The organism is Sphingomonas sp. AC411 (assembly GCF_979253035.1).
On sequence record NZ_CEEDAQ010000001.1, the window covers coordinates 3,000,460 to 3,231,145 of the forward strand.

Consider the following 230,686-nt stretch of genomic DNA (forward strand, 5'->3'; position numbering starts at 1 on the left):
CGGCCCCTCCCTTCCAGGGAGGGGAAGTTCAGAACGGCTTTACGATCGCGAGCACGACGATCAGCGTCACCGCCAGCGCGGGCACTTCGTTCAGCATCCGCAACTGCTTGCCGGTCAGCGTCGGCTTCCCCGCGGCGAGCTTCTTCGCATAGCCGACCGTCCAGCCATGATAGCCCGTCAGCAGGAACACTAGCAGCAGCTTGAGGTGCAGCCACCCCAGCCCCGGTGCGCCGTCCGCCAACCCCAGGTTCAGCGCCAGCGCGATCCCAAGCACCCAGACGACGATCATCGCCGGCGTCAGGATGATGTGGCGGATCTTGCTCTCGCGCTCGACCCAGTCCGCCGCCTCAGCCGCATTTCCGGCGGCCAGCGCCTCCTGATGATACACCAGATAGCGTGGCAGCATGAACAGCCCCGCCATCCAGAAAATCACGAAAATCAGATGCGCAGCCTTCACCCAATCATACGCAGCGCCGAGAAAACCGCTCATGTCGTGCTCCTTACACGGGCGATCAGCTGCTCGACATGCGCGATGGGCGTGTCGGGCAGGATGCCGTGGCCGAGGTTGAAGACGTGCGGGCGCTCGACGAACGCCGCCAGAATCCGGTCGATCGCCGCATCGAGATCCGCCCCGCCCGCGATCAGCGCTAGCGGATCGAGATTACCCTGGACGGGCATGTCCGCGGGCAAAGAAGCGTGCGCCCAGACCGGATCGACCGTCTCGTCCAGCCCGATCGCATCGACGCCCGTCTCACGCGCATAGGCCGGCAGCTTGCCCCCTGCCCCCTTGGGAAAGCCGATGATCGGCACGCCGGGGCAACGCGCGTGGAGCCGCTCGACGATCGACGCGGTCGGAGCGATCACCCAGCGTTCGAACTGCGCGGGCGAGAGCGAGCCTGACCAGCTGTCGAACAACTGCACCACGTCGACGCCCGCCTCGATCTGCCGCGCGAGATACTCGACGGTGTTGTCTGCGATCGCATCGATGATCGCACCGAACGCCTCCGGGTCACGATAGGCAAAGCGCCGCGTCTCGGACTGATCCTTGCTCCCCTTCCCCGCCACCATATAGGTCGCGACCGTCCAGGGAGACCCCGCAAAGCCCAGGAAGGTCGTCTCCGGAGGCAATGCCGCAGCGACCTTCGCGACGGTGCCGTAGACCGGCTCCAGCCGTCCCATGACCGGCTGCAACCGATCGAGAGCATGGTCGACCAGCGCCGGCTCGAGCCGAGGCCCCTCGCCGACTCCGAAGCTCAGATCCTGGCCGAGCGCCCAAGGGATCATCAGGATGTCCGAGAACAGGATCGAGCCGTCGAACCCGAACCGGCGGATCGGCTGGAGCGTGACCTCGGCCGCCGCGTCCGGATCGGTGGCGAGCGCGAGGAACCCACCCTTCTCGGCCCGCAGTTCGCGATACTCGGGGAGATACCGCCCCGCCTGCCGCATGAGCCAAAGCGGCGGGACCGCTTGGCGCTCACCGCGAAGGGTCGCCAGCAACGGCTTGAAGGACGGCGAACGGGAGGTCGGATCGGTCAGCGGAGCACCCTTCTTCTACTATAAGAAGATTCTAGAAATAGGTTGTTGCAGTGGTTGTGCGGTTGAACCCGGGACTTATGCGGTGATCCCCGAATTGCCAACAGCTTGACCCTGCCGCACCGCCACAAACGCGCTGATTCGATTCAAGGCTCCCCGTTACCCACAGCCTGTGGATAAAATCAGCGGCTGTGCGCGAGCGTGTGGATAGAATCGCTGTTATCCACGGCACACCCGTCGCTTGGCGAGGCGGACGAGTTACGCTAGCCGTTCTCCCCATGTTATCCACAGATCCACGCCCACGGACCCGCCCGCTGGGGATAAATCGCCGATGATGCGGCTCCACCTTCATTTGCTGTCGGATTCGACCGGCGAGACGCTGGAGAACATCGCGAAGGCGGCGCTGGCGCAATATGACGACGTCGAGACGGTCCGCCATTTCTGGCCGATGGTCCGGACCGAGGCACATCTCGAGCGTATCCTCCAGGAGATCGCGCAGAACCCGGGGCTCGTGATCTTCACGCTGGTGAATCCGGCGACGCGGCGGATCCTTGAGCAACGGTGCCTGGCGCTCGGGCTGCCCGCCGTGGCGCCACTCGATCCTGTAAATGACGCTTTGTCGGGATTGCTGGGGCAGCAGGCCAAGGCGCGACCGGGGCGCCAGCACGTGCTCGACGCCGCCTATTTCGCGCGTGTCGATGCGATCCAGTGGACGATCGCGCACGACGACGGGATCGCGTGGGAGGAATGGGAGGAGGCCGATATCGTCCTCGCGGGCGTGTCACGCTCGTCGAAAACGCCGACCTCGATCTATCTCGCCAACCGTGGCTACAAGACCGCGAACATTCCGATCGTGGTCGAGAGCCCCCGCCGAAGATCCTCTATGGCCTGAAGAACCCGCTGATCGTCGGGCTTACGACCAGTGCCGACCGGTTGATCCAGGTCCGCCGCAACCGGTTGCTGTCGCTGAACCAGCAGCCGGATACGTCGTATGTCGAGGAGGAGGCAGTGATGCGCGAACTCGCCTTTGCGCGGCGGATGTTCGCCGACAATGGCTGGCCGGTGATCGACGTGACGCGGCGCTCGATCGAGGAGACGGCGGCGGCGATCATCGCCTTGTGTAACCAGCGGCGGAGCGACGACGTCGCGAAGGTCGAGGCATGAGCCTGATCCTAGCCTCGCAAAGCGCGTCGCGTCGCGCGATGCTGACGGCAGCGGGTGTTCCGTTCGAGGCGACGTTTGCGGGGGTCGACGAGGATGCGGCGAAGGCGGCGTTGCGCGATCTGTCGCCGCGCGATCTGGCCGATGCGCTGGCGGAGTTGAAGGCCTTGAAGGTGTCAGCGCGGATGCCGGGGTATCTGGTGCTTGGCAGCGACTCTTTGGTTGCGCTGGAGGACGGCACGATCCTCGACAAGCCGACCGAGCGGGCCGACGCGGCGGCGCATCTGCGGCTGATGTCGGGTAAGCGGCATGACCTGTGGAGTGCGGCGGTTATCGCCGAGAACGGGCAGGCGATCTGGCGGCACGTCGAGCGCGCGAAGATGCATGTCCGCCCGCTGTCAGAGGCGTTCATCGAGACGTACCTCGATGCGGAATGGCCGGCGATTGCCGGCTGCGTCGGCTGTTACCGGATCGAAGGCCCGGGCGCGCAGTTGTTCGCCAAGATCGAGGGGAGCCAGTTCACGGTGCTGGGGATGCCGCTGCTCAACGTTCTCGATTTCCTCCGCGTGCGGGGCGAACTGCCGGCGTGACCCGATACTTCTGATCCTCCCCCGCCAGGGGAGGTGGCTTGTCTTGCCAGACGGAGGGGGAGGTAAGCGACACATCTGTCCCGTGACCTCCCCTCCGTCACCTTCGGTGCCACCTCCCCTGGCGGGGGAGGATCGTTCGAGGCGGACGGCGCATGGCGATCGTAGCCTAATCGATTAAACCTTGTTCACCCGCGAAGGGGTGCCCAGACTGGATCCCCGCCTTCGCGGGGACACATGGAGCTTCGAATGACCGTCTCGACCCGTCCTTACGCAGAAGTGATCGGCGACCCGATCGCCCAGTCCAAGTCCCCGCTGATCCACGGCTTCTGGCTCGACGCGCTCGGGATCGACGCGGAGTATCGCCACAAGCACGTCACCGCGGACGCGCTCCCCGCATACTTCGCCGAACGGAAAGCCGATCCCGCCTGGCGCGGATGCAACATCACGATGCCGCACAAGCTCGCCGCACTCGATCACGTTTCCGACCCCGGCAACGTCCGCGGGACGATCGGCGCGATCAACACCGTATTCCGCAACCAGGCGGGTGACTGCATCGGCACCAACACCGATGCCGCGGGATTCTGGGCGCCGATCGACGATCTCGACATCGCCGGCCAGCCCGTCACGGTGATCGGCGCCGGCGGCGCAGCCCGCGCGATCCTGTTTGCGCTGTCGCGGATGGGCGTCGGGCCGGTGACCATCCTCAACCGCAATCCGCTAAAGGGTGCGGCGTTGCTTTCGGCGTTCGGACTCAAGGGTCAGGCATTGCCGATCGGCCCCCGCCCCGCCCTCGCGGCTGCTCGTCAACGCGAGCGTGCTCGGGATGGCGGGTCAGCCCCGCTCGATATCGACCTCGGCGCGCTCGGTCCGGACTCGCTGGTCTACGACATCGTCTATTCCCCGCTCGAAACCGGTCTCCTGAAAGCGGCAAGGGCGCGCGATCTCGAAACTGTCGACGGTCTTGAAATGCTGATCGGCCAGGCGGCCGTCGCATTCGAGATATTGTTCCACGTGGAACCACCGCGCGATCGCGACGAGGACCTCCGGGCATTGCTGGTCAAATGATCATCGGGCTGACCGGCTCGATCGGCATGGGCAAGTCGACCGTCGCTGCGATGTTCGCCGACGAGGGCGTGCCCGTATTCGACGCCGACGCGACCGTTCACCGGTTGCAGGGTGTCGACGGTCGGCTGGTCCCCGCGATCGAAGCCGCCTTCCCCGGCACGACCGCAAACGGCGCGGTCGACCGAGCAAAACTCGGCGCGGCGGTGTTCGGCGACGATGCCGCGATCAAGCGACTCGAGGCGATCGTCCACCCGGCGGTCGGCGAAGAGCGCGCCGCCTTTCTCGCTGAGCACGCCGGCAAGCGAGTCGTGTTCGACGTCCCTCTCCTGTTCGAGACCGGCGGTGACCAAAGGGTCGACTCGATCGTCGTCGTCTCCGCGGCACCGGACGTGCAGCGCGCGCGCGTGCTCGCCCGCCCCGGCATGACTCCGGAGAAGTTCGCCACAATCCTCGCGCGCCAGACCCCCGACGCCGAAAAACGCGCCCGCGCGCACCACGTCATCCGCACCGATACGAGCATCGACGAGACACGCGCGCAAGTCCGGGCAGTGCTTGCATCCTTGGAAATCTGAGCCGATACCATATCGATGCGCGAGATCGTCTTCGACACCGAAACCACCGGCCTCAGTTTTTCCGGGGCGACCGCATGGTCGAAATCGGCTGCGTCGAGATGGTCAACCGGGTCGAGACCGGCCGCACCTTCCACGCGTATTATCATCCCGATCGCGACATGCCGGTCGAGGCGTTCAACGTCCACGGGCTGAGCGCACAATTCCTGTCGGACAAGCCGAGATTCGCCGATGCGGTCGAGGATCTGCTAGAGTTCGTCGGCGATGCACCGATGGTCGCGCACAATGCCGGCTTCGACTTCTCGTTCCTCAACGGCGAGTTGACCAAATGCGGCCGTCAGATCATCCACATGAAGCGGATGATCGACACGCTGCAGATCGCGCGCAGCCGTCATCCCGGTGCCAAGCATTCGCTCGACGCGCTGTGTTCGCGCTTCGGAATCGACCGCAGCCACCGTGTGCTGCACGGCGCGCTGCTCGATGCGCAGCTACTGGCGCAGGTCTATGTCGAGCTGATGGGCGGTCGCCAGATCGGCCTGGGACTTCTTAACGAAGCGGCCGGCAACGCCGCGACTCCGATCGTCGCACAGGCGCCTCGGGTCGTTCGCCCGCCACGCATTTTCGCAGTGAGCGAGGGAGACCTTGCGGCGCATGCGGCGTTTATGAAGGGGATCAAGGATCCGATTTGGGGGCCGTGGCGTCCGGATGACGCTGGCAGGGTGGAGCCAACAGGACCACCCGAACTACGTAACGCCGACAAGGAGACGATAATGGATATCCGGATTTCTGGTCACCAGGTTGACACTGGCGAAGCACTGAACAGCCATGTGGAAGACCGACTCCAGGGTATCGCCGACAAGTATTTTTCCCGCGCCATCTCGGCCGAGGTCACGTTCGGCAAGGGGCCGCACGATGCCGGCTTCAAGTGCGATATCGTCGCGCACGTGATGAAGGGCTTGGTGCTCAAGGGGCATTCCGACGCCTATGACGCGCGCGCGGCCTTCGATGGCGCGGCGGCCAAGATCGAAACCCAACTCCGCCGCTACATGCGCCGCCTGAAGGACCGCCATGCCGGCGAAGCGGTCGCGATGGCCGAGAGCAACGGCTACGACAACGCTGGCTACACGCTGTTCCAGGAGAGCGTCGAGGAGGACGATGTCGCGGACGCACCGCTGATCATCGCCGAAACGCGCGTCGACATTCCCGAGGCCAGCGTGTCCGATGCGGTGATGATGCTCGATCTGCGCAACACCGCGGCATTGCTGTTCAAGAATGCGGGCACCGGCGCGCATAACATGGTCTACAAGCGTGGCGACGGCACGATCGGCTGGGTCGAGCCACAGCGGGCCGCTTCGACTGGCGCGGCCTCCCTCCCCAGTAAAAGAAGGGTCCATAAGGGCGCGGGTCTGACGGCCGCGCCTTTACGCCCCCGCGCAACCCGCTAAGGCGGACGCGCGCGGGGGCGCTTGAGACATTGAACACCATGACCGATTTCAGCGATATGCTGCGTCCCGACGCAGTGCAGACGGGCGTGATCGCCACCAACAAGAAGGCGGTGTTCCAGCATATCGCGACGATTGCGGCCGAGATCGTCGATACGGATGCGAAGACGATCGCCGAACGATTGACGGCGCGCGAGAAGCTCGGCTCAACCGGGTTCGGCGGCGGTGTCGCGATCCCGCATGCCAAGCTCGAGGGGCTCGCGCAGGTCACCGGCGTGTTCGTGCGGTTGGCGCAGGCGGTCGATTTCCAGGCGGTCGACGATCTGCCCGTCGATCTCGTCTTCATGCTGTTGTCGCCGACCGATGCCGGGGCGGTGCATCTGAAGGCGCTCGCGCGCGTCTCGCGGCGGCTGCGCGACAAGGCGTTTCTGGAGAAACTGCGCGGCGCTGGCTCGCCCGATGCGCTCTACGCGCTGTTCACCGCCGACGAGGTGCGCGATGCAGCCTGAGTCTTCCTCTAACACCGCGGGCGCGGAGGCGCATTTTCGCGCGCTGGAGTCGCTGTATGCGCAGGCGCCGATCAATCGGTTCTTCGAATCGTCGCTGGAAATCCCGGAGGCCGGCGTCGCGCGGATCCATTTTACGATCGACGAGCGGCATTATCACGCCGGCGGCGCCGCGCACGGCACGAGCTATTTCAAGATGCTCGACGATGCCGCGTTCTATGCGTCGAACAGCCTAGTTACCGATCGTTTCCTGCTGACCACCGCGTTCAACCTGCTGCTCACCCGCCCGCTGAAAGTCGGCCCGGTGATCGCCGAGGGTCGCTGGATCAGCGGCAAGCGGCGCGTGTTTGTCGCGGATGCGCGGCTGATCGATGCGGAGGGCGAAGAAGCCGCGCGGGGCACCGGCACGTTCATGCGCTCGCGGATCGCGCTGGCCGGGCTGCCTGGATACCGCGCGCCGGCATGAGCGGTCGGCTACCCAGTGGCGTGCTCGTCAGCGCCCTCCTCCGCCGGGTCAACGACGCGGGCGGCTTCGGCGCGGTGATGGCGAAAGGCGATGCACAGGGCGGCGCGATCCTCGTCATCGCGATCGACAAAGGGACCCCTCCCCGGCTGTTGGAGCGATGGAATCGGGCCTGACGGACGGACCGCCTTGATCGACTCGACCCCTGCCGAAGACCTTGACGGCTATTGGCGGCGCAGGCGCTCGCGCGACCCGGATTTGTGGGTCGTCGAGGTGGACATCGCAGCGGCGGAACGGTTCGCCGCTGAAACGATCCTCGACGATTGACTCGAAAGCCCCCCAATAGAGGGGATTGCAACGATTGATTGGCGTTGTGCTGGGACGGGTGCGATCCGGATCAGTTACGCAGTCGGGGGATGCCTGGACGGTCGGCTCGTACGATCGACTCCACGGTCTCACCGCATCTGAATAAGCTTGAATGACCATTCTTCAGCGGGCTGCGACGATCGCGGCCATGACTTTCTCTCTCGCCGGCCTGCTCGGCAACAGCGCACCCGGCCATGCGACCGGTATCGATCGTACCACGGTCAGCCTGACCGCTCTCGCAAATCTAAACGCCCTCTCCCCGCAGAATGTTCCGCAGGTCGCTCCCGCCGCAACGCCCGTTGCCGCCGTCGAGAAGACCGCAATCGAGAAGACTGCCGCCGAGCAGCTCGCTCCTGCAGAGGAAGAAGAATTCGACACGCTCGCCCAGGCCGTTGCCGCGCAGGATAGCGCCGCCGCCGACGACGCGCTCCAGTGCCTTGCCGGCGCGATCTATTTCGAGTCCAAAGGCGAGCCGCTGACCGGCCAGCTCGCGGTTGCCGAAGTCATCATCAATCGCGCCAAGTCGGGTCGTTTCCCCGCAGACGTCTGCGCCGTCGTCAAGCAGCGCGGCCAGTTCAGCTTCGTCCGTGGTGGCCAGATCCCGACCATCACCAAGGGTGCCTCGTATCGCACCGCGGTCGCCGTCGCCAAGGTCGCTCTCGCCAGCGCCTGGAACAGCCCGGCCGACAAGGCACTCTACTTCAACACCCCCGATCGCCGCCCTTCGGTTCGCGCGATCAAGGTCGCCTCGATCGGCAACCACGTCTTCTATCGCTGATCTTTTGTCATCCCCGCGCAGGCGGGGACCCATCTACTCCGCCGCTGCGATCTTGCCGTGAGGCTAGCCAATATGGGTTCCCGCCTTCGCGGGAATGACGAGACCAGAACACGATCACAATCCGTGAATGAGCTTGCCTCGTTCGCGGATTGTTCTATTTCCAGGGCATGCTCGACATGCCGCCGGACTCCTGCATCGACAAACCCGGATCCTCCAGGATTCGACCCTCTGCGCCGCCGACGTGGCGCGCGGGTCATTCGGATGTTGCTGCGGCACGATCTCACCGCGATGACCGAAGTGCCGCTCGACGGTGGCCGCCGGGCCGATCTGATGGCGGTGGATGCGCGCGGTCAGATCGTCATCGTCGAGATCAAGGTGTCGCGCGCCGACCTGCTCGGCGACGGCAAGTGGCCCGATTATCTCGGGCATTGCGACCGGTATTTCTGGGCGGTGCCTGCGGGGTTCGACGTCGGGCCGTTGCACGGGCCTGCGTTCCTGCCCGAGCGGACCGGGATCATCGTCGCGGATCGCTACGACGCGGCGATCGTGCGGGAGGCGCATACCACCCCCTGCCCGCGCATGCCCGCAAACGCTGCACGCTGGCGTTCGCCAGGCGAGCCGCGCGCCGGTTGATCGCGCAGATGGACCCGGATGCGGACGGGTTGGCGTTCTAGGATCTAGGGGCCCCCCTCCCTGGAAGGGAGGGGTCGGGGTGGGTCGATTTCCGCATCGTAGAACGGTTGCGTCACGAGCCGGCCTACCCACCCCAGCCCCTCCCTTCCAGGGAGGGGAGCGCGTCGTGATTTTGGCAACCTCGGCGACCTCAGCGACCGCCGCTCAAACTCAGAATTTCGGCCCCGATACCGCTTTCCGCACCTTCTTCGGCGCATCCGCCAGCAGCTTCGACACGACCGGGTTGCGCCCATCCTGCTTGGCATAGTCGCGCGCCGACATGCCGGCGATGATATCCGCCTGGTCGGGATCGGCGTTCTCGTTCAGCAGCACGCGGATCATCCCCACGTCACGGCGCTGGACCGCGCGGATCAGCGGTGTCTCGCCGGCCGAGTTGCCGAGGTTCGGGTTCGCCCCCGCCGCAGTCAGGATCGGGATCATGCCCGTCTGCCCAAGCGTCACCGCGAGCAGCAGCGGCGTGTTGCCCTTGCCGTCGCGCAGATTGGCGTCCGCGCCCTTTGCAGCAGGAAGCGCAGATAGACCTCGTCGCCGCGCTTGATGACGATGTGGAGCGCGCCCTCCCCGTTCGTCACGTCGCGCGTGTTGATGATGTTGCTGCCCGGGCGGCCGAGCATCTCGAGGACCTCGTTGTTCTTGGCATCGCGCACCGCGGACAGGAACTTGTACCCCTCCGACTGGCCCTGCGCGAAGGCGGGCGCCGCCATACCGAGCGCGGGCGTCAGAAGGGCGGTGGCGAGCATCAGGCGAATACGCATCGAGAGACTTCCTTGGTTCGTCCTGGATATTGGCGACGCTTGCGCCGCAGTAGCGAACAGATCAAGGCTGGCGGCATCATGACCCTTCGTTTCATCCTTTGTGCGCTCGCCCTGCCCGCCCTGGCGTTGGCGGCCTGCAACTCGTCCCAGCCCCCGCCAAACCGCCGCTCGAAGGCGCCCGGATCGGCGGTCCTTTCGCGTTGACCGACCAGAACGGGCAGGCCGTCACCGAGCGCAATTTCGCGGGCAAATACCGGATCATGTATTTCGGTTACACCTTCTGCCCCGATGTGTGTCCGACGGATGTCCAGGCGATCGGCGCCGCGGTGAAAAAGCTCGAGGCGAGCGGCCCCGCGATCGCCGCGAAGATCGTGCCGGTGTTCGTGACGGTCGATCCGGCGCGCGATACGCCCGCGGTACTCAAGCAGTTCGTCTCCGCCTTCCACCCGCGCATGGTCGGCCTGACCGGCAGCCCCGAGGCGATCGACCGGATCAAGACCGAATATGCGGTGTATTCGAGCAAGGGCGAGCCCTCCCCGGGGGCGGCTACCTCGTAAACCACAGCCGGCAGGCCTATCTGATGGACCCGGACGGCAAGCCCCTCGCTTTGCTGCCGCAGGAACAAGGGCCCGACGCGGTGGCGACTGAGATCAAGCGCTGGGTATCGTGAGCGCGCGCTTCTGGGAAGATACGCCGATCGAGCAACTCGACCGCGGCCAATGGGAAGCCTTGTGCGACGGCTGCGGCAAATGCTGCATCCACAAGCTCGAGGACGAGGAGACCGGCGAACTCGTCGCGACCAACGTATCGTGCCGCCTGCTCGACCGGCGCAGCGGGCAATGCTCGGATTACCGCCACCGCCACGCGTACGTGCCCGAATGCGTGCGGCTGACGACCGGCAACGTCCACGGCATCGACTGGCTTCCTCGACCTGTGCCTACCGCCTGCGCGCGGCCGGCGAGCAGCTGCCCGAGTGGCATTACCTCGTCTGTGGCGACCGCGAGGCCGTCCACCGCGCCAAGCAATCTGTGCGCGGCTGGACCGTCAGCGAGGACGAGGCGGGCGAGCTGGAATACCACGTGATCGACCGCGAACTGTAAGCCGGTGATCGCCCTGTGATCGCCCGATGATAGAAGGCCTGGAGATCGTCCGTCACCCTCGCGCCCGTCGTGCACGGTTGTCGATCGATCCTGCGAGCGGCCGCGCGCGGCTCGTCCTGCCAAAGCGGGCGGCGCTGAAGCAGGCGCTGGCCTGGGCCGAGGACAAGGCCGGCTGGATCGCCGAACAGCGCGCGTTGCTCCCCCAGCCCCGCCCCTTCGTCCCCGGTGCGGTCGTCACCGTCGCCGACGAACCGCTGACGATCGAGTGGATTCCGGGCAGCCGTCGCACCGTGGTGCGCGAAGGCTCGGTCCTGTCGCTGTCGGGTCCGCCCGAAACGATCGCGCGCCGCGTCGAGGCTTGGTTGAAACGCACCGCACTCGCCGTGCTCGAAACCGAGACCGCCGAATATGCCGCCAAGGCGAAGGTCAGCGTCGCGCAGGTCGCGGTCGGCGATGCCAAGGGCCGCTGGGGCAGTTGCGCATCGAGCGGCGTGATCCGCTACAGCTGGCGCCTGATCCTCGCGCCGAGCTGGGTCCGCCGCGCCACCGTCGCGCATGAAGTCGCTCACCGCGTTCACATGAACCACGCACCGGTCTTCCACGCGCTGGTCGAGCAACTCTACGGCGAAGACCCTACGCCCGCGCGCGTCTGGTTACGCACGCACGGCGCCGAACTTCACTGGTTCGGTCGGTCGTCCTGATACCGGCGATCCTGATTGCGGTCGTCCTGGTAGCGGCCATCCTGATATCTATCGCGCGGCACGTCGCGGGTTAGCGGCTGGCGTCCTGCCGGTTGCTCCTGACGCGGCTGGTTGCGGCCGGTGACGCGGTCGATCCAGTCCTGATTCATCTGCTGCGGTGGCGCCGGTGGCGCGGCCGGCGTCTCGGGCTGATCCGCATCGGGCCGCGGAATCGTATCGCCGGTCTGCGCGTCGGTCGGTACCGGCGGCTGGTCCGGATCGATCGGATTGCCGTCCGCGTCGACCGCCATCTGGCCATTGTCGGGCTGGCCGAAATAGCTCTCCTCGTCGGGTTCGAGCTGCCACTCGGGCAGGGTCACCTTCGTATCGAACTGCTCGATCGGACGGTTGGCGGTCGCGGGCTTCATGAACGCCGCCCAGGCACGCGCCGGTGCCTGGCCGCCATGCAGCCCGGCGATCGGCTTGGCGTCGTCACGCCCCATCCACACGCCGGTCGTGATGCCGCTGGAGAAGCCCAGGAACCAGCCATCCTTCGACGAGCTGGTCGTCCCCGTCTTGCCGGCGACCGGGCGGCCGATCTGCGCCGCGCGGCCGGTGCCGGTGTTGACCGCGGTCTGGAGCAGGTCGGTCATCTCGGCGGCGACATAGGGCGCGACGAGCACATGGCTGCGATCGACCTCATGCGTGTAGATCGTCTGGCCGTTCGCGGTGACGCGCGTGATCCCGTACGGCGTGACCGCGACGCCCTTGCTGGCGACCGACGCGAAGGCGCGCGTCATGTCGATCACGCGGACCTCGGACGTGCCGAGCACCATCGACGGATGCACGTTGACCGGCGTCGTGATGCCGAACCGGCGCGCCATGTCGGCGACCGTGTTGAAGCCAACCTCTTGGCCCAGCTTGGCGGCAATGGTGTTGAGCGAATAGGCGAAGGCGGTGCGCAGCGAGACCGCGCCGGAGTTGCGCCGGGAATCGTTGCGCGGGCTCCAGCCCTGGATCGTGACGGGTTCGTCGACGACCGAGATCCTCCGGCTTGTGGCCGGCCTCCAGCGCGGCGAGGTAGACGAACAGCTTGAATGCCGAGCCCGGCTGGCGGACCGCCTGTGTCGCGCGGTTGTAGATCGACGAGACGTAATCCTTGCCGCCGACCATCGCGCGCACTTCGCCGCCACGATCGAGCGCGACCAGGGCGCCCTGTGCGCCGGCCGGGGCATTGGCGCGGATCGCCGCATCGGCTTGCCGCTGCATGTTGAGATCGAGCGTCGTCCAGACTTCCAGGGGCTCTGTGGTCTCGTCGATCAGCGTGTCGAGCTGCGGCAGCGCCCAGTCGGTGAAATAGCGGACGCTGTTCTGCTTGGGCTCGGGCGCCAGTTTCAGGCCGGATACGTCCGCATCGGCAGCCTCGGACGCGGTGATCGCGCCGGTTTCCTGCATCGTCTCCAGCACGACGCCGGCGCGGCCCATCGCGGCCTCGGCATCGGCGGTCGGCGAGTAGTTGGACGGTGCCTTGACGAGGCCGGCGATCACCGCGGCCTCGGCGAGGCTCAGGTGATCCGCGCCGTGGCCGAAGAACTTCCGGCTCGCCGCGTCGATCCCGTAGGCGCCGCCGCCATAATAGACCTTGTTCAGATAGAGTTCGAGGATCTGGGCCTTGCTGAACTTCCATTCGAGCGCGAACGCCAGGATGCCCTCGCGGAATTTCCGCCCGAACTTCTTCTGGTTGTTGAGGAAGACGGTCCGCGCCAGCTGCTGCGTGATCGTCGAGCCGCCTTGCGTCCAGTGACCACGATCGAACCGCACCTTCACGGAGCGCGCGATGCCGACCGGATCGACGCCGATATGCGAGCGAAAGCGGCGATCCTCGACCGACACGGTCGCGTCGCGCATGACCTTGGGGATTTGTCCGTAGGGCAGCCATTCGCCGAAGCTCGGCCCCATCGACACGATCACGGTACCGTCGGCGGCATGGACGCGGATCATCTGGCCGTTGGGCGACGATTTCAGGCTGTCGAAGCTGGGGAGCTGCGACATCGCGACGTACACCGCGATCGCCAGCGCTCCGAGCGCGAGGACGCCGATTCCGACGCAGAGCTGCAGGAACACGACCAGCCGTCGCCGCCAGCGTGACGCCGGGGGAGTTGGGGACCGACGGGACGGGGAAGCAGAACGCGTACGAGCCATGTGGCCGCAGAATTACGCGCGATGTCCCCGCCCTACAAGCAGCATCAAGCCGCAGCGTTCGCTTTGCGCGGTCGGAATTCGAGCGACAGCGAATTCATGCAATAGCGCTGGCCGGTCGGCGGCGGGCCGTCCGGGAAGACATGGCCCATATGGCTGTCGCAGCGGGCGCACCGCGTCTCGATGCGGGTCATGCCGTGGCTGCGATCGGCGTGATCGGTGACCGCATCGGGACCGATCGGCCGGGTGAAGCTGGGCCAGCCCGACCCGGAATCATATTTGTCGGCGCTGTCGAACAGTTCGTTGCTGCACGCGGCACAGCGATAGATGCCGTCCGCCTTGTTGTCGTTGAGTGCGCCCGCGAACGCACGCTCGGTCCCCGCCTCGCGCAGCACATGATATTGCTCGGGGGTGAGCCGCTTGCGCCACTCGGCTTCGGAAAGATTGAGTTGGTCCATGGGTTTCAATCTCGTGCTGGCAGGACGGATTTCAATATGGCGTAGGGACAGGCTCTAGGTCTGGCCTATTCTCGTCGCGTTGGCGATCACCTGGATCAGGGAAGGGCGCATCAGCGGCAGCAACCAGGCTGCCCGCGTACTTTCGGCGACCTGGCGGACGATGCTGGCGATGCCGATCGGGCGGGCAAGGCGGCGGGCGAAATCCTCCTGCCACCGCGCTGCCGAAGCGGGACCGCCGCGGACATAGGCGTCGGCGGCCGCGGCTCCGCTGGCGAGCGCGATGCCCATGCCCTCGCCGGCGAGCGAGGGGATCACCCCGCCTGATCGCCAAGCCGGAAGATCGCGTCGACGCCCTCGCGTTGTCGCCAGCCATAGGGGACGTTGGCGATCGCATCGATCGGCGCGCGTCCGTCGATCAGCGCGACCCATTCGCCGAGTGCTGGCATCTCGCGACCCAGGGCCTCGAGCAACTGCGCGGGGGATCCGGCGGCCTGAAGCCGCGAGCGATGCACGGCCATGCACAGGTTCGCAGTGCCGTCCTCCTGCATCGCGAGGCCTGCATAGCCGCGGTCGAACAGGTGCAGCTCGATCCCCCATCGAGCGCCGCGCGGAGTGCCGGGAGGGGGCGATACGGACGCGCAACCCCAGCGTCGGGTCGGATCCGCGCGCGTCTTCGGGGCGTGCCATCCCGCGAACGTCATGCTTGCCGCTGGCCAGGAACAGCGCGTCGGGGGCGAACGTCGCGCCGTCCGCGGTGCGGACCGTCATGCCGTCGATCTCGCGCACGGTGACACCGCGCTCGACCGGCGTGCCGAGCCGTGCGGCTTCCGCCAGCATGACCGTGTCGAGCCGGTGGCGCGTGACCGAGACTGCTGGACAGGGCAGGGCGGCCTCCGCGAGCCGCGTTCCGGCGAAAATACGGGCGCGCGTCACGCGATCCGGGTTGAGCGTGTCGGGATCGATGCCGAGCTCGGCGAGCGTCTCCAGCGTCCGCCAGCTGAGGAACCCGCCGCAGATAGCATCGCCGGTTTCGCGCGATCGCTCGACGAGCAGATGCGGCAGGCCGGCGCGCGCGAGGCCGATCGCGGTCGCGGCCCCGGCGAGCCCGCCGCCGACGATCAGCGCAGGCGTTCGACGCATAACCGGAACGGAAAGACGCGGCGGACCTTCGCCTGGGTGATACCGGCTTCGGCGAGCAGCGGCGGCCATTCGTCGGGGCGATAGCTGCGCGCGATCGACAGCGTGCCGTCGTGGCGCACGATCGGGTGCCAGCGCGCCAGCGTCGCGAGGACGGGGAAGCCCCAATGTGCGAAGCCGTGACGATGGAGGTCGTTGACGAACCACCCGGCGCGTGCGTGCGCCTCCATGAAGCGCAGGAACGCCACGAGCTGATCGTGGCTCATGTGATGGGCGACTAGGCTGCTGACGATCACGTCCCAGGGCTCGTCGGCAAGGTCGGCATAATCGCCGGTGACGTAGCGGATGTCGCCGCCATGCGCCCGCGCCGCCTGTTCGCTGCGCGGGTTGAGATCGACGCCGACCAGCTCTGCCTTGATGCCTTTCGCCTCGGTCCAGCGCGCGATCCGCCGCAGCATGTCGCCGTCGCCAAAGCCTACGTCGAGCAGCCGGAAGCGTTTCCGCCCGGCTGTCGCGCGCGCCAGGAAATCGAGCGTCGGGCGGCGCGCCATCGTCACCGTGTTGACCGTGGCCAGATCGCCGACCACATCGGCATAAGTCGCCGCGTCGAGGTCGTCGGCGTCCATCAGCTCTTCGGCCTGGCTGCGAATGACGAGGCTCATGGCGCGCTTCGGAACCCGAAGCCCTCCGCCGCCAGTCCCGGCCCGAACGCGAGCGCGACCCCGTGCGCGATCGGCGGCCCGGCGAGCAGGCGCTCGAACACGAACATCAACGTCGCCGACGACATGTTGCCGTTGTCCGCCAGCACCTGCCGCGACGCCGCCAGCGCCTCGGGTTTCAGCTGCATTGCATGCTCGACCGCGTCGAGGATCGATCGGCCGCCGGCATGTACCGCCCAGCCGTCGATCGTCTCCGGCGGCCGGCCATCGCTGACGATCGCGCGAAACTCGGTATCCGCCAATGCCGTGGCGATCCGCGCGGGAACCTCGCCGGACAGGTGCATCGCAAAGCCCGCATCGGTGACGTCCCAGCGGATCAGCGCCTCCGTATCGGCGAGTGCCGCCGCAAACGGCGTACCGAGTTCGAGCCCGGTCGCCTCCGCGGTGACCAGCGCGGCCGCGGCGCCATCGCCGAACTGGAGCATCGCCAGCAACGGCTCGATCTCGTTGGCGGGCTGGAGGTGCAGCGTCGAGAGCTCGACCGTGACGACCAGGACGCGGGCCTTGGGCTCGGATCGGACGATGTGGCGCGCGCTGCGCAGCGCGACGACCGCGGCGTAACACCCCATGAAGCCGATCAGCAGCCGCTCGACGCTGGACGACAGGCCGAGCCGTCGGGCGATGATCTGGTCGATCCCCGGCGCGACGAAGCCGGTGCAGCTTGCCACCACCAGATGCGTGATCCCCTCGACCGCGACCTTCGCGCGCAACGCCTCGATCGCACGGATCGCCAGGTCGGGCGCATGCTCGGCGTAAAGCGTCATGCGTGCCGCGGTGCCGGGATGCGGCTCGGCGGCGTAAAAGCCGGCATCGTCGACCGGCGAGCCCCCGTCCGCGGTCGGCGGCAACACCGACCAGCGATGCGCGATGCCCGATCGCGACGCCATCCTGTCGAACACGCGCTGCATGCGCGGTTCGATGCGCGACCGAGCCCAGGCTATGAAGGCATCGTGGATATCGTGACCGGGTACGGCGGAACCAACGGCATTCAGATAAGCGGACACGATACCCTTTCCCATGCGACCGAGCCGTCAACGCGTGACGTGGCCAATCGGCCTGCGCCTATCAAGACCGGGATTCCAGGCGAATCGGTGGCCAGAGTGCGGCGTACAGCGCACCGATCGATACCGCGCCGCTTTTCGGCCGTTCCGTAAATATTGGTTACCGACAAACATACCCTCGACGCCGCCGCCGGCCGAACTGAACCATATTGAACCTAATTAAATCGTTTGCAGCAAGAGTAGCAGGGAGAAAATGGTCGTGATCGTGCATTCGAATTATACAGGATTACCGGATTCCAAAGGATTAGGTTGATATTTGGTCGCATAGGTCGAGAGTAAGATCGCATTTGATCTGGATTCAGGTCGGATGCGGTTTCGGTTCGGTTCGACGCCCCGTGCGAAAACGGCACATGTCCGTGAGCATCGAGGTCGGGTGCCGAAATCCGGATCGTGGGAGGAAGAGGGGCTTTTGGTGAAGAACGAGTCCGTAGTCGATTTGATCAAGGATCTGACCGCAAAGCTTTCCGCTGTTGCCGAAGAGTTCAACGGCCGTGTCGCACAGGCATCGGAACCCATAGCCGTCGGCGACGTGCCCAGCGAAGCGATGCTGGTCGACCGTGCCAATGCGGTGCTCGCCGAGCGGCGGATGCGGCGTCAGTTCCTTCCCGAGGAATTGTTTCACGAACCGGCCTGGGACATGCTGCTCGCGCTGTTCGTGTCCCGCGACGACCGAGCACCGATGAACATCAAGGCCCTGGTCAGCATGTCCGACGCGCCCGTGACGACCTCGCAACGGTGGATCGAGCATCTCCACAAGCTGAAGCTGATCGATCGCGTCATCGACCCGACGGATCGCCGCAGGGTCGAGATATCCCTCAGCCACAGTGGCGAGGAGGCGATGCGTTCGTATCTGCGGGCGCTCAAGCGTCAATAAGATACGCGGTCGAGTTGCTGCGGCGTACGATGTGAGCGCTACTCGCCCGACGGGTGTCGAAGACTAAAACGATAATGGTAGATAACGTCGACCATTTGAAACCATAACGACACATAACACCTAAGATTTATATAGTATACTAAGATAGCAATTAGATTTGATCTAGTTGTAATGCCTAACATATGTCGCATTAACTGTTGCCATTATGATTTCGTAGTATTTGATTAATCGCGTCGAGCCAATTTGTTCCCGACAAAAAGATCGGGGCAAGCATTGGGTCATCGTACGTCTGCGCAGGGGGAAGGGATAGCAGGCACCGGCTTGTCCTGGCAGCTTCACGTAGCGTGCGGACCGGCTTGGTCGCGGCGACGCTGGCGCATCCCGCCTTCGCCCAGACCGCGACCGCCGTTCCGGACCGTCCCGCGGTCGGGACGGTAGCGGGTACGTCGATCGTCAACACCGCCGGCCTGCGCTACGATCTCGACGGCACATCCCGATCGACCGTCTCGAACACGGTGACGATCGTCGTCGCCGAGCGCCTCGACGTGGCGCTGGTTCGCGACGACCATGATGCGGTGGTGGTGGGGGCCGAGCCGACCGTAATCCCGCTGACGTTGACGAACCTCGACAACGGCAATGAATCCTTCACGCTGGCGGCGACCGTCTCGTCGGCAGGGATCACGCTTCGTACCCTGGTGATCGATGGCGATGGCGATGGGCTGTACGATCCGGTGCGGGATGTGGCGCCGGTCGATGGCAGGACGCCGGTGCTGGCGCCGGGGCAGTCGATCAAGCTGCTGGCGATCCTGGCCGCGACCTCGGCCAACCCCGTTACCACACCCGTTACCGCGACCTTGACCGTCACCGCGCAGTCCACGACCGGATCGGGTACCGCGGGTGCGACCTATGCCCAGGCTGGCGACGGCGGCAGCGACGCCGTGGTCGGGCTGACCGGTGCCAGCGCGAGCGTGGCGATCCCGCTGAGCACCGGTCCAGTCGGCCCCTCCCTTTTCAAGAGCCAGTCGGTGCGGGCTGCCGACGGGTCGCAGAACGCAGTCCGCGATTCGGTCATCACCTACACGCTCGAGGCGCGCTTCACCGCCGCCGTCACCGGCGCGCGGATCGCCGATCCGATCCCTGCGGGCACCGTCTTCGTCCCGGGCAGCCTGACGCTCGACGGCGCGCCGCTGAGCGATGCCGCCGACGCTGATGCAGGCCGCTTCGACGCGACCGGTGGCGCCCAGACTGGCGGCGCGCAGGGTCCGGGCATCGCCGTCGCACTCGGGCAGGTCGCGGCCGCGTCCGTCCACACCGTCCAGTTCAAAGCCAAGATCCAATGAGGAGCATATCCATGATCACGCGTCCGATGATTGCCGCCGTCCTGGCGGCCACCGCTGCCGTCGCCTCCGCAGCCGCAGGGCCGTTGCAGGTCACCAGCAGCATCCTGGTCGAAAGCCGCACCGCCGCTGCCGACGGCACTACGCGGATCGCGCTGGTGAAACCGTCGAAGGTGACGCCGGGCGACAAGGTCATCTTCGTCCTCAGCTATCGCAACACCGGGGCTCAGCCGCTCGCCAACGTGGTGCTCGACAACCCGTTGCCGCGCCAGATCGCCTACCGCTCCGCCAATCCGGGGTCGCCCGCGCCCGACGTGTCGGTCGACGGCAAGACGTTCGGTTCGCTCGCCACGCTGCGCGTCCGCAGCCTCGACGGCAGTACGCGCGCGGCGGGCCCCAACGATGTCACCAGCGTCCGGTGGCGCCTCGCAAGCCCGTTGGCGGCCGGTTCGCAAGGTCAATTCGCGTTCCAGGCCGTGCTCAAATGACCCGGCATTCCTCCACACCGCAAACACATAAAAGGTAGACTTAGACATGCACGTAAAAGGGGTAATTCGCGCGCTGATGGCCGGTACGGCTGCGGTCGTGTCGATCGGCATCGCGGCGGAGACGGCGAGCGCGCAGGCACCGGGGCCGGCCGGTACGGCTGCCGGCACGACCGTCACCAACACGGCGCAGGCCAGCTATTCGGTCAACGGCGTCCAGCAGTCGGTGGCATCGAACGCGGTCAGCTTCGTGGTCGATCGCAAGGTCAACCTGACCGTCACCACCAACCAGCCCGCCAATACCGAGGTCGCGATCGGCCAGGCGGCGGCGGTGACGACGTTCAGGGTGACCAACAACACCAACGGCACCCAGGATTTCGTCCTGACGGCAAGCCAGTTGCCGATCCAGAACCTGTTTGCCGGCGACAATTTCGACGTGGCCAACGTCAGGGTGTTCGTCGATTCGAACACCAACGGCATCTATGATCCGGGCGTCGATACCGGGACCTACATCGACGAACTCGCCGCCGATCAGTCGGCCGTCGTGTTCATCGTCGGCGACGTTCCCAACGTCCAGTCCGCCTCGCTCGCCGGCATAACCTTGATCGCACAGGTCGCGGCCGGGGTAGTGCCACCGTGCAGGGCACGCCGCTGGCACCCAGCGTCGCGCTCAACGACGATGCGGTGGTCGACGTGGTCTTTGCCGACAATGATTCGGACGGGCTGGGCCTCGATATCGCCAATAACGGGCAGGGGCGTGCTTCGCTCGCGTATGAAATCACGACGCGCGACGTCGCGCTCAGGGTCGACAAGACCCAGATCGTGGTTTCCGACCCGGTGAGTGGACTCGTCGCGCCCAAGGCGATTCCCGGCGCGGTCGTCCAATACTGCCTGACGGTGTCCAACGGGACGCTGCTGACGCCTGCGAACAACGTCAACCTGACCGACCTCGTCCCGGCGAACACCACCTATCAGCCAGGCTCGATCGTGATCGGCGTGCCCGGTGTCCAGCCGATCTGCACCGTGGCGGGCTTCGTCGCCAACGACGACGGCACGCCGATCGCCGGCACGACCTTCACCGGCGGGTATGATTCGACCGCGAGGCGGGTGACGGCGACGATCCCGACGCTGCTCGGCGGGACCGCGGTCGCGGCAAGCTTCCGCGTGACGATCAACTAACCCCGCTCCTCGCGAACAAGGAACGACCGATCCCGGCACGCGCAACGACGCGTGCCGGGAAAGGACCCTTCATGCCCAGCGCCCACCGTCTTTTGCGCCTCTGCGCTCTGCTCCTGACGATCCTGTACGGGCTCGCGCTCGGCTGCCTGCCGGCCGCGGCGCAGACTGGTGTCCAGGCGGGTGCCCAGACGCGCATCGAGAATACCGCGACGCTCTCGTTCGACGACGCGACCAGTGCGGCGGGATCGCGCATCGTGCCGTCCAATACGGTCGCGCTCGACGTGAACCGGGCCAAGCGTCCGACGACGCTCACGTTTCGGCTGCCGCCACCCGAGTACGCGATGACCGGCGCCAAGTGCCAGACCGCGCCGACCCTTCTCTTCACGCCGGCGCCGATCGACGCCGCGACCTATGCCGCGTCGTCCCCGATCGCGACCGTCGACATCTATGCGGACATGATCCTGGTGCTCGACAACCAGGCCGGCAACCGCGATCCCGAAATGCGCGAAACCGCGATCATCGCGGTCGAGGTCGGCACCATCCGGACCACGCTGACGCTGACCGAGACGGCGGTCGCCAGCGGCATCTTCGCCGGCGGCATTCCCGCGGTCGCGACCGGCAAGCATCCCGAGCTCGCGGCCTGCGATATCCGCAACCAGCGCGGCGCGGCGATCATGCTGAGCTTTGCCGAGGACGGCTACAGCCTCGCCTCGATGGCGTCGCTGCTGATCGACCCGGCCGGCTACACGTTCGATTCGCGCACCGGCGCGCTGGTCGACGGCACCACCGTGTCGCTGGTCGACGAGACCGGCCAGCCCGCCACCGTGTTCGGCGACGACGGGGTCAGCCGCTATCCCTCCACCGTGATCACCGGCGAAGCGGTCACCGACGCCAGCGGCCGCGTGTATCCGGGCGAGACCGGACGATACCGCTTCCCGCTGTCCGCACCCGGCCGCTATTTCCTGAAGATCACGCCGCCGGGCACTTACACCGCGCCGTCGACCGTCGATCGCGCGACGCTGGCAGCGTTGAAGGATCCGCAGGGCAGGCCGTTCATCCTCAACGACACGAGCTTCGGCGGATCGCTGACGCTGTCGACGCCCGAACCCTTCTCGGCCGACATCCCACTCGACAGCCCCGGGGCGGGGACGCTGTTGTTGACCAAGATCGCGTCCGTGCGCGAGGCGTCGCCGGGCGATTTCGTCCAGTATCTCCTGCGGATCACCAACCGCGATGCCGTCCCGGCGCGCGGGCTCCACGTCGCCGATACGCTACCCAAGGGATTGCGCTACGAGCGAAATTCCGCGCGCGGCGGGGACGAGCCGACCGTGTCGTCCGATGGCCGCACGCTCGACTTCGTCATCCCCGTACTGGCGGCCGGCGCCTCGACCGAGCTGAAATACGTCGTCAGCATCGCCCCCGGCGCACCCGCCGGCGAAGCGCTCAACCGCGCGCGCGTCGTCGGGCAGGGCACCGTCACCAGCAACGAGGCGGCGGCATCGGTTCGCCTGCGCCCCTGTTGTTCACCGACGCGATGACGATCATCGGCCGCGTGACCGAGGGGAATTGCGGCGATCCGGTCGACAAGCGCAAGGGCGTGGCCGGGATCCGCCTGTTGATGGAGGACGGCACGTTCGTCGCCACCGATCGTGACGGGCTGTACCATTTCGAGGGCGTCCGCGCCGGGCGTCACGTCGTCCAGATCGACACGTCGAGCATCCCCGCGACGCACGCGCCGGTCGCCTGCGACATCGACACCCGGCAAGCCAACAGTGCGATCTCGCGGTTCGTCGAGGGGACGGCGGCCTGCTGAAGCGCGTCGACTTCCAGCTGAAGCCGACCGGCAAGGCCAAGGCTGCGGACGCCGGCCTTCCCGTCACGGTCGTGGATGCCGCCATCGCGGCGGGCAGTCGCGACTGGCTGGCGGGCGAACAGGTGGCCGGCATCGACTGGCTGTTCCCGAGTGCCGACCACAACCCGCGCGCGCCGATCGTCCGCGCGGTGGTCAAGCACGCGCCCGGCCAGCGCATCGCGCTTACGATCAACGGCAAGCAGGTCGAACCGCTCGCGTTCGACGGCACCGACCAGCGCGATGGTACCGATGTCGCGGTGTCGCGCTGGACCGGCATCCCCTGATCGACGGCGACAACCGGCTCCAGGCGCGGGTGCTCGCCGCCGACGGCAGCGTCGTGAAGACGCTCGATCGGGTCGTGTATTACTCGGGCGCGGGCGTCCGCGCGGTGTTCGACGCGGCGAGCAGCCGGCTGGTCGCCGATGGCCTGACCCGTCCGCTGATCGCGGTGCGCGTGACCGACAAGACCGGCCGTCCGGTCCGCGCCGGCACGCTCGTGCCGTTCAAGGTCGACCAGCCCTATGCCGCCGCGGTCGAGGCCGAGCTCGAACAGGGTCGCCAGCTCGCCGGTCGCGAACGCTCGTCCACCACCGCGCAGGTGGTCGGCGACGACGGGCTCGCCTTCATCGCGCTCCAGCCGACCACGCAGGCCGGTGCGGTCCGCGTCGCCGTCTCGCTGACCGAGGACAAGATCGTCCACGCCAACGAGATCCGCGCCTGGCTCGCGGCGTCCGCCAAGGACTGGGTCGTGGTCGGCTTCGGCGCGGGCTCGCTCGGCTACGACATGCTCAGCAAGCGCCAATCGGGGCTGCCCAAGTCCGAGCGCAACAGCGTCGTCACCGACGGTCAGCTCGCCTTTTACGCGAAGGGTCGCGTCAAGGGCTCGTGGCTGGCGACCATCGCCTATGACAGCGACCGCAAATACGATCCCGACCGCGGTCTGCTCGGGACGATCGATCCCGATCGCTATTACACCGTCTATGGCGACGGCGCGCGCCAGGGCTATGACGCGGCGACCCGGCGGAAGCTGTATCTGCGGCTCGAGCGTCGCGAATTCTACGCGCTGTTCGGCGATTTCGAGACCGGCTTCACCGACACCCAGCTGACCCGCTACAACCGCACGCTCAACGGCATCAAGACCGCCTACGAAGGCAAGCAAATCCGCGCCACCGGGTTCGCCGCGCATACCGACACGCTGTATTCGCGCGACGAAATCCAGGGCAACGGGCTGAGCGGTCCGTACCGGCTGTCGGGGCGCAACATCGTGCCGAACAGCGACAAGCTGCGGCTGGAAACGCGCGATCGGTTCCGGTCCGAGCTGATCATCGCGACCACCCAGCTGACGCGGCACATCGATTACGACATCGACACGTCGATGGGCACGGTGCGCTTCCGCCAGCCGATCCTGAGCCGCGACAGCAACCTGAACCCCAATTTCATCGTCGCCGATTACGAGGTCGCGAGCGGCCGATCCGCCAAGCTGGCCGCCGCCGCACGCGTCGCGACCAAGCTGGCGAACGGCCGGGTCGAGGTCGGGGCCGCGGTCATCCGCGACGAAACGGTCGGCAAGGCCAGCGTCGTCGGCGCGGATATCAAGGCACGCGTGAACGCCACCACCGAACTGCGCGGCGAGATCGCCAAGGGTGGCCGCGGCGGGCTGGGGAGGGGCTCGCCTATCTGGCCGAGGCCGATCACCACGGGAAGAAGCTCGATCTGCTCGCCTATGTGCGCCAGCAGGATACCGCGTTCGGGGTCGGTCAGCAGAATTTGGTCGAGGCGGGCACGCGCAAGTTGGGGCTCGATGGCCGGCTGCGGTTGACCGACCGGATCAGCGTGACGGGGGTGGTGTGGCATCAACAGCAGCTCGACAACCCCGGCACGCGCACCGCGGGCGACGTCCGGCTCGAGTATCGACGCGATACCGGCACGATCTTCGTCGGCGGGCAATATGCATCCGATCGTGGTATCGACGGCAAGGACCGCGACAGCCGCCTGTTGACGCTCGGTGGGACGCAGGCGCTGTTCGGCGACAAGGTGACACTGTCGGGCCAGACGCAGTTCGCACCCGGCGGCGACAGCGACAGCGTCGACTTCCCGGTCCGCCACCAGATCCAGCTGTCGTACCGGATCAAGCCCGGCATCCGGCTGATCGGCGGGTACGAGATCGCCAATGGCGACGGCTATGTCGCGCATACCAAGCAGTTCGGCGTCGACGTCGCGCCCTGGACCGGCGCCAAGCTGATGAGCACGCTCAACCAACAGGCGATCGGGGAGAATGGCGAAAGGACTTATGCGCAATATGGCCTCAGCCAGTCGGTCCCGATCGGCAAGAACTGGACCATCGACGGTACGCTCGACGCCAGCAGCACGCTGAAGGGGAGATTCCCGAGGGCGCGGTGGTGAACGCGTTCCAGCCGGTCACCTCGGGCGGCTATGTCGGGCAGGACCAGATCAACGGCGATTACGCCGCAGCCACGCTCGGCGCGACCTATCGCCAAGCCCTGTGGTCGGTGAACGGACGGCTCGAATATCGCAATGCCGACAGCGGCGATCGCTGGGGGATCACCACCAACTTCCTGCGCACGCTCGGGCAGGGCAAGACGCTCGCGTCGGGCATCAAGGCGTACACGATCAAGGACCGGAGCGGCGCGGTCGCGACCTATGCCACTGCCGACGTCGCGCTCGCCTTCCGCCCGCTCGACAGCCGGTGGTCGGTGCTCGAACGGCTCGAACTGCGGCACGAGAGCGCGGATGCGGGGTTCACCGATTCCAACGCGCTGGGCGTGCCCGCTTATGGCAGCGGCGATCAGGTGACGTCGCGGATCATCAACAACCTCGCCGTGAACTATCGCACCGGCCCCGAAGGGCTCGGGCACGGGACCGAGGCAACGCTGTATTACGGCGCGAAATACGTCGCCGGACGGTTCGCCGACGACACCTATGATGGCTATATCGACGTCACCGGTTTCGAACTGCGTCAGGATGTCGGCACGCGGTTCGATATCGGCATGAGCGGATCGGTCCAGCATGCCTGGTCGCGCGGCGCCTGGTCGTGGAGCGGCGGGCCGTCGGTCGGCGTGTCCCCTGCGCAGAATACGTGGATCAGCGCGGGCTACAACATGTCCGGCTACCGCGACCGCGATTTCGAAGACGACCGCTACACGCGGCAGGGGCCGTACGTCACGATGCGGCTGAAGTTCGACCAGACCACGCTCGGTCCTGCTGTGGGTGGCGCGACGCGCGCGCTGTTCGGCGGACAGCGATAATCACAGGGAGAGAGACACATGCCGATGCCGACCCAGCCCACCCCCATGCCGCTGCCGCGCGACTTTACCGATCACGGTTCGTGCGTCGAGGATCTTGCGCGGGCATTCGCGGCGCAGGACGCGGCGACCAGCGAGGCGTTGATCGAGACGCTGGCGACCCAGGCGATCCGGCAATGGCGACTGGACGACGCGACGTTCTGGCAGCGGGTGAAGTTCCAGGCCCGAATGATCCGCGCGCAGATGGGGTCGTCGGGCAAATACTGACGGGCATCGGTGACGCAAGGGACGTGATGGCCTCCCACCGGAAGGGCGGGAGATGACACGGCGGGTGCCGGCCGAACGCGCGTGCTGGTCCGCTGCGAATGAGCGAGTCCTGCGGATTGCTTTCGGTTGTCGCTCAAACGAGAATGACCCTCGCTCCGGGGGCATGGAGCGAGGGCCGACTCAGCGTTCGTCACGCAGGCAGACTGTGGGGAAACCATCCGGGCAACAGGGGGAAAAATCCCGAATGCCCCACATCCGCGAGCCACTCTCTAGGGGCCGCAACCTGTCGCTTGCATGAATGACGCGAAAGTTATGTTACTTTCTTCCACCCGCCCGCCGCGGATCGTTCCAGCGGAAGGTGTTGTCGCTGACCGCCTCGCCGAACTTCTGGTTGGTGAGGCGGATGGTCGTCCGGTTGTTCTGGCTGTCGAGCGCGACCCAGCCCTGCAGCATCAGCCCGCCCGGTGCGGATGCGTTGCGGACGAACACCAGCGTGATCCGGCCATATTCGGGATGCTTGGGATCGTTAGCCTCGACCGACACGATCCGCTGGTCATAGCCGGGGACGAGCTTGGCATAGCGCGTGATGTCGCGGGTCGGATCGAGCAGCACGCCCAGCGGCGAATTCTTGATCGGCCAGCGCTGCACCTGCTTCACCGAATAATCGATGAAGGTCAGCGCGCCGCCCTCCGCGACGATCAGGATCGGCACGCCCTTTTCGTACTGGAAGCGCAGCTTGCCGGGCTTCTTCAGCGTCAGCACGCCGGTCAGCACCTTGCCGTTGCGATCGGCCTGCGAGAAATTCGCGGTCATCGTCTCGACCGATTGCAGATGCTTCTGCACGGCCGCGAGGTCGCCAGTGGCCTGTGCGGCGATCGGCGCGGGTACGGCAGCGACCGATAGGGCGGCGATCGTCGCGATCACCGCGGGGCGGGTATTGAACATCGAAATCTCCTTGGAACGCGGACAATTGCCGCCCCGCGCTTGAACCGCCACTGAATTCGACGAGTTCCGTTACAGGGTAATCGCCGCCTTCATCCCGAGCACGCCGACGTCGTTGGCGTCATGCACGCCGCCCGGGTTGTGGATGAACTGCACGTTCGGACGGAGTTCGAGCCACCGCGTCGGATGGACGCTGTAGTAGATCTCCGACGCGTATTCCGCACCTTGCACGGCAGGACGCGTCGGATCGAGTTCCTGCCCTTTCGCGACGCGCCCGTTCACGTTGGTCCGCGCGACGCCGAAGCCGAGGATGTCGCCCGGCCGCCACGGCACCAGCCCCTTGTAGAACAGCCCCGCCGCGACCTGGTTGTCGGTCGTGGAGGTCGCGCGATCGGCCTGCGTCGCGTTGAGGAACACGCTGAGCCCGGTGACGGACTTGCCGTCCTTCGACGTGCCGGTGATCTGTTGCTGGAGGTTGAAATACACGCCGTAGCGGGCGCTGCGTCGCAGCGGCGCGAGCCCGGTGATCGCGATCGGCTGGCGGTTCACGTCGTAGAACACGTCGTCACCGTTCGACGTGTTGACCCAGCCGCCGACCTTGTAGGCGCCAACGCGGCCGTCATCGTCGCCGCGACGCCATTCGGCCTCGACGGGGATCAGCGCGCCGGTCGCGCCGTGGAACCGGCCGATCACGAAGTCCTTTTCGAGGTTGCGCGGGTTCACTTCGTAGGCGGCGGTCTTCAGCGTGAGGTGGTCGTTGACGTCGTAGCGCAGCCGCGCGCCCCATTGGCCGACCGGCCAATTATACCAGTAATCGCCGACCAGATTGCCGGGCTGTGCGCCGCAGAAGCTGAGGTTCTGGAAATAGCAGGAGAAGACCGCGAAATCCTCGCCGGGATTGGTGCGGCCGATCTTCAGTTCGAGCTTTTCGCCGAGTTTCTGCTCATACCAGAATTGCGTGAGGCGGACGGTCTGGCCGCGGCCGTACACTTCCTGCACCTGTTGCAGCACGCCGAGATTGGCGTCGGCGCCGAGGTCGCGACCGCGGCGGTAGGTGACGGTCGCCTGGAACGCGCCGCCCCGGAGCCCGACGACCTTGTCCAAATCGAGCAACACGCCGACGTCGAACTGACCGGTCTCGCGCAGCAGCTTCCGGTCGCCGCCGGAGAAATTATAGCCGCTCTCCGAGGCATAACGGGCGCTGAGCCCGACGCCGCGATCGGCGAGGCGTTTGCGGATGTCGAACCAGTCCGCGAACAGGCCGGGGGCGGGGTGCGCTGCGTATCAGCGGTCAGCGCGGACGGGGAGAGATCGCTGTCGCGGCGGACGCCCGCGCGGGGGCGGTGCTGGGTGTCGGTGGTGCTGCTGCCGGGGGTTTGCTTGGCGGTGTCGCCCTGTTGAGTCGCCGGGCGCTGGGTATCCGCACGCGGGGCGTTCTGGTCGATGTCATCGTCGGGTGCCGCATGTGCCGACATCGGAACCATCGCCAATGCCGCTGCCAAGCCCCACAGGTATTTCATACATGTTCCACTCTTTGCGCAGCAGCGTCGATCTTGCGAACGCGTGCCGCGTATCTGTCAGTAGGCTTATCTCCCCTCCCTGGAAGGGATGGGACGGGGATGGGTCGGCTTCCGCATCGAGAACCGTTGCGACTCGAGCTGACCTACCCACCCCAGCCCCTCCCTTTCAGGGAGGGAGCAGGCAGCGCGCGCTCGCTGGCTCAACTCTAGATCGCATGCCCCTCGGTATCGCGGAGCACTTCGCGGCGGCCGACGTGATCGGGGCGGCCGACGATGCCGTCCTTTTCCATCCGCTCGATCAAGCGCGCGGCCGAATTGTAGCCGATCCGCAACTGGCGCTGGAGCCACGAGGTCGAGGCTTTCTGCGACTCGCACACCAACTGGATCGCCTGGCGGTATTGCTGGTCCTCCGCCGAATCCTCACCCGTCGGCGAGCCCTCCAGCGCGAAGCTCTCCTCGGGCTCCTCGGTCACCGACGAGATGTAATCAGGCAGCCCCTGCGAGCGCCAGTGATCCGCAACCAGCCGCACCTCGTCATCGGTCACGAACGGGCCGTGGACGCGGACGATGCCCTTGCCGCCGGGCATATAGAGCATGTCGCCCTTGCCCAGCAGCTGCTCGGCGCCCTGCTCGCCCAGGATGGTCCGCGAGATCGATCTTCGACGTGACGTGGAAGCTGATCCGCGTCGGCAGGTTCGCCTTGATGACGCCGGTGATGACGTCGACCGACGGCCGCTGCGTCGCCATGATCAGGTGGATGCCCGCCGCGCGTGCCTTCTGCGCAAGCCGCTGGATGAGGAATTCGACCTCCTTGCCCGCGGTCATCATCAGGTCGGCGAGCTCGTCGACGATCACCACGATCTGCGGCAGCACGTCGTATTCGAGCTTCTCTTCCTCGTACATCGGCGCGCCGGTGTCCGGATGATAGCCGGTCTGCACCTTCCGACCCAAAGGCTGCCCCTTGGCCTTCGCGCCGCGCACCTTGTCGTTGAACCCGGCGAGGCTGCGCACACCCACGGAGGACATCTGGCGATAGCGATCCTCCATCGTCTCGACCGCCCATTTCAGCGCGCGGACGGCCTTGGCGGGGTCGGTGACGACCGGCGACAACAGATGCGGAATGTCGTCGTACATGCTCAGCTCGAGCATCTTGGGATCGATCATGATCATCCGGCACTGGTTCGGCGTCAGCTTGTACAGCAGCGACAGGATCATGCTGTTCAGGCCAACCGACTTGCCCGAGCCGGTCGTACCCGCGACCAGCAGATGCGGCATCGGTGCGAGATCGGCGATCACCGAATCGCCCGCGATGTTCTTGCCGAGGATGATCGGCAACTGCGCCGACTGATCCTCGAACGTCTGGCTGCCGACGAGCTCGTGCAACGACACCGCCTCGCGCCGCGCATTCGGCAGCTCGATACCGATCACGTTGCGCCCCGGGATCACCGCCACGCGCGCGGAAATCGCGGACATGTTGCGGGCGATATCGTCGGCCAGCGCGATCACGCGGCTCGCCTTGACGCCGGGGGCAGGCTCCAGCTCGTACATCGTCACGACCGGACCCGGCCGCACCTCGATGATCGACCCCGTCACCTTGAAATCATCGAGCACGTTCTCGAGCAGCCGCGCGTTGCGTTCCAGCCCCGCCTTGTCGATCACATTGCCCTGGCTGGGCGGCGACGGCGTCAGCAGGTCGAGACTCGGCAGCGTGAAATTGTCGCGCAGGTCGAGCGACGACTGCCGCTCCTTGGGTTTGGCCTGCGACGGCGCGCTCTGGCGGTCGGCGATAACAGGGGCCGGGCGCGGGTCCGGCTCGGCGATCGCGCGTGGTTCGACCGGTTTGCGCGTCAGCGTCAGCGGTTCGTCGTCCTCGTCGATCTCCGCAAAGCCGTCATAGCCGAGCGCCTCGGTGCGGTTGCGGCGGGGGAAGCGCCATTTGCGCTCGCCGAGATCGATCTCGATGCTCTTGCCCCACACGATCGCGCCCGCGATCGCCGCGATCAGCCCGACCGCGCGGCCGGACCACAGCTCGGCGACCGGCTGGCCGATGAAGCTCAGCCCCCAATGCACCGCGCTCGCGACCGACAGGCCGATCACGCCGCCCCAACCGGCAGGCAGCGCCAGCACCGAAGACCCGGACACGAACGCCAGTGCGGTCGCCATCAACGCGACGCCGATCGCGGCCCCGCGCAACATCCGCCCCCAGCGTCCCAGCGGCAGGTCGCGCCACAGCCGCATCCCCAGGATCGGCCCGATCGGCAGCAGCAAGGCGACCGCCGGCCCGAACAGGGTCAGCGCGATATCGGCGAACCAGGCGCCCGGCGGCCCGACCAGATTGTCCGGATACCCGCCCGATGCGGTGTTCAACGCCGCGTCGCTCGGGTGATAGCTCGCCAGCGCCAGCGCCATCAGCAGCGTGCCGACGAACAACGCGATCGCCGCGATCAGCGCGCCGCTCCGCACCGCACCCGCCTTCACCGTCTCACGCCACAAGGCTGGCTGCGCGCGGCTGGCCATGACCCGTAATCTCCAGTTGCAGTATTCTGCGGAAATGCATCGTCCTCGACAGGCGCAACGTCAAGGTAACCACGCGACAACACGGGTTAAGCTGCGTCCGGATCGGCGTTGGCAGCGACCGGCTGGCGGGATAAAGCAGCCTTATGGACACAGATGTAATCATCCTCGGTGGCGGGCTGGTCGGTGCGACGCTCGCCGTGGCGCTCGGCGTGCACGGCATCTCGACGATCGTGATCGACCCCGCAGACCCCGCGGTGACGCTGGCCCCCGGCTTCGACGGCCGCGCGTCGGCAGTGGCGAGCGCAAGCCACCGCATGCTCGATGCGATCGGCATCGGCGCGACGCTGGCGGGGCAGGGCTGTGCGATCCGCCAAATCCGCGTCAGCGATGGACTGGAGCCGGGCAAGCTCGATTTCGTCCCCGCCGCCGACGATGGCGCGCTCGGCACGATGTACGAGAACAAGCTGCTCCGCCGCACGCTGTTCGACGCCGCGACCGCCGCGCCGCATGTCGACCTCCGCATGAAGACGCGCGCGACCTCGGTCGACCGCGCCGAATCGGGCGTCACCGTCACGCTCGAGTCCGGCGATATTGTCCGCGCACCGCTGCTGATCGCCGCGGAGGGCCGCAACTCTCCGGCCCGCGAGGCTGCCGGCATCACGATCGCGCGCTGGTCGTACGAGCACACCGCGATCATTGCCGCATTCCACCACGAACGCCCGCACGAGGACGTGGCGTACGAGATCTTCTACGCGAGCGGCCCGTTCGCGCTGCTCCCGCTCCCCGACGACGCCGACGGCCACCGCTCGGCGATCGTCTGGACGGTCGACGCGAAGAACGCCCCCGGCATGCTCAAGCTCGGCGACCGCGCGTTCCTCGCCGAAGCGGAAAAGAGCATGGGCGGCTTCCTCGGCAAGCTGTCGATGGCAACGCCGCGCTCAAGCTACCCGCTCGGCTTCCACCACGCCGCGCGGATCACCGACACGCGGCTTGCGCTGGTCGGCGACGCCGGTCACGGCATCCACCCGATCGCCGGACAGGGCCTCAACCTCGGTTTCCGCGACGTCGCGACGCTCGTCGAAGTGCTGGTCGAGGGCAAGCGCCTCGGCCTGGACCTCGGCGACGCCGCGTTGCTCGCGCGCTACCAGCGCTGGCGCGGGCTCGACACGTTCATGACTGCCGCCGCCACCGACACGCTCACCCGCCTGTTCGGCCTCCCCGGCAAGACCGCCAGCGCCGTCCGCCGGTTCGGCATCAGCGCGGTCAACGCGATCCCGCCGCTCAAGGACCGATTCATGGCCGAGGCGCGGGGCGAGAGCGGCGACCTGCCGAAGCTGCTTCAGGGGATGACGGTTTAAGGCGGTTCGACATTCGCGATTGTCGTCACTCCGGAATGAGTCGAAGCTGACTCGCGCCAACAATTACGCCTCCCCGGCGGAGGCCGGGGTCCAGGTGGAAAGGCCGATATAACCAGGGACTGTCCGTCGTTACCTCCGCTCCCCACCTGGACCCCGGCCTTCGCCGGGGAGGTACTCGCGCAAAAGCATAAGTGCCGAAAACATCTGAGGTGCCGGAAGGTCGGCAAAATCTCGATCGAGACGAGCGAGAACGCAACGCCGAGCCGTGTTAGTGAAAGCGTGATGACCACCATGTCGGCCTCTGAACACCACACAGACCCCATGCCCGCATTCGAAACCTTCGAGCACCAACTCGCCGCGCTGATCCGCTGGCGCCGCGACGTCCGGCATTTCCGGCGCGATCCGATCGACCCCACGCTACTGTCCAAACTGCTCGATCTGGCGAACCTCGCGCCGTCGGTAGGCCTCAGCCAGCCATGGCGCTTCGTCACGGTCGACGATCCCGACCGTCGCGCCGAGGTCCGCGCAACATTCGCCGCCTGCAACGCGCAGGCACTCGCGGCGCAGTCCCCGACGCGCGCCGACCGGTACGCGCGGTTGAAGCTCGCGGGCCTCGACGACGCACCCTGCCATCTCGCGGTCTTCGTCGACCCCGACCCGCAACAGGGCCATGGCCTGGGACGACAGACGATGCCCGAAACCGCAGCCTATTCGGCGGTCATGGCGCTACACACCTTATGGCTGGCGGCGCGCTGCGTAGGCCTCGGGCTCGGCTGGGTCTCGATCCTCGATGCCGACCGTGTCCGTGTCGCGCTCGACGTGCCCGAAAACTGGCAATTGATCGGCTATGTCTGCATCGGCTATCCGGCGGTCGACAGCGACACGCCCGAACTGGAACGCGAAGGCTGGGAGCGCCGGCAACCAATCGAGGTCACCCGACGCTAGGTGAAATCATGCAGCGTTGAGCCTTGAGCCGTTCGATCTGCCGGTCGTGAACGCGCGACAATACGAGCAGCGCGAGCGATGCACCGACAAGGCACATCAGCATATCCCACTGCGTATCCCATGCGTCGCCTTGCGTTCCCAGGAAAGCATCCGCGCCCTGGCCCAGCGACACTGCGGCACCAAACTCGATCAATTCGTACAGCGCGCTGACGCTGAGACAATAGGCCAGCACGGTAATGGCCAATAGTCGCGGCGCGGTGATCGCCCCGGTCCGCACCAGAACTTCCCGCAACACGATCGCGGGCACGAAGCCCTGCATCAAATGGCCGAACCGATCATAAGGATTGCGCGTGAGATGCAGCATATCCTGGACCGCGAAACCGATTGGTACGCGGGCATAGGTGTATGCGCCGCCCAGCATAAGGACGAGGCCGTGGAGCGCAATCAAGACGAGTGCGAGGGTCGTGAACGAGAAGCTGCGTCGCAGCGCGATCAGTATCGGAAAGGCGATCAGGACGGGCGCGATCTCCATCCACCACGTCGCGCGGTCGAACGGCGCCCAGCCCGACGCGATGAGCCCGATGCCCCAAACCGCGCCGAGACCCCAGAGGCGGCGGTCGGTAGCTGGCATCAGTCGGATACGCGCCCATCGAGCTGCCGTGCTTCCTCCACCAGCATAACCGGGACGCCGTCTTTGATCGGATAGGCCAATCCTGCAGCGTCCGAGACGAGTTCCTGCGCTGCCTCGTCATAGCGCAGCGGCGTACGAGTCGCAGGGCAGACCAAGCGTTCGAGTAGCCACGGATCGAGCGTGCTCACTGTAGGGTCACCGATTCGTCGCCGTCATGCCGGCCGAAGAATTGCATCAACTGGATGATCAGTTCGGCGCGCTGTTCGATATCCGGTGCCTCCAGCAACGCCTGTTTGGCGGCCGCATCGAACGGCGCGATCTGCGCGATGCCGTTGACCAGGCTCTCGTCGTCGAGCCGCCCGACCGCATCCCAATCGACCGCATAGCCCTGCATGTCCGCGAACCGGCGCGATTCCAGTTCCAGCGACGATCTGCGCCCGAGCGACAGCGAATCGTCCTCGATCAACGGCAGCAACTCCGCCTCGACCTGACGGAACGCGGTCGTCACGTCCAACTCGCGGACGATCCGGAACAGCGCGACGCCCTCGAGCACGACGTTGTAGCGCCCGTCGTCGAGCGCCTCGACCTCGGCGATCTTGCCGACGCAACCGATGTCGTACAGCGCGTCGGCATCGTCATGCGGTCCGCCCCGCGGCTGGATCATCCCGATCCGCCGGTCGCGCGCCATCGCATCGCTGATCATCGCCCGATAGCGCGGCTCGAACATGTGCAGCGGCAGGTGCATGCCTGGGAACAACAGTGCCCCCGGCAGCGGGAAGATTGACAGACGCGTAGTAGCGCGCGGGGGCGGACTCGGTGGTCATCCGAACAGGATCGCAGACAGACGCCGCCGCTGTCCAGAGACCCATGGGTCTTCGAGCCCGACGACCTCGAACAATTTCAGCAACTGCGCGCGTGCCGCGCCGTCGTTCCAGTCGCGCTCGGTGGCGATGATGCCGAGGAACGTGTCGGCGGCGGCATCGCGGTCGTTCGCCGCCATCTGGCCGTTGGCGAGCGCGAACCGGGCGCCCAGGTCATCGGGATTGGCCTCGACCGCGGCGACCAGCAGCGACAGGTCGGCGACCGGCGGCGCCGACTGCGCGAGCGCGAGGGCGGACTGCGCGCGGGTGATCGCCGGATCCTTGGCGATCGCCGGATCGAGGTTCGCCAGCCAGTCGCTCGCCTCGTCGAACTGTCCGGTCGCGACCAGCGCGCGGACGAACCCTGCATGAACCGCGGCATGCTCGGGCGCGATCTCGGCGATCTCGCGGAAAATGCCGAGCGCGCGCTCGCCATCGCCCTCGGCCAGCGCCGCTTCGCCCACCGCGATCAATGGCTCGATATCGGGCGCCGCGTCCGTCGCGTCCGCCTCGATCGGCAGCTGCTTGAGCAACTGGTCGAGGATCACGCGCAGCTGTGATTCGGTGCGCGCGCTGGTCATATCGGCGACCAACTGGCCCTGGAACATCGCGTAGACGGTCGGGATCGACTTGATCTGGAATTGCGCGGCGATGAACTGGTTCTTGTCGGTATCGACCTTCGCCAGCACGACGCCCTTGTCGGCATAGTCGGCGGCGACCTTCTCCAGCGTCGGCGTCAGCGCCTTGCACGGCCCGCACCATTCGGCCCAGAAATCGATGATCACGAGCTTCGTCATCGACGGTTCGACGACATCGCGACGGAACGCCTCGACGGCATCCTTCTCCGCGGGGGACATTCCAAGCGTGGCCAAGTTCAACTCCCGTGTAATTCTAGCGCGCTATCTGGGGGCGCTTGCGGCGAATGCCACCTCTAGGATGGAACGCCCGGCACAACAAATGCGCGGTGGCGTCACACGGTGTTGATCGTCCGCGGCTCGAGCCGGGACCAAAGCCGTGAACGATGCCCTTGGTGGCCTTGGCAACTCACGATCGGCGGATCAGGCCAATCCTCCCCCGCCAGGGGAGGTGGCGCCGAAGGCGACGGAGGGGGCGGACACGGAACGCCAGCCATCGCTTTCCTCCCCTCCGTCTGGCAAGAGCCAGCAACCTCCCCCTTGCGGGGGAGGATCGCGGGGTCGAACGTCGATCCGCCCTCAATGAAAGTCTCGCGACTTGGGCAGCACGCGCACGTCCCGAGGATGCGTCGCGCGCGGATGATGCGCCCGGGCATCCGGGCTCCGCGTCAGCACCGGACGGATCACCTCGTCCACCCGCGCGAGCGGCGGCTCCAGTGCATGATCCTCCGACAACAGCCGCAGCATCTCGGTGCGGTCCTGCACCCGCGACGTCATCAGGTGCGTCACGCCTTCCTCGCTGCGCTGGATCACGCCCTCCAGCACTATCAGCCGCGACGCCATCACCGCGCGGCGGTTCGCCTCGAAATCGCGTGCCCACATCAGCCCGTTGGTGACCCCGGTCTCGTCCTCGATCGTCACGAAGATCGCATTGCCCTTGCCCGGCCGCTGGCGGACCAGCACGACCCCGCGACCTTCGCGCGCCGCCCGTCCTTGGTGGCGTTGGCCTGCGCGCTCGACAGGATTCCCTCGGCCGCGAAGCGTTCGCGCAGGAACGCCATCGGATGCCCCTTCAACGACAGTCGCGTCGTCTGGTAATCCGCCGCCACCTGCTCAGACAGCGGCATCGCCGGCAGATGCGCGTCGGGCTCCACACCAAGCTCGGGCACATCCGCGGCTGCAAATAACGCGAGTTGTTTGGGTGGCGTCCGACGCACATCCCACAAAGCCTCGCGCCGCTCCTTTGCGACCGATCGGAACGCATCCGCATCGGCCAGCAGGTTCATCGCCCGCTGTGGCAGGTTCGCCCGCCGCACGAGGTCCTCGATGCTAGCGAACGGCGTAGTCCGAACACGAACGATCTCGTCGGCCCAATCCTTCCGAAACCCATCGACCTGCCTGAACCCAAGCCGCAAATCCTCCCCGGCACGGGAGGGGACCATCCGCAGGATGGTGGAGGGGGCGCCGCAGACATCCCGCTTGGAAGGGTGGCAGGCGCAAACGCAACGTCTGGAACAGGAGCAGTTGCAAGCGATACGTTCGCGGAAGCCCCCTCCACCCCGCTTCGCGCGGTTCCCTTCCCCGTGCCGGGGAGGATTCGAGCGAATTATCCCAGCCGCTCGCATTCACATCGACCGGTAGTACGGTCACGCCGTGCTCGACCGCATCGCGCACCAGTTGCGCCGGCGCATAAAACCCCATGGGCTGCGAATTGAGCAGCGCGCAGCAGAACACCGCCGGATGAAAGCATTTGATCCACGACGACACATACACCAGCCGAGCGAAAGACAGCGCATGGCTCTCCGGGAAACCGTAGGATCCAAACCCCTCGATCTGCTTGAAACAGCGCTCCGCGAACTCCGCCTCATATCCGCGCGCGACCATGCCGCCGACTAGCTTGGCCTGGAAATTGTCCATTCCTCCGACCTTGCGGAACGTCGCCATCGATTTCCGCAACTGGTTCGCCTCGTTCGGCGTGAACCCCGCCGCGACGATCGCCAGTTTCATCGCCTGCTCCTGGAACAGCGGCACGCCGTAGGTGAAGCGGAGCAATTGCTGCAGCTCGTCGGGCGGCCCGAACTTTGGATCAGGCGAGGGGAATTCGACCTTTTCCTTGCCACTGCGACGCCGCAGATACGGATGCACCATATCGCCCTCGATCGGCCCCGGCCGCACGATCGCCACCTGCACGACCAGATCGTACAGCACGCGTGGTCGCAGCCGCGGCAGCATATTGATCTGTGCACGACTTTCGACCTGAAATACGCCGATGCTGTCGCCCTTGCAGAGCATATCATAAACTGCCGGATTTTCGTCGTTGGCGATCGTGTTCAGCAGATGGTCGCCGAGCTGGTGCTGGCGCATGAGGTCGAAGCTCTTGCGGATGCAGGTCAGCATGCCGAGCGCGAGAATGTCGACTTTCATGATCTTCAGTTCATCGATGTCGTCCTTGTCCCATTCGATGAACGTCCGGTCCTTCATCGCGCCATTATGGATCGGCACGGTCTCGTCGAGCCGCCCCTGCGTCAGAACGAACCCACCGACATGCTGCGACAGATGCCGGGGAAATTTCAGCAATCCGGCGACTATCGTCCGCAAACGCGCGATCTCGGGATTCTCGATATCGAACCCGGTCTCACGAAATCGGCGATCATCGAACGTGTCAGAGAAGCTGCCCCATACGGTACTCGTCAGCCGCTGCGTCACGTCGTCCGTCAGCCCCAGCGCCCTGCCGACTTCGCGCACCGTGCTGCGCGACCGATAATGGATGACGGTCGCGGCGATCGCAGCACGATGGCGCCCATAGCGACCATAGATATACTGCATGATCTCCTCCCGGCGCTCATGCTCGAAATCTATGTCGATATCGGGCGGCTCGTCGCGTTCACTCGATACGAACCGGGAGAAGAGCAGATCGTATTTCATCGGGTCGACCGACGTGACGCCGAGTAGCCAACACACCGCAGAATTGGCGGCGGACCCCCGACCCTGGCATAGGATCGGCGGATCGAGCGACCGCGCATAGCGAACGATGTCGTGCACGGTCAGGAAATAATGCGCGTATTTCCGCTCCCGGATCAGCGGCAGTTCTTCGGTCAGCAGGCGTATCAGCCGATCGGGAACGCCGTCGGGAAACTTCTCGCGCGCCGCGGACCAGCTGAGTTCCTCGAGCCAGTCCTGCGCCTCCCATCCGTCGGGAATTGGCTCGTGCGGATATTCGTAAGAGAGCTGGGTAAGATCGAAATCGATCCGTTCAAGCAGGCGCAGGCTCTCGGCCACCGCATCTGGGCGGTCTCCGAATAGCCGCGCCATTTCCCTGCCGGGTTTAAGATGCCGTTCCGCATTGGCGGCAATCAGCTTGCCAGCGTTCTGCACGGTGGTGCCCTCGCGGATGCAGGTGACGATGTCATGCAGCGGGCGGTCGTCGGGATCGGCATACAGCGCGTCGCACGTCGCCAGCAGCGGCACGCCCAGCGGATCGGCGATCCGCGCGAGCCTGCAGAGCCGCCTACGATCCCTACCGCCGCGCGGCATCGACACGCCAAGCCAAAGCCGGCCGTGCAGGTTCCGGGCGAGTATGGCCAGGGTCGATTTTAAAATCGGATTCTTTCGCGGCGGCGGCAACAGACCCGCCTTCAGTGGAGTCGAAGCGCGTGCGCTGGTTTCGGGCAACAGGATCAGCAGCAGACCATCGGCATGCCGCAGCAGATCGCCAAGGCCGAGAATGCATCCACCCTTTTCCGCGCGGAGATTGCCGACGGTCAGCAGCCGCGTCAGCCTGCCCCATCCGGCCCGCGTTTCGGGATAGGCCACAATGTCCTGTGTGCCGTCTGCGAAGACTAGACGGGCACCCACTACAAGCTTGAAATCAAGATCTGGAAGGCCGAGCAGATCAAGGTCGGCCAGCTTTTCGCGCAACGCCTTGTGCGCACGCACCACGCCAGCCACCGTGTTGCGATCGGCGATGCCGATTCCCGCATGCTCCAGCCTGATCGCCTCGCTGACCATATCCTCGGCATGGCTCGCACCGTCGAGGAACGAGTAATTGGTGGCCGCGACCAGTTCTGCGAATGTGGGGGCAGCCGGCGTGGTCACGCGAAGACGCCGTGGAGGTACCAGCGCGGCGTCTCCATCTCGGAATACAAGCCGTGGCGGAAGATCCAGAAGCGACGGCCGCGGCGGTCCTCGATGCGGTAGTAATCGCGCGTCGGGATATCCTGGCGCCGCCACCATTCGCCGGCGATCCGCTCGGGGCCTTCGCTATGCGCGACGTCGTGCACAGTGCGGCGCCAGCGGAAGCGGTGCGGCGGACCGTCGGGGACCTCGGCCATCATCGATTCGATCGGTTGTGGTGGGTCGAACAGGTAGATCGGACGGAGTGGCGGTTCGCCGGTCTCGGGCGCGGTCCACGGCGTCGGGGCAGGGCCTCGGCGGCGGGCAGCATCAGCTCGGCCTGTTCGGGGATGTGACTGTCGCGCGCCGAAAAGCGGCGCACACGCGTTCGACCCAGACGCGTGCCGAGTTGGTCTTCGAGTTGTACGACCTCTCCTTTCTGCGCCTCGCCGCCCTCCAGCTTGAGCTGCGACGCGTCGAGCTTTTCAGCTAACGCGACATCGAGCCTCACCAGATCATAGCCGAATCCCGGATCGAGCGGGTCGGCTAGGCTGTCGATCCGTTCGCGGAACAATCGCATCAATAACGCCACGTCGCGTGTCGGCTGACCGGTCTCTATCCGCAGTCGCTGGACGAGGCCGTCGGCGCGGAAGAGGCGTGCTTCCCAGCGGCGGCCACCTTCGTGACGGTTGGCAAGTTTAATGGCAGCTTCGGTCGCGAGTTCGGCGAGCATCTCCAGCACGTATTCGGTGCGCGCGATGGGTTCCGCGAAGCGGCGTTCGACACCGATCTTCGCCACCGTCCGCCGCGCGACGATCGGCCCCTTCACCGATCCGTCGAGCTGGCGGATCATCATCGCCGCCTCCTCGCCGAACCGCGCCGCGATCGTGGCAAGCGGGCGTGCCATCACGTCGCCGACCGTCTTCAGCCCCGCGCGCGACAAGGCGGTGGTCGCATCCTCGTCGAGGCCTAGCGCTGCTACCGGCAATCGCTTCACCGCCCGCTTTTCATCCGGCGCAGGTGCCCCAGCGAACCGCGCCAGCGCCCGCGCGGTATCGGGCGTGTCGCCGAACGCGTGGCGGACCAGCAGCCCGCGTCTCGCGAGGCGCTCCTCGAGATCGGCGGCAAGGCGGCGCTCGCCCTCGAACTCATGCACGCACCCGGCGATATCGAGGATCAGCCCATCGGGCTCGTCGAGCGCAACCGAGGGCGTGTAGCGCTGGCAGCCGTCCGCGAGCCGCTCGAGCCATTCGTGGTCGGCATGCGCGTCATGCTCGTAGACCTCGAGTTCGGGTACCTGTGCCCGCGCATCCGCCAGCGTCAGACCAGGCCGGAGACCTGCTCGCATTGCTTCACGGTCTAGCGCCTTGAGCCGGATCCCGCCCGACACCGTTTCCACGAACGCGATCGGCGTCTCAGCCCGTCCGACGAACAGATGCGGCCGCATCGTCCGCAGCCGCTCGATCGGCAGCCACGGGAATACCAGCGCCAGGTAGCGCCGGGGGATCACCAGAGGCGAAGGCGGTTTGCTCGAAGGCGGTTTGGTCGAAGATGTACGCGTCACGGTCCCACTCCACACGCCAGCGAAGCCCGGCCTGGCCTCCGCGTCGACGCAGCAATTCGATGTCGAAGGCAGGTTTGCCAGGTGCATCGGCCTCCAAGGGCCGGGAACGACACGCCGCCACCTGCCAGCGCGACGCCGCCGCGCTCGGCACGGGCTCGGCGCCGATACGCAGGCTGAGGATGGTCACGCCCGAGGCTTCGGCCGCCAGCATCAGCCGCCGCGTCGCGGTCAGGTCGATCTTTGGCGCACGGCCCCAGGATTCGATCAGCAACGTGCCAAGCCCGTGACACCGCGCGGCATCGGCGGCGGCGCGCAACAAGTCCGCCTCGTCCTCGACCACCGCCAGCACCAGCGACGTCACGTCGAGCCCCATCTCGACCAGACCGGTCGCATGCAGCCGCCCGCCCTGGCGCTCGCTCGCATCGGTCCGCAACCACATCACCGGCGCCGCGCGGGCCGCCAGAACCGAGGCCACCGCGAACCCTGCGCCACTCGCCGCATCGTCGACGGTCGCGAAAACCTCGTGCAACTGCGCCTTGGCCATCCCCTGCGTCAGCCACGCATCATCGGCGCGCCCATCACCCTGGGTTGGCATTCCCGTCGTGGCGATCCGCTTCAGGCGGGCAATCAAGGCGGACGACTCGTTCACAATTGTTCTTGTAATGTTCTACGAAGCGAGTCGCCAAGCGGAATCTTTTTCCGGTCGTCGAGTATCGACTATAAGGCGTACACGCTCACCGCGACGGCGTACTACACGTCGGGCTACAAGGCGGTGGCGTACGATCAGTTCGGCACCACCGAGTGCGACGGCGGCAGCACCTATGGTAGCACCGACCCCAACTTCAACTGCCACGTAAAGCACTTCGTCGACGTCGACCTGACCGGCAACGTCAAGGTCGACCTGTATTTCAACGTCGTCAACTGCTCGACCAGAAGGCGCCGCTGAACGCGGGCAACTATGCCGCGGTCAACTACAACCCGACCTACACGCAGATAGGTGCAGTGGGGCGGACGATGCGGATCGGCGCGAACTTCCAGTTCTGATCGCTTCGCCAGACGCGTGGCCAAGGAAGGGGCGGACGGCAACGTCCGCCCCTTTTTTGCGCCGCACACCGGGCCGACATTTTCCGGGGAGAAATTTCGCCCCAATATCGAAAAGGCGCTTGCCGTTCCCGAAACCCCGGGCTAACAGCGCGCCTCACCCAGTCACCGTGTCGCTTCAGACCGGAGACATAGGCGCCAGAGCGGGCGTAGCTCAGGGGTAGAGCACAACCTTGCCAAGGTTGGGGTCGAGGGTTCGAATCCCTTCGCCCGCTCCAGTTTTCTTACCGAAAACAGCTGTCGAGGCCGATGCGGCCTTTGCTACATCATCTAAATATTCGCGAATGACATCGCGTTCGAGCCGATCGACGTCGACGGTACCTATCAGGTTTCGCCTGTTCAGCATGACGCCGGCATCGCTGGGGCCGGACGCCTCCCTTGCGGCGATGGGTCTCCGGCGTATCGAGGCTCTGCCCATCAACGGAGCGCCGGCTATGGCGTCTGCGGTGACGAGCCGACGTCCGGTACCTCCGGGGCAGGAGCCCATTCCAGACGGAGGCGCCCGCCCGCGCTGCCGACCGCTGCCCTGCCGCCGCGCGCGGCGATGCTCTCGGCCACCGCGGTGCGCTGGCGCAACGTTCCGCCGCTCACGTCGAGCGTACGGGCGAGCCGGACGGACACCCATTCCGCCTGATCGAGGGCGGCATCGTCGATCACACCCGCCTTGATCGCGATATCCGGCAAGGCGACGTCGCCGGGCGGGGCGAGGGTCACATGCCAGTCGGGTACCGCGGCATCCGCGCGTCGCTCCAGGTCGCGATACCCCGCTATCCCCAGGCCCGGCAGCGGCGCCGCGGTGGCGCGTATCGTTCGCGCCTCGCCATCGACGGTCGTCGATGTGGCGGGGACACCCGCGATCAGCGCGACGTCGGCGATCGCCCGGTCGCGGGCTCGGGCGGCGAGCAAGGCGTCGCCATTGCCCGCGCGGGCGATCTGCGCTGCCTCGACTGCGCCGGTTTCGGGAGAAATCCGGACCTGGTCGATATGGACGTCGACCGGCCGGGCCAGCCGCCGGCGCAGGTCCGCGGCGAGCTTGCGGTCCGCATCGGGCTCGATCCGCGGCGTCAGCATCACCGCCCGCACCCGGACCGGCGTGACGCCGTGGTCGATCTCGACCTGGCTCAGCCGCGCGCCTGCCGGAAAGTCTTCGCCCAGCGCATCGCGGACCTGCCGCTGCGCGACTGCCTCGAAGGCGATCCTGCGCAGCCCGGCGCCGAGCGGGATCGACAGCACGCTGATCGCGACCGCGAACAGGACGAGCTGCAAGCCGGTATGGTGCGGCGACAAATGGCTGCCGAACCCATAGCAGCGCGCGACCAGCGCCGCGGTCAGCGCGATCGTGATCGCGTTGGTCAGGAACAGCAGCAACGCGCCGGAAAAGACGACCCAGTTCCAGGTCGCGATGCCGAAGCCGACCACCACCAGCGGCGGCATCAGGGCAATCGCGATCGCCACCCCGACCACTGTGCCGCCACGTCCGCGGATCAGCGCATAGCCGCCCGCGATCGCCGACAGCAATGCGACGAGCAGGTCGAACAGCGTGGGCTGCGTCCGCCCGGCGATCTCGCTGGTGATCGTCTGGACCGGCGACAACAGGATCAGCACCACAGACAGCGTGACCGCGATGACCGCCCCCAGCAAAAGCGCGGTCGCGGCGCGGCGTATCTCGTGGAAATCGAGCGTGGCGATGCCGAAACCGAGACCGATGATCGGCATCATCAGCGGCGACAGCAGCATCGCGCCGATCAGCACCGCGACCGAGGGCATGAGCAGGCCGAGCAGCGAGATCGCGGCGGAGATGACGATCAGGAAGGCGTACCGGCCCGACCACCCGGCCTCCTCGGCGATCTGCCGCAACACGCCGTCATGATCGACGCCCTGCGTCGCGCCGTGTCTGGCCTGCGCCAGCCAGGTTCGGGGCTGCGCGAGGACTCCCGTTGGTTTCACATCGATGGGAAGGGCTCCGTCATGGTGACCGTCTTGCAATAGCGCGATACGGAACCGTGCCGATCCGCGGCGACGTTTACAACATGCACGCTGGTCGCTTCGGACTCGGCGGTGGTTCGATCACGGCTGCCCGAGTGCGCACGCATACTCCCGGCGACCTGGGGGCCGCCGGGAGTATGCGCTTGGAGGAATTGCCGGTGGAGCGCTCCGTTCAGAACCGCGCGCGGACGCCGATCCGGTAGAAGCGGCCGAGGGTGTCGTACAGCGCGGGGTTCACGTCGAGTCCGGTGTTGGTCTGCGGCGAAGGCTCTGGATCGTGATCGAACAGATTGTCGACCTTGAAGAACATGCTCACCTGCTTGGTGACGTTCAGTGCACCGCCGACGTCGAAGTAGAACGCGCCCTTCATCGTGTTGTTGTCGATCGTCGGGTTGTTGCTGGTCGAGACCGGGCAGTTGCCGGCCGAGCACACGACATACTGGTTGCCGTACACGCCGTCGCTGAACCAGCGCTGCTGCAGCGTGATGCTGAACGCGTCGTTGTCGTAGCTCTCGGTGACGAGCCATTTCCAGTTCGGCGTCGCGCCGGTGTTCGCGCCCGCGGAATCGACCGGGATCGTGCCGGGCAGGCCCGGATCGGTGACGTATTTGATCACGTGGGTGGTCAGCCCGCGCAGGGTGAAATTGCCGTCGATCCCCAGCGGTTTGCGCCACTGATAACTCGCCTCGATATCGAACCCGTCGGTCTTGATCGACGCCAGGTTGAACGACTGGACGTTGACGAATTTGGAATCGCTGTCGAGGTCGAACGCCCCGCAGGTGTCGGGGATGTTGTCGACCAGGCAGAGGTTGACGACCTGCTGTGCGGACAGGCTGGAGATCACGTCGTTCAGCTTGATCTTGTAATAGTCGAACGACAGGCTGAGGCCGGGCAGCCATTTCGGCCGCGCATAGACGACGCCGAGTTCGGTATTGCGCGCGATCTCGGGCCTCAGCGCCGTGTTGCCGATCGTGTTCTGGATGATGAGCACCTGGCGGCCGTTCGGGTTCTCGGCCGTCCGGCGCGGATCGGTGAAGTTGGGGACCGTTGTCGTCACCGGTGCCGCGAACAGCTCGGACAGGTTCGGCGCGCGGACGTCGCGCGACGTCACGGCGCGGAAGCGGAGCCCGTCGAGCGGCGTGTCCCAGGTGCCGCCGACCTTCCAGGCATAGACGACCCCCGATGTCGAATAGCGCGTCGCCCGGCCCGCCGCGTTCACGTTCGCGCGACCCAGCGTGTCGGAGTTGAGGATCGGCAGGTTCAGCTCCAGGAAGCTCTCCAGCACGTTGTACTTGCCCGTGCCGTTCTTGTAGTTGCCGGCATACCAGTTGCTGCCGTTCACCGAATTCAGGCTGGGATCGGCCGGATACAGCGTCGAGTTCGGGCTGATGTCGGAGACGCCTGCACCATAAGGATCGGCGTTCACGCGGTAGAATTCTCGGCGGTACTCGATCCCCGCGGCTACCGCGAGCGGCCCCGCCCACAAAGTGATCGGCTCGCCTGAGATGCTGCCCGCGAAGGCGTCCTGCGTCTGCTTGGTATGCTGGAACGGCCCCGCGGCGGGCGTGACATAGGCGAGCGCCGCTGCCGACGGGGTGGCGCCACCGAAGATGTTGATCGGCTGGCAGCCCGCGGCGCGTGCGGCGGCGTCGGCGCAGACGATCTGGCCGTTGATCCGCGTCGCGTTGATCGCCTGGTTGTAGCGTCCGGTCAGGCTGATGTTGTCGACGTCGATGTCGGTGATGTTGATGCCGTGCTCGTACGACGCGTCATAGGTCCAGTTCGTCCCGAGCAGATCGGCCTTGCCCTTCAGGCCGCCGACGAAGCGATATTGGCGACGATCGGTATTCACCCGGATGTTCGGCAGGATCGCGTTGCTCAACCCGTATTGGAAGCTGGTGATGCCGTTCGCCGCGCAGGCGGCCGAGATCGACGCGGGCAGATACGGGTTCGCGCACTGCACGGTCAGTCCGGTCTTCGCGGAGCCGGGATTGGGCTGGTTGTGCGTCTTCACCTGCGCGACGTTGGCGGTCATATAGACCTCCATGTCGGGCGCGACGTCGTAGCTGATGCGCGTATAGCCGTTGAGGCGCTGGATCGCGGATTGCAGCGAGGTGCCCGATCCGACATGCCCCGACTGGTCGCCGCCGACGCAGAAGCCGACGAAGCATCCGTTGACGTTGCCGGCCCTGTCCTTGGCCGGCACGCCGTTCGATCCATACTGGAACTGGAAGGGCTGGCCGTTGGCGTCGAACGCGGTGCCTTGCAGCGGGCCGGCGCTGATCAGGCCGTATTTGGTGTATTGGTACGCTTGGCCATGATCGCGCACCAGATATTGCGGCGACCCGTTATTCATGATGCCGGTGTTGACCAAGGTCGTCGCACGGTACCAGTCGCGGCTGCCGGCGAGGTCTTCGCCGAAATTGCCCGGGCCGACGCCCTGTTCCTTGGCATATTCGCCGCTCAGGATGACGTGCAGCCTGTCGTTGGCGAAGCTCTTGCCGACTGCCGCCTGGAACAGCACCTGGCCGTCGTCGCCATAGGTGGTCACGCCGGTCTGCACGTTCGCCTTGAACCCGGTGAACTTCGTGTCGGTGATGAAGTTGATCACGCCGCCGACCGCATCCGAGCCGTAGGACGCGGACGCACCGCCGGTGACGATGTCGACGCGCTTGATCAGCAATTGCGGGAACTGGCTGATGTCGGGCACGCCGGTGACGTTGGCGCCGACGACGCGCTGGCCGTCGAGCAGCGTCAGCGTGCGGATCGTGCCGAGACCACGCAGCGAGAACGAGCTGAGCCCCTGCGATCCGCTCGACGTGCTGAACGTCCCCGTATTGGCGCCGGTCGAGCCCTGCAACGAGGGCAATTGCGCCACCGTCGTGAAGATGTTGGGTTGCGCGTTCTTGAGGATCTGCTCCTCGCCGATCACCGTCGTCGGGGTCGGCGCGTTGAAGCCGCTCGACGTGATGCGCGTGCCGGTGACGACGATGTCGTTGGTGCTCGCAGCCCGGTCGTCGCTTTGCGCAGGCAGCTGCGGCGCGAGGGTTTGGTCGGCGGCGCTGGCCTGATCGGGTGCGGAGGCTGGCATGTCGGCCTCGGCAGGCGGCGGCGGCGCGGTCTGGGCCAGGGCGGGGCTGCACAACGACGCGACGGCGAGGACCGCTAAACTGGTAGCGCTACCATTCAAGATACCGGTAAGTCGCCGATCGCGTGTGACGCTATGCATCAGTCCATCCCCTAGTTGCACGTGGCGCGTACCGTGTGTCCGGCTTGGCGACGTGTCGTTGCGGAGATCACTCTACCGTATGCTGCCGGGCGTATCATCTACGACCATGGTCGCAGTGCGGCGCCATCGGCCGTGTCAGGGCATCAGCCGCTTGCGCCCCTGCGACAGATGCCAGCGCATCGCCAGCGCCGCGCCGTCGGCGTCTTGCGCGCGGATCGCCTCGACGATGGCGTCATGCTCGTCCATCATCGCCTTGATCACCTCGGGCGCGCGCGACCGCGATATGTCGACGCCGGCGCGCAGGATCCGCATCACCGCGTCCTGGAGATGATCGAAGACCGGCAGGAACGCGGCATTGGCGGTCGCCTCGGCGATCGCACGGTGCAGCAGCCAATCCTCGTCATGCGCCGGCGCGTTGGACAGCAGCGCCGTCCGCAGCGCCTCCAGCGCGCGCTCGATCGCGTCCATCTGGTGATGCGACCGGCGCTGTGCCGCCAGCCGCGCCGCCTCCGCCTCCAGCACGAAACGCACTTCGTAGGTGCCCAAGGTCGCCGCGATGTCCGCCATCGGCATATGCGACCCGAGTCGCTCCGACGGTCGCCGCTTGACATACGAACCGGCTCCGCGCCGCGCCTGCGTGATCCCGTCCGACGCGAGCCGCGCCAAGGCCTCGCGCACGATCGTCCGCGACATGCCGAACATCGTCGCCAGCTTGTCCTCCGCGGGCAATCGGTCGCCGACCGCGAGCTGCTCGTCGAGGATGATCTGGACGATCCCGGTATAGGCCCGGTCCGCCAGCCGCTCGCCGCCGGTCACGACCGGCCTCGAATGTGGGGCTGCGGCATCGTCAGACGACATAGCTCAGCGCCATCACCAGCGCGAGGCCGACCACCGAGATCGCCGTCTCCAGCATCGACCATGTGCGAAACGTGTCCGCGGTACTGGTCCCGACATAGCTTTTGACCAGCCAGAATCCCGGATCGTTGACGTGGCTGAAGAATACGGAGCCCGCGCCGATCGCCAGCACGACCAACTCCGGCGACACGCCCGAGCTGGCGACCACGCCCGGCATGATCCCGACCGCGGTGATCGTCGCCACGGTCGCGGAGCCGGCCGCCAGGCGGATGCCGACCGCGACCAGCCAGCCCAGCAACAGCGGCGAGATCGAATACATCAGCACGGTGCGCGCCAGCAGGTCGGACAGGCCGGCGGTCACCAGCACCTGCTTCAACGCACCGCCCGCGCCGATCGCGAGCAGGATCGCCCCCGCCGCGCCCATCGTCTCGTGCCACACCGCGTTCTGGATCGCGGCATCGCGCAGCCGCCGGCCGAACAACAGCGGCAGGGCGATCAGGTTGGTCAGCAACAGCGCGACCACCGGATTGCTCGCCGCGACCAGCCAGGCGGTGCCCTTCATCCCCGGGATCATCTGCCCCAGCTCGCCGGTCGCGATCATCAGCACGGGCAGCAGTACGATCAACAGCGACAGAATACGCGCCGGCGGTGCGATCGAGAGCGCATGATCGTGCAGCACCGGCGCCTCCAGCCGCACGCCGCGCGTCGCGAACTTCGCCAGCAGCGGCCCGGAGATGATCGCAGTCGGGATGGCGATCGCGATCCCGTAGAGCATCGTCTTGCCGAGGCTGGCACCGAGCGCCTCGACGGCGAGCAAGGGCCCCGGATGCGGCGGCACCAGCGCGTGGACCACGCCAAGACCCGCCAGCGCCGGCATGATCAGCCTCAGCTTGGCGGCGTCGCGTTCCGGGCCGTCCTTGCCGGTCATCTCCTCGGCCGCCGCGACGACGATCGGTAGCAGCAGGACCAGCCCGGTCTCGAAGAACAGCGGCAGTCCGACGACGATCGCGATGCCCAGCGTAGCCCAGGGCGCGGCCTGGACGCCGGTCATCCGCAGCGCCGCCTTGGCCAGCGACGCGGCGGCGCCCGACAGATGCAGCATCGCGCCCAGCGACAGGCCCAGCGCGACGACCAGCCCGGTGCCACCGATGATGTCGCCGACGCCCTTCTGCACAGCCTTGGCGACGTCAGGGAGCGGCAGCCCGGCGAGCAGCCCGACGGTGAACGCGCCGCACAACAGGCCGATAAAGGGGTGGAGTCGCCCACGGACGATCATCACCACGGCGAGGCCGATGCCGGCCAGCGCGGCGATCACCAGCCGCATGTCGGTACCGATCATCGGCGTGCTGCCCGCGTTCTAGCGCGCGCATCCGTTGCGTTGCGTGCACGCGTGTCCGGTGCTCGTGGCATCAGGCCCCTCCCGTCGCTCAGCGGCGCCTTCGCCTGCTGGTGATTGCAATATCTGTACGACAGGTCTTTTCGGTCTGACAACAGAAAAGGCTTGATTGCGTACAAATCCGTGGCCCATACTCAAAACCTGTCCAACCGAATCCGTATAAGCGGATCGCTGGATCAACGGCGCAAACCCTGTGGCGGCACTGAATCGTCGCGGCACAGGCTGAAGCTCAGGGAGGATGACCATGGAACGGACCGGCCACGACATCGGGCATCCCCCGGCGGCCAAGGTGGCGGCAAAACCGGCGGCACCAGCGCCGGCACCAGCGCTGGGGACCCACGCGGCGCTGACACCGACCCAGATCAGGGTACTCCGCGGCGTCCATTCGGGCCTGCTCAACAAACAGATCGCGTTCGATCTCGGCATCGCCGAGGCCACCGTGAAGGTCCACATGACCGCCCTGATGCGCAAGCTCAACGTCCGCAACCGGACCCAGGCGGCGATCGTCGCCCAGACCCTGGCGATCTGACGCCCCCTTCGATCCTCCCCCGCCAGGGGAGTGGCTGGCGCTTGCCAGACGGAGGGGAGGTAAGAGGCACGCCTGTTCCGTGTCCTCCCTCCGTCGCCTACGGCGCCACCTCCCTGGCGGGGAGGATTAAAGGGCAGTCCCCAAGTACGACCTTCGTCGCAGATGAAGCGCACCCTCACGAACGGTAGGACTGCTGTCCTGATAACGGGAGACGGACGATGGTTGCGAAATGGCTGCTCTGCGGAACGGCGCTCCTGATCGCGGCGCCGGCACTCGCGAAACCCGCCGCTCCCACCAAGTCCATCTCGGTCTATCTCACCCAGCCCGACGACCCCAGCGCGATCACCGTCAAGGGCGTCGGAGACGGTCGCGCCGACGACAGCGTCGCGCTCCAGCAGGCGATCGACGCGGCCGCGGCGGGCGGCCATGGCGGCGTCGTGTTCCTTCCCTCCGGGCGCTACCGGATCACCCGCACCATCTTCGTCCGCTCCGCCGTCCGCATCTTCGGCGTTGGCCCGACGCGGCCGGAGATCGTGCTCGGCAACAACAGCGTCGGCTACGCGTCGGGCGTCGCGGCGATGGTCAGCTTCACCGGCGAGGACCAGTACCGCGTCGGCAAGGCGCCCGTGCCGCCGCGTACCAGCGTGCCCTTCGACCCCGCGATCTTCGACGCGACCTCCAGCACCTTCTATTCCGCGCTCTCGAACGTCGATTTCCGGATCGGCGAAGGGAATGCCGGCGCGGTCGCGGTCCGCTTCCGCGTCGCGCAGCACGGCTATCTGCGCCACGTCGATTTCCACATCGGCTCGGGGCTTGCCGGCGTCTACCAGGCGGGCAACGAGTTCGAGAACCTGCGCTTCTTCGGCGGTCGCTACGGCATCATGTCGGAAAAGACCTCGCCCGCGTGGCAGTTCACGCTGATCGACTCCGAATTCCAGGGCCAGCGCGACGCCGCGATCCGCGAGCATGAGGTCGACCTGACATTGGTCAACGTCGCGATCCGCGACACGCCGGTCGGGATCGAGATCGACCGCGGCTATTCCGACTCACTCTGGGGCAAGGATGTCCGGTTCGAGAACGTGTCGCAGGCGGGCGTGATCATCTCCGCCGAGAACAGCGTGTTCACGCAGATCGGCTTCGACAATGCGGTGGCGTCGAACACCCCGACCTTCGTCCGCTTCCGCGACAGCGGGAAGACCGTGGCGGGGGCGGGGCCGCGCTACCGGGTCAGCGACTTCTCCTACGGCCTGAAGCTCGCCGGGCTGGGCGCGATCGGCGACTATGCGACCGACATCCAGATGGCGCCGCTCGCGCGCATGCCCGCGAGGCGGACCCCGGCGATCCGCGCGATGCCGCCGGTCCGCGACTGGGCGAACGTCCATGATCTCGGCGTGAAGGGCGACGATACCACCGACGACACCGCGGCGTTGCAGCGCGCGATCGATACGCACCGCGTGCTGTATCTCCCGGTCGGTCGTTACCGCGTCACCGACACGATCAAGCTGCGCCCCGACAGCGTCCTGATCTCGCTGCACCCCAGCCTCACGCATCTCTATCTCCCCGACGAGACGCCTGCGTACATGGGCGTCGGCGGTCCGAAGGCGCTGTTGCAGAGCGCGAAGGGCGGCAACGCGATCGTCTCCGGCCTCGGCCTGTGGACCGGCGGCGTGAACCCGCGCGCGACCGCGCTTCTCTGGAAGGCTGGAGAAGCGTCGATGGTCAACGACGTCAAGATCCAGGGCGGCGGCGGCACCGTGCTGACCAAGGGCAGCCCGATCGGCTTCGGCGATCCGCGCGCGCTTCGACGGGCAGCACCCTAGCATCTGGGTGACGGACGGCGGCGGCGGTACCTTCGCGGCGATCTGGTCGCCGAACACCTTGGCGTCGGCCGGCTTCCACGTCTCGAACACCAAGACCCCGGGCTACGTCTACGAACTGTCGGCCGAACACCATTATCGCGCCGAGATCGTCCTCGATAACGTGGAGAACTGGGAGTTTCTGGCGCCGCAAACCGAGCAGGAGGTGCGCGACGGCGTCGATGCGATCTCGACCGAGATCCGCAATTCGCGCAACATCCTGTTCGCCAACTACCATGGCTATCGCGTAACGCGCACGATCAAGCCGATGGACGCCGCGGTAAAGCTCTACAACTCCGGCGATATCCGCTTCCGCAACGTCCATGTGAACGCCGAAAGCGGTTTTGCCAGCTGCGACGCGAAAGGCTGCGGCACGTATTTGCGTGCGAGCAAATTCCCGTTCGAGAACGCGATCAAGGACATGACCCGCCAGCAGGAGGTGCGCGAGCGCGAGTTCGCCAGGCTCGACGTGCCGGCCGCCCCCGCGACCGCAGCGACCCAGCCCGCGATTCCCGTGTCGCCGGGCGTCGAAAAGCTCGCCGACGGCTTCTATTCGATCGCCGGCGGATCGATCGATGCGAAGGGGAAATTGTATTTCATCGATCGCCAGTTTCAGCGGATCCATGGCTGGACCAAGGCCGAAGGGTTGTCGATCGTCGCGGATGCGCCGCTCGACGCGGTGAACCTCGCGGTCGATCGTTCGGGCAAGCTGCTCGTCCAGTCCTCCGCCGGGCGCGACGGGACCGTCTACAGCATCGATCCCACCAAGCCCGCCGAGGTCACGGTCATCGCTCCGACCGCCGCCGGCCCGCACCGCGGCGCGGCCACCCTGCTCCCCGTCAACGTCTGGGCGAACGGGGAGTTCGCAGAACCGGATCGATCCGGCGACCTATACCTACCCGACGATGGCGGACTTCTTCACCACCAAGATGGGTGAGGCCAAGCCGCAGGAATATGTCTCGCCCGACGGGTCGCTGGTGCTCCCCGCGTTCCGCGTCTGGAACCAGGGGCCGGACGATCACCGCGGCTGGCGCTGGTCCGACACGCTCGACAGCTACGGCTTCGTCGCCGCCGCGCCCGGCGAACGCGTCGTCCTGACCAACGCCTCGGAGAACCGGACCTATAGCGGCGTCGTCGGCGATCAGGGCCGCCTGACCGACCTCAAGGTCGTCGCCGATCGCGGCGGCGAGAGCGTCGCGCGCGATGCCGCCGGCAACCTCTACGTCGCCAACGGTCAGGTGTTCGTCTACGCCCCCGACGGCACGCTGGCCCGCCGCATCGACGTCCCCGAACGTCCGCTACAGCTCGTGATCGGCGGTGCCGACCGCCGCACGCTGTTCATCCTCACGCACCACGCATTGTACGCGGCCGGGATCTAGAACCCCCTGCTATCGAAACAGGGCGAGGGGTATGGCCTCGCCCATCGCACGGTATCCGGCCTCGGACGGGTGAAGATGGTCGCCCGAGATCATAGCGGGGCGCCAGTCGGTCGGGGTGCGCCGGATCTCGCATCGACCGGTCGAAATCGATCACCGCGTCGAACACGCCGGCGGTGCGGATGAACGTGTTGATCGCCTGCCGATCGGCCTCGTTGGCGGCGTCGGGGTGGTAATAGCTGTTGCCCCCGAACGGCATGACCGTGCCGCCGATCACCTTGATCCCGTGCGCATGCGCCCGCGCGACCATCTGCGTGAAGCCGGCCTTGAGCTGCGCGACCAGCGCGGCGTGCTGCGCGGGCGTGGCAGGCGCCTCGCGGGTCAGCACGCCGAGATCGTTGATACCCTCCAGCACGATCACCCAGCGCACGCCGCTGCGCGCGACGACATCGCGATCGAAGCGCGCGAGCAGATTGGGACCGAGACCGTCGAGCAGGATGCGATTGCCGCCGATTCCCGCATTGACGACGCCGATCGTCTGCGTTGCAGGGCGCGCGCGCAGCCTTGCGCCAGCACGTCGGTCCAGCGGGTGTTGCGCTCGGGCTTCACGCCGTACCCGTCGGTGATCGAGTCGCCGATCGCGGCGATCGTACCCGCGGCCGGCGCCCCCGCGACCTCGACATCCGCGAGCGCGTACCAGTGGGTCGTCGGCGTCGCACCCGCCAGCGTCCCGTCCGCAACCGCATTGCCAGCCAGCGTGAAACTCGTCGCACGCGAGCCGGGATGCCCGGTCTGCGGGCTGGCGGCGTCCGGCAGATACAGGCTGACGGCGAGATCGGCCCCGGCTGCGACACCGAGCGCGACCGGGTCGCTGTAGATTTCCGCGCCGGCGGGGATCACCGCGTCGCCCTGCCCCGAGAAGGTCAGCCGAGCGCCGCCTTCGATCCGCGGCGTGCCGGGCGCGACCGACCGGGCAAGGTGCGCCCCGCCGATCGCCAGCGGACGCGTACCGAATGCGTTGGAGAGCCGGATGCGCACGCGCTCACCGCCGGCCGAAACCCGCACGACCTGCCGCAGCGTGATCGAACCAGCGCGATCGGCAGGAAGTGCATTGTCCCCTCGGCGATCATCTGCGACGATCCCCAGGTCGCGATCCATTGCGTGTTTCTTGCCGGCGCAGTGTCCCGCGCACCTGCGCCCGTCACGATCAGGGCGCCCAACATCAGCGCTACCGGCCACCGTCTCGTCATCGCGTCCTCCTCCTCTTCTGTCGCGTCAGCGCATCGTTATGGCGGGGTTATTGCGGGTTGCCGGGCGCGTACGGAAAGTGCTGCGCCTTATACCAGGCCAGATCATGCGCGGGGGCCGCCGCTCCCGCCGGCAACGGGCGTCCGTTGACCGACATCCAATAGGCGAGGCTCGCATCGCGCCACCACCGTGCCTCGCGCTCCTGCACCGCCAGATAGGTCGCGGTCTTGGCCCAGCGCTCGGCATCGATCTGCGGCTTCAGCGCATTCCACCGCCGGCGCATGTCCGCGACATACGCGACGCCCGATCGTAATCATGGACCATCTCCGCCCATAATGTCCGCCCGGACGCCATGCGCCGATCCCACGAGACATGGTGGAACCACAGCAACTCGCGCTCCGGCGTCGTCGCCGGATCGGCGAGCGTGCGGGCGAGGGCAGGGGCGTATTGCGCCACCGCGTTGCTGCCCGTCTTCGTCCGGTCGAAGCCGATCCCGGCCTTGTCTGCGCGGTGGTAATAGACCGGGTTCCATTCGGGGCGCTTCAGGTCGGCGATCCAGGGCGCGGGACCGTAATGATGCCCCGTCGCCATGAGGTGCGCGAGCCCCAAGGGCGTCATGTAGTCGACCACCGCCTCGCGCGATCCCATCATCATGGCGACCACCGGATCGACGATGCCGGGGGAGGGCGCGAACGTCATCGCCGCCCATTCGCGCGCGACCGGTGCGGCGCCGAGCGTCGGATCCCACGCCATCCGCCCGAACGCGTACCAGTTAGCCTGGTTGAACGTCGAGCCGGCCCAGTCGCGGTCGCGACCGATATTAGCGACACCCGCCATGCCGGTCAGATTGTGGCCTTCGACCGAGCCGTCGACGACGTCCGCGACGGTCTCGCCGGGCTTTGCATCGTCTCGCTCGCCAGCGTCTCGGCGAACATTGGCCCGAGATAGGCGAGGTGCGTCGCGAAGCCGAGATACTCCTTGGTGATCTGGAATTCGATCATCAGCGGCGTTTTCGGCATCGCGCCGAACAGCAGGTGGAACGGCTCGCGCGGCTGGAAGTCGATCGCGCCGTTCTTGACCTGGACGATGACGTTCTTGGCGAACGTGCCGTCGAGCGGCTTGAACTCGGTATAGGCCTGTTTGGCGCGGTCCTCCGGGTCGGTCTCGGCATAGACGAACGCGCGCCACATCACGATTCCGCCATGCGGCGCGACCGCGGCGGCGAGCATGTTGGCGCCGTCCGCATGGCTGCGATGATAGTCGCGCGGGCCGGGCTGGCCCTCGCTGTTCGCCTTCACCAGGAAGCCGCCGAAATCGGGAATGCTGCGGTAGATCTCGTCGGTCTTCGCCTTCCACCACGCCGCGACCTGCGGGTCGAGCGGATCGGCGGTCTTCAGCCCGCCGATTTCGATCGGGGCCGAGAACCGCGCCGACAGATACACCTTGATCCCGTACGGCCGGAACACGTCGGCGAGCGCGGCGGCCTTCGCGATATACGGCGCGGTCAGGCTGTCGGCCTTCGCGTTGACGTTGTTGAGGACCGTGCCGTTGATCCCGATCGACGCATTGGCGCGCGCGTAATCGGTGTAGCGCGGATCGCGGAAATCGGGGAGCGTCCACCAGTCCCATAGCGACACGCCGGCATAGCCGCGCTCGACCACGCCATCCAGATTGTCCCAATGGTTCAGCACGCGCAGTTTCACGCGCGGAGTCGATGTCAGGGCGATCCGGTCGAGGCTGCCACCGGTCTGGAGGTGTCGCAGCAGCGCGAAGCTGCCATAGAGCACGCCGCGATCGGTGTTGGCGGTGACGAGCAGGACACGGCGATTGCCGAGCGTGACGAGTCCGACCCGGTATCCCTCGTCGCCGAGCGCGGCCAGGGGCAAGCGAAGTGCCGCGACATCGCGATCGTTGGCGGTGGCCAGCAGGATCGGCGGCGTGCTCGTCCCGAACAGCCCCGCGCCGCGCCGCAATTCCTCCGCCGCCACGCGGAGCGTTGGCGTATCGCCGCGCGCTTCGACCGTCGGGGCATTCCGCGCAGGCGTCGTCGCCGGGGCGTGATAGCGCATCCAGAGGTCGTAGCCGTCTTCGGCCCGCGCCGGTCCGGTCAAACCAATTACTGCCCCGAACAGCAGCGCGAACTTACCGATCCATCGGCCGAATTGCGTCATAATCCTCTCCCGCGGTTCCGCGCCACATTGACAGGATCGCGGATGATCAGCCATGTTATCGCTATCACGACGACGGCTTCGACAGCAATGCCGCGTTTCATATTAGGAGATAATCGTGGCCGATACGACGACAGAAACGATCGCACCGACCATCATGCCGACCCGGCGCGACCTTTTCGGGCTGCTCGGCTCGGTCTCGATCGTGGGGCTCGTTCCCGGTGTTGCGCAGGCCGCGGCGGCGACCCCGATCTACCGTGACGCACGCGCGCCGGTCGATCTCCGGGTCCGCGACCTGATGGCGCGGATGACGCTCGAGGAAAAAGTTGGCCGAGACCATTTCGCTGTGGGCGACCAAGGCGGACGTGATGACTGTCGGCGGCCTGACGTTCGATCCGGCGCGCGCGACGGCGGCGTATCCGGCGGGCTTCGGCCAGGTGACGCGCCCGTCCGATCTGCGCGGCGGGCCATCGGTGGCGGCGGTGGCAGGCGGCACCGGTGCACGGTTCCGCGGCTCGGCGTCGACGATCGCGTTCGTCAACGCGGTCCAGCGCTGGGCGAAGGGCACCCGCCTCGGCATCCCGGTGATTTTCCACGAGGAATCGCTGCACGGCTACATGGCGCCCGACGCGACGATGTTCCCGCAGGCGATCGGCATGGCAGGCAGCTTCGACCGCGACCTGATGCGGCGCGCGCAGGTGATCATCGGTCGCGAAGTGCGCGCGCATGGCAGCCACCTCTCGCTGTCGCCGGTCGTCGATATCGCGCGCGACCCGCGCTGGGGTCGGATCGAGGAGACGTTCGGCGAGGACCCGTATCTGTGCGGCGAGATGGGCGTCGCCGCGGTCGAGGGGCTGCAGGGCGACAGCACCACCCTCGCGCCCGGCAAGGTGTTCGCGACGCTGAAGCACATGACCGGCCACGGCCAGCCCCAGGCGGGCAACAATATCGGCCCGGCACCGATCGGCGAGCGCGAACTGCGCGAGAGCTTCTTCCCGCCGTTCCGCGCGGTCGTGACGCGCACCGGGATCGGCGCGGTGATGCCGTCGTACAACGAGATCGACGGCGTGCCGAGCCATGCGAACACATGGCTGCTCGGCGACGTGCTGCGCGGCGAATGGGGCTTTTCGGGCGCGATCGTCAGCGATTACGGCGCGATCGAGGAACTCGACACGATCCATCACATCGCGCCCGACCTCGCCGGCGCGGCGCGGCTGGCGCTGGAGGCGGGCGTCGACAGCGCGTTACCCGACGGGATCGCGTTCCGGACGTTGCCCGCGCAGGTACGCGCGGGGACCGTGCCGATCGCAGCGGTCGACGCGGCATGCGCGCGGATGCTCGCGCTGAAGTTCCGCGCCGGGCTGTTCGAGGAGTCGGCGGTCGACGCCCGCGCAGCCGCTCGCCTGACCGGTAACGCAGAAGCGCGCGGCGTCGCGCTGGAGGCCGCCCGCAAATCGATGTGCCTGCTGACCAACGACGGCACGCTGCCGCTCGCGCCCAAGGGCAGGATCGCGGTGATCGGCCCGAACGCGGCGATCGCGCGGCTCGGCGGCTATTCCGCGCCGCCCCGCCAGACGGTGTCGCTGCTCGACGGCGTGCGCGCGTTGGTCGGCGGCGGCGCGACGGTCCTCCATGCGCAGGGCGTGTTCATCACCCAGAGCGAGGACCGGTCGCAGGACGAGGTGTTGCTGGCCGATCCCGCGAAGAACCGCGCGCTGATCGCCGAGGCGGTCGAGGTCGCGCGCGGGGCCGATACGATCATCCTCGCGATCGGCGATACCGAGCAGACCAGCCGCGAGGGCTTCTCGGCGAGATCACCTCGGCGATCGCACCACGCTCGACCTGTTGGGTGAGCAGAACGCGCTGTTCGACGCGCTGCATGCGCTCGGCAAGCCGATCGTCATCGCCGCGATCAACGGCCGTCCGCCGAGCTGGCCCAGCGTGATCGCGAAGGCGAACGCGGTCCTCGAATGCTGGTATCCGGGGCAGGAGGGCGGCACCGCGATGGCCGAGGCGCTGTTCGGGCGGATCAATCCCGGCGCCAAGCTGCCCGTGACCGTGGTGCGCGAAGTCGGTCAGGTGCCGTTCTATTACAACCGCAAGCCCTCGACGCAGCGCGGCTATCTGTTCGCGGAGACGGCACCGCTGTTCCCGTTCGGCCACGGCCTCAGCTACACGCGCTTCGACGTCAGCGCACCGCGGCTTTCGGCGGCGAAGATCGGCATCGCGGGCAGCGTCGGGGTCGAGGTCGACGTCGCCAATATCGGGCAACGTGCCGGCGACGAGGTCGTGCAGGTCTACGTCCGCGACCAGGTATCGTCGGTCGCGCGCCCGGTGATGGAATTGAAGGGCTTTGAACGCGTGACGCTGGCGCCCGGCGAGCGGCGGACTTTGCGCTTCACGCTCGGCCCCGACGCGTTCGCTTTGTGGGACGTCGACATGCGCGAGATCGTCGAGCCGGGCCTGTTCACGATCATGGCCGGCCCGAGTTCGGCACAGCTGAAATCCGCCATCCTCGAAATCGCCTGAAGGATCCGCGATGCCCAGAATCGTTTCCGCTCGCGTCATCGTCACCTGTCCGGGGCGCAATTTCGTCACGCTGAAGATCGAATGCGACGACGGCACCACCGGGCTCGGCGACGCGACGCTCAACGGCCGCGAGTTGAGCGTCGCGAGCTACCTGACCGATCATGTCGTGCCGTGCCTGATCGGCCGCGATGCGCACCGGATCGAGGATGTCTGGCAGTATCTCTACAAGGGCGCGTACTGGCGGCGCGGTCCGGTGACGATGGCGGCGATCGCCGCGGTCGACACCGCCTTGTGGGACATCAAGGGCAAGCTCGCCGGCATGCCCGTGTACCAGTTGCTCGGCGGCGCGGCGCGCGATGCGTGCATGGTCTACGCGCACGCCAACGGCACCACGATCGAGGACACGATCGCCGTCGCCAGGGCGGAGCAGGCCAAGGGCTACAAGGCGATCCGGCTGCAATGCGGCGTGCCGGGGCTCGCCTCCACCTACGGCGTCGCCAAACATGGCGCGCGCTACGAACCCGCCGATGCGGACCTGCCGAGCGAGAGCGTGTGGTCGACCGAGAAATACCTGCGCGTCGTGCCCGAACTGTTCAAGGCGGCACGCGAGGCAATGGGCTGGGACGTCCATCTGCTCCACGACATCCACCACCGCCTGACTCCGATCGAGGCGGGGCGGCTCGGCAAGGCGCTCGAGCCGTATAACCTGTTCTGGATCGAGGATCCGACGCCGGCCGAGAACCAGGAGGCGTTCAGGCTGATCCGCCACCACACGACGACGCCGATCGCGGTGGGCGAGGTGTTCAACTCGATCTGGGACGCGAAGGACCTGATCCAGAACCAACTGATCGACTATATCCGCGCGACCGTCGTGCATGCCGGCGGCATCACGCACCTGCGCCGGATCGCGTCGCTCGCCGACCTGTATCAGGTGCGGACCGGCTGCCATGGCGCGACCGACCTGTCGCCGGTGGCGATGGCGGCGGCGCTGCATTTCGGGCTGTCGGTGCCCAATTTCGGCGTGCAGGAGCATATGCCGCACACCGACGAGACCGATGCGGTCTTCCCGCACGCGTATAGCTTCGACGACGGCATGATGCATCCGGGGGAGGCACCGGGGCTCGGCGTCGACATCGACGAGGATCTCGCCGCGACTTACGACTATAAGCGGGCTTATCTGCCGGTCGCGCGTCTCGAGGATGGCACGCTGTGCAACTGGTGAACGGGGCCCCCACCGCTGCAGCACTCGAGAAACCACGTGGCAAAGTCCGCTGGATCGTCTGCGCGCTGCTCTTCGCCGCCGTCGCGCTGAGTTATATCGACCGGCTCGTCTTGCCGGTGCTCAAGCCCGAACTTCAGGCGCGCTACAACTGGAGCGAGCAGGGCTATGCCGATCTCGCGATCGCGTTCCAGGCCGCATACGGCATCGCCTATGTCCTGTTCGGGCGGTTCGTCGACCGGGTCGGCGCCAAGATCGGCTATGCGGTCGCGGTGACATTGTGGACGATCGGTCATGTCGCGCACGCGCTGTTCACCAGTGCCGGCATGATGATTTTCGCGCGCATCCCGCTCGCGATCGGCGAGGCCGGTGCATTCCCCGCCGCACTGGCGGCCGCGAACGAATGGTTTCCGCAACGCGAGCGGGCGCTGGCGATCGGCATCTTCAACGCGGGCTCGAACGTCGGCGCGATCCTCACGCCGTTGATCGTGCCGGTGATCGCGGTGACGTTCGGCTGGCGGATGGCGTTCATCGCGACCGGCGCGCTGACCGTGATCTGGCTGGTCGCCTGGCTCGCCTTCTACCGATCGCCGCGCAAGCACCCGCGCGTCACGCCTGAGGAACTGGCCTGGATCGAGGCCGATCCGGTACCCGCCGCCAAGCCGGTCCGCTGGCGCACGCTGCTGCGCCTGCGCCAGACCTGGGCGTATATGCTCGGCCGGTTCCTGATCGATCCGGTGTGGTGGACCTTCCTGTTCTGGCTGCCCGACTTCTTCAACCGGCAATACGGCGTGAAGATGCTCGATTTTGGCCCGCCGTTGGTCGCGGTGTACATGCTGGCCGATGTCGGATCGGTCGCGGGCGGCTGGTTCTCGTCGCGGCTGCTGGCACGCGGCCAGACGCCGAACCGCGCGCGAAAGACCGCATTGTTCGCCTGCGCGTTGTTCGCTTTGCCGATCATCTTCGCCGCACAGGCACCCGGATTGTGGTGGGCGGTCGCGGCGATCGGCTTGGCCTGCGCATGCCACCAGGGCTTTTCCGCCAACGTGTACGCGATCCCCGGCGACCTGTTCCCGCGCGGCATGGGGGGATCGGTGATCGGTCTCGGCGGGCTGGCGGGGGCATTCGGCGGCATGCTGATGGCCAAGTTCGCAGGCACCATCCTGGCCGGCGTCGGCAGCTATGGACCGATCTTCGTGGTCGCCGGATGCGCCTATTTCGTCGCGTTGCTGGTTATCCACCTGCTCGTCCCGCACTATACCCCCGTCGATCCGGAACGCCTCGCATGACCCATCCGCTACGCCTCCACCCCGATCGCCTGTTCCCCAGCGATGGCCGTATCCGCGACATCGCCCGTGCTTTGCATGCGGGTGTGAAGGACCTGCCGATCGTCAGTCCGCACGGCCATACCGATCCGGCATGGTTCGCGCGGAACGAGGCGTTCAGCGACCCCGCCTCGCTGCTGATCGTCCCCGATCACTATGTATTCCGGATGCTCTATAGCCAGGGCGTGCCGCTCGACGCGCTCGGCGTGCCGACCGTCGACGGCAGCACGACCGAAACCGACCCGCGCAAAATCTGGCGCATCTTCGCGGAGAACTACCCTCTGTTCCGCGGCACGCCGTCGCGGATGTGGCTCGACTGGGTGTTCGCCGAGGCGTTCGGGATCGACGTCCGCCTCGAACCCGCGACCGCCGACCTGTATTACGATACGATCGACGCCGCGCTGAAGACGCCAGCCTTCCGCCCGCGCGCGCTGTTCGATCGGTTCGGCATCGAACTGATCGCGACCACCGAAAGTCCGCTAGATCCGCTCGATGACCATGCCGCGATCCGCGCGAGCGACTGGAACGGCCGCGTCGTCACCGCCTATCGCCCCGATCCCGTCGTCGACCCGGAGACGCCGGGCTTCGCCGCCAACGTCCGCCGCCTCGGCGAGACCGCGAACGAAGATGTCGGCAGCTATGCGGGCTATCTCGCCGCGCACCGCTTCCACCGCGCCCGCTTCCGCGATGCCGGCGCCACCTCGACCGATCACGGCCACCCCTCGGCGGCAACCGCGGACCTGACACCCGCCGAAGCGGAAGCGCTCTATGCCCGCGTCATGGCGCAGCCGACCGCCGCGGAGTCCGAACTCTTCCGCGCACAGATGCTGACCGAGATGGCGGCGATGTCCGTCGAGGACGGCATGGTGATGCAGCTCCACCCTGCCGTCTCCCGCAGCCACAACGCCTCGGTGCTCGCACGTTTCGGTCGCGACAAGGGCGGCGACATCCGCTCCCCGGCGAGTTCGTCCGCGCGCTGAAACCCTGCTCGACCGGTTCGGCAACGACCCGGCGCTGACGCTGATCCTCTTCACGCTCGACGAGGACACCTACTCCCGCGAACTCGCCCCGCTCGCCGGCCACTACCCGTCGTTGCGGCTCGGCCCGCCCTGGTGGTTCCACGATAGCCCGGAGGGCATGCGCCGCTTCCGCGAACGCGCGACCGAGACCGCCGGCTTCTACAACACGGTCGGCTTCAACGACGACACCCGCGCCTTCCTCTCGATCCCCGCGCGTCACGACGTCGCGCGGCGGATGGACTGCGCGTTCCTCGCCAAGCTGGTCGCGGAACACCGGCTCGAAGAGTACGAAGCCCACGAGGTCGCCCGCGCGCTCGCCTATGATCTGGTCAAACAGGCGTACCGGCTGTGAGGCTGTCGGCCGCCACGCTCGACCGATTGCCCGCCGCCGTCGCGCGGCCAACCTACGACCGGTCGCGCGTCAAGCGCGGCGTGGTGCATCTCGGCATCGGCGCATTCCACCGCGCGCATCAGGCGGCGGTGTTCGAACAGGCGCTGGCGGCGGGCGATCTGCGCTGGGGCATCACCGGCGTATCGCTGCGATCCGCCGGCGTCCGCGACCAGTTGGCGCCGCAGGACGGGCTCTACACGCTCGTCGTCCGTGACGGCGAGGGCGAGCGGTTGCAGGTCGTCGGCGCGGTCATGGACATGCTCGTCGCGCCCGAGGATCCGGCCGCGGTGGTCGCCGCGCTCGCGTCGGCCGAGACGCATATCGTCACGCTGACGATCACCGAGAAGGGCTACAAGCTCGACCGTGCGACGGGCAAATTGCAGGCCGGCGATACCGATGTCGCGCACGATCTGGCCTCGCTCGACGCGCCGCGGACCGCACCCGGGTTCCTCGTTGCAGGCCTCGCGGCGCGCCATGCGGCGGGCACGGGTCCGTTGACGATCCTCTCGTGCGACAATCTGCCGCACAACGGCACGCTCTTGCGCGACGCGGTGCTGGCGATGGCGGCGGCGCACGATGCGGACCTGCGCGACTGGATCGCCGCCACCGTGACGTTCCCGCAGACGATGGTCGACCGGATCGTGCCCGCGACCACGCCTGCCGATATCGCCGCGCTGGCGGAGACGCTGGGGGTCGAGGATCACGCGATGGTGAAGGCGGAGCCGTTCACCCAGTGGGTGATCGAGGATCGCTTCGCCGGCGAACGCCCCGATCTGGCGGCGTTCGGCGTGCAACTGACCGATGCGGTGGCACCGTGGGAGGACGCGAAGCTGCGGATGCTCAACGGCGCGCATTCGGCGATCGCGTACTTGGGCGGACTGGCCGGATTCGACTTCGTCCACGAGATCGTCGCGCAGCCCGCGGCGCGCGCCTTCGTCGAGGCGCTGTGGGACGAGAGCGCGACGACGCTCGATCCGCCCGCCGCGCTCGATATCGCGCGATACCGGGCGGCGTTGATGGCGCGCTTTGCCAACCCCGCGCTCCAGCACCGCACCCGCCAGATCGCGATGGACGGCTCGCAGAAACTCCCGCAGCGCCTGCTCGCCCCGATCGCGGACCGTCGCGCGAAGCGGCAGTCGGTCGATGCGCTGGCCCTGGCCGTCGCCGCCTGGATGCGCTGGCAATCGGGGGTAACCGACGCGGGCGAGACGTTCGCGATCGACGACCCGATCGCCGACCGCCTCGGCGCAGCGGTGTCCGGCGCGACGACATCGACCGAGCGCGTCGACGCGTTGCTCGGCCTGCTCGCGTTCCGCCCCGATCCCGACCTGCGCAGCGTGCTGGTCGCCAATCTCGACCGGCTCGAACGCAGGGGCGCGGTGGCCGCGCTCGCATCGTTCGGCGAAACCGCATGATGCGCGGCTGAGCACGCATACGCCATCGCCAACCCGGTCCCGACGGCGCTACACTCGCCGGCATGACGATCAGAGATCGGTATTGGTGGCTGGACCTACGAGCCGTGGCGCGGGACCTTCTATCCCGAAAAATGGCCGCAGAAGCGCGAGCTCGACTATGCCGCCGAACGCGTCACCGCGATCGAGATCAACGGCACTTATTACGGCAGCCAGAAGCCCGCGACCTTCGCATCCTGGGCCAAGGCGGTACCCGACGGGTTCGTCTTTGCGCTGAAGGCCTCGCGCTACTGCACCAACCGGAAGGTGCTGGCCGACGCGGGGAGTCGATCGCGAAGTTCACCGGGCAGGGGATCGTCGAATTGGGCGACCGGCTCGGGCCGATCCTGTGGCAGTTCATGGCGACCAAGAAGTTCGACGCCGACGACTTCGCCGCGTTCCTGAAACTGCTGCCCGCCAAGCAGGACGGCCTCGTTCTGCGTCACGCGATCCAGGTCCGGCACGAAAGTTTCGCGGTGCCGGAATTCGTCGCGATGTGCCGCGCGGCGGGCGTCGCGATCGTGTTCGCGCAGTCCGCCGAATACCCCGCGATCGCCGACGTCACCGGCGATTTCGTCTATGCCCGGCTGGAGGATGCCGAGGAGCGTTTTGTCGCCGGCTACGCCCCGACCACGCTCGACGACTGGGCCGCCAAGGCGAAGACCTGGGCGGCGGGCGGCCAGCCGGACGGGTTGCCCTATGTCGAGGACACCGCCCCGGCGAAGACCCTCCGCGAGACGTTCGTCTTCTTCATCAACGGCGCCAAGGTCCGCGCGCCCCATGCGGCGATGGCGCTGATCGAGCGGGTAGCCGGTTGACTTGGTCCGGTCGGCAGCGAGCATATCGTCGCGCGTGATCCCGGCGATATCGCGCTAGAGTCGTCGCAGCAGGATCACGGCGATCTGTTCCCTGTACAGTGCGGCAAGGCTGAGATGCATCTCCATCACCTGCGCGGTCAGCGCCAGGGTGGCGAGCTGGATATGGCGCCCATGCCAGAGTTCTAGGTCCTTGGGACTGCGGGGCATGACCGGGTTCATGGGCGCAGGTTGGGCTCGGCGGGTTAATCTCGTGCTAGCAAGTCGCCAGCAATGATAACAACTTAGATCAACACCACACCCGAAACGACGTTTGCCCGCTTATATGCCGGCGGCGCCCTCGTCCGGCGTCGTCGTTTCCACGACCGGCGGCGGGATAATCACGGGCGCCGGCTGCGGCTGGCCCGCCTGGCCGATCAGCGCGGTATTCTCGATCACGTCGAGCGCCTGGCGTGCGGTGACGTAGCGCCGCGCGGCGTCCATCCAGTTGCTGGCCTGCGCCGCACCCGGCAAGCGCGCGACCTCGGCCCGTGCCGCCTCGACCTGGCCCGCTTCGAGGAGCCGGCGCACGCGCGCGAGGCGGTCGGCGGGCATTGGGGAGGGCGTGCCTGCCTTGCGCAGTACCACCAGCAGATCGATCTGGTGCTGGATCGTGTCGAGCCAGCCTTCGCCGGTCGAGGTCGTGATGTCGGGTGCGATCGTGTCGAGGCCCTGGCGCAGATCCTCCAGCGTCACCGGCTGGCGCGCGGCCTGGATCAGCAGCATCGTCGCGCGCGGCTGGGCCTGGCCGAAGCGCAGCCGCAACTGCTCCTCGAGATAGCCGAGCCCGACCCCGCGATCGAGCGCACGGCGTGCGGCGAACGCGACCATCAGCCCTTCCGCACGCGTCGCCTGTCCGCCGGCTGCACTCGCATCCGTCGTGATCGCCGCGGTGCGCGCCTCGAGCGCGGCCAACTGCGCCGCCAGCGTTGCTCTCGCGCGTCGCCAGCACCGCGGTATCGACCGGCGCGGCCGCCTGCGGCTCGCCGTCGGGGCCCAGCGGCTGCGAAGGAATATAGCCGGTCGCGGACGACGACGCCTTTTGCTGCGCCGTCGTCGCGGCGGCGGTCGAACGGGTGAAACCGAACCACGGCACGGTCTTGGCCGCATACGCCATCAGCGCGAGACCGGCGATGAACGCAAGGCCCACCAGCGCAAGGAGGATACCCATTCTGGGTCCGCGTGCCCGTGGGCGATCGGTCGGCACGTAGTCGCTCATGGCGTGCTTATCCCCGCCGCGCGCGCGCTGGTCAATCGCGCGTGTGTTCGCGGACGCAGCGGCCATCGCGACGACCGCCGAATCGCTCGGTTCCGGGGCGATCGCGGTGCTAGCCCAGCCCGTTCCGGCCGCGTTGCCGACCGCCCGGCTGATCGCGACCAGCGCGATGCGGGAGCGATCCGCGGCTGCCCCATCGACCAGCTCGGCCAGCCGCGCGGCGGCGCGCGCGGAATGCACCAGGACCAGCGCATCCTCGAACGACCGCGCGACGTCCGCCGGCACCGGGACGGCCTTGCTCGCATAGACGGTGACCGCCTCGACGCCGTCCTGGGTCGGCGCCCGCTCGCGCCCGGCGAGATGCAGCAACCGCGCGAAACCCCGGTCCCGCGCCTCGGCCACCACCGCGCGTGCATCCTCGCCGCCCGTCACCGCGACCGCAAACCCGGCCTCGCTCGCCGCGGCCGCCGTCGCCGTGCCGACCGCGACGACCGGAAACCGCTTGAACAGGTCCAGCCCGGTGCCACCATGCCGTACCGCGTTCGCGCTGGTCAGCAACAGTCCGTCGAACCCGGTCGGATTGGGCGGCGTCCAATAGACCGGCACCACCGCGAACAGCGGCACCTGCCGCACTTCCAGCCCACGCGCGCGCAAGGCGTCGGCGGTGCGCGTGTTGCCCGGTTCCGGCCGCAGCACGACGACCATGCGGGTCATCGGGGCATCATGCGGAGAACAGCCGCCTGACGCTGGCCGGCGCACGCGCGAGCAGATCCTCCGCGAGTGCCGTCCCGAGATCGTCCTCGACCGTGCCCTCGATCGAGCCCGCGACGTCGCACGCGCCGTCCTCGGCGATCAGCTCGGCGCGCAACGTCAGCGTCTCGCCCGCGAGCGAGGCCAGCGCCGCGACCGGCGAATGGCAATCTGCCCCCAGCCGTGCGAGCAGCGCCCGCTCGGTCAGCACGCACGCACTCGTATCATGGTGGTCGATCGCCGCGACGATCTCGCCCGCCGCGCTCCCGGCGAGCACCTCGACCCCGACCGCACCTTGGGCTGGCGCGGGCAACATCACATCGGTCGGGATCGCATGCCCGTCGTCGCGCCCGAGCCGGTCGAGTCCCGCCGCCGCCAGCAGCGTCGCGTCCATCTCGCCGCTCGCGACCCGGCCGAGCCGCGTGTCGACGTTGCCGCGGATCAGCACGATCTCCAGGTCGGGCCGCAGCCGGAGCATCTGCGCGCGTCGCCGCGGCGAACTCGTGCCGACCACTGCATGCGGGCGCAGATCGGTGAGCGTCTCCGCCCCGATCAGCCGGTCGCGCACGTCGGCGCGTGGCAGCATCGCCGCAATCTTCAGCGTCGCGGGCCGGATCGTCTCGACGTCCTTCATCGAATGCACCGCGCAATCGATGTCGCCATCATGCAGCGCGCGATCGAGTTCCTTGGTCCACAGCGCCTTGCCGCCGATCTCGGCCAGCGCGCGATCCTGCACGCGGTCGCCGGTGGTGCGGATCACGACAATCTCGACCGCGTCGTCCGCCCAGCCATGTGCCGCGCACAGTGCATCGCGCACCATGCCCGCCTGGGTGAGCGCCAGCGGCGAACCGCGCGTACCGAGCCGAAAACGAGTCATCCTGCGCGCCATGCAGAAAGGGCAGGGCTTCGACAAGCTTCGCGCACCCCTATACAGGTGTATGATGATCATCCTCGGTATCGAATCCTCCTGCGACGAAACCGCCGCCGCGCTCGTCACCGGCGACCGCCAGGTCCTCGCGCACCGGCTGTTGGGACAGGAGGCCGCACACGCCCGTTCGGCGGCGTCGTCCCCGAAATCGCCGCGCGCGCGCATGTCGAGGCGCTGGAGCCGCTGATCGTCGCGGCCCTCGCCGATGCGAAGCTGACGCTCGCCGACGTCGACGCGATCGCCGCGACCGCCGGGCCGGGGCTGATCGGTGGCGTCATGGTCGGGCTGGTAACGGGCAAGGCGCTCGCGCACGCCGCGGGGAAACCGTTGATCGCGGTCAATCATCTCGAAGGCCACGCGCTCTCGCCGCGGCTGTCGGACCCGGATCTCGAGTTTCCGTACCTGCTGCTGCTGGTCTCGGGTGGCCATTGTCAGTTGCTGCTGGTCGAAGGCGTCGGCGCGTACCGGCGGCTGGCGACGACGATCGACGACGCGGCAGGCGAAGCCTTCGACAAGACCGCCAAGCTGCTCGGCTTGGGCTTCCCCGGCGGCCCCGCGGTCGAGCGCGCCGCCGCGCTCGGCAACCCGAAGGCGGTCCCGCTGCCACGCCCGCTCAAAGGCTCGGTCGAACCGCATTTCTCGTTCGCCGGCCTCAAGAGCGCGGTCGCGCGCGTCGTCGGCCAATATTCGCCCGAGGACTTGGCCGCGTCGTTCCAGGCCGCGGTCGTCGACTGCCTGATCGACCGCACGACCAAGGCGTTGCGGACCTCGCACGGCGCCTCCGCGCTGGTCGTCGCCGGCGGAGTCGCAGCGAACACCGCGGTCCGTGGCGCGCTGCTAAAGCTCGCCAGCGATCACGGCCTCCGCTTCGTCGCGCCGCCCTTGTGGCTGTGCACCGACAACGCCGCGATGATCGCCTGGGCGGGCGCCGAGCGCTTCGCCGCCGGCCTCACCGACCCGCTCGATGTCGCTGCCCGCCCGCGCTGGCCGCTCGATCCCAATGCCGAAGCGGTGCGTGGTGCAGGGGTGAAGGCATGAAGATCCCCGCTATGAAAATAGGCGTCATCGGCGGCGGCGCCTGGGGCACCGCACTCGCACAGGTCGCAGCGCATGAAGGTCGCGACGTGATCCTCTGGGCGCGCGAAACCGCGGTGGTCGAGTCGATCAACGCTGCTCACGAGAACACCCTGTTCCTCGCGGGCGTCGCGCTCTCCCCGGCGATCCGCGCGACCGACGACCTCACTGCGCTCGCCGACATGGACGCGATCCTCGTCGTAGCCCCCGCGCAACACGTCGGCAGCGTCCTCGCCGCCGCCCCGGTCGGCCGCATCCCGCTGGTCCTGTGCGCCAAGGGCATCGAGGCCGGCAGCAAGCGGCTCGTCGGCGAAGTCGCGCGCGCCGTCCACCCGGACGCGCCGATCGCCGTGCTCTCCGGACCCACCTTCGCGCACGAAGTCGCCGCCGGATTGCCCACGGCCGTGACGCTCGCCTGCGAAGATGCCGACCTCGGCGAACGCCTCGCCGCGCGGTTGGCCGCCCGTCATTTCCGTACCTACGCGTCGACCGACGTCGCCGGCGCGGAGATCGGCGGCGCGGTGAAGAACGTCCTCGCGATCGGCTGCGGCGTCGTCGAGGGCGCAGGGCTCGGCCAGAACGCCCGCGCCGCGTTGATCGCCAGAGGGTTCGCCGAAATGACCCGCTTCGGCCTGGCCCGAGGCGCTCGCGCCGAAACGCTCGCAGGCCTGTCGGGGCTGGGCGACCTCGTCCTGACCTGCTCCTCGACCAGCTCCCGCAACTTCTCGCTCGGCGTCGGTCTGGGGAGAGGCGACTCCGCCGCCACCCTCCTGTCCGACCGCCGCACGGTAGCAGAAGGCGCGTTCACCGCCCCCGTCCTCCGCGAAGCTGCGCGAGACGCCGGCGTCGACATGCCGATTACCGAAGCCGTCTGCCGCCTGTTGGAAGGCGCCCCGGTAGGCGACGTAATCGGTGACCTGCTGGCGCGGCCGTTAAAGGGCGAGGCGGGTTAAACTCAATCCTCCCCTGCAAGGGGAGGTGGCTGGCGCTTGCCAGACGGAGGGGTGATACCCTCTCGATGGCGCGGACACCCCTTCGTCAGCCCAAGCGGGCTGCCACCTCCCCTTAAAGGGGAGGATTAGAAGTTACCGCAACACCCGCGCCGCCAGCCCCGAACAATCCGCATCCCCCGCGACCGGGCCCTGCTTCCCCGAAATCGCCCGCCCGATCGCCTTGAAGATATTTCCCACCGACTTCACCTCGGGCGGGATCGTCACGGTCGGCCGCTCGATCGTCCCCGTCATGTACGCCGACCCCGGCAACCGCAGCAGCGCATGCTGTTTCGGCGTGCCCGTCAGTCGAATATCCAACGTCTCCCCGGGAACACCACGCTGCCGGCCCCCGCAACTGGCTGGCCGTCGTATCGACGATCATCGGATCGACTCGCCCGCGCCCGCCCGTCACGTCCAGCTTCAACACCACGCATCGCAGACCCGCGCGCTCACCATCCTTCGCCAGCAGCGCCCGCGCCGCATCGAACCCCAGCGCGGCGGCGATCCCCTGCGGCAACTGCCCGTCGCGCGCGACGAACCCGATCGTCCCGTTCGACCGCCCGACCGCCGCGCGGATCGTCTCGCCCGGTCCCTTCAACCGCACGTGCGCGCTAACGTTGCCGCTGAAATCGCCGCCGCCGCCCGCCAGATCTTGCACGCTGCTCCCGCGCAACCGTAGGTCGATATCGACGATCGGCACCTTCCGGTCGCCGCGCTGGTCGACCGTCACCTTGCCCGTGACGTTGCCATGCGGCAGTCGCGCGACCAGATCGCCGAGCGTCAGAAGTTGATGATCGATCGCCAGCGTGCCCTTCGCGGATAGGATCGGCGACGAACCCTTGGCGCTGATGATCCGCCCAATCCGAAACCCCATCCGCGCGTCCGTCGTATCGATCTTGCCGATATCGATCCGCGTGTTGGGCACCAGCCGAGGCCCGATCCGACGTTCCAGCGCGGCACCCTCGGCCTTGCCCTCGTCCGAGGCGAGGTCGCCGAAGTCGAACTGGCGCGACACGATGTCGCCGTCGACCTTGCTGCGCCCCGCCTGCTTGTCGACCGTCACGTGACCGGTAAAATCCGAGCGCCCGACCACACCCTTCAGCTGCGTGATCGTCCATTTCGGAGAGTCGTGACGGACATGCGCGCTGAACGACACCGGCTGCGTGCGGAACAGCCCCGCCTCGATCACCGCGTCGATCAGCTTCAGATCGGTCGCGCGCGCCGTGACGTCCAGCGTCATCGCATCGGTATCGAGCGGGTTGTCCATGAGGCCCTTGGCGGTCACCGACAGCTTTTCGCCATCGATCGAGGCGGTGAACGGCCAAGGCTTGCCGTGAAACTTGTCGATCGACGGCCCTGCGACGCCGATCCGCACCGCAGCGCCGCGGATCGTCCCGCTACCGTTCGCCCGGATCCCGTGCACCGGATCCGACGCGAACCGCGCCTTGACGAAGCGATCCTCCTTGTCGTCGCGATACTCGATCACGCTGTCGCGGATCGTCAGCCCCTCGAGATCGGTCGAACTGCTCCCGCCTTTGGGCTTGCCCGGCCGCTCCCAATTCGTCCGCCCGTTCCTGTCGCGCACCATCACCAAATGCAGCCCGCGCGCCTTCACGTCGCGCGGCCCGAATGCGCCTTTCAGCAGCGCGAGCCCGGAAAACGTCGCTTCAGCTAGGCGCAGTTGGACGAAATCGCCTTTGCCGGCCCAGTCGGCCTGCGGGATGCGCACGTTCATGATCCGGATCGTCGGATTGAACCCGAACGCATCGACCCGCTCGATCCCGCCGATCGTCACCCGCCGCCCGAACCGCGCGGTCAGCTGCCGCTCAATCACGCCCTTCAGCGATCCCCACGGAAACGCCGCAAACCCCACCAGCCCCAGCACGAGCACGCTCGCGACGACGATGCCGGTGATTTTCACCCAGCGTTTTGCGAAGAATCCCCTCATGTCACGGCGACGCGCCGAAAGGATATTCGTTCCGCCTGCGTCAGGATCGCTGGCGTAGATTGCATCCGAACACCACCCCGGCGAAGGCCGGGCCCAATTGGGAAACGTCGCTAACGAAGGGCAGCGCTACGTTACGACCACCTCTCCACTTGGGCCCCGGCCTCCGCCGGGGTGGAGGAAGGTAACACGAGCCTCAAAAATCGATCGCCATGCCCTTAAGCTCCCAATCCCCATAGCGCGTAGGATTGCGCGGTTCGGGATCCTTGTCCGGCACGATCGGCTCGGGCTTCGGCACCGGCGTGGTCTTCGCGAGATACTCGGGTGGCTTAACATGATCGGGGCGCTGGCCCATCGTCGCTCTCCGGATTTGCGTGTTGGCGTCGTAACCGCCACATGGGCGCTGCCACGCGATTTTGCCATAACAGCTGCGCGGCAAACCGAACGCGAAGGACCTTTGATGCCCGACTATACCCACGCCCCGAGCCGCTCGGCGTCCCCACCCGTCGCGCCGCGCTCCGGCTGCTCGACGCCGTGCTCCGCCGCGGCGAGTCGCTCGAATCTGCATTGCCCGCCGCCACGCGCGCGATCCACGGACCCGACCGCGGCCTCGCGCATGCGATCGCCGCCGAGACGCTGCGCCGCCTCCCCGATCTCGACGCGATGATCGATTCGGTCACCAAGACCAATTTGCCCGATGATGCGAAGGCGCGGATGGCGCTCCGGATCGCGCTCGTCCAGGTGCTGATCCTCGGCACGCCCTCGCACGCCGCGATCTCGACCGTTTTGCCGCTGGTCGATGGCGGCCCGCGCAAGCTCGTCCACGGCGTGTTCGGCACGCTTTTCCGCGCCAACATGCTGCTCCCCGAAGTGCCGACGCTGCCGGCCCCCGTCGAACTGCGCTGGGAGGCAGCGTGGGGCGAGGAGATGGTCGATGCCGCCGGCCGCGCGATCGCGCAGGTGCCGCCGCTCGACCTGACGATCGCCGATCCGTCCGAAACCGAAGGCTGGCGGGAAAAACTGGGCGGCGAGAGCTTCATGCCCGGCCACCTCCGCCTCGGCGACCACGACTCCGTCCCCGACATGGCAGGCTTCGGCGACGGCGCCTGGTGGGTGCAGGACATCGCCGCCTCGCTCCCCGCGCGCCTGCTGGGCAAGGGGAGGGCCATGTCCTCGATCTCTGCGCAGCCCCGGCGGCAAGACGCTCCAGCTCGCGAGCGCAGGTTGGACCGTCACCTCGGTCGACAATTCGCAGAGCCGCATCAAGCGCCTGCGCGAAAACCTCTACCGCACGCATCTTAAGGCCGAGGTCGTCAACGCCGACATCCTCGAATGGGCGCCGAGCGAGCCCGCCGACGCGATCCTGATCGACGCACCGTGCAGCGCGACCGGCATCTTCCGCCGCCACCCCGACGTCCTCCACCGCGTCCGCCCCTCGATCATCGCCGAGACCGCGGCGTTGCAGGCGCGGATCTTCGCGCGGGCGGCGGACTGGGTGAAGCCCGGTGGCACCTTGGTCTACGCCACCTGCTCGCTCGAACCCTCCGAAGGCGAAGCGCAGCTCGACGCGTTCCTCGCCGCCCGCAGCGACTACACGATCGCCCCGGTCGACCAGTCCGAACTCCCCGCCGGCATCACGCCGACCGAGGCAGAGCACCATCCGCACGCTCCCCGGCATGCTGGCGGACCAGGGCGGCTGCGACGGCTTCTTCATCGCCCGCCTGAAGCGCAGCTAAATAATCCTCCCTGCAAGGGGAGGTGGCGCGAAGCGACGGAGGGGTATCGCCCTGTCGAGAGCGTATCACCCTCCGTCACCTTCGGTGCCACCTCCCCTTGCAGGGGAGATCGACGAGGACTTCGCACCAACCGAATCCCGCGCTAGGACAAAATCATGCAACCCGTCCGCATCGCCCCCTCGATCCTCTCCGCCGATTTCTCGAAACTCGGCGAGGAAGTCCGCGCCATCGACGCAGCCGGCGCCGACTGGATCCATATCGACGTGATGGACGGCCATTTCGTCCCCAACATCTCGTTCGGCCCCGCGGTCATGAAGTCGGTCCGCGGCGTCACCACCAAGCCGTTCGACGTCCATTTGATGATCTCGCCCGTCGACGCGTATCTCGACGCGTTCGCGGAGGCCGGCGCCGACTGCATCACCGTGCATTACGAAGCCGGCCCGCACATCCACCGCTCGCTCCAGCACATCAAGAGCCTCGGCAAGCGCGCTGGAATCGTCATCTGCCCCGGCACCCCGGCGAAGATGCTCGACTACCTCATGGACATGGTCGACCTCGTCCTCGTGATGAGCGTCAACCCAGGCTTCGGCGGCCAGAGCTTCATCCCCAGCCAGCTCAAGAAGATCTCCGCGATCCGCAATATGATCGAAAAGAGCGGCCGCGCGATCGATCTCGAAGTCGATGGCGGCGTCGACGCGGAGTGGGCGAAGCGCTGCATCGAGGCCGGCGCGGACGCGCTGGTCGCGGGCACCTCGGTCTTCCGCGGCGGCCCCGATCGCTACGCCGCCAACATCGCCGCGTTGCGGGGGTGAACGCCACGCCTGATCCAATGCGCGATCCGTGACCGATCCCGCCCCCGACGGGATCGACGAAGGCCGCCGCCTGATCCGTCTCGGCGGCGACAAGGGGCTGTCGCTCGCCGATCGCCTGGCCGAGCGCTTCCACCGACTGACGTGGCGCACCCCGCTCCACACGCTCCGCCTCAAGGGGCGGTATCCGCTGAAGCTGATCGCGGTCCCTGAAGACCCCATCCTCGGCGATATTCCCCGCGGCACGATGCTGCTGGAAGGCGTCCTCTCGTTCCGGGGCGAGGCGCGCGATATCGAGACGCTCGATCTCGCCAAGCCGCTCCCAAAGCCGTTCGCCGAATACCTTCACAGTTTCGCCTGGCTTCGCGACCTCTCGACCGTCGCTACGCGTGCGCGTGGCGCACCGATCGCCGAATATCTGATGGGACTCTGGCTGACCGCGCACGCCGATACGCAGGGCGGGATCGCGTGGCGCCCGGACATGTGGGGCCGCCGCATCCTCGCCTGGACCGCGCATGCCCCGCTGATCCTGTCGTCCTCCGACCAGATCTACCGCTCCAAGGTCTTGAACGCGCTTGCGAAGGGCGCGCTCCACCTCGATCGCACCGCCGACAAGGCCCCGCGGGTGCGCCCCGCATCGCCGCCTGGTGCGGAGTCGTCGCCGCTGGCCTGCTGATCCCCGGCGGCGAGCCCCGCCAGGCATTCGGGGAGGCAGGTCTGCTCCGCGCACTCGGCACCGGTCTGTTCGACGATGGCGGCTCGGTCTCACGCAGCCCGGCGATGCTGCTCGATTCGATCCAGTTGCTCACCCTGCTCCAGGAAAGCTACGCCGCCCGCAGCGCCGAATTGCCCGAAACGGTCGCTGTCACGCTTTCCCGGATGGTCGCCGCCCTGCTCGGCGTCGCGCACGCCGATCGCGGCCTGTCGAGCTGGCAGGGCGGCGGGCCCACCACCGAAACGCAGGTCGCCGCGGTCATCGAAGCCAGCGGCGTCCGCACCCGCCCGCTCCGCCAGGCGCGCGACTGGGGCTATCAACGCCTCGCCGCCGGCACCGCCGTCCTGATCGTCGACGCCGCCCCGCCACCGATCGCGCGCCTCGTCGAAGGCGGCTGTGCCTCGACGCTCGCGTTCGAATTCTCCGACGGTCCCGCGCGCATCGTCGTCAACTGCGGCGGTGCGCGCGCGGGCATCGCCCAGCTCCCGCCCGCGATGGTCGAAGGCCTGCGCTCCACCGCCGCCCACTCCACACTGACGATCGCCGACAGCAACTCCACCGCGATCCACGCCGACGGCACGCTCGGTCGCGGCGTGGCGGAGGTCGAACTCAGCCGCCAGGAATCGGACGCCGCCAGCCGGATCGAGGCGAGCCACGACGGTTACGTCCGCCGTTGGGGCTTCCTCCACCGCCGCCAGTTGATGCTGACCGGCGACGGCCGCGAACTCCGCGGCGAGGACGCGCTGCTGCCGCAAGGCCGCAAGCGCCGCACCGGATTGTCGCTTTTCGCGATCCGCTTCCACCTCGGCGAAGGCGTCCAAGTCTCGCCCACCGCGGACGGCCTAGGCGCGATCCTCCGCCTCCCTGGCGGCCCATTGTGGCAATTCCGCTGCCGAGGCGGTGCGCTGGTGGTGGAGGACAGCGTCTGGATCGACGCCGACGGCCGCCCCGTCGCGACGCAGCAACTGATGATCACGGGCGAAGCGGCGGCCGGCGGCGCGAGTGTGAGCTGGGCCCTGAAGAAGGCCTGATTTCCGTCTGCCTTTGCATTTCGAAGAACAGCATCAACCCACTCCGTCATCCTGACGAAAGTCAGGACCCAGGATACCGAGCGATTGCCTGTGTGGCTCTGGGTCCTGACTTTCGTCAGGATGACGGAGAGACGACGGAGCCATCCCCACACCCCCTCTGTTCCCCAACGTCAACCGACGCTAAGGCCCGCCGAACGGCGACTCCACGAAAGACCCTCATGACCAGCATCCCGATCAAGCGCGCGCTCCTGTCCGTCTCCGACAAGACCGGGATCGTCGATCTCGGCAAGGCGCTCGCGAGCCACGGCGTCGAACTCGTCTCCACCGGCGGCACCGCCACGGCTCTGCGCGCCGCCGGCCTCGAAGTGCGCGACGTCAGCGAACTCACCGGCTTCCCCGAAATGATGGACGGCCGTGTCAAGACGCTCCACCCGATGGTCCACGGCGGGCTCCTCGCGGTGCGCGACGACGCCGGTCACGCCGCCTCGATGGCCGAACACCAGATCGGCGCGATCGACCTCGTGATCGTCAACCTCTACCCGTTCGAGGCAACCGTCGCGAAGGGCGCCGACCGCGACACCGTGATCGAGAACATCGACATCGGCGGCCCCAGCATGGTGCGCTCGGCCGCCAAGAATCACGCCTATGTCGCGATCGTCACCGACCCCGCCGACTATCCGCTGGTCTCGGGCGGCACCACCACGCTCGACGACCGCAAGACGCTCGCCGCCAAGGCGTTCGCCACCACCGCCGCCTATGATTCGGCGATCGCAACGTGGTTCGGCACGGTAGATCAGGCCGAGGAATTCCCCGCGACCCTGCCGATCACGCTCAAGCGCGGCGACACGCTCCGCTACGGCGAGAACCCGCACCAGTCCGCCGCCTTCTACACCGCAACTGGCAACGTCCGCGGCATCGGCCAGGCGCGCCAGCTCCAGGGCAAGGCACTCAGCTACAACAACCTCAACGACGCCGACGCCGCACTCGAACTCATCGCAGAATTCCGCGACGCCGACCCCTCCGTCGTGATCGTCAAGCACGCCAACCCCTGCGGCGTCGCCACCGCCGCCACGCTCGCCGAAGCCTACGCCGCAGCGTTCGCCTGCGACACGGTCTCCGCATTCGGCGGCATCATCGCCGTCAACCGCACGCTCGACGCCGAGACCGCGCGCGCAATCACCGGCATCTTTACCGAAGTCGTCGTCGCCCCAGATGCCGACGAAGAAGCGATCGCGCTGTTCGCCGCCAAGAAGAACCTTCGCCTGCTGCTGACCGGCGAATTGCCCGACCCCGCCCGCGCGGGTTTGACGGCAAAGTCGATCGCCGGCGGCTGGCTTGTCCAGGGCCGCGACAACGGCACGCCGGGTGAGTTGACCGTCGTCACCAAGCGCCAGCCGACTGAGCAGGAGCTGATCGACTGCCGCTTCGCCTGGACCGTCGCCAAGCACACCAAGTCCAACGCGATCGTCTACGCCAAGGACGGCAGCACCGCGGGCATCGGCGCGGGCCAGATGAACCGCCTCGAATCCGCGCGCATCGCCGCGTGGAAGGCCAAGGACGCCGCGGACAAGGCCGGCTGGTCCACCCCGCGCACGATCGGCTCGGCGGTCGCCTCCGACGCGTTCTTCCCGTTCGCCGACGGCCTGCTCGCGGCGGTCGAGGCGGGTGCAACGGCAGTGATCCAGCCCGGCGGCTCGATCCGCGACGCCGACGTCATCGCCGCGGCGGACGAAGCCGGCTTGGCAATGGTCTTCACCGGCATGCGCCACTTCCGCCACTGAGTTCGCCGCGCCGGACGCTCACTAACTGTTCCCCCGCGAAGGCGGGGGCCAGGACCACAAACGCCATCGCCAGTAACCCTGGGCTCCCGCCTTCGCGGGAGAACAGCGGGCGGGGATGGGGTGCCCATAAAACGGGCACCTCCACCGCACTGCACAAGTTTTAACCGCAGACCGCCCCTCCGCCCGCTCCCAAAGCACACCTCACCCCTCCACACCGCAACTGGCACGCACATTGCGAGGCATCTCCCGTAACAAGGGGAAGGGCCGCGATGAAACTCGTCATTGCCATCATCAAGCCGTTCAAGCTGGACGAGGTGCGCGAAGCGCTCACCACGATCGGCGTGGCCGGCATGACGGTCACCGAGGTCAAGGGTTTCGGCCGTCAGAAGGGCCAGACCGAGATCTATCGGGGGCCGAGTACAGCACCAACATGGTGCCCAAGATCAAGATCGAGGTGGTCTGCGCCGCCAGCCTGTCCGACCGCGTGGTCGAGGCGATCCAGGCCTCGGCGAACACCGGCGCGATCGGCGACGGCAAGATCTTCGTGCTCGACGTCGGCCAGGCGGTCCGCATCCGCACCGGCGAAACCGACGATTCAGCGCTCTGAGGGGGACATGATGAAGCTTGATATGAAGACAGCCGCCGTCTCGGCGCTAGGGTTCGGAGCAGCGATGATCGCCGCCGCACCCGCCTGGGCACAAGCCGCAGCCGCACCGGTGGTGGCCACCGTGAACAAGGGCGACACCGCCTGGATGATGACCTCGACGGTCCTCGTCCTGATGATGATCCTGCCCGGCCTCGCGCTGTTCTATGGCGGTCTCACGCGGTCGAAGAACATGCTGTCGACCATGACTCAGATCGGCGCCGTCGCGGCACTCGCGATGCTGATCTGGGTGATGTGGGGCTATACGCTGGCGTTCGGTCCGGACGTGAGCAACCCGCTGCTCAGCAACTTCATCGGCAGCTTCGACAAGGCGTTCCTGAAGGGCGTCACGCCCGCCTCGCAGGCGGCGACCTTCACGGCGGGCGTCGAGATCCCCGAATATGTCTTCATCTGTTTCCAGATGACCTTCGCCGCGATCACCATCGCGCTGGTCCTGGGCTCGGTCGTCGAGCGCATGAAGTTCTCGGCGGTGATGGTGTTCGGCCTGATCTGGCTCACCATCGTCTACTTCCCGATCGCGCACATGGTGTGGGCATCGTCGGGCTATTTCTTCAAGGCGGGCGCACTCGATTTCGCCGGCGGCACCGTGGTCCACATCAACGCCGGCGTCTCGGCGCTGGTCGCGGCTCTGATCCTCGGCAAGCGCATCGGCTATCCGAAGGAGCCGATGGCACCGCATTCGCTGGTCATGACCGGCATCGGCACCGGGCTGCTCTGGGTCGGCTGGTTCGGCTTCAACGCAGGCTCGGCACTCGAGGCGAACGGTTCGGCCGCGCTCGCGATGCTCAACACCTTCGTCGCCACGGCCTCAGCCGCACTGTTCTGGATGCTTGCCGAGAAGCTCTCGGGTCACAAGGGTTCGGCGCTCGGCTTCTGCTCGGGCATCGTCGCCGGCCTCGTCGCGGTGACGCCGGCTGCGGGCAACTCCGGCCCGTTCGGCGCCATCGTCCTCGGCGCGATCGCCTCGCTGATCTGCTTTATGGCGGTCTCGAAGCTCAAGCCGATGCTTGGCTATGACGACTCGCTCGACGCCTTCGGGATCCACGGCATCGGCGGCATGGTCGGCGCGATCGGCACCGCGGTGGTCTACGCCCCGTCGCTCGGCGGGCCCGGGGCTGCGGACTATGCGATGGGCGCCAAGCTCTTCGTGCAGTTCCAGGCGGTGATCGTGACGATCATCTGGGCCACGATCGGCACCACGATCGCGATCTACGTCGCCAAGGCCGTCACCGGCCTGCGGGTCTCGCCGGAAGTCGAGCACGAAGGTCTCGACATCGGCGAACACGGCGAGCGCGCCTACAACTGATCGGTAGCGGGCCGCCCGAGCCCGCACCCACGACGTTCCTCCTGCGGACAACCTTGGCTCGGTGTGGCAACACACCGGGCCTTTTGGTGTCGACCGAAGGGGTACTTCGATTGAGGTCGGACGCAGGATAAGGGGCGCTTCTTCCTCGTTCTCCCGCGAAAGCGGGAGCCCAGGACCAAGCAAAGCGGCGAGATTTAAATCCCCCTTCCGCTTGCGGGAGGGGCTAGAGAGGAGCGACGTACGTACTGGCGTCCGGCCCATGGGGCTAACCCCTCCCCTCCCCCGCCCCCTCCCGCGAGCGGAAGGAGAGCAGAAGAGTGCCACCCCGACTCTGTTCACCCCTTATGTCCTAAGCGCCGGCACCACCCCGGCGAAGGCCGGGGCCCAGTTGGAAAGGTCGTGGTAACGAAGGGCAACCGTCGTCAGCACCGTTCCCCAACTGGACCCCGGCCTCCGCCGGGGTGGTGCTTTGCTAGGCGGCTATTCGCTAGGAGGCTCTTTAGGAGGCATCGCGTCGAGCCCGGTCACCCCGAACTCGTTCCGGGGTCCACGGTCCCGCACACTAAAAATCCGTCGAATACGCGGAACGGTGGATGCCGGAACCAGTCCGGCATGACGGAGCCTTTTTGGAAAGGGACCGGCATCAAGAACCGATCGGGGCGTGCTCAAGAGGCGTCGGGCGGAAAGTAATCTCGCCGCCCTCCACCCCGACCCGTTCGTGCTGAGTAGCGACCGAGTAGCTGCGTCAGGAGCGTATCGAGGGCGCGTATCGAAGCACAGGCCCCGCGGCCCAATCCCTTCCTTCGATACGCCACTTCGACAAGCTCAGCAGCTACTCAGGACGAACGGATAATATGCGCCGGCTAAACCCGAACGCCCTTGGGCGCCAACCGCCGGATATCCAGCACATCGACCTGCGCCAGCATCACCGCCCCCAGCGCCCGGTCCCCGGTCTCCACCAGGATCCCCTCCCGCGTCGCCCGCACGCGCCGCCAAGAAACCTCGCGCACCGCCAACCGCTTACCGATCCGCTTCACCGCAGCAACCCGCCCATCGTCCGCAATCGCCAGCGCGCCCCGGCCATCCGCCCCGACCACCGCGCCCGCCACCGCGAACCCGGCAAGCTGCGCCTGCGCCGCGTCCGCTGCTTCCTCGGGCGTCTCGATCTTCGCGACCCGCCGCATCCGCACGACCACCAAGATCAAGGCGCCTAGCAACACCGCCACGGCAGCCACGACGCCGCCGACGATCGCAGGCGTCATCGCGGCCCTGCGAGCGCGTCCAGCATCGGTCGGATCCCGCGCAGGTCATACCCGGCGTCCTCGGCCTGCGCGAGCAGCAGGTTCAGGTTCCGCCCCGCCTTCGCCGCCGCCAGCGCCCACAGATTGCAGCTCCGCGTCCCCGACCGGCAATACGCCAGCACCGGCCCGTCCGCATCGATCAGCGCCTGCGTCATCGCGTCGATCTGCGGATGCGAGAAGCCCGCATGAGTCACCGGGATCGCGACATAGTTGAGGCCCGCAGCCTCCGCCGCCGCACGGATCGCGTCACCCGAAGGCTGCCCCGCATCCTCGTCGTCCGGCCGGTTGTTGACGATCGTCTTGAACCCCGCCGCCGCGATCTCCGCGACGTGCTCGACGCCGATCTGCGGCGCGACCGAAATACTTTCGTTGATGTGCCGTATCATGCGGACTCGCGGATCACCTGGAGGAAGGCATCCCCATAGGCGTCGAGTTTCCGCGCGCCAATGCCTGAAAGCACCGCGAGCGCCGCCCGCGACGCCGGCCGCTGCGCCGCCATGTCACGCAGCACCGAATCGTGGAAGATCACATACGGCGGAACGCCCGCCTCCTTCGCCAGATCGCGCCGCCGTACCCGCAAGGCTTCGAACAGCGGATCGTCCACGGGGTTCGGCGTAGCACCTGCGACAGCCTTGCGCCGCCGCTCGCGCTTCGGTGGCACGACGATCGAAACCGTCGCTTCGCCCTTCAGGATCGCCTTGGCGGCAGGCCCGAATTCCAGCCCCCATGCGGATTGGTGCGCAAGGCATCCTTCAGCATCAGCGCGCGCGATACGGGCTTCAGCAACGCCACCTCGTCGCCATCGACGATCCCGTACACCGACAGCGCCTCATGCCCGTTCATCAGGCTCCGCTCCGACGACACGCCGGTCAGGATGCCCTCGATATAGCCGACGCCGAACATCTGCCCGGTCCGAAACACCGCCGACAGGAATTTCCGCGCGGTCTCGGTCGCATCCACCGCATCGACATTGCCGAGGCAATTGTCGCAATTCCCGCAATCCTCTTGGCGGTCCTCGCCGAAATGCTTGAGCAGGATCCGCCGCCGACATCCGGCGGTCTCGACCAGCCCACCCATCGCGGTCAGCCGCTGCCGCTCGCCCGCCTGCCGCTCGGGCTCGACCTCGCCGATCCGCTGCCGGGCCCGCGCGAAATCCTCCGCGCCCCAGAACAGGTGCGCGATCGCCGGATCGCCGTCACGCCCCGCGCGCCCGGTCTCCTGATAATAGGCCTCGATCGATTTCGGCAGCCCGGCATGGCACACGAACCGCACGTCGGGCTTGTCGATCCCCATCCCGAACGCGACCGTGGCGCAGATCACCATGTCCTCGCTCGCGACGAAATCCGCCTGATTCTTCGCGCGCACCTGCGGATCGAGCCCCGCATGATAGGCCCGCGTCGGTCGCCCGCTCCGCCCCAGCGCCTCCGCCAGCTTCTCGGTCGCCGCGCGCGTCTGCGCATAGACGATCCCCGGCCCCGGGATCTTCTCCAGGATGTCGGCGATCTGCCGGTTGACGTTGTCGCGCCCCGAGATCGCATAGCGGATGTTCGGCCGGTCGAACCCCGACACGATCAGCCCCTCGCGCGAGATCCCCAGCTGCTCCAGGATATCCGCCCGCGTATGCGCATCCGCAGTCGCGGTCAGCGCGAGCCGCGGCACGTCGGGAAAACTGTCGAGCAACGGCCGCAGCAACCGGTAGTCCGGCCGGAAATCATGCCCCCACTCGCTGACGCAATGCGCCTCGTCGATCGCGAACAGGCTGAGCTTGGCCTGGCTGAGCAGGTTCCTGAAACTCTCGTTCGAAGCCCGCTCCGGCGCCACATACAACAGGTCCAGATCGCCCGCCCGAAACCGTGCGATCGTCTCCTCACGGTTCGTATCGACCGACGTCAAAGTCGCCGCCTTGATCCCAACCGCGGTCGCCGCGCGCAGCTGGTCGTGCATCAGCGCGATCAGCGGCGACACGACCACGCACGTCCCCTCCAGCATCGTCGCCGGCAACTGGTAACACAGCGACTTGCCCGCACCCGTCGGCATGACCGCCAATGTCCGCTGCCCCGCGAGCACCCGATCGACGACATCGCGCTGCACGCCACGAAAATCAGGAAAGCCAAAGATGCGCTGGAGATCGGGAAGGGGTCAAGTGCCATTGCCAAGCGATCTAGGCGCGGCATGCCGCCCCGTCGAGGGCGCGCATACATTCATTCCCGCCCGGAAAATCGTTGCGACTGCGACACGATGTGCGACACCTTTCGCATCGGTTCGGGAGAAATGGCGTGACAGGCTCAATTTTTCGCGGCGGTGTCGCGGCGTTCCTCTCGGTGGCGCTCCTCCCGATCGGAAGCCCGGCCTCCGCCGCTGACAAGGAAACGCCGGTTCGCGACGTGCCCATCGGTGGCATGATCGCCGCGACGATCGACGGCACGCCTGTTACGCTGCGCGTCGATCCCGGCGCTCCCGGGCTCGTCCTGATGACCACCGCCGCCGCCGACCGGCTCGGGTTGAAAGGCGGCATGATGGAGCTCGGCTATTCGGTGGGCGGGCAGGGCGCGATGCAGGCTACGACCGTGCGGCCGATGACGCTCGGCGCCACCCGCGTGAAACGCCGGATCGGCTTTCCCAGCCGCAAGAAGGTCGCGATCGACGCGCGCTGGATCGGCCGTGCTTATGCGACCGTCGGCGATGGCAGCATCGGGCCGGGATCGCTCCCCGAATCCGTCGTGCGCATCGCCCTCCACGCGCCCCGCGCGGGCGAACGGACGGTCGCGCTGCCGATGGTCGATGGCGGCGGCGTGTTCGGGCGGCTATCGGGCGAGTTCGCGCAGATCATCATCGGCGGCCAGCCCGTCCGAATCCGCTTCGATCCCTATCACCCGCGCACCACCGTCACCGCCAACGCCGCATCGCTGATCGCCGAGGCACAGCGCGGCACGCTCACCGGCAGTGCCGAACCCGTCGAGATCGCATTCGGCATCGCGCGGCCGGTACGGACGATGACGCTCGCCACTCCGCTCCCGGTCGGACCGCTGCTGCTGTCGACGCTCGGCGTCCGCACCAGCGACGTCGGCAGCGCCGCCACGATCCCCGAAGCCGACGCCGCACCGCCCGACCCCGACGAGATCGTCGTCACCGCCAAGGGCAAACGCGACCCCAAGCGCGACCGCCTGACGCTCGGCGCCGACCTGCTCGATCGCTGCTCCGCCATCGTCTTCGACAAACCCGCCAAGCAGATCAGCCTCACCTGCGGATAAACTCCGTCGATATCCGGCCAGTCTGCCGCGGTCCGATCATGGACCGCGACCCTTCGTCCCTGCATCCTCCCCATACAATCCGGGGGACGCGCATGGAACTGAACATCAGGCTGGCCGAGCTGCAGAAGCGCACGATCGAGCATCGCGAAGTCCTGCTGACCGAGGAAGCGGCGAAGACCGCGCTCGTCATGCCGTTCCTCCAGTCGCTCGGCTACGACGTCTTCAATCCGTCCGAAGTCGTCCCCGAATTTACCGCGGACGTCGGCACCAAGAAGGGCGAGAAGGTCGACTACGCGATCTGCGCGGGCGGAAAAGTGTCGATCCTGATCGAGTGCAAGCCGTCCTCGGTCCAGCTCAACGTCAACCACGCCGGGCAATTGTTCCGCTATTTCAGCGTCACCGACGCGCGGCTCGCGGTGCTGACCAACGGCGTCGTCTACCAATTCTATTCGGACATCGAGCGCCCGAACAAGATGGACGACAAGCCGTTCTTCACCTTCACGATGGACGCGATCAAGCCCGGCGACATCCGCACGCTCGAGAAATTCACCAAGGCCGCGTTCGACATCGACAAGATCGTCCAGGAGGCGGGCAACCTCAAGACGCAGTCGCTGATCCGCCTCGAACTGGAGAAGGAGTTCGCCGAACCCTCCGACGAGTTCGTCCGGATGATGGCGCAGCGCGTCCATGGCGGCCGCCTGACGCCGGCGATCAAGGACGGTTTCGCCAAGCTTCTCGCCCCCGCGATCGCCGCGCTGATCCGCGATTTCGTCAACGAACGGCTGTCGTCGGCGTTGAAGGCGTCGAGCCCGGTCGAGGACCTGCCGCCGGACGCGGACGACGACCCGTCCGACGGCGACGGCATCGTCACCACGCAGGAGGAGATTTCGGGCTTCCACATCATCCAGGCGATCGCCTCGCGCCTGGTCGACCCGAAACGCGTGATCGTCCGCGATGCGAAGTCGTATTGCGCGATTTTGCTGGATGACAACAACCGGAAGACCGTCGCGCGAATGCACTTCAACGGCATCACGACCAAGTATCTCGGCATGTTCGCGGGCAAGGACGAGACGCGGCATCTGCTGTCGGATTTGACGCACATCTATCAGTATTCGGAGGCGATCGAGGCTAGGTTGCGCGAACTTGATCCCTCGATCCCCGTGTAATCGCTGCCTAGCCCCGCCCCGCTTCTGTTCCCTCGCGAACGCGGGGGCCCAGGACCAAGCAGCGCTACCGCTCGTGATTCCTGGCCCCTCGCGTTCGCGAGGGAACAGAAGGGGCGTCGCGCTGTCTGCCTCTGGTGTTCTACCCAGCACCCAAACCACAACCACCCCGGCTAAGGCCGGGGCCCAAGTGGAAAGGTGGCAATAACGACGCGCTGCCCTTCGTTAGCAACGTCCCCAATTGGGCCCCGGCCTACGCCGGGTGGACACAGTGGGACAAGGGCAGCGCGAATACGCGCCGACCAGCAGGTACGCCGCGCCCCTCCGTCATGCCGGGCTCGTTCCGGCATCCACCGTTCCGCAGACCCACCGAGCATAAGTCGCACGGCACGATGGCCCTGGAACTGCCCGGTTTCACGTCGTCCAAGCAGCATCACCACCCCGGCGGAGGCCGAGGCCCAGTTGGAGAGGTCGCAGTAACGGAACGCCACTGTCGTCAGCAGCGCTTGCCAACTGGACCCCGGCCTCCGCCGGGGAGGTGACATGGGGTACGCGCGCCGAATGGAGTCAGATGATGAAACGGGCTTGAGAGTTTGTCGTACGAACTCGCTGGCTTTGGAGGAAGGCGCCTTGACGAGCCGCCCGCACCGTTACTCCGCAGCCAGCGCCCCATCCGCTTCCCCAGCCCGCTCCTGCGCCTGCCGGTTCCACATTTCCGCATACACGCCGCCCTGCCGCAACAAGTCGCCGTGCGTGCCCTTCTCGACGATCCGCCCCGCCTCCAGCACGACGATCTGGTCCGCATGCACCACGGTGGACAGCCGGTGCGCGATCACGATCGTCGTGCGCCCGCGCTCGATCGCCTCCAGCGTGTCGAGGATTTCCGCCTCGGTCCGGCTATCCAGCGCCGACGTCGCCTCGTCCAGGATCAGGATCGGCGGGTTCTTCAGCAAAGTCCGCGCGATCGCCACGCGCTGTTTTTCGCCGCCCGACAGCTTCAGCCCGCGCTCGCCGACCCGCGTCTCATACGCCAAAGGTTGGCGCTCGATGAACCTCGAGATCGCCGCACCCTTCGCGGCCGCCTCGACCTCGGGCATCTCCGCCCCCTCGCGGCCATAAGCGATATTATATCCGATCGTGTCGTTGAACAGCACCGTGTCCTGCGGCACGATCCCGATCGCCGCGCGCAACGAAGCTTGCCGCACCTGCGAAATATCCTGCCCGTCGACGGTGATCCGCCCGCCCGTCAAATCGTAGAACCGGTACAGCAACCGCGCGAGCGTCGACTTGCCCGCACCCGACGGCCCAACGACAGCCAAGGTGGAGCCGGCAGGTACGTCCAGCTCCAGATCGCGCAAAATCGGCCGCCCGGCGTCATACCCGAACGACACCCCCTCGAACCGCACATGCCCCGCGCTCACCGCCAGCGCAGGCGCGCCCGGCGCATCCACCACGCTCGCCGGCGTATCGATCAGGTCGAACATCGCCGCCATGTCGAGCGCCCCCTGCCGGATCGTGCGATACACCATCCCCAACAGGTCGAGCGGCCGGAACAGCTGTGCCAGCAGCGTCGACACGAACACCACGTCGCCCGCCGACGCCTCCCCGCAGCTCCACCGCCACACGACGAACCCCATGCCGCCCGCCAGCATCACATTGGTGATCAGCGCCTGGCCGAGGTTCAGCCACGCGAGCGAGTTTTCGCTCTTCACCGCCGCCTCGGAATAGGCCGTGATCGCGCTGTCGTACCGACGCGCCTCGCGCTCCTCCGCGCCGAAATACTTCACCGTCTCGAAGTTCAGCAGCGAATCCACAGCATGCGCGACCGCGCCGGTATCGAGGTCGTTCATCCGCGCACGCAGCGCATTGCGCCAGTCCGTCACCATCCGCGTGAAAAGGATGTAGCCGACCACCATCACCACCGTCGCGACGACCAGTGGCCAGCCGAACTTGGTCCAGAACAACCCGAGCACCAGCACCAGTTCGAACACGGTGGGCGCGATGTTGAACAGCAGGAAATACAGCATCGTGTCGATGCTCTTGGTGCCGCGCTCGACCACCTTGGTGACCGCACCCGTTCGCCGCGACAAATGGAAATCGAGGCTCAGCGCATGCAGATGGCGAAACACCTGCGCCGCCAGCCGCCGCGACGCATCCTGCCCGACGCGCTCGAACACCGCATTGCGCAGATTGTCGAACAGCGTCGTCCCGAACCGCGACGCGGCGTACCCGACCACCAGCAGCACGACGAGCGTCAGCGCGGTACGGTCGTTCCCCGCCATCCGGTCGACCGCGTATTTCAGCGTGAACGCGGCGCCGAACACCTGGATCAGCTTCGAGGCGATCACGAGCAGCATCGCGACGACGATCCGCGCCTTCAGCTTGGGCTGCCCCGCCGGCCACAGGAACGGCAGGAAGCGGCGAAGCGTCGGCAGCAACGGCTGGTCCGCGCGGGTGGAGGTGTAGGTATCAGGGGCATGGATCGACGCGATGTAGGCGCAGTCAAGTCCTAGCGAAAGCATTTGGGGGAACAATCCTGCCGCTTCGTCGCTTTTATCGATACGTCCTGCCGCAACGGCGTGTCGCAACCGGAGAGTGAAATGGAACCGCTGTTCTACGTCATGGCGATCATGGGTTGCGGCGACGGCAATGTGAACTGCACCGAGGCGCGCGTGATCCCGGCGCGCTACGAGACGATGGCGCAGTGCCGCGCGGCACTCCCCGACCAGCTAGCGCAGAACACCGATGTTCCCTATCCGATGATCGGTGCGAACTGCCGTGCGAGCGGCGTGATCATGGCGAAGGCCGGCAAGGCCAAGCCGCAGGGCTAAACTGTTTCCCCGCGAAGGCGGAGATCCAGACTGGGCTCCCGCCTTCGCGGGAGAACAAACTAGACGTCGGTAATTAGCGAGGCCGCGTCCACAACCGCGCATCCCTCGGCGCCCGCGGATACAGCGTCTCCCGCCGCGCCGCTTCCCGCGCAGCCTTCGCGATAAATCCCAGTTTCTGCAGCCCCGACGTCGTCACCCGGTGATCCCACGCATGCTCCCCCGAGCGGCCACGGTCCGCCCGATCGCGCCATAGATCCCCGCCGCCGACAGCACCGCCCAAGCCGAGCGGAACGACAGCGCCGGCGTCCCCTCGCGCGCACTCGCCTCGAACGCCGCCGCCCGATCCGCCATCCGCTTCGTCAACACCGCGAGCCGCGAGCGGAACGGCGGCTTCATGTGCTGCCCCGGCGGAAAGTCCATCTCGACCAGCCAGTCCTCGGGCAGATAGCATCGCCCGACCCGGTCATCCTCCTCGACATCGCGCGCGATATTGGCGAGCTGGAACGCCATCCCCAGGTCGCACGCGCGATCGAGCGTGTCCTCGTCGTCGGGATCGACGCCCATCGCGATCGCCATCATGCACCCGACGACCCCCGCGACATGGTAGCAATATTTGTAGAGATCGTTCTCCGACCGCGGCCGCCACTCGCGCGCATCGAGCGCGAACCCCTCGACCAGATCGCGCGCAAACCGCTTCGGCAGCCGCGTTTCGGCCGCGAAGATCCGCAGCGCATCGAACGCCGGCTCGCCGACATAGTCGCCCGCGAGCGCCTGCTCGGTCATCGCCGACAGCGCCACCAGCCGGGCGGGGGCGTCCTCGACGACGGTCATGCCATGCCCATGATCCTGCCCGTCCGCGATATCGTCGCACCGCCGGCACCACGCATATAACAGCCAGGCACGCTCGCGCGTCGGCTTGTCGAACAACAGGCTGGCCGCAGCAAAACTCTTCGACCCGCGCGAGATCGATTCGTGCGCGGTAGCAACGATCGCCTCGCGGGAGGGCAGGGGGAGGTCATGACCTACCCTCCAACACCACCACCCCGGCGGAGGCCGGGGCCCAGTTGGGGCACATGAATTGGCTGGTGCTGCGCGTCGTTACTGCGGCCTTCCCAACTGGGCCCCGGCCTCCGCCGGGGGCGGCGAGCATTGGGGTCGCGGCAGGTGCTGGAGCGAGCCGTCAACTTCACAAATCCGACGCGTTCATCCGCACGATCGGCTGCGTCGGCACATGTTCCGCCATCCGGTCGAGCAGCACGTCCAGCGTATCCGCCACGATCAGCAGATCGCGGTGCTGCGCCCGCAAAACCCGACCTCGCCCATCTTTTCCCAGAACGCGATCAGGTGATCATAATAGCCCGCGGTATTCAGCAGCCCAACCGGATCCGCATGATAGCCTAGCTGCGCCCAGCTCAACGCCTCCCACAGTTCGTCCATCGTCCCGGTCCCGCCCGGAATCGTCACGAACCCGTCGCTCAAGTCCGTGAACATCTGCTTCCGCTGATGCATGCCGGTCACGACATGCAGTTCGGTAAGCCCCGATGCGCCACCTCCGCATCGACCAGCGCCTGAGGAATGACGCCGATAACCTCGCCGCCGCCCGCAAGCGCGCTATCGGCGATCGCGCCCATCAGCCCCGTCCGCCCGCCGCCATAAACGAGGCCAATCCCCCGCTCGGCAAAAGCCAGCCCGAGCGCCCGGGCGCCCTCGATATAAGTTGGATCGGCCGGCGTCGCCGACCCGCAATACACAGCAAGACGTTTCATGCCGCCTCGCTACGAGATGCGAGCACGGGCCACAAGCGTGCGAACATCGTCGAACCCGGTATCCGGACCGGCACCATGCACAGCCGATCCGGACGATCGGTCGATCAGCAAGCGCTCCGGCATGCATCGCCGGCCGTTTTCGCCAGCGCAATGCAGATGCCCTGACCGAACGGGAGCCTGCCGCACAGCGAGATCGCCGCTGCCTGGGCGATGTCGCACCCCGTCTGGCAAATGCCGCCGAGCTCTCCCGTGTCCGCTAGGTCGCTGCGTGTGGGTTCGATCGTCTCGCCCTTGAAATTCTCGCTGATGATGCTGGCGATCAGATTCTGCTGCTCGGTACCTAATGCGGCCCATTCCTCCTGGTTCACGGTGATGGTCATATCAGCATCCTTCCTCGTTTGAACGAGCGGCCGGGAGAGGCGATACGGATGTTCGCCGGCACTGCCGCACGCAAGGAAGGCTAGCGAAAGGCCCGCGGGTGGCCATAGACGATCTACCCATTTTGGTGGCCATCTCCAGCTCGCGCGGCCCACAGGGGCAAAGCGCCGCACAACCGATCCGTTTCGGATATGGTCGGTAGAATGGGTTCACGCGGAGACGCGGAGGTGTCGCGTTCCGGACAACGCTCGCACTGTCTTCATGCAAGTTCCGCAAATCGTCGGAGACGCGCTACGCGATGTTGGAGACACGGTCGCTACGCGACAAGCGCAACACCTCCGCGCCTCCGCGCCTCCACGTGAACAAATCTTACTTTTGGCCTTCGAGCATCAACCGAGCCGTAGCCTTCGCACTCCCGACGACCCCAGGAATCCCCGCACCCGGATGCGTGCCAGCGCCCACGAAGTACAGGTTCGGAATATGCTCGTCGCGGTTATGCACCCGGAAATACGCGCTCTGCGTCAGCACCGGCTCCAGCGAGAACGCGCTTCCCAGATGCGCATTGAGATCCTGCGCGAAATCCTTCGGCGCGTACGAGAATTTCGTCACGATCCGCTCATGGATGTCCGGGATCAACCGCCGCCCGATCTCGTCGAGGATGCGCTTCTCCAGGATCGGCGCGATCTCGTCCCAGTCGACCGGGAATTTCCCCATGTGCGGCACCGGCGCCAACGCATAGAAGGTCGAATGCCCCTCCGGCGCCAGCGACGGATCGGTCACGGTCGGATGATGCAGGTACAGCGAGAAATCCTCGCTCAGCACGCCGTGATCGTAAATGTCCTCGAGCAGCCCCTTATAGCGCGGCCCGAACAGGATCATGTGGTGCGGGATGCCCGGCCACGTGCCCTTGATCCCGAAATGCACCACGAACAGCGACGGCGAATATTTCTTCCGCTCGAGCGAGCCGGTCTTGCGCTTCGCACTGCGCGACGTCGCCAGCAGGTCGCGATAGGTGTGCATGATGTCGCTGTTCGCGGCCACTGCATCCGCCTGACCCGACCAACCGCTCGCGGTCGTCACGCCGGTCGCGCGGTCACCAAGCGTCTCGATCGACGTCACCGGATCGTCGAGCCGCAGCACCCCGCCCAGTCGCTCGAACTGCGTCACCAGCGCCGCCACTAGACGGTTGGTGCCGCCACGCGCGAACCACACCCCGCCGTCACGCTCCAGCTTGTGGATCAGCGCATAGATCGCGCTCGTCGTCATCGGATTGCCGCCGACCAGCAGCGTGTGGAAGCTCAATGCCTCGCGCAACTTCTCCGACTTCACGAAGCTCGACACGATCGAATAGACCGACCGCCACGCCTGGTATTTCGCCAGCGCCGGCGCCGCCTTGATCATCGACCCGAAATCGAGGAACGCGACATGGCCGAGCTTCTCATAGCCTTCGTGGAACACGCCCGCCGAATACTGCAGGAACTTCTCATACCCTGCCCAGTCGCCGGGATGCAGCTTCTCGATCTCGGCGCGCATCTGCACGTCGTCGTTGGTATAGTCGAAATTCGTCCCGTCGGGCCAGTTCAGCCGGTAGAACGGCAGCACCGGATCGAGCGTCACGTCCTCGCTCATGTCGCGCCCGCTCAGCGCCCACAATTCGCGCAGGCAATCCGGATCGGTGATGACGGTCGGGCCCGCATCGAACGTGAACCCGTCGCGCTCCCAATAATAGCCGCGCCCACCCGGCTTGTCGCGGCTTTCGACGATCGTCGTCTGCACGCCCGCGGTTTGCAGCCGGATCGCGAGCGCGAGGCCGCCAAATCCTGCGCCGATGACTATTGCGGTCTTCAAGAGCGTGCTCCGATAATGGCGCGAACGGCGCGCGAGATGGGGACTGGCGGCTTGCCGGTGAGGACTCGGGCCTTGTCGGTCATCGTCGACCGTCCGGCATAGAACCGCCCGATAAGTGCAGGCGACAGGCGGTAGAAGCGTTCGAGGATGCGGTAGCGTTCCTCCGGCTCGGCTGCGCGGAACAACATCGTGTCGAGCATCCGGTAGAAGCCGCGGCTTTGCCACGTCGCGCGCGCCATTTCGTGCGTCGCGTCATGCAGTTTCGCGCCGGAGAAATCGCTGAGGTCGGCCAGCATCGCCGCGGTCCGCACCGCATCGGGCAGCGAATAGCCGGTGGTCGGGTGGAACATCCCCGCGCGCATGCCCGCCTTGGCGACATGCGCACCGCCCGACCGCCAATACGCCTCGAAATCGCCGCCCATCGCGACCGGCAGCACGCCCGATTCCTGCCGCGCCGCCTGCGCCACGGTCCAGCCGCGCGCCTCGGCATAGTCGTGGACGCGGGTCGTGAGCGTCTCGACATCCAGGTCGGGGGTATCGCTGTAATAGGTGTCCTCGACGAACATCCGGTCGTCGGCAAGCGGCAGGCAATAAACGAAGCGATAGCCGTCGATCTGCGGCACGGTCGCGTCCATCACGATCGGCGTGGGGCTGTCATGCGGGGCGCTCAGCACCAGTTCGCGCCCGACGAACTTCTGCCATGCGAGATCGAGCAACGACAGGTCGCCCGGGCCCCGCACGTCGATCACGCCCTTGGCCTCGATCCGGTCGCCATCCGCCAGCACCACCGCGGTCGCGCTGGCCCCCGACACCTTCCGCCCGAGCATCAACGCGTGCGGCGGCAGCACGCGGCGCACTTGACGGTCGAGCCGCTCGCTCTCGATCGAAAAATAGGTCGCGTCGATCGTTCGTTCGTGCCCCGGAAAGCGCACGTCGTAGCCCTGCCACGCATGCACCACGAGCGGCGCGACGATCCAGCGATCCTCTTGCGCCACGTCGCTGCCGAAGAACGACCAGAGATGATTGCCGCCGACCACCGGCGCGGCGTCGATCAGCCGCACGTCCAGTGCCGGATGCCTGGCCTTGAGCGCCAGCGCGATCATCCCGCCGGCCAAACCCGCGCCAACGATCGCGACGTCGCAGGAGATCGTCGATGCCATGCCTCCGACTAGCGCAAAGCGAGAGCCTCGAAAACAACCTTTGCAAAGCAATCACGCACGAAGACAACCTGCGTTGCCGGGACGGGCAGGGGCCGGCTTACGATCCTCCCCCGGCAGGGGAGGTGGCTGGCACTTGCCAGACGGAGGGGAGGAAGGGGAACCTCCATTCCGCGTCCTCGCCCCTCACTGGAAGGGAGGAGGAAACCCGGCAACGGCTACTCCGCCCTGTAAGGAGAGGTGAACCTGCCCCCTCCCTGGAAGGGAGGGGCTGGAGTGGGTCGGCGTCCGCATAGTCGAACGCGCGTGGCTCAAGCCGGCCGACCCACCCCCGACCTCTCCCTTCCAGGGAGGGGAGAATGCCCGGCCACGGACACCCTTTTCATTCCCGGCAAAGGAATCGGGCCACGAATACGCCTCTCACCCCCACCGCGAGAACGCCACCGCAACGGATACCCCTCCATCGCAATCGCCCCTAGACCCTGCAAATGCTCACGCCCGCATCCGCCCCCACGCTCACCACCGCCCGCCTGACCCTGACCGGCCACGCCGCGACCGACCTCGAGGACTGCGCCGCGATGTGGACCGACCCGCGCGTCTACACGATGATCGGTGGCCAGCCCCGCCCCCGCGAGGACGTCTGGATCCGCCTGCTCCGCTCGATCGGCCAGTGGACGCTGTTCGACTATGGCAGCTGGATCGCACGCGAAACCGCGACCGGCGCGTTGATCGGCGAGCTCGGCCTGATCGAGGCCCGCCGCGCGATCGAGCCCTCGATCGACGCTGCGCCAGAGGTCGGCTGGACCCTCACCGGCGCCGCGCAAGGCCAAGGCTACGCCTCCGAAGCGCTCGCCGCGATCCTAGCCTGGACCGACGCGCGCATCCCCGCGACGACCTGCATCATAGATCCCGCCAACGCCCCCTCGATCCGCCTCGCCGAGCGTCTGGGCTACCGCCTGCGCACCACGGGCGCCTACCGGGACGCGCCGATCCTGATCTTCGACCGCCGCGCGTCCGCGGCGGATCCCGCGGCTATTGCTGCGCGGTGACGACCGGCGTCTGCACCGAAGCGATCGGCATCGGATCGCCCGCGCGGTCGTAGAACGCCATCAACACCAGCCCCAGGGCCAATATGGTCCCGGCGATCACATAGATCAGCCCCTTGTGGTCCTTGCCGATATCCTCGCGAATATCCCGGCCGGTCTCGCCACCAATATCCCCGCGCGCGGCGCTGTGGTCTGCCATGCATCACTCTCCGATTGGCAGGTCATCCTGCTCTGGAGGCGAGGCTACCATCTTTCCGCCCACTGCATAGGGGCTATATCAAGCCTATCGCAACGGCTGATGAATCGCCGGGAACAGGTGAAGCCGCGCACCCCAAGGTCTGTCACCCCAATCCAGGCCAGCGTGTCCCACGACTCCTGCCTTACCAGTTCGCACCCGGATGATCATTCTACATAAGGGATGATTCGCTTTTTTGCTGGGGTTCCGGATTTGGCCAAACTGGTCGTTCCATTATTTTGCCGGCAAGAATATCTTTCGCAAATTTCAGCCGCTCACTCAAAAACTCTACTATGATATCCCTCTCTTCTTCCGTAGCTTCTCGACCATCTATATTATCGGCCGATCCCTCAAGTATAAACCTAGTTGTAAGAAGATTTCCGTTAACCGCAATTAGGCGTCTGGCGAGTGATCTGCTTCCTTGATCGTCTAATTCGTAAATTGGGAAGCGGCCTATTTCGTCTATTATACCTCCAACGGATAGTGCTGCACCTCGAAGACTTATTGATTCGGGAAGAAAGTTGGAGGTAGTGCGATGATAGCTTTCCAGGACCTCGTAGCCGTGTTCAAGCAAGCGAGTAGCCGCTTTTCGCAGCTGCCTTTTGCGATGGCGAATTGGCATAAAGGCAGTAAGGTACGTGGCTAGCAGAGCAAGCATTGCGCCCAGCCTGCGAGCTTGTCATGAGCTTCGAGCCAAGCAACCAATTCGTTCATGTTTCACCGTCAATTATCAGCAACATTGCTATATCTATCGTTCGGCGTGGAACGGGAAAAGCATGTTGCCGATTTTGAATTGCGTTCGCTTTGCCTACGGAAGCTCTCAGGCTGGCGCACGCTCACACTCATCACCACAACCCCCATTACCCAACACCCCAAAATCCCCTATAAGCGCCTCATGTGGCTCGCCATCCTCCTCTCCGCGCTGGCAATGACCGCGATCGTCGGGGTCCGCTATCTCATCGTCTCCGGCGCGTTCGCCGCAGCGACCCGCGCGCGCCATCCCGGGCTCTACCGCGGGCTCGACGCGCAGATGCGGCGCGAGATCTGGTGGAGCATCGCCTCCGCCGCGATCTACGGCATACCCGCGGGGATCGTCGCCTGGGGCTGGCAGAATCGCGGCTGGACGCAGATCTATACCGACGTCCACGCCTACCCGCTCTGGTACCTGCCGGTGGCGGTGCTCGCGTTCCTGTTCGCGCACGACACCTGGTTCTACTGGACGCATCGCTGGATGCATCGGCCTAAACCCTTCAAGCTCGCGCACGCGGTGCATCACGCCAGCCGCCCGCCGACCGCGTGGGCGGCGATGGCGTTCCATCCGATCGAGGCGATCACCGGCGCTGTGATAATTCCGCTACTGGTCTTCCTGATTCCGATCCATGTCGGCGCACTGGGTCTGGTACTGACGATCATGACCGTTATGGGGGTAACCAATCACATGGGGTGGGAGGTTTTCCCCGGTTCATGTGGCGGGGCGCACTGGGCGGCTGGCTGATCACGGCGAGCCATCATCAGCGCCATCACGAACAATACGGGTGCAACTATGGCCTTTATTTCCGCTTTTGGGATCGGCTCTGCGGCACCGACAAGGGGCTCGGCGACTTCACCAAGTCGCATGCGAAAGCTGCCGCCCGTGTCGCGCCTGCCGTTGGCAGTGGCGGGCGCGCTGGCGTGGCTGACGCTGGCAGCGGCAGCCCCGTCACGCGGCTTGACGTAGAGATCGACAATCTCCGCTCGGCAAAGGGCATGATCCGGATCTGCCTCACCGCGGATCCCGACAATTTCCCCGCCTGCGTCGACGATGCCAACGCGCTGACCCGGTCGCTGCCCGCCAGCGTCCGCACCACCAGTTTCCGGGGCTGCCCCAGCGCGGCTATGCGCTCGCGGTGATCCATGACGAGAACAACAACGCCAAGCTCGATACGCTCGCCGGCATCCCGCGCGAGGGTTACGGTTTCTCGCGCAACGCCGCGGTCCGGTTCGGTCCGCCGCGCTTTTCCGCCGCCCGGTTCATGGTTGCTGGTGATGCCGAATTGCAACAGGTGAAAATGCGTTACATCTTCTGACCGATCCTAACGGACCGAAAACGGTTTCACCGCGTTGCGACGGGGAACCTTTTTGTCCGGAGCATTTCCTTGCGCGCACTCACTCTCTTCACGTCTGCCGCAATCGCGGTGCTCGCGATCGCCACGCCGGCGCTCGCCCAGACCGACCCCAACCCGTCGCCGCCGATCACCGATCCCCGTGACAACAACCGCATGACGGTCGCGCTCGGCGTGGTGTCGATGCCCGATTACGAGGGTGCGGACAGCAATTCCTTCACGCCCGCCGGTGCCTTCGTCGGCGCGGTCCGCGGCCATGACATCTTCCTGCGCGGCACGCAGCTGTATTTCAACCTGATCCCCAACACGGGAGAGGTCGGCATCAACTACGAAGTCGGCGTCATCGCCGGCGTCCGCCGCGATCGCACCGGCGATATCGACAACCGCCAGGTCCGCGCACTCGGCAAGATCGACACCGCCTATGAACTCGGCGGCTATGTCGGCGTCGCCCGGACCGGCGTCATCACCAGCGACTACGACACGCTCACCGCGCGGGTCGCCTATGTCCACGACGTATCGGGCACATACGACAGCTACGTCGTCACCCCACAGGTGAACTACACCACGCCGCTGTCGGTCCGCACGCTCGTCTCGCTCGGCGTGTCGGCGGATTATGCCGGCAAGGGCTTTGGCCGCACCTATGCGGCGGTGACGCCGATCGGCTCGCTCGCCAGCGGCCTGCGCACCTACGACGTCAACGACAGCGGTTTCCGCCGCGTCAACGCATCGCTGTTCGTGGTGCAGAGCCTGTCCGGCGATCTCCGCCGCGGCCTGGGCGTCGGCGCCGGCGTGCTCTACGGCCGCATGGTCGGCAAGTACAAGGACAGCCCGATCGTCGCCGACGTCGGCGATGCCGACCAGTGGCTCGGCGCGGTAGGCCTGACCTACACCTTCTGATCTAATCCCTCCGACCCATCGATCCTCCCCGCAAGGGAGGTGGCTAGCACTCGCCAGACGGAGGGGAGGCAAGCGCAAACGCCGGTTCCGTGTCCTCCCCTCCGTCGCCTACGGCGCCACCTCCCCTGGCGGGGGAGGATCGTAAAGGCAGAGATTCGACGAAAAGCCTCTGCCCTGAAGGGGCGGGGAAAGTAGACCGCAAGGCCTCAACCGCCAGCCACTTCCTACCGACGAGAGCCAGCCGGCCACTAAAACTGCCGCGGCCAAAGCTTCCAAAGCTCCCGCGACGCCAACCACCAAAGCTCCCTCAGAACCGCCGCGACCCGTTCTTCCGAACGCTCCCGCGAAACTGCCTCGAGCGCCCCCGCAAGGCCACCCCGCCGCCGCTCCCCCACACCGCCACCCCACCTGAAATTTATTTCACGATGTTGCCGTTAATGCTGCGTCCATTTCCCCTTGGCGTCCGTTCCTCGAATTGGACGGCAGATTTTTGCCCGCAATAGAGCGCGTTACGAGTCGGGCCTTGGCGACAGGGTGTTGCTCTGATCGGTCCGGACTGTTCGATTGTTTCAATAACTCCGACGTCTGCAACAACAAGGGAGGACCCTGATATGACCGAGAGCGTGCACCTGATCGAAGCCCTCGATGCGCGAGTGGAACGGCGCAGCGAGCGGCGTGAGTTCTTCAAGAATGCGCTCGGCGCGGCTGCGATCACCGCGGCCGGTGCGACCGCATTGTCGATGTCCAGCGCCGCGGCGGCCCAGTCCGTCACCGACGCCGACGTCCTGAACTTCGCGCTCAACCTCGAATATCTCGAGGCGCAATTCTATTCCTACGCCGCCTATGGCACCGGGCTCGACAACAGCCTGCTCGGCGGTTCCGGCACCCAGGGTGCGGTCCGCGGCGGTCGCCAGGTCAATTTCACCGACCCGATCGTATCGCAATACGCCCGTGAGATCGCCCAAGACGAGATCGCCCACGTCAAGTTCCTCCGTACCGCGCTCGGCACCGCCGCCGTCGCGCAGCCGGTGATCGACGTCAGCGTCTCGCCGACCAGCGCCTTCTCGCTCGCCGCCCAGGCTGCCGGGCTCGTGCCCGCCGGCACCGCGTTCGATCCCTACGCCACCGACGAGGCGTTCCTGCTCGGCGCGTTCATCTTCGAGGACGTCGGCGTGACCGCGTACAAGGGTGCCGCCCCGCTGCTCACTAGCAAGGCGTATCTCGAGGCCGCCGCCGGCCTGCTCGCGGTCGAGGCGTATCATGCCGCGATCGTCCGCACGACGCTGTACGGCAAGGGCATCGCGACCCCGTCGCTGCGCACCTCCGCCGATGCCATTTCGCGCGCGCGCGACAGCCTCGACGGTGGCGGCGCCAACACGACGATCTTCGGTGCGAACGACATCGATCAGGGCATCTCGTCGTACAGCGCGACGCCGATCAACCTCGCCACCACGCAGGCCGCGGTGACCGTGTCGAACATCGTCCCGCTCGACAGCAACGGCGTCGCCTATAGCCGCTCGGTGAGCCAGGTGCTCAACATCGTCTATCTCAACAGCGGTGCGGCATCGGCCGGCGGGTTCTTCCCGAACGGCATGGCCGGCAACATCAAGACGAGCACTGCGGCAGCCTGATCGATCGGCCCGATCATATCGGCCCGATCACCTCAGCCCAGCCCAACGCTCATCTTCGCTATTCAGGGATTAACCCAATGACCGATCTCAATACCAAGCTCGAGATATTCGACGCGATCGCCGCCCGCCGTAACGAGCGCCGCGGCTTCCTCCGCTTCGCCGGCGGCTCGGCCCTCGCCATCGGTGGCGCAAGCCTGCTTGCGGCCTGCGGCAACGACGATGAAGATCTCGCACCCGCTCCCACGCCGACCCCTAGCCCGACCCCGGCCGCCACGATCAACGACGCGGATATCCTCAACTACGCGCTGAACCTCGAATATCTCGAAGCGCAGTTCTACGCGTTCGCAGCATTCGGCGTCGGGCTGAACGCCAGCCTGCTCACCGGCACCGGTACGCAGGGCGCCGTCACCGGTGGCGCACAGGTCCCGTTCCAGGATGCCGTCGTCCGCGAATACGCGCGTGAAATCGCGATCGACGAGGTCGCGCACGTCGCGTTCCTGCGTACCGCTCTCGGCACCGCCGCCGTCGCCCAGCCGGCGATCGACATCTCGGTCGGCACGGTCGCCGCACCGGGCGCGTTCACGGCAGCAGCACGCGCCGCCGGCGTCGTCTCTGCATCGCAGGTGTTCAACCCCTATGCCGACGACAACAGCTTCCTGCTCGGCGCGTACATCTTCGAGGACGTCGGCGTCTCGGCCTACAAGGGCGCAGCGGCGCTGATCGCCAACAAGACCTATCTCGAGGCCGCCGCCGGCATCCTCGCGGCTGAGGCCTACCACGCCGGCCTGATCCGCACGATCCTGTACCGCAAGGGCCTGCAGACCCCGTCGCTGCGTACCATCGCGGGCCAGATCAGCGATGCGCGCGACAGCCTCGACGGCAGCAGCGACATCGATCAGGGCATCACCGGTACCGATGCGACCATGTCGAACATCGTCCCGACCGACGCCAACGGCCTCGCCTATAGCCGGTCGATCGCGCAGGTGCACAACATCGCCTATCTGACCAATACCGCAAAGATCGGCGGGGCTTCTTCCCCAACGGGACCAACAACCGCACCGACGCACTTCGGAGCAGCGGCGCCAACGCATGATCGCCGTCACGGACTGAAACAGAAACCTCGGATCGCGGCGCATTCAGGAGCGCCGCGATCCTTGTTTGAGGAATGACCATGAAACACTTCACGACGCTCACCATGCTCGCCGGTCTCGCCGCCGCGGGCATTTTTGCCGTTCCCGCCGCCGCGCAGGACATGACCACCGACCGTGACAGCAAGCCGTTCTCGGGCGTCTATATCGGCGCGGCCGGCGGTTACGACGTCCAGCCCAACGACGTCGGCTCGTCGATCCTGTTCGATCGCAACGGCGACGGCAATTTCAACGACAGCGTCAACACCATCACCGGCGCCAACGCCTTCTCGCCGGGCTTCTGCAACGGCTCCGCGCGCACCGCCGTCGTCGATTACGGCTGCCGCAACGACGATGACGGCTGGTCCTATTACGGCCGCGCCGGCTTCGACGTGCAGAGCGGCCCGTTCGTGGTCGGCTTGGTCGGCGAATTCGGCAAGTCCGACATCACCGACAGCGTCGCCGGCTTCTCGACCACGCCCGCCAGCTACACGATGGCCCGCAAGCTGAAATGGGAAGCTTCGGCCCGCGTCCGCGCCGGTCTCGCCGCGCGCAACACGCTGTTCTACGCCACCGGCGGCGCCGGCTATGCCAAGATCGACAACCTGTTCTTCACCACCAACACCGCCAACGCGTTCGCCGCCACCGGCTCGAACAAGCGCTGGGGCTATGTCGGCGGCGGCGGCATCGAACAGAAGCTGACCCGGAACATCTCGATCGGCATGGAATACACCTATCACCAGTACAAGGACAACGACGCCCGCGTCCTGGTCACCGCCGGCACCGCGCTCGCCGGCAGCCCGGTGCTGCTGGCGAACAACCCGTTCGTGCTCGCGCCCAACACCGCCGGCACCACCTTCCGCCGCAGCGATGATCAGTTCCGCTGGCACAGCCTCCGCGGCACCGTTTCTTTCCGGTTCTGAGGTAGCGCACCCTCCACCCCGTTCGCCCTGAGCGAAGTCGAAGGGTAAGCCCCACGTGCAAGGGTGCTTCGACTGCGCCCAGCACGAACGGGGAGGGGGACGCGATTACTAATACACGTCGAAAAGGCCGCAGCCCCAAACCAGGGCAGCGGCCTTTTCCTTTGTCTGCACAACCTCAATCCTCCCCCGCCAGGGAGGTGGCACCGAAGGTGACGGAGGGGGAGGACACGCAACAGAGGTTATCTCTTACCTCCCCTCCGTCTGGCAATCGCCATCCACCTCCCCCTGGCGGGGGAGGGTCGCAAAGGCACCACCTCCCACTCCCGTTCGCCCTGAGCGAAGTCGAAGGGTGTGCCCCAAGCGCAGGTGCATCGCCGATCAACACCACCAATTTCCCATTGCACCCCACCCCCATCCCCCTATGCTGACCCCACCCCGGGGAGCGCTAATCCGCGCTTGAGAGGAAGGCAGGAGCCTTCGACCCGCTGAACCTGATCCGGTTGATACCGGCGGAGGGAGGAGCGGTCGCCACAGAACCGCAATCCTTGCTCCGAGACCTTTAGGAGCAAGCGCATGGCCGATTTTGAAGCACGCACCCCGACAGCAGACATCGGCGTAACCACCGGCCCGATCCGAGGCTCGCGGAAAATCCACGTCGCGGTGCCGACCAGCCCCGACGTCCGCGTCGCCATGCGCGAGATCGTCCTCGACCCAAGCTGCTCCGAACCCCGTTACGCGTCTACGACACCAGCGGCCCCTACACCGACCCTCGCGCGCAAATCGACATCAACGCCGGCCTCCCCCAACTCCGCCGCGCCTGGATCGAAGCTCGCGGCGACGTCGAATCCTACGAAGCCCGAGAACTCCGCCCCGAAGACAACGGCCAACTCGGCCCAGATCGCTCCGGCGGCGTCCCCCAATTCCCCGGCAGCATCAAACGCCCCTCCGCGCCAAACCCGGGCACAACGTCAGCCAGATGCACTACGCCCGCCGCGGCATCATCACCCCCGAAATGGAATACGTCGCCACCCGAGAAAACCTCGGCCGCGCCATGCTCAAAGACTACGTTCGAGACGGCGAAAGCTTCGGCGCCCAGATCCCCGACTTCGTAACCCCCGAATTCGTCCGCGACGAGATCGCCCGCGGCCGCGCAATCATCCCCAACAACATCAACCACCCCGAATCCGAACCGATGGCGATCGGCCGCAACTTCCTCGTCAAGATCAACGCCAACATCGGCAACTCCGCGGTCGCCAGCAACGTCGCCGCCGAAGTCGACAAGCTCGTCTGGTCGATCCGCTGGGGCGCGGACACGGTCATGGACCTCAGCACCGGCCGCAACATCCACGACACCCGCGAATGGATCCTCCGCAATTCACCGGTCCCGATCGGCACCGTCCCGATCTACCAGGCGCTCGAAAAGGTCGGCGGGGTCGCCGAGGACCTCACCTGGGAGATCTTCCGCGACACGCTCATCGAGCAGGCCGAACAGGGCGTCGATTACTTCACGATCCACGCCGGCGTCCGCCTCGCCTACATCCCGATGACCGCGAAACGCGTCACCGGCATCGTCTCGCGCGGCGGCTCGATCATGGCGAAATGGTGCCTCAGCCACCACAAGGAGAGCTTCCTCTACGAGCGCTTCGACGAGATCACCGAGATCATGAAGGCGTACGACATCGCCTACAGCCTCGGCGACGGCCTGCGCCCCGGCAGCATCGCCGACGCCAACGACGAAGCCCAGTTCAGCGAACTCTACACGCTCGGCGAACTCACCCACCGCGCGTGGAAGAGCGATGTCCAGGTCATGATCGAAGGCCCCGGCCACGTGCCCATGCACAAGATCAAGGAGAACATGGACAAGCAACTCGAAGTCTGCGGCGAAGCGCCCTTCTACACGCTCGGGCCACTCACCACGGACATAGCCCCCGGCTACGACCACATAACGAGTGGTATCGGCGCCGCGATGATCGGCTGGTACGGCACCGCGATGCTCTGCTACGTTACGCCGAAGGAGCATCTCGGCCTCCCCGACCGCGACGACGTGAAAGTCGGCGTAGTAACCTACAAGCTAGCAGCCCACGCCGCCGACCTCGCCAAAGGCCACCCCGCCGCCCAGATGCGCGACGACGCGCTCAGCCGCGCAAGGTTCGAGTTCCGCTGGAGAGACCAGTTCAACCTCTCGCTGGACCCGGATACGGCGGAACAATACCATGATCAGACGCTCCCCGCAGAAGGCGCCAAGACCGCCCACTTCTGCTCGATGTGCGGCCCAAAATTCTGCTCGATGAAGATCACGCAGGAGGTGCGCGACTTCGCGGCGAAGCAGAACAGTCCGGCGGATACGTTCCTAGCGGAAGACGTCGACCAGACCGACACCAACCGCGCGATCTTCGCCGGAGGCTCCCACGCCGAAGCCGAAAAAGGCATGGCAGACATGAGCGAAAAATTCCGCGAAAAGGGCAGCGAAATCTACCTGCCGGCTGGATGACTCAGCGTTTTGCCTTGCCTTTTGGGAGTGTCTTCTGATCCCGCTTGAGCTGATCGATTGCTTGTTCGGCTTGAGCGTGACGGACGGCTTTTTGAGCGGCCTTGAACGTGTCGTACTGCGTTTCGGCATGCTGCCGAGCAACCGTCATCGATACACGGCCACCACTGCGCAGCACCCCGCGTCCCAGATTTGCGAGTTGATTATCAAGAAGAGCCGCCGCCTCGGTCATTAGCCGCAGGCGGCCGATTTCCATCTGGTCCTCGAATATATCGAGAAGGATCGTCGTGAGACGGTTCAGTTCCTTGACTTCGGCTGCAGCAAGGTAATTCTTAGAAACGAGCGTATCGGACTTCCGAATATTATCATTGGGCCATGTTTGAAGTCCCATGTTTTCGGATCCAGCATCGGCCCGCGTTCTGATAACCTCGGCAGGTGTGTTCGAGCAGATCGCATAGACAAGTTTAGCTTGGGTATTTTTGTAAAATGTCTGCCATTCATCCGACCCGCCATCATAATCTTGACACATCGCGCAAATGGTTTTTAGCTCGCGATAGACGTTGGCTTCGTCCGACCTAATATCGCGAATGATATCGCGCAGTTCGGCGATACGGTCTTGCTGGTCCGGATTTTTTAGCCTCGGCGCGTCTATCACGAACCCGCGCGTGGCAAACTGGACCAGCTTTTCGGTTGCCCAGCGACGGAAAAGCGTCCCTTGCTTCGTCGAGACTCGATAGCCGACCGCAATGATGCCATCCAGATTATGGATCAACGTCTTGCGGCTGACCTCACGCCCTCCCTCGTCGCGAACCTGCAAGATTTCCTTGCAGGTTGCCGACCGGTCCAACTCGCCCTGCTCATATATATTGTTCATGTGAGCGTTAACGCTTTGGCGCGTCACCCCGAACAGCTCCGCAATTTGCGGTTGGGTAAGCCAAAGGGTATCACCCTCGTAACGCAGTTCAATCTTGACACCGCTATCGGTGCCATAGATCAAGAATCGATCTCCTGTACTCTCGTTTTCCTCTAGGTGAACAGGTTCCAGCGTCGTCATCGGGGTCTCCACGACATAGCGAACATCTGTAGAACGAAACGGTTTTCAACTCAATCGGCTTGACTCTGCGTTGAGCTGGGATCTGTAACTGCTCTTCACAAAAGAATGCCCGTCAATAATCATCGCCAACCAGCGACACAGCTCCGCACGGTCGCCAACGAGCGCCATTTTCTAAAATCACGAGTTTCCGAGCGACGCAATCCGTCTCCAAAATCTTGATAATCCGCGCTGCTGCAGTCCGATCAAGCTTGCGCAGTTCGCTTTGCCGCATCCGGCAGGAACTCAATCCGCCAAGCAGCGCATTTTCATCGAGCACCTCGCCGATACCGGCTCGGTCACTGCCGCCGCCACGCAGGTCGATATGTCGGTCAACAGTTGCTACGCGCTGCGCCGCGCGCCCGGTGCCGAACAGTTCGCCGCCGCCTGGACCGCGGCCGTGCAATCGGGCGTCACGCGGCTCGCCGATCTCGCGCTGGAGCGCGCGATGAACAGGGTGGAGGTGCCGGTGTTCGACAAGAACGGCCACCGGATCGCGTGCCGCTACAAATACAGCGACCGGATGATCATGTTCCTCCTGCGCGCGCACATGCCCGAACGCTACGGCCACGCGCACCGCACGATCTCGGCCCCGCACGACCGTGACCGGCCTGAAGCGCCGCGCATTGCATCCGTAGCGCAGGCCATCGCGCTGCTCGAACCTACCATGCCGGACAACCCCGCGGCGTTGCTGACGGAGCAAGCCCTGTGCGACCGGCTCCAGGATATCCAGGATCTGGACGGCGCCGATTTCGTCCTGCCGCAGGACGCGTCCGGCCAGATCCTCCGCGACCGATCGCACCGCATCGAGGAGCAGCGCGTGGCCGACATAGAGCTCGACCGCCGCCTCGAATGGGCGAAGATCGGCGTCGCCCCGCCACCGCCGACCGGCTATCCGCCGTCGCCTTACGGCAATCACGACGACGACGACGATGAAGAGTGACCGCGTGTTGGCCTAACCCGGTCTAATCTTCTTTTCGATTAACCCCGCAAAATCAACGCGAAAGCCTTACCGCTTCCGAACGAACTCCGCGCGCAGCACCAGCCCCTTGATCCCCTCGTACCGACAGTCGATCTCCTGCGCATCGCCGGTCAACCGGATCGACTTGATCAGCGTCCCGCGCTTCAACGTCTGCCCCGCACCCTTCACGGTCAGGTCCTTGATCAACGTAACCTGATCGCCATCCGCGAGCACGTTCCCGACCGAATCCCGCACCACGACCGCGACGTCATCCGCCGCAACAGCCGCCGCACCGCCCGCAACCCACTCGCCAGTCGCTTCGTCGTACACATATTCGTCGCTCATCGGTCGGTCTCCGGCAGCGCCCAGTCGATCGGCGCGCGCCCATGGGTTTTGAGAAAGTCATTGGCCCGGCTGAACGGCCGCGATCCGAAGAACCCGGTCCGTGCCGCCAGCGGCGACGGGTGCGCCGACTGGATCACCAGATGCCGCCCGCCCTTCGTCACGTCATCGACGAACGCCGCCTTCTTCTGCGCATACGCCCCCACAGCAGGAACACGACCGGTTTGTCCTGCGCGTTGACGGCGGCAATAACGGCATCGGTAAACCGCTCCCACCCCGCTTTTGATGCGACGCGGCCTCCCCCATCCGCACGCTCAGCACCGCGTTGAGCAACAGCACGCCTTGTGCGGCCCAATGATCCAGCATGCCATGAGACGCCCGCGGTATCCCCAGGTCCGCCTCCAGCTCCTTGTAGATATTCACCAGGCTAGGCGGCGTCCGCACGCCCTCGCGCACTGAGAAGCTCAGCCCATGCGCCTGCCCCTCGCCATGATAAGGATCCTGCCCCAGGATCACGACCCGCACCTGATCGAGCGGGGTAAGCTCCAGCGCCCGAAACCGGTCCGCCCCGTCGGGAAACACCCGAGCCCCCGCCGCCCGCTCGGCCTCCAGAAACGCATCCAGCGCCCGCATGTACGGCGCCTCGAACTCGGCGTGGAGCGACTGCCAGCTTGCGGGGAGAGAATGCTCGATCATCCCCGCGGCATGTCGGACAGGGCAGGGAGTGTCAATCACGCGCGCACCCCAAAGCCGTTCCCCCGCGCAGGCGGGAGCCCAGGATCACACACGATACCGCCCGCAACCCTGGACCCCGCCTCCGCGGGGGAACAGCAAGAAGGCTCGCACTCCATGGCGCGTCACCTTATATGCGCCGCCATGACCGAGATCACCGTCGCCGCGCTGCAGCTGGGCTTCACGCCCAACATCGACCGCAACATCGCCAACGTGTCGCGCCTCGTCCACGAGGCCGCCGCGAAAGGCGCGCAGGTCATCCTGCCGCCCGAGCTCTTCGAAGGCGAGTATTTCTGCCGCGTCGAGGACGAAAGCCTCTTCGCCAACGCCGCGCCCGTCGGCGAGCACAAGGCGGTGCTCGCGATGCAGGCGCTCGCCGAAGCGCTCAAGGTCACCATCCCGACCAGCTTCTTCGAGGCGGACGGCCCGCATCACTACAACAGCCTCGCGATGATCGGCCCCGACGGCAACGTGCAGGGCGTCTATCGGAAGAGCCACATCCCCGACGGTCCCGGCTACGAGGAGAAGTTCTACTTTCGCCCCGGCAACACCGGCTTCAAGGTCTGGCCGCATCCGGCAGGGAAGCTAGGCGTCGGCGTCTGCTGGGATCAATGGTACCCCGAGACCGCCCGCGCAATGATGCTGATGGGCGCCGAGATCCTGTTCTACCCGACCGCGATCGGCAGCGAGCCGCACGACACCTCGCTCGACACCGCACGCCTGTGGCGCCGCGCCATGGTCGGCCACGCGGTCAGCAACGTCGTCCCGATCGTCGCCGCCAACCGCGTCGGCGTCGAGCACGGCCAGACCTTCTACGGCACCAGCTTCATCGCCGACGAGCGTGGCGACATCCTTGCGGAGCTAGGCCGTGAAGACGAAGGCGTGATCACCGCGACGATCGACCTCGACATCGTCAAGCGCCACCGCGCCGCCTTCGGCTTCTTCCGCGATCGTCGCCCCGATTTGTACGGCCGCCTCGTCCAGGACATCTGATACCCTGCACGAACCGCGTCGAACGCCCGCCCCGCAAAGGGGCGGGCCGGCTTCACCTCCGCGGGACCTGCTCGTCGCGCGTATCGAGCCCGGCGGCACCCGGCTCGCCCAGTTCGTTCTGCCCCGCCATCGCGTGGTCGACCGAACCCAGCTGGTCGAGGTGCATCAGCCTGGTGACGAACGGTGCGAGCACCAGCACGACCGCGCCGATCCCGATCGCGACCCAGCCGATCCGGCCGTACACTTCCAGCACCCGCTCGACGCCGGCGCCCTCGCCGCCGGTCGCCTGTGCGATCAGGCCGGCAAGGAAGTTCCCGCCCGCCGTCGCGAGGAACCACGTGCCCATCATCAGCCCGGTCATGCTCGGCACCGACAGACGCGTCATCGACGACAGTCCGATCGGCGAGAAGCAGAGCTCCGCCATCGAGTGCAGCATGTAGAGCAGCACGACGAAGATCGCCGGCGTCAGCCCCTGTGCCGGTGCGCCAAGCGTCAGCGCGAAGAAGCCTGCACCGACCAGGATCAGCCCGATGCCGAACTTGAACGGCGCGCTCGGCTCACGTCCCGCCCGACCGAGCCGCGTCCAGAGCGCGGCGAACACCGGTGCCAGCGTGATGATGAAGAACGGATTGACCGACTGGAACACCGAGGCGGGTATCGACCAGCCGAACACGACGCGGTCGACCGACTGGTCGGTGTAGACGTTCAGCGACGACCCGGTCTGTTCGAACAGCGCCCAGAACAGCGGCGCGAGCGCGATCAGGAACAGCGCGGCGAAGATCCGGTCGCGGTCGACGCGTGGCAGTTTCGCGACGGCGGTCCACAGGATGTAGCCGACCGTCGCGAGCGATGCGACGATCAACGCGGTGCCGACGACGCCCTGGCTGCGCACCAGCCACCACGATACCGCGACGCCGGCGAGCCCGCCGAGGTAGATCAGCCATTCGACCGACAGGCCGGCGATCGGCTTAGACGCCAGCTTTTCGGGGGCAGGGGACTCGCCGACGTCGTAGAGTTCGCGCCGGAACAGCACGAACACGACCAGGCCCAGCGCCATGCCGATCCCAGCGGCGCCGAAGCCGTACGACCAGCCGACCGTCTCGCCGAGGATCCCGACCGCGATCGGGCCGACGAACGCGCCGGTGTTGATCCCCATGTAGAAGATCGAGAACGCACCATCGCGCCGCATGTCGTCGCGCGCGTAAAGCTTGCCGACGAGCACCGAGATGTTCGCCTTCAGGAAGCCCGTACCGACGATGATGAAGGCGAGGCCGAGATAGAAGCCGTTGAGCGCGGTGCCCTGCACGCCCTGCGGCGCCTCGACGACAGCGAGCAGCAGATGGCCGAGCGTGATGAACACGCCGCCCGCCAGCACCGCCTTACGTGGTCCGAGGAACCGGTCGGACAGATAGCCGCCGATGATCGGCGTGATGTAGACCAGAGAGGTGTACGCGCCATAGATCGCATAGGCCGGCTGCTCGGCGAACAGGAAGTGCTTGGTGAGGTACAGCACCAGGATCGCGCGCATGCCGTAGAACGAGAAGCGCTCCCACAGCTCGGCGAAGAACAGCATGAACAGCCCGCGCGGGTGCCCGAAAAACGTCTTTGCATCGGCAGGAACGCCGCTGCCCCTGCTCGCCTTGGGGATTGCGCTGGCCATGTGGTGGTAATGCTCCGTGTGTGCGCCGCTGACGGGCGCTTGATGGCGCGCAACTTAACGACAAAGCCCGGACTGTAAATATCAGACGCCAAAGCCTATCTGGCGAGGCATGCTCAACGACCGCTCGACGCCGCTCTCGCTTCTCGCCACCCGCCGCTCGGGCAAGCCCCGCGACCTGATTGCGCCGGGGCCCGATTCCTACCAGCTCGCGACGATCCTGGAGATCGCGGCGCGGACGCCCGATCATGGCAAGCTGGCGCCGTGGCGGTTCGTCGTCGTCGGGGACGAACGCCGCGCGGCTCTGTCGGCGCTGATCACCGATGCGTACTTGGCCGAACGACCCGATGCGTCGCGGCTGGAACTGGAGTCGCTCGACCAGTTCGCGCATCAGGCGCCGACTTTGGTCGTGGTCCTGTCGTCGCCCAAGGAGAGCAAGATTCCGGTGTGGGAGCAGGAATTATCGGCGGGGCGGCGTGCATGAACCTGCTCCATGCGGTCCATGCGGAGGGGTTCGCGGGCGGCTGGCTGACCGGCTGGGCGGCGTTCTCGGATACGGTGCGCGATGCGTTCGGGGCCGCGTCGGAGCGGATCGCCGGGTTCATGTTCATCGGCACGCCGTCGCGTGCGCTCGACGAACGCCCCCGCCCCGATATGGCACGCCTCGTCTCGCACTGGGGATCGTGAGACTCGACTAATCGCCCGATTGCTGTATTAGAACAGCATGACAGCGCTCAGCAGCGACGACAGCCCCGTATACATCCGTCTCCGCAGCACGATCGCAGCGGGAATTCTCCGTGGCGACTATCGTGCGGGCGACCAGTTGCCGTCGGTACGTGCGTTCGCCGCCGAGCAGGGGCGAACCCTTTGACGGTCGCCAAGGCGTATCAGAGCTTTCAGGACGACGGGTATGTCGAGGTCCGGCGTGGCGTCGGCATGTTCGTGATGCCGGGTGCCGCGGAAGCGTTGCGCGTGGCCGAGCGCGAGAATTTCGTGACGACGCAGTGGCCGCGGATCCTGGGGCATATCGTTCTGCTGGGGTTGGATGCGCATGACCTGCTGGAGCGCGAGCGGGCCTGAAACCCCTCCCGTCATTCGTTCTGCATTCCCTTGTTCCGTCCTACGTCCTGCCCCCTTTCCGTTCGTCCTGAGTAGTCATCGAGTAGGCGCGAAGCGGCGTATCGAGAGGACGTATCGAAGGACAGGTTGGCGCACGGAACCCATGCTTCGATACGCGCCCTCGATACGCTGCTTGCGCAGCTACTCGGTCGCTACTCAGCACAAAGGGAAGTGGTCGAACTTCAGAACAGTCCCAGCGCCTCGACATCCTCGATGCTCAGGTCAATCCCGAACAACAGGCTCATCCGCATCCGGTACACCCGCGGGTCGGTGATCTCGCCGACGGTCGTGTCCGTGCCGGAACGCCGGCGATAATTGCGCCCGATCAGCGAGGCGAATCCGTTCGGCAAAACGATGCTGGCGATCGCGGTATGCGTGAAACGGCTGGCGGGCGCGGTCGAGGTCCAGTGGTTCGACAGCTCGAGATCCGCGTCGAACACCTGAGCGAGCGTGAAGCTGTATTGTGGCTGGAACCCCTCACCCGATCCGCGGCCGTCGGTAGTCATCGGATCGCCGTCGCGGAGCAGCATCCAGCCTTGCTCGGTCGATTCCAGCCGGAAACGCGCGCCATCGGGAGCTGCCGCCTCGGCGCCGTCGGCGAGCAGGAGGACCGGCGTATAGCTGCCGCCGAAGCCGGTGTCTGCGATCCAGTCCTGCCCGTCGATCGTCACCAGCGCAAACGTATGCGTCTGCGGTGGCGGCACGTCGGTCGCGGCATACCAGACACGCGCGAGCAGCGGGCGAGCGGTGAAGCCGAGTTCAGTGAGCGCATCGAGGAACAGACGATTATGCTCGAAGCAATAGCCGCCGCGGCGGGCGGTCACGAGCTTGGCAAAGACCGACTCGCTGTCGATCGCGATGCCGCGGCCGAGGACGACGTCGAGATCCTCGAACGGGATGGCGAACCGGTGCGCCTGCTGGAGCCGGCCGAGACCGATCGAGTCGAGGGTCGGACGCGCCGGCATGGCGACGCGGGCGAGGTAGGCTTCGAGATCGAACATCAGGCAGGATTTCCCATAATTCCCCTGCCCCATACCGTTTGCCGCGAGCAGCCGTCGAGTAGGGCGACGCGACCTTCAATCCTCCCCTGGCGGGACGCTGGGTCCGGGCTTTCGTCAGGGGCGATCAGGCGGCGAAGAGTTCCGGCTCGATCGAGTAGAGTACCGCCGCGCTCGCGTTGGCGGCGGCGTTGAGGCCCATCGCCTCGGGGACGATCTGATCGAGGTAGAAGCGCACCGCCGCCGTCTTCATGCGGCCGAAATCATCGGTGCCGGCAACCTCGCCCTGCCGCTCCATCAGCCAGCCGCAGGTTGCGACCGACAGCATCGTCAGGAAGGGATAGCTCGCGGCGAGCTTGTCGTCGGCGTCCGCGGTGGCGAGTCTGCGCCCGATCGCTTCGCAGGCGTCGACCAGTGCCAAGAGGCGTTCGTCCTTCGCCTCCGCGCGGATGTCGGCGATCAAAGTGGCGAACGCGCCGCCATTGTCCAACCCCAGCTTGCGCCCGACCAGATCCGCCGCTTGGATGCCGTTGGTGCCCTCGTAGATCGGCGTGATGCGGGCATCGCGGAAATACTGCGCGGCGCCGGTTTCCTCGACATAGCCCATGCCGCCATAGACCTGGATACCGAGCGAGGCGACCTCGTTGCCGATGTCGGTGCCGTGCGCCTTCGCCAGCGGCGTGACAAGTTCGAGCCGGTTGCGCGCCGCGTGGTCGCCGAGATTGGCGCGGTCGACTTGGCCCGCCGCGTAGTAGACAAGTGCGCGTGCCGCCTGGGTCTGGGCCTTCATCCGCATGAGCATGCGGCGGACGTCGGGATGCTCGACGATCTTGACCGATTCCTTGTTCGGCGAGCCGGCGCGGGCCGACTGGACGCGGTCGAGCGCATAGGCGACCGCGCCTTGGGTGGCGCCCTCGGCGACCTGGACGCCCTGCAGGCCGACGTTGAGGCGTGCGTTGTTCATCATCGTGAACATCGCGCGGATACCGCCGAGTTCCGCGCCGATCAGCTCACCGACGCAGTCGTCGTTGTCGCCGAAGCTCAAGACGCAGGTGGGCGAGGCGTGGAGGCCCATCTTGTGCTCGATCGAGACGACGCGGACGTCGTTGAAATCGCCCGGCGTGCCGTCTTCCTGGAGGCGGTACTTGGGGACGAGGAACAGCGAGATGCCCTTGGTGCCCGCAGGGGCGCCCGGCGTCCGCGCGAGGACGAGGTGGACGATGTTCGGCGCCATGTCGTGGTCGCCGAACGAGATGTAGATCTTGGTGCCCTTGATGCTCCACTTGCCGTCACCGAGGGAGTCGCCGTCGCGCGCAATGCGCCGACGTCGGAGCCCGCCTGCGACTCGGTGAGATTCATCGTGCCGGTCCATTCGCCCGTCGCGAGATGGGGCAAATAGAGCGCCTGCTGCTCGGGTGAGCCGTGATGCTGGAGCGCCTCGATCGCGCCGACGGTCAGCGTCGGGCAGAGCGCGAAACCCATATTGGCAGAGCCGAGCGTGTCGAGCACCGCGGTCTGGATCGCGAACGGCAGGCCCTGGCCGCCCCATTCCTCCTCGACGCCGATCGTCCCCCAGCCGCCTTCGACGTAATCCTTGTACGCCTGGGCGAAGCCGTCGGGCATGACAACGCCGTCGGGGTCCACTTCGCGCCGACGGTGTCGCCGGTGCGGTTGAGCGGAGCCCATTCGCCGGCGGCGAACTGCCCGACCCTTCGAGGACCGCGTCGACGACGTCGTCGCTGGCGGCGGCATAGCGTTCGGTCGCGGCAAGTTGGTCGATCCGCACGACATGGTCGAGCAGGAATCGCTGTTCGGTGGTTGCTGGGGTGAAGGCCATCGCATCCTCTTATCGCTACGGTTTGGACCCGCTATAGGCCTGTGACATGGTCCGTCCACACCCTGTGATTTTACCTTACGGCACGGCGGCGATCGCCGAGGCGGCTACGATGATTCGCGGCGGGGGTATCGTCGCGGTGCCGACCGAGACGGTGTACGGACTCGCGGCGGACGCCACCAACGCCGAGGCAGTGGCGCGGATCTACGCCGCCAAGGGGCGCCCGAGTTTCAATCCGCTGATCGTGCATGTGGCGGATCTGGCGGCGGCCGAGCGGATCGCGGTGTTCGATGCGGAGGCGCGCGCGCTGGCGGCGGCGTTCTGGCCGGGGCCGCTGACGTTGGTGTTGCCGGTGCGGGAGGATTCGGGGATCGCTTCGCTGGTGACGGCGGGGTTGGCGACGATCGCGATCCAGGTGCCCCGGCATCGGGCCATGCAGGGATTGATCGCCGCTTCGGGCAGGCCGTTGGCGGCGCCCTCGGCCAATGCGAGCGGGGGGATCAGTCCGACCACGGCGGCGCATGTTGCGGGGAGCTTGGAGGGAACGTGCCGTTAATCATCGACGATGGGGCTACCGAGGCTGGGCTGGAGTCGACGATCGTGGCGGGGCGGACGGTGTTGCGGCCAGGGCCGATCACTGCCGAAGCGCTCTTCGCGCGCCTCCCGGCGAAGGCCGGGGCCCAATTGGAACGTCGGATGTAACGGAGCACGAGCTTCATCATGACCGTTCCCCAATCGGGCCCCGGCCTTCGCCGGGGGAATATCGTGGTCGCGCCCGGACAGCTTGAAAGCCATTATTCACCAAGCAAGTTGCTTCGGTTGAATGCGGCCGAAGCCACCGTGGGCGAGTGGCTGATCGGTTTTGGCGACGTTGCGGGTGACGTGACCCTATCCGCTTCAGGAAACCTCGTCGAAGCGGCCGCGAAGCTGTTCGATCTGCTCCACGCCGCCGATGCGAACGAGAGCCCGAAGATCGCCGTCGCACCGATCCCGTTCGACGGCATCGGCGAAGCGATCAACGATCGTCTTCGCCGTGCTGCGCATCGTTAAAACAAGATCGGTTCACGCGAAGGCGCAAAGGCGCGAAGAGGTTTCAAGCGTTTTGATAGGCCGGGACGGGCTATCCACGCTCTACATCTTTGCGCCTTAGTGTGAACCCATTCTGCCTTACGCGTTCACCGCCGCCTTCGACCGCGCCGCGAAGCTCTTGCGGAGCTTCTGCAGCTAGGGGGATCACAGCCATGCAATACGGGTTCGAGCGGCCCGACGTCTCCCAGTAATCCTGATGATAACCTTCCGCCTCGTACCACGTGTCCATCGGCTCGATCGTCGTGACGATCGGCTTGAGCGACTCCGCCTGTGCCCGCTCCAGCGCCGCCTGCATCTCGGCCTTCTGCGCGTCGTCCGCCGGGAACATCGCCGAACGATACTGCGTGCCGACGTCGTTGCCCTGCCGATTCAGCGTCGTCGCGTCGTGCGTCGCGAAGAAGATGTCGAGCAGGTCGCCAATCTTGAGTTGCTCGGGGTCGAAGCCGATCCGGATCGCCTCGGCATGGCCGGTGTCGCCGCCACACACCTGCTTGTAGGTTGGGTTGGGCACGGTCCCGCCGATATAGCCGCTCTCGGCACTCTCGACGCCGATCACATCCTTGAACACAGCCTCGGTGCACCAGAAGCAGCCGCCGGCCAGCGTCACATAATCCGTCATCAACGATCTCCTTTCCGCCAATGTAGGAAGCCGCTACCGCGCAACAAAGAGGAGACGCGTATGATCGACGGTAAGGTTATGGTCACCGGCGGCGCCGGTTACATCGGCAGCCATGCGGTATTGGCGCTGCTCGACGCAGGCTATGACGTCGTGGTGCTCGACAACCTCGTCACCGGATTCGACTGGGCGGTCGATCGCCGCGCGGCACTGGTCGAGGCGAACGTCGCCGACGATGCGAAGGTTCGCGCGGCGATCCGCGAGCACAGCGTCCGCGCGATCATGCATTTCGCCGGCTCGGTCGTGGTGCCCGAATCGGTCAGCGATCCGCTCAAATATTACCGCAACAACACCGCCGCCAGTCGCGCGCTGATCGAAAGCGCGGTGGTCGAGGGCGTGCCGCACTTCATCTTCTCGTCGACCGCCGCGACCTATGGCACGCCCGAGAAGGTGCCGGTCGCGGAGGGCGATCCGACCGTGCCGATCAACCCGTACGGTATGTCGAAGCTGATGACCGAAGCGATGCTGCGCGACGTCGCCACGGCGCACCCGATGAACTACGCGGCGTTGCGCTACTTCAACGTCGCCGGCGCCGATCCGCAGGGGCGCAGCGGCCAGTCGACGGTCGGCGCGACACACTTGATCAAGATTGCCGTCGAGGCGGCCACCGGCAAGCGCGACGCGGTCGGTGTCTATGGCACGGATTTCGACACGCCTGACGGCACCGGCGTGCGCGACTACATCCACGTCACCGACCTCGCCGCCGCGCATGTCGCCGCGCTCGACGTGCTGATCGCCGAACCGACCAAGAGCCACACGCTCAACGCCGGCTACGGCAAGGGCTTCTCCGTGCTCGACGTGCTCGATGCGGTCGACAAGGTCACCAACCGTACGATCGAACGTCGCCTTGAGGGGCGTCGCGCGGGCGATCCGGCGATGCTGATCTCGGACAATCGCGCGATCCTGGAAAGGCTCGACTGGACGCCGCGCCATGCCGATCTCGACGGGATCGTCCGCGATGCGCTGGCGTGGGAGCGCGCGCTGGCGGAGAAGGGTCGGTGAGACTCCGCTCGCTGCTGTTCGTGCCGGGCGATCGCCCTGAGCGGATGGTCAAGGCGCTCGGGCTGGGGCCGGACGCGTTGATCCTCGACCTGGAAGATTCGGTCGCGCCCGCTGGCAAGGCGGCGGCACGCGAACACGTCGCGGCGTTCCTTGCCGAGCCGCGGACGATGCCGCTGTTCGTGCGGATCAACCCGCTCGACTCGGGGCTGGCGGACGACGACCTCGCTGCCGTGCTCTCGGCTAATCCGGATGGCATCGTGCTGCCGAAGGCGGAAGGCGCGGCAAGCCTCGCCGCGCTCGATGCAAAGCTCAGCGGTGACATCGCCATCCTGCCGATCGCGACCGAGACGCCCGCGGCGATCTTCGCGCTCGGGACCTATGGCGGCGTCACGGACCGGCTCGTTGGGCTGACCTGGGGCGCGGAGGACTTGCCCGCGGCGATCGGCGCCGCGACCTCGCGCGAGGCGGATGGATCGTACACCGCGCCGTACCAGCTCGCGCGGTCGCTGACTCTGTTCGGTGCGCATGCGGCGGGGTGGCGGCGATCGAGACGGTCTATCCCGATTTCCGCGATCTGGACGGACTTGCCGCCTATGCCGCGCGCGGTCGTCGCGACGGGTTCACGGGGATGATGGCGATCCACCCAAGCCAGATCGCGGTGATCAACGCGGCCTTCACGCCGTCGGACGAAGAGCGCGCCAAGGCGCAGGCGATCGTCGACCTGTTCGCCGCCAATCCGGGCGCGGGCGCGCTCCAGTTGGATGGCAGGATGGTCGATGCGCCGCATCTGAAGGCGGCGAAGGCGCTGCTAGCGCTCGCCGCCGATTGAGGTGCGCACGCGGGCGGTCGCAAGCCACCACGCTAGCGCCCAGAGCGTGCCGAAGCTCCAGCCGGCGAGGACGTCGCTCGGCCAGTGGACGCCGAGATACACCCGGCTGCACCCGATCGCGCCGACGAGCAGGATCGCGACGACGAGCATATACGCCCGTGTAGTGCGATCCCGCGTCACCTGCGAGGCGAGGCCGGCGAGCGTGAGGTAGATAATCGCACTGTTCGCCGAATGTCCGCTGGGGAAGCTCATATGCGTGACGGTAACGAGGTGCGAGACAATATCGGGGCGCGGACGCGCGACGTGCAGTTTGACCAGCTCGACGATGATGTTGCCGCTGACGCTGGCTGCGACGATCGCGATCGCGGTCAGCCAGAGCCGCTGGACGATCAGCAGGCCGGCAACGATCACAACGACGATCGTCAGGACGATGCCGCCGCCGAGCGCGGTGACGTCCGCGGCGACCTTTGGCAGCCAGGACGGGCCGCCCCAGGCGCGAAGGCCGAGTATGATCGACCGATCGAACGCGAACGGCCAATGGCCTACCGCGAGACCGACGAGCAGGATGAGGACGATGCCGACCGCCGCGACGGATGCGCCGGCGAGAACCGCGGGCAGGCGTCGCTGCGCGCCTTCGGGCGGCGTGCCGTCGATGGTGGGTCCGCCGGGGCTCGAACCCGGGACCTCTCGATTAAAAGTCGCTTGCTCTACCAACTGAGCTACGGACCCCCGCCATCGTGGACCGCGCACCTAATCGCGTGGCCGCTTTCGGTCAACCGATTGCGCCAATTGCCGTATCGTTCGCCCGCTCAGCGGATCGCGCCATGTCGGGACGAGGCCTGCGAGCGGGCCGAGCACGAAGCTGCGGGTGCGGAACGCGGCGTGCGGGACGGTGAGTCCGAGCGAGGACCAGGCGCCCCCAGACCAGAGGATGATGTCGAGATCGATCACGCGGCTGCCCCAGCGGCGGCCGGGGCGACGGCCGAAGCTGCGTTCGATCCGCTTCAGGCGAACGAGCAGGGTAGCGGGGTCTTCCGCGGACGTGATCAGCGCGACGGCGTTGGCGTAGCGGCGGTTCGAGGGCCCAAGCGGCGCGCTGGCAACGGTCGGCGAGCGCGCGAGGACATTGCCGAGCGCCTCCAGCGCGGCGGCGATCTCGCGCTCGGGCCTTCCGTGAAGGCCACGTCGGTTCGAACCGAGCGCGATCGCGTAGGTTGCGGCCTGCGCGATCGGCGGTAGCGGGGTTGCAGGCGACATTTGGTCCGCCTAGCGCAATCCCATGGATTCCACACCTTACACCACCGAGCTTCCCGAAACCGTCGAAGAGGCCGGCGAGGTCGACGTCACGGCCGTCTTCGCGCCCGTCTCCGCACTGCCCAAGACCGAGCCTCCGCATGACTGTCCGCTCTGCCCCCGCCTCGTCGGGGTGCGCGAACATCTGCGGATCGAGTTCCCGACCTGGTGGAACGCGCCGGTGCCTGCGTTCGGCGATCCCGCCGCGTGGCTCGGCATCATCGGCCTCGCGCCCGGCAAGCATGGCGCGAACCGCACGGGCCGCGCGTTCACCGGGGATTATGCAGGGCAGTTCCTGTATGAGACGCTCGGACGGTTCGGGCTTGCGACGGGCACGTACGGCGCGAAGGCCGAGGACGGTCTGGCGCTCGACGGTGCGATCATCCTCAACGCGGTGAAATGCCTGCCGCCGGAGAACAAGCCGACGCCGGAGGAAATCCGCACCTGCCGGCCGTTTCTGGAGAAACAGGCGGACGCGGTGCCGACCGCGCGCGTGTTCGTCGCGCTCGGGCATATCGCGCACCAGTCGGCGGTGAAGATGCTCGGCGGGCGGCTACCCAAGGCACGGTTCGCGCATGGTGCGGAGCACGTGATGCCCGATGGTCGCATCCTGATCGATAGCTTCCACTGCTCGCGCTACAACGTGAATACCGGCGTGCTGACGGCGGAGATGTTCGACGCGGTGTTCGAGCGGGCGCTGGCGTTGCGCGCGGCGGTCTGAGGCGTCGCCTTGCTCCCTCCCTGGAAGGGAGGGGTTGAGGTGGGTCGGTTTCCGGATCGTGGAACGGTTGTGGCTCGAGCGGGCCTACCCACCCCTGCCCCTCCCTTCCAGGAGAGGAGGCTGACGGTTATTCGATGACCCAGGCCTCGCCGACCTCCAGCGTGCGGAAGCGGTCTGCCGCGATGTGTTGGCGTGCCAACGCCGCGCGGAGGTGGTCCGGTGGTTCGTTGATACCCTCGGACGTCAGCTCGAACGTCCCCCAGTGGACGCCGATCGCATACGCCGCACCGAGCTGTTCGAACGCCGTCACCGCCTGGTCCGGGCCGATGTGGTTGTCGGTCTCGTGCCCTTCGAAATGATACGCGCCGATCGGCAGGATCGCGAGCCGGACCGGTCCTGCCGCCCGCGCCTGCGTTGCCCAGCGCATGTCGCCCGGCCCGGTGTCGCCCGCGAAATACAGGTTCCCGCCGGGCAGCGTCACGGTGAAGCCCGCCCATAATGTCTTGTCGCGGTCGCCGGGGTCGTATTCGCTCCAGTGATGCGCGCGCTCGACGATCACGTCGATGCCGGGGCGCAATGTCACGCGCCCGCCCCAGTCGCGCGCGAGTGCGCGGACGCCGTTGCGGGCGAGGATTTGGTCGTTGCCGAGACCCGTCACGATCAGTGGCTTGTCCCGGTGCCAGAGCGTTCGCATCGCGGTCATGTCGAGATGGTCGCGGTGATCGTGGCTGAGCAGGATGAGGTCGATCTTCGGCAGGTCCGCCAGCCGCACGCCGGGTTGGCGGACGCGCTTCACGCCGAGGAACTGGACCGGCGACGAGCGCTCGAGCCACATGGGATCGGTCAGGATATTGAGCCCCTGGGCCTGCACCAGCACGGTCGAATGGCCGATCCAGGTGACGCGCATCGTCTGCCCGTCGACGCGCGCGGGCGGTCGCGACGGGGTTACGGGAACCTCGGGCCAACTCCGATAGGGCGGTTTCACCAGATTGCGGAGCAGCCCGACAGGCCCCTGCTTCTGTTCGCCGCTACTGCCCTGCACGCCGTCGGGGTTGAAGAAGCGCGTGCCGTTGAAGTGATCGCTCGGGGCAACGGTCTCCACCGACGGCGCCGCGCAGCCGGCGAGTAGCGCGAGAGCGAGCAGTATCGAGCGGGTGCGGATCATGGCGCGCTGACGGATATGTCACCCGATCATCAGGGTCCAGTCACGCGCGGAGCGCCACAGCGGCGGGCATGGACGATGATTTCGAAGTGCGCGGGTTGCACGAACGGCTGTCGGAGGAACGAGCCGCCAGTGGTGAGGCGCTCGACCAGCGCATCGCGTTGTTCACTGCGATCCTGGCGACCCTGGCCGCCGTCACCAGTTTTCTCGGTGGGCATACACAGAACGAGGCCCTGCTCCACAAGAACGAGGCAGTGCTGATCAAGGCTCAGGCGTCGGATGCGTGGGGGTATTATCAGGCCGAGGATCTGAAGCGGCATATCGCGCAGATGGAGGTCGATCTCGCGCCGCTCGCGTCCGATGCGAACCAAATGTCCGCACACCGCGCCGATATCGCGCGGTACAAGGCGCGGGGCGCTGGGCTGAAGCGGGAGGCGGAGGCGCTCGACCGACAATCGGCGGCGGCGAACGCGGAGTCGGATGAAGCGCTGCGGCCGCATATGAAGCTCGCGCTGGCCGTCACCGCGATCCAGGTGGCGATCGCGTTGGCCTCGATTACCGCGCTGACCGGGCGGCGGTGGTTGCTGTGGGTCGCGGGCGCCGCCGCCTTGGTGGGCGCGCTGCTGGCTGGGCTCGCCTGGCTGTAGCGGGGAGATCGTTTTCGACGACCGCGAACGACGATCCGCCCCGCTCGGCGCAAGGACGCTAGATCCGCGTCATCGACAGCGCCTTCTCGCCGTAGCGAGGCCCAGCCGTCCCGCCCCGCGGCGCCGCCGCATCCAGCTTCGCCAGATCGTCGGCCGATAGCGTGATGTCCGCCGCCTTCATGCTGTCCTCCAGCGTGATCCGTCGTTTCGACCCCGGGATCGGCACGACGTCGTCGCCCTGCGCCAGCAACCATGCGAGCGCGATCTGCGCAGGCGAAGCGTCATGCGCATCCGCAATGCCCTTCACCACCGCGACCATCTCCATGTTCTTGGCGAAGTTCTCCTCCGAATATCGCGGGTCGTTCCGCCGGTAGTCGCCCTCAGGCAAGTCCGACCGCGCCGTGATCTGCCCCGTCAGGAACCCGCGGCCCAGCGGCGAATACGGCACAAAGCCGATCCCGAGTTCGCGACACAGCGGCAGGATCGCCTCCTCCACGCCGCGCTCCCACAACGAATATTCGCTCTGCAAAGCCGCGATCGGATGCGTCGCAGCCGCCCGCCGGATCGTGTCGAGCCCCGCCTCCGACAGCCCCAAATGCCGAACCTTCCCCTCGCGAACGAGGTCCGCCATCGCGCCGACCGTATCCTCGATCGGCACGCCCGGATCGACGCGGTGCTGGTACAACAGGTCGATCGTCTCGACGCCAAGGCGCTTCAGCGATCCCTCGCAGGCCCGCCGCACGTTGGCCGGTGTCGAGTCCACCCCGGTCATCCCGTTCTCGTCGTATCGGAACCCGAACTTGGTCGCGATCACGACGCCGTCGCGTTTTCCCCGGATCGCCTTGCTGAGCAGTTCCTCGTTGACCAGCGGGCCATAGATCTCGGCGGTATCGAACAGCGTCACGCCAAGCTCGATCGCGCGGTGGATCGTGGCGATGCTCTCGTCGGCGTTGGCCTCGCCGTACATGCCCTTGCCGATGCCGGCCATCGGCATGCAGCCTAGCCCGAGCGCAGAAACCTCGAAATCAGGGCCGAGCGTGCGATATTTCATGGGATATCTCCTGAGCGCCGTCCCCGTGATCGGACCGCGCAGACACGGAGATGGTGACGGCGGTATCCATAGTCACGTTGCCGACGGTCCTAAACAGGTCGGGCACCGTCTCTACCGCGATGAGCAGCCCCAAAGCCTCGATCGGCACCCCCATGGCGAGCGAAACCGGCGCGACCGACGCGACGAAACTGATCGTCCCCGGCAGCGACACAGAGCTCATCGTCGTGATCGCCGCCGTCGCGACCCCCGCGGCCAGCTGCGCCGGACCAATCGGCACGCCCAGCCAGTGCGCGACGTACAGCGCGACCGCGAGGTTCATCGCCGGGCTTGTCGCACGGAAGATTGCGACCGCCAGTGGTAGCACGATGCCCGCGGTGGCAGGCGACGCGCCGAGATCGACCGACCCCTTCAGCATCGCCGGCAACGACGCGAGCGACGACTGCGTGCTGATCGCCACCGCCTGCGCCGGCGCAACTGCCCGCGCAAAGCGTCCGAGCGATACCCGCCCGCCGATCATCCCGACCGGATAGGCTGCGAGCAAGACGATGAAGCCGATCGCCGAGACGCAGACGATATAATGGAGCAACGCCCCGAACGCCGCAGTCCCGGTCCGTGCCCCGACGCCGTACGCGAGCGCGAAGATCCCGATCGGTGCGAGCTTCAGCACCCAGCCGATCAGCACCAGCAGCGCATCGACCACCGCTTGGAAAAACCCGGTCAGGATCGCGCGCTGCGCCGATGGCAGCCGCGTGATCGCGAACGCGAACGCCAGCGCGAACACCGTCAGCGACAGGAACGAATCGCTCGCCGCCGCCGCGACGATGTTGGTCGGCACGATCCCGTCAAAGAATGCGCCGATCCCCGGCACCGTGCCGATCGGCGCCGCCGTCGTCAGCGCCGCGCGCAATGCCGTGCTGAGGCTCTCTGGCAGCGGGAACAGGTCGAGCAGCAACGGCATGACGAACGCCGACATGATCGTCGTGCTCCACAGGATGACGACGATCATCAGGATCGCGCGGCCGGTGATCCGTCCGGCCCGCGCCGCCTCGGCGGTGGCGCCGATGCCGGTGACCAGCAACCCGACGATCAGCGGCACGATCACCATCTGCAATCCGTGCAGCCATGCCGAACCGAGCGGCTGCGTCACCGCCGTCACCGCCAGCGCATTCGCCGGCGACCAGGCTGCCGCGGCGATGCCGATCGCGATGCCGCCGACCAGGGCTGTAAGAATCCGTGTAGCCTGCGACATGCTCGCCCTTCGTGTTCCACCGCGCTATCAGCGACTTCAGGACTGGATACCGGACGGAAAGCGGAACGAATGGCAAGGAAATATTTCGGCACGGATGGCATTCGTGGCGCCACCAACGCCTCGCCGATGACGGCGCAGATGGCGATGAAGGTCGGCATGGCGGCAGGTGCCTACTTCCTGCGCGGCGATCACCGCCACCGTGTCGTGATTGGCAAGGACACGCGGCTGTCGGGCTATATGCTTGAGTCCGCGCTGGTCGCAGGGTTCACCAGCGTCGGCATGGACGTGGTGATGGTCGGGCCGATGCCGACCCCCGCGGTGGCGATGCTGACGCAGTCGATGCGTGCGGATATCGGCGTGATGATCTCCGCCAGCCACAATCCCTACGCCGACAACGGCATCAAGCTGTTCGGCCCCGATGGCTATAAGCTGTCGGACGAGGCGGAAGCGGCGATCGAGGCGCTGATCGACGGCGACATCCCGCTCGTTCCCTCCGACCAGATCGGCCGCGCGCGCCGCATCGAGGACGCGCAGGGCCGCTACATCCACTTCGCCAAGTCGACTTTCCCGGAAAACCTTCGCCTCGACGGCATGAGGATCGTGCTCGATTGCGCGAACGGTGCCGCCTACAAGGTTGCACCCTCGGCGCTGTGGGAACTCGGCGCGGATGTGGTCGCGATCGGCGTGACGCCCAACGGCACCAACATCAACGACGGCGTCGGCTCGACCGCCCCGCAGGCGCTCGCCGAGGCCGTCGTCGCGAACGGCGCCGACATCGGCATCGCGCTCGACGGCGACGCCGACCGGCTGATCGTGGTCGACGAGACCGGCACCATCGTCGATGGCGACCAGCTCATGGCGACGATCGCGGCCAGCTGGGCGCGGCAAGGGCGCCTCGCGGGGGCGGGCTGGTCGCGACGGTGATGTCCAACCTCGGCCTCGAACGCCATCTCGCGGCACAAGGACTGGGCCTCGTCCGCACCGCGGTCGGCGATCGGCACGTGCTCGAGAAGATGCGGTCGAGCGGCTATAATGTCGGCGGTGAACAGTCGGGCCACATCATCCTCAGCGACTATGCGACGACCGGCGACGGTCTCGTTGCAGGATTGCAGATCCTCGCCGAGGTGAAACGCTCGGGCGCCCCCGCCAGCGAAGTCCTCCACCGCTTCGAACCCTTGCCGCAGTTGCTCAAGAACGTGCGGTTCGCGGGCGGCAAGCCGCTCGACCACGACGCGGTAAAGGCGGTGATCGCCGAGGCCGAGGCCGAACTCGCTGGCAAGGGGCGGCTCGTTATCCGTCCGTCGGGTACCGAACCGGTGATCCGCGTGATGGCCGAAGGCGACGATCTCGGCCAGGTCGAGCGCGTGGTCGACCGGATCTGCGACGCGGTCCGGCAGGCGGCCGCCTGATGCTCGAGATGCGCCCCATTTGCGAACGCTGCGCTGCGGACCTCCCCGCTGATGCACCCGGCGCGTTCATCTGCTCGTTCGAATGCACCTTCTGCGCGGAGTGTGCGGATGCGCTCGACGAGCGTTGCCCGAATTGCGGCGGGGAGCTGTTGGACCGGCCGACACGGCTGGGCGAAGCGCCGCCACAGAAACCGGGCGGCGGGCGGCGGCACTAGAATAGAATGTCGATCGGCTGGAGTCCTTCACTGTCCCACAGCCCAGCGATTATGCCATAGCGATTGTGATGACAGCCAGAATCCTCATCATCGCCGGCTCGGACTCAGGCGGCGGCGCCGGCATCCAGGCGGATATCAAGACCGTGACGATGCTCGGCGGCCACGCGATGACCGCCGTCACCGCGATCACCGCGCAGAACACGCTCGGCGTGCAGGCGGTCCACCAGATCCCGACCGACATGGTCCTCGCGCAGATCGACTCCGTCGTCTGCGACATCGGCGTCGATGCGGTGAAGATCGGCATGATCGGCTCGGCCGAAACCGCGCATGCGGTAGCCGCATATCTAGAACGTCTTCCCCCTCCCTGGAAGCGAGGGGCCGGGGTGGGTAGGCCGCTGGGCGAGCGCGACACCGGCCCCGAGCCGACCCACCCCCAACCCCTCCCTTCCAGGGAGGGGAGCAGACTCCCCATCGTCTTCGATCCCGTGATGATCGCCACCAGCGGCTCCGTCCTGGCCGACCCTGCTACCATCGCAGCCTTTGCCCGTCTCATGCAGATCGCCACGCTCGTAACCCCCAACCTCCCCGAACTCGCAGCCCTTGGCGGCGAGGCCGCGATCCGCGCGCTCGGCCCCGCAGTTCTCATCAAGGGCGGCCACGCCGAAGGTCTTCACATCGTCGACCGTCTCGTCACCGACGCCGGCGAAACCCGCTGGACCAATCCCCGCATCGAAACCCGCCACGCCCACGGCACCGGCTGCACGCTCGCCACCGGTATCGCCACGGGGTTGGGGCAAGGCATGACGCTCGACACCGCAACCGACCGTGCCATCGCGTTCGTCCGCGCCGCGCTTGCAGCGGCTCCAGGTATCGGCCAAGGGCACGGCCCGATAGGCCACGCGCTCGACACTACCCCTTTATCACCTGCTTGCGGCAAAGGACCCCGACGGCTGGGATGCGCAGGCTTTTGCCGCGCGATGGAGTTAGAATGCCCGGCATGAAACACGAAAAGCTCTGCGTCGGCCCCGTCGCCGGCGTCGATGAAGCGGGCCGCGGACCGCTCGCTGGGCCGGTCGTGGCCGCCGCCGTGATTCTCCCGCCCAAAGGCGTCCCCCGCGGCATCGACGACTCCAAAAGCTCTCCGCCTCGACACGCGAACGGCTCTGCGCGCGCCTCAAGGGCTGCGCGATCGTCGGCATCGGCATCGTCGAACCCGAAGAGATCGACACGCTCAACATCTATTGGGCGACGATGAAGGCGATGACGCTCGCGGTCGATGCGCTCGCCACCGAACTCGGCCACGCGCCTGGCCATGTCCTGGTCGACGGCAACCGCTTGCCGCGCTGGACCTACCCCGCGACGCCGCTGGTCGGCGGCGACGCCAAGTCGCTGTCGATCGCCGCCGCATCGATCGTCGCCAAGCATACCCGCGACCTCATCATGATCGCCGCCGCCGACCGGCATCCCGAATATAACTGGCATTCGAACAAGGGTTACGGCTGCGCGCACCACATGAAGGCGCTCCGCGATCACGGCCCCACGCCGATTCACCGGCGCAGTTTCGCGCCCGTCGCCGCCGCCTATCTGGCGCGCGAGGGGGTGTTCGCGACGGAAACGACGAGCTGAGTCTTTCGCGCCACACCCCAAGGGCTTGAGCCGCGAGTCTCCCACGACTCAACATCTGGGCAATGGCGACTCGATTGGCCGCAGCGACGGATTTGCACCAAATCGCCGTTAACGAAACTTTGCTTGACGGAGTCGGACAATTCCGCAGCTATGGGCGCCGACAAGGGGCGGAAATCATGGGTTTGATCGACACGATCGCACGGCCGCGTGCGAAGAAGACAGCGGAGCCGGCGGTCCAGCCGGTCCTCCCGCTCGACCAGATTTTACGCGGCGACTGCATCGAGCGGATGAAGGCGCTCCCGTCGAAGTCGATCGACATGATCTTCGCCGATCCGCCGTACAACCTCCAGCTCGGCGGCGAACTCTATCGCCCCGACGGCAGCCACGTCGACGCGGTCACCGACGACTGGGACAAATTCGACACCTTCGCCGCCTATGACCGCTTCACCCGCGCCTGGCTCCAGGAAGCGCGCCGCATCCTCAAGGACGACGGTTCGCTCTGGGTGATCGGCAGCTATCACAACATCTTCCGCGTCGGCGCGGCGGTTCAGGATCTCGGCTACTGGATCCTCAACGACATCGTCTGGCGCAAGACCAACCCGATGCCGAACTTCCGCGGCACCCGCTTCACCAACGCGCACGAGACGCTGATCTGGGCCTCGAAGGGCGAGAAGGCGAAGTACCACTTCAACTACCGCGCGATGAAGACGCTCAACGACGAGCTCCAGATGCGCAGCGACTGGGAATTCCCGACCTGCGGCGGTGCCGAGCGGCTGAAGAAGAACGGCACCAAGGTGCATCCGACGCAGAAGCCCGAGGCGCTGCTGTACCGCATCCTGCTGGCGTGCACGAAGCCCGGCGACGTCGTGCTCGATCCGTTCTTCGGCACCGGCACCACCGGCGCAGTGGCCAAGCGCCTCGGTCGCAGCTGGATCGGCATCGATCGTGAAGGCGACTATATCGAGGCCGCGCAGGAGCGGATCGAGGCTGCGCTGCCGCTCGACGAATCGGCGATTCGCACGATGATGAGCCCGCGCACGCAGCCCAAGGTCGCGTTCGGCGTGTTGGTCGAGAATGCGTATCTGACGCCCGGCGCGGTGCTGACCGATTCGAAGCGCCGCTGGCGCGCGACGATCCGCGCGGATGGCTCGCTGCTCAGCGACTGCGGCACGATCGGCTCGATCCACAAGCTCGGCTCGACCTTGCAGAACGCGCCGGCGTGTAACGGCTGGAGCTTTTGGCATTACGAGAGCGACAAGGGCCTGAAGCCGATCGACGACCTCCGCCAGACGTATCTGTTGGCGACCACGGTCTGACGTCTTGCTCCCCTCCCCGGAAGGGAGGGGCTGGGAGTGGGTTGGCTGCTTGTCGGGCAATACGTAAACCAACCGGCCGACCCACCTCGACCCCTCCCTTTCAGGGAGGGAGCAGGAGAACGATCATCCACCTCCGCCCCGTCCAGTTCGTCGACACCCCGATCGGCCACCCAGACGACAGCGTCGCGCGCATCGCCGGTGGCCTGCAGTGGTTCGCCGCGTACGAGGTGATCGAAGGCCGCACCCGCCGCACCATCCCCGTCGCCGACCTGGCAAAGCTGGGCGATCGCGCCACGCACCTCCACGCCGCCATTACCGCCCCCCGTGCCGCACTCCAGCTCGGCGAACGCACGCTCCGTTTCGACCAGCCGATCGTCGCCGGCATCCTCAACGTCACCCCCGACAGCTTCTCCGACGGCGGCAAGCATGTCGACGACCCGGCCGCTGCCGCCGCAGCCGGCATCGACATGGCCGCCGCCGGCGCGACGCTGATCGATGTCGGCGGCGAGATCGACTCGCCCCGGTGCCGCAGCCGTGTGGGAAGGCGACGAGATTGCGCGGCTCGTGCCCGTCGTCGAACGCCTCGCCCGCGCCGGCGCCATCGTTTCGGTCGACACCCGCAAGGCGGCCGTCATGGAGGCGACGCTCGCTGCCGGCGCGCACATCGTCAACGACGTCGCGGCGCTCCTATGGGATGACCGCGCGCTCGATGTGGTCGCGAAGAGCGGCTGCCCGGTCGTGCTGATGCATTCGCCCGACCCCAAGAAGGGCGGGCACGGCGACGGCGGCTACGCCAACGTCCTCACCGACGTGTTCGACTGGCTCGAAACCCGCATCGCCACGGTCGTCGCGGGCGGCGTCAAGCGGTCGCGAGATCATGGTCGATCCCGGCATCGGCTTCGGCAAGACGCTGGCCGAGAACCTCGTGCTGCTCAACGGCCTCGCGATCTTCCACGGGCTCGGTTGCCCGATCATGCTCGGCGCTAGCCGCAAACGCCTGATCGGAGCATTATCGAACGAAGCGCCGGTCGACCAACGTCTCGCCGGCTCGCTCGCACTGGCGCTGAAAGGCGCGGATGCGGGCGTCCAGATCCTGCGCGTCCACGACGTTGCCGAGACGGTACAGGCGGTGAAGATCTGGCGAGGCCTCCGCGATCAGTCGCTTATCGGCGGCTGATGATCGCTGCATTGCAGCGAAACGCCTCTTCGCGCATTAAACGCAACGGAAACAAGGGAGCTTTCGTTTGATCGTCACTGCAACACCGCGCTTCAGTCAGATCCTAAGCGAGGTCTGGCGCCCGCTGCTCGGGCTCTTCGTCTGGGACGTGGTCGTCACGATCACCTATTACGTCCTGCCGTTTCACGCGCCGGCCTTGCCGCTGACGCTGTTCGGTACCGCCCTCGCGCTGTTCCTCGGTTTCCGCGATAATTCGGCGTATCAGCGCTGGTGGGAAAGCCGCGGCCTGTGGGGGCTGATGATCAACGCCTCGCGCAGCCTGGCACGTATGGCGCGCAACATGTTGCCCGAGCCCGAGGGCCACGACATGAAGCGGACCATCGTCCTCCGCCAGATCGCGTATGTGAACGCTCTGCGCTGTCAGTTGCGCAAGCAGCCGGCGGCGCCTGAGGTGCTGCGCTTCCTGTCGCAGGAAGAGGCCTCGTTTGCGCTCGAGCGGACCAACATCGCCAACGGCCTGCTCGACGGCACCGGCCGCCGGATCGACATCGCACGCCGGAACGGCTGGATCGACACCATCCAGCAGACGCAGTTCGAGGCGATCCTGGTCGACATCGCCAACGCGCAGGGCGGCATGGAGCGGATCAAGAACACGCCGCTGCCCAACCAGTACCGGTTCTTCCCGAGCCTGTTCACGCGACTGTTCTGCGTCCTGCTGCCGATCGGCCTGGTCGAGACGCTGGGCTATGCGACCCCGGTCGGCTCGACGATCGCCGGCCTGATGTTCCTGGCCGTGCTGCAGATCGGCGACGATCTGGTCGATCCGTTCGCCGACACGATCCACGACGTGCCCTTGAACGCGATGTGCCGCACGATCGAGATCGACCTGCTCCAGGCGATCGGCGATCCCGCGCCCGAGCCGTTGCAGCCCGAGAAGGGCGTGCTCTGGTAGGCTGATCGATCGTCCCCCCGGGTTAGGCCGGGGGCACGACGTCCCGGTCGAGCAGTCGATCGATCGACCAGCGTCCGCTGCCGACGATCAGCAGATACAGGCATCCGAGCAGCATGGTGAGATCCGCGCGGCTCTCATGCTGTGCGCTCCAGAAGCCGTAGCGCTTGAAGTCGGGAAGGCTGAACGGTCCAAGTTCATGTCCCAACAGGATCGGGAGTTTGGTCGTGATCAGCGCCACGATCATCGTCACGATCAGCGGGATGGCGGCAAGCCGGGTGAACAGCCCGACGATGATCAGCGCCCCGCATATTAGCTCCACCATGCCGACGAACGGCCCCGTAAATTCGGGGTAGGGGATGCCGATCTTCGCAAAGCGGCCGGCGCCCAGGATGTCGGGAAACAGTAGCTTCTGGATGCCTTCGGGAAAAAACACGACGAGGCCGACCGCCAACCGGATCAGGATCGTCGATGGACTCGCGGTACTGCGGATGATGCTCGTGAACATGCGGAGGCTATACTGCGTTCGATGACGAACGAGCAAAGCATCCTTGCCGCGCGCCGCGGCAGCATCGGCGAGGTCTTTGCCGCGTTCCTGAAGCTCGGGCTCACCTCGTTCGGAGGGCCGATCGCCCATATCGGCTATTTCCGCGAGGCCTTCGTGGTGCGCCGCCGCTGGATCGACGAAACGGGCTACGCCGATCTGGTCGCGCTCTGTCAGTTTCTGCCCGGCCCTGCTTCAAGCCAGGTCGGGTTCGCGCTGGGGCTGTTGCGCGCCGGGCCGCTGGGCGCGGTCGCCGCCTGGGTCGGGTTCACGCTCCCCTCTGCCTGTCTGATGCTGCTGTTCGCCTATGGCGCGTCGCGTTTCGACGGTCCGGTGGGTATCGCCGTCATCCACGGCCTCAATCTCGTCGCGGTTGCGGTCGTCGCGCAAGCTGTCTGGGGTATGGCGCGCACGCTTACGCCGGATGGGCCGCGCGCGGCGCTGGCGCTGACCGCGCTTGTTACGGTGACGCTGCTGGGCGGAGCATGGGGGCAGGTTGCGGCGATCGGTGTGGGCGCGATCGGCGGCATCTGGCTGTGCCGGGCCACGGCAAACGCCGCCCGTCAGCCGATCCGGTTCAAGGTTTCCCGCACGGCCGGTGTCGCCTGTCTTGCCCTGTTCGCGCTGTTGCTCGTCGGTCTGCCGCTGCTCGCTTCGACGCCGGGGTTGCAGGGACTGACCCTGTTCGATGCGTTTTATTTATCCGGCGCCTTGGTGTTCGGGGGCGGACATGTCGTGCTGCCGTTGCTGCAAGCTGCCGTGGTCGAGCCCGGCTGGACCGACGATGCCACGTTCCTCGCAGGCTATGGCGTGGCGCAAGCCGTGCCCGGGCCGCTGTTCACCTTCGCCGCCTATCTGGGCGCGGTGGTCGCCCCTGTTCCGCGCGGCATATGGGGCGCAGCGGTGGCACTCGTTGCGATCTTCTTTCCCGGACTGCTGATCCTGCTAGGTGCGCTGCCTTTCTGGGACGCGTTGCGCGCACGTCCGGCGGCGCAGGCGGCGCTTCGCGGTGTCAACGCCGCCGTCGTTGGCATCCTCGCTGCGGCACTCTACAATCCGGTCTGGGTCAGTGCGGTCGTCAGCCCGTATGATTTCGCGATCGCCGCTGCCGGTTTCGTTCTTCTGACCGTCTGGAGACTGCCGCCGATCGCCGTGGTTGCGCTTATGACGTCGCTCGCGGTTGCCCGGTCGATCTAGCGTATCCCGGCGCCTGGAAAGGCACCGGAACCGGCGTGGTCCTGACCTCAGGCGGCGTTGTCGATCCCCAGGTCGCTGAGCTTTCGGTACAGCGTCGAGCGGCCGATGCCGAGGCGGCGGGCGACTTCGGTCATGCGGCCGCGGTAATGGCCGATCGCCAGGCGGATCACGTCGGCTTCGATCTCTTCCAGTGCGCGCAAATTGCCGTCGGGGCGGAACAGCGTGACGCCGCCGCCGCCCGCTGCCACTGTGGTCGGGCCGCGCTGGCGATTGCCGAGCGCGGCGATCTGCGGGAAATCCTCCTCGGTTAGCGCGGCGCCTTCGCACAGCACGGCGGCGCGGAAGAGCGCGTTCTGCAACTGGCGGACGTTGCCGGGCCAGTCATACTGCACCAGCAGTTTCAGCGCGGCGTCGGTGATCCCGAGCGGCCTCAGCCCCGGTTGCTCGGCGATCCGCGCGAGCAGGTGACGGGCGAGCGCGGGAATGTCGCCGGTGCGCTCGCGCAACGGGGGATCGTCACCTGCACCGCGTTCAGCCGGTAATACAGGTCCTCGCGAAACCGCCCCGCCTCGACCTCGTCGAGCAACCGCTGGTTGGTCGCGGCGATCACCCGGACGTCGACGTCACGCGCATGCCGCGCGCCGATCGGCTGGACCTCACCGGTGTGGAGCAAATGGAGCAGCTTGGCCTGCGCCTCCAGCGGCATTTCGCCGATCTCGTCGAGAAACAGCGTGCCGCCATCGGCATCGTGGAAGCGGCCGATCTTGCGCTCGAACGCGCCGGTGAACGCGCCTTCCTCGTGCCCGAACAGTTCCGATTCGATCAGGTTGGCGGGCATCGCCGCGCAATTGACGGTGATCATCGGCTTCTTGGCGCGCGGCGAGGCGGCGTGGATCGCCTCGGCGACGACCGCCTTGCCGACCCCGCTCTCGCCCTCGACCAGCACCGCGACGCGCGCGCGTGCCGCCTTTGCCGCGATCGCCAGCGCGGCGCGGAAATCGGGGGAGGAGCCGACGATCTCGTCGAACGCGAGCAGTGCGGGAATCTTTTCGGTGAGCGGGCGCAGTTCGCCCGCGGCGGTGCCGGCTATGGCGGCCTCCAGCGCGGCGAGCACGCGGTCGGGCGCGAGCGGCTTGACCAGGAAATCGGTGGCGCCGGCGCGCATCGCGCTGACCGCGTGCGCCACTGAGCCATTGGCGGTGAGCATCAGGATCGGCAGCGCGGGGCGGCGTTCGCGCAGTTCGGCGATCAGCGTGGTCGCGTCGCCATCGGGGGCGGAGTGATCGAGCAGGATCGCGTCGAGCTGCATCCCGTCCTGCGTGCCGAGCGTGGCGATCGCCATCTCGCCATCGGTCGCGAACACCGCGCGCCAGCCGCCACGCGCAGCAAGCGCGGCGACCAGCCGGCGTTGCGCGGGCTCGTCGTCGATCAGCAATACTAGGCGCTGGCCGTTGCGCGTCATGGCGAATCCTGTCCCGTTCCGGCACGTGCAATAGCGCAATCGAGTAAAGGGCGCCTTAAATGTCTCGCTTGGCGATCCCGGATGTGCGGGTTAAGGTCGACGGCATAGAGGATGGCACTGACAGGATTGGGGCACGAACCATGGCCGGCAACGGAGATATGAAGGCGCACGTCGCGACCTATTCGAGCGTGACGGGGATGATGAAATGGGGCTCGATCGGGTGCGCGCTGGTCGTCGCGCTCGTCATCTGGCTGATCTCGTAACATCATGAAGATCGCCGTCCTGAAAGAGCAAGCGGACGGCGAGCGGCGGGTTTCCGCGACGCCGGAAACGGTGAAGAAGTTCATCGCGCTGGGCGCGGCGCTGGCAGTGGAGACGGGGGCGGGCGAGACGGCCTCGATCGCCGATGCCGCCTATGCGGAGGCGGGTGCTTCAGTTGGCGATCGTGCGGCGACGCTGGCGGGAGCGGATATCGTGCTCGGCGTGCAGGGGCCTGATCCTGAGTCGCTTGCCGGCGTCGCCCCGGGGGCGTGGATCGTGGCCAGCCTCAATCCTTTTGCAGACCGTGCCCGGATCGAGGCCTACGCCGCGGCCGGTTACGAAGCGCTGGCGATGGAGTTCATGCCGCGCATCACGCGCGCGCAGTCGATGGATATCCTGTCGTCGCAGTCGAACCTGGCGGGCTACAAGGCGGTGCTCGACGCGGCGGCCGAATATGGTCGCGCGTTTCCGATGATGATGACCGCGGCGGGCACGATTTCTGCCGCGAAGGCGTTCGTGATGGGCGTCGGCGTGGCGGGCTTGCAGGCGATCGCGACAGCGCGACGTCTCGGTGCGCAGGTGTCGGCGACCGACGTGCGCGCCGCGACCCGCGAGCAGATCCAGTCGCTCGGCGCGAAACCGATCTTCGTCGAGAACGTCGCGGGAATCGAAGGCGAGGGGACGGGCGGCTATGCCGGCGAGATGTCGCCCGAATACCAGGCCGCGCAGGCCGAGCTCGTCTCGGGGCATATCGCGAAGCAGGACATCGTCATCACCACCGCGCTGATCCCCGGACGTGCCGCCCCGCGGCTGATCTCGGCAGCGCAGGTCGCGAGCATGAAGCCGGGCTCGGTGATCGTCGATCTCGCGGTCGAGCAGGGCGGCAACGTCGAGGGTTCGGTCGCAGGCGAAGTCGTCGTCGTGAACGGCGTCAAGATCGTCGGCCACCGCAACGTGCCGTCCCGCCTCGCGGCAGACGCCAGCGCGCTGTTCTCGCGCAACCTGTTCAACTTCCTCAACGCCTTCTGGGACAAGGAGGCGGGCAAGCCCGTGCTCGACGCTGAAATCGGCGACGCGATTCGCCTGACCCAGGGCGGCAAGATCGTGAACCCAAGGCTGCTGTCTTGATAATCGATCCTCCCCTGCAAGGGAGGTGGCGCGCCTTGGCGCGACGGAGGGGTATCGCCGCTCGGTATCGTGCGCGCTATCACTACAGGCGACACCCCTCCGTCAGGCAAGCGCCTGCCACCTCCCCTGCAAGGGGAGGATTTGAGATGCTGCAAGGTACGGGATCGACTGGAGCGCTAGCCAAGCAGCTCCGCGGCATGATGTCTCCGCCCGAGATCGCATTGTGGCTCGCATTGCGGGAAAGACCGGCCGGTCTGAAGTTTCGAAAGCAGCATCCGTCAGGCCCGTACGTTGCGGACTTCTATTGTCATGCCGCGCGCCTGATCATCGAAGTCGACGGCCAGGCGCATGACTTTGGTGATCGCCCAGCGCGCGACGCTGCGCGCGATCGCTGGTTCGAAGGACGTGGCATCGCCGTTCTGCGTATTCCCGCCGTCGAGATTTTCCACGATTGCGACGCCATGGTTCGAGGTATCGTGGCGCTTGCCGCCGAGCGGCTCGCCACGCAGGAGGAATAGAATGGACTTTATCGCGATCCTGTCGATCTTCGTGCTGGCGTGTTTCGTCGGGTATTTCGTGGTGTGGGCGGTCACGCCCGCGCTGCACACGCCGCTGATGGCGGTGACCAACGCGATCTCGTCGGTGATCATCGTCGGCGCGCTGATCGCGGCCGCGGCGCCGACGGTCCTGGGGGCGATCGGTGCCGGGTCAGGCGTCGCCAAGGCGCTAGGCCTGCTCGCCGTCGTGCTGGCGAGCATCAACATCTTCGGTGGCTTCGCGGTCACCGCGCGGATGCTGGCGATGTACAAGAAGAAGGAACGGCCCGTTGCGAAGGGCTGAGTCGGCGGTCGACATACGATCCTCCCCTGCAAGGGGAGGTGGCAGGCGCCAGCCTGACGGAGGGTATCGCGCTATCGAGAGCGCGTCACCCTCCGTCGCTGCGCGACACCTCCCCTTGCAGGGGAGGATTAGGGGAATGGACGATGCATGAACTGACGGTCAGCCCCTGGGCATCGCTCGCCTATCTGGTCGCGGGGGTCTGTTTCATCCTCGCGTTGCGCGGGCTGTCGAGCCCCGCGTCGAGCCAGCGCGGCAACCGCTTCGGCATCATCGGCATGACGATCGCGGTCGTGACGACGCTGGTGACGCATGTGCCGACCGTTCAGCATCTTCTCGTTTCGGACACCGGACCGACGATAGCCGTGCGCGCTATCGACTGGGTCACTGTCGTCGAAATCCTCGCGGCGATCGGCGTCGGCGCGGCGATCGGCCTCGTCACCGCACGCCGGATCGCGATGACCGCGATGCCGCAGCTCGTCGCCGCTTTCCATTCGCTCGTCGGTCTCGCCGCAATGCTGGTCGGCGTCGCCGCGTATCTCAACCCGCAGGCGTTCGGGATCTCCGACCTCGTCGTGCCCATGATCGGCCAGCCCTTCGCGGTCATCCACCCGGTCAGCCGAATCGAACTCGGCCTCGGCGTCGCGATCGGTGCGATCACCTTCTCCGGCTCGGTCATCGCGTTCCTCAAGCTCAACGGCAACATGGGTGGCAAGCCGATCATGCTGCCCGGCCGCCACGTCATCAACATCGCGCTGCTCGCCGGCATCCTCGGCCTGATCGCCTATTTCGTCACCGATCAGTCGGCATGGATATTCTGGACGATCACGCTGCTGAGCTTCGTCATCGGCTTCCTGCTGATCGTCCCGATCGGCGGCGCGGACATGCCGGTGGTGGTCAGCATGCTCAATTCCTATTCGGGCTGGGCGGCCGCGGCGATGGGCTTCACGCTGCATAACAGCGCGATGATCATCACCGGCGCGCTGGTCGGCAGCTCGGGCGCGATCCTCAGCTACATCATGTGCCGCGCGATGAACCGCAGCTTCATCAGCGTGATCGCAGGCGGCTTCGGTACGAGCGATGCAGGCGCGGGAAGTGGCGGCTCAGCCGTCGATCGCCCCTGGAAACGCGGCTCGGCCGAGGACGCCGCGTTCCTGATGAGCCAGGCCGAGCAGGTCATCATCGTCCCCGGCTACGGCATGGCGGTCGCGCAGGCGCAGCATGTCCTGCGCGAAATGGGCGACAAGCTGAAGGCCGAGGGCGTCCGCGTGAAATACGCGATCCACCCGGTCGCGGGACGCATGCCGGGGCACATGAACGTGCTGCTGGCGGAGGCGAACGTGCCCTATGACGACGTGTTCGAGCTGGAGGACATCAACAGCGAGTTCGCGCAGACCGACGTCGCCTTCGTGATCGGCGCCAACGACGTGACCAACCCGGCCGCCAAGACCGACAAGTCCTCGCCGATCTACGGCATGCCGGTGCTCGACGTCGAAAAGGCCAAGACCGTGCTGTTCATCAAGCGTTCGATGGGCGGCGTCGGCTACGCCGGTGTCGATAACGACCTGTTCTACCGCGACAATACGATGATGTTGCTGGCCGACGCGAAGAAGATGGTCGAGGACATCGTCAAGGCGCTCGACTAGGCCCCGATCGCGCCGTGCAGAGGAAGTTCCCCAATCCAACGAAACTCGATCCAGTTCGGGTATAATACTTGGCCTGACGCAGGTTAGTCTCCGTTTCACAACGGAGACCGTGATGACTCGACCGGCCGGCCCGCCCGACGCGGCAGATTACGATAGCGGGATCGACGCGGTCCTGATTGCCGCGGCGAGTGCGCCGGACCGGTTGGCCGTTGCGCTCGCCGCGCTGCGTGGGCGGGTCGTCGGGCGGCTCGACTGGCAAGCGGCATTCGGCGATCATGCGACGCCGCACGTGATCGTCGTCGAGGCTGCCGGGGTCGATCTCGCGCTGCTCGCCGAACGCCTGCCCGTCATCGTCGATCAGGCGGCAGCCTTGCAGGCGGGGCTGGTCGTCGCCCTGGGCATGGATGAAATCGACGTCGTCGCTGCGGCGACTCTCGGCGGCAGCACGCGGTTGCGGGTCGATCCCACCGTCGGCGATTGCGTCGCGGCGATCGTGGTCGCCGCCGAAGCCGCGCGCCTCCCGCCGGTGTGTTCGACGTCACGCGCGAGAGCGACAGTACGCGCCTGGAACGTCTGAACACGGAGGTCGCGCGGATCGCCGAGGCACTCGCGCGGCTGACGCGTGCGGAGATCGAGGAGGATGCGCCGGCTGCGCCGATCGTCGGGGATCGGACGAACCATTACGGCGCGCCGCCGTCCCTGGCCGAGCCGAGCGCCGCCGACGTCCGGCGGGCGATTCGCGCGAGGCGGCTGCGCGACCAGTTCTTCGGGACCGCGCTGTTCGAGGATCCCGGCTGGGACATGCTGCTCGATCTCTACGCCGCCGAACTCGAGCGGGGGCGCGTATCCGTCTCCAGCCTGTGCATCGCCGCCGCGGTTGCGCCGACCACCGCGCTGCGCTGGATCGCGCGGATGACCGACACCGGATTGTTCGAACGCCGCCCCGACATGCATGACCGGCGGCGCGCGTTCATGGTATTGTCGGACCGCGCGAGCGAGGCGATGCGCGGGTATATCGTGGCCACCCGAGGCGCCGACCTGCGGATTCCGTGATCGTGCGCGCCCTTTTAGCTTGCCCCGGCCGCCCGGCTTTGGCATCGCACGTCCACCCGAGAGGGGGCGATTAGCTCAGTTGGTAGAGCGTCTCGTTTACACCGAGAATGTCGGCGGTTCGAGCCCGTCATCGCCCACCACCTTCCTACAGTTCGCGGACCAGCCGCATAGCGACCGCGATCCATGCGGGGGCCTCGATCGTCTGTGGCTGCGTGCCCGGGCCCGGCGGCAAGAGCGTCACGCTGCCCTCGCATCCGATCAGCCGTCCGAACGCGAACCGCCCGGCGGGTTGCGGGACGAGCACGTCGCGATTGAGTGCGGTGGCGAGGCCCTCCGGTGCCAGCATCGCGCACCAGATCACGTCGCCCGCGCGGTAATCGCCGATTCCGCCCGCCACGGTCACCGCGATCTGTCCGGGTGCGACCTGCGGTGGGGGAACGGTCGTGGTCCGGCGCGGCGCGTGGACGCCGCGGTTGTCGAGAATCGCGGTGACGGGCAAGTCGGTCCGATCGGGCAGCGTCACGAGATCGGCGGCCTCGACGCCCAGCGCCGCGGCGATCCGGTTGAGCCAGCCGACCGACACGGTGCGCGTGCCCGTCTCGAGCCGGCCGATCGTCTGCGCGGTCGTCGGCGGAACACAGCGCCGCGCGACATCCTCCAGCGTCAGGCCCTTGGCGCGGCGGACTTCGCGAATGGCCGTGATCATCGAAAGGCTCCAAACCAGATGGGTTATTCCTCTGTCCTACAACCATGTCGATATGGCAACCGGCGCAGGTGATGTGGAGCGGCAACGGGAGACGGCGGATGCGCGAACTGGTGGAACGATCGATCGATGCGGAGGGCATCCCGCAGCCATCGGGGCGCGGCGCGGGCGAATGGTGACAGTCAATCTTGCCGAATCGCCACTCGGGTGGCTCCGGTCGCGCGGGCTGGTCGACGCGCGGCAGTTCGCAGCGGGCGAACAATTGCGCGCCGACTACGAACGCGCCTCGATCGCGCCGAGCGTGACGATGCGCTGGGCGGAGCGAGTCGATGGAGGCGGGCATGATGGACTGGATCCAACGTCCGCGCAGATCGCCGCGAAACGCCGGTTCGACACAGCGATTGCCGCGGCGGGGCCGGGGCTCGCGGACATCCTGTGGCGCGTCGTCTGCGCGGGGGAGGGGCTGCCTGCCGCTGAGAAGGCGCTGCACTGGCCGGCGCGGGCAGGGCGGCTGGTCCTGACGCTCGCGCTCGATCGCCTGGCTACGCATTACGGGATTGGGTAGCGCGGGGCGCCGAACCCGGTAACCCGACCTCACGATCCTCCCCCGCCAGGGGAGGTGGCGCCGGAGGCGACGGAGGGGAGGACGCGAAACAGAGGTTACCTTTCCTCCCCCTTCGTCTGGCAAGGGCCAGCCACCTCCCCTGGCGGGGGAGGATTGAAGGTCGACGATCCGGGCCGCTCCCCTTGTCCGCACTCGCTTTGCCTGCCCTGCACCACTAAGTTGCAGACATGCGCTTCGACCTCATCAAATGCCACGGCTCCGGCAACGACTTCCCCTGATCGACGCCCGGGCGTCCACGCTCGACGACGCAGCCTGGGCGGCCGTCGCGCGCGCGCTCGCGGATCGCGACGGGCCGGTCGGTGGCGATGGCCTGCTCCTGCTCACCGCCGGCAACGAGACCCACGCATTCGGCATGCGGATGTTCAACTCCGACGGCAGCGAGTCCGAGACGTGCCTCAACGGCCTGCGATGCGTCGCGCGCGCTGGGTTCGCAGCGACCGGCGTCAAAACCGCAACGGCGCTGCTCAAGACCAGCGATGCGATCGTCGTGCACGATGCCGATGTCGCGCCGGGCGTGTTCACGGTACGCGAGATCGCAGGGCCGGCGTCGCTCAACGTCACCGCGTGGCCGATGGAGGCCGGCGCGGATCGCATCGTCGACACGCCGATCCCCCGCTTGCCGACGACCCGAGCCTTCACCGCCGTCGCAATGCCCAATCCCCATCTCGTGACATTCGTGGACGCGATCGACGAGGCCGAACTCGTCCGCGTCGGTGAGGCGTGCGAGGCTGCCCCCGACTGGCTCCCCAACCGCGCGAACGTCAGCTTCGTCGAGGTCCGCCGCGCCGACCTGTTCGTCCGCACCTTCGAGCGTGGCGTCGGGCTCACCGACAGTTGCGGCAGCGCGATGGCGGCGTCGACCTATGCCGCGTGCCTGACCGGGCGGATCGCGTACGACACGCCGACCACCGTCTTCAACAAGGGCGGCCTCGTCCGCGCCGAAGCGAGCGAGGCGGCGATGGTCACGCTGTCGGGCAATGCGACGTTCGAATGGCGCGGGTCGATCGACGTCGATCTCGCGACGGCGACGGCGAGCGACCTGGCCATCACGCAGCGGCATGACGATGAAATCGCGTCCTGGGACAGGCTTGTCGCAACGATCTGAAACGCGGCTGCATCATTCCCCCGATCCGGCCGTATCTTCCCGCAGAAGCGTCGGCCGACCGGCGCAGTGCAGGAGAGCATGCCGTGAATCACGTGTTTCGTACCGCGATCGTCGCCGCCGCCATCGCCGTCAGCGGCAGTGCGATCGTCGCCGCGCAGACCAATCCCATGGTCGGCGGTGCCGCGATGTACCCGACCAAGACGATCGTCGAGAACGCCGTCAATTCGAAGGATCACACGACGCTGGTCGCCGCGGTGAAGGCCGCCAGCCTGGTCGAGACGCTGTCGGGCCCGGGTCCGTTCACGGTGTTCGCGCCGACCAACGCCGCGTTCAAGAAGCTGCCGGCCGGCACCGTCGACACGCTGCTCAAGCCCGAGAACAAGGCGCAGCTCGCCAGCGTCCTGACCTATCACGTCGTCCCCGGCACGATCACCGCCGCCGACATCGCCGCCAAGGCGAAAGCGAATGGCGGCACCGCGACCTACACCACCGTGCAGGGCGAGCCGCTGATGTTCAAGAAGGCCGGCACCGGCTGGGGCATCATGGACGGCAAGGGTCACAAGGGCCGCGTCACGATCGCCAACGTCATGCAGTCGAACGGCGTGATTCATGTCATCGACACGGTGATGCTGCCGTAATCGGCGATTCCGCGAGATAGCTGCCTCGATCCCCCAAGAGGCAGTTTCGTCGGGCCCGTCGCCGGAAGGTGGCGGGCCCGATTGCGTTCGGGGCGCCGTCGCCCCAGTCCCGTCATCCTGACGAAAGTCAGGATCCAGAGCCACGAAAGGCGGCGCTTGTTACCCTGGATCCTGACTTTCGTCAGGATGACGGACGGCTCAGCCGATCAGCAGACCGGCGAGCGCGGCCGACATCAGGTTCGCGAGGCTCCCCGCAGCCAGCGCGCGCAGGCCGAGCTTGGCGATCATCGGCCGCTGGTTCGGCGCAAGGCTCCCGGTCACCGCCATCTGGATCGCGATCGACGAAAAGTTCGCAAAGCCGCACAGCGAGAATGTGATGACCGCGATCGTCCGCGGGCTCAGGCCGGTCTGCGTACCGAGCGAGATATACGCGACGAACTCGTTCAGCACGATCTTCTGCCCGAACAACCCGCCGGCGATCCCCGCCTCGCTCCACGGTACGTTGAGCAGGAACATGATCGGCGCGAAGACATAGCCGAGCAGCCCCTGGAAGCTCAGGCCCGGCAGCCCGATCATGTTGCCGAGTCCGCCAAGGAGGCCGTTCGCGAGTGCCACCAAGGCGACGAACGCCAGCACCATCGCGCCGACCGCGACGGCCAGGCGCACGCCGGTCTGCGCGCCCTGGGCTGCGGCCATGATCAGGTTGGCGGGCTTCTCCTCGTCATGCGTCGCCTGCGGCATCGGTTCGCCGGCGGACGATTCACCCGGCAGATCGCCAAGCGCCAGTTCGCCCTCGGGCGGCATGACGCGATCGGGCATGATGATCTTCGCCATCAGGATCCCGCCCGGCGCGGCCATGAAGCTCGCCGCGAGCAGGTAATCGATGCGGATGCCCATCGACGCATACGCGGCGAGGATCGTCCCCGCGACGCCGGCCATGCCGCTGGTCATCACGGTGAACAGCTGCGCCGGAGTAAGCCCCGCCAGATACGGCCGGATCACCAGCGGCGACTCGCTCTGGCCGACGAAGATGTTCGCCGCCGCACACAGCGATTCGACCTTCGAGACGCCGATGACCTTCTCGATCCCGCCGCCGACCCAGCGCACCACCAGTTGCATGATGCCGAGATAATAGAGGATCGAGACGAGGCTGGCGAAGAAGATGATCACCGGCAGCGCGGCGATCGCGAAGCTTTGCCCGCCGATCTCGGGCGTCGCCATCTTGCCGAACAGGAATTCGGTGCCCTTCTGCGAATAACCCAGCAGATTGGCGACCCCGCCGGACATCTCGCCGAGCACCACCTTGCCGAAGCTCGAATACAGCACGAGCACCGCGATCCCGGCCTGCAACGCGAACGCCGCGCCGACGATGCGCAGGCGGATCGCGCGGCGGTCGCTCGACAGCAGCACGGCGATGCCCAGAATGACGGCGATGCCTGCAAGGCCGATGACTAGTCTTTCCATGGACGCCCTGCATTTTTGACTGACACGCGTGGCCCCCGGCCGCGCAAGCGACCGACATGACACGCGAGCGCCGCACTCGCCAGTCATTTGAGGTCTAGTCATTTGACGGCGTGGCGGTTTTCGCTAGCGTCCCGCGCGATGGATAACTCTCTCCCCAGTTCCCCGGCCGCGTTCCCGCGTTCGCTCTTCGTTTTCTCGGTCCTGTACGGCGGCATGGTGTGCATCGCCGGCGTGCTGGGGTGAAGCAGGTTGCGCTCGGCCCGCTCGCGGTCGAGGCGGGGATCTTCGGTTTCCTGCTGCTGGTGGTGCTGAGCAGCGCGATTTCCGAGCTGCACGGCCAGAAGACCGCGACGTTCCTGGTGCGCCTGGGGTTCATCCCGCTGCTGGTGTCGGCGGCGCTGATCCACCTCGTGCTGGCGCTGCCGCACGATCCGGGGATGTACCCGCCCGCGGTCGACGCGTTCCCGATCGTCGTCGGCCAGAGCTCGCGGATGATGATCGCCGGGCTGATCTCCTACGGCATCTCGCAGACGCTCAACGTGCTGATCTTCTCGAAACTGTCGGGACAGGTCGGCAGCGGCGAGGGCAAGCTGGTGTGGCTGCGCGGCATGATCGCGAGCATCATCTCGCAGATCATCGACACGATTTTGTTCATCACCATCTCCTTCCTGGGTGAGCGACCGATCCTCGCGTTGATGGAAGGGCAGATGCTCACCAAGGTCGTGCTGTCGATCGTACTGGTGCCGTTCCTGATCACCTTCTTCGTGCGATTGGGGCGGCGGCTGGACCGGGCATAACACCTTCTCCGTCATCCTGACGAAAGTCAGGACCCAGAGCCGCAAGGGACCCCGTTCGTGATCCTGGGTCCTGACTTTCGTCAGGATGACGGAAGTGGTGATACGCGGTGATGCTTTCGCTACCTCCCTTGACTGTCTAAGGGGTCGGCATGACCGATCACACGCCCGATCCCGCCCTGCTCGCCAAGGCGGAAACGCTCACCGAGGCGCTGCCCTATCTCCAGCGCTACGCCGGCAAGACGTTCGTCGTGAAATATGGCGGCCACGCGATGGGCGACCCCGAGCTCCAGCGCGATTTCGCCGAGGACATGGTGCTGCTGAAGGCAGTCGGCATCAACCCGGTGGTAGTGCACGGCGGCGGTCCGCAGATCGGCGCGATGCTCAAGCGGCTGGGGGTGGAGTCGCGCTTCGTCGACGGCCTGCGCGTCACCGATGCAGAAACCGCGCAGATCGCCGAGATGGTCCTGGCGGGCTCGATCAACAAGGAAATCGTCGGCTGGATCGGCCAGGCCGGCGGTCGCGCGGTCGGCATCTCGGGCAAGGACGCAGGCCTCGTGCTCGCGCAGAAAGTCGGCCACGGCCGCGAGCCCGACAAGCTCCAGGGTATCGAGCGCCACGTCGATCTCGGCTTCGTCGGCGAGCCGATCGCGGTCGACCGGACGATCCTAGACACGCTCATCAAGGCTGACATCATCCCGGTGATTGCCCCGATCGGCATCGGCGCCGACGGTCACACCTACAACATCAACGCCGACACGATGGCCGGTGCGATCGCGGCTGCAATGGGCGCGGCGCGGTTCTTCCTGCTGACCGATATCGTCGGCGTGCTCGACAAGCAGGGCGAGTTGCTCACCGATCTCGACCCCGCGCGGATCGCCGAACTCCGCGCCGACGGCACCGTGACCGGCGGCATGATCCCCAAGCTCGACACCTGCGTCGCAGCGGTCGAATCGGGCGTCGATGCCGCGGTCATCATCGACGGCCGCGTCCCCCACGCGATGCTGCTGGAGATCTTCACCAAGCAGGGCGCGGGGACCTTGGTGAGCGCCAACGGGCGCCCGCGGTAACGCGCGACGGGTATTACCCTCACTACCGCCACGCCGTCATCCCAGCGAAAGCTGGGATCTCCCGGTTCTAGCCGCCCGCCTGCCAACGGGGATGCCCCAGCTTCCGCTGGGGTGACGATAGGTGGGGTGACGATAGTCGGTCCGACGCGCGCGCGCCGGCGGCGAAAACGACCGACATCACAGGGCTTCTCGTTCTTCACGCACCCCTATCCGTCATCCCAGCGAAAGCTGAGATCTTCCAGTTCGAGCCGCGCACCCTCCAACCGGGATACCCCAGCTTTCGCTGGGGTGACGAGGTGGGGCTAGGGGACTATCGTCTAAGCAGGGCTTCTCGTTCTCCCCCGCCACCTTATATCGGCAATACACCAGCGGAGACCCTTGCCTTGATCGCCCTTCTTCAGATCGTCCAGTTGCTGCTCAACCTCGTCTGGTGGGTCATCGTCATCCAGGCGATCCTGTCGTGGCTGATCGCGTTCAACGTCATCAACACGCATAGCGATTTCGTCCGCACGGTCTGGAACGCGCTGCAGAAGATCACCGAGCCGCTGTATCGCCCGATCCGCCGCATCCTCCCCGATTTCGGCGCGCTCGATCTGTCGCCGCTGGTCGTGCTGCTGATCCTCTACATCCTGACCAATATCGTCATCCCGAACATCGCGCAGAACTACCTCGTCGCAGCCTATTGAACGGGCTATTGATCGGGCCGGCAGCCTGGCGCGCGGTCGATGACGGCCTCGCGATCGCCGTCCGGGTAACCCCGCGCGGCGGTCGCGACGCACTCGCCGCCGGAACGCCCGAGCATTTCGCCGTGCGACTGGCGGCCGCACCCGTCGATGGCGCCGCGAACGCCGGGCTCGTCGCCCTCGTCGCCAAGACTTTCGGCGTACCCAAGCGCGCCGTAACGATAATCTCCGGCGAAACCTCCGCCTGAAGCGCCTGCACATCGTCGGTAACGTTGCTACGCTGGCGGAAATCGCCGCCGGTCTTTAAGGACCGCGGGCATGAGCGCGACCATCATCGACGGCAAGGCCTTCGCCGCCGGCCTCCGGGCCCGTATCGCAGACGGCGTCACCGCCTTCAGGGCACAGGCGGGCCGCGCGCCCGGCTTGGCCGTGGTGCTGGTCGGCGAGGATCCCGCCTCGAACGTCTATGTCCGGTCGAAGGGCAAGGCGACGCGCGAAGCCGGGATGGAGAGCATCGAGCACCGGCTCCCCGCCGACGTCCCCGCCGAAGACCTGCTCGCGCTGGTCGCGACGCTGAACGCCGATCCGACGATCGACGGCATCCTCGTCCAGCTGCCCCTGCCGAAACATATCGACGAGCAGGGGGTCATCGCCGCGATCGACCCCGACAAGGACGTCGACGGCTTCCACCCGATCAACGCCGGCCGCCTCGCGACCGGTCTGCCCAGCTTCGTCCCCTGCACGCCGCTCGGCTGCGTCATGCTGCTGAAGAGCGTGCTGCCGAGCCTCAGCGGGCTCGAGGCGGTCGTCGTCGGCCGCTCGAACATCGTCGGCAAGCCGATGGCGCAACTGCTGCTCCGCGAAAGCTGCACCGTCACAATCGTCCATAGCCGCACCAAGGATGTCCCCGCGCATATCCGCCGCGCCGACATCGTCGTCGCCGCGGTCGGCATCCCGCAGATGATCGAGGGCGACTGGCTCAAGCCCGGCGCGACCGTTATCGACGTCGGCATCAACCGCACCGACTCGGGCCTCGTCGGCGATGTCGATTTCGCCAGTGCGGTCGACATCGCGGGCGCGATCACGCCGGTACCGGGCGGCGTCGGGCCGATGACGATCGCGTGCCTGCTCCGCAATACGCTGGTCTCCGCAGGCCGCCGCGAAGGCATTACGATCGACGAGGCCGCACTGTGATCGAACTCTACATCTCGTCGCTGATCACGTTCTTCGTGGTCATCGATCCGCCGGGCTGCGCGCCGATCTATGCCGGTCTGTCGGCGAGCGCCTCGTCCCTCCAGAAGCGGGCGATGGCGATCCGCGCGGTCGGCGTGTCCGCGCTGATCCTGTTCGTGTTCGCATTGTTCGGCGAGGCGTTGCTCAAGGGCCTCGGCATCAGTCTCGCCAGCTTCCGCATCGCCGGCGGCATCATGCTGTTCCTGATCGCGCTCGAAATGGTGTTCGAAAAGCGTACCGAGCGCCGCGAGGACCGCGCCGCCAAGGTCGCGAACGATCCCGAGGTCGAGGACGTCTCGATCTTCCCGATGGCGATGCCGATGATCGCGGGCCCCGGCTCGATCGCGTCGGTGATGCTGTTGATGAGCCGCAACAGCGGGATCGAGCGCTCACTGGTCGTGCTCGGGGCGATGGTGACGATCCTGCTGCTGACCTTGGTCGCACTGCTCGCGGCAGGCCCGATCATGCGGATCCTTGGCGCGAAGATCGAGGCGGTGATCACGCGGTTGCTCGGCGTGCTGCTAGCGGCGCTCGCGGTGCAGTTCGTACTCGACGGCCTGTCGGTGGTGCTGCACTGATTCGTCATCCTGGGCTCGACCCAGGATCCAAAGCCAAGAGCGGTATCGCCAATGGCTCTGGATCCTGACTTTCGTCAGGATGACGGGCTAAGGTCAATCCACCTTGAACAATCGCAACGGCGACTTCGCCGGCAGCGGCAGAGGCGTCAGCCACCCCGGCACCTCATTCTTCGCCATCTGCGCGTAAAACCCCTTCGGGCTGCGCGCCTTGTAGTTGGTCGATTCCGCCGCGTTCGGGCACAGCAGTAGCATCGTCGCGCCGTGCCGCTTGATGATCGCATGCGCCTGGTCCGGCGTCCCCCGAACGCGTGCTGCACATCTAGGATAGCATCGCCGTTGCGGTGATACGGCCCCGCGATCGCGTCGTGATGCGTGATCGTAATCAACCGCGGCCCCATGTCGACGAAGGTGAACACCGTCTGCGCGGGATATTTGTCCAGCGCGAGCAGCACGGTCGTCCGCAGGCAGTTGCCCGTCGCCGAATTGACGCGCTTTTCATACGGCTTCGGTCGGTCGATCGGCAGGTATTTGATCACCATCCCGGCGAACAAGCCCGACACGATCAGGAAAGCACCGACCGTGCCGATCACCCGGACCGCCACCGATCGATTCCCGAGCAGCCGCGGCAGGATCAGCCACCCGAGCGCGGTCGCCCCCGGAATCGCCAGCAACTGCGCCGCCGGCCCGGCGCGGACCTGCCACAGCAACATCGCGCACGCGAACGCGGTGAACAGCGCGACCGCTGCCCAGCCGACGGCCCGGTCGTCGCGACGCGCCCGCCAGGCCGCAAGGATCGCCCCGATCAGCCCGATGATCGGCAGCGTCGCCAATGCGAACCCGACCCGGAAACTATGCTTGTAGATCGGCTTGGCCTCGCGGACATTGTCCAGCCAGTTACGTTGCAGCTCGGGCGAGATCCCCTCGGGCCGCCCCAGGCACTGCGGAAACACCACCGCAAAACCCGCAACGATCGCCGCCCCCGCAACAACCGCCAGAGCCAGCCGAGCCCCCGCGACGCCGGCCCGAAACGCGCGAGCAAAAACAGCAACATTCCCGCCGCGATCATCACGCTCAACCACACGGGCGTCAGCGCATCGCACCGCATCGCCTGATTGGCATTCGACGCGAACAATGCGAACCCCAGCGTGCTGCCTCCACCGAGCGTCAGCGCATAGATCGACAGCCGCTCCGCCTCCGACCGGTCCCACACCCAGCGCAAGGCGATGATCGCCCCCGCCATTGCGGCATACGGCAACAGCTCGAGCCCGATCGACAGCGACACTGCGCTCGCAAGTCCAACCATCGCGCCACCGCGACGTCCGTTCGCATCGCACAGCCCGGCGACCGTCAGGCTCAGCATGGCGAGCTGCCAGCCGTGATGATCGATCCGCTCGGGCATGAACATCAGCATCGTGGCCGTAGCACCGACCATAATCACGACCGCCAAAGGCCACGCATAAGGGCTGATCAGCCGCCGCACGGTCGCGCCGATCCCCAGCATCGCGATCGACAGGGGCAGCAACGGCGCGATCCCGCACGCGAGCCGTTCCGCCCAGCTGTTGCCCACGAACAGGCGGAAGAACAGGATCAGCCCCGCGATCGGCAGGTCGACGATCCGGCTCCAGTGGATGTCGAACCCGACCGGCGGGTTCAGCCGATAGTTGCGCAGATCGTACCAGCCCTGGCCGTCGAGCAGCGCGCGGACCTGCATCAGGCGCATGTTGTCGTCGGTATCGCCGAGCGACAGCCAGCGGATCTGCCCCCAGCGATCGAACATCGACCACGCCGCCACCGCCACCCACGCGAGCAGCGTCAGCGCGATCCAATGCCGATCGAGTTCGTCCAGCAACGTCCGCCGCTGAAGTGGTGCCTGATCCAAAACGCTTTCCTCCAGCCCGCACGCACTCTAGATGCGCGGGCGTATCTCAAGCGTCGCTCTATCGCGGTGCCCGTAAAGAACAAGGCACCGGCGCGATCGCCGGAGGGTAAAGAACAAGGCGGGCATGCAGGCGATTTGGCGACAGATGGAGCAGATGCGGGCGAGCGGCGTGCTCGGCCAGCTCGTGCGCTTCGGCATCGCCGGCGGGATCTCCAGCGTCGTCTATTCGCTCGTCTACCTGCCGCTGACCGCTTATGTCTTTCCGCCCCGCCAGGCGGTGGCGGCGGTGCCGTTCGCGTTTGCCGTCGCGGTGGTGGTAGGCTTCTTCCTGCACAGCCGCTGGAGCTTCAAGGGCCATGCCAAGGAACCGGGGGCAGGGCGGCATTTCAAGTTTGTGATCGTCCAGGCCGCGGGGCTGAGTCTCAACGCGGTCATCACCTGGATCGGCACCGCGCTGCTTCATCTGCACCCGTGGATCCCGCTGATTCCCGCCGTTCTTCTTGCCGCTATCCTGAGCTTCGTGCTCAACCGTCTTTGGGTTTTCAACTGACATGAATTCCAACCGCAGGGCCGACAAGTAATGGACCGCATCGTCTACGACCGGATGGCCGCCCACGATTCCACGCATTGGTGGTACCGCGCCCGCCGCGATATCCTCGCGGATTACCTGACCCGCTACGGCGCACTGCCGAAGAATGCGAAGATCCTTGAGATTGGCTGCGGCACCGGCCACAACCTGCCGATGCTGGCGGAGTTCGGCGAGATCGACGCGATCGAGATCGATCCGGCGGCACGCGAGATCGCCAGCGAACGGCTGGGGAAGCCCGTCGGCGCGGCGCCTTTGCCCGAACTCCCCGGCGTGCCGCGGAAACATTACGACCTGATCGCGGTCCTCGACGTGGTCGAGCATATCGAGGACGACGTCGCCGCATTGAAGGCAATGGCGGATTGCCTCGCGCCCGGTGGCAAGATCCTGATCGCGGTGCCTGCGCATGCGTGGCTGTGGAGCGCGCACGACGTCGTGAATCACCATCACCGGCGCTATTCGAAGGCGACGCTGAAGTCGGCGATCGAGACCGCGGGTCTGAAGCCGGAGAAGCTCGGTTACTTCAACTCGCTGCTGTTCCCGCTGGCGGCGGCGGCGCGGATCGCAGGCCGGATGACCGGGCGCGACGACAGCGACGATTCACCCCCGCCGAAGCTGGTAAATGCGCTGTTCGAGAAGATCTTCCGGCTCGAGCGGCATCTGGTCGGCCGCATGCCGATGACGCCGGGTGTCTCGATCGTGACGCTCGCGGTGCCGCGGTAACGCTCCTCGATCCTCCCCTTGCAGGGGAGGTGTCGCGTAGCGACGGAGGGGTGACGCCCTATCGAGAGTAGGTCACCCCTCCGTCAGCGCTTCGCGCTGCCACCTCCCCTGCAAGGGGAGGATTGGCGGTAAATCCGGTGCGGCGGGGGTGAAGGACACCCGCGCTGGATTTCTTAGGGAAGCATCACCCCGGCGAAAGCCGGGGCCCAATTGGGGGACGTGGCCAACTGAGGTCCGCGCTTCGTTACTGCGACCTTTCCAACTGAGCCCGGCCTCCGCCGAGGTGGTGTGAGGATCAGTCGAGACGACCCGGAAGGGAGCCGTCAGGCAGCCGCACCACGTCCACCGGCTCCGCCCGAAACCCCAACGTCGCCTTACCCTGGATCGGCCCGGCCACATCCGCGACAATATACAACGGCCGTCGCTTCGACTCGACGTACAACCGCCCGAGATATTCGCCGATCATCCCCAGCACGAACATCTGCACCGCGCCTAGGAACACCGTGACGAGCATCGTCGAGGTCCAGCCCTGCACCGCGCTGCCCGACAGCCAGCCGATCGCGATATACACGAACAGCAGCAACGAAACGCCGGTCAGCGCGAGCCCCGCATGGCTGGCGAACCGCAGCGGCGCGGTCGAGAAGCCGGTAACGGCGTCGAACGCCAGCCGGATCATCTTCGCGAGCGGGTAGTTCGTCTCGCCCGCCAGCCGCTCGGCGCGGTCATAGGGGAACGGCACCTGGCGGAAGCCGATCCAGGCGACCATGCCGCGGATGAAGCGAGCCTGTTCCGGGAGCGACAGGAACGCGTCGAGCGCACGCCGGCTCATCAACCGGAAGTCACCGGTATCGAGCGGGATCGGCGTGTCGGTCATCCGCGTCAGCATCCGGTAGAACGCGGCGGCGGTCGCCTTCTTGAACACCGTCTCGCCGGCGCGCTGGCGGCGCACCGCATACACCACGTCGGCCTGACTCGCCGCCATCGCCGCGCGCATGTCGGACAGCAGCTCCGGCGGGTCCTGAAGATCTGCGTCGATGATCAGGATCTGCTCGCCTGCGCACAGATCGAGCCCCGCGGTCAGCGCCAACTGGTGGCCGTGGTTGCGCGAGAGGTTGATAGCCACCAGCCTCGGGTCGGCGGCGGCAAGACGCTGCATTACGCCCCAACTGTCGTCGCGCGAGCCGTCGTTGATCAGTACGATCTCGTAATCGTCGCCGACCGCGACTTTCGCCGCCCCGGAAATGCGTGCGTGCAGGACGTCGAGGCACGCTGCCTCGTTATAGCAGGGGACGACGATTGAAAGGGCCGGGATCGAAAGGGCTGGACGGTTCATCGCCCCCGTCTAGCGCCCGCCGCGCCCGCCGTCATCGTCGGATGTTTCTACACCCGCTCCACGGTATGCACGGCATCCGCTGCACGCAGCCCCGCCATCAGCCGCATCAACTGCTGCACGTCGTGCACCTCGACGTCGATCTCGTTGGTGTGGAAGCTCTTGTCACGCGTATCGAGCCGCAGGTTGATGATGTTCGCCTTGTGCCCGCCGATGATCGTCGAGACGATGCCGAGCGAGCCCGGCTCGTTCTTCACCATCACCGATATCCGCGCGACGGCGCCCTCGGTCTCGTCGCCCCACGCGACATCCACCCAGTCGGTCTCGTTCTCCGAGCGCTCGGCGAGTTCGGCGAGCACCTTGCAGTCGATCGCATGCACCTCGATCCCCGCATCAGGCCGACGCAATCCGACGATCCGGTCGCCTGGCACCGGGTGGCAGCACGTGGCGAGGTCGTAGGCGACACCGGGAGTCAGCCCCTTGATCGAGATCGCGCTCGATTGCGGCGCCAGCGCATGCGTCACGTCCGCACCCGCCGAGCCCGGCATCAACGCCTCCATCACCGCCGCATCGGACAGGGTGCGCCGCGCAATCGCGACCATCAGCGACGATTCATCGGGCAGCTTCAGCCGCTTCAATGCGTGGCTGAGTGCGTCGGTGCCGATCTGCGCGGGCAGGCGGGTGACGATATCCTCGTACAAGGTCTGGCCGAGCGCGGTCTGCTCGACGCGCTCCTTCTGACGCAGATGCCGGCGGATCGCGGCGAGCGCCTTGCCTGTCGTCGCGACGTTCAGCCATTGCGGCTGCGGTGACTGGCCCTTCGAGCGCAGGATCTGCACCTGGTCGCCATTTTCGATCACCGTCGACAGCGGCACGACGCGGCCGTTCACCTTCGCGCCGACCGCCTGGTCGCCGAGATCGGTGTGCACAGCATAGGCGAAGTCGATCGAGGTCGCGCCCTTGGGAAGCTGGATCAGCTCGCCTTTCGGCGTGAACGCGAAGATGCGATCGGTGTACATCGCCATCCGCGTGTGTTCGAGCAGCTCTTCGGGGCTTTCGGCGGTATCGAGGATTTCGACGAGATCGCGAATCCAGCTGACCTGCCGGTCGCTGCCGTTGATCTGCTGCTTGTACGCCCAGTGCGCCGCCAGCCCGAACTCGGCCTGTGCGTGCATATCGGGCGTGCGGATCTGGATCTCGATCCGTGCGCTGTCGGCATGGATCACCGAGGTATGCAGCGAACGATAGCCGTTGCGCTTGGGCGTCGAGATGTAATCCTTGAACCGCCCCGGCACCATCGGCCAGCGCTGATGGATGATCCCGAGCGCGCGATAGCAATCCTCCTCGGTCGGCACGATCGCGCGGAACGCCATCACGTCGGAGAGTTGCTCGAAGCTGATGTGTCGCTCCGACATTTTCCGGAAGATCGAATAGGGATGCTTCTCGCGCCCCGATATCTCCGCCTCGACGCCGGCGCGGGACAGCACCAGCTTCAGGCCGGAGGCGATCTTGGCGATGCGGTCGCCGTCGCCCTTTTTCAGCTGTTCGAGGCGGCGGTTGATCGATTCGGAGGCTTCGGGCTCGAGCTGTTCGAACGCCAGCGACTGCATCTCGCGCATGAACTCGTACATGCCGATCCGCTCGGCGAGCGGCGCGTAGATGTCCATCGTCTCCTTGGCGATGCGACGGCGCTTCTCGGGCTTGGCGATGTGGTGCAGTGTCCGCATGTTGTGCAGGCGGTCGGCGAGCTTCACCAGCAGCACGCGGATGTCGTCGGACATCGCGAGCAGGAATTTTCGCAGATTTTCCGCGGCGCGTTCGTTCTCGGTCTGCGCCTCGATCTTGCTGAGCTTGGTGACGCCATCGACTAGCCGCGCGACCGAGGGGCCGAACAGCCGCTCGATCTCTTCGGGCGTCGCGACGGTATCCTCGATCGTATCGTGCAGGATCGCGGTGGCGATCGTCTCGGCATCGAGGTGCAGGTCGGTGAGGATGCCCGCCACCTCGATCGGGTGGCTGAAATACGGATCGCCGCTCGCGCGCTTCTGGCTCCCGTGCGCCTGCATCGAGAAGACATAGGCACGGTTCAGCAGCGCCTCGTCGGCGTCGGGATCGTAGTCGAGGACGCGATCGACCAGTTCATATTGGCGCAGCACCCGCCATAGATGGGGCCGGGCGGGGACTTTTGGCAACAAAAAGCGTCGCATCACTGTGATCTAGTGGGTGCATCCACGGAGGGCGTCAGCCATTCGCTGGCTCGGCGGCATATAACGCAGGATAACCGGGGCGTTTCGCTTCGGCGGCTTATGCGGTACGCTCGCCCGCGGACGAGGATGACGTGATGGGCAAATTGCGCGAACCATTGCTGGAATGCAGCCTGCCCGCCGCGCTGGAGGCGATGGGCGAGCGCTGGTCGTTCCTGATCCTGCGCGCGGCGTTCAACGGCCTGCATCATTTCGAGGAGTTCCAGTCGGAACTGGGGATCGCGCGCAATATCCTCGCGAACCGGCTGGCGCGGCTGGTCGAGCACGGGATCCTGGCGCGGCAACCTATTCCGGAGGACCGGCGCAAGATCGCGTACGGTCTGACCGACAAGGGTTTCGCGCTGCTACCGACGATGATCGCGCTCAGGCAATGGGGCGAGCGGTGGGAGACGTGCGTGCCGGCGTTCCCGATTTTGGTCGACGCGCGCGATCGACGGCCTTTGCAGCCGGTCTCGGTGCGGGCGCATGACGGGCGCGTGCTGGGGAAGGGGATCTGATCTGGGCGCTGCCTGGGGAAATTGCCGAGGATGGTTTGGCGGCTGAGGCGGCGGAGTAATTTTCTACTGCTCCCCTCCCTGGAAGGGAGGGGCTGGGAGTGGGTCGGCTTGGGGCTGGTGCGGCGCTCGCCCAACGGGCCGACCCACCTCTACCCCTCCCTTTCAGGGAGGGGGGACCGTTGTGTTAGTGGCTTTGTAGCGACTTCAGCAGCGTTCGGATCGTGTCGGGCAGGGGCACGGGGCGGCCTGTTTCCAGATCGACGTGGACGCTGACCATACTGATCACCGTGTGCAACTCACCCGTCTCCGCATGCGCCAGTTCGAAGCGCTTCGTCAGGCTCGTCGTGCCGAGCTTCTCGATCCGCACGAACGCCTCCACCGTATCGCCGAGGCGGAACGGCTTGAGGTAGTCGATCTCGGTCCGGCGGACGTTGAACTCGGTGGTCGGCCAGACCTCCGGCAGCGCCTCGGCAATCCCGGTCCATTCCCAGAACTCGGTGACCGCGACGTCGGCATATTCGAGATAGCGCGAGTTGAAGACGATGCGCTGGCCGTCGATCTCGGCATAGCGCACGCGGAACTTGGTCGAGAAGGCGAAGCCGGGCCGCATGTCAGAAGACCAGGCGGACGCCGACGATCGCGAGCACGGTCGCGAGCACCGGGACCAGCACGCGGTCCGAGACGCGCGTCGCGATCAGGCTGCCGACGATGATGCCGGGGATCGAGCCGATCAGCAGCGACACGAGCAGGTCGACGTCGACCGAGCCCAGAATCCAGTGGCCGATCCCGCCGAGCAGCGTCAGCGGCACCGCATGCGCGATGTCCGAGCCGACCAGCCGGTTGATCGGCAGCGTCGGGTACAGGATCAGGAGGGCGGTCATGCCCAGCGCGCCGGCGCCGACCGAGGTCAGCGAGACGAGTACGCCGAGCACCGCGCCGAGCAGGATCGTCAGCATCGCCTGGCGCTCGCCGCCGACGGTACCCACGCGAGGGGTCAGCCACGTCACGATCTTGCCGCGGAAGAAGGTCGCGACCGCCGACAGGATCAGCGTGATGCCGAGCACTACGGTGATCGCGTGGCCGGTATCGGACGACTTCTCGCCGAGATGGTTGAGCACCAGCAACGTCGCGATCGCCGCGGGGACGCTGCCGGTCGCGAGCCGCCGCACCACGCGCCAGTCGACCGTGCCGCGCCAGCCATGCACCGTCGTCCCGACCGTCTTGGTCGCCGAGGCGTAGAGCAGGTCGGTACCGACCGCGGTGGCGGGGTGGAAGCCGAAGACGAGCACCAGTAGCGGCGTCATCAGCGACCCGCCGCCGACACCCGTCAGCCCGACGATAAGGCCGACGAGCACGCCGGCCACCGAATATAACGGATTGATATCCACGCTGGTGAAGGTCAGCCGGCGCCGCGCGCGGGCGTGTTGACGCCCATCGACTGGAGGTATTTCTTCACGTTGCGCGCCGCCTGGCGGAGCCGCTGTTCGTTCTCGACCATCGCGATCCTCACATAGCCCTCGCCGTTTTCGCCGTAGCCCACCCCTGGGGCGACCGCGACGTGCGCGTGAGTCAGCAATTGTTTGGTGAACTCAAGGCTACCTAAATGCGCGAGGGCGGGCGGCAAAGGCGCCCAGGCGAACATGCTCGCGCGAGGGGACGGGATATCCCAGCCGGCGCGGCCGAAGCTCTCGACCAAGACGTCGCGGCGCTTGTGGTACAGTTGCCGGTTGCGCTCGACGATGTCCTGCGGGCCGTTGAGCGCGGCGCAGGCGGCGGCCTGGATCGGCGTGAACGCGCCGTAATCGAGGTAAGACTTCACCCGCGTCATCGCCGCGATCAGCGTCTTGTTGCCGACCCCGAAGCCCATCCGCCAGCCAGCCATCGAATAGGTCTTGCTGAGCGAGGTGAACTCGATCGCGACGTCCTTCGCGCCCGGCACCTGGAGGATCGACGGGGTCGGCTTGCCATCGAAATACAGCTCCGAATAGGCGAGGTCGGAGATCACCCACAGCTTGTGCTTCTTCGCGAACGCGACGACGCGTTCGTAGAAGGCGAGGTCGACGACTTCGGCGGTCGGGTTCGACGGATAGCCCATCACCAGCACCGACGGCGCGGGGACGGTGAACGCCATCGCGCGCTCGAGGCTCTCGAAATACGCCTCGCCGGGGGTGGTCGGCACCGCGCGGATCGTCGCACCGGCGATGATGAAGCCGAACGTGTGGATCGGATAGGACGGGTTGGGCGCGAGCACGACATCGCCCGGCGCGGTGATCGCGGTGGCGAGGCTGGCAAGGCCTTCCTTCGAGCCCATCGTGACGACGACCTCGGTCTCGGGATCGACGTCGACGCCGAACCGGCGGCCGTAGTAGTTCGCTTGCGCCTTGCGCAGACCGGGAATGCCCTTCGACTGCGAATAGCCGTGGGCGCTGGGTTTGCGCGCGACTTCGACGAGCTTTTCGATGACGTGCTCGGGCGGCGGCAGGTCGGGATTGCCCATGCCGAGATCGATGATGTCCTCCCCGCCCGCGCGCGCCGCCGCCCGCATCGCGTTCACTTCGGCGATGACGTAGGGGGCAAGCGTTTGATGCGGTAGAAGTCTTCGGACATGATCAGCCTCAAGCTGGAGGAGCGGGTTCTGTACCGCAGGTGAGGGGAGGCGTCATCCGCCTCATTCGTCGCGCCTGCGAAAGCTGGGGTATCCGGTCAATCCTCCCCCGCTAGGGGAGGTGGCACCGAAGGTGACGGAGGGGAGGCACACGAAACCTCTGTTCCGTGTCCTCCCCTCCGTCTGGCAAGGGCCAGCCACCTCTTCCTGGCGGGGGAGGGGCGTCAGGTAGTGGCGATGCAGCCACGCTTCCGCTCGACCTACACCTGCGTTAAGCTCCAGGAAAATCAGAGGATGCCATGGCCGATACTCCTTCCGCGCCGAGCCTGCCCGATCTCCAGCATTGGACCTGGGTGATGGGCCGTGCGCAGCAGATGATGATGGAGCAGGGGCTCGCCGCGATGCAGCCGCCGGCCGAGACGATTCCGGTCATTCCCGGCTTCACCGACCCCGCGACGCTGGAACGCGCGCGCGATTTCTGGACCGAGAGCCTGACGCTGTGGCAGCGGTTTCTCGATCCGGCCAAGGCGCCCGAGCCCGCCCCCGTAACTGACAAGCGCTTCAAGGCGCCGCAGTGGCGCGAACCCGTGTTCGACCTGATCCGGCAGAGCTATCAGCTGATCGGCGATCACATGCTGCGCGGCGTCGAGGCGGTCGACGGGCTCGACCTTCGCCAAAGGAGCAGTTGCGGTTCGCAACCAAGGGGTTCGTCGATGCGATGAGCCCGACCAATTTCGCGCTGACCAACCCGCAGGTGATCGAGAAGACGATCGAAACGCGCGGCGAGAATCTGCTCAAGGGTCTGCAGAACATGATGGCGGATCTTGCCCGCGGTCAGGTGACACATACCCCCGACGGTGCGTTCGAACTGGGCCGCAACCTGGCGATGACACCGGGCAAGGTGATCAAGCGCACGCCGCTCTACGAGCTGATCCAATACAGCCCGACCACCGACAAGGTGCTGGCGACGCCGCTCGTGATTTTCCCGCCGTGGATCAACCGGTTCTACATTCTCGACCTGACGCCGGAGAAGAGCTTCATCCGCTGGGCGGTCGAGCAGGGCATCACGGTGTTCATGGTGTCCTGGAAATCCGCCGACGCGAGCATGAAGGATGTCGTCTGGGACGATTATGTCGGCGCGCAGGTCGATGCGATCGACACCGTCCGCGACGCGCTCGACGTGCCGGCGGTGCATACGATCGGCTATTGCGTGGCGGGAACGACGCTGGCCGCGACACTCGCGCTGCTGACCGCACGCGGGCAGGCGGAAAAGGTGGCGAGCGCGACGTTTTTCACAGCCCAGGTCGATTTCGCACAGGCGGGCGAGTTGCAGCATTTCATCGACGACGAGCAGCTTAAGATGGTCGCATCGCTGTCGCCCGAGGGGGTCCTCGACGGGCGCTATATGGCGACGACGTTCAACCTGTTGCGCGGGCGCGACCTGATCTGGAACTACGTCACGCAGAACTACCTGCTGGGGCAGGATTACGTGCCGTTCGACCTGCTCCACTGGAACGGCGACACGACCAACCTGCCGGCGAAATGGCATTTGAGCTATCTGACCGACCTATACCGCGACAATCTGCTGGTAAAGCCGGGCGCGCTCAGTGTGGACGGGACGCCGCTCGATCTCACCAAGGTCAAGACGCCGAGCTATGTCCAGGCGGGGCGCGAGGATCATATCGCGCCGGCGGAAAGCGTCTGGAAGCTGACGCAGCTGTTCGCCGGACCGTTGAAGTTCGTGCTGGCCGGATCGGGGCACATCGCCGGGGTCGTGAATCCTCCAGCCGCGGGGAAGTATCAGTTTTGGACCAATTCCTCCGCGCATACGACGCTGGACGACTTCGTCGCGGGGGCGACGGAGACCAAGGAAGCTGGTGGCCCGACTGGATCGAGTGGTTGCGCGCCGTGGATCCTAAAACCGTTTCCGCGGAAGGGGTTAGGCAGCCCGGCGCGGGGGCGCTTGCGGCACTTGGCGATGCCCCTGGCGATTATGTCAAAACCCGATAGCGCTACCTTCCGTTAACGTCATGGTGCACTGCACAATTTAATTGTGCAGTGCCACGAATCGTGTACAAAGACCGCGACATAACTCCGAAGAGAGTGCGTGGATGGTGGATATCGTGAAACGGACGGCCAAGGCCGGTTCGAAGCTTGCCGCCGCCGCGAAACCGGTGGCTGCCGTAAAGGCCGCGACCGCCAAAGCCTCCGCCCGGACTGTCGCCAAGCCGGCGAAACCGGCACCTGAGCCGATCGCCAAGACGTCGGCACCTCAACCTCTCGCGGCTGCTTTTGTATCGCCGCACCCGGACATTCCCGCCCCGATTCCGGCCACCGCGCCGACGGGGACCCCAGCTAGCGAAACAAAGGACGCCACGATGGACACGATCCAGAGCATCACCGAGAAGACCAAGGCCCTGTTCACGGGTGCGAACACCGCCGAGTATACCGAGCAGGCTAAGGGCGCGATGGAGAAGTCGGCGAAGATGGCGGAAGATTTCGTCGCATTCGGCAAGGGCAACATCGAGGCGCTGGTCGAATCGTCGAAGATCGCCGCGAAGAACGTCGAGGCGCTCGGGCAGGAAGCCGCCGAGTACGCCAAGACCTCGTTCGAGAGCGCGACCGAAGCCGCCAAGACGCTCGCCGCCGCCAAGTCGCCGACCGAGTTCATGAAGCTCCAGGGCGATTACGCGCGCACGGCGTTCGACACGATGATCGCCGAGGGTTCGCGCTCGACTGAGCGGATGCTGAAGATGTTCGGCGAGTTCGCGCAGCCGATCTCGAACCGCGTTGCGGTCGCGACCGACAAGATGAAGGTCTCGTCGTAAGTCGATTGCGCGCCGCCTTCGGGTAGTGCGATACGAAAGGGGCGGCCGTCATGCGACGGTCGCCCCTTTTCGTTTGTGGATTTTGTGCGACGTGTCCGGGCGCCCCCTTGCCCTTGCCCCCGGCATGCCATATTTTGGCAGCATGGTGTTGACCCCCGAATTGAAGCTGGCCGCGATGATGGCCGAGCGCCGCGACGATGGTGGCGAGGATGGCAATGACGGCACTGGCGCCGGCGTTGCGACCAAGACGCGCGCGAAGACCAAACAGCCGACGCCGTACCGTGTGCTGATGCTCAACGACGATTACACGCCAATGGAATTCGTCGTGCTGTGCCTCCAGCGCTTCTTCCGGATGGACATGGAGGCGGCGACTCGCGTGATGCTCCATGTGCATCAGAAGGGCGTCGGGGTCTGCGGTACGTTCAGCTACGAGGTGGCCGAGACCAAGGTGTCGCAGGTCATGGATTTCGCCCGCCAGAACCAGCATCCGCTGCAGTGCACGCTCGAGAAGGCGTGAGCCTGACGCTCTGAGATGATCCGTCACTTCTTCTGATCCTCCCCGCCAGGGGAGGTGGCTAGCCCTTGCCAGACGGTGGGGGCGGATACGGAGCGAGGGTTGGCGCATACCTCCCCTCCGTCACCTTCGGTGCCACCTCCCCTGGCGGGGGAGGATCGAGAGTCTACCGGGCGGGTGGCAACCAGCGCAGGTCGAGACCGTCGAACCGGTCGATGTAATTCGCCGCCTGCGCCAATTGCACCTCGTTGAGCAGAGTCACCCGGCCCGCCTCGCGCCGGATCAGGCCGTCCTCTTCCAGTTGCCGCAGCATCCGGTTGACGTGCACCGCGGTGAGCCCGGTGGCGTCGCCGATCTCCTCCTGGGTCAACCCGAGCGTGAAGCTGTTGCCGAGCGCTTGGTCGCGCAGCCGCATCCGGTTGCGCATCTCGATCAGCAGCGCCGCGATCCGCGCCTTCGCCGAGGTGCGGCCGAGCGCGGCGAGCCGGTCGGTCAGCGCCACCTTCTCCATCTGGTTCATCACCATGATGATCGCCGACAGCCGCGGATGATCGGTGACCAGTGCGGTCATCGCCGCGCGATCGAACGGGCACACCGTGCAATCGGTCAGCGCGACCACCGTTTCGGGCGAGTCACGATAGACGAGCGCGGACACCGCCAGCATGTCGCCGGCATAGAGGAAGCGGAGGATCTGGCGGCTGCCGTCGTCGAGCAGCACATAGCTCATCGCCATGCCGCGCTGGAGGATGAAGAGTTCGGACTGCGGATCGTTCTCCCGCAGCAGGATCGCACCACGACGCAGTTCGCGCGGGCGCTCCTCAAACCGCGCTAGCGCAGCCGCTTCGTTCATCGACAGGTCGATGAGATCGCCGACGCGGTCGGCGAAGCAGCTGTCCGGCACTCTGAAATGGTCCCCCATGTTGGTGGAGACACAGAGCAAAGCTATGATTCCCGCGCATTAAAGTCGATCAAGCGCGGGCATTAGCGCGACCCGGACTTTGGCTCTCTCGTCGCCTCCCGGCATGTCGCGGCGTGCGGGCCCTTGCGCGGACCGCCAGCCGCGATAGACACCCGGGATGGACCGTATTCTCATTCGTGGCGGCAATCGCCTGTCCGGGCGCCTGCCCATTTCCGGTGCGAAGAACGCCGCGCTCACGCTGATGCCGTGCGCGTTGCTGACCGAAGAACCGCTGACGCTGCGCAACCTGCCGCGGCTGGCGGACGTCGACGGCTTCGGCCATCTGCTCAACCAGCTTGGCGCGTCGACCGCGATCCAGGGGACGCGGCCCGAGGATTTCGGCCGGGTGATGACGATCCGCGCGGGTAACCTCACCTCGACCGAGGCGCCGTACGACATCGTGCGGAAGATGCGCGCGTCGATCCTGGTGCTCGGGCCGTTGCTTGGGCGTGGCGGCGAGGCGACGGTGTCGCTGCCGGGCGGCTGCGCGATCGGCAACCGGCCGATCGATCTCCACCTGCGCGCGCTCGAGGCGATCGGTGCCGAGCTCGAGATGGCGGCGGGCTATGTGAAGGCGATCGCGCCGGGTGGTCGCCTCCGGGCGGACGCTTCCGCTTCCCGATCGTGTCGGTGGGCGCGACCGAGAACGTCGTGATGGCCGCGGTGCTCGCTAAGGGCACGTCGGTGATCGAGAACGCCGCGCGCGAACCCGAGATCGTCGACCTGTGCAACTGCCTGGTCGCGATGGGTGCGTCGATCGACGGGATCGGCACCGAAACGCTGACGATCGAGGGCCGCGACCGGCTGCACGGCGCGACCTATGCGGTGATGCCCGACCGGATCGAGGCGGGCAGTTACGCGTGCGCGGCGGCGATCACGGGTGGCGACCTGGAGCTGGTCGGTGTGGCGATCCCGGACATGGGCGCGACGATCGATGCGCTGGTCGAGGCGGGCGTATCGGTAACGCCGACCAAGGACGGCGTGCGCGTCGCGTCCGACGGTCAGCTAAAGCCGCTGACGCTGTCGACCGCGCCCTACCCCGGGTTCGCGACCGACATGCAGGCGCAGTTCATGGCCATGCTGTGCAAGGCGGACGGCGCCAGCGTGCTGACCGAGACGATCTTCGAGAACCGCTACATGCACGTGCCGGAGCTGGCGCGGATGGGCGCGGATATCCAGGTTCGGGGGCGGACCGCGGTAGTGCGTGGCGTGGACAAGCTTGTGGGTGCGCCGGTGATGGCGACCGATCTACGGGCTTCGATGAGCTTGATCTTGGCGGGGCTTGCGGCGGATGGCGAGACGTCGGTGGGGCGGGTGTATCATCTCGACCGCGGATATGAGCGGTTGGAGGAGAAGCTGAGCGCGGTTGGGGCGGATATTGAGCGTGCCAGCGACGGGTGAGGGCTTGGTGTCGTAGCTTGGAGCCGGGTTTTAGCCCTCTCCCCTCCGGGGAGAGGGTTGGGTGAGGGGCTGTTCCGGGCGATGCACTGTTTGGCTGCCCCTCACCCCGACCCTCTCCCCGGAGGGGAGAGGGAGTAGGTTGGCAGGCATAGCGGTGGTTCGGTTTAAGCAGTGCGATCTTTGCTAGTTCCCCCGCGAAGGCGGGGGCCCAGGATCAAGCAGGACCGCCGTTGGTATTCCGGTAGACCTCTAGTCAGCGCCGCCGGCAAAGCCGCCGTCGGACGGGTTCGGTGAACCGACCCGCCGTCCGTGCCGGGCGCTGCCCGCCTCGCTTCGCTGGCGGGCAACGGCGCGGTTTTCCGCGCCTGCGCCCGTCAGTACATGTGCTGCCCGCCATTAATGCTCAGCGTAGACCCAGTAACGAACCCGCCCTCTTCCGAGCACAGAAACGCCACGCCGCGCGCGATCTCGGTCGCCTGACCAAGCCGCCCGACCGGGATCTTCGCGACGATCTTCTCCAGCACGTCGGCTGGCACCGCCGCCACCATATCCGTGTCGATATACCCCGGCGCGATCGCGTTCACCGTCACGCCGGCGCGCGCGCCCTCCTGCGCCAAGGCTTTCGTGAAGCCATGGATGCCGGACTTGGCCGCAGCGTAGTTCACCTGGCCGTATTGCCCGGCCTGGCCGTTGATCGAACCGATGTTGACGATCCGCCCCCATTTGCGCGTGCGCATGCCGGGGAAGACTGCTTTGGCCATGTTGAAACAACCGCCAAGATTGGTGTCCATCACCTCTTTCCAATCCTGGTAGGTCATCTTCAGGATCGTGCCGTCGCGGGTGATGCCGGCGTTGTTCACGACGATATCGACGTCGCCCAGATCGGCGGCGACCTGCGCGCAGCCGGCCTGGCACGCGTCGTAATCGGCGACGTCCCATTTATACGCCTTAATCCCGGTGCGCTCGGTGAATTCGCGGGCCCGGTCGTCGTTGCCGGCATAGGTTGCCGCTACGGTCAGGCCCATGTCCTGCAATGCGAGGCTGATCGCTTCGCCGATTCCGCGCGTACCACCGGTTACAATTGCGACGCGTGCCATCAGTCTCTCCTAGGTTCAGCCTTTTGCGGAAGGCTAACCAGCCCGCACCCATCCTTCAAGCTCGCGTGCCAAAATGCTGCGCAACATTTCCACGCCGACGGGGCTGTCGTTGAGGCAGGGGAGGTAGGCGAAATGCGTGCCGCCCGCTTCCTCGAAGCTCTCGCGGCCGCGGATCGACAGTTCCTCCAGCGTCTCGAGACAATCGGCGGAGAAGCCCGGCGCGAAGATCGCCACCTTGGTCTTGCCGGCCTTCGCCAGTTCGACAAGCGTCTCGTCGGTGGCCGGCCCCAGCCACTTCTGCGGGCCGAACCGCGACTGGAACGCGATCGTCAACGCGCGACCCATGCGCTCGCCGAGCAACCGCGCGGTCTTCTGGCAGTGGCAATGATACGGATCGCCCTGCTGCAACGTCCGCTTCGGCATCCCGTGGAAGCTGGCCACGATCGCGTCAGGGGTGAAATCGAGCGCGGCAAGGCCCTCCTCAGGGAGTCCTTCAATGCGTCGATATACAGCGTGTCGTCATAGTAAGGCGGGAGCGTCCGGATCGCCGGCTGCCAGCGCAACCCCGCGAGATGCTTGAACGCCTTGTCGTTTGCCGTCGCGGTCGTTGCTGCGCAATATTGCGGGTAGAGCGGCGCGAGCAGAATGCGTTCGCAGCCCGCCGCCTTCATCGCGGTCAATCGGTCCGCGATCGACGGATTGCCGTAGCGCATCGCCCAGTCGACCAGCACTTCCGGTCCGAACGAATCCTTCAGCGCCGCCGCCTGCAATCGGGTGATGGCGGCCAGCGGCGAGCCATCGTCGCGCCAGACCTGCGCATAGGCGTGCGCGGACTTTTTCGGGCGCGTGTTGAGGATGATGCCGCGCAATATCGGCTGCCACGCGATCTGCGGGATCTCGACGACGCGCAGATCGGACAGGAACTCGCCGAGATAGCGCTTTACCGATTTCGCATCGGGGCCATCGGGCGTGCCGAGGTTCATCAGCAGAACGCCGATCTTGGGGCGGGAAATCGGGGGTGATCGGGGGCAGGGTCATGGCGCTGGTCTTAAAGGCAAATTGCGGATGCGGAAGCCCGTTGACGCATAGAGTGCATTGGCGATCGCCGGGACGACCGCGGGGACGCCGAGTTCGCTGACGCCGCCGGGGCTTCGTCGCTGCGGATCAGCTCGACGGTGATGTCGGGCGTGTCGGCGAGGCGGGGCAGGGCGATCGTGCCGAACCCGCGTGCGTCGGCAAGGCCGCGGGTGAAACCGGTCGATGCTCCCAAGGCGGACGCCATGCCGAAGATCAGACCGCCCTCGATCTGCTGGCGGACGATGTCGGGGTTGATCTGGGCGCCGCAATCGACTGCGGCGACGAGGCGATCAACGACCGGGCGCTGGTTCGGGCCCATGTGCGCCTCGGCCATCACGGCGATGTAGCTGCCTCGGAATGTGTGGCACGCAATCCCCTGGCCGCTGCCGGCGACGCCGCCGTTCCAGCCGCCGAGCGCCGCCGCGGTCGACAGGCAGCGGGCGAGTCGTGGGTCGCCCTCGAGCATGCCGATGCGGAACGACATCGGTTCGGACTGGGCCGCGCGCGCGAGTTCGTCGAGGAAGCATTCGGTGAAGAACGCGGTGTATCCATGTGCGCCGCCGCGGAGGTGGCCGGTCGGGATGCCGATCTCGGCGGGGTGGTGGTCGATCGCATAGGCGGGGATGCGGTAGGCGGGCGTCGCGCCGGCCACGGCGTAGCGATCGCCCTTGGTGCCGATCATTGCGGCTTCGGTGGCTAGCCCCGGTATCATGCGGCGTGCCATTTCGGCGCCGGTGGCGGGGCGGCGATGGTCGCGCTCCAGCCCATGATCGCGCCGTTGGGGGCGAGGCGTGCGGCCATCTTCGCGACTGCCGGTGCGCGGTAGTGGTCGTTGAGCGAGTCCTCGCCGCGCGACCAGACGAGGCTGACCGGGCGGCGGAGTTTGAGCGCGAGGACGGCGGCTTGCTCGGCGACGTCGTGTTCGAGTGCTGCGCCGAACGATCCGCCGATCAGCATCGGGTGGACGACGACCGCCTCCTCGCTGAGGTTCGCTGCGCGCGCTGCTGCCGATCGTGCAAGACCGGGGGCTTGAGTCGCTAGCCAGAGTTCGAGGCGGCCATTCGAGAAGGAGGCGGTCGCGCTGCGGGTCTCGATCGCTGCGTGCAGGCCGATACCGGCGCGGTAGGTTGCGGTGACGAGCTTGGCGCCCTGGAACGTCGCGGCGACGTCTCCGGTCTCCGCCATCCGCATGCCGGGACGTGCGAGCGCGGCGTCCAGGGCTGCGTCGATCGACTCTGTGTCCGGGAGCAGGGCGTCGTTCTCGAACCGTGGCGCGAGCGCGTCGAGCGCCTTTGTGCGGCCCACCCTGTCGTCGCGACTGCGGCCACCCAGCGCGGGTTCTCGACGACCGAGAGCACCCCTCGGATGCGATCGGCAGCGGCGCGGTCGACTCTGGTCAGGCGACCGCCGACCGGACCCTGGCGGATCGCGGCGTGGACCATGTCGGCGAGGCGTACGTCCCCGGCGAAGTTGGCCGAGCCATCGACCTTCGAGGGCGTGTCGAGGCGGGGGACGGACTTGCCGACGAGCTTGCCCGCGCCCTGGATGCCGAGCGGGAGGGGGTCGGGGAGCGTGAACTTCGCGGCCTCCTCGGCGAGTTCGGCGAAGCGGATGCGCTTGGCTTGGTATGTGCAGAAGCCGGCCTCGACGGCGACTTGGGTCCAGTCGGCGTCCCAGCGCTTGGCCGCTGCCATGCAGAGCAGCGCGCGGGCGCCTGCACCGGCCTCGCGGCAGGCTTGCTCGAACATCCGGATCGAACTGGATCCGCCGGTCAGCATCGGCGGCTGCGCGGTGCCATCCGGGAGGCGGTCGAACAGGCCTTCGAACAGGTCGTGCGTGCCGATCGGGTTGGCGTAGAGCGGGTTCAGGGGGCGGGCTCGACGCCGATCGTGCGCCAGTCCGCGCCGAGCTCGTCCGCGACGATCTGGGGAGGGTAGTGCAGACGCCTTGGCCGTGTTCGACCTGTGGGACGGCGACGGTGACGTGGCCATCGGTGCCGATCTTGAGCCATGCGCCGAACGGGGTTTCGCCGGGGTTGGCGACGAGATTGGGGGCGTAGGTTCGGGGCCAGAGGCTCCAGACTACGACGAGGCCGACGCCCGCGCCTCCGCTAATGAGTAGGCCGCGCCTGTTGATCGTCATGCTGACCGCTCTAATCCTTCTCCCCCACGGGGAGAAGGTGGCGCGGCAGCGTCGGATAAGGGGAAGTGGGTCTTCGGGACCGTGCCGGGAGTCTCACTGCCCCTCACCCTTCCGTCGCCTAACGGCTCCTCCCTCCCTCTCCCCGGAGGGGCGAGGGAGAGCTTAGGCCATCGCTCTATACGTTGCCTTGAGCGAGACCTTGTCGATCTTCTCCGTCCCCAGCCTCGGCAGCGGCTGCTCCGAAATCCAGATCCGCTGCGGCACCTTGAACGCGGCGATGTGCTGGTGGAGGAACGCGGCCAAGTCGTCCGAGGTCAGTGTCTCGCCGTCCTGCGGCACGACCACCGCGCCCGGCACCTCGCCGAAGCGCTCGTCCGCAAGGCCGAACACCGCGGCCTCTGCGACTGCTGGATGCTCGTACAGCGCCGCCTCCACCTCCTGGCACGAGATGTTCTCGCCGCCGCGAATGATGATGTCCTTCTTGCGGTCGACGATGAACAGATAGCCGTCCTCGTCGAGGTAACCGATGTCGCCGGTGCGGAAATAGCCGTCCGCGGTGAACGCCGCGGCGGTCGCGTCGGGGCGGTTCCAATATTCCTTGAAGTTGCAGATCGAGCGGATGCAGACCTCGCCGCGTTGGCCCTGGTCGACCGGGTGGCCGGCATCGTCGAGGATCGCGAGGTCGACCAAAGGCGCGCCGGGGCGGCCGGCAGAATTGGGCTTGGCGAGGTAGTTGCTGCGCCAGTTGCCGGTGCCGACGGCGTTGGTTTCGGTCAGGCCGTAGCCGATCAGCGGTGCGCCCCCTTGCCATCCGGACCGCCCATCTCCTCGTCAAAGCGGCGGACGTGATCGACCGGGCGCGGGGCGCCACCCGCGGCGAAATCGGTGACGGTCGACAGGTCGTAATTGGCACGATCGGGGTGATTGAGGATCTCGAAGCTCATCAAGGGCACGCCGACGAAATACGTGACGCCCTCCGCCTCGATCAGCCGCATCGCCTCGCCCGCATCCCATTTCGGCATCAGCACCAGCTTGCGGCCCATTGCGAAGCTCTGGAGAAACACGGGGACTTCGCCGGTGATGTGGAACAGCGGGATCGTCAGCAGCGTGACCGGCTGGCCGACCGGCGGATTGCCTTGCGCGGTGGCGATGCCGACCATCATCATTGCCTGGCTGAGATAGTTGAAGATGCCCTGCACGATCGCGCGGTGCTCGGACAGCGCGCCCTTCGACTGGCCGGTCGAACCGCTGGTGAACAGGATCGTCGCATGATCCTCCGGCCCGAGCAGCGGCAGATCGGCGGTGTGATCGTCCTTCGCGAACACGGCTCCGAGCGCTTCGGCAAGCGGTCGCGAATCGTCTATCTCGACCACCGGTGCGCGCAGGGCCGCGATCTGCGCCAATCGCTTCACGCGGGGTGGATCGGCGAATACGAGGGAGCAATCGACCTCGCCGATCGCCGTTTCCAGTTCCTCCGACTGCCACCAGCCGTTGAGCAACGTCGCGACGCCGCCGGCCATGACGATGCCCATGTAGAGCACGATCCACGACGGCGAATTGCGCATCGCGATGCCGACCCGGTCGCCCTTCGTGATGCCGTACCCGCCGACGAGGGCGCGCGCGGTGCGCTCCGCGGCAGCGTAGACTTCGCCGAACGTCAGCCGCTCGGCGCCCGATACCAGGAAGACGGCGTCGCGGTGCTCGTTGGCATAGTGTGCGAAATAATAACTGAGGGCAGGCGGCGCGGCGGCGATCGTCGGCAGCTTTACCCCGAACCGCTCGACCGAACCGAGCGCCAGCATGCCGTCGGGCGCGGTCAGCGCGGCCATCGTCGAATCCATAGCTAGGTCTAGCTCGGTCCGCATATCGCTCTCCTACTTGGTCTTATCGTTATCGGTCTTTATGCAGGGGCGAACGCGTGGGGAAAAGCCTTTGATCCTGTCGACCATTACCGCCGCTGCGGGCGTAGCGCCTGCCGCCGGCAGTCACATCCGTTTCGAGGATCTGGGGCTCCACCCTGACGTCTTCTCGATCGGCTTCTTCACGCTGCGCTGGTACAGCCTTGCCTATATCGGCGGCATCCTGCTCGGCTGGTGGTATCTGCTGAAGCTGCTGGCACAGCCCGGCGCACCGATGGCGCGGCGGCATGCCGACGACCTAGTGTTCTACGCGACGCTCGGCATCATCCTCGGCGGGCGGCTCGGTTACGTGATCTTCTACGCGCCCGAGATGTTCCTGCATCCGCTGCGCATCTTCCGGCTCTGGGATGGCGGCATGTCGTTCCACGGCGGGGTGATCGGCACGTCGATCGGGCTGATCCTGTTTGCGCGGAAACACCAGCTCAACTGGTTGCGGGTGCACGATTATATCGCGTGCTGCGTGCCCTTCGGGCTGTTCTTCGGGCGGCTGGCGAACTTCGTGAATGGCGAGCTCTGGGGCAAGCCGACCGACGTCGCTTGGGGAATCATCTTCGAGCGCACCGTGCCGTTCGGGATGGTCGAGCCTGCACGGCACCCGAGCCAGCTCTATGAAGCCGGGCTGGAGGGCATCCTCCTGTTCGCGCTGCTCTGGTTCGCGTTCTGGAAGACCAAGGCGCGCTACGATCCGGGCAAGCTCGTTGGACTGTTCGTGCTGGGATACGGCCTCGCCCGGTTCACGGCGGAGTTTTTCCGCGAGCCCGATCTGCAGTTGCGGGCCTTTGCCGAGTCGACCGGGCTGCACATGGGGCAGTGGCTGTGCGTGCCGATGATTCTCGGCGGCGCGTATCTGGTCGCGACGTCGGCGAAGCGGCGGGTGCGGGTCGAGTCGATCGCGGGTACGCAGAGCGTCGCCTAGCTCCCCTTCCGCTTGCGGGAGGGGTTGAGGAGGGCATGGCCGCAAACGTCATGGCCAAAGATAATCCAGCCCCTCCCTAACCCCTCCCGCAAGCGGAAGGGAAATCGACACCGCCCTCCCGGAACGCCTTGCCCGCGCGATCGCGCTCGCGGGTCCGATCCCCGTCGCGCAATATATGGCCGCCGCGAACGCGCATTATTATGCGACGCGCGATCCGTTGGGGGTGGCGGGCGACTTCACCACTGCGCCCGAGATCAGTCAGATGTTCGGCGAGTTGATCGGCCTGTGGTGCGCCGACCTTTGGGATCGGGCGGGGCGGCCGGATGTGGCCTGGGTCGAACTCGGGCCGGGCCGCGGGACGCTGGCTGCCGATGCCTTGCGGGCGATGGCGAAGGCGGGGCTCGAGCCACCGGTGCATTTCGTCGAGACTAGCCCAGCGCTGCGAAAGGCGCAGGCCGAGCGCGTGCCTGCCGCCATCTGGCATGACGCGATCGACACGCTGCCGACCGATCGCCCGCTGATCGTCGTCGCCAACGAGTTCTTCGACGCGCTGCCGATCCGCCAGCTTGTCAAGCGCGAGCAGTGGCATGAGCGGCTCGTCGCCGCGCAGGACCTGCTGTTCCTGCCGATCGCGGGCAAGCCGCTGCCCGATGCGGTGATTCCCGGACCATTTCGCGAGGCTCCCGTCGGTTCGATTCTCGAAACCTCGCCTGCGGCCGTCACGATCATCCGCGGCCTTGCCAAGCGGATCGCGGCGCAGGGCGGCGCGTTGATCGCGGTCGATTATGGATACGAGGGCCCTGCTCTCGGCGACACGTTGCAGGCTGTGCGCGGGCATGCGTTCGCGAATCCGTTCGAGGCGCCCGGCGAGCACGACCTGACCGCGCATGTCGACTTCACCACGCTCGCCGCCGCAGCGCAGACCGAGGGTGCGGTCGCCTGGGGGCCGGTTAGCCAGCGCGATCTGCTCGGTGCATTAGGCATCGATTCGCGCACGTCGGCGCTGGCAAAGGCATCGCCCGATCGCGCCGAGGCGTTGGGGGCGGATCGGAGCAGGTTGATGGACGACATGGGTACGCTCTTCAAAGCGCTTGCGATCACTGCGCCGTCCTGGCCGAGCCCGGCGGCGTTCTCATGATCGTTTACCGCAATGCCGTGCCGGGTGATGGCGCAGAACTTGGCGCGATGGCGAAGCGGTCGTTCACCGACACGTTCGGCACATTGTACCGGCCCGAAGACCTTGCCGTGTTTCTCGACCAGACGTTCGGGGAGGAGGGGCTTCCGGCGCAGCTGTCCGACCCTGCCTACACGGTGCGCGTCGCGGTGGACGAGGCGGGTGAAATCGTTGGGTTTGCGAAGATCGGACCTGTCGTGTTTCCGGGCGACTGGCCTGCGACCGCTATCGAACTTCATCAGCTTTATGTGCGTGGCGACCAGCATGGCGCGGGCGTCGGCCCGGCGTTGATGGACTGGGCGATCGATGTCGCGCGCGCCGAAGGCCGGACGGAGATGATCCTCAGCGTTTATGTGGATAATGCGCGGGCGATCCGGTTCTACGAGCGCTACGGCTTCGTCGATATCGGGCGGTATGTGTTCATGGTCGGCGAGCAACCTGATGATGATCGGATCATGCGGCTCGTGTTGTGATGGTCGATATCATCAGCCACCACCCCGGCGGAGGCCGGGGCCCAAGTGGAAAGGTCGTTGTAACGATGCGCAGTCCTCTGGCAGCGACGTCCCCAATTGGGCTCCGGCCTTCGCCGGGGTGGATGTCTGGGTGGGGCGCTGGATATGACCATCGACGTCATCCGCGCGAAGGCGTTAGGCGATATCCAGCACGGCTTTCTTGGCCGGCGTGGCGGCATGTCGACCGGTGCTTATGCGAGCCTCAACGTCGGTATCGGCTCCGACGACGATCCCGCCAGCATCGTCGAGAACCGTCGTCGCGCTACCGATGCGGTACTGCCGAGCGCGAGGCTCGTCGGTCTCTATCAGGTCCACTCCGCCGACGCGGTCACCGTGATAGAGCCGTTCGACGACGCCATCCGTCCGCACGCCGACGCGCTGGTCACCAATCGGCCCGGCCTCGCGCTCGGCATTCTCACCGCGGATTGCGCACCGGTGCTGTTCGCAGACGCGCAAGCCGGCGTTGTCGCCGCCGCGCATGCGGGCTGGAAGGGCGCGCTCGGCGGCGTCACCGATGCGACGATTCTCGCGATGGAAGCGATCGGCGCGCACCGCGACCGGATCGTCGCCGCGGTCGGGCCGTGCATCGCGCGCGCCAGCTACGAGGTCGACGAGGCGTTTATCCGCCGGTTCTGCGAGTCGGAACTGGAGAATGAGCGCTTCTTTGCGGATGGCCGTGCGGATCATTACCAGTTCGACCTGGAGGCCTATGTCGTCAGCCGGCTCGCCGTGGCGGGGATCGGGCGGATCGAAGCGCTCGGGCTGGATACCTATACCGACGAGGACCGGTTCTTCAGCTATCGCCGCGCGACCCATCGCGACGAGCCCTCCTACGGTCGTCAGATCAGCATCATCGGCCTGTAACGGGTCCCAAATCCCGCATTGCTCGTTTAGGTTCGGCACATCGGCCCGCGCCAGACGGGCCACGCAGGAGCATATGATGTCCGATACCCCGAATAACGCCGGCGCCATCCCCACCGAAACCGAAGCCGACCTGACCGGCGTAGCGGCACGCGTCGCGCCGAAGCCCGAGGTCGAGAAAATCGGTGGGCGCAAGCTGAAGCCGTCGACGCTGATGATGGGCCATGGCTATGATCCATCGCTGTCGGAAGGCTCGCTGAAGCCGCCGATCTTCCTTACCTCGACGTTCGTCTTCCCCAACGCGGCGGCGGGCAAGCGTCACTTCGAAGGCGTCACCGGCAAGCGGCCGGGCGGTGCCGAGGGCCTCGTCTATTCGCGCTTCAACGGGCCGAACCAGGAGATCCTCGAGGATCGCCTCGGCGTGTGGGAAGAGGCGGAGGATGCGCTCGCTTTCTCGTCGGGCATGTCGGCGATCGCCACGCTGTTTCTCGCGATGGTCAAGCCGGGCGACACGATCGTCCATTCGGGGCCGCTTTATGCGGCGACCGAGACGCTGATCGGCCGCGTGCTCGGTAAGTTCGGCGTGAAGTGGCTCGACTTCCCCGCCGGTGCGACGCGCGAGGAGATCGACGCGGTGATGACCGAGGCCGCGACCGGCAACGTCGCGCTGATCTATCTGGAAAGCCCGGCGAACCCCACGAATGCGCTGGTCGACGTCGAGGCGGTTGCCGCCAGCCGTGACGCGATCTTCAAGGGTGAGAAACCGCCGATCGCGATCGACAACACCTTCCTGGGGCCGCTCTGGTTCCAGCCGCTCAAGCATGGCGCGGACATCGTCGTCTATTCGCTGACCAAATATGTCGGCGGGCATTCCGATCTGGTCGCGGGCGGGGTGCTCGGCACGAAGGAGCATATCAACACGATCCGGACGATGCGGAACACGATCGGGACGATCACCGATCCGAATACCGCGTGGATGTTGCTGCGATCGCTGGAGACTTTGGAACTGCGGATGAGCCGCGCGGGCGAGAATGCTGCGAAGGTCTGCGGCTTCCTGCGGCATCATCCGAAGGTCGAGCGCGTTGCGTATCTCGGCTTCCTAGAGGACGAGCCCGGCATGGAGCGGCAGGCGGACATCTATCGCCGTCATTGCACCGGCGGTGGCTCGACCTTCTCGCTGTATCTGAAGGGCGGCGAGCGGGAGAGCTTCGCGTTTCTCGATGCGCTGAAGATCGCCAAGCTCGCGGTGTCGCTCGGCGGGACCGAGACGCTGGCGAGCCATCCGGCGGGGATGACGCATCTGTCGGTGCCCGATGCGCGGAAGCAGGCGCTGGGGATTACGGACAACCTCGTCCGGATTTCGATCGGGGTGGAGGATCCGGACGATCTGATCGCCGATTTCGAGCAGGCGCTGGAGACGATCTGAGTTGTGTCTCCCGCGAACGCGGGAGTTCAGGGTTAGGATCGCTGCACCTCTAACCCTGGGCTCCTGCTTTCGCAGGAGAACGGCTAGCTCTCGCAACGGCAAGTCGGTAGCGTCCAAGAATGCCGATCTTCACCCCTATCCCGCAGCACGAGTTCGTCGCCGCGATCCACATCCTCGCCGCCAAGCTGGTCGAGGATACCGAGTGGAAACCCGATTACATCATCGGGATTGGTCGTGGCGGTCTCGTGCCGGCAGTGTTCCTCAGCCACGCGATCGGGTTGCCGACGCTGTCGGTCGATTATTCCAGCCAGGTGAAGGACTTTGCCGACGAGCCGCTGGTGAAGCTGGCCGCGCGCACGCGCAATGGCGAGCGGCTGTTGTTTCTCGACGATATCAATGATTCGGGGCGGACGATCACGCATTTGCGTGGGGCGCTGGCTGCAGCGGGGGCGGTCGAGGGGGCGGTGCGGTTTGCCATGCTGATCGATAACCTCAGTTCGGCGGAGCGGATCGAGTATAGCGCGCGGGTTATCGACCGGGCGGTGACCAAGGACTGGTTCGTGTTTCCTTGGGAGGCGGTCGCGCCCGCTGCGGCGATTGCCGAGGACGCGGCGGAGGTGCCCGAGCGGATTGCCTGACTGAGCTTCTCCCCTCCCTGGAAGGGAGGGGCCGGGGTGGGTTGGCCAGTTTTAGTCGCAACCGTGCCGGGATACGGAAACCGACCCACCCCCAACCGCTCCCGTCCAGGGAGGGGAGCAATAAACGAACAAAGGGCCGGCTTCCGAACGGGAAGCCGGCCCTCGCCCTCGATAGCGCTACGCGAGGGAACTGGGAAACTGGTGTGGCCCGGGCCGGCGGGGCGCGACGCGGCAAAGCCGTCGTCGGTCGGGTCAGGCGCTGCCTGCCCGCCGTCCGTGCTGGCGCTTGCTCGCTTTCGCTTGCAGCGGCCCGAGCATAGCCGGGCCTAGCGCCGGCAGTACCGCGGGTTATCCGACTTATCGATCGCGTTGCCGGCGAGGCCACCGCCTGCTGCGCCTAGCACTGCGCCGAGCGTCCGGTCACCGCGACCGGCGATGGTGTGGCCGAGCAGGCCGCCGGCGAGTGCGCCGACGATCGTGCCGCCGCTGTTGTCGCAACCGCGACGGCTGCGGGCGTTGTAGTTGTAGCGGCGATCGTTGCCGCGATACTGGCGATAGCCACGATCGTAGCCACCGTCGCGATAGCCACCCTGATAGCCATCGTAGCCACGCTCGTAGCGCGAGCCCCAGCGCTGCGCATCGGCGGTGGCGGGAACGAGGGCGGTCGCACCCAATGCGAGGGCACTGGCGGCGAGGGTAAAAGTCTTGAACATCGTGCGTCTCCCGTTGGGGATTTCGGCGGCGGCGTTTGCCGTGCTTCCATCCTCGATGAGACGCTTATGGGTGATTCGCATTGAGCCGAGCCTGAATGCCTCCGTTATCCGCGGTTCATGCTTCCGTGCGCGCCCCGAGCCCCTATGAGGACGCGATGCGGCGCCTGCTCACCTTGTTGTTCGTGTTTGTAAGCGTCTGCGCCGTCGTGCCGACCTGGTCGGGCGAGGCGCGGCTCGACCTGCTCGGCGACCGCGCACAGCTCACGGCGACTCGCGTGATGCTCGATCGGACCAACCCGCGGCATGTCCGGGTCGGAGGGCTGACGTATCTTGGCGGCGTGGCGCTCGCCAGCCGCGACCGGGCGTTCGGCGGGTTCTCGTCGCTCGAAATCGCCGCCGCGGTCACCGGGAATCGCTTCACGCTGCTCAGCGACGGCGGCAATGTCGTGCAGTTCGACATGGGGCCGGACTGGCGCCCGCACCGTATCGCCTTCACCAACCTGCCCGCCGGGCCGGGCATCGGCTGGGAGAAGCGCGACCGCGACAGTGAATCGATGGCGATCGATCCGGCGACGGGCAGGATCTGGGTCGGGTTCGAGGATGGCAACACGATCTGGCGTTATGCGCCGGGGTTTGCGCGGTACGAGGCGCGGGTGGCGCCGGACGCGATGCGCAAATGGCCGGCGAACAGGGGACCGGAATCGATGGCGCGGCTGCCGGATGGCCGATTCGTCGTAATCAGCGAGGAGGCGCATGTGCGTCGATCGGACTGGACCGGGGCGGAGAAGGCGCGACTGCAGACGCGGCAGGCGTTGATCTTCGCGGGGGATCCAACCGGCGCCGCGCAGCCTTCGCGTTTCGCCTACGAGCCTTATGGTCGGTATGATCCGTCGGACGTCACCGCGTTGCCGAATGGCGACCTGCTGGTGCTCGATCGTGGGTTTCGCCTGCCGTTCACGTTCTCGGCGCGGATATCGCGGGTGGTAGCGCAGGATGTGGCGGCGGGGCGGATCGCGCGCGGACGCCTGATCGCGACGATCGATGCGCCGCTGATCCACGATAATTTCGAGGGGATCGACACGACGGAGGAGAACGGCGCGACGATCGTGTGGATCGTGTCGGACGACAACCAGATGTTTCTCCAGCGGACGTTGCTGCTGAAGTTTCGGTTGGATCGGTAGCGGCGTTTCCCCGCCAATTCTCGTCATCCCAGCGAAAGCTGGGATCTCCCCGTGAGGCGGGCGTCATCTGTCACGTGAAATATCCCAGCTTTCGCTGGGATGACGAGGTGAGCTGGGAGGAGCGACCTAGAGAGGTTGTAGAAGTACGGGCCTATGCAGACTTGGCCTAACCACAAACGCCGACGGCCCGCCCTGCGGTGTGCAGGGCGGGCCGCGGTGATCGTCTTGCCCGCCGCCTAACAGCGGCGACCTTCAATCGTCGCGGTTAGGCGGCGACTGCCGAGGCTGCGATCTTCTTGACGACTTCGCGCTTCAGGCGGCGAACGCGGAGCGACAGCTTGTCGTCCGAGGTCTTCACCAGCCAGTTGTCGAGGCCACCATTGTGCTCGACGGTGCGCAGGCCGTGCGTCGAGACGCGCAGCTTGACGCCCTTCTCGAGCGAGATCGGAGAGCAGCGTGACGTTTTGCAGGTTCGGCAGGAACGTGCGCTTGGTCTTGTTGTTGGCGTGGGAGACGTTGTTCCCGACCATCCGGCCCTTGCCGGTCAGTTCGCAAATGCGCGACATGTGATTACCTATTCAAGTGTCGGGAGGAACCCCGGAAAGGCGCGCGGATAGCTGGCACGCCGGCTTTCGTCAACCGATTCACGTAAAACGTGCCTGCGGTCGTCCGCATCGAGCATTGTGCAACCTGCGGCGATCGACGACGTTGTTACGCTATCGAACTGTTCAATGCGAGCCGTTCAAAAAGGGGATGTCTCATGCGTACGCTCTTGTCACTCGTCGCGATCGTCGTTCTGGTCGTGGTCGGCCTGATGTATTTCGGGATCATCAACATCGACCAGACCCGCCAGGGCGTCGTCCAGGCACCGAAGTTCCAAGCGGACGTCGCCAAGGTCACGCTCGGCACCGAGAACAAGACCGTGGCGGTGCCGACGATCAACGTCGAGAAGCCGGCCAACAGCCAGGCACCGAACTGAGCTTTACGGGACGCGGGCGGCGGGGCAGGGCCTGAGACCATGTTCCCCGTCCCCGAACCCATGCGCCGCGCGCTCGACGCGGCTCGCAACGCGGCGCTGGCTGGGGAAGTCCCGGTCGGCGCCGTTGTCGTGAAGGACGGGGTGGTTATTGCCGTGGGTGCCAATGCGCCACGTGCGTTGTGCGATCCGACCGCGCATGCCGAAATCCAGGCGATTCGCGCGGCGGCTTCGGTGTTGGGGAGCGATCGGCTCGATGGCTGCGATCTTTGGGTGACGCTAGAGCCTTGCGCGATGTGCGCCGGGGCGATCGCGCATGCCCGGATCGCGCGGCTCTATTATGGGGCGGCGGATGCGAAGGGTGGTGCGGTCGAGCATGGGCCGCGGTTTTTCGGTCAACCGACGTGCCATCACCGGCCCGAGATTTACGCCGGGATCGCCGAGACCGAGGCGGCGGCAATCCTGCGGGAGTTCTTTGTGAATCGACGGTAGGACGATGCGGTCCACGATCCTCCCCTGCAAGGGAGGTGGCAGCGCGTTGCGCTGACGGAGGGGTGACCCGCTGTCGAGAGGGTGTCACCCCTCCGTCGCTTCGCGCCACCTCCCCTTGCAGGGGAGGACCTAATACGTTCCTTACCCCTCCAGGCTCTTCGAAGCCTGTTCGAACAGGTCCTTCGACAACCCCGGCGTCCGTACGATTCGCTCCAGTTCCGCGCGCATCAGGTCCGCCCGACCCGCATCGAACCGCCGCCACCGACCCAGCGGTGGCAGAAGTTTCGCCGCAGTCTGCGGGTTGAGGCGGTCGAGCGCGATCAGCTGGTTCGCGAGGAAGCGATACCCACTCCCGTCGGCGTTGTTGAAAGCCCGCTGGTTCGCGCCAAACGCGCCGATCAGCGAGCGCGCGCGGTTGGGGTTGGTCAGGGTGAAGTCGGCATGCTCGGCCAGCGCGGCGACGACCGCGCCGGTATCGTCACGCGACGACTGCGCCTGCGCCTGGAACCACTTGTCCAGCACCAGTGGGTTGTCGCAATATTGGCTGTAGAAAATGTCGAGCGCAGTGGTCCGGATGTCGGACGCGCTGCTGACGAGCGTCGTCAGCGCACCCATCCGGTCAGTCATGTTGTCCGCCGAATCGAACTGCGCAAACGCTAGGTCAGCCGCATCCGCTGCGCCGCTCGCTGCTGTATAACCGAGTGCTACCGTCCGCAGGCGACGGAGGCCCTTGCCCTCGGGCGTGTAGGCATAGGGCTGTCCCTCGCCGCGTGCGTAAGCCTGCCGCCATTGTGCTTCGAGCCGCGTGCCGAGATCGCGACGCAGCGCCTCGCGGGCGCGGAAGATCGCCTCGGGATCGACTACGGTCATCTGGTCGCCGATGAAGCTTTCCGATGGCAGCAGCACGGCTTCCGCGATGAACGCCAGATCGAGGTCGGGATTGTCGAGCGTGTTCGCGACCGCTGCGATCACGGCCTCGTGATCCGTGCGCCGCTCGACCGAGGCGACGAGCGTATCGAGCATAAGCTGCTGCATCGCCTCGTAGCGCGCGAATGGATCGTCGTCGTGCGCGCTGAGGAACGCGAGGTCGGCGGCGGTGCGGTCGGTCTCGACCGCCACGGGGGCCGAGAAACCGCGGTTGATCGACAGGACTGCGCGCTCGGCGAGGCCCTCGAACACGACCGTATCGAGCGTGTCGTCGAACAGAACGAGGCGCTCGTCGGTCAGCGCCGCGCCGGACTCCGCCCCGAACAGCTTCACGCGCAATGGCAGCACCATCGGCGACTTCACCGGCTGGCCCGGCGTCGCGGGGACCTGCTGAGCGAGACGGAGCGTCGCGCGGTCGCCGTCCTGCGAGAGGCTGGCGGAGACACGTGGCGTGCCCGCCTGCGTATACCAGAGGCGGAACTGGGTGAGGTCGACCTTGCCGCCTTCCTCCATCGAGGTGACGAAATCCTCGCAGGTCGCTGCCGTCCCGTCGTAGCGGTCGAAATACAGGTCGGTGCCGGCGCGGAAGCCCTGCGGGCCGAGGATAGCGGCCATCATCCGGATCAGCTCTGCACCTTTGTTGTAGATCGTCGCGGTGTAGAAGTTGGAGATCTCTTGGTACGATTCAGGCCGCACCGGGTGAGCGAGCGGGCCGGAATCCTCGGGAAATTGCGACGCGCGCAGGCCGCGGACGTCCTCGATCCGCCTGACCGCGCGCGAACCCTGGTCGGCGGAGAAGCCCTGGTCGCGGTAGACGGTGAAGCCTTCCTTCAACGACAGCTGGAACCAGTCGCGGCAGGTGATCCGGTTGCCCGACCAGTTGTGGAAATATTCGTGCGCGACGACCGCGGCAATCGCGTCATAGTCGTAATCGGTCGCGGTATCCGGGTCGGCCAGGATGTAGCGCGAATTGAAGATGTTGAGGCCCTTGTTCTCCATCGCGCCGAAATTGAAGTCGTCGACCGCGACGATGTTGAACACGTCGAGGTCGTATTCGCGGCCATAGGTCGTCTCGTCCCACGCCATCGCGAGCTCTAGCGCCTTCAATGCGTGGTCGGTCTTGGGGAGGTCGGCCTCGCGCACCCAGATGCCGAGCGACACCTCGCGGCCCGACATCGTTGTGAAGCTGCTGCGGTTTACCGCGAGGTCACCGGCGACCAGAGCGAAAAGGTAGGAAGGTTTGGGGAACGGATCGTGCCACGTTGCCCAGTGGCGACCGTCGTCGAGATCGCCCTGCGCGACCGGATCGCCGTTCGCGAGCAACACAGGAAAGTGCTTCCTGTCGGCGGTCATCTTGACCGAATAGACGCTCAGTACGTCTGGCCGGTCGGGGAAATAGGTGATGCGGCGGAAACCTTCCGCCTCGCACTGGGTGCACAGGTTGCCGCCCGAGGCGTAGAGCCCCATCAGCTGCGTATTGCGATCGGGCGCGATCTCGACCTGAGTCTCGACGAGATGCGCGGCGCCGGTGAGCGGGATGACGAGCTGCTCGCCGTCGATCCGCCAGTCGTTGATCGCCACGCCGTCGACCATGACCGAGAGGGCTTTTGCCCCGCGCCGTCGAGCCGCAGCGGTTTGGCGTGATCGCCGTTGCGCGTCACCGCCAGTGTTGCCGTTACGCGCGTGGTGGACGGATCGAGGTCGAAATCCAGTTTCGTCTCGGGGACCAGCCATTCCGGCGGGGTATAATCCTCGCGGCGAATGACGAGCGGGTGGGCGAGACTGTTCTGGATGTCGAGCATATGCTGGCGAATATAGGGCCGCGGCCGCCTATCGCCAGCCAAAGCTTGCGCGGGTGTAGGTGCATGCTACGCCGATGCAACACGTTCCCTTTGCAAGGATTTCCGGATGTATCGTCCTCTCGGCGCGCTCGCGTTGCTCGCGCTTTCTACGTCCGCTCTGGCGCAGACGGCGCCCAAGACTGTTCCCGCGCCTGCAACTCAGGCTGCACCGGCGACCGCTCCGAACGCTGCCGAACTGAACGCAAAGCTTGCGGCACCGCTGCCCGCGGATCAGGCGGCGATGAAGGCACATGTGCTGTTTCTCGCGTCCGATGCGATGAAGGGGCGCGAGGCTGGCAGCCCGAGTTCGACATCGCCGCGCAATATGTCGCCGCGCAATTCTATGCCGCGGGGCTTCGTCCGGGTGGCGATGCGGGGGGTATCTCCAGGCGGTGCCGCTGGTATCGTACAAGGCGGCGAGCAAGGGCGATTTCGTCTGGACCGGTCGCGGGGCCGCGCAGCCGCTCGTGTTCGGTGAGGATTACGTGCCCGCCGCGAACGGTGCGAAGGCGGAGACCAGCGTTTCGGCGCCCGTCGTGTTCGTCGGCTATGGCATCGATGCGCCGCAATACGGCCAGGACGACTACAAGGGCGTCGACGTGCGCGGCAAGATCGTCGCCTATTTCGGCGGCGCGCCCGCGCGGTTCGGCGGCGAGGAGCGCGCGTTCTTCGGATCGGGCGGGACCAAGGCGGCGACCGCGCAGTCGAAGGGCGCGGTCGGCGTGATCACGCTGGAGAGCCCGCGCTCGGCCAAGGTGCGGACGTTCGCCAAAATGGCGGACTCCTACGCTACGCCGCGGATGACGTGGGCGAACCCGGACGGCACGGCCAAGGTCGACGCGCCGCGCGCCCGTCGCTCGGCACGGTCAGCATGGTCGGGGCGGCCAAGCTGTTTGCCGGTGCGAGGACGCCGTGGAGCCGGATCGTCAAGCAGGCGGACAGCGACAGCGCCAAGTTCAAGTCGATGCCGCTGGTCGGCTCGCTGACGGTCGCGACCAAGACGAGTTTCGTACCCGCGGCCAGCAGCAACGTGGTCGGCGTGATCCCCGGCAGCGATCCGGTGGTCGGCAAGGAGGTCGTCGTGCTGTCGGCGCATCTCGATCACATCGGCATCACGAAACCCGTGAAAGGCGACGCGCTCAACAACGGCGCGCTCGACAATGCGATCGGCATCGCCAGCCTGATCGAGGAGGCCAAGCGGTTCACGGCCAGCGGGCAGGGGCCCAAACGGACGATCATGTTCCTCGCCGTCACCGGCGAGGAGAAGAGGCTGGTCGGCAGCGATTACTTCACCAACCATCCGACCGTGCCGCTGACCTCGATCGTCGCGGACGTGAACCTCGACATGCCGATCCTGACCTACAAGTTCGAGGACATGGTGGTGTTCGGCGCCGAGCGCTCGACGATCGGCCCGATCGTGCAGAAGGCCGTTGCCGCGATCGGCGTTGGACTGTCGCCTGATCCGATGCCTGAGGAGGGCATCTTCGTCCGTTCGGATCACTTCCGCTTCGTGCAGAAGGGCATCCCGTCGGTGTTCCTGTGGCCGGGTCAGAAGGGGCCGGGCAAGGCGGCGGTCGCGTATTTCATGGCGAACAATTATCACAAGCCGTCGGACGATTTGACGCAGCCGATCCTGTGGGATCAGGGCGTGCGGTTCGTTGATGCGAACTACCGGATCGCGCGCGAGATCGCGGACGGTGCGCAGCGTCCGGTGTGGAATGCGGGCGATTATTTCGGGACGCTGTATAAGGGCCCGATGGCGCAAGGCGTAGCGGGCGGGGCGGCAAAATGAGCCGACTGCTTGTCTTCGGGCTGGGCTACACCGCGGGGCGGATCGCCGAGCGACTGGCCGGCGAGGGCTGGCATGTCGTCGGCACCACGCGCGATGGTCGCGGCGATACGCTACGCTTCGATGATACGGACGCGGTGACGGCAGAGATCGCGGCGGCGACGCATATCCTGTCGTCGGTGCCGCCGGTGGACGAGGTCGATCCGGTGCTCGTTCGTTACGGTTCGCTGCTAATACGAACGCGGGCGTGGCTCGGATACCTGTCGTCGACCGGGGTGTACGGCGACGCTCAAGGCGCGTGGGTGGACGAGACTGCGCCGACCGGTGGTGGCCGGCGGAGCGCCCGCGCGGCAGCGGATGCGGACTGGCTCGCGATCGGCGCGCGGGCGTTTCGGTTGCCGGGGATTTATGGCCTGGGTCGCTCGCCGCTCGACCGGGTGCGGCAGGGTAAGGCGCACCGGATCGAGCAGCCGGGGCAGGTGTTCAGTCGCGCACACGTCGACGATATAGGCTCGGGGGTGATCGCCGGGTTCGATGCGCCGGCAGGGGCGTATAATCTGGCGGACGACGTGCCAGCGTCGCAGAACGACGTCGTGGCCTATGCGGCGATGCTGCTCGGGATGCCCGCGCCGCCGTTCGTGACGCTCGAGGAACTCTCGGCGATGGGACGCGGATTCTACAAGGAGAACCGGCGGGTGGCGAACGGCAAGGCGAAGCGCGTGCTCGGCTGGACGCCCGCGTGGCCCGACTACCGTGCCGGTCTGCGTGCGCTGAGCGCGATGACAAGCCCGATCCCGGACAATATCGCGCCGGCAACCGCCAACGTCGACCAGTGATAGCGCTCGAAGATCGTCGATAGCAGCATCGCGATCACCGGCACGATCACGCCCGAATAGGCCGCTTTCGCCGGGCCGATCGCGCGGATGACGTTGAAATACAGCGGGAACGCGAGCGCCGACGCGAACACGCCGAGATAGAGGATGCCCGCGACATAGCCGAAGCGCGGCTCGAACACCGGCGGGCCGGTCGTGATCCACGCGAACGCCGCGTCGAGGCTCGCGCCGATCAGCATCGCGATCGCGAGCGTCGGTGCCATCGGATAGCGCTTGGCGAACGCGCTGCCCTGGATGACGTTGGCGACCGAGGCGGCCATCACGCCGCACAACGTCAGGACGATGCCGATCGTCGCCGAGCGCGGTCCGTGCGGATCGACGCGCGCTTCGTTGACGAAAAGCAACGCGACGCCCGCCATCGCCACGGCGCATCCGACCATCAGCTGCCGCCCGAGGCGCTGCTTGAGGAAGATGCGACCGAAGATCGCGTTGGGGACGAGCAGAAGCGCGAACACCACCGCCACCAGGCCCGACGTGACGTAATGCTCGGCACGGTAGACGAAGTTGAAGTTGAACGTGAACAGCGCGATGCCGATCACCGCCGCGAACGCGTAGCCGCGGGCGTCGAATCGGAAGCTCTCGCGCTTGATGCTCGCGTAGATCGCCATCGCGATGCCGGCGACGAGGAAGCGATAGCTGATCGACCAGCTCGCCGGCACCACCGCGATCTGGTCGCGGATGACGAGCCAGGTCGAGCCCCAGATCAGCGTGACGATGCCGAACGGGATTAGCACTGCCGCGCGGGTCGACTGTGGTGGGTCGGTTGGGCCGGGGTCATAACTCCTGGATCGCGTCGGCGAGCAGGGCGACCGCGTCCGCCGGGCTGTCCCAGGCGGTGACGAGCCGGATTTCGCCGGCTGCCCAGTCGTAGAAGTCGAAGCCTTTGCGCGGAGGGCCGCAGCTTCTTCCGGCGTGGCGCGGAGAAAGACTTCGTTTGCCTCTACCGGGTGGACGAGACGGTCGCCAGCGGCTGCTGCAAGTTTGGCTGCACCGTCGTTCGCGGCCTTGGCGTTGGCGAGCCAGAGGTCGTTCTCGAGCATCGCCAGGATCTGCGCGGCGAGGTAGCGGCCCTTCGACAACAATAGCCCGGCGCGCTTGCGGCGGTATTGCGTGACGGCGGCGAGATCGGGTTTGAAGAAGACCAGCGCCTCCGCGCTCATCGCGCCGTTCTTGACGAAGCCGAAGCTCAGCGCGTCGACGCCAGCGCGCCACGTCATCTCGGCGGGCGAGCAGCCGACATGGACCATGGCGTTGGCGAACCGCGCGCCGTCCATGTGGAAGCCAAGCCCGCGCTCCTTCGCCAGCGCGCCGATCTCCGCGACCTCGTGGGGCAGGTAGACGCGGCCATATTCGGTGGCGTTGGTGATCGAGATCGCGTGCGGCTGGACGCGGTGGACGTCGTCGGGGATCGCGTCGATGACCGTGCGAGATCGTGTCGGGGGTCAGCTTCGCGCCGTCGCCGTCGGCGAGGAACAGCTTGGCGCCGTGGGTGTAGAATTCGGGCGCGCCACCCTCGTCGTTCTGGATGTGCGCGTCGCGGTGGCAGACGATGCCGCCGTGCGGCGGGCACAATGCGGCGAGCGCGAGGCAGTTGGCGGCGGTGCCGGTGGGGACCCAGAGCACTGCGACGTCGGTCTCGAACAGCTCGGACAGGTGGCCGTCGAGCTGCTGGCTCCACGCATCGCCGGCATAGGCGGTGTCGAGCGTGTCGGCGGTGGCGATCGCGGCCATGACCTGCGGGTGGATGGTGGCGGCGTTGTCGGAGAAGAAGCGCATGGTCAGGACATGCTGCGATGCGGTGATCGCGTCAACGGGGGCGTCGGTCGGTTGATGTTACGAGGACTGCAGCACCTCCAGACCACCCCGGCGAAGGCCGGGGCCCAATTGGCAAGGTGGCAATAACGTTGCGCTGTCCATCGTCATAGCTGTCCCCCAATTGGGCCCCGGCCTTCGCCGGGGTGGGGCGTTCGGGCGGGGGCAGAAACGCTACTGCCCCTCGTAAGGCCCCGGTTCTTCCTCCGGCGGCCTCCGATCGTCGCGTGGGGGCGGGCCCTCCTCGCGATCGCGGCGTGACGGTCCGACCGAGATCGTACCGTCCTCGCCCATCTTCAGGTTGAAGCCGAGACCCTCGATCTCGCCACCCAGCGGCAATACCGCATTGTCCTCATCCCCTGACGGCAACGCGTCGGGATCGACCTCCTCGACCGGCGGTGGCGGCGCGGCAACCGGCGCGATTCCCAGCGCAGACTGCATGAAGTCGCGCCAGATCCGCGCCGGGATGCCGCCGCCCGACAGGCCGGGATTGGAGGAATTGTCGTCGTTGCCGACCCACACGCCGACCACCAGATCGCGCGCGAAACCTATGAACAGCGCGTCCTTGTTGTCGGAGGTCGTGCCGGTCTTGCCGAACGCGTCGACGGTGAGGTTCGCCTGCCGCCCGGTGCCGTTACGGATCGACGCGGCGAGCAGGTCGAGCATCTCGTCGTGGATCTTCGACGGCATCTCGGTCGCGCCACCGGTCAGCGACTGGTACCAGCCCTTCTCGCGCACGTCGGCAAGCCCGCGTGGCTGCACCGGATATTGCTCGCGCGCGATGGCGGCATAGGCGGCGGTCAACTCCAGCAGCGACACGGTCGAGGTGCCGAGCCCGATGGTCGCCTCGTTCGGGATCGGCGTCGAGATGCCGAGATCGCGCGCCGCCTTGATCACCGCCTTCACGCCGACCTGTTGCGTCAGCCGCGCGGCGGCGACGTTGGACGAGCGCGCGAATGCCTGGCGCAGCGTGATCGTCCCCTGATAGCGGCCGTCGCTGTTCTTTGGCGACCAGTCGCCGATCGTCACCGGGCTGTCTTCGATGGTCGAATCGGGGGTCATCCCCTGGCGCATGGCGGCAAGGTACACGAACAGCTTGAAGGTCGAGCCGGGCTGGCGGCGCGCCTGGGTCGCGCGGTTGAACGGGCTCTTGCGGTAATTCTTGCCGCCGACCATCGCGACGACGCGGCCGTCGGGACGCATCGCGACGAGCGCGACCTGCGCCTGACGCAGGCCCGCGCGCGCGACGGTGCGCTCGGCGGCGCGTTGAAGCCGGGGATCGAGCGTCGTCTGGACGGTCGTCTCGGTCTTCACCTCGCCCGCCTGGTCGCGTGCTTCGGGCAGGATCCAGTCGGCGAAATAGGTGCCGTTGGGAAGTTGCGACGGGCGGCTGCCGAGCACGCGCTGCGGCCGGACCGCATCGCCCTCGGCCTTGGTGAGGAAACCGGCATCGACCATTGCGCCGACCACCACGGCCTGACGCTTGCGCGCGCCTTCGAGGTTGGAGGTCGGGGCGAGGCGGGATGGTGCCTTGACCAGACCGGCGAGCATCGCTGCCTGGCCGACGTTCAGCTTGTCGGGGGTGCGGCCGAAATAATGCTTGGCGGCGGCACTGATCCCGTAGGTGTTGTCGCCAAAATAGACGTTCGAGAGATAGCGCGAGAGGATCTCATCCTTCGACAGCCAGGCCTCCAGCCAGAACGCGATCATCGCCTCGCGGATCTTTCGCGTCGCGGTGCGGTCCGAGATCGAGGAAGGCGTTCTTCGCGAGCTGCTGCGTGATCGTGCTGCCACCCTGGCGCACGCCGCCCGAACCCATGTTCGCCCAGGCCGCACGGGCGATGCCGCGCGGGTCGACGCCCCAATGCGAATAGAAGCGCCGGTCCTCGATCGCGAGAAACGCCTGCGTGACGTGCGGCGGGAGCGTGGCCGCGTCGACCGGCTTGCCGATGACCGCACCGCGTCGCGCGATCGGCGTGCCGTCGTCGGCCGTGAGCGTGATCGAGGGCGGGGTGGGCGGTTGCAGCGACTTCGACAATGGCGCGGTGATCGCCAGCCAGATGATCGCGATCACCAGCAGGACGATGCCGATGCCGAAGCCGCGCAGAATCCAGCGCCCGATCGGACGGCGCGGGCGCGGCGTACGGGGCGGGACATAGCCGGCGGTCGGGTCGCGATCATAGGGGTACGGGTCTTCGCCGCCCCGCTCCGCCTCGTATTTCTGGCGCAGGCGTTCGCGTTCGGTGATCAGCCGTTCGCGCTCATAGGCATAGGGCTCGCGGTCCCCCTGCGAGTCGGCGCTGGAACGGGAGGTGTCGAAGGGATCGGGGCGCATCGGTCGTTCCAGCGGGTCGGCCAAGCGGCGGACATCGAGTGTGTTATCGTTATACGACAGTTCGGGCAAGCCTGAGCGTGCACGGCGTATGCCCATGCTTAACGTGTACGGGGCTTAGCGACAGCGCTTGCGGTGGTCGGGCTCGCGGTGGCCGGGGAGCGAGAACGGACCGAAGCGCTGTTGTCATCGTGCGGCGAAACGGGGAAGAGCATCCCATGACCTTCGAACAGGATAAAACCGTGGCCGCTCCCGACACTCTTCCCGCCGTTCTGCCGCTGGTCGTCGGTATCGGCGGCACGATCGGCGGCGTCTCGTCGACCGAGCGGGCGCTGCGGATCGCGCTCGATGCGGTCGAGAAGCAGGGCTATCGCACGCTGATGTTCGGCGGCGCCGACATGGCGCGCCTCCCGCTGTACGACCCGAAGGCGACGACGCGGACCGCGGACGAGCAGGCGTTCGTGGCGGCCGTGCGGGGCGCATCGGCGGTGATCATCGCAAGCCCCGGCTATCATGGCAGCATCTCCGGCGTGGTGAAGAATGCGCTCGATCTGCTGGAGGAAACCGCGCGCGACGAGCGGCCGTATCTGGCGGACATGCCGGTCGGGCTGATCGCCACGGCCTATGGCTGGCAGGCGACCGGGAGCACGATCGCCGCGCTGCGCTCGATCGTCCATGCGCTGCGCGGGTGGCCGACGCCGTTTGCCGCGGCGATCAATACGCAAGTGACGAAGTTCGACGACGAGGGTGGCGCGAGCGACCCTGCGGTGGTCGAGCAGTTGCGCCTGGTCGGGCGGCAGGTCGCGCGGTTCGCGCCGTTGTCGGAACCGGCGAACTAGGGCTTCTCGACGTTGTATCCTCCCCCGCCAGGGGAGGTGGCTACGCTTGCCAGACGGACGGGGAGGACAGGTACAACCGCTGTTCCGTGTCCTCCCCTCCGTCGCCTTCGGCGCCACCTCCCCTTGCGGGGGAGGATCGCAGGTTAGTTTGGCCGGCGGGTGTCGGTGGACTGGGTGGTCGTCACCCCGCCACCCAGCGCGCGGTAGAGTTCCACCGAGTTGCTGTCGCGGGTCAGGCGGGCAGCGAGCAGGCTCTGTTGTGCGGTGTAGAGCGAACGCTGCAGAATCGAGCGTGTTCAGGAACGTGTCGATGCCTGCACGGAAGCGCAGTTCCGACAGCTTGAATGCGCCTGCCGCGTTGTCGCGCAGCGAGGTCTGCGCCCGCAACTGCGCTCCGATCGTGCCGCGGCGGGCAAGCGCATCGGCGACTTCGCGGAAGCCGGTCTGGATGCTCTTCTCATAGGTGGCGACTGCCGCGTCGCGCGTGGCCTGGGCGTAACGCAGATTGCCCTTGTTGCGGCCGAAATCGAACAGCGTCTGGCTGACCGATGGCGCGACCGACCAGTTCTGCGTGCCGCTGCCGAACAGGTTCGACAGGCCGAGGCTGATCGTCCCGAAGGCTGCGGTCAGCGAGATGTTCGGGAAGAATGCCGCGCGCGCCGCGCCGATATTGGCGTTGGCCGCGATCAGCTGATGCTCGGCCGAGGCGATGTCGGGACGGCGCAGCAATACCTCCGACGGCAGGTTGGCCGGCAGGTTCTCCAGCGTCGGGCTGGTTTCCTCCAGCCGCGCGGGAAGCAAGTCCGCGGTCAGCGTCGTGCCGGCGAGCAGGTTCAGCGCGTTCTGGTCCTGCGCGATCAGCGTCGTCGCTTCGGCGATATCCGAGCGGGCCTGATCGTAGCTGGTGCTCGCCTGCCGCACCTCGAGCTCCGACGCGATGCCGATCCGGAAGCGGTCCTGCGTCAGCTTGACGGTCTGGCCGAACGCCCGCTCCGTATCGCGTGCGATCTTGAGGCGATCCTGGTCGGCTGCCATCGTCAGCCACTGTGTCGCGATCTCGGCGATCAGCGAGACCTGGGCTGCGTTGCGGTTTTCCTCCGCGGCGAAATACTGTTCCTGCTGCGCCTGTGTCAGATTGCGGACACGGCCGAACAGGTCGATTTCCCAGGCCGAAACGCCGACATTTGCCGAATAGATATCGGCGCGTCCGCTGGACACCGCGCCGCCCGCACCACCACCAGTACCGCCGCCAGTACCGCCCGTTCCACCGCCGGTACCGCCACCGACCACGCCGAACGGCGACTTCTGATAGGTCGCACCGCCGTTGGCGGCGAGTGTCGGGAACAGGTCTGCGCGCTGGACGCGGTATTGCGCGCGGGCCTGCGCGACGTTGGCGACCGAGACGCGCAGGTCGCGGTTGTTCTCCAGCGCAGTACGGATCACGCGACGCAGGCGATCGTCGGTAAAGAACGCCTCCCACGCGGTATCCGCCGGCATGATCGCGCCGGCCGCATCGGTCGCTGCATAGGCAGGACCGGCGGGCGTTGCCGCCGGCACCGACAATTCGGGCCGGACGTATTTCGGGGCAAGGTTACATCCGGCGAGCGTAAGCCCGGCGGCGAACATGAGCGCGGTCTTGCGCGTGAGCATGGGAGCTAACATCGGATCAGGCCTCCTGCGGCCGCTGGTCGTGGGGCGGACGACGGTTATCGTCATGGCCGCCGTCACGGTTATCGTCATCATTGCGGACCTGATCGCGGTCTTGCCCCGAGCCGGCCTTGTCCTGCTTGAAGACGCGCTTCACGAGCAGGAAGAACAACGGCACGAAGAAGATCGCGAGGACGGTCGCGGACAGCATGCCGCCGACCACCGCCCAGCCGATCGCGTTCTGGCCGCCGGCACCGGCACCGCTCGACAAAGCGAGCGGCAACACGCCGAAGATGAACGCGAACGACGTCATCAGGATCGGGCGAAGGCGGAGTTTCGCCGCCTCGACCGCGGCATCGGCCGCATTCATCCCGTCGCCCATCTTCTCCTCGGCGAATTCCACGATCAGGATCGCGTTCTTCGCCGCCACGCCGATCGTCGTGATCAGGCCGACCTGGAGGTAGATATCGTTGTTCAGCCCGAAGAGCATCGCCGCGCCGACCGCGCCGAGGACGCCGAGCGGCACCACCAGCAGGACGGCGATCGGGATCGACCAGCTCTCGTACAGCGCCGCGAGGCAGAGGAACACGATCAGCAGCGACAGCGCATAGACCGTTGTCGACTGGCCGGCTGACAGGTTTTCCTCATAGCTGAGGCCGGTCCACTCATAGCCGATGCCGGGTGGCAGCTTGGCCGCCATCTCCTCCATCGCCTTGATCGCGGTGCCGCTGCTGACGCCCGGCGCCGGCGAGCCCATGATCTCGAACGAGGCCACGCCGTTATAGCGTTCGAGACGCGACGGGCCGTACTGCCAGTTGGTCGTCGAGAAGGACGAGAACGGGGCCATCGCGTTGCTGGTGGTGCCACGGACGTAGAAGTTGCCGAGATCGGCGGGCGAGGTGCGGAACGGTGCGTCGGCCTGCACATACACCTTCTTCACGCGACCGCGGTCGATGAAGTCGTTGATGTACGCGCCACCGAACGCGGTGCTGACGGTGGTGTTGATGTCCGCCTGGCTGAGGCCGAGTGCCCCGCCTGCGCCTGATCGACGTTCAGTTTCAGCTGTGGCGCATCCTCGAGACCGTTCGGGCGGACCTGCACCAGGCGCTTGTCCTGGCTGGCCATGCCGAGCAGCATGTTGCGGGCTTCGAGCAGCTTCTCGTGACCGACGCCCGCATTGTCCTTCAGCATGAAGTCGAAGCCGTTGGCGTTACCCAGTTCCTGCACGGCCGGCGGCACGAAGCCGATGACCATGCCGGCACGAATCCCGGCAAGCGCCTGGTTGGCACGGGCGGCGACCGCGGCGACGGTGTTTTCGGCGCCGCCGCGATCCTCCCACGGCTTGAGCTGGATGAAGGCGAGGCCGACATTCTGGCCCTGGCCGACAAAGCCGAAGCCGGTGATCGTGAAGATGCCCGCGATGTTCTTCTTCTCGTCGATCAGGAAGTGATCGCGCAGCTTGTCCATCGTGCGCGCGGTTTCCTCCATCGGCGTGCCGGTGGGCATCGAAACCTGTGCGAACATCAGGCCCTGATCCTCCTCGGGAAGGAAGCCCGAGGGCAGACGAAGGAAGATGAACGCCATCGCGACGACGATCACGGCATAGACCAGCATGGTGCGGACCCAGCCCTTCTCGACGCGGCGCAGGCCGTTACCGTATTTGCCGACGCCCTTGTCGAAGGTGCGGTTGAACCAGCCGAAAAAGCCCTTCTTCTCGCCGTGATCCTGCTTTGATGGCTTCAGAATGGTGGCGCAAAGCGCCGGCGTGAGGATCAACGCGACCAGCACCGAGAGCACCATCGACGACACGATGGTGATCGAGAACTGGCGGAAGATCACGCCGGTCGAACCGCTGAAGAACGCCATCGGCAGGAACACCGCCGACAGCACCAGGCCGATACCGACCAGCGCGCCGCTGATCTCGTCCATCGACTTCTTGGCGGCTTCCTTCGGACTAAGGCCCTCTTCCTGGATGAGACGTTCGACGTTCTCGACGACGACGATCGCGTCATCGACGAGCAGGCCGATCGCCAGCACCATGCCGAACAAGGTCAGCGTGTTGATCGTGAACCCAGCCGCGTACAGCACGCCGAGCGAACCCAGCAGCACGACCGGCACCGCGATCGTCGGGATTAGCGTGGCACGGAAGTTCTGGAGGAACAGGAACATCACGAGGAAGACGAGGATGATCGCCTCGACCAGCGTATGGACGACCTGCTCGACCGACAGCCGCACGAAGGTCGAGTTATCGACCGGGAACGCGACCTTGACGTCGGACGGGAACTGCTTGGCGATCCGGTTCACCTCGGCCTTCACCAGCTTGACGGTGTCGAGCGCGTTGGCCCCCGGTGCTAGCTTCACGCCGAAGCCGGCCGCCTGCTTGCCGTTATAGCGTGCCTGGAAGCTGTAGTTTTCCGAGCCCATCTCGACACGGGCGACGTCGGACAGCTTGACGGTCGCGCCGCTGGTCGCCGAGCGGACGATGATTGCGCGGAACTGCTCCGGAGTCTGCAATCGCGACTGTGCGGTCACGGTGGCGTTAAGCGACTGGCCCTTCACCGCCGGCAGACTGCCGACCTGACCCGCCGAGACCTGCGCGTTCTGCGCCGTCAGCGCAGACGTGATGTCGGTGACGGTGACGCCGAGGTTCGACATCTTGAACGGATCGACCCAGATCCGCATCGAATATTGCGCGCCGAACACCTGGGTGTCGCCGACGCCCTTGATGCGGCTGAGCGGATCCTGGAGCTTCGAGGCGATCATGTCGCCGAGATCGACCTGGTCGTGCGCGCCATTCTCGGAATAGGCGGCGATGACGAGCAGGAAGTTGGCGGTCGCCTTGGTCACGCGGAGACCGGCCTGCTGGACTTCCTGCGGCAGGAGCAGGGTCGCCTGTTGCAGCTTGTTCTGCACCTGGACCTGCGCGATGTCGGGATCGGTGCCCTGCTCGAAGGTGAGCGTGATCGCGAGATTGCCCGAGCCGTCGGACGTCGAGGCGAAGTAGCGAAGGTTGTCGATGCCCTTCATCTGCTGCTCGATGATCTGCGTCGTCGTGTTCTCGAGCGTCTGGGCGTCGGCGCCCGGATAGGACGTCGCGACCGTCACCTTGGGGGCGGCGATCTCAGGGAACTGGGCGATCGGCAGCTGACGGATCGCGAGGATACCGGCCAGCATCAGGATGATGGCGATGACCCACGCGAAGATGGGTCGATCGATGAAATAGCGTGACATGGGCGGTTACTTCCCCTGCGCGGCAGAATTAGCCTGCGCGGAATTGTTGCCGGCTGCGGCGTCACCGCCCGTCGCGGTGGCGCCTGGAGCGCCATTCGCGGGCTTGGTGACCTGCTGCGGGGCCGCCGGCTTGACGGTCGAGCCGGGGCGCAGGTTGAGCAGGCCCTCGACGATCAGCTTGTCGCCGGGCTTCAGGCCGCTGGTGACGATCCACTTGTCGCCGATCACGCGATCGGTGGTGACGTTACGCTGCTCGACCTTGTTCTGCGCGTTGACCACCAGTGCGGTCGCACCGCCGCGCGGATCGCGCGTGATGCCTGCGGTGGGCGCCATGATCGCCTGGCGACGCGTGCCCTCGACCAGCTTGGCGCGGACATACATGCCGGGCAGCAACAGACCGTTGGGATTGGGGAAGGTCGCACGCAGAGTCACCGCGCCGGTGGTCTGGTCGACCGTGACTTCGGCGAACTGGAGGCGACCCTCGATCGGATAGGTCGTGCCGTTCGGGAGGATCAGCTGCACGCGCGCGCTGCCGTCGCCGCGGGTCACGCCGCCGGTCGCCATCGCCTGCTTCAGATCGAGCAGCTGTGCTGCCGACTGGACGACGTCGACATAGACGGTGTTGGTGCGCTGGATGGTCGCGAGCGGATCGGTCTGGCCGGTCTGAACCAGCGCGCCGACGGTCACCAGCGAACGCCCGATGCGGCCCGAGATCGGCGCCTTGATGCGGGTGAAGCCGAGATTGACGCGGGCCGACTGGACCGCTGCCTGCTGCGCTGCAACATTGGCGCGAGCCTGCTGCGCGGACGCCGTGGCGTTGTCCGCTTCCTGCTTGCTGACCGCATTGAGCGCGACGAGCTGGCCGTAGCGCTGGGCCTGGAGGCGGGTCGCGTTGATCTGCGACTGAGCAGCGGCGAGCTGGCCCTGCGCGCTGGCGAGCGCGGCCCGGTAGGGTGCGTCCTCGATCGCGTAGAGAACCTGGCCCTTGCTGACCATCGCGCCCTCGGTGAACAGGCGATCACGGACCACGCCGCTGACCTGCGGACGCACTTCCGAGGTCTCGACCGCGGCGATACGGCCGGGAAGCTCGGAGGTAAGCACCACCGACTCTTCGCCGACGGTGACGACGCCGACCGTGGGCGTGGGCGGAGGCGGCGGCGCCTGCTCCTTGCCACAAGCCGACAGCAGGGCGAGCGCGAAGAGCGCCACCGATCCCTTAAGGTTCAATTGCTGCATGTTAAGCATCCCGACGTCCGTGCAGATTAGGTTCACCGGAATGAACGTTCATTCCGCTTGCTTGCCCGCTAGGATTGTGCGAGCGGCCGGTCAATCAAAAAACGCATCGGGAATTCTGTTTTGAGTGCAGTGCAACATGAGAAGTGCAGCCGGGAGCGTATTATCGCCGCGGCCCGGCATCTGTTTGCGACTCAAGGCTTTCACCAGACGCCGATGTCCGAACTGGCGCAGGCGGCCGAGGTATCGGTCGGCCAGATCTATCGTTTGTTCACCGGAAAGAATGCGGTGATCCAGGCGATCGTCATGGAGGATGCGACCGGCAAGATGGCCGAGATGCAGACGATGAACGACTCGGTGAAGTCGTGCGGGATGTCGATCGAGGAGGGTTTCGTCGAGCTGTCGCGGCGGGCCCTGTCGAAGGGCGACGAAGCGCTGACGTTCGAGATCATGGCGGAGGCGCACCGCAACACGGATGTCGCCGATACCATCGCCGACCTGTGCAGCGGGTTCCGCAGCATGATCCGCGACCTGGCCTGTGTCGCCAACCCCGACCTGTCCGACAACGACCTGGAAGGCGCGGAGGAACTGATCCTCGCCTTCATGTTCGGCCTCGGCCACCGCACCTTGTCGCGGCCTCGTTTGTCTGAGGACGAGACGGCGCGGCTTACCGGGCGGATGATCTTGGCCGCGGTTCGCGCGCTCTAGGATAAGGCCGTTCGTGCTGAGTAGCGACCGAGTAGCTTCGCAGAAGCGTATCGAGGGCGCGTATCGAAGCATCGGTTCCGCGCGCTAACCTGTCCTTCGATACGCCCTCTCGATACGCGGCTATGCCGCTACTCGATGGCTACTCAGGACGAACGGTAAAGGGCACGAAAGGCGGATCAGTTCGTCGTTGCAGCTTGCGCGTTTATCGTACTGCCGCGCGCAGGGTGGCGCGGACGCCGGTGTGGGCCGGGTCGTATTCGACGATCGTCTGGAGGCTTTGCGCCATCGCCTTGATCAGCTTCGTGCCGAGGCCGGTGCCGCGCGGCGTCGCATCCTCGGGGATGCCGCAGCCATCGTCCTCGACCGCAAGCAGGAAGATGTCGTCGTCGATCCGGCGCAGCGCGACCCGGACTTCGCCGCCGCCGCTGGGATAGGCGTATTTGCATGCGTTGGTGACGAGTTCGGTGACGATCACGCCGAGCGACACCGCGCGGTCGGTCGGCAGGCGAATCGGCTCGGCGGCGAGACTGAGCGCGCGGGGGAGGGCGTCGGTCGACCAGGTCTCGGCGAGTTCGTCGACCAGCGCGCCGAGATATTCCTGCATGTCGACGCTCTCGACATCGTTGCTGGTGTAGAGCCGGCGGTGGACCTGCGCGATCGCCTGGATGCGGCGCTGTGTATCCTCCAGCGCCTCGCGGGCTGACGGATCGGTCAGCGCGGTCGCCTGGAGGCGGACCATCGCCGAGACGAGTTGCAGCGAATTGGCGACGCGGTGGTTCACCTCGCCGAGCAACGCCTCGAGCCGCGCGTTGCTCGCGCGCAAATCCGCTTCGGCGGATGCCTTTTGCTGTTCCAGCACCGAGCGCGCGCGGACCTGTTCGAACGAGGCAGCGAGCAGGTCGAAGAAATCCTCGCCGACCGTCTTCACGACGTAGTCGGCGGCGCCGGCCTTCAGCGCGGCGACCGCGATGCGGCCTTCCTCGGAGCCGGTGACGTACACGATCGGCGGATGATCGGGCAGGCGGCGGAGTGCTTCGAGCGTCTCGAGGCCGTCCATCCCGGGCATGTAGTGATCGACCGCGATCAGGTCGAAGCGCTCGGCGGCGGCCTTGACGACGCCCTCCGCGCCGGTCTCGGCGACGGTCATGCGGTAGCCGCGGCGTTCGAGCGCACGCGCCGCCAGCCGCCGGATACCGGCGTCGTCGTCGATGTAGAGGACGCTTGGCCCGCTCACTCTGCTTCGGGAACCTGGATCACCGACAGGAACAGCCCGAGCTGGCGGATCGCCTGCGCGAAGCTCTCATAGTTCACCGGCTTGGTGATGTAGACGTTGCAGCCGAGATCGTAGCAGCGCTCGATCTCGACCTTGTCGTCGGTGGTGGTCAGCACGACGACCGGCGTGCGCTTGAGCGGGCTGCCCTCCGCCTTGATGCGCGCCAGGATGTCCGTCCCGCTCATGTCGGGCAGGTTGAGATCGAGCAGGATCATCGCCGGGCCGCTCTTGGCCGGGCCGTCGACCGCGTTGAACAGGAAATCCAGCGCGGTGGTGCCATCGGTGAAGTGCTTGATATCGTTGAGGATGCCGGCGCGACGGATGTTCTTCTCGATAAGCCGGGCATGGCCCTCGTCGTCCTCGATCATGACGATCCCGACGGTCTGGTGCTGGTTCATGCCTTGATATCCTGAATCGACAATTCGGTGGGAAGATTGAGGCGGAAGGTGGCGCCGTCGCCGAGCGTCGACTGCACGTCGATCGTACCGCCGAGACGATAGGCGAGTGCGCGGACATGCGCGAGTCCGATGCCTTCGCCGGGCTGGTCCTGCGCGCCCGACCGGCGGAACAGGTCGAACACGCGCTGGTGATCGCGCGGATCGATGCCGCGGCCATTGTCGATCACCGACAGGATCACACGGTTGCGCTCCTTGTGCCCCGTCACGACGATCTCGCCGGGGCGGCCGGGTTTCAGATACTTGGTCGCGTTCTCGATCAGGTTCGACAGGATCTGTTCGAGCGCGAGCCGATCGGTGACGACCGCCGGGATCGGTCGCTCGACCCGCACGACCGCGCCGCGATCGTCGATCACGTGCTGGATCGACCCGATGATCGTGTCGACCAGTTGCGCGGGGTCGACGCGCTCGGGCGCGATCGTCCGGCGGCCTTCGCGCGACAGCTTGAGGATGGCGTTGATCAGCCGGTCCATCTTCTGCGTCGAGGTGCGGATGAAACCGATCGCCTCGGGCAGGTCCTCGCGTGCCGCCAGGCGGGCGTCCTCGGTGAGGATGTGCGGCGCCTCGGCCTCGGCACGGTCGACCAGCTCGGCGAGCGGCCCGGCGGCGGTGGCGAGTTCGGCGGTGAAGCCCATCACGTTGACCAGCGGCGAGCGCAGGTCATGGCTGACAATATAGGCGAAGCGCTGGATTTCCTCGTTCGCGCGACTGAGATCGGCGGTGCGCTCGGTGACCTGCTCCTCGAGCGTCTCGTTGAGATCGCGCAGGCTGTCGCGCGAGGTGGCGAGATCGGCGGTGTAGCGGCGGATCACCAGGATCGCGAGGATCGCGACGACCAGCAGCAGGATCGCGGCGAGACCTGCGACCGAGAGGAACAGCGCGCTGGTCTGTTGCTGGCGTCCGCTGCGGATCGCGAGCAGGCGGACCTCGTCGGCGGCCATCGCCTGAAGGCGGTAGCGGATGCCGCGCATCAGCGGCACGCTGGCATCGACCGCGAACCGGCGCTGTGCCTCGGCGATCCGGCCGCCTGCGACTAGCGCCATCGACTGCGCCCTGAGCGCGCGCAACTGGACGAAGCGCGGCTCGATCAGGTCGAGCCGTGCGATCTGCGCCGGATTGTCTGCGGTGAGGCGACGAAGCGTGGCGATCGACGGTGCGAGATTGCCTGCGCTCCTGGCGTAAGCGGCGGAGAACAGCGGCATCCCGGTCAGGATATAGCCGCGCCGCGCCGTCTCCGACTGCTCCATCTGGCTATGGAGCGTGGCGACCGCTTGGCGGACATCCTGGGTGTGGAGGATCTCGGCGGTATAGGTGCGGTTGCGGACGGTAATCCAGCCGATCGCGATCGCTGCAGCCGCCAGCGCGACGAAGCCGAGCGTCATGAAGGCGACCAGCCACCGCGCGACCCGACCTTCGGACGAGGGCAAATTCAAGCGTACGCGGACCATGGATCGCGCTGTAAGGGAGTGCCGATCGTTACACCAGCGATACTGGCTTGCCGCAGAGCAATCCGGGGTTTGCCGCGCCCCTTCGATCCTCCCCCGCCAGGGGAGGTGGCTGGCGCTTGCCAGACGGAGGGGAGGATAGGGTTACCGCTGTTCCGTGTCCTCCCCTCCGACGCCTTCGGCGCCACCTCCCCTGGCGGGGGAGGATTGGGATTGCCCTACAGCAGTAAATCCTGCGCGCTGGCCTTGCCGACGCGGCCGCCGCCGCTGCGTCGGTCCATCTCGTGGTTGGCGGTGAAGCGGATATCGGGATCGCGGTCGGTCATGAACGCCATCAGCGTCTCGTGATCGAGTTCCGACCATTCCTTGCCGCGATCGGGGCCGTAGCGGACGCGCGGGATAAGGCCCGGATCGCGCGACCATTCGACGAGTTGCGCGAAGCTCGCCTCGTTGAGCATGTCGCGCAGGTGAAACGCGGTGACGTAGGCGTCAGGAAACGCGCGGTGCGCAGGCAGGCCGCGCTCGTGCTCCATGCCCTGCGGCTTGCGCCAGTAGCGCAGCACCTGGTTCGAGAAGCTCGGGCTGTCGGGCCAGAGCCTGAGCGCGCATTTCCAGGTGCAGATCCACTCGGCATCGCGGGTGAGCGCAGGCGTACAGAATTTCTGTTCGAAATCCGCCCGGTGCGCGGCCAGCGCGAGCCGGCGCGGCCAGGGATCGAGCACCTGGCGCGCACAGTCGTGCCAATACGGCGAGTCGGCGACATGCTCATCGAGGATATGGTGGATCGCCTGGGTGATCGGCGGGATCAGCCGGCCGGGATTGACGAGCAGGCTGCCGCCTTCGCCGTAAATCTCCCAGCGACCGTCCTCGCCTAGCGCGACGTCCTGCCAGCCGATCTCGCAGACGCCGTGCGCGGGCGGGGCCGAACCGGTGGTCTCCAGGTCGACGACCCGGATCATCTGCGGTTGCGGTTTGGGCTTGGGATAGGGGGCGCCATGCCCGCCATGTGGGGACAAGCGCGCTTAATCCAGCGCGTATGCGTCCTCATGGTCGATATCCATCTCGCGTACGCCGCGGCGCTGGCGGGCACGGTCGACGAGTTTGCGCAGGCCTTCGCGGCGATCGCGCGCCATCGGGATATCGCGGAGGATGAACTCGCCGCCGCTGGTCGTCCGGTCGCTGGAGGTGAGGATGATCGTGCCGATGTCGGTCATCTGGTTGAGCAGCGAATAGCCGAGGCGGACATCCTTGATCCGGTAGAGCTCGATCTCGTCGATCGTCTTGAACAGGATGCCGCGCTTGATGATCAGGCGCTGGTCGGTGATCTCGTAGGAGGCGCTGCGGTTCTTGAGCCAGCGCACGCCGATGATGACGAAGCCGACGCCGGCAAGACAGGTCAGCAGCGTTCCCCAACCGGCAAAGCTGCCAAGCAGCCAGCGGCGCGTGCTGGAGCGGAATTCGTCGACTGGGCGCTCCATCGGGGACTCCTTGGGGTTGGACGGACGGTAGGCGAGGTGCTTGGCGTGTCAATCGGTTCGGTCGGTGGTGCCGATATCCTAACGAACCTACCCCTCCTCCACCTCCCCGGCGGAGGCCGGGGTCCAGTTGGGTAACGTCGCTAACGGAAGCCAGCACGCCGTTATTGCCACCTTTCCAACTGGGCCCCGGCCTCCGCCGGGGTGTGCGGTTGTTTAAGGTGCCGCGCGCGTTACGCCGCTCGCCGCGAGCTGTGCATCGACCTCGGCCAGCAACGCACCGAGCGCCGCTTCGCTCTTCGCCTCGGCGCGCACCGTCAGCATCGCCTGCGTGTTCGACGCGCGGAGGAGCCACCAGCCGTCGGCGGTTGTCACGCGCGCACCATCGGTGAGGTCCATCTCCGCGCCCTCCGACCCAAGCCGCGCGATCACCTCGTCCACCACCGCGAACTTCCGCGTGTCCTCGACCGGAAAGCGCAGGTCCGGAGTCGCCACCAGCGCCGGCATCGCGTCACGCAATTCCGTCAACGAACGCCCCGACAGATGCACCGCGCGAGATCAGGCGGACGGCGGCGTATTGCGCGTCGTCGAAGCCGTAATACTCGCCCGCGAAGAACAGATGCCCGCTGAGTTCGCCGCCCAGCGGCGCGCCGGTGCGGGTCATCGCCTGTTTCATCAGGCTGTGACCGGTCGGGGCCATCACCGGCTCGCCCCCAACTCCATGATTCGGTCGAACAGCGCTTGGCTCGACTTCACGTCGGCGACGATCGGCGCGCCCGGGTGCTCACGCAGCGCAGGTTCGACCAATATGGAAGAATCTGATCCCCCAGATCACCCGGCCCGAGCCGTCGATCGCGCCGATCCGGTCGCCGTCGCCATCGAAGGCCAGTCCGAAATCGAGGTTCTTGTTGGCGACCAGGCGCTTCAGATCGGCGAGGTTCGCCTCTTCGGTAGGATCGGGATGATGGTTGGGAAAATTGCCGTCGATTTCGGCGAAGATCACATGATGCTCACCCGGCAGGCGCTGGACGAGCTTCTCGATCACCGGGCCGGCGGCGCCGTTGCCGGTGTCCCAGCCAATCCGATACGCGCCGCCCCGTATCCCGCCATCAGCCGGTCGACATAGGCGTCGATCACGTCGGCGGTCGTAACTTCGCCGGCCCCTTCGCTCCAGGCGCCCGACGCGGCGAGCGCGGCGAGATCCTGGATGTCCTCGCCGAAAAATGGCGCATGCGCGTGCACCATTTTGAAGCCGTTATACTCGGGGGATTGTGGCTGCCGGTTACCTGGATGCCGCCATCCACCTCTGGTGTGGCCTCGGCGTAATAGAGCATCGGCGAGGTGCTAACGCCGATCCGGACGACGTCGACGCCGCCTGCGGTGAGGCCCGACACGAGCGCGGCTTCGAGCTCGGGGGAAGAGTTGCGGCCGTCATACCCCACGGCAACGCGCGTTCCGCCAGCCGCGCGGATGCGGGTGGCGAAGCCTCGACCGATCGCGATGGCGTCGGCGGTGCCGAGCGCTTTACCGACGATCCCGCGGATGTCGTATTCGCGGAGCGAGGTCGGGTCGAACTGGTGGGTCATGGGCCTCTCGCTAGTCGTAGTGGTGCGGGAATAGCGCCCTACCACCGTCACCCCGGACTTGTTCCGGGGCCACGGTGCCGCGAACTCACGACTATCGAGTGTGCGGAACGGTGGATGCCGGAACAAGCCCGGCATGACGGGGGCTAGCGCGCGCGCTTCAGCAACAGGTCGCGCGCCGCGTTTACGCGCCGGGTCAGGTCGGTCGAACCGCCACGATCGGGGTGGACCGAGGCGATCAGGCGGCGGTGCGCGCTGCGGATCGCGTCGGCGTCTGCGCTGCGGTCGATACCCAAAATCGAGAGGGCCTCGGCTTCATCGGTGACCACCCGCTGTTTCGGCTTCGGCCGGAGGTAACGCCATGCCAGCCAAATGAAGACGGCGGCGACGATCCACTTCACGCAGCCACGTCCGGTGCGCGCTCGGCAACGACCTCCGGCAGCTGCAACGCCGCCATCATCTCGCGCAGCTCCTGGCGCGCGGCGACGTGCGCGAGGCCCATGCTGCCGAATGCCTTCGAATCGATCATCGTCAGGCCGGCGGGGAACATCTCGCGGTAGATCACGCGCTCGCCGAGCCCCGGATGATCCGGAAGCCGACGCGCTTGGCCAGTTGCGCGAGCGCATCCGACACGCGGCGCATGTTGCGTGCCTCGATATGCTGGAGGCGGTTGCGCAGCACGACCCAGTCGATCGTGGTGCCGTCGGCGCGCGCGCGCTGCTTTCGCGCATCCCAGATCAGCTCGGAATAGAAGCTCGGGCGGGTCACCTGATAGGTCTCGGGATCGACCTGGCCGATCAGGTCGAAGTCGACGAAGCTGTCGTTCATCGGCGTGACCAGCGTGTTCGCGAGCGCCGCTGCGGTGCGCGCGAACGGATCGTCGCGGCCGGGCGTGTCGACGACGAGGAAGTCCGAGCCTTCGCACAGCGAGTGCCACAGGTCCTCGAACTGGTCCTCGCTCTGATCCGACAGCGTCGCATGGCGCGGCATCGGCAGGACCGAGCCGTTGCGCTTCATCGTCTCGGCGCGGTTGTCGAGATAGCGGCCGACGGTGCGCTGGCGGTGATCCAGATCGAGACACGCGACGCGCGCGCCTTGGCGGCAAGCGCGATCGCGACATGCACCGCGGTCGTCGACTTGCCGGTGCCGCCCTTCTCGTTGGCGAACACGATCACGTGCGGCGAAGCTAGGGTGAGTCAGGGCCCATGGCCAACGCGCGTTTCCTTATTGATCGTAACAGTCACCCTTCATAGAAGCCGCGACCGCACTTATCGAGTAGGAGTTTCACGTGGACACCGTCCGGGACCTTAATGCGTTGCGCGAAAGCGTCGCCGCCTTCCGTGCGGCGGGGCAGCGCGTCGCGCTCGTCCCGACGATGGGTGCGCTCCACGCCGGCCATGTCGCGCTGATCGAGGCGGCGAAGCGGCCGGGGACCAAAGTCGTCGCGTCGATCTTCGTCAATCCGACGCAGTTCGGGCCGAACGAGGATTTGTCGCGCTATCCGCGGCGCGAGATGGCCGATATCCGGATGCTCAACGAGGCCGGATGCGACTTGCTTTGGCTGCCGTCGGTCGAGACGATGTATCCGGATGGTTTCGCGACGACCGTGCGTGTCTCGGGCGTGAGCGACGGGTTCGACGGCGCCTCGCGTCCCGGCCATTTCGACGGGGTCGCGACGGTCGTGTCGAAGCTGTTCAACCAGGTCGAGCCGGACGTCGCGTATTTCGGTGAGAAGGATTACCAGCAGCTGGCCGTGATCCGCCGGTTCGTCGCCGATCTCGACTTCGCGATCGACATCGTCGGGGTGCCGACGCAGCGCGATGACGATGGTCTGGCGATGTCGTCGCGCAACATCTATCTCGACGACGAGCAGCGCAAGCAGGCGGTGGCCCTGCCGCGCGCGCTCGGCGTCGCGGCGCAGGCTATCGCGAAGGGCGAGGACGTCGAGTCGGTGCTGGACGATGCGCGCACGACCTTGGTCGGGGCGGGGTTCACGATCGATTACGTCGCGCTGGCGGATGCGGAAACGCTGGCGGAGAACCCGGCGGCGGATCGCCCGCAGCGGTTGCTGGCGGCGGCGCGGATGGGCGCGACCCGGCTCATCGATAACATCGCGATAGAGTTGTAAAAAACGAGCGTTAACCCATTAACCATTTCGTAGCTGGAATCGCCGCAGTCTGTCCTCACGAACATTGGGGGCAAACCATGCGTAGCAATCTCAAGAGCGCGAATTTCATGATCGAACGCCGTCTGGCGGATGCCGCACGCGGCGACGACCGGGCGTGCTACGAACTCGGGATGGTGTATTCGACGGGGACGTCGGGCGTCGTCCTCGACCTGATCGAGGCGCATAAGTGGTTCAACCTGGCGGCGGTGTCGGGGAACATCGCCGCGCAGGAATGCCGCGCGGAGATCGCCGAGGACATGACCGCGCGGGAAATCTCGGTGGCGCAGCGCGCTGCGCGGGATTGGATGCAGCTGACGCAGCGGCGGGCTGCTTAATCCTCCCCGGAACGGGGAGGGGGACCGTTCGCCGCTCGGCGAAGGGGGGAGGAGCGCCGCAGACGTAGCGTTTGTGGATCTCACGTTACGCAGCGGTACGTTTGGGGAAGCCCCCTCCACCATGCTTCGCATGGTCCCCTCCCCTTGCAGGGGAGGATTAGGCTTCGACTTTTTCTTTGGGGCGGCTTTCTTGGCGGGGGCCTTTTGGCCGGAGCCTTCTTCGCTGGCGTTTTTGCCTTAGCCGCGTCCTTGGCTGGGGCCTTCTTCGCCGCCGGTTTCTTGGCGGGCGCTTTCTTCTTCTTCGTCGCCGGGGCCGCCGCAGCCCGCGCGTCGATCAGCGACGCCGCTTCCTCGAGCGTCAACTGGTCCTTCTCGATCGATTTGGGGAGGGTCGCATTGGTCGTGCCGTCGGTGACGTACGCACCGTAGCGCCCCTCCATCAGCTTGATCTCGGCCTCGGTGCGCGGATGATTGCCGAGTATCTTCAACGGCGCCTGGGCCCCTCGCGCGGTGCGACCACCGCCGGCCGCGGCTTCGGCGAGCTTTACCACGGCCGCGTTCATCCCCGTCTCGAACACGTCGGCGGTCGAGCCGAGCCGCGCGTATTTGCCCGCGTGCTTGAGATACGGACCATAGCGGCCGATCGCCGCCGTGATCGGCTCGCCGGTTTCGGGATGCGTGCCGATGGTCCGCGGCAGCGACAGCAGTTTCAGCGCCCATTCCAGATCGAGTTCGCCGATATCCTTCGGGATCGACGCCATCTTGCGCGCCTCGCCTTCGCCGATCTGGATGTAGGGGCCGAACCGCCCGGACTTGCGCTCGACCGGCAGGTTGGTTTCCGGATCGACGCCGAGCGTCGACGGACCCGCATCCGCCTCGGCGTCGCCACCGGGCTGCGCGAACCGGCGCGTGTATTTGCATTCGGGATAGTTGGAGCAGGCGATGAACGCACCGAACTTGCCGCCGCGCAGCGCAGGCTGACCCTCGCCACAATTCGGGCACAGCCGCGGATCGCCGCCGTCCGCCTTGGCCGGGAACAGGTAGGGCGCGAGGAAGGTGTCGAGCTCGGCGGTGATCGCCGAGGGCTGCTGCTCCATTACCTCGTTGGTGCGCGGCTTGAAATCGCGCCAGAACGCGTCGAGCACCGACTGCCACTGCGCGCGGCCGCCGGAGACGTCGTCGAGTTCCTCTTCCAACTCGGCGGTGTAGTCGTAGCCGACGTATTTCTCGAAGAAGCGCTCGAGGAACGCCGTCACCAGCCGCCCGCTCTCCTCGGCGAAGAAGCGGTTCTTCTCGATCCGGACGTACGCACGGTCCTTCAGCGTCTTGATGATCGACGCGTAGGTGGACGGGCGGCCGATGCCGAGCTCTTCCATCCGTTTGACCAGCGAAGCTTCGGAGAAGCGCGGCGGCGGCTGGGTGAAATGCTGTTCGGCGTCGACCTTCTTCTTGGCGGGTGCATCGCCTTCGCGCATCCGCGGCAGGCGGCGGGCATCCTCGTCCGCGGTGTCGTCCGACCCTTCCTCGTACAGCGCGAGATAGCCGGGGAAGAGCACGACCTGCCCGGTTGCGCGGAGGATGTTGCGGCCGGTGCCGTCGGCCATCTCGACCGTCGTGCGCTCCATGCGGGCGGAGGCCATCTGGCTGGCCAGCGCGCGCTTGAAGATCAGGTCGTAGAGGCGCGCGTGATCGCCGCCGCCGGCCTTGTCCTTGCCGAAATCGGTCGGGCGGATCGCTTCATGCGCTTCCTGTGCGTTCTTCGCCTTCGACTGATATTGGCGCGGCTTGTCGGGGACATAGCTCGCGTCGAAGCGGTTCGCGACGGCGAGGCGCGCGGCGCTGATAGCGCTCGAATCCATCTGCACGCCGTCGGTACGCATGTAGGTGATCGCGCCGTCCTCGTAGAGCCCCTGCGCGATCCGCATTGTGTGATCCGCCGAGAAACCGAGTTTCCGCGAGGCTTCCTGCTGGAGCGTCGACGTCGTGAACGGCGGCGGCGGGTTGCGGCCGGCGGGCTTGGTCTCGACCGACTGGACCGAGAAATTGCCGTCGAGCACCGCCTGCTTGGCGCGCTGGGCATCACCTTCGTTGCCGATCGAGAGGCGGTCGAGCTTGTTGCCCTCGAACTGCGTCAGGCGCGACGTGAACGCGGTGCCGTCATGCTCCATGTCGGCCGTTACCGACCAGTATTCCTGCGGCTTGAAGACGTCGATCTCGCGCTCGCGCTGGACGATCAGGCGGAGCGACACCGACTGTACCCGGCCGGCGGACTTGGCACCGGGCAGCTTGCGCCACAGCACCGGCGAAAGCGTGAAGCCGACCAGGTAATCGAGCGCGCGGCGGGCGCGATAGGCGTCGATCAGGTCGTCGTCCAACTCGCGCGGGTTCTTCATCGCCTCGGTGACGGTGGCCTTGGTGATCGCGTTGAAGGTGACGCGCTCGACCTCCTTGGGCAACGCCTTCCTTGCCCGCAGCACTTCGCGGACGTGCCATGAGATCGCCTCGCCCTCGCGATCCGGATCGGTCGCGAGGATCAGGCGGTCGGCGAGCTTCGCCAGATCGGTGATCGCCTTCAGCTGCTTCGACTTGTCCGCGTAATTCTCCCACGTCATCGCGAAGGCGTCGTCGGGATCGACCGAGCCATCCTTGGGCGGCAGGTCGCGGACATGGCCGTAGCTGGCCAGGACGCGGTAATCGCTGCCCAGATACTTCTCGATGGTTTTGGCCTTGGCAGGCGATTCGACGATGACAAGCTGCATGGGGAAACCGGGGTCCTTACGTGTACGCGTACGAGGGTGGCGGCGTCGGGGTAGTGCCGTCAACCCGAAGAGGGCTCAAGATCGACCGACGCGAGATGCGACCGTCGGTGCGGGTTTTCCAGAGGGGCTCGGCAGAGGGCGGGGTATTTCCGGATTATGCCGACGCTGCTGGCACAATATCGATGTCGCCATGATGACAGTAAAACATCCCATCCGATCGTCTTCTGTTAATATTACTGCGGAGATCGTTACAACCGAGGTCGCCTACCGAACCAATTCAACGACATAACCGTTGGGCAGCCATCAAGATTTTCGTCCGGCTCAGTGGTTTCCTATGCGTGTTGCATCCTTCCGAACGGACCCTGAGGTGCGGCGGTATCTTCATGCACTTTCGCCGGGAGACGGCGGTAAGGGCTTGGAAACAGGTAGGGATGATCTAGCGTGACCCGACATGATCTCGCCGTTGCGAAATGGAAGTGTTCGTTCCTCGCGAAACAGATCGTGATCCTGCGGGACTCGGCCCCTGAACCCCATATCCTCCGCTTGATCGCCTTACATCAGGCCGAACTGGACGCTTTGCTTGCGGCCATTGCAACGTCGCATGATGCCAAGGATTGGGCTGCCGGCTGGGTAGGCGACGATACGCAGACGGACGACCAGCAGGCTCGTGGCGGTCCGCTCGAATCGGGGCAGGACCCTGTCGGGTGATGCGAACCTGTGCCGGTTTTGCCGGACTAGAACAAGCTCGCGCGGCCTCCCGCGTGACGCTCCAGCCGGCCGCCGAGTTCGAGTTCGAGCAACACGGTGTGGACGACCGACGGGCTCAGATGCGACTGGCGGATGAGTTCGTCGATCGCGACAGGGACCGGACCGAGCAGGTCGGCGATCCGCTGGCGGTCGATGTCGCTCGCGTCTTCGGGCGGCGCCGCGGCGTAGGTGTCGATTGGGGAGCGCACGGAGCGTGGATCGAACGGGCGGATCTGTTCGAGGATGTCGGCAGCGGACTGCACCAGCGTGGCGCCTTCGCGGATCAGCAGGTTGCAGCCCTGCGCGCGTGGGTCGAGCGGGCTGCCGGGAACGGCCATGACTTCGCGGCCGGATTCGTTGGCGAGGCGCGCGGTGATCAGCGAGCCGGATTTGGGGACGGCCTCGACCACCACGGTGCCGATCGCGAGGCCTGCGATGATGCGGTTGCGCGAGGGGAAGTTGCGCGCCTTGGGCTCGGTGCCGGGGGCTGTTCGGCGAGCAGGAGGCCTTCGGTGGCGACGCGCTCCTGTAACGCGGTGTTGTCGGGCGGGTAGGCGATGTCGATGCCGCTCGCGATCACGCCGATCGTGGCGCCGCTGGAGCCTGCTCCGAGTGCGCCGATATGGGCTGCGGTGTCGATGCCGCGGGCGAGGCCTGAGACGACCGTCGTGCCTTCCTCGGCGAGTTGCAGTGAGAGCTGGCGGGCGAAGCGGCAGGCGGCGGCGGAGGCGTTGCGTGCGCCGACCATCGCGATGCAGGGGCGGCTGACGTGGGCGATGTCGCCGCGGAAGATCAACGCCGGCGGGGCCGTCTCGATCTCGGCGAGCAGGCGGGGATAGGCCGGGTCGTCTAGGAAGAGGTAGTGTGCGCCGAGCTTTGCGGTGGCGGCGATTTCGCGCTCGACGAGGGCGGCGTCGGCGACCTTCGGGACGCGGCCCCCGCCGCGCTGGGCGAGCATGGGAAGGGCTTCGATGGCGGCGTCTGCGCTGCCGAAGCGGGCGATGAGCTGGCGATAAGTGACCGGTCCGATCCCGGTCGTGCGGATGAGCCGAAGACGTGAGACCGTCGGGTCAGTCACCCGGTGGTCGTTTTGAGCGGCCGATGCGCGGCTCGGTGCCCGAAAACAGGCGCTCGACGTTCTCGCGGTGCTTCCAGAAGACGATCAGCGCGAGCGCGAGTAGCAGCAGGACGAGATCGAACCGGCCGAACAAGGCGGCGGCGAACGGCGCGCTGAGCGCGGCGGCCATGCCTGCGACCGAGGATATGCGCAGGCCCGCGAGCAGGCCGAGCCAGACGACCGCATAGACCAGCCCGAGCGGCCAATGGAGCGCGACGACGATGCCCATGAGCGTGGCAACGCCCTTGCCGCCCTTGAACTTCAGCCAGACCGGGTAGCAATGGCCGATGAACGCACCGGCGGCCGCGAGCAGGGCGTTACCGGGGAACAGGTGTGTGACCAGCAGGACGGCGACCGCGCCCTTGGCCATGTCGAGCAGCAGCGTCGCGGCGGCGAGGCCTTTGCGACCGGTGCGCAGGACGTTGGTCGCGCCGATGTTGCCCGAGCCGATCGTGCGGAGATCGCCCGCACCGCCGAGCCGCGTGAGGATGACGCCGAACGGGATCGAGCCGAGCAGGTAGCTGAGCACGAGCGATAGCGTGGGCGCGACCCAGAGAATTTCCGTCTGCAAGTATGTCCCCCGTTCTGGCGGTACTTATAAACGACGCGGGGCGGACGGCAAATGGCGTGAGTTTGAAGGGACGGTTTGAGCGGACACGGGCGCTTAGACCCACGGTCTGCTTGCTCCCTCCCTGGAAGGGAGGGGCTGGGGTGGGTTGGTTCGCTTGTGGCGCGACCGTCTGAAGTTATGGAAACCGACCCACCCCCAACCCCTCCCTTCCAGGGAGGGAGCTAGGCTGCTCTGGTTTACGCACGTTGATCCGTCCTAAGAGCGCGACATGGACCAGCGCCCCATCCTGTTCTTCGATTCCGGCGTCGGCGGGCTGTCGATCGTCGGCCCGGCGCGCGCGGCGCTGCCCGATGCGCCGTTCGTCTACGCCGCCGACTCGGCCGGTTTTCCCTACGGCACGAAGAGCGAGGCGGAAATCGCGGCGCGGGTGCCGGTGTTGCTCGGGCGGCTGGCGGAGCGGTATCGGCCGCGGTTGATCGTGATCGCGTGCAATACCGCCTCGACGATCGCGCTGCCGGTGGTGCGCGCGGCGCTCGACCTGCCGGTGGTCGGGACGGTACCGGCGATCAAGCCTGCCGCGCTGCTGTCCAAGACGCGGACGATCGGCGTGCTGGGGACCGAGGCGACCGTGCGGCAGGCATATGTCGATGATCTGGCGGCGCGGTTCGCGGGCGATTGCACGGTGCTGCGCTACGGCTCGGCGGCTTTGGTCGAGATGGCGGAGGCCAAGCTTCACGGGCGACCGGTGGCACCGGCGCGCTATGCCGCGGTGCTCGACGGGCTGTTCTCGCAGGCCGGCGGTGATCGCATCGACGTGATCGTCAACGCCTGCACGCATTTTCCGCTGGTCGAAGCGGAACTGGCCGCGGCGACGCCCGGCGTGCGGTTCGTCGACGGCGGTCCTGGCATCGCGCGACGGATCGTGCACCTGATGCAGGGCGAATCATGGTCGGGAGCGGCGGAGGGGATCGCCGTCTTCACTCGGTTGGGCGACGACGAATGCGCGCTCGGACCCGCCTTGGCGGTGCGAGGATTCACGCGGATCGAGCAGCTTTAAGCGTTAACCTGGGACAATGTGGCACCTTGCTTCGCGGGCGTATCGTGGCAATGTGCCCCCAGGATGAGGAAAGCGATCACCGTAAGAGCGGTATTACGCTGGAACTGAGTGAAAGTGAGGCGTAGTGCCCAAGGCCATGATTATCGACGGCAAAACGGCAACGGACGGCATTAGTGGTCCGCGAGTCGATTATTCGCGCGTGTTCACGCAGGCGATCGACCGGTTGCATGCCGAGGGCGCTACCGCGTGTTCATCGACATCTTGCGCAACAAGGGTGCGTTTCCCAACGCGCGCTGTTTCGCCGGGCATAACGGGCCCAAGCCGATCACCGTCTGGTGCTCGAACGATTACCTTGCGATGGGCCAGCACCCGAAGGTGATCGCGGCGATGGAAGAGGCGTTGCACGACGTTGGCGCAGGCTCCGGCGGCACGCGCAACATCGGTGGCAACACGCATTACCATGTCGACCTGGAGGGCGAGCTCGCCGACCTTCACGGCAAGGAAGCGGCGCTGCTGTTCACCAGCGGGTATGTCTCGAACGAGGCTACGCTGGCGACCTTGGCCAAGGTGCTGCCGGGCTGCATCATCTTTTCCGACGAGTTGAACCACGCGTCGATGATCGCGGGGATCCGCAATTCGGGCTGCGAGAAGCGGGTATTCCGCCACAACGACCTCGCGCATCTCGAAGAGCTGCTGGCCGCAGAAGATCCTGCCGTGCCGAAGTTGATCGCGTTCGAGAGCGTCTATTCGATGGAAGGCGACATCGCGCCGATCTCCGCAGTGTGCGACCTCGCCGACCGGTATAACGCGCTGACCTATTGCGACGAAGTCCATGCGGTCGGGATGTACGGCGCGCGGGGCGGCGGCATTTCGGAGCGGGACGAGGTCGCGCACCGGATCACGATCCTCGAGGGGACGCTCGGCAAGGCGTTCGGCGTGATGGGGGCTATATCGCTGCCGATCGGACGATCGTCGATGTGATCCGGTCGTACGCGCCGGGGTTCATCTTCACGACCTCGCTGTCGCCGGTGCTGGTCGCGGGCGTTCTCGCGAGTGTGCGGCATCTGAAAAGCTCGAGCGTCGAGCGTGAGGGGCAGCAGGCGTCGGCGGCGATGCTCAAGGCGATGCTGAAGGACGCCGGGCTGCCGGTGATGATCGGCGATACGCATATCGTGCCGCTGATGGTCGGCGATCCGGTCAAGGCGAAGAAGATCAGCGACGTGCTGCTCGCCGAATACGGCGTGTACGTGCAACCGATCAACTACCCGACCGTGCCGCGCGGCACCGAGCGCCTGCGGTTCACGCCTGGCCCTGCGCATACCGAGGCGATGATGCGCGAACTGACCGATGCACTGGTGGAGATTTGGAGCCGGTTGGACCTTCGCAAGGCTGCCTGAGGCCGAACTTGCCTGCGCTGGCGGGCTTTAGTCGATGGTAATGGTGCCGTCTGTATCAGGAACGGCGACAGGTTCGCCGAACCCTACCGAGTGGAACCGTGTGTAATCGCCCTCGACGGGGCTGGCATAGATGTGGACGACAGACCGGGCGCCGTCGACGACCCAGTAATGTGGGATCCCGCCGCGCCCATAGGCGAAGCGCTTCATCGTGGTATCGCGTGCGACCGAGGTTTCCGCGACTTCGATGACGAGCAGGAAGTCGGCGGCGACCGGTAGGCGGTTACCTTCGACCGGTTCACGCAACACGGCCACGTCGCAGCCGAGTACGGTATCGTTGCCGAGATCGACGGCGACCCCACCCATGATCCGCGCTTCCGGAAGCAGACCCGAAAGGCGGATGCCGATCTTAGCTTGGCGCGCGGCATGGCTTGCCAAAGGTAGGTCCATCCGTTCGAGTTCCCCATCGACCAACTCGATCCTGATGTCGTCGAACGCGCCGGACTCACCCATGCGGACAAACTCGGCCATGCGGACAAACTCGGCGATCGTGAAACGCGCCTTCGCCTGCCGGTCGGTGCGGGGACTCACGGCAGATGTCATCATGCCCGATTCGTACCACGAACCAGGTGTCCATACGACTCGCGAGCGGGATTAAAGCGCGGCGGCCAGCATCGTCCAGGACGCCGAGGCCGAGCGACAGGGGTATGCGCAGCGCCATCCAGCCGGGTGGGGCAATGCCGGCGCGGACCAGTGCGCGGTCGACAAGCAATGCACCGACCAGGCTGATACCGAGCACGACCAGCGAAGGGCCAGGCCAGCGCAGGCCGACCATCCAAGGCCAGGCGGTCGCCAGCGCGATCAGGGAGGGGGTGACGCTGGCGAACCAGAGCCAGCAGGGCGGTGAGTCGGTGCGCGCGGCAAGGCCCCACCACAGGCCGCCGAGGAAGCTCAGGATGATCGCGGCATAGGCGTAGGCGATCGCCAGCGCGGAGTAGCGGCTTTGCGGATCGCCGCTCAGCAACAGCGCGACTGCAGCCAGCTGCGGGAGAAGGCCGCTCAGCCCCAGCAGGCGCGCGATCGGCGGGATGCTGCCGGTCGCGGGCTCACGATACGGCGGTCGCGCGGTCATCAGACGCGCGCGACGACACCGGTGGCGACGACCGGTCCGGTCGGCAGGCCCGTCGGCGAACCGCCACGGGGTTCGACCGAGATAGCAAGCGTGGCGCCCGGGGCGATGCGACCGCGGTCGACGCCCTTCGGCGCGAGCGAGGTCGGCTGGGCGGAGAGCAGGCCGAGCGAATGCGGTACGCCGTCGCCGCCGATCACCCAAAGCTCCGCGACGTGCGCGTGCGGAACGTCAGGGCCTGCCGCGACCCGAAGCGCGCCGTTGGCGGGATCATAGACCGCGGCGATCGGCGACTTCGCATCGCCGAGCATCGCGACGAGCACGCTGGTCGGCCGGGGAACCGGGGTCGGTTGCGACACCGGTACGGTCGGCTCGGGGCGGAGCATGACGAACAGGAGTAGGCACGCTGCGATAGCGCTGGTGAAGGCGGCAAGCGCCGGCCACGGGAAGCGGCTGACCTTGGCAGGCCCCGTCGTGCCGATCGTCGCCGTACCGATCGCCGTCGTGCGGGTCGCCACGCCGTCGAGGCTGGCTTCGATTCGCGCGGCGACGTTGGACGGCGCGGCGCGTTCGGGCCACAGGTCGAACAACACGGCCAGCCGCGATCGCCACCATTCGACCTGCGCGGCGAAACCGGGCTCGGCCAGCACGCGACGCAGAGCCACGCTCCGCTCCTCGCCTTCGAGCAGCCCGAGCGCGAGTTCGGCGGCCGCCACATCTTGGGGCACGCCAGTATCGATGGTCGGATCAGCCATCGAGACAATCCTTCAGGCGAGCGAGGCCGCGGCGTACCCAGCTCTTCATCGTACCCAGCGGCACGGCGCGCTTGATCGCGAGTTCGGCATAGGTGATCCCGTCGAAGAACGCGGTGCGGATCGCGTCGCGCTGCTGCGGTTCGAGACCGTCGAGGCACTCGATCAGTTCGCGCGACGATTCGCTGGCGAGCAACGTCGCTTCGGCACCCTCGCCGGGATCGGCAATGTCGGGTGCGTCGTCGAGCGGACTGGTACGCCGGACGCCCTGCGCGCGCTGCCAGTCGATGGCGCGATTGCGCGCGATCGTCGCCAACCAGGTTATCGGGCTCGCGCGGCCGGGTTCCCAGGCACCGGCGCGTTTCCAGATCGTGAGATAGACCTCGTGCAGCACATCCTCCGCGGCTTGGGCGTTGCCGCAGATACGGTGGGTGATGCCGAAAAGCTTCGCGCTGGTCAGCGTATAGAGTTCGCGAAACGCATCGCGATCTTCCTGACCGGTACGCAGCAGCACCTCGGAGAGATGCGCGCGGGCGGCGTCTGCGTCTGGATAGGCTCGGGTCACGACAGCGAACCTAGCGGCTAAGTCCGTCGCGGCAATAGCCTTCGCCGGGCTTTACGGTGAGGCAGTCGGTTTTGCCCGACAGATATTTCAGCCCGGTCGCATCGCCGTCGGTTGGGCGCAGGGTTTCGGGAATGTCGTTGCGGATGAACGTGATGGTTCTGCCGTTCGCGGTGCCGTCGAATGTGCCCTTGTGGTCGAGGTCCCATTGCATCGTGAGGTCGTAGTGACCGGGTGCGCCGGCATGGGCGATATCGAGGACCATGCCCTCCACGCCGACCCATCGGCCGGCATAGTCGCGCGGTGCCGGTGCGGACACGGTGGCGTTTCGCTCGACCGACCCTGCCGACGTCATGTTGCCGTCGCTGCTGGTGTCGGGGGCGGGGCCCGAGCAGGCGGCGAGCGCTACGGTTGCGAGCAGGGTGAGGGCTTTCATGGACGTCTCCTTCACGGTCGGCGTTCAGCGTGGATGCCGACCTTAGCGCGTCATCCTGACGAAAGTCAGGACCCAGAGCCACGGGTGATGCGCTATGTTACTCTGCGTCCTGACATTCGTCAGGATGACGAAGCCGCTGCGAACAGGTGTGGCAAATCCTGGCTCACGCCGGTATGGGGCTGGGCACCCGATCTCCCGTCACAGGAACACGCCAGGTGCGCATCGCCATCGCGTCCGATCACGCCGCCGTTTCGTTGAAGGCGGTACTTGCCGCCTGGCTGCGCGAGGCGGGGCATGACGTGCTCGATCTCGGTCCCGAGGGTACCGCCAGCGTCGACTATCCCGATTATGGTTACAAGCTCGCGTCGGCGATCGCCGATGGCAGCGCGGAACGCGGCATCGCGCTGTGCGGCTCCGGGATCGGCATCTCGATCGCCGCCAATCGCAATCCCGCCTGCCGCTGTGCGCTCGTCTCCGAACCGCTGTCGGCGAGCCTCGCCCGCGTGCACAACGACGCCAACGCCATCGCGATGGGCGCGCGCCTGATCGGCGAGGAAATGGCCAAGGCGTGCGTCGAAGCGTTCCTCACCGCCGATTTCGCTGGCGGCCGTCATCAACTCCGTGTCGACAAGCTAAAGGTCCCCGCATGAGCACCCAGCCCGAAACCCTCCAGCGCGAACTCCACGACGTCCAGCCGGACGGCTTCTTCACACGCACGCTCGCCGATGCGGACGCTGCCGTGTTCGCCGGGGTCGAGGCCGAACTCGAACGCGAGCAGACGCAGATCGAGCTGATCGCGAGCGAGAACATCGTCTCGAAGGCGGTGCTCGAGGCGCAGGGCTCGGTGTTCACGAACAAGTACGCCGAGGGCTATCCGGGCAAGCGCTATTACCAGGGCTGCGCGCCGTCGGACGTGGTCGAGACCCTCGCGATCGAGCGCGCCAAGCAGATCTTCGGCTGCGGGTTCGTCAACGTGCAGCCGCATTCTGGCGCGCAGGCGAACGGCGCGGTGATGCTCGCGCTGGTCAAGCCGGGCGACACGATCCTCGGCATGAGCCTCGATGCGGGCGGCCACCTGACGCATGGCGCGAAGCCGGCGATGTCGGGCAAGTGGTTCAACGCCATTCAATACGGTGTCGATGCGACCACGCACCTGATCGACTATGACCAGGTCGAGGCGCTGGCGGTCGAGCATCAGCCCAAGCTCATCATCGCGGGCGGTTCGGCCTATCCGCGGACGATCGACTTCGCGCGCTTCCGGGCGATCGCGGACAAGGTCGGCGCGTATTTCATGGTCGACATGGCGCATTTCGCCGGGATCGTCGCGGCGGGCCTGCACCCGACGCCGTTCGGCCATGCGCATGTCGTGACGACCACCACGCACAAGACGCTGCGGGGCCGCGCGGCGGCATGATCATGACCAATGACGAGGCGCTGGCCAAGAAGTTCAACTCGGCGGTGTTCCCAGGCCTTCAGGGCGGGCCGCTGATGCACGTGATCGCCGCGAAGGCGGTCGCGTTCGGCGAAGCGCTGCAGCCTGATTTCAAGAGCTACATCGCGGCCGTCGTCGAGAATGCGAAGGTGCTGGCGGCGACCCTCAAGGAGCGTGGCTCGGACGTCGTGTCGGGCGGCACCGACACGCATCTCGCGCTGATCGACCTCACGCCGCTGGGCATCACGGGCCGCGATGCGGACGAGGCGCTGGAGCGTGCAGGCATCACCTGCAACAAGAACGGCATCCCCAACGATCCGCTGCCGCCGGTCAAGACCAGCGGCATCCGCGTCGGCTCGCCCGCGGGTACGACGCGTGGGTTCGGTCCGGCGGAGTTCCGCGAGATCGGCAACATGGTCGCCGACGTGCTGGACGGCCTCGCGAAAAAGGGCGAGCATGGGGACCCGGACGTCGAGGCGGACGTTCGGACCCGCGTGCGGGCCCTGTGCGCGCGCTTCCCGATCTATCAAGGATAACGCCATGTCGAAGTTCGATGACCTCCAGAACGACGTGAAGAGCACCCCCGGCCTCGGCAAGAGCATGGCCAAGTGGAGCGCACTTGGCGCGGTCGTCGCGATCCCGGTACCGGTGGTCGGCCCGATCTTCGGCGCACTCGCGGGCGCGGGCTACGCCTATTACAAGGGCAAGAAGAAGGTCTGAATGCGCTGCCCCTTCTGCGGACATGAAGACAGCCAGGTAAAGGACAGCCGCCCCACCGAAGACGGGGCGGCGATCCGGCGTCGGCGCCAATGCGAGGGTGCGCCGCGCGTTTCACGACGTTCGAGCGCATCCAGTTGCGCGAGCTGTTCGTGTTGAAGAGCGAGGGACGGCGGGAGCCGTTCGATCGGGAGAAGCTGCTTCGGTCGTTGTCGATCGCGACCAGGAAGCGGGCGATCGAGGCGGGGCGGATCGAGAAGCTGGTGAGCGGGATCCAGCGCCGGCTGGAGACGCTGGGCGAGAACGATGTGACGTCGAAACGGATCGGCGAGATGGTGATGGATGGGCTCAAGGGGCTCGATTCGGTCGCGTATATCCGGTTTGCGAGCGTGTACCGGGATTTCAACGAGGCGCGGGACTTCGAGGCTTTTGCCGGGAGTGTCGAGGAGGTCGGGCGGGCGGAGTGATCGTTGGCCTATCCTTCGATACGCGCTCTCGACTTTGCTCGATCGCTACTCGGGACGAACGGAAGGAGGGAAGTCCGAGCCTTTCGAGACGCCCCTGGCAGGTAGGCCACCCTTCCTGTACCTGTGGTCCATCCCTTCCGTTCGTCCTGAGTAGGGACTGAGCTCGGCGAAGGCCCGTATCGAAGGACAGGTCGCATGAGCTTTTACGCCTACATGCTCCGCTGTTCCGATGGCAGCTATTACATCGGCCACACCGACGCGCTCGAACGCCGGATCGCCCAACACCAGCACGGTGAGCTTCCCAGATACACACACAACCGGCGCCCGGTAATACTGATTTGGTCGCAGGATTTCCCGAGCCGGATCGAGGCGTTGGAGGCCGAGCGCCAGTTGAAAGGCTGGACGCGGGCGAAGAAAGAAGCGTTGGCGGCGGGCGATTGGGACGCGGTGCGCTTACTCTCGCGCAAATCCTTCGATACGGGTCTTCGGCTTCGCTCAGCCCCTACTTAGGACGAACGGGGTGGGGTGGGTGAGCGGGTTGGCTTGGCCGAGCACGATGAATTGGCTGAGAAGAACGAATTTGGTGAGTTTGGCGAGATTGGTGGATTTGGCGACGTGAGTGACGAAAACATGATTGATACGGACTCGGCAGGCCACAGCGAAGTGCTCGCGGATGGACCGGGAATAACTAGCGCCTCTACCCCACCTCCCGTCATCGTCCTCGTCCGCCCGCAGCTCGGCGAAAACATCGGCAAAGCGGCACGCGCCATGCTCAATTTCGGCCTCACCGAGATGCGCCTCGTCTCCCCGAGACGGCTGGCCGAACCCCTCCGCCGGCCCCGCCGCCAGCGGTGCCGACATCGTTCTCCAGAACGCGCAGGTGTACGACAGCGTCGCCGCCGCCACCGCCGACTGCGCGCAGGTGTATGCCACCACGGTCCGCAAGCGCGGCGTGACCAAGCCGGTCGTTACCCCCGAGCAGGCCGCGACCGAGATCCACGCCGCGCCCGGCCGCTCCGCGATCCTGTTCGGGCCCGAGCGCTCGGGCCTCGAAACCGACGATGTCGCGGTCGCCCGGACGATCATCACCGTGCCGATCAATCCGGAGTTCGGGTCCTTGAACCTTGCCCAGGCGGTGATCCTGGTCGCCTACGAATGGTCGAAGGGGCTCACCGCCGAGCGCGAGTTGTCGCAGCCGTCGATCAACCCGATCATGCCGCCCGCGCCGCAGGAGGAGCTCGACGGGATGATCGGACAGCTCGACGCGATGCTGATGGGGGCGGGGTTCTTCCATCTACCCGACAAGATGCAGTCGACCCGAAGGACGTTGCGCACGTTGCTGACCAAGCCCGGCTGGTCGAGTCAGGAAGTCCGGACGATGCGCGGCGTGCTGTCGTCGCTGGCGGGGAAGAAGCCGCGGGTCTGATTCCTCCCCGCAAGGGCGGCTTTCTTCCCCCTCCCTGGAAGGGAGGGGCCGAAGTGGGTCGGCTGCTTGGCGGGCGGGGCGGCATTTACGGGGCCGACCCAGGGAGGAGTGCGTTGCGCTTTAGCGGCGGTCGAACGCGGCTAGTTCGTAGGCGATCGAGGCTTCGACCAGCCTCTCCCAGAGGTCCGCGATTACCGTGTCGGGCAGCCCCAACTTCACCGCCTCGGCGCGCGCATTCTCGATCACCTGCGTTTTCCGCGCCTCATCCCGCACATGCCCGCGCTCCGGCTTTATCCGCGCGGCGGCGTCCATATACGCAAATCGCCTGGCGAGCAGCGCAACAAGCTCGCGGTCGAGCGCGTCGACGCCTGCGCGGACCTCGGTCATGGTGGTGCAATCGGGCCCGGATAGAATAGTCATCGCTGTCTCTTGCCGACCCTCCCGCACCCTGTCCAGCATGACCGCCGAGCTTGACTCTCACGCACCCCCGTCTAGGCGCCCGCCTTCGCAATGGCCCTGCACCCCGGTGAAGCGGTGGCCCTGCCTTGTCCGGACCTTTGGGTCTTACGACGACCAGCAGAGCGATACCGGGACCAACGTTGTTTGCATTTGCAAAGGTTATACTATGTCGAAGCGTCAAAGCGCGAAGTACAAGCTCGATCGCCGTATGGGCGAGAATATTTGGGGTCGCCCCAAGTCGCCTGTCAACAAGCGCGAATACGGCCCGGGCCAGCACGGCCAGCGCCGCAAGGGCAAGGTCAGCGATTTCGGTATCCAGCTGCGCGCCAAGCAGAAGCTCAAGGGCTATTACGGCGACGTGACCGAGAAGCAGTTCCGCGCGTGCTATTTCGAAGCCGCACGCATGAAGGGCGATACCAGCCAGAACCTGATCGGCCTGCTCGAGCAGCGCCTCGACATGATCGTCTACCGCGCCAAGTTCGCGCCGACGATCTTCGCGGCACGTCAGATCGTTTCGCACGGCCACATCCGCGTCAACGGCGTGAAGTGCAACATCGCCTCGCGTCGCTGCTTCGTCGGCGACGAGATCACACTGGGTTCGAAGGCGCAGGAAATGGCGCTGGTCATGGAAGCCCAGAGCCTCGCCGAGCGTGAGATCCCCGACTATGTCGCTCCGGACGGCGCCGCCAAGGTCACCTTCACGCGCGTCCCGACGCTCGACGAAGTGCCTTACCCGGTGAAGATGGAGCCAAACCTGGTCGTCGAATTCTATTCGCGTTAAGCCGAGTAAATTCGTCGACCGGTCGGCGTCGCTCGAGCGACGTCCGACGACGTGGCTTTGCCACGGCGCGGTTTGGAACAAAAAAGGGCGGTCCCATTGGGGCCGCCCTTTTTTGTTGCCCCTTGTCGCTTCGTGGACATGCGGGCCCGGCTTTGCCAGAACGCGCGCAACTCATCGGGGGAATGACCATGCGCGCTGCCATCCTGTCTCTGTTGCTGCTCGGGACCGCCGCGTCCGCGCAGACGTCGCCTGCGATTTCGGTCGAGACGTTGAAGACCGTCACGCAGGTGCTGTCGTCGGACGCGTATGACGGCCGTGCGCCGACCACCCCGGCCGAGGCGAAGACGGTCGCCTATATCGTCGAGCGGATGAAGGCGGCAGGTCTCAAGCCCGGCAACAAGGGCGCGTGGACTCAGGACGTGCCGATGGTCGAGATCACCGCCACGAACGTGCAGCCTTATGTGTTCACCGGCGGCAAGGCGCCCGTCAGCCTCGCCTATCGCACCGACATGGTCGCGGGCACCTACCGCGTCGCACCCAAATCGAGCGTGGCGAACAGCGACGTGGTGTTCGTCGGCTACGGCATCACCGCGCCCGAAAAGGGCTGGGACGATTATGCCGGCGTCGACGTGAAGGGGAAGACGGTCGTCATCCTGATCAACGACGCCGACTGGCAGACGATGTCGCGTGAGGGGCCGTTCGAGGGCCGCGCGATGACGTGGTACGGGCGCTGGCCGTACAAGTTCGAGAACGCGGCCAAGCACGGCGCGGCGGCGGCGATCATCGTCCATGATACCGAGCCGGCGGCGTATCCGTGGGCGGTGGTGCAGTCGTCCTGGACCGGGCCGCAGCTCGAGCTGGACGAGAAGGGCGATCATCTCGACCAGTCGCAGATCGTCGGCTGGATGCAGCGTGCGGCGGCGGAACGCGTGTTCGCGAGCGCGGGCAAGGATTACGCGATGCTCGCGGCGGCGGCAAAGGTGAAGGGGTTCAAGGCGGTGCCGCTCGGGCTGAAGCTGTCCGGCGGGTTCGACAACACGATCAAGCGGCAGGCGTCGAAGAACGTCATCGGCGTGCTGCCGGGGACGGCTGCGCCCAATGACTACGTGCTGTACTCGGCGCATTGGGATCATCTCGGGCGTTGCGACGCGGTCGATGGCGACGACATCTGCAACGGGGCGGCGGATAACGCGACCGGTGTCGCGGGGCTGGTGGCGCTGGCCGAGGCTCAGGTGAAGGCGGGGCCCGCCAAGCGCTCGATCGCGTTCCTGGCGGTGACGGCGGAGGAGTCGGGGCTGCTCGGGTCGCGCTATTATGCCGAGCATCCGATCTATCCGCTCGCGCATACCGTCGGCGGGGTGAACATGGACGTGCTGAACGTCGACGGGCGGGCGAAGGACTTCGTGCTGACCGGCGCGGGGAAATCCGAGATCGAGGATCTGGTAAAGCCGTTCGTCGCCGCCGAGGGCCGCGTGATCGGCGTCGAGGCGAACCCGGAACGCGGCGGCTATTACCGGTCGGATCACTTCAGCTTTGCCAAGCTGGGCGTGCCGATGCTCGATGGCGGCAGCGGCGAGGACCTCGTCGTCGGCGGGACAGCCGCGGGACATGCCAAGCGCGAGGATTATGTCGCGAATCGCTATCACAAGCCTGCCGACGAATATGATGCGAAGTGGGACTGGTCGGGCGCGGTCGACGACCTGACGATCTATTATGGGCTGGGGCGGAAGCTCGCGGACGATACCAGTCTGTGGCCGAACTGGTATAAGACCGCCGAATTCCGCGGCATCCGTGACCGCGATCGCGCAGGAGCCAAGTGAAGTGACGACGACTACCCCGCCGAATGGGCGCACCACAAGGCCGTCTGGATCGGCTTCCCGAGCCATGCGGACCTGTGGCTGGAGGATCTGGAGCCGGCGCGGGACGAGGTCGTCGCGTTTGCCAAGGCGGTGCATGCCGAGGGGCGGGGCGAGACGGTGATCCTGGTCGCGGCGGACGTCGGCTCGGCGACGACCGCCAAGCGTCTTGCCCCGTTCGCGGACGTGGTGGTCGAGCCGTTCGGCGACATCTGGCTACGCGATACCGCCCCGATCATCGTCGGCGACGGCAGCGCGCGCGACTTCCGGTTCAACGGCTGGGGCGGGAAGTACGACCTGCCTGGCGACGATACGATCGGGCAGCGGCTGGCGGCGAGCCGGCACAAGCGGGTCGAGGCGTGCGACTGGGTGCTTGAAGGTGGCGCGATCGATGGCGACGGTACCGGGACGGTCGTCACGACTCAGCAGTGCCTCCTCAACCGCAATCGGAATCCGTCGCTGAGCAAGGCGGATATCGAGGCTCGGCTTGCGTCGGACCTCGGCTATACCCGCGTGGTGTGGCTGGGCGACGGTCTGGTCAACGACCATACCGACGGCCATGTCGACAACCTCGCGCGGTTCGTCGGCGAGGGGCGCGTGGCGATCCCGAAGGCGACCGACAACGATCCGAACTGGCAGGTGTACCAGAACGCGGCGCGCGATGCCGCCGCGGCCGGGCTGGAGGTCGTGACGATCCCGTCGCCAGGCCGTGTGCTGCGCGACGAGGAGGTCGTGCCGGCGAGCTATATGAACTTCTATATCGGCAATGCCGCGGTGGTGGTGCCGTTGTATGGGACGGAGAACGACGCGGCGGCGGTGGTCGCGATCCAGGCGCTGTTCCCCGACCGCGAGGTGGTCGGACAGCGCGCGGATCACATCCTGACGGGCGGCGGCAGCTTCCACTGCATCTCGCAGCAGATTCCGGGGTAACTTCTGCTCCCTCCCTGAAAGGGAGGGGCCGGGAGTGGGTCGGCCTGGGGCGGGTGCTTGCGCCAGCCAACAAGCCAACCCACCCCTAACCCCTCCCTTCCAGGGAGGGGTATCCCCGTCTCAGCGGCTCCAGCGGGCCCAGATTGCGGTGGGCAACACCAGCCCGCGCGCTTCTTCGCGGACGCCGAGTTCGCCGACTTCGACCTTGCCCGGCAGGTCCGCGAACACCTGGTTCAGCAACTCCCCGATCGCCAGCGCCGACATCCGGACCGCGTAGACCGTCAGGAACAGGAAGCGCGAATTCTCGTCCAGCAGTTTGCGGCAGTCCGCGATGAGCTTGGGGAGGTCTTCCTCGAGACGCCAGACCTCACCCTCAGGACCACGCCCATATTTCGGCGGATCGAGCAAAATCCCATCATACCGCCGCCCGCGCCGAACCTCGCGTGCGACGAACTTCGCCGCGTCATCCGTCATCCAGCGGATCGGCGCGTCGGCCATGCCCGACAGTTTGGCGTTGGCCTTGGCCGCCTCGACCGACTTCTTCGACGCGTCGACGTGCACCATGCGGACGCCCTTGGTCGCCATCGCCAGCGTGCCGACGCCGGTATAACCGAACAGGTTCATGCATTCGGGCGAGTCGAGCCCCGCGACGCGTTCGCGCATCCAGCTCCACACCGGCGCCATGTCGGGGAAGAAGCCGAGGTGGCGGAACGGGGTGGTCTGCGCGGTGTACGACACCTCGTTCCACTTGAGCGTCCAGCCTTCGCGGGGGACAGGTTCCGAAAATTCCCAGCGGCCGCCGCCGTCCTCGTCCGAGCCGGGGACGAATTCGCCCTGCGCCTGCCAGTCGGTCGAGGCGGGCACCCACATCGCCTGCGGTTCGGGACGGATGAAGCGGAAGCGGCCGTAGCGTTCCAGCTTCTTGCCGTGGCCGGAGTCGATCAGGCCGTAATCCGCCCAGGGCTCGCCGATGAGGGTTTCTAGTTTCATGCCGACGGCTTCGCGCGCTCGGTGATGTAGGCGGTGATCGCCTCGAACGTCGCCGGCAGCGTGGCGTAGCGCTCCTCGCGGTCGAACAGGTCGCCTACGCGGGTTGGCAGCGAGGGACGGACGCCGGTCGCGCGCTCTACCGCGTCGCCGAACTTGGCGGGGTGCGCGGTGGCGAGTGTGACGATCGGTACGCCGGCGGGGACTTCGGTGCGCAGCGCGGCGGCGAGGCCGATCGCTGTGTGCGGGTCGATCACTTGGCCGGCGTGCTCCTGTGCCCAGCGCATCGCCAGCGTCATGTCGTCGAGGTCGATGCGCTCGCTCTGGAAGAGGGCGGCGGCGCCTTGCGACTGCGCGTTGGTGAGGCGCATCGCTCCCGAAGCTTCGAAGCCGGCCATCTGTGCGGCCAGCGCGGCACCGTCGCGGTCGCCGAGGTCGAACAACAGGCGTTCGAAGTTCGAACTCACCTGGATGTCCATCGACGGGGTCGGGGTCTGCTGGACGCCGCCCTTCGAATAATCGCCGGTGCTGAGCGCGCGGTGGAGGATGTCGTTGACGTTGGTCGCGACCACCAGCTTGGCCACCGGCAGCCCCATCTTCGCTGCGACATAGCCGGCGAAGACATCGCCGAAATTGCCGGTCGGAACCGCGAACGCGACCTCGCGATCGGGGGCGCCGAGGCGGACCGCGGCGTAGAAGAAATATACCACCTGCGCCATCAGGCGGGCCCAGTTGATCGAGTTGACCGCGGACAGCGCGAACTTGGTCGAGAAGGCGCGGTCGTTGAACATCGCCTTCACGAGCGCCTGCGCGTCGTCGAAGCTGCCCTCGATCGCGATGTTGTAGACGTTGGGGCTGAGCACCGTGGTCATTTGGCGGCGCTGCACGTCGGAGATGCGGCCGACCGGGTGGAGCATGAAGATGTCGATGCACTCGCGCCCAGCGACCGCGTCGATCGCCGCCGAGCCGGTGTCGCCGCTGGTCGCACCGACGATCGTCAGGCGCTTGTCCGTGCCGGCGAGGAAGCGCTCGAAGAAGAGCCCCAGCAACTGGAGCGCGACGTCCTTGAACGCGAGCGTCGGGCCGTGGAAGAGCTCGAGCAGCCATTGGTCGTGGTCGAGCTGGACGAGCGGGACGACCGCGGCGTGCGAGAAGCGGCCATATGCCTGTTCGCAGAGTGCCTTCAGCTCGTCGCGGGTCATTGCTTCGCCGACGAACGGGGTCATCACTGCGACGGCGGTGTCGACATAGGAGAGCCCGGCGAGCGCGGCGATCTCGTCGCGGGTCAGCGTCGGCCATGCCTCGGGGAGGTAGAGGCCGCCATCGGACGCAAGGCCGGCGAGCGTCGCCGCTTCAAAATCGAGGATCGGCGCCGAGCCGCGGGTGCTGATGTAACGCATGGCCAAGCCGGTTAGCGAATGGGGCGGAAGGCGACAAGCTGCGCGCGCTTTCCGTTTTCCTGCGAACGCAGGAATCCAGGGTTACGGAGGGACGCGCGTGGGACCCTTGGCTCCTGCGTTCGCAGGAGAACGGCTAGCGAGGGCGGCGGCGCAGCGCGATGGCGTAGATGATCGCGGCGATGGCGGCGAAGAAGAACCATTGGCCGGCATAAGCGAGGTGGTTGTTGGGGACGGAGGCGAGGTCGGGCTTGCCGTTGGGATTGAGGCCAGCCTGCGGCGTGTCCGCGACGAGCATCAGGCGTTGCGGCGTGTGATCGAACAGCGATCCGATCAGCGAGCGACCATCGGGGGCGTGGCTGATATAGCCGGAGACTTCGCCGCCGAGCCAGTTCACCTTGGTCATCGGATCGCGCGTGGTGCCGAGCTGGACGACCATGCCGGGGCCCTCCGCGCCGGTTCTGCACTCGGCGATCGCGCGGAAGCCGGCTTTGCCGGCGCCGGCGAGTTTGATCTCGGTCGGCTGGAGGCAGAGGCCCGACGCGCGGCGGAACAGGAGCGTTTCGTCGGGGAAGCGCGGGAAGGCCATGGTCGGCTTGGCGGGGTTGGCGGCAAGCTGCGCGAGGAACGCTTCCTTTTTCGGGAGGCGGTCGAGCAGTTGCCACAGGCCGAGGCCTATCATCGCCGCAATCGCTAGCGTGACGAGGATGGTCGGGATGACGGGTATGCGCTTGGTCACGGGTCGATTCGGCCTTCGCGGGCTGCGTTGCGGTATTCGGCGGACATGAGGGCGCCTTTCGCTGCTCTTAGGGACAGCACGACTCCGCCGGCGGTGAAGGGGATCCAGATCAGCATATGCAGCCAGAGTGGCGGGTGGACTTTGAGTTCCAAAATGATCGCTAGGGTCACGACGAGGGCGCCGAGGATCAGGGTGAGGAACGCCGCGGGGCCGTCGCCGACGTTGAACTTGCTGAAGTCGAGCCCGCAGTTCGGGCAGCGGTCGGCGAAGTTGGACCATTTGGCGAAGAGGGTCGGCTTGCCGCAGCGGGGGCAGAGGCCTTTCAGCGCGACCTGGGCGATCGTGGGGGCGGTGGCGAGCGGGTAGGGATCTTCGGTCATGCGGTCAGCGCTCCCCTTGTTTCCCCGCGAAGGCGGGAATCCCGACTGGGCTCCCGCCTTCGCGGGAGAACAAAGGGAAGGGGTGACCGTTAGCTAGTGGCAGCGCCTTACCCCTAAAGGTCGCTACCCCGGCGGAGGCCGGGGCCCAGTTGGGGGACGGCTCTAACCGCGGACGGTGCTTCGTTACTGCAACCTTTCCAACTGGGCCCCGGCCTTCGCCGGGGTGGTTGCCGAGGTCGGGGTGGCGGCCAAGGACGGGGTGGTAGAAGCTCAACCGCCGTGGACGGGTGCGCCCCAGCCGCCCCAGACATAGACGGTGACGAACAGGAACAGCCACACGACGTCGACGAAATGCCAGTACCACGCCGCCGCCTCGAAGCCGAAATGCTGCTTCGGGGTGAAGTCACCGCGGTACGCGCGGACCAGGCAGACGATCAGGAAGATCGTGCCGATCAGCACATGGAAGCCGTGGAAGCCGGTCGCCATGAAGAATGCCGCGCCGTAGTTGATGCCCTTGAACGGGAACGGTGCGTGGACGTACTCGTAAGCCTGGATCGCGCTGAACAGCGCGCCGAGGATCACCGTCAGCCACAGGCCCTTGAGCACGCCGTCGCGGTTGCCGACGCCGATCAGCCCCCAAAGGCCGGTCTTCTCGCCGCCGCGCTGATTGTGGATCAACGCATGATGCGCCCAGGTCACGGTGGTGCCCGAGGTCAGCAGGATCAGCGTGTTGAGCAGCGGCAGTTCGAACGGGTTGATCACCGTCAGGCCCTTCGGAGGCCATTGCGCGACGATCGCGGCGCCGCCCTCGACCGCACGCGTGACGCTGCCGTCGGCATAGGTCATCGCGGTCGGGAACAGCGAGAAGTCGAAGAACGCCCAGAACCAGCCGACGAAGAACATCACTTCGGAGGCGATGAACAGGATCATGCCGTAGCGGAAATGGAGCTGCACGACCGGCGTATGATCGCCCGCGCGTGCCTCCTGGATAACCTGCGCCCACCAGCTGTAGAAGGTGAAGAGCAGCCCGGCGAGGCCGATGAAGAAGATCCAGCCGCCGCCATTGGGCTTGTCGATATGCCCGCCGTGCATCCACATGATGCCGCCCACCGCCATGATCAGCGCAGAGAACGAGCCGACCAGCGGCCACACGCTCGGCGGCAGGATATGGTAATCATGGTTCTTGGCGCCGGCCATCGGTACTCCCCTATGTTCTTTCGCAGCGTTCTAGCTGGCTGTTTTGGCAGAATCCACCGGGTAAAACGTGTAGCTCAGCGTGATCGTCTGGATATCGGCCGCATCCGGGTCCGTCAGGATCTTCGGATCGACGAAGAAGATCACCGGCATCCGTACGGTTTCGCCGGGCTTCAATGTCTGCTGCGTGAAGCAGAAACACTGGATCTTGGTGAAATACTTGCCGGCCTGCGCGGGCTGGACGTTGAAGGTCGCGGTGCCGGTCAGCGGCTTGGTCGAGGTGTTGGTGGCCTTGAAGAACGCCATGTCGCGCGCACCGATGTCGATCGTGTCGGAGCGATTCTCGGGCACGAACTTCCACGGCAGCTTGGGGCTGACGTTGGTGTCGAAATCGACCGTGATCTTGTGATCGACCGCGCCGGGCGCGACGAGCCCGCGCTGCGTCGTGCCGTTGAGCCCGGTGACCGAGCAGAACAGGCGGTAGAGCGGCACGCTCGCCCAGGCGAGCCCGGTCATGAAGCAGATGAAGAGCACCGCCAGCGCCGCCGTGCGGTTGGTCCGCGACATGGCCTTCCATCCGGTCATCAGTGCGGCATCCCCGCGCGGATCTTGGCGATCGAAATCGCGAAGACGAGGATGACGAAGGCGCCGAGCAGGACAGCCATGACGCGCGCACGACCGCGCTGGCGGCTACGGATCAGGTCTTCCTCGCGGAGGGGATCGGGGATGCTCATGCGAACCACCGGTCGACGACCAGCGCGCCGAACATCACGAACAGATACAGGATCGAGTATTTGAACAAGGCCTTCTCCGGTTTCATCGCATCGTCGGCATGCGTGGTGCGCTTGGCGACGCGGACGGCGAGCAGCGCGAACCAGCCGGTGAGCAGGACGGCGGCGATGCCGTAGATCGCACCCGTCAGCCCGAGCGGCCAGGGCAGGATCGCGACCGCCGCCATCGGGATCGTGTAGAGGCCGATCTGCGTCCGCGTGGTGCGCTCGCCCGACACAACGGGGAGCATCGGTACGCCCGCGGCGGCGTAATCGCTCTTCATGAACAGCGCGAGCGCCCAGAAATGCGGCGGCGTCCACAGGAACACGAACAGGAACAACAGGACCGGGAGCAGCGCGACGTCACCGGTCGCCGCCGCCCAGCCGATCAGCGGAGGGAACGCGCCGGCCGCACCACCGATGACGATGTTCTGCGGCGTGCGGCGCTTCAGCCAGACGGTGTAGACCAGCACGTAGAACAGGATCGAGACGGTCAGGATCGCGGCGGCGACCGCGTTGACCGCGAACCCCATGAACAGGACCGAGAATGCACCGAGGCCGACACCGAAATGCAGCGCCGCCTGGCGGTCCATCCGGCCATCGGGCAGCGGGCGCTTCTGCGTCCGGCGCATGACCGCGTCGATGTCCGACTCGTACCATTGATTGAGCGCGCTCGCCGCGCCCGCGCCAAGCGCGATGCAGAGGATCGCGGTGAAGCCGATCACAGGATGTACGCCGACTGGTGCGGCCAGCATGCCGCAAAGGCCGGTGAAGACGACGAGCGTCATCACCCGCGGCTTGGTCAACGCAAGAAAATCGCGCCAGTGCGCCGGTGGCAGGAGAGGGGTGACAGGAGTCATGGTTCGGGTACGCTATACGCGTTGCGACGGACCTCGGAAACCCTTCGCGTCGTGTCGGCTCAAGGGGTTGGCCGATGCGCGGGTACGGGCTGGTGGATGACCGCGGTGTCGTCCGTGTAGACGCGCCGCCACGCGGGATCGTGATCGAGCAAGCCGACCAGCGGCGAGCCTGGCGGCAGGATCGTCCAGCCGAAATGCCATCTTGCGTTCGCCGCGCGCCAGCGTTCGGCGTCGCCCGCGGCGATCCTGAAATAGTCGAGCGTGAACGGGTCTCCGTACATGTCGGACCGACCGTCGATATAGGGCCGGATGCCGGCGAGGATCAGCGACCCGCCGAAGCTGTATTCGTTGAAGACGCGCTGGTTGCGGAGCGGCGGCGGCAGATGGCGGAGTGCGGTGGCGGGGATGCCGGCGCTGTCGTCGCGCACCACGGGGACCGCGATCCGGTAGGTTGCGAGGCCGATCGCGAGCAGCAGGACCAGGATTCCGATCGATCGGCTCTCCCGGCGTGGTATTGGTGAGCTCACGGCCTTGGTGGTCCAGGCTTTGCCGAGCGGTTCTGCGAGGACCAGGATACCGACGACGACCAGGACGATTTCCTGGCGGGTATGTTGCAGGGCGAGGTGCAGTACGCCGAGCAACAGGAACAGCCGAACGGGTGGGATGCGCACCGGC

The 230,686-nt window shown here is 66.5% G+C and carries 167 protein-coding genes, 3 tRNA genes, 64 pseudogenes and 1 riboswitch (1 of these 235 cut by a window edge); of the genes and pseudogenes, 127 read left to right on the plus strand and 107 right to left on the minus strand.

What is annotated here, in order from left to right; all coding sequences use genetic code 11:
* Positions 1-28: 28 nt before the first annotated feature.
* On the minus strand, positions 29-490 hold the full coding sequence (locus tag AC0IX7_RS15410) for a CopD family protein (protein ID WP_471812691.1): 462 nt from the start codon (positions 488-490) through the stop codon (positions 29-31).
* The gene (gene hemE, locus AC0IX7_RS15415) at positions 487-1,536 is read right to left on the minus strand and encodes a uroporphyrinogen decarboxylase (RefSeq protein ID WP_471813905.1); all 1,050 of its coding nucleotides are present in this window, start codon (positions 1,534-1,536) and stop codon (positions 487-489) included. The genes AC0IX7_RS15410 and hemE overlap by 4 nt, the downstream gene beginning before the upstream one ends.
* A 328-nt stretch (positions 1,537-1,864) precedes the next feature.
* On the opposite strand from hemE, the pseudogene AC0IX7_RS15420 reads away from it, so the two are divergent.
* From AC0IX7_RS15420 to AC0IX7_RS15470, 11 genes and pseudogenes are all read left to right on the plus strand, one after another.
* Positions 1,865-2,697, plus strand: a pseudogene (locus tag AC0IX7_RS15420) (pyruvate, water dikinase regulatory protein).
* On the plus strand, positions 2,694-3,284 hold the full coding sequence (locus AC0IX7_RS15425; RefSeq protein ID WP_471812692.1) for a Maf family protein: 591 nt from the start codon (positions 2,694-2,696) through the stop codon (positions 3,282-3,284). The pseudogene AC0IX7_RS15420 and the gene AC0IX7_RS15425 overlap by 4 nt, the downstream one beginning before the upstream one ends.
* A 246-nt stretch (positions 3,285-3,530) precedes the next feature.
* Positions 3,531-4,349, plus strand: a pseudogene (locus tag AC0IX7_RS15430) (shikimate dehydrogenase family protein).
* Positions 4,346-4,921: a dephospho-CoA kinase gene (gene coaE / locus AC0IX7_RS15435; protein WP_471812693.1), complete on the plus strand. Its 576-nt coding sequence runs from the start codon at positions 4,346-4,348 to the stop codon at positions 4,919-4,921. The pseudogene AC0IX7_RS15430 and the gene coaE overlap by 4 nt, the downstream one beginning before the upstream one ends.
* A 15-nt stretch (positions 4,922-4,936) precedes the next feature.
* Positions 4,937-5,610: pseudogene (gene dnaQ, locus AC0IX7_RS15440) on the plus strand (DNA polymerase III subunit epsilon); the annotation flags it as partial.
* A 78-nt stretch (positions 5,611-5,688) separates the two neighbouring features.
* Positions 5,689-6,270 (plus strand): annotated as a pseudogene (hpf, locus tag AC0IX7_RS15445) (ribosome hibernation-promoting factor, HPF/YfiA family); the annotation flags it as partial.
* 131 nt (positions 6,271-6,401) lie between these two features.
* The gene (locus tag AC0IX7_RS15450) at positions 6,402-6,869 is read left to right on the plus strand and encodes a PTS sugar transporter subunit IIA (protein WP_187502478.1); all 468 of its coding nucleotides are present in this window, start codon (positions 6,402-6,404) and stop codon (positions 6,867-6,869) included.
* A complete protein-coding gene (locus AC0IX7_RS15455) occupies positions 6,859-7,332 on the plus strand; it encodes a PaaI family thioesterase (protein ID WP_471812694.1) in 474 nt (157 codons plus the stop codon). The genes AC0IX7_RS15450 and AC0IX7_RS15455 overlap by 11 nt, the downstream gene beginning before the upstream one ends.
* Positions 7,329-7,656 (plus strand): annotated as a pseudogene (locus tag AC0IX7_RS15460) (DUF1491 family protein). Before AC0IX7_RS15455 ends, AC0IX7_RS15460 begins: the two are co-directional and overlap by 4 nt.
* 187 nt (positions 7,657-7,843) lie before the next feature.
* Complete coding sequence (locus tag AC0IX7_RS15465) at positions 7,844-8,473, plus strand: cell wall hydrolase (protein ID WP_248524202.1); 630 nt, start codon at positions 7,844-7,846, stop codon at positions 8,471-8,473.
* A gap of 167 nt (positions 8,474-8,640) precedes the next feature.
* Positions 8,641-9,147, plus strand: a pseudogene (locus AC0IX7_RS15470) (MmcB family DNA repair protein).
* Positions 9,148-9,316: 169 nt separating this feature from the next.
* On the opposite strand, the gene AC0IX7_RS15475 reads toward AC0IX7_RS15470, so the two are convergent.
* Both AC0IX7_RS15475 and AC0IX7_RS15480 read right to left on the minus strand, forming a co-directional pair.
* Positions 9,317-9,607 (minus strand): ankyrin repeat domain-containing protein, encoded by a 291-nt coding sequence (locus tag AC0IX7_RS15475; RefSeq protein WP_471812695.1) that lies wholly within the window; start codon positions 9,605-9,607, stop codon positions 9,317-9,319.
* Positions 9,604-9,921, minus strand: a complete 318-nt coding sequence (locus tag AC0IX7_RS15480; protein ID WP_471812696.1) for a hypothetical protein — start codon at positions 9,919-9,921, stop codon at positions 9,604-9,606. Before AC0IX7_RS15480 ends, AC0IX7_RS15475 begins: the two co-directional genes overlap by 4 nt.
* A gap of 78 nt (positions 9,922-9,999) precedes the next feature.
* Here AC0IX7_RS15480 and AC0IX7_RS15485 point away from each other — a divergent pair.
* The 3 genes and pseudogenes from AC0IX7_RS15485 (at position 10,000) to AC0IX7_RS15495 (ending at position 11,722) form a co-directional block, all read left to right on the plus strand.
* A pseudogene (locus AC0IX7_RS15485) lies at positions 10,000-10,591 on the plus strand (SCO family protein).
* A pseudogene (locus tag AC0IX7_RS15490) lies at positions 10,588-11,021 on the plus strand (YcgN family cysteine cluster protein). Before AC0IX7_RS15485 ends, AC0IX7_RS15490 begins: the two co-directional pseudogenes overlap by 4 nt.
* A 26-nt stretch (positions 11,022-11,047) precedes the next feature.
* A complete protein-coding gene (locus AC0IX7_RS15495) occupies positions 11,048-11,722 on the plus strand; it encodes a M48 family metallopeptidase (protein WP_471812698.1) in 675 nt (224 codons plus the stop codon).
* Here AC0IX7_RS15495 and AC0IX7_RS15500 read toward each other — a convergent pair.
* The 5 genes and pseudogenes from AC0IX7_RS15500 to AC0IX7_RS15520 form a co-directional block, all read right to left on the minus strand.
* Positions 11,698-13,903, minus strand: a pseudogene (locus AC0IX7_RS15500) (transglycosylase domain-containing protein). The gene AC0IX7_RS15495 and the pseudogene AC0IX7_RS15500 overlap by 25 nt on opposite strands.
* Positions 13,904-13,947: 44 nt before the next feature.
* Positions 13,948-14,358 (minus strand): peptide-methionine (R)-S-oxide reductase MsrB, encoded by a 411-nt coding sequence (gene msrB, locus AC0IX7_RS15505; RefSeq protein WP_187502471.1) that lies wholly within the window; start codon positions 14,356-14,358, stop codon positions 13,948-13,950.
* Between the two features lie 54 nt (positions 14,359-14,412).
* A complete protein-coding gene (locus tag AC0IX7_RS15510; RefSeq protein ID WP_471812700.1) occupies positions 14,413-15,498 on the minus strand; it encodes an NAD(P)/FAD-dependent oxidoreductase in 1,086 nt (361 codons plus the stop codon).
* Positions 15,477-16,157, minus strand: coding sequence for a methyltransferase domain-containing protein (locus tag AC0IX7_RS15515; RefSeq protein ID WP_471812702.1), 681 nt, complete (start codon positions 16,155-16,157; stop codon positions 15,477-15,479). Before AC0IX7_RS15515 ends, AC0IX7_RS15510 begins: the two co-directional genes overlap by 22 nt.
* A complete protein-coding gene (locus tag AC0IX7_RS15520; protein WP_471812704.1) occupies positions 16,154-17,233 on the minus strand; it encodes a type III polyketide synthase in 1,080 nt (359 codons plus the stop codon). Before AC0IX7_RS15520 ends, AC0IX7_RS15515 begins: the two co-directional genes overlap by 4 nt.
* Before the next feature lie 454 nt (positions 17,234-17,687).
* Between AC0IX7_RS15520 and AC0IX7_RS15525 the strand changes: the two genes are divergently transcribed.
* From AC0IX7_RS15525 to AC0IX7_RS15580, 12 genes are all read left to right on the plus strand, one after another.
* The gene (locus AC0IX7_RS15525; RefSeq protein WP_471812706.1) at positions 17,688-18,149 is read left to right on the plus strand and encodes a hypothetical protein; all 462 of its coding nucleotides are present in this window, start codon (positions 17,688-17,690) and stop codon (positions 18,147-18,149) included.
* A gap of 344 nt (positions 18,150-18,493) precedes the next feature.
* A complete protein-coding gene (locus AC0IX7_RS15530) occupies positions 18,494-19,489 on the plus strand; it encodes a hypothetical protein (RefSeq protein WP_471812708.1) in 996 nt (331 codons plus the stop codon).
* Positions 19,490-19,500: 11 nt separating this feature from the next.
* Complete coding sequence (locus tag AC0IX7_RS15535) at positions 19,501-19,974, plus strand: hypothetical protein (protein WP_471812710.1); 474 nt, start codon at positions 19,501-19,503, stop codon at positions 19,972-19,974.
* 76 nt (positions 19,975-20,050) lie between these two features.
* Positions 20,051-20,812, plus strand: a complete 762-nt coding sequence (locus AC0IX7_RS15540; RefSeq protein WP_471812712.1) for a hypothetical protein — start codon at positions 20,051-20,053, stop codon at positions 20,810-20,812.
* Positions 20,809-21,150, plus strand: coding sequence for a hypothetical protein (locus AC0IX7_RS15545; protein WP_471812714.1), 342 nt, complete (start codon positions 20,809-20,811; stop codon positions 21,148-21,150). The genes AC0IX7_RS15540 and AC0IX7_RS15545 overlap by 4 nt, the downstream gene beginning before the upstream one ends.
* Positions 21,151-21,221: 71 nt before the next feature.
* Positions 21,222-22,688, plus strand: a complete 1,467-nt coding sequence (locus AC0IX7_RS15550) for a hypothetical protein (protein ID WP_471812716.1) — start codon at positions 21,222-21,224, stop codon at positions 22,686-22,688.
* A complete protein-coding gene (locus AC0IX7_RS15555; protein WP_471812718.1) occupies positions 22,685-22,963 on the plus strand; it encodes a hypothetical protein in 279 nt (92 codons plus the stop codon). Before AC0IX7_RS15550 ends, AC0IX7_RS15555 begins: the two co-directional genes overlap by 4 nt.
* Before the next feature lie 71 nt (positions 22,964-23,034).
* Positions 23,035-23,286: a hypothetical protein gene (locus tag AC0IX7_RS15560; RefSeq protein ID WP_471812719.1), complete on the plus strand. Its 252-nt coding sequence runs from the start codon at positions 23,035-23,037 to the stop codon at positions 23,284-23,286.
* Positions 23,287-23,315: 29 nt separating this feature from the next.
* Positions 23,316-24,821 carry a hypothetical protein gene (locus AC0IX7_RS15565; RefSeq protein WP_471812720.1) on the plus strand — a complete coding sequence of 502 codons (1,506 nt, stop codon included), beginning with the start codon at positions 23,316-23,318 and terminating at the stop codon, positions 24,819-24,821.
* The gene (locus tag AC0IX7_RS15570; protein ID WP_471812722.1) at positions 24,728-25,405 is read left to right on the plus strand and encodes a hypothetical protein; all 678 of its coding nucleotides are present in this window, start codon (positions 24,728-24,730) and stop codon (positions 25,403-25,405) included. The genes AC0IX7_RS15565 and AC0IX7_RS15570 overlap by 94 nt, the downstream gene beginning before the upstream one ends.
* Entirely contained in the window at positions 25,402-26,268 is an 867-nt protein-coding gene (locus AC0IX7_RS15575) for a hypothetical protein (protein ID WP_471812724.1), read from the plus strand. The genes AC0IX7_RS15570 and AC0IX7_RS15575 overlap by 4 nt, the downstream gene beginning before the upstream one ends.
* An 18-nt stretch (positions 26,269-26,286) precedes the next feature.
* Positions 26,287-26,532, plus strand: a complete 246-nt coding sequence (locus AC0IX7_RS15580; protein ID WP_471812725.1) for a hypothetical protein — start codon at positions 26,287-26,289, stop codon at positions 26,530-26,532.
* Between the two features lie 315 nt (positions 26,533-26,847).
* On the opposite strand, the gene AC0IX7_RS15585 is transcribed toward AC0IX7_RS15580, so the two are convergent.
* The 3 genes and pseudogenes from AC0IX7_RS15585 to AC0IX7_RS15595 all read right to left on the minus strand — a co-directional run bounded on the left by AC0IX7_RS15585 (position 26,848) and on the right by AC0IX7_RS15595 (position 31,511).
* The gene (locus tag AC0IX7_RS15585) at positions 26,848-27,477 is read right to left on the minus strand and encodes a LolA family protein (RefSeq protein ID WP_471812727.1); all 630 of its coding nucleotides are present in this window, start codon (positions 27,475-27,477) and stop codon (positions 26,848-26,850) included.
* 69 nt (positions 27,478-27,546) lie between these two features.
* Positions 27,547-28,590, minus strand: a complete 1,044-nt coding sequence (locus AC0IX7_RS15590; protein WP_471812728.1) for a carbohydrate porin — start codon at positions 28,588-28,590, stop codon at positions 27,547-27,549.
* Between the two features lie 610 nt (positions 28,591-29,200).
* Positions 29,201-31,511, minus strand: a pseudogene (locus AC0IX7_RS15595) (DNA translocase FtsK).
* A gap of 143 nt (positions 31,512-31,654) precedes the next feature.
* On the opposite strand from AC0IX7_RS15595, the gene AC0IX7_RS15600 reads away from it, so the two are divergent.
* Both AC0IX7_RS15600 and bluB read left to right on the plus strand, forming a co-directional pair.
* Entirely contained in the window at positions 31,655-32,869 is a 1,215-nt protein-coding gene (locus tag AC0IX7_RS15600) for a UbiH/UbiF/VisC/COQ6 family ubiquinone biosynthesis hydroxylase (protein ID WP_471812730.1), read from the plus strand.
* A 321-nt stretch (positions 32,870-33,190) separates the two neighbouring features.
* Positions 33,191-33,814, plus strand: coding sequence for a 5,6-dimethylbenzimidazole synthase (bluB, locus tag AC0IX7_RS15605; RefSeq protein WP_471812732.1), 624 nt, complete (start codon positions 33,191-33,193; stop codon positions 33,812-33,814).
* Here bluB and AC0IX7_RS15610 read toward each other — a convergent pair.
* From AC0IX7_RS15610 to AC0IX7_RS15640, 7 genes and pseudogenes are all read right to left on the minus strand, one after another.
* On the minus strand, positions 33,801-34,445 hold the full coding sequence (locus tag AC0IX7_RS15610; protein WP_471812733.1) for a DUF2238 domain-containing protein: 645 nt from the start codon (positions 34,443-34,445) through the stop codon (positions 33,801-33,803). The genes bluB and AC0IX7_RS15610 overlap by 14 nt on opposite strands.
* Positions 34,445-34,633, minus strand: a complete 189-nt coding sequence (locus AC0IX7_RS15615; protein ID WP_248524293.1) for a Trm112 family protein — start codon at positions 34,631-34,633, stop codon at positions 34,445-34,447. The genes AC0IX7_RS15610 and AC0IX7_RS15615 overlap by 1 nt, the downstream gene beginning before the upstream one ends.
* On the minus strand, positions 34,630-35,232 hold the full coding sequence (locus tag AC0IX7_RS15620) for an LON peptidase substrate-binding domain-containing protein (protein ID WP_471813907.1): 603 nt from the start codon (positions 35,230-35,232) through the stop codon (positions 34,630-34,632). The genes AC0IX7_RS15615 and AC0IX7_RS15620 overlap by 4 nt, the downstream gene beginning before the upstream one ends.
* A gap of 33 nt (positions 35,233-35,265) precedes the next feature.
* A complete protein-coding gene (locus tag AC0IX7_RS15625; RefSeq protein ID WP_471813908.1) occupies positions 35,266-36,162 on the minus strand; it encodes a tetratricopeptide repeat protein in 897 nt (298 codons plus the stop codon).
* A 357-nt stretch (positions 36,163-36,519) separates the two neighbouring features.
* Positions 36,520-40,035 (minus strand): annotated as a pseudogene (locus AC0IX7_RS15630) (error-prone DNA polymerase).
* Positions 40,032-41,500: pseudogene (locus tag AC0IX7_RS15635) on the minus strand (Y-family DNA polymerase). Before AC0IX7_RS15635 ends, AC0IX7_RS15630 begins: the two co-directional pseudogenes overlap by 4 nt.
* Positions 41,469-42,266, minus strand: coding sequence for an ImuA family protein (locus AC0IX7_RS15640; RefSeq protein ID WP_471812735.1), 798 nt, complete (start codon positions 42,264-42,266; stop codon positions 41,469-41,471). Before AC0IX7_RS15640 ends, AC0IX7_RS15635 begins: the two are co-directional and overlap by 32 nt.
* A 123-nt stretch (positions 42,267-42,389) precedes the next feature.
* Here AC0IX7_RS15640 and AC0IX7_RS15645 point away from each other — a divergent pair, with 123 nt between their 5' ends.
* The 3 genes from AC0IX7_RS15645 (at position 42,390) to AC0IX7_RS15655 (ending at position 42,936) form a co-directional block, all read left to right on the plus strand.
* Positions 42,390-42,563, plus strand: a complete 174-nt coding sequence (locus AC0IX7_RS15645; RefSeq protein ID WP_471812736.1) for a hypothetical protein — start codon at positions 42,390-42,392, stop codon at positions 42,561-42,563.
* 114 nt (positions 42,564-42,677) lie between these two features.
* Complete coding sequence (locus tag AC0IX7_RS15650) at positions 42,678-42,806, plus strand: hypothetical protein (RefSeq protein WP_471812737.1); 129 nt, start codon at positions 42,678-42,680, stop codon at positions 42,804-42,806.
* Between the two features lie 55 nt (positions 42,807-42,861).
* Positions 42,862-42,936 (plus strand) — tRNA-Gly (locus AC0IX7_RS15655).
* Between the two features lie 214 nt (positions 42,937-43,150).
* Here AC0IX7_RS15655 and AC0IX7_RS15660 read toward each other — a convergent pair.
* From AC0IX7_RS15660 to AC0IX7_RS15675, 4 genes are all read right to left on the minus strand, one after another.
* On the minus strand, positions 43,151-44,665 hold the full coding sequence (locus AC0IX7_RS15660) for a DUF389 domain-containing protein (protein WP_471812738.1): 1,515 nt from the start codon (positions 44,663-44,665) through the stop codon (positions 43,151-43,153).
* A gap of 211 nt (positions 44,666-44,876) precedes the next feature.
* Positions 44,877-47,933 (minus strand): TonB-dependent receptor plug domain-containing protein, encoded by a 3,057-nt coding sequence (locus tag AC0IX7_RS15665; protein ID WP_471812739.1) that lies wholly within the window; start codon positions 47,931-47,933, stop codon positions 44,877-44,879.
* A 135-nt stretch (positions 47,934-48,068) separates the two neighbouring features.
* Positions 48,069-48,791 carry a FadR/GntR family transcriptional regulator gene (locus tag AC0IX7_RS15670; protein ID WP_471812741.1) on the minus strand — a complete coding sequence of 241 codons (723 nt, stop codon included), beginning with the start codon at positions 48,789-48,791 and terminating at the stop codon, positions 48,069-48,071.
* Positions 48,781-50,127, minus strand: coding sequence for a GntP family permease (locus AC0IX7_RS15675; RefSeq protein WP_471812742.1), 1,347 nt, complete (start codon positions 50,125-50,127; stop codon positions 48,781-48,783). Before AC0IX7_RS15675 ends, AC0IX7_RS15670 begins: the two co-directional genes overlap by 11 nt.
* A gap of 301 nt (positions 50,128-50,428) precedes the next feature.
* On the opposite strand from AC0IX7_RS15675, the gene AC0IX7_RS15680 reads away from it, so the two are divergent.
* Both AC0IX7_RS15680 and AC0IX7_RS15685 read left to right on the plus strand, forming a co-directional pair.
* Entirely contained in the window at positions 50,429-50,713 is a 285-nt protein-coding gene (locus tag AC0IX7_RS15680) for a helix-turn-helix domain-containing protein (RefSeq protein ID WP_471812743.1), read from the plus strand.
* A 218-nt stretch (positions 50,714-50,931) separates the two neighbouring features.
* Positions 50,932-53,948, plus strand: a pseudogene (locus AC0IX7_RS15685) (glycosyl hydrolase family 28-related protein).
* Here the strand turns inward: AC0IX7_RS15685 and AC0IX7_RS15690 are convergent.
* From AC0IX7_RS15690 to AC0IX7_RS15700, 3 genes and pseudogenes are all read right to left on the minus strand, one after another.
* The gene (locus AC0IX7_RS15690) at positions 53,914-54,480 is read right to left on the minus strand and encodes a GDSL-type esterase/lipase family protein (RefSeq protein ID WP_471813910.1); all 567 of its coding nucleotides are present in this window, start codon (positions 54,478-54,480) and stop codon (positions 53,914-53,916) included. The pseudogene AC0IX7_RS15685 and the gene AC0IX7_RS15690 sit on opposite strands and share 35 nt — an antisense overlap.
* The gene (locus AC0IX7_RS15695; RefSeq protein WP_471812745.1) at positions 54,363-55,103 is read right to left on the minus strand and encodes an SGNH/GDSL hydrolase family protein; all 741 of its coding nucleotides are present in this window, start codon (positions 55,101-55,103) and stop codon (positions 54,363-54,365) included. The genes AC0IX7_RS15690 and AC0IX7_RS15695 overlap by 118 nt, the downstream gene beginning before the upstream one ends.
* A gap of 139 nt (positions 55,104-55,242) precedes the next feature.
* Positions 55,243-57,364: pseudogene (locus AC0IX7_RS15700) on the minus strand (alpha-glucuronidase family glycosyl hydrolase).
* A gap of 154 nt (positions 57,365-57,518) precedes the next feature.
* Here AC0IX7_RS15700 and AC0IX7_RS15705 point away from each other — a divergent pair.
* The 6 genes and pseudogenes from AC0IX7_RS15705 (at position 57,519) to AC0IX7_RS15730 (ending at position 66,113) form a co-directional block, all read left to right on the plus strand.
* Positions 57,519-59,890, plus strand: a pseudogene (locus tag AC0IX7_RS15705) (glycoside hydrolase family 3 N-terminal domain-containing protein).
* 10 nt (positions 59,891-59,900) lie between these two features.
* A complete protein-coding gene (gene manD / locus AC0IX7_RS15710; RefSeq protein ID WP_471812746.1) occupies positions 59,901-61,112 on the plus strand; it encodes a D-mannonate dehydratase ManD in 1,212 nt (403 codons plus the stop codon).
* Positions 61,109-62,398: an MFS transporter gene (locus AC0IX7_RS15715; protein WP_471812747.1), complete on the plus strand. Its 1,290-nt coding sequence runs from the start codon at positions 61,109-61,111 to the stop codon at positions 62,396-62,398. Before manD ends, AC0IX7_RS15715 begins: the two co-directional genes overlap by 4 nt.
* Positions 62,395-63,805, plus strand: a pseudogene (gene uxaC / locus AC0IX7_RS15720) (glucuronate isomerase). Before AC0IX7_RS15715 ends, uxaC begins: the two are co-directional and overlap by 4 nt.
* On the plus strand, positions 63,802-65,259 hold the full coding sequence (locus tag AC0IX7_RS15725; RefSeq protein WP_471812748.1) for a mannitol dehydrogenase family protein: 1,458 nt from the start codon (positions 63,802-63,804) through the stop codon (positions 65,257-65,259). Before uxaC ends, AC0IX7_RS15725 begins: the two are co-directional and overlap by 4 nt.
* A 75-nt stretch (positions 65,260-65,334) precedes the next feature.
* A pseudogene (locus tag AC0IX7_RS15730) lies at positions 65,335-66,113 on the plus strand (DUF72 domain-containing protein).
* A gap of 54 nt (positions 66,114-66,167) precedes the next feature.
* Here AC0IX7_RS15730 and AC0IX7_RS15735 read toward each other — a convergent pair.
* From AC0IX7_RS15735 to hemC, 4 genes and pseudogenes are all read right to left on the minus strand, one after another.
* Positions 66,168-66,320 carry a hypothetical protein gene (locus AC0IX7_RS15735; protein ID WP_471812750.1) on the minus strand — a complete coding sequence of 51 codons (153 nt, stop codon included), beginning with the start codon at positions 66,318-66,320 and terminating at the stop codon, positions 66,168-66,170.
* A gap of 111 nt (positions 66,321-66,431) precedes the next feature.
* Positions 66,432-67,064 carry a hypothetical protein gene (locus tag AC0IX7_RS15740; protein WP_471813998.1) on the minus strand — a complete coding sequence of 211 codons (633 nt, stop codon included), beginning with the start codon at positions 67,062-67,064 and terminating at the stop codon, positions 66,432-66,434.
* A gap of 433 nt (positions 67,065-67,497) precedes the next feature.
* Positions 67,498-68,079: pseudogene (locus AC0IX7_RS15745) on the minus strand (uroporphyrinogen-III synthase); the annotation flags it as partial.
* Positions 68,080-68,086: 7 nt separating this feature from the next.
* Entirely contained in the window at positions 68,087-68,992 is a 906-nt protein-coding gene (gene hemC, locus AC0IX7_RS15750; protein ID WP_471812751.1) for a hydroxymethylbilane synthase, read from the minus strand.
* 61 nt (positions 68,993-69,053) lie between these two features.
* Between hemC and tsaD the strand changes: the two are divergent.
* Positions 69,054-70,081: pseudogene (tsaD, locus tag AC0IX7_RS15755) on the plus strand (tRNA (adenosine(37)-N6)-threonylcarbamoyltransferase complex transferase subunit TsaD).
* A gap of 11 nt (positions 70,082-70,092) precedes the next feature.
* Positions 70,093-71,070, plus strand: coding sequence for an NAD(P)H-dependent glycerol-3-phosphate dehydrogenase (locus tag AC0IX7_RS15760; protein WP_471813911.1), 978 nt, complete (start codon positions 70,093-70,095; stop codon positions 71,068-71,070).
* A 112-nt stretch (positions 71,071-71,182) separates the two neighbouring features.
* On the opposite strand, the gene AC0IX7_RS15765 is transcribed toward AC0IX7_RS15760, so the two are convergent.
* The gene (locus AC0IX7_RS15765; RefSeq protein WP_471812753.1) at positions 71,183-73,030 is read right to left on the minus strand and encodes an AsmA family protein; all 1,848 of its coding nucleotides are present in this window, start codon (positions 73,028-73,030) and stop codon (positions 71,183-71,185) included.
* A 220-nt stretch (positions 73,031-73,250) separates the two neighbouring features.
* Complete coding sequence (locus tag AC0IX7_RS15770) at positions 73,251-73,409, minus strand: DUF1674 domain-containing protein (RefSeq protein ID WP_471812754.1); 159 nt, start codon at positions 73,407-73,409, stop codon at positions 73,251-73,253.
* 167 nt (positions 73,410-73,576) lie between these two features.
* On the opposite strand from AC0IX7_RS15770, the pseudogene AC0IX7_RS15775 reads away from it, so the two are divergent.
* From AC0IX7_RS15775 to AC0IX7_RS15800, 6 genes and pseudogenes are all read left to right on the plus strand, one after another.
* A pseudogene (locus tag AC0IX7_RS15775) lies at positions 73,577-74,790 on the plus strand (RsmB/NOP family class I SAM-dependent RNA methyltransferase).
* A 155-nt stretch (positions 74,791-74,945) separates the two neighbouring features.
* Positions 74,946-75,602 (plus strand): ribulose-phosphate 3-epimerase, encoded by a 657-nt coding sequence (gene rpe, locus AC0IX7_RS15780; protein WP_471812755.1) that lies wholly within the window; start codon positions 74,946-74,948, stop codon positions 75,600-75,602.
* A 28-nt stretch (positions 75,603-75,630) separates the two neighbouring features.
* A pseudogene (locus AC0IX7_RS15785) lies at positions 75,631-77,345 on the plus strand (heparinase II/III family protein).
* 218 nt (positions 77,346-77,563) lie between these two features.
* Positions 77,564-79,126 carry a bifunctional phosphoribosylaminoimidazolecarboxamide formyltransferase/IMP cyclohydrolase gene (purH, locus tag AC0IX7_RS15790; protein ID WP_471812757.1) on the plus strand — a complete coding sequence of 521 codons (1,563 nt, stop codon included), beginning with the start codon at positions 77,564-77,566 and terminating at the stop codon, positions 79,124-79,126.
* A gap of 269 nt (positions 79,127-79,395) precedes the next feature.
* Positions 79,396-79,733: pseudogene (locus AC0IX7_RS15795) on the plus strand (P-II family nitrogen regulator).
* A 22-nt stretch (positions 79,734-79,755) separates the two neighbouring features.
* On the plus strand, positions 79,756-81,096 hold the full coding sequence (locus tag AC0IX7_RS15800; RefSeq protein ID WP_471812759.1) for an ammonium transporter: 1,341 nt from the start codon (positions 79,756-79,758) through the stop codon (positions 81,094-81,096).
* An 863-nt stretch (positions 81,097-81,959) separates the two neighbouring features.
* On the opposite strand, the gene AC0IX7_RS15805 is transcribed toward AC0IX7_RS15800, so the two are convergent.
* The 3 genes and pseudogenes from AC0IX7_RS15805 to recQ form a co-directional block, all read right to left on the minus strand.
* Positions 81,960-82,358 carry a hypothetical protein gene (locus AC0IX7_RS15805; protein ID WP_471812760.1) on the minus strand — a complete coding sequence of 133 codons (399 nt, stop codon included), beginning with the start codon at positions 82,356-82,358 and terminating at the stop codon, positions 81,960-81,962.
* Entirely contained in the window at positions 82,355-82,783 is a 429-nt protein-coding gene (locus tag AC0IX7_RS15810; protein WP_471812761.1) for a protein tyrosine phosphatase family protein, read from the minus strand. Before AC0IX7_RS15810 ends, AC0IX7_RS15805 begins: the two co-directional genes overlap by 4 nt.
* Positions 82,780-84,515: pseudogene (gene recQ / locus AC0IX7_RS15815) on the minus strand (DNA helicase RecQ). The gene AC0IX7_RS15810 and the pseudogene recQ overlap by 4 nt, the downstream one beginning before the upstream one ends.
* 158 nt (positions 84,516-84,673) lie before the next feature.
* Here recQ and AC0IX7_RS15820 point away from each other — a divergent pair.
* Both AC0IX7_RS15820 and AC0IX7_RS15825 read left to right on the plus strand, forming a co-directional pair.
* Entirely contained in the window at positions 84,674-85,648 is a 975-nt protein-coding gene (locus AC0IX7_RS15820) for an aspartyl protease family protein (RefSeq protein ID WP_471812763.1), read from the plus strand.
* Positions 85,649-85,740: 92 nt separating this feature from the next.
* Positions 85,741-86,814: a type I restriction endonuclease gene (locus tag AC0IX7_RS15825; RefSeq protein WP_471812764.1), complete on the plus strand. Its 1,074-nt coding sequence runs from the start codon at positions 85,741-85,743 to the stop codon at positions 86,812-86,814.
* A gap of 647 nt (positions 86,815-87,461) precedes the next feature.
* Here AC0IX7_RS15825 and AC0IX7_RS15830 read toward each other — a convergent pair.
* Complete coding sequence (locus AC0IX7_RS15830) at positions 87,462-89,249, minus strand: ABCB family ABC transporter ATP-binding protein/permease (protein WP_471812765.1); 1,788 nt, start codon at positions 89,247-89,249, stop codon at positions 87,462-87,464.
* Positions 89,250-89,411: 162 nt separating this feature from the next.
* On the opposite strand from AC0IX7_RS15830, the gene AC0IX7_RS15835 reads away from it, so the two are divergent.
* Positions 89,412-89,642 (plus strand): hypothetical protein, encoded by a 231-nt coding sequence (locus AC0IX7_RS15835; protein ID WP_471812766.1) that lies wholly within the window; start codon positions 89,412-89,414, stop codon positions 89,640-89,642.
* 73 nt (positions 89,643-89,715) lie between these two features.
* Here AC0IX7_RS15835 and AC0IX7_RS15840 read toward each other — a convergent pair.
* The 5 genes and pseudogenes from AC0IX7_RS15840 to crtY all read right to left on the minus strand — a co-directional run bounded on the left by AC0IX7_RS15840 (position 89,716) and on the right by crtY (position 94,794).
* Positions 89,716-90,632, minus strand: a pseudogene (locus AC0IX7_RS15840) (phytoene/squalene synthase family protein).
* A gap of 196 nt (positions 90,633-90,828) precedes the next feature.
* Positions 90,829-91,408, minus strand: a pseudogene (locus AC0IX7_RS15845) (LOG family protein).
* A gap of 104 nt (positions 91,409-91,512) precedes the next feature.
* Complete coding sequence (locus AC0IX7_RS15850) at positions 91,513-91,788, minus strand: hypothetical protein (RefSeq protein ID WP_471812768.1); 276 nt, start codon at positions 91,786-91,788, stop codon at positions 91,513-91,515.
* 367 nt (positions 91,789-92,155) lie between these two features.
* Positions 92,156-93,634, minus strand: coding sequence for a phytoene desaturase (locus AC0IX7_RS15855; protein WP_471812770.1), 1,479 nt, complete (start codon positions 93,632-93,634; stop codon positions 92,156-92,158).
* Positions 93,631-94,794: a lycopene beta-cyclase CrtY gene (gene crtY / locus AC0IX7_RS15860; RefSeq protein WP_471812772.1), complete on the minus strand. Its 1,164-nt coding sequence runs from the start codon at positions 94,792-94,794 to the stop codon at positions 93,631-93,633. Before crtY ends, AC0IX7_RS15855 begins: the two co-directional genes overlap by 4 nt.
* Positions 94,795-95,279: 485 nt before the next feature.
* Between crtY and AC0IX7_RS15865 the strand changes: the two genes are divergently transcribed.
* On the plus strand, positions 95,280-95,840 hold the full coding sequence (locus AC0IX7_RS15865) for a GNAT family N-acetyltransferase (protein WP_471812773.1): 561 nt from the start codon (positions 95,280-95,282) through the stop codon (positions 95,838-95,840).
* On the opposite strand, the gene AC0IX7_RS15870 is transcribed toward AC0IX7_RS15865, so the two are convergent.
* Positions 95,824-96,036, minus strand: coding sequence for a hypothetical protein (locus AC0IX7_RS15870; protein WP_471812775.1), 213 nt, complete (start codon positions 96,034-96,036; stop codon positions 95,824-95,826). The two genes, AC0IX7_RS15865 and AC0IX7_RS15870, sit on opposite strands and share 17 nt — an antisense overlap.
* 208 nt (positions 96,037-96,244) lie before the next feature.
* Positions 96,245-96,646, minus strand: coding sequence for a hypothetical protein (locus AC0IX7_RS15875; RefSeq protein WP_471812776.1), 402 nt, complete (start codon positions 96,644-96,646; stop codon positions 96,245-96,247).
* Positions 96,647-96,967: 321 nt separating this feature from the next.
* Between AC0IX7_RS15875 and AC0IX7_RS15880 the strand changes: the two are divergent.
* The 7 genes and pseudogenes from AC0IX7_RS15880 to thiC form a co-directional block, all read left to right on the plus strand.
* Positions 96,968-97,704, plus strand: a pseudogene (locus AC0IX7_RS15880) (sterol desaturase family protein); the annotation flags it as partial.
* A 158-nt stretch (positions 97,705-97,862) separates the two neighbouring features.
* Entirely contained in the window at positions 97,863-98,138 is a 276-nt protein-coding gene (locus AC0IX7_RS15885) for a DUF2141 domain-containing protein (RefSeq protein WP_471813912.1), read from the plus strand.
* A 69-nt stretch (positions 98,139-98,207) separates the two neighbouring features.
* On the plus strand, positions 98,208-99,071 hold the full coding sequence (locus AC0IX7_RS15890) for a MipA/OmpV family protein (RefSeq protein WP_471812778.1): 864 nt from the start codon (positions 98,208-98,210) through the stop codon (positions 99,069-99,071).
* 611 nt (positions 99,072-99,682) lie between these two features.
* Complete coding sequence (locus tag AC0IX7_RS15895; RefSeq protein WP_471812779.1) at positions 99,683-100,702, plus strand: ferritin-like domain-containing protein; 1,020 nt, start codon at positions 99,683-99,685, stop codon at positions 100,700-100,702.
* A gap of 77 nt (positions 100,703-100,779) precedes the next feature.
* Positions 100,780-101,795: pseudogene (locus AC0IX7_RS15900) on the plus strand (ferritin-like domain-containing protein).
* Positions 101,796-101,873: 78 nt separating this feature from the next.
* On the plus strand, positions 101,874-102,752 hold the full coding sequence (locus AC0IX7_RS15905) for an outer membrane protein (protein WP_471812781.1): 879 nt from the start codon (positions 101,874-101,876) through the stop codon (positions 102,750-102,752).
* A gap of 425 nt (positions 102,753-103,177) precedes the next feature.
* Positions 103,178-103,287, plus strand: a riboswitch (TPP riboswitch).
* A 38-nt stretch (positions 103,288-103,325) separates the two neighbouring features.
* Positions 103,326-105,243: pseudogene (thiC, locus tag AC0IX7_RS15910) on the plus strand (phosphomethylpyrimidine synthase ThiC).
* A gap of 1 nt (position 105,244) precedes the next feature.
* Here thiC and rhuM read toward each other — a convergent pair.
* Positions 105,245-106,294, minus strand: a complete 1,050-nt coding sequence (gene rhuM / locus AC0IX7_RS15915; protein WP_471812783.1) for a RhuM family protein — start codon at positions 106,292-106,294, stop codon at positions 105,245-105,247.
* Between the two features lie 262 nt (positions 106,295-106,556).
* On the opposite strand from rhuM, the gene AC0IX7_RS15920 reads away from it, so the two are divergent.
* Positions 106,557-107,273 (plus strand): hypothetical protein, encoded by a 717-nt coding sequence (locus tag AC0IX7_RS15920; protein WP_471812785.1) that lies wholly within the window; start codon positions 106,557-106,559, stop codon positions 107,271-107,273.
* A 66-nt stretch (positions 107,274-107,339) separates the two neighbouring features.
* Here the strand turns inward: AC0IX7_RS15920 and AC0IX7_RS15925 are convergent, their stop codons facing one another.
* Entirely contained in the window at positions 107,340-107,636 is a 297-nt protein-coding gene (locus tag AC0IX7_RS15925) for an alkylphosphonate utilization protein (RefSeq protein WP_471812787.1), read from the minus strand.
* Positions 107,633-108,266, minus strand: a pseudogene (gene ung / locus AC0IX7_RS15930) (uracil-DNA glycosylase). The gene AC0IX7_RS15925 and the pseudogene ung overlap by 4 nt, the downstream one beginning before the upstream one ends.
* A 243-nt stretch (positions 108,267-108,509) precedes the next feature.
* Between ung and aguB the strand changes: the two are divergent.
* Positions 108,510-109,358 (plus strand): N-carbamoylputrescine amidase, encoded by an 849-nt coding sequence (gene aguB / locus AC0IX7_RS15935; RefSeq protein ID WP_471813913.1) that lies wholly within the window; start codon positions 108,510-108,512, stop codon positions 109,356-109,358.
* A gap of 52 nt (positions 109,359-109,410) precedes the next feature.
* Here the strand turns inward: aguB and AC0IX7_RS15940 are convergent, their stop codons facing one another.
* The gene (locus AC0IX7_RS15940) at positions 109,411-111,018 is read right to left on the minus strand and encodes a peptide MFS transporter (protein WP_471812788.1); all 1,608 of its coding nucleotides are present in this window, start codon (positions 111,016-111,018) and stop codon (positions 109,411-109,413) included.
* 109 nt (positions 111,019-111,127) lie between these two features.
* Here AC0IX7_RS15940 and AC0IX7_RS15945 point away from each other — a divergent pair.
* Positions 111,128-111,702, plus strand: a pseudogene (locus tag AC0IX7_RS15945) (nitroreductase family protein).
* A gap of 37 nt (positions 111,703-111,739) precedes the next feature.
* Positions 111,740-112,095, plus strand: a pseudogene (locus tag AC0IX7_RS15950) (GntR family transcriptional regulator).
* A 221-nt stretch (positions 112,096-112,316) separates the two neighbouring features.
* Here AC0IX7_RS15950 and AC0IX7_RS15955 read toward each other — a convergent pair.
* Complete coding sequence (locus AC0IX7_RS15955; RefSeq protein WP_471812790.1) at positions 112,317-113,135, minus strand: arylamine N-acetyltransferase family protein; 819 nt, start codon at positions 113,133-113,135, stop codon at positions 112,317-112,319.
* 124 nt (positions 113,136-113,259) lie between these two features.
* Positions 113,260-114,969, minus strand: a pseudogene (locus AC0IX7_RS15960) (acyl-CoA dehydrogenase).
* 46 nt (positions 114,970-115,015) lie between these two features.
* Here AC0IX7_RS15960 and AC0IX7_RS15965 point away from each other — a divergent pair.
* Positions 115,016-116,016 (plus strand): annotated as a pseudogene (locus tag AC0IX7_RS15965) (L-threonylcarbamoyladenylate synthase).
* A gap of 117 nt (positions 116,017-116,133) precedes the next feature.
* On the opposite strand, the pseudogene msrA reads toward AC0IX7_RS15965, so the two are convergent.
* A pseudogene (gene msrA, locus AC0IX7_RS15970) lies at positions 116,134-116,674 on the minus strand (peptide-methionine (S)-S-oxide reductase MsrA).
* A 60-nt stretch (positions 116,675-116,734) separates the two neighbouring features.
* Here msrA and galE point away from each other — a divergent pair.
* Positions 116,735-117,733 carry a UDP-glucose 4-epimerase GalE gene (gene galE, locus AC0IX7_RS15975; RefSeq protein WP_471812792.1) on the plus strand — a complete coding sequence of 333 codons (999 nt, stop codon included), beginning with the start codon at positions 116,735-116,737 and terminating at the stop codon, positions 117,731-117,733.
* Positions 117,730-118,562 (plus strand): annotated as a pseudogene (locus tag AC0IX7_RS15980) (HpcH/HpaI aldolase/citrate lyase family protein). The gene galE and the pseudogene AC0IX7_RS15980 overlap by 4 nt, the downstream one beginning before the upstream one ends.
* Here the strand turns inward: AC0IX7_RS15980 and AC0IX7_RS15985 are convergent.
* From AC0IX7_RS15985 to folK, 3 genes are all read right to left on the minus strand, one after another.
* Positions 118,542-118,973, minus strand: coding sequence for a phosphatase PAP2 family protein (locus tag AC0IX7_RS15985; RefSeq protein ID WP_471812794.1), 432 nt, complete (start codon positions 118,971-118,973; stop codon positions 118,542-118,544). The pseudogene AC0IX7_RS15980 and the gene AC0IX7_RS15985 overlap by 21 nt on opposite strands.
* A gap of 242 nt (positions 118,974-119,215) precedes the next feature.
* Positions 119,216-119,291 (minus strand) — tRNA-Lys (locus AC0IX7_RS15990).
* A 21-nt stretch (positions 119,292-119,312) separates the two neighbouring features.
* The gene (gene folK / locus AC0IX7_RS15995) at positions 119,313-119,819 is read right to left on the minus strand and encodes a 2-amino-4-hydroxy-6-hydroxymethyldihydropteridine diphosphokinase (protein ID WP_471812796.1); all 507 of its coding nucleotides are present in this window, start codon (positions 119,817-119,819) and stop codon (positions 119,313-119,315) included.
* 22 nt (positions 119,820-119,841) lie between these two features.
* Between folK and AC0IX7_RS16000 the strand changes: the two genes are divergently transcribed.
* Entirely contained in the window at positions 119,842-120,576 is a 735-nt protein-coding gene (locus tag AC0IX7_RS16000; protein ID WP_471812798.1) for a uracil-DNA glycosylase, read from the plus strand.
* A gap of 127 nt (positions 120,577-120,703) precedes the next feature.
* On the opposite strand, the gene AC0IX7_RS16005 is transcribed toward AC0IX7_RS16000, so the two are convergent.
* Positions 120,704-121,741: an MBL fold metallo-hydrolase gene (locus AC0IX7_RS16005; RefSeq protein ID WP_471812800.1), complete on the minus strand. Its 1,038-nt coding sequence runs from the start codon at positions 121,739-121,741 to the stop codon at positions 120,704-120,706.
* A gap of 68 nt (positions 121,742-121,809) precedes the next feature.
* Here AC0IX7_RS16005 and AC0IX7_RS16010 point away from each other — a divergent pair, with 68 nt between their 5' ends.
* Positions 121,810-122,385: a DUF4337 domain-containing protein gene (locus AC0IX7_RS16010; protein ID WP_471812802.1), complete on the plus strand. Its 576-nt coding sequence runs from the start codon at positions 121,810-121,812 to the stop codon at positions 122,383-122,385.
* 58 nt (positions 122,386-122,443) lie between these two features.
* On the opposite strand, the gene AC0IX7_RS16015 is transcribed toward AC0IX7_RS16010, so the two are convergent.
* Together AC0IX7_RS16015 and AC0IX7_RS16020 are read right to left on the minus strand one after the other, a co-directional pair.
* Positions 122,444-123,436 (minus strand): aldo/keto reductase, encoded by a 993-nt coding sequence (locus AC0IX7_RS16015; protein WP_471812804.1) that lies wholly within the window; start codon positions 123,434-123,436, stop codon positions 122,444-122,446.
* Complete coding sequence (locus AC0IX7_RS16020) at positions 123,411-124,685, minus strand: dicarboxylate/amino acid:cation symporter (RefSeq protein WP_471812806.1); 1,275 nt, start codon at positions 124,683-124,685, stop codon at positions 123,411-123,413. The genes AC0IX7_RS16015 and AC0IX7_RS16020 overlap by 26 nt, the downstream gene beginning before the upstream one ends.
* 69 nt (positions 124,686-124,754) lie before the next feature.
* Between AC0IX7_RS16020 and glmM the strand changes: the two are divergent.
* From glmM to AC0IX7_RS16055, 7 genes and pseudogenes are all read left to right on the plus strand, one after another.
* Positions 124,755-126,094 (plus strand): annotated as a pseudogene (gene glmM / locus AC0IX7_RS16025) (phosphoglucosamine mutase).
* Entirely contained in the window at positions 126,094-126,309 is a 216-nt protein-coding gene (locus AC0IX7_RS16030; protein WP_471812808.1) for a DUF1272 domain-containing protein, read from the plus strand. The pseudogene glmM and the gene AC0IX7_RS16030 overlap by 1 nt, the downstream one beginning before the upstream one ends.
* Positions 126,310-126,374: 65 nt before the next feature.
* Positions 126,375-127,310 (plus strand): bifunctional hydroxymethylpyrimidine kinase/phosphomethylpyrimidine kinase, encoded by a 936-nt coding sequence (thiD, locus tag AC0IX7_RS16035; protein WP_471812809.1) that lies wholly within the window; start codon positions 126,375-126,377, stop codon positions 127,308-127,310.
* Positions 127,298-127,935 (plus strand): annotated as a pseudogene (locus tag AC0IX7_RS16040) (ribonuclease HII). Before thiD ends, AC0IX7_RS16040 begins: the two are co-directional and overlap by 13 nt.
* 176 nt (positions 127,936-128,111) lie before the next feature.
* The gene (locus AC0IX7_RS16045; RefSeq protein WP_471812810.1) at positions 128,112-129,251 is read left to right on the plus strand and encodes a DNA methyltransferase; all 1,140 of its coding nucleotides are present in this window, start codon (positions 128,112-128,114) and stop codon (positions 129,249-129,251) included.
* Positions 129,252-129,376: 125 nt separating this feature from the next.
* Positions 129,377-130,428: pseudogene (gene folP / locus AC0IX7_RS16050) on the plus strand (dihydropteroate synthase).
* A 67-nt stretch (positions 130,429-130,495) separates the two neighbouring features.
* Positions 130,496-131,380, plus strand: coding sequence for a bestrophin family protein (locus AC0IX7_RS16055; protein WP_471812811.1), 885 nt, complete (start codon positions 130,496-130,498; stop codon positions 131,378-131,380).
* A 22-nt stretch (positions 131,381-131,402) separates the two neighbouring features.
* On the opposite strand, the gene AC0IX7_RS16060 is transcribed toward AC0IX7_RS16055, so the two are convergent.
* Positions 131,403-131,885, minus strand: a complete 483-nt coding sequence (locus AC0IX7_RS16060) for a DoxX family protein (RefSeq protein ID WP_471812812.1) — start codon at positions 131,883-131,885, stop codon at positions 131,403-131,405.
* A 21-nt stretch (positions 131,886-131,906) separates the two neighbouring features.
* On the opposite strand from AC0IX7_RS16060, the gene chrA reads away from it, so the two are divergent.
* Entirely contained in the window at positions 131,907-133,118 is a 1,212-nt protein-coding gene (chrA, locus tag AC0IX7_RS16065; protein ID WP_471812814.1) for a chromate efflux transporter, read from the plus strand.
* A gap of 47 nt (positions 133,119-133,165) precedes the next feature.
* Here the strand turns inward: chrA and AC0IX7_RS16070 are convergent.
* Positions 133,166-134,580: pseudogene (locus AC0IX7_RS16070) on the minus strand (sigma-54-dependent transcriptional regulator).
* A 140-nt stretch (positions 134,581-134,720) separates the two neighbouring features.
* Here AC0IX7_RS16070 and AC0IX7_RS16075 point away from each other — a divergent pair.
* From AC0IX7_RS16075 to AC0IX7_RS16110, 8 genes are all read left to right on the plus strand, one after another.
* Positions 134,721-134,843 (plus strand): aa3-type cytochrome c oxidase subunit IV, encoded by a 123-nt coding sequence (locus AC0IX7_RS16075; RefSeq protein WP_187503846.1) that lies wholly within the window; start codon positions 134,721-134,723, stop codon positions 134,841-134,843.
* Between the two features lie 4 nt (positions 134,844-134,847).
* A complete protein-coding gene (locus AC0IX7_RS16080) occupies positions 134,848-135,969 on the plus strand; it encodes an NAD(P) transhydrogenase subunit alpha (RefSeq protein WP_471812816.1) in 1,122 nt (373 codons plus the stop codon).
* Between the two features lie 146 nt (positions 135,970-136,115).
* Positions 136,116-136,487 carry an endonuclease domain-containing protein gene (locus AC0IX7_RS16085; protein WP_471812818.1) on the plus strand — a complete coding sequence of 124 codons (372 nt, stop codon included), beginning with the start codon at positions 136,116-136,118 and terminating at the stop codon, positions 136,485-136,487.
* Position 136,488: 1 nt separating this feature from the next.
* On the plus strand, positions 136,489-136,809 hold the full coding sequence (locus AC0IX7_RS16090) for a proton-translocating transhydrogenase family protein (protein WP_187503849.1): 321 nt from the start codon (positions 136,489-136,491) through the stop codon (positions 136,807-136,809).
* A 143-nt stretch (positions 136,810-136,952) separates the two neighbouring features.
* Positions 136,953-138,452 (plus strand): NAD(P)(+) transhydrogenase (Re/Si-specific) subunit beta, encoded by a 1,500-nt coding sequence (locus AC0IX7_RS16095; protein WP_471812820.1) that lies wholly within the window; start codon positions 136,953-136,955, stop codon positions 138,450-138,452.
* A gap of 112 nt (positions 138,453-138,564) precedes the next feature.
* A complete protein-coding gene (locus AC0IX7_RS16100; protein WP_471812821.1) occupies positions 138,565-139,029 on the plus strand; it encodes a hypothetical protein in 465 nt (154 codons plus the stop codon).
* Positions 138,981-139,505, plus strand: a complete 525-nt coding sequence (locus tag AC0IX7_RS16105; RefSeq protein ID WP_471812822.1) for a hypothetical protein — start codon at positions 138,981-138,983, stop codon at positions 139,503-139,505. The genes AC0IX7_RS16100 and AC0IX7_RS16105 overlap by 49 nt, the downstream gene beginning before the upstream one ends.
* A gap of 64 nt (positions 139,506-139,569) precedes the next feature.
* Positions 139,570-139,645: transfer RNA gene (locus AC0IX7_RS16110), tRNA-Val, on the plus strand.
* Positions 139,646-139,650: 5 nt separating this feature from the next.
* Here AC0IX7_RS16110 and AC0IX7_RS16115 read toward each other — a convergent pair.
* Positions 139,651-140,211 (minus strand): helix-turn-helix domain-containing protein, encoded by a 561-nt coding sequence (locus AC0IX7_RS16115; protein WP_471812823.1) that lies wholly within the window; start codon positions 140,209-140,211, stop codon positions 139,651-139,653.
* 98 nt (positions 140,212-140,309) lie between these two features.
* Between AC0IX7_RS16115 and AC0IX7_RS16120 the strand changes: the two are divergent.
* The 3 genes and pseudogenes from AC0IX7_RS16120 to AC0IX7_RS16130 all read left to right on the plus strand — a co-directional run bounded on the left by AC0IX7_RS16120 (position 140,310) and on the right by AC0IX7_RS16130 (position 142,576).
* Positions 140,310-140,773, plus strand: a pseudogene (locus tag AC0IX7_RS16120) (DUF6456 domain-containing protein).
* 227 nt (positions 140,774-141,000) lie between these two features.
* A pseudogene (gene dapF / locus AC0IX7_RS16125) lies at positions 141,001-141,938 on the plus strand (diaminopimelate epimerase).
* Positions 141,939-142,021: 83 nt separating this feature from the next.
* Complete coding sequence (locus tag AC0IX7_RS16130) at positions 142,022-142,576, plus strand: fasciclin domain-containing protein (protein ID WP_471812824.1); 555 nt, start codon at positions 142,022-142,024, stop codon at positions 142,574-142,576.
* A 198-nt stretch (positions 142,577-142,774) separates the two neighbouring features.
* Here AC0IX7_RS16130 and AC0IX7_RS16135 read toward each other — a convergent pair whose 3' ends face one another.
* The gene (locus AC0IX7_RS16135) at positions 142,775-144,040 is read right to left on the minus strand and encodes a NupC/NupG family nucleoside CNT transporter (RefSeq protein ID WP_471812825.1); all 1,266 of its coding nucleotides are present in this window, start codon (positions 144,038-144,040) and stop codon (positions 142,775-142,777) included.
* A 138-nt stretch (positions 144,041-144,178) separates the two neighbouring features.
* Between AC0IX7_RS16135 and AC0IX7_RS16140 the strand changes: the two are divergent.
* The 6 genes and pseudogenes from AC0IX7_RS16140 to AC0IX7_RS16165 all read left to right on the plus strand — a co-directional run bounded on the left by AC0IX7_RS16140 (position 144,179) and on the right by AC0IX7_RS16165 (position 148,398).
* Positions 144,179-144,837 (plus strand): annotated as a pseudogene (locus tag AC0IX7_RS16140) (queuosine precursor transporter).
* 149 nt (positions 144,838-144,986) lie between these two features.
* Complete coding sequence (gene argB, locus AC0IX7_RS16145; protein ID WP_248522450.1) at positions 144,987-145,904, plus strand: acetylglutamate kinase; 918 nt, start codon at positions 144,987-144,989, stop codon at positions 145,902-145,904.
* A gap of 383 nt (positions 145,905-146,287) precedes the next feature.
* The gene (locus tag AC0IX7_RS16150) at positions 146,288-146,590 is read left to right on the plus strand and encodes a YggT family protein (RefSeq protein ID WP_093398362.1); all 303 of its coding nucleotides are present in this window, start codon (positions 146,288-146,290) and stop codon (positions 146,588-146,590) included.
* On the plus strand, positions 146,587-146,835 hold the full coding sequence (locus AC0IX7_RS16155; protein ID WP_471812827.1) for a DUF167 domain-containing protein: 249 nt from the start codon (positions 146,587-146,589) through the stop codon (positions 146,833-146,835). Before AC0IX7_RS16150 ends, AC0IX7_RS16155 begins: the two co-directional genes overlap by 4 nt.
* A 70-nt stretch (positions 146,836-146,905) precedes the next feature.
* On the plus strand, positions 146,906-147,781 hold the full coding sequence (gene folD, locus AC0IX7_RS16160; RefSeq protein ID WP_471812829.1) for a bifunctional methylenetetrahydrofolate dehydrogenase/methenyltetrahydrofolate cyclohydrolase FolD: 876 nt from the start codon (positions 146,906-146,908) through the stop codon (positions 147,779-147,781).
* On the plus strand, positions 147,778-148,398 hold the full coding sequence (locus AC0IX7_RS16165; RefSeq protein WP_332744795.1) for a MarC family protein: 621 nt from the start codon (positions 147,778-147,780) through the stop codon (positions 148,396-148,398). Before folD ends, AC0IX7_RS16165 begins: the two co-directional genes overlap by 4 nt.
* 93 nt (positions 148,399-148,491) lie before the next feature.
* Here the strand turns inward: AC0IX7_RS16165 and AC0IX7_RS16170 are convergent.
* Positions 148,492-150,277 (minus strand): annotated as a pseudogene (locus AC0IX7_RS16170) (AcrB/AcrD/AcrF family protein).
* Positions 150,278-150,401: 124 nt separating this feature from the next.
* On the opposite strand from AC0IX7_RS16170, the gene AC0IX7_RS16175 reads away from it, so the two are divergent.
* Together AC0IX7_RS16175 and AC0IX7_RS16180 are read left to right on the plus strand one after the other, a co-directional pair.
* The gene (locus tag AC0IX7_RS16175) at positions 150,402-150,827 is read left to right on the plus strand and encodes a GtrA family protein (RefSeq protein WP_471812830.1); all 426 of its coding nucleotides are present in this window, start codon (positions 150,402-150,404) and stop codon (positions 150,825-150,827) included.
* Positions 150,828-150,857: 30 nt separating this feature from the next.
* A complete protein-coding gene (locus AC0IX7_RS16180) occupies positions 150,858-151,586 on the plus strand; it encodes a class I SAM-dependent methyltransferase (RefSeq protein WP_132737010.1) in 729 nt (242 codons plus the stop codon).
* 295 nt (positions 151,587-151,881) lie between these two features.
* On the opposite strand, the gene AC0IX7_RS16185 is transcribed toward AC0IX7_RS16180, so the two are convergent.
* Complete coding sequence (locus AC0IX7_RS16185; protein WP_471812832.1) at positions 151,882-152,919, minus strand: glycosyltransferase family 2 protein; 1,038 nt, start codon at positions 152,917-152,919, stop codon at positions 151,882-151,884.
* Between the two features lie 47 nt (positions 152,920-152,966).
* On the minus strand, positions 152,967-155,072 hold the full coding sequence (locus tag AC0IX7_RS16190) for a RelA/SpoT family protein (protein WP_471812834.1): 2,106 nt from the start codon (positions 155,070-155,072) through the stop codon (positions 152,967-152,969).
* A 185-nt stretch (positions 155,073-155,257) separates the two neighbouring features.
* Here AC0IX7_RS16190 and AC0IX7_RS16195 point away from each other — a divergent pair.
* Positions 155,258-155,736: pseudogene (locus AC0IX7_RS16195) on the plus strand (winged helix-turn-helix transcriptional regulator).
* 125 nt (positions 155,737-155,861) lie between these two features.
* Here the strand turns inward: AC0IX7_RS16195 and AC0IX7_RS16200 are convergent.
* From AC0IX7_RS16200 to AC0IX7_RS16210, 3 genes and pseudogenes are all read right to left on the minus strand, one after another.
* On the minus strand, positions 155,862-156,287 hold the full coding sequence (locus tag AC0IX7_RS16200) for an acyl-CoA thioesterase (protein ID WP_471812835.1): 426 nt from the start codon (positions 156,285-156,287) through the stop codon (positions 155,862-155,864).
* A 1-nt stretch (position 156,288) separates the two neighbouring features.
* A complete protein-coding gene (locus tag AC0IX7_RS16205; protein WP_471812836.1) occupies positions 156,289-157,065 on the minus strand; it encodes a sulfite exporter TauE/SafE family protein in 777 nt (258 codons plus the stop codon).
* An 11-nt stretch (positions 157,066-157,076) separates the two neighbouring features.
* A pseudogene (locus tag AC0IX7_RS16210) lies at positions 157,077-158,284 on the minus strand (LL-diaminopimelate aminotransferase).
* Positions 158,285-158,581: 297 nt separating this feature from the next.
* Between AC0IX7_RS16210 and AC0IX7_RS16215 the strand changes: the two are divergent.
* From AC0IX7_RS16215 to clpS, 3 genes and pseudogenes are all read left to right on the plus strand, one after another.
* Positions 158,582-160,292, plus strand: a pseudogene (locus AC0IX7_RS16215) (PHA/PHB synthase family protein).
* Positions 160,293-160,405: 113 nt separating this feature from the next.
* A complete protein-coding gene (locus AC0IX7_RS16220) occupies positions 160,406-161,110 on the plus strand; it encodes a phasin family protein (protein ID WP_471812837.1) in 705 nt (234 codons plus the stop codon).
* A 178-nt stretch (positions 161,111-161,288) separates the two neighbouring features.
* Positions 161,289-161,627 (plus strand): ATP-dependent Clp protease adapter ClpS, encoded by a 339-nt coding sequence (gene clpS / locus AC0IX7_RS16225; RefSeq protein ID WP_254687073.1) that lies wholly within the window; start codon positions 161,289-161,291, stop codon positions 161,625-161,627.
* A 163-nt stretch (positions 161,628-161,790) separates the two neighbouring features.
* On the opposite strand, the gene AC0IX7_RS16230 is transcribed toward clpS, so the two are convergent.
* On the minus strand, positions 161,791-162,474 hold the full coding sequence (locus AC0IX7_RS16230; RefSeq protein WP_471813914.1) for a Crp/Fnr family transcriptional regulator: 684 nt from the start codon (positions 162,472-162,474) through the stop codon (positions 161,791-161,793).
* 226 nt (positions 162,475-162,700) lie between these two features.
* On the opposite strand from AC0IX7_RS16230, the pseudogene murA reads away from it, so the two are divergent.
* Positions 162,701-163,983 (plus strand): annotated as a pseudogene (murA, locus tag AC0IX7_RS16235) (UDP-N-acetylglucosamine 1-carboxyvinyltransferase).
* 374 nt (positions 163,984-164,357) lie between these two features.
* Here the strand turns inward: murA and phbB are convergent.
* The 4 genes and pseudogenes from phbB to AC0IX7_RS16255 form a co-directional block, all read right to left on the minus strand.
* Complete coding sequence (gene phbB / locus AC0IX7_RS16240; protein ID WP_056066403.1) at positions 164,358-165,080, minus strand: acetoacetyl-CoA reductase; 723 nt, start codon at positions 165,078-165,080, stop codon at positions 164,358-164,360.
* A gap of 33 nt (positions 165,081-165,113) precedes the next feature.
* Positions 165,114-166,063: pseudogene (hemH, locus tag AC0IX7_RS16245) on the minus strand (ferrochelatase).
* 51 nt (positions 166,064-166,114) lie between these two features.
* Positions 166,115-168,299 (minus strand): annotated as a pseudogene (locus tag AC0IX7_RS16250) (xanthine dehydrogenase family protein molybdopterin-binding subunit).
* Positions 168,300-168,461: 162 nt separating this feature from the next.
* Positions 168,462-170,164 (minus strand): annotated as a pseudogene (locus tag AC0IX7_RS16255) (class I adenylate-forming enzyme family protein).
* A gap of 37 nt (positions 170,165-170,201) precedes the next feature.
* Between AC0IX7_RS16255 and lgt the strand changes: the two are divergent.
* From lgt to AC0IX7_RS16285, 6 genes are all read left to right on the plus strand, one after another.
* Positions 170,202-171,134: a prolipoprotein diacylglyceryl transferase gene (gene lgt / locus AC0IX7_RS16260; protein ID WP_471812839.1), complete on the plus strand. Its 933-nt coding sequence runs from the start codon at positions 170,202-170,204 to the stop codon at positions 171,132-171,134.
* A 175-nt stretch (positions 171,135-171,309) separates the two neighbouring features.
* Entirely contained in the window at positions 171,310-172,272 is a 963-nt protein-coding gene (locus AC0IX7_RS16265; protein ID WP_471812841.1) for a class I SAM-dependent methyltransferase, read from the plus strand.
* Positions 172,269-172,781: a GNAT family N-acetyltransferase gene (locus tag AC0IX7_RS16270; RefSeq protein WP_471812842.1), complete on the plus strand. Its 513-nt coding sequence runs from the start codon at positions 172,269-172,271 to the stop codon at positions 172,779-172,781. Before AC0IX7_RS16265 ends, AC0IX7_RS16270 begins: the two co-directional genes overlap by 4 nt.
* Positions 172,782-172,925: 144 nt before the next feature.
* Positions 172,926-173,684, plus strand: a complete 759-nt coding sequence (gene pgeF, locus AC0IX7_RS16275; RefSeq protein WP_471812844.1) for a peptidoglycan editing factor PgeF — start codon at positions 172,926-172,928, stop codon at positions 173,682-173,684.
* Between the two features lie 76 nt (positions 173,685-173,760).
* The gene (locus AC0IX7_RS16280) at positions 173,761-175,107 is read left to right on the plus strand and encodes a cystathionine gamma-synthase family protein (RefSeq protein WP_471812846.1); all 1,347 of its coding nucleotides are present in this window, start codon (positions 173,761-173,763) and stop codon (positions 175,105-175,107) included.
* Between the two features lie 119 nt (positions 175,108-175,226).
* Positions 175,227-175,745, plus strand: coding sequence for a phosphoribosyltransferase (locus AC0IX7_RS16285; RefSeq protein WP_187504279.1), 519 nt, complete (start codon positions 175,227-175,229; stop codon positions 175,743-175,745).
* Positions 175,746-176,071: 326 nt separating this feature from the next.
* Here the strand turns inward: AC0IX7_RS16285 and AC0IX7_RS16290 are convergent, their stop codons facing one another.
* The gene (locus tag AC0IX7_RS16290; RefSeq protein WP_471812847.1) at positions 176,072-176,458 is read right to left on the minus strand and encodes a glycine zipper 2TM domain-containing protein; all 387 of its coding nucleotides are present in this window, start codon (positions 176,456-176,458) and stop codon (positions 176,072-176,074) included.
* Positions 176,459-176,613: 155 nt separating this feature from the next.
* Between AC0IX7_RS16290 and AC0IX7_RS16295 the strand changes: the two genes are divergently transcribed.
* Positions 176,614-177,639 carry an esterase-like activity of phytase family protein gene (locus tag AC0IX7_RS16295; protein ID WP_471812849.1) on the plus strand — a complete coding sequence of 342 codons (1,026 nt, stop codon included), beginning with the start codon at positions 176,614-176,616 and terminating at the stop codon, positions 177,637-177,639.
* Between the two features lie 265 nt (positions 177,640-177,904).
* Here the strand turns inward: AC0IX7_RS16295 and rpmB are convergent.
* Positions 177,905-178,205: pseudogene (gene rpmB / locus AC0IX7_RS16300) on the minus strand (50S ribosomal protein L28).
* A gap of 194 nt (positions 178,206-178,399) precedes the next feature.
* On the opposite strand from rpmB, the gene AC0IX7_RS16305 reads away from it, so the two are divergent.
* Positions 178,400-178,618, plus strand: a complete 219-nt coding sequence (locus tag AC0IX7_RS16305; protein WP_055874129.1) for a hypothetical protein — start codon at positions 178,400-178,402, stop codon at positions 178,616-178,618.
* A gap of 39 nt (positions 178,619-178,657) precedes the next feature.
* Positions 178,658-179,107 carry a nucleoside deaminase gene (locus tag AC0IX7_RS16310; RefSeq protein WP_471812851.1) on the plus strand — a complete coding sequence of 150 codons (450 nt, stop codon included), beginning with the start codon at positions 178,658-178,660 and terminating at the stop codon, positions 179,105-179,107.
* Between the two features lie 141 nt (positions 179,108-179,248).
* Here AC0IX7_RS16310 and pepN read toward each other — a convergent pair.
* Positions 179,249-181,836, minus strand: a pseudogene (pepN, locus tag AC0IX7_RS16315) (aminopeptidase N).
* 431 nt (positions 181,837-182,267) lie between these two features.
* Between pepN and AC0IX7_RS16320 the strand changes: the two are divergent.
* From AC0IX7_RS16320 to AC0IX7_RS16330, 3 genes are read left to right on the plus strand one after another with little or no spacing between them, the layout of a single operon-like run.
* The gene (locus AC0IX7_RS16320) at positions 182,268-182,861 is read left to right on the plus strand and encodes a hypothetical protein (RefSeq protein ID WP_471812853.1); all 594 of its coding nucleotides are present in this window, start codon (positions 182,268-182,270) and stop codon (positions 182,859-182,861) included.
* Positions 182,747-183,667, plus strand: a complete 921-nt coding sequence (locus AC0IX7_RS16325) for a M28 family peptidase (RefSeq protein WP_471812854.1) — start codon at positions 182,747-182,749, stop codon at positions 183,665-183,667. Before AC0IX7_RS16320 ends, AC0IX7_RS16325 begins: the two co-directional genes overlap by 115 nt.
* Entirely contained in the window at positions 183,664-184,500 is an 837-nt protein-coding gene (locus tag AC0IX7_RS16330) for a Rossmann-fold NAD(P)-binding domain-containing protein (RefSeq protein WP_471812855.1), read from the plus strand. Before AC0IX7_RS16325 ends, AC0IX7_RS16330 begins: the two co-directional genes overlap by 4 nt.
* Here the strand turns inward: AC0IX7_RS16330 and AC0IX7_RS16335 are convergent.
* From AC0IX7_RS16335 to AC0IX7_RS16345, 3 genes and pseudogenes are all read right to left on the minus strand, one after another.
* Positions 184,413-185,291 (minus strand): DMT family transporter, encoded by an 879-nt coding sequence (locus tag AC0IX7_RS16335; RefSeq protein WP_471812857.1) that lies wholly within the window; start codon positions 185,289-185,291, stop codon positions 184,413-184,415. The genes AC0IX7_RS16330 and AC0IX7_RS16335 overlap by 88 nt on opposite strands.
* Positions 185,292-185,331: 40 nt before the next feature.
* A pseudogene (locus tag AC0IX7_RS16340) lies at positions 185,332-186,333 on the minus strand (threonine aldolase family protein).
* 210 nt (positions 186,334-186,543) lie between these two features.
* Positions 186,544-188,728 (minus strand): annotated as a pseudogene (locus AC0IX7_RS16345) (transglycosylase domain-containing protein).
* Between the two features lie 191 nt (positions 188,729-188,919).
* On the opposite strand from AC0IX7_RS16345, the gene AC0IX7_RS16350 reads away from it, so the two are divergent.
* Positions 188,920-189,540 carry an NADPH-dependent FMN reductase gene (locus AC0IX7_RS16350; RefSeq protein WP_471812859.1) on the plus strand — a complete coding sequence of 207 codons (621 nt, stop codon included), beginning with the start codon at positions 188,920-188,922 and terminating at the stop codon, positions 189,538-189,540.
* Positions 189,541-189,683: 143 nt separating this feature from the next.
* Here the strand turns inward: AC0IX7_RS16350 and AC0IX7_RS16355 are convergent.
* The 3 genes and pseudogenes from AC0IX7_RS16355 to AC0IX7_RS16365 form a co-directional block, all read right to left on the minus strand.
* Positions 189,684-191,190, minus strand: a pseudogene (locus AC0IX7_RS16355) (efflux transporter outer membrane subunit).
* Between the two features lie 16 nt (positions 191,191-191,206).
* Positions 191,207-194,418 (minus strand): annotated as a pseudogene (locus AC0IX7_RS16360) (efflux RND transporter permease subunit).
* A gap of 6 nt (positions 194,419-194,424) precedes the next feature.
* Complete coding sequence (locus AC0IX7_RS16365) at positions 194,425-195,654, minus strand: efflux RND transporter periplasmic adaptor subunit (protein WP_471813916.1); 1,230 nt, start codon at positions 195,652-195,654, stop codon at positions 194,425-194,427.
* A 213-nt stretch (positions 195,655-195,867) separates the two neighbouring features.
* Here AC0IX7_RS16365 and AC0IX7_RS16370 point away from each other — a divergent pair, with 213 nt between their 5' ends.
* Positions 195,868-196,359: a TetR/AcrR family transcriptional regulator gene (locus AC0IX7_RS16370; RefSeq protein WP_235982943.1), complete on the plus strand. Its 492-nt coding sequence runs from the start codon at positions 195,868-195,870 to the stop codon at positions 196,357-196,359.
* A 202-nt stretch (positions 196,360-196,561) separates the two neighbouring features.
* On the opposite strand, the gene AC0IX7_RS16375 is transcribed toward AC0IX7_RS16370, so the two are convergent.
* The 8 genes and pseudogenes from AC0IX7_RS16375 to AC0IX7_RS16410 all read right to left on the minus strand — a co-directional run bounded on the left by AC0IX7_RS16375 (position 196,562) and on the right by AC0IX7_RS16410 (position 203,765).
* A complete protein-coding gene (locus AC0IX7_RS16375) occupies positions 196,562-197,593 on the minus strand; it encodes a sensor histidine kinase (RefSeq protein ID WP_471812861.1) in 1,032 nt (343 codons plus the stop codon).
* A complete protein-coding gene (locus AC0IX7_RS16380; protein ID WP_248522517.1) occupies positions 197,590-198,030 on the minus strand; it encodes a response regulator in 441 nt (146 codons plus the stop codon). Before AC0IX7_RS16380 ends, AC0IX7_RS16375 begins: the two co-directional genes overlap by 4 nt.
* Entirely contained in the window at positions 198,027-199,535 is a 1,509-nt protein-coding gene (locus AC0IX7_RS16385; protein ID WP_471812863.1) for a sensor histidine kinase, read from the minus strand. Before AC0IX7_RS16385 ends, AC0IX7_RS16380 begins: the two co-directional genes overlap by 4 nt.
* A gap of 215 nt (positions 199,536-199,750) precedes the next feature.
* Positions 199,751-200,491, minus strand: a complete 741-nt coding sequence (locus AC0IX7_RS16390) for an exonuclease domain-containing protein (RefSeq protein WP_471813918.1) — start codon at positions 200,489-200,491, stop codon at positions 199,751-199,753.
* 63 nt (positions 200,492-200,554) lie between these two features.
* Entirely contained in the window at positions 200,555-201,010 is a 456-nt protein-coding gene (locus AC0IX7_RS16395) for a PH domain-containing protein (RefSeq protein WP_471812865.1), read from the minus strand.
* Between the two features lie 213 nt (positions 201,011-201,223).
* Positions 201,224-202,593 (minus strand): annotated as a pseudogene (pgmG, locus tag AC0IX7_RS16400) (phosphoglucomutase/phosphomannomutase PgmG).
* A gap of 143 nt (positions 202,594-202,736) precedes the next feature.
* Complete coding sequence (locus AC0IX7_RS16405; RefSeq protein WP_471812866.1) at positions 202,737-202,991, minus strand: DnaJ domain-containing protein; 255 nt, start codon at positions 202,989-202,991, stop codon at positions 202,737-202,739.
* Positions 202,988-203,765 (minus strand): annotated as a pseudogene (locus AC0IX7_RS16410) (division plane positioning ATPase MipZ). Before AC0IX7_RS16410 ends, AC0IX7_RS16405 begins: the two are co-directional and overlap by 4 nt.
* A 113-nt stretch (positions 203,766-203,878) precedes the next feature.
* Here AC0IX7_RS16410 and panC point away from each other — a divergent pair.
* Positions 203,879-204,718 (plus strand): pantoate--beta-alanine ligase, encoded by an 840-nt coding sequence (gene panC, locus AC0IX7_RS16415; RefSeq protein ID WP_471812867.1) that lies wholly within the window; start codon positions 203,879-203,881, stop codon positions 204,716-204,718.
* A 77-nt stretch (positions 204,719-204,795) separates the two neighbouring features.
* Complete coding sequence (locus AC0IX7_RS16420; protein ID WP_187504629.1) at positions 204,796-205,092, plus strand: sel1 repeat family protein; 297 nt, start codon at positions 204,796-204,798, stop codon at positions 205,090-205,092.
* Positions 205,093-205,172: 80 nt separating this feature from the next.
* Here AC0IX7_RS16420 and topA read toward each other — a convergent pair whose 3' ends face one another.
* On the minus strand, positions 205,173-207,851 hold the full coding sequence (gene topA / locus AC0IX7_RS16425) for a type I DNA topoisomerase (protein ID WP_471812868.1): 2,679 nt from the start codon (positions 207,849-207,851) through the stop codon (positions 205,173-205,175).
* A gap of 441 nt (positions 207,852-208,292) precedes the next feature.
* On the opposite strand from topA, the gene AC0IX7_RS16430 reads away from it, so the two are divergent.
* Positions 208,293-208,559 carry a hypothetical protein gene (locus AC0IX7_RS16430; RefSeq protein WP_471812869.1) on the plus strand — a complete coding sequence of 89 codons (267 nt, stop codon included), beginning with the start codon at positions 208,293-208,295 and terminating at the stop codon, positions 208,557-208,559.
* A gap of 26 nt (positions 208,560-208,585) precedes the next feature.
* On the opposite strand, the gene AC0IX7_RS16435 is transcribed toward AC0IX7_RS16430, so the two are convergent.
* The 3 genes and pseudogenes from AC0IX7_RS16435 to plsY all read right to left on the minus strand — a co-directional run bounded on the left by AC0IX7_RS16435 (position 208,586) and on the right by plsY (position 210,286).
* Positions 208,586-208,861 (minus strand): DprA-like winged helix domain-containing protein, encoded by a 276-nt coding sequence (locus AC0IX7_RS16435; RefSeq protein ID WP_471813919.1) that lies wholly within the window; start codon positions 208,859-208,861, stop codon positions 208,586-208,588.
* Between the two features lie 27 nt (positions 208,862-208,888).
* Positions 208,889-209,676: pseudogene (gene dprA / locus AC0IX7_RS16440) on the minus strand (DNA-processing protein DprA); the annotation flags it as partial.
* Positions 209,669-210,286, minus strand: a complete 618-nt coding sequence (plsY, locus tag AC0IX7_RS16445; RefSeq protein ID WP_471812871.1) for a glycerol-3-phosphate 1-O-acyltransferase PlsY — start codon at positions 210,284-210,286, stop codon at positions 209,669-209,671. The pseudogene dprA and the gene plsY, both read right to left, overlap by 8 nt.
* Positions 210,287-210,554: 268 nt before the next feature.
* Between plsY and murI the strand changes: the two genes are divergently transcribed.
* Entirely contained in the window at positions 210,555-211,343 is a 789-nt protein-coding gene (murI, locus tag AC0IX7_RS16450) for a glutamate racemase (protein WP_471812872.1), read from the plus strand.
* 136 nt (positions 211,344-211,479) lie between these two features.
* Positions 211,480-212,740: pseudogene (gene hemA, locus AC0IX7_RS16455) on the plus strand (5-aminolevulinate synthase).
* 27 nt (positions 212,741-212,767) lie between these two features.
* Here the strand turns inward: hemA and AC0IX7_RS16460 are convergent.
* The 5 genes from AC0IX7_RS16460 to AC0IX7_RS16480 are packed head-to-tail and all read right to left on the minus strand — an operon-like array spanning position 212,768 to position 215,616.
* Entirely contained in the window at positions 212,768-213,268 is a 501-nt protein-coding gene (locus tag AC0IX7_RS16460; protein ID WP_471812874.1) for a Uma2 family endonuclease, read from the minus strand.
* Entirely contained in the window at positions 213,243-213,869 is a 627-nt protein-coding gene (locus AC0IX7_RS16465; protein WP_471812876.1) for a DUF3429 domain-containing protein, read from the minus strand. Before AC0IX7_RS16465 ends, AC0IX7_RS16460 begins: the two co-directional genes overlap by 26 nt.
* Complete coding sequence (locus AC0IX7_RS16470; RefSeq protein WP_471812878.1) at positions 213,869-214,621, minus strand: anti-sigma factor; 753 nt, start codon at positions 214,619-214,621, stop codon at positions 213,869-213,871. The genes AC0IX7_RS16465 and AC0IX7_RS16470 overlap by 1 nt, the downstream gene beginning before the upstream one ends.
* Positions 214,614-215,183: a sigma-70 family RNA polymerase sigma factor gene (locus AC0IX7_RS16475; RefSeq protein ID WP_471812880.1), complete on the minus strand. Its 570-nt coding sequence runs from the start codon at positions 215,181-215,183 to the stop codon at positions 214,614-214,616. The genes AC0IX7_RS16470 and AC0IX7_RS16475 overlap by 8 nt, the downstream gene beginning before the upstream one ends.
* 10 nt (positions 215,184-215,193) lie before the next feature.
* Positions 215,194-215,616, minus strand: a complete 423-nt coding sequence (locus tag AC0IX7_RS16480; protein ID WP_471812882.1) for a hypothetical protein — start codon at positions 215,614-215,616, stop codon at positions 215,194-215,196.
* A gap of 215 nt (positions 215,617-215,831) precedes the next feature.
* On the opposite strand from AC0IX7_RS16480, the gene rpiB reads away from it, so the two are divergent.
* The 6 genes and pseudogenes from rpiB to AC0IX7_RS16510 all read left to right on the plus strand — a co-directional run bounded on the left by rpiB (position 215,832) and on the right by AC0IX7_RS16510 (position 219,658).
* Positions 215,832-216,266, plus strand: coding sequence for a ribose 5-phosphate isomerase B (gene rpiB / locus AC0IX7_RS16485; protein ID WP_471812883.1), 435 nt, complete (start codon positions 215,832-215,834; stop codon positions 216,264-216,266).
* A pseudogene (gene glyA / locus AC0IX7_RS16490) lies at positions 216,263-217,584 on the plus strand (serine hydroxymethyltransferase). Before rpiB ends, glyA begins: the two are co-directional and overlap by 4 nt.
* A 4-nt stretch (positions 217,585-217,588) precedes the next feature.
* A complete protein-coding gene (locus AC0IX7_RS16495; RefSeq protein WP_187504643.1) occupies positions 217,589-217,768 on the plus strand; it encodes a hypothetical protein in 180 nt (59 codons plus the stop codon).
* A pseudogene (gene nrdR, locus AC0IX7_RS16500) lies at positions 217,769-218,232 on the plus strand (transcriptional regulator NrdR).
* A 195-nt stretch (positions 218,233-218,427) separates the two neighbouring features.
* The gene (locus AC0IX7_RS16505; RefSeq protein WP_471812884.1) at positions 218,428-218,742 is read left to right on the plus strand and encodes a GIY-YIG nuclease family protein; all 315 of its coding nucleotides are present in this window, start codon (positions 218,428-218,430) and stop codon (positions 218,740-218,742) included.
* Between the two features lie 174 nt (positions 218,743-218,916).
* A pseudogene (locus AC0IX7_RS16510) lies at positions 218,917-219,658 on the plus strand (RNA methyltransferase).
* Positions 219,659-219,778: 120 nt separating this feature from the next.
* Here the strand turns inward: AC0IX7_RS16510 and AC0IX7_RS16515 are convergent.
* Positions 219,779-220,078, minus strand: coding sequence for a chorismate mutase (locus AC0IX7_RS16515; RefSeq protein ID WP_471812886.1), 300 nt, complete (start codon positions 220,076-220,078; stop codon positions 219,779-219,781).
* Between the two features lie 205 nt (positions 220,079-220,283).
* Here AC0IX7_RS16515 and rpsD point away from each other — a divergent pair, with 205 nt between their 5' ends.
* From rpsD to AC0IX7_RS16530, 3 genes and pseudogenes are all read left to right on the plus strand, one after another.
* Positions 220,284-220,898 carry a 30S ribosomal protein S4 gene (rpsD, locus tag AC0IX7_RS16520; protein WP_447789169.1) on the plus strand — a complete coding sequence of 205 codons (615 nt, stop codon included), beginning with the start codon at positions 220,284-220,286 and terminating at the stop codon, positions 220,896-220,898.
* A gap of 188 nt (positions 220,899-221,086) precedes the next feature.
* Complete coding sequence (locus AC0IX7_RS16525) at positions 221,087-222,718, plus strand: M28 family peptidase (RefSeq protein WP_471812888.1); 1,632 nt, start codon at positions 221,087-221,089, stop codon at positions 222,716-222,718.
* Positions 222,719-222,733: 15 nt separating this feature from the next.
* Positions 222,734-223,684: pseudogene (locus tag AC0IX7_RS16530) on the plus strand (agmatine deiminase family protein); the annotation flags it as partial.
* A 120-nt stretch (positions 223,685-223,804) separates the two neighbouring features.
* Here the strand turns inward: AC0IX7_RS16530 and AC0IX7_RS16535 are convergent.
* The 9 genes from AC0IX7_RS16535 to AC0IX7_RS16575 form a co-directional block, all read right to left on the minus strand.
* Positions 223,805-224,674: a class I SAM-dependent methyltransferase gene (locus tag AC0IX7_RS16535; protein ID WP_471812890.1), complete on the minus strand. Its 870-nt coding sequence runs from the start codon at positions 224,672-224,674 to the stop codon at positions 223,805-223,807.
* Positions 224,671-226,071, minus strand: coding sequence for a threonine synthase (gene thrC, locus AC0IX7_RS16540; protein WP_471812892.1), 1,401 nt, complete (start codon positions 226,069-226,071; stop codon positions 224,671-224,673). Before thrC ends, AC0IX7_RS16535 begins: the two co-directional genes overlap by 4 nt.
* Positions 226,072-226,204: 133 nt before the next feature.
* Positions 226,205-226,807: an SURF1 family cytochrome oxidase biogenesis protein gene (locus AC0IX7_RS16545; RefSeq protein ID WP_471812894.1), complete on the minus strand. Its 603-nt coding sequence runs from the start codon at positions 226,805-226,807 to the stop codon at positions 226,205-226,207.
* Positions 226,804-227,187 carry a DUF983 domain-containing protein gene (locus tag AC0IX7_RS16550; RefSeq protein WP_471812896.1) on the minus strand — a complete coding sequence of 128 codons (384 nt, stop codon included), beginning with the start codon at positions 227,185-227,187 and terminating at the stop codon, positions 226,804-226,806. The genes AC0IX7_RS16545 and AC0IX7_RS16550 overlap by 4 nt, the downstream gene beginning before the upstream one ends.
* Before the next feature lie 270 nt (positions 227,188-227,457).
* Positions 227,458-228,384: a cytochrome c oxidase subunit 3 gene (locus AC0IX7_RS16555; protein ID WP_471812897.1), complete on the minus strand. Its 927-nt coding sequence runs from the start codon at positions 228,382-228,384 to the stop codon at positions 227,458-227,460.
* Between the two features lie 30 nt (positions 228,385-228,414).
* A complete protein-coding gene (locus AC0IX7_RS16560; RefSeq protein WP_187503902.1) occupies positions 228,415-228,966 on the minus strand; it encodes a cytochrome c oxidase assembly protein in 552 nt (183 codons plus the stop codon).
* Positions 228,966-229,115: a hypothetical protein gene (locus tag AC0IX7_RS16565; protein ID WP_187503903.1), complete on the minus strand. Its 150-nt coding sequence runs from the start codon at positions 229,113-229,115 to the stop codon at positions 228,966-228,968. The genes AC0IX7_RS16560 and AC0IX7_RS16565 overlap by 1 nt, the downstream gene beginning before the upstream one ends.
* Positions 229,112-230,011, minus strand: a complete 900-nt coding sequence (locus AC0IX7_RS16570; protein ID WP_471812899.1) for a heme o synthase — start codon at positions 230,009-230,011, stop codon at positions 229,112-229,114. Before AC0IX7_RS16570 ends, AC0IX7_RS16565 begins: the two co-directional genes overlap by 4 nt.
* Before the next feature lie 59 nt (positions 230,012-230,070).
* Positions 230,071-230,686, minus strand: the 3' end of a protein-coding gene (locus AC0IX7_RS16575) for a hypothetical protein (protein ID WP_471812901.1). The gene runs 854 nt beyond the window's last position; 616 of the gene's 1,470 nt are visible here — the last part of the coding sequence; its start codon lies beyond the right edge, outside the window; its stop codon occupies positions 230,071-230,073.

Excerpts from the sequence above, each read along its gene's own strand:
- AC0IX7_RS16030 (WP_471812808.1), top strand. The coding sequence starts at position 126,094 with ATGCTCGAGATGCGCCCCATTTGCGAACGCTGCGCTGCGGACCTCCCC.
- AC0IX7_RS15600 (WP_471812730.1), top strand. The coding sequence starts at position 31,655 with ATGGACACAGATGTAATCATCCTCGGTGGCGGGCTGGTCGGTGCGACG.
- AC0IX7_RS15800 (WP_471812759.1), top strand. The coding sequence starts at position 79,756 with ATGAAGACAGCCGCCGTCTCGGCGCTAGGGTTCGGAGCAGCGATGATC.
- argB (WP_248522450.1), top strand. The coding sequence starts at position 144,987 with ATGACCGATCACACGCCCGATCCCGCCCTGCTCGCCAAGGCGGAAACG.
- AC0IX7_RS16305 (WP_055874129.1), top strand. The coding sequence starts at position 178,400 with ATGCGTACGCTCTTGTCACTCGTCGCGATCGTCGTTCTGGTCGTGGTC.
- bluB (WP_471812732.1), top strand. The coding sequence starts at position 33,191 with ATGCCCGCATTCGAAACCTTCGAGCACCAACTCGCCGCGCTGATCCGC.
- AC0IX7_RS15610 (WP_471812733.1), bottom strand. The coding sequence starts at position 34,445 with ATGCCAGCTACCGACCGCCGCCTCTGGGGTCTCGGCGCGGTTTGGGGC.
- AC0IX7_RS16090 (WP_187503849.1), top strand. The coding sequence starts at position 136,489 with ATGGACTTTATCGCGATCCTGTCGATCTTCGTGCTGGCGTGTTTCGTC.
- hemC (WP_471812751.1), bottom strand. The coding sequence starts at position 68,992 with ATGACTCGTTTTCGGCTCGGTACGCGCGGTTCGCCGCTGGCGCTCACC.
- AC0IX7_RS15680 (WP_471812743.1), top strand. The coding sequence starts at position 50,429 with ATGGAACGGACCGGCCACGACATCGGGCATCCCCCGGCGGCCAAGGTG.
- AC0IX7_RS15695 (WP_471812745.1), bottom strand. The coding sequence starts at position 55,103 with ATGGATCGCGACCTGGGGATCGTCGCAGATGATCGCCGAGGGGACAAT.
- AC0IX7_RS15480 (WP_471812696.1), bottom strand. The coding sequence starts at position 9,921 with ATGCGTATTCGCCTGATGCTCGCCACCGCCCTTCTGACGCCCGCGCTC.
- AC0IX7_RS16495 (WP_187504643.1), top strand. The coding sequence starts at position 217,589 with ATGTCGAAGTTCGATGACCTCCAGAACGACGTGAAGAGCACCCCCGGC.
- AC0IX7_RS16555 (WP_471812897.1), bottom strand. The coding sequence starts at position 228,384 with ATGGCCGGCGCCAAGAACCATGATTACCATATCCTGCCGCCGAGCGTG.
- AC0IX7_RS16080 (WP_471812816.1), top strand. The coding sequence starts at position 134,848 with ATGAAGATCGCCGTCCTGAAAGAGCAAGCGGACGGCGAGCGGCGGGTT.
- rhuM (WP_471812783.1), bottom strand. The coding sequence starts at position 106,294 with ATGACGACGCTGGAACCTGTTCACCTAGAGGAAAACGAGAGTACAGGA.
- AC0IX7_RS15555 (WP_471812718.1), top strand. The coding sequence starts at position 22,685 with ATGACGATCATCGGCCGCGTGACCGAGGGGAATTGCGGCGATCCGGTC.
- AC0IX7_RS15810 (WP_471812761.1), bottom strand. The coding sequence starts at position 82,783 with ATGATACGGCACATCAACGAAAGTATTTCGGTCGCGCCGCAGATCGGC.
- AC0IX7_RS16365 (WP_471813916.1), bottom strand. The coding sequence starts at position 195,654 with ATGCAGCAATTGAACCTTAAGGGATCGGTGGCGCTCTTCGCGCTCGCC.
- purH (WP_471812757.1), top strand. The coding sequence starts at position 77,564 with ATGACCAGCATCCCGATCAAGCGCGCGCTCCTGTCCGTCTCCGACAAG.
- AC0IX7_RS15465 (WP_248524202.1), top strand. The coding sequence starts at position 7,844 with ATGACTTTCTCTCTCGCCGGCCTGCTCGGCAACAGCGCACCCGGCCAT.
- AC0IX7_RS15940 (WP_471812788.1), bottom strand. The coding sequence starts at position 111,018 with ATGGCCAGCGCAATCCCCAAGGCGAGCAGGGGCAGCGGCGTTCCTGCC.
- galE (WP_471812792.1), top strand. The coding sequence starts at position 116,735 with ATGATCGACGGTAAGGTTATGGTCACCGGCGGCGCCGGTTACATCGGC.
- AC0IX7_RS15535 (WP_471812710.1), top strand. The coding sequence starts at position 19,501 with ATGATCACGCGTCCGATGATTGCCGCCGTCCTGGCGGCCACCGCTGCC.
- AC0IX7_RS16515 (WP_471812886.1), bottom strand. The coding sequence starts at position 220,078 with ATGACTATTCTATCCGGGCCCGATTGCACCACCATGACCGAGGTCCGC.
- AC0IX7_RS16230 (WP_471813914.1), bottom strand. The coding sequence starts at position 162,474 with ATGAACGAAGCGGCTGCGCTAGCGCGGTTTGAGGAGCGCCCGCGCGAA.
- AC0IX7_RS16470 (WP_471812878.1), bottom strand. The coding sequence starts at position 214,621 with ATGGCTGATCCGACCATCGATACTGGCGTGCCCCAAGATGTGGCGGCC.
- AC0IX7_RS16100 (WP_471812821.1), top strand. The coding sequence starts at position 138,565 with ATGACTCGACCGGCCGGCCCGCCCGACGCGGCAGATTACGATAGCGGG.
- AC0IX7_RS16505 (WP_471812884.1), top strand. The coding sequence starts at position 218,428 with ATGAGCTTTTACGCCTACATGCTCCGCTGTTCCGATGGCAGCTATTAC.
- AC0IX7_RS16525 (WP_471812888.1), top strand. The coding sequence starts at position 221,087 with ATGCGCGCTGCCATCCTGTCTCTGTTGCTGCTCGGGACCGCCGCGTCC.
- AC0IX7_RS16550 (WP_471812896.1), bottom strand. The coding sequence starts at position 227,187 with ATGACCGAAGATCCCTACCCGCTCGCCACCGCCCCCACGATCGCCCAG.
- AC0IX7_RS16185 (WP_471812832.1), bottom strand. The coding sequence starts at position 152,919 with ATGAACCGTCCAGCCCTTTCGATCCCGGCCCTTTCAATCGTCGTCCCC.
- AC0IX7_RS16060 (WP_471812812.1), bottom strand. The coding sequence starts at position 131,885 with ATGTTCACGAGCATCATCCGCAGTACCGCGAGTCCATCGACGATCCTG.
- AC0IX7_RS15805 (WP_471812760.1), bottom strand. The coding sequence starts at position 82,358 with ATGACGCCTGCGATCGTCGGCGGCGTCGTGGCTGCCGTGGCGGTGTTG.
- AC0IX7_RS15925 (WP_471812787.1), bottom strand. The coding sequence starts at position 107,636 with ATGAGCGACGAATATGTGTACGACGAAGCGACTGGCGAGTGGGTTGCG.
- AC0IX7_RS16115 (WP_471812823.1), bottom strand. The coding sequence starts at position 140,211 with ATGATCACGGCCATTCGCGAAGTCCGCCGCGCCAAGGGCCTGACGCTG.
- AC0IX7_RS15760 (WP_471813911.1), top strand. The coding sequence starts at position 70,093 with ATGAAAATAGGCGTCATCGGCGGCGGCGCCTGGGGCACCGCACTCGCA.
- AC0IX7_RS15670 (WP_471812741.1), bottom strand. The coding sequence starts at position 48,791 with ATGTCGTCTGACGATGCCGCAGCCCCACATTCGAGGCCGGTCGTGACC.
- AC0IX7_RS16075 (WP_187503846.1), top strand. The coding sequence starts at position 134,721 with ATGGCCGGCAACGGAGATATGAAGGCGCACGTCGCGACCTATTCGAGC.
- AC0IX7_RS16135 (WP_471812825.1), bottom strand. The coding sequence starts at position 144,040 with ATGGAAAGACTAGTCATCGGCCTTGCAGGCATCGCCGTCATTCTGGGC.
- phbB (WP_056066403.1), bottom strand. The coding sequence starts at position 165,080 with ATGGCACGCGTCGCAATTGTAACCGGTGGTACGCGCGGAATCGGCGAA.
- AC0IX7_RS16480 (WP_471812882.1), bottom strand. The coding sequence starts at position 215,616 with ATGAAAGCCCTCACCCTGCTCGCAACCGTAGCGCTCGCCGCCTGCTCG.
- AC0IX7_RS16200 (WP_471812835.1), bottom strand. The coding sequence starts at position 156,287 with ATGCGGCCCGGCTTCGCCTTCTCGACCAAGTTCCGCGTGCGCTATGCC.
- chrA (WP_471812814.1), top strand. The coding sequence starts at position 131,907 with ATGACGAACGAGCAAAGCATCCTTGCCGCGCGCCGCGGCAGCATCGGC.
- AC0IX7_RS16560 (WP_187503902.1), bottom strand. The coding sequence starts at position 228,966 with ATGACCGGATGGAAGGCCATGTCGCGGACCAACCGCACGGCGGCGCTG.
- AC0IX7_RS16420 (WP_187504629.1), top strand. The coding sequence starts at position 204,796 with ATGCGTAGCAATCTCAAGAGCGCGAATTTCATGATCGAACGCCGTCTG.
- AC0IX7_RS15495 (WP_471812698.1), top strand. The coding sequence starts at position 11,048 with ATGATAGAAGGCCTGGAGATCGTCCGTCACCCTCGCGCCCGTCGTGCA.
- lgt (WP_471812839.1), top strand. The coding sequence starts at position 170,202 with ATGCAGGGGCGAACGCGTGGGGAAAAGCCTTTGATCCTGTCGACCATT.
- AC0IX7_RS16045 (WP_471812810.1), top strand. The coding sequence starts at position 128,112 with ATGGGTTTGATCGACACGATCGCACGGCCGCGTGCGAAGAAGACAGCG.
- AC0IX7_RS16020 (WP_471812806.1), bottom strand. The coding sequence starts at position 124,685 with ATGTCGCAGGCTACACGGATTCTTACAGCCCTGGTCGGCGGCATCGCG.
- AC0IX7_RS16460 (WP_471812874.1), bottom strand. The coding sequence starts at position 213,268 with ATGGCCGAGTTTGTCCGCATGGGTGAGTCCGGCGCGTTCGACGACATC.
- AC0IX7_RS15770 (WP_471812754.1), bottom strand. The coding sequence starts at position 73,409 with ATGGGCCAGCGCCCCGATCATGTTAAGCCACCCGAGTATCTCGCGAAG.
- folK (WP_471812796.1), bottom strand. The coding sequence starts at position 119,819 with ATGTCGCCTGCAACCCCGCTACCGCCGATCGCGCAGGCCGCAACCTAC.
- AC0IX7_RS16010 (WP_471812802.1), top strand. The coding sequence starts at position 121,810 with ATGGACGATGATTTCGAAGTGCGCGGGTTGCACGAACGGCTGTCGGAG.
- AC0IX7_RS16535 (WP_471812890.1), bottom strand. The coding sequence starts at position 224,674 with ATGAAACTAGAAACCCTCATCGGCGAGCCCTGGGCGGATTACGGCCTG.
- AC0IX7_RS16280 (WP_471812846.1), top strand. The coding sequence starts at position 173,761 with ATGTCCGATACCCCGAATAACGCCGGCGCCATCCCCACCGAAACCGAA.
- AC0IX7_RS15675 (WP_471812742.1), bottom strand. The coding sequence starts at position 50,127 with ATGATCGGTACCGACATGCGGCTGGTGATCGCCGCGCTGGCCGGCATC.
- AC0IX7_RS16330 (WP_471812855.1), top strand. The coding sequence starts at position 183,664 with ATGAGCCGACTGCTTGTCTTCGGGCTGGGCTACACCGCGGGGCGGATC.
- AC0IX7_RS15665 (WP_471812739.1), bottom strand. The coding sequence starts at position 47,933 with ATGCATAGCGTCACACGCGATCGGCGACTTACCGGTATCTTGAATGGT.
- AC0IX7_RS15585 (WP_471812727.1), bottom strand. The coding sequence starts at position 27,477 with ATGTTCAATACCCGCCCCGCGGTGATCGCGACGATCGCCGCCCTATCG.
- AC0IX7_RS16325 (WP_471812854.1), top strand. The coding sequence starts at position 182,747 with ATGGTCGGGGCGGCCAAGCTGTTTGCCGGTGCGAGGACGCCGTGGAGC.
- AC0IX7_RS16395 (WP_471812865.1), bottom strand. The coding sequence starts at position 201,010 with ATGGAGCGCCCAGTCGACGAATTCCGCTCCAGCACGCGCCGCTGGCTG.
- AC0IX7_RS15515 (WP_471812702.1), bottom strand. The coding sequence starts at position 16,157 with ATGAGCCTCGTCATTCGCAGCCAGGCCGAAGAGCTGATGGACGCCGAC.
- AC0IX7_RS15870 (WP_471812775.1), bottom strand. The coding sequence starts at position 96,036 with ATGGCAGACCACAGCGCCGCGCGCGGGGATATTGGTGGCGAGACCGGC.
- coaE (WP_471812693.1), top strand. The coding sequence starts at position 4,346 with ATGATCATCGGGCTGACCGGCTCGATCGGCATGGGCAAGTCGACCGTC.
- AC0IX7_RS15580 (WP_471812725.1), top strand. The coding sequence starts at position 26,287 with ATGCCGATGCCGACCCAGCCCACCCCCATGCCGCTGCCGCGCGACTTT.
- aguB (WP_471813913.1), top strand. The coding sequence starts at position 108,510 with ATGACCGAGATCACCGTCGCCGCGCTGCAGCTGGGCTTCACGCCCAAC.
- crtY (WP_471812772.1), bottom strand. The coding sequence starts at position 94,794 with ATGGCATCGACGATCTCCTGCGACGTCGCGATCGTTGGCGCGGGTTTG.
- AC0IX7_RS15835 (WP_471812766.1), top strand. The coding sequence starts at position 89,412 with ATGGAACCGCTGTTCTACGTCATGGCGATCATGGGTTGCGGCGACGGC.
- AC0IX7_RS16175 (WP_471812830.1), top strand. The coding sequence starts at position 150,402 with ATGCAGGCGATTTGGCGACAGATGGAGCAGATGCGGGCGAGCGGCGTG.
- manD (WP_471812746.1), top strand. The coding sequence starts at position 59,901 with ATGCCCAGAATCGTTTCCGCTCGCGTCATCGTCACCTGTCCGGGGCGC.
- AC0IX7_RS16390 (WP_471813918.1), bottom strand. The coding sequence starts at position 200,491 with ATGATCCGGGTCGTCGACCTGGAGACCACCGGTTCGGCCCCGCCCGCG.
- thrC (WP_471812892.1), bottom strand. The coding sequence starts at position 226,071 with ATGCGTTACATCAGCACCCGCGGCTCGGCGCCGATCCTCGATTTTGAA.
- AC0IX7_RS15425 (WP_471812692.1), top strand. The coding sequence starts at position 2,694 with ATGAGCCTGATCCTAGCCTCGCAAAGCGCGTCGCGTCGCGCGATGCTG.
- AC0IX7_RS16295 (WP_471812849.1), top strand. The coding sequence starts at position 176,614 with ATGCGGCGCCTGCTCACCTTGTTGTTCGTGTTTGTAAGCGTCTGCGCC.
- AC0IX7_RS16385 (WP_471812863.1), bottom strand. The coding sequence starts at position 199,535 with ATGGTCCGCGTACGCTTGAATTTGCCCTCGTCCGAAGGTCGGGTCGCG.
- AC0IX7_RS16285 (WP_187504279.1), top strand. The coding sequence starts at position 175,227 with ATGCCGATCTTCACCCCTATCCCGCAGCACGAGTTCGTCGCCGCGATC.
- AC0IX7_RS15865 (WP_471812773.1), top strand. The coding sequence starts at position 95,280 with ATGCTCACGCCCGCATCCGCCCCCACGCTCACCACCGCCCGCCTGACC.
- AC0IX7_RS15850 (WP_471812768.1), bottom strand. The coding sequence starts at position 91,788 with ATGACCATCACCGTGAACCAGGAGGAATGGGCCGCATTAGGTACCGAG.
- AC0IX7_RS15540 (WP_471812712.1), top strand. The coding sequence starts at position 20,051 with ATGGCCGGTACGGCTGCGGTCGTGTCGATCGGCATCGCGGCGGAGACG.
- AC0IX7_RS15410 (WP_471812691.1), bottom strand. The coding sequence starts at position 490 with ATGAGCGGTTTTCTCGGCGCTGCGTATGATTGGGTGAAGGCTGCGCAT.
- AC0IX7_RS16000 (WP_471812798.1), top strand. The coding sequence starts at position 119,842 with ATGGATTCCACACCTTACACCACCGAGCTTCCCGAAACCGTCGAAGAG.
- clpS (WP_254687073.1), top strand. The coding sequence starts at position 161,289 with ATGGCCGAGCGCCGCGACGATGGTGGCGAGGATGGCAATGACGGCACT.
- AC0IX7_RS15520 (WP_471812704.1), bottom strand. The coding sequence starts at position 17,233 with ATGGGAAAGGGTATCGTGTCCGCTTATCTGAATGCCGTTGGTTCCGCC.
- AC0IX7_RS16370 (WP_235982943.1), top strand. The coding sequence starts at position 195,868 with ATGTCCGAACTGGCGCAGGCGGCCGAGGTATCGGTCGGCCAGATCTAT.
- AC0IX7_RS16565 (WP_187503903.1), bottom strand. The coding sequence starts at position 229,115 with ATGAGCATCCCCGATCCCCTCCGCGAGGAAGACCTGATCCGTAGCCGC.
- topA (WP_471812868.1), bottom strand. The coding sequence starts at position 207,851 with ATGCAGCTTGTCATCGTCGAATCGCCTGCCAAGGCCAAAACCATCGAG.
- AC0IX7_RS16265 (WP_471812841.1), top strand. The coding sequence starts at position 171,310 with ATGGCCGCCGCGAACGCGCATTATTATGCGACGCGCGATCCGTTGGGG.
- AC0IX7_RS16570 (WP_471812899.1), bottom strand. The coding sequence starts at position 230,011 with ATGACTCCTGTCACCCCTCTCCTGCCACCGGCGCACTGGCGCGATTTT.
- AC0IX7_RS16005 (WP_471812800.1), bottom strand. The coding sequence starts at position 121,741 with ATGATCCGCACCCGCTCGATACTGCTCGCTCTCGCGCTACTCGCCGGC.
- AC0IX7_RS16380 (WP_248522517.1), bottom strand. The coding sequence starts at position 198,030 with ATGAACCAGCACCAGACCGTCGGGATCGTCATGATCGAGGACGACGAG.
- AC0IX7_RS15825 (WP_471812764.1), top strand. The coding sequence starts at position 85,741 with ATGGAACTGAACATCAGGCTGGCCGAGCTGCAGAAGCGCACGATCGAG.
- AC0IX7_RS15735 (WP_471812750.1), bottom strand. The coding sequence starts at position 66,320 with ATGCCCCGCAGTCCCAAGGACCTAGAACTCTGGCATGGGCGCCATATC.
- AC0IX7_RS15895 (WP_471812779.1), top strand. The coding sequence starts at position 99,683 with ATGACCGAGAGCGTGCACCTGATCGAAGCCCTCGATGCGCGAGTGGAA.
- rpe (WP_471812755.1), top strand. The coding sequence starts at position 74,946 with ATGCAACCCGTCCGCATCGCCCCCTCGATCCTCTCCGCCGATTTCTCG.
- AC0IX7_RS15955 (WP_471812790.1), bottom strand. The coding sequence starts at position 113,135 with ATGTTCGATCTCGAAGCCTACCTCGCCCGCGTCGCCATGCCGGCGCGT.
- AC0IX7_RS16085 (WP_471812818.1), top strand. The coding sequence starts at position 136,116 with ATGCTGCAAGGTACGGGATCGACTGGAGCGCTAGCCAAGCAGCTCCGC.
- AC0IX7_RS15905 (WP_471812781.1), top strand. The coding sequence starts at position 101,874 with ATGAAACACTTCACGACGCTCACCATGCTCGCCGGTCTCGCCGCCGCG.
- rpsD (WP_447789169.1), top strand. The coding sequence starts at position 220,284 with ATGTCGAAGCGTCAAAGCGCGAAGTACAAGCTCGATCGCCGTATGGGC.
- AC0IX7_RS16290 (WP_471812847.1), bottom strand. The coding sequence starts at position 176,458 with ATGTTCAAGACTTTTACCCTCGCCGCCAGTGCCCTCGCATTGGGTGCG.
- AC0IX7_RS15550 (WP_471812716.1), top strand. The coding sequence starts at position 21,222 with ATGCCCAGCGCCCACCGTCTTTTGCGCCTCTGCGCTCTGCTCCTGACG.
- pgeF (WP_471812844.1), top strand. The coding sequence starts at position 172,926 with ATGACCATCGACGTCATCCGCGCGAAGGCGTTAGGCGATATCCAGCAC.
- murI (WP_471812872.1), top strand. The coding sequence starts at position 210,555 with ATGGACCAGCGCCCCATCCTGTTCTTCGATTCCGGCGTCGGCGGGCTG.
- AC0IX7_RS15510 (WP_471812700.1), bottom strand. The coding sequence starts at position 15,498 with ATGCGTCGAACGCCTGCGCTGATCGTCGGCGGCGGGCTCGCCGGGGCC.
- AC0IX7_RS16270 (WP_471812842.1), top strand. The coding sequence starts at position 172,269 with ATGATCGTTTACCGCAATGCCGTGCCGGGTGATGGCGCAGAACTTGGC.
- AC0IX7_RS15450 (WP_187502478.1), top strand. The coding sequence starts at position 6,402 with ATGACCGATTTCAGCGATATGCTGCGTCCCGACGCAGTGCAGACGGGC.
- AC0IX7_RS16095 (WP_471812820.1), top strand. The coding sequence starts at position 136,953 with ATGCATGAACTGACGGTCAGCCCCTGGGCATCGCTCGCCTATCTGGTC.
- AC0IX7_RS15625 (WP_471813908.1), bottom strand. The coding sequence starts at position 36,162 with ATGTCCCCCGCGGAGAAGGATGCCGTCGAGGCGTTCCGTCGCGATGTC.
- folD (WP_471812829.1), top strand. The coding sequence starts at position 146,906 with ATGAGCGCGACCATCATCGACGGCAAGGCCTTCGCCGCCGGCCTCCGG.
- AC0IX7_RS16310 (WP_471812851.1), top strand. The coding sequence starts at position 178,658 with ATGTTCCCCGTCCCCGAACCCATGCGCCGCGCGCTCGACGCGGCTCGC.
- AC0IX7_RS16180 (WP_132737010.1), top strand. The coding sequence starts at position 150,858 with ATGGACCGCATCGTCTACGACCGGATGGCCGCCCACGATTCCACGCAT.
- msrB (WP_187502471.1), bottom strand. The coding sequence starts at position 14,358 with ATGGACCAACTCAATCTTTCCGAAGCCGAGTGGCGCAAGCGGCTCACC.
- AC0IX7_RS16350 (WP_471812859.1), top strand. The coding sequence starts at position 188,920 with ATGACCTTCGAACAGGATAAAACCGTGGCCGCTCCCGACACTCTTCCC.
- AC0IX7_RS16465 (WP_471812876.1), bottom strand. The coding sequence starts at position 213,869 with ATGACCGCGCGACCGCCGTATCGTGAGCCCGCGACCGGCAGCATCCCG.
- AC0IX7_RS15455 (WP_471812694.1), top strand. The coding sequence starts at position 6,859 with ATGCAGCCTGAGTCTTCCTCTAACACCGCGGGCGCGGAGGCGCATTTT.
- AC0IX7_RS16015 (WP_471812804.1), bottom strand. The coding sequence starts at position 123,436 with ATGAAATATCGCACGCTCGGCCCTGATTTCGAGGTTTCTGCGCTCGGG.